The organism is Corynebacterium sp. 21KM1197 (genome assembly GCF_033783015.1).
GTDB lineage: Bacteria > Actinomycetota > Actinomycetes > Mycobacteriales > Mycobacteriaceae > Corynebacterium.
On record NZ_CP123907.1, the window covers coordinates 1,874,311 to 2,104,996 of the forward strand.

The 230,686-nt window shown below is 65.2% G+C and carries 205 protein-coding genes, 8 tRNA genes, 3 rRNA genes, 1 other RNA gene and 5 pseudogenes (2 of these 222 running past the window's edge); 91 read left to right on the forward strand and 131 right to left on the reverse strand.

Annotated features, from left to right (window positions below):
- The 3 genes from serB to nrdF form a co-directional block, all read right to left on the reverse strand.
- On the reverse strand, positions 1–509 hold the start of the coding sequence (gene serB / locus OLW90_RS09135) for a phosphoserine phosphatase SerB (RefSeq protein WP_319649787.1). 760 nt of this gene lie to the left of the window's left edge; 509 of the gene's 1,269 nt are visible here — the first part of the coding sequence; it begins with the start codon at positions 507–509; the stop codon falls past the left edge of the window.
- 70 nt (positions 510–579) lie between these two features.
- Positions 580–2,277 (reverse strand): cytochrome c oxidase subunit I, encoded by a 1,698-nt coding sequence (gene ctaD / locus OLW90_RS09140; RefSeq protein ID WP_319649789.1) that lies wholly within the window; start codon positions 2,275–2,277, stop codon positions 580–582.
- Between the two features lie 393 nt (positions 2,278–2,670).
- Entirely contained in the window at positions 2,671–3,669 is a 999-nt protein-coding gene (nrdF, locus tag OLW90_RS09145; protein ID WP_319649790.1) for a class 1b ribonucleoside-diphosphate reductase subunit beta, read from the reverse strand.
- Positions 3,670–3,952: 283 nt separating this feature from the next.
- Here nrdF and OLW90_RS09150 point away from each other — a divergent pair, with 283 nt between their 5' ends.
- The gene (locus OLW90_RS09150; protein ID WP_319649791.1) at positions 3,953–4,447 is read left to right on the forward strand and encodes a ferritin; all 495 of its coding nucleotides are present in this window, start codon (positions 3,953–3,955) and stop codon (positions 4,445–4,447) included.
- A gap of 175 nt (positions 4,448–4,622) precedes the next feature.
- On the opposite strand, the gene nrdE is transcribed toward OLW90_RS09150, so the two are convergent.
- From nrdE to OLW90_RS09175, 5 genes are all read right to left on the reverse strand, one after another.
- On the reverse strand, positions 4,623–6,779 hold the full coding sequence (nrdE, locus tag OLW90_RS09155; RefSeq protein ID WP_319649792.1) for a class 1b ribonucleoside-diphosphate reductase subunit alpha: 2,157 nt from the start codon (positions 6,777–6,779) through the stop codon (positions 4,623–4,625).
- 45 nt (positions 6,780–6,824) lie between these two features.
- Positions 6,825–7,268, reverse strand: a complete 444-nt coding sequence (nrdI, locus tag OLW90_RS09160) for a class Ib ribonucleoside-diphosphate reductase assembly flavoprotein NrdI (RefSeq protein WP_319649793.1) — start codon at positions 7,266–7,268, stop codon at positions 6,825–6,827.
- 83 nt (positions 7,269–7,351) lie between these two features.
- Positions 7,352–7,585 carry a glutaredoxin-like protein NrdH gene (gene nrdH / locus OLW90_RS09165; RefSeq protein ID WP_319649794.1) on the reverse strand — a complete coding sequence of 78 codons (234 nt, stop codon included), beginning with the start codon at positions 7,583–7,585 and terminating at the stop codon, positions 7,352–7,354.
- Positions 7,586–7,997: 412 nt separating this feature from the next.
- Positions 7,998–8,120 (reverse strand): type B 50S ribosomal protein L36, encoded by a 123-nt coding sequence (gene ykgO, locus OLW90_RS09170; protein WP_005288826.1) that lies wholly within the window; start codon positions 8,118–8,120, stop codon positions 7,998–8,000.
- A 96-nt stretch (positions 8,121–8,216) separates the two neighbouring features.
- Positions 8,217–9,587, reverse strand: a complete 1,371-nt coding sequence (locus tag OLW90_RS09175; RefSeq protein WP_319649797.1) for a sugar porter family MFS transporter — start codon at positions 9,585–9,587, stop codon at positions 8,217–8,219.
- Positions 9,588–9,621: 34 nt separating this feature from the next.
- On the opposite strand from OLW90_RS09175, the gene nadE reads away from it, so the two are divergent.
- Positions 9,622–10,446 carry an ammonia-dependent NAD(+) synthetase gene (gene nadE, locus OLW90_RS09180; RefSeq protein ID WP_319649798.1) on the forward strand — a complete coding sequence of 275 codons (825 nt, stop codon included), beginning with the start codon at positions 9,622–9,624 and terminating at the stop codon, positions 10,444–10,446.
- 25 nt (positions 10,447–10,471) lie between these two features.
- Here nadE and OLW90_RS09185 read toward each other — a convergent pair whose 3' ends face one another.
- The 4 genes from OLW90_RS09185 to OLW90_RS09200 form a co-directional block, all read right to left on the reverse strand.
- Entirely contained in the window at positions 10,472–11,257 is a 786-nt protein-coding gene (locus OLW90_RS09185) for a fructosamine kinase family protein (RefSeq protein ID WP_319649799.1), read from the reverse strand.
- Positions 11,257–11,685: a pyridoxamine 5'-phosphate oxidase family protein gene (locus OLW90_RS09190; protein WP_319649800.1), complete on the reverse strand. Its 429-nt coding sequence runs from the start codon at positions 11,683–11,685 to the stop codon at positions 11,257–11,259. The genes OLW90_RS09185 and OLW90_RS09190 overlap by 1 nt, the downstream gene beginning before the upstream one ends.
- Positions 11,686–11,788: 103 nt before the next feature.
- Positions 11,789–11,861, reverse strand: a tRNA-Ala gene (locus OLW90_RS09195).
- Positions 11,862–11,971: 110 nt separating this feature from the next.
- The gene (locus tag OLW90_RS09200; protein WP_319649802.1) at positions 11,972–12,715 is read right to left on the reverse strand and encodes a DsbA family protein; all 744 of its coding nucleotides are present in this window, start codon (positions 12,713–12,715) and stop codon (positions 11,972–11,974) included.
- A 136-nt stretch (positions 12,716–12,851) separates the two neighbouring features.
- Between OLW90_RS09200 and OLW90_RS09205 the strand changes: the two genes are divergently transcribed.
- Positions 12,852–13,196, forward strand: a complete 345-nt coding sequence (locus tag OLW90_RS09205) for a fluoride efflux transporter family protein (RefSeq protein ID WP_319649803.1) — start codon at positions 12,852–12,854, stop codon at positions 13,194–13,196.
- Entirely contained in the window at positions 13,193–13,522 is a 330-nt protein-coding gene (locus OLW90_RS09210) for a CrcB family protein (RefSeq protein WP_319649804.1), read from the forward strand. The genes OLW90_RS09205 and OLW90_RS09210 overlap by 4 nt, the downstream gene beginning before the upstream one ends.
- A gap of 17 nt (positions 13,523–13,539) precedes the next feature.
- Here the strand turns inward: OLW90_RS09210 and OLW90_RS09215 are convergent, their stop codons facing one another.
- The 7 genes from OLW90_RS09215 to ramA all read right to left on the reverse strand — a co-directional run bounded on the left by OLW90_RS09215 (position 13,540) and on the right by ramA (position 25,645).
- Complete coding sequence (locus tag OLW90_RS09215; protein ID WP_319649805.1) at positions 13,540–16,092, reverse strand: ABC transporter permease; 2,553 nt, start codon at positions 16,090–16,092, stop codon at positions 13,540–13,542.
- Positions 16,093–16,095: 3 nt separating this feature from the next.
- Positions 16,096–16,872, reverse strand: coding sequence for an ABC transporter ATP-binding protein (locus tag OLW90_RS09220; RefSeq protein ID WP_319651870.1), 777 nt, complete (start codon positions 16,870–16,872; stop codon positions 16,096–16,098).
- A 1,126-nt stretch (positions 16,873–17,998) separates the two neighbouring features.
- A 5S ribosomal RNA gene (rrf, locus tag OLW90_RS09225) occupies positions 17,999–18,117 on the reverse strand.
- 94 nt (positions 18,118–18,211) lie between these two features.
- A 23S ribosomal RNA gene (locus tag OLW90_RS09230) occupies positions 18,212–21,284 on the reverse strand.
- Between the two features lie 249 nt (positions 21,285–21,533).
- Positions 21,534–23,057 (reverse strand): 16S ribosomal RNA (locus OLW90_RS09235).
- Together the 16S, 23S and 5S rRNA genes form the textbook arrangement of a ribosomal RNA operon.
- Positions 23,058–23,475: 418 nt before the next feature.
- Positions 23,476–24,732, reverse strand: coding sequence for a UDP-N-acetylglucosamine 1-carboxyvinyltransferase (gene murA, locus OLW90_RS09240; RefSeq protein WP_319649806.1), 1,257 nt, complete (start codon positions 24,730–24,732; stop codon positions 23,476–23,478).
- Between the two features lie 70 nt (positions 24,733–24,802).
- The gene (ramA, locus tag OLW90_RS09245) at positions 24,803–25,645 is read right to left on the reverse strand and encodes an acetate metabolism transcriptional regulator RamA (RefSeq protein ID WP_319649807.1); all 843 of its coding nucleotides are present in this window, start codon (positions 25,643–25,645) and stop codon (positions 24,803–24,805) included.
- A gap of 330 nt (positions 25,646–25,975) precedes the next feature.
- Between ramA and cysK the strand changes: the two genes are divergently transcribed.
- A complete protein-coding gene (cysK, locus tag OLW90_RS09250; RefSeq protein ID WP_319649808.1) occupies positions 25,976–26,911 on the forward strand; it encodes a cysteine synthase A in 936 nt (311 codons plus the stop codon).
- Positions 26,912–27,000: 89 nt separating this feature from the next.
- Positions 27,001–27,570 carry a serine O-acetyltransferase EpsC gene (gene epsC, locus OLW90_RS09255; RefSeq protein ID WP_319649809.1) on the forward strand — a complete coding sequence of 190 codons (570 nt, stop codon included), beginning with the start codon at positions 27,001–27,003 and terminating at the stop codon, positions 27,568–27,570.
- Between the two features lie 6 nt (positions 27,571–27,576).
- On the opposite strand, the gene OLW90_RS09260 is transcribed toward epsC, so the two are convergent.
- The 5 genes from OLW90_RS09260 to OLW90_RS09280 all read right to left on the reverse strand — a co-directional run bounded on the left by OLW90_RS09260 (position 27,577) and on the right by OLW90_RS09280 (position 28,429).
- Positions 27,577–27,858, reverse strand: coding sequence for a GNAT family N-acetyltransferase (locus OLW90_RS09260; protein ID WP_413464468.1), 282 nt, complete (start codon positions 27,856–27,858; stop codon positions 27,577–27,579).
- A gap of 66 nt (positions 27,859–27,924) precedes the next feature.
- Positions 27,925–27,997, reverse strand: a tRNA-Phe gene (locus OLW90_RS09265).
- A 24-nt stretch (positions 27,998–28,021) separates the two neighbouring features.
- Positions 28,022–28,098: transfer RNA gene (locus OLW90_RS09270), tRNA-Asp, on the reverse strand.
- Positions 28,099–28,250: 152 nt separating this feature from the next.
- Positions 28,251–28,327, reverse strand: a tRNA-Asp gene (locus OLW90_RS09275).
- A gap of 29 nt (positions 28,328–28,356) precedes the next feature.
- Positions 28,357–28,429 (reverse strand) — tRNA-Glu (locus tag OLW90_RS09280).
- A gap of 75 nt (positions 28,430–28,504) precedes the next feature.
- On the opposite strand from OLW90_RS09280, the gene OLW90_RS09285 reads away from it, so the two are divergent.
- Positions 28,505–28,792, forward strand: coding sequence for a metal-sensitive transcriptional regulator (locus tag OLW90_RS09285; protein WP_319649810.1), 288 nt, complete (start codon positions 28,505–28,507; stop codon positions 28,790–28,792).
- Here the strand turns inward: OLW90_RS09285 and OLW90_RS09290 are convergent.
- Entirely contained in the window at positions 28,789–30,024 is a 1,236-nt protein-coding gene (locus OLW90_RS09290) for a threonine/serine ThrE exporter family protein (protein WP_319651872.1), read from the reverse strand. The genes OLW90_RS09285 and OLW90_RS09290 overlap by 4 nt on opposite strands.
- A gap of 82 nt (positions 30,025–30,106) precedes the next feature.
- Between OLW90_RS09290 and OLW90_RS09295 the strand changes: the two genes are divergently transcribed.
- Positions 30,107–30,562 carry a gamma-glutamylcyclotransferase gene (locus OLW90_RS09295; protein WP_319649811.1) on the forward strand — a complete coding sequence of 152 codons (456 nt, stop codon included), beginning with the start codon at positions 30,107–30,109 and terminating at the stop codon, positions 30,560–30,562.
- Complete coding sequence (locus OLW90_RS09300; RefSeq protein WP_319649813.1) at positions 30,529–31,005, forward strand: hypothetical protein; 477 nt, start codon at positions 30,529–30,531, stop codon at positions 31,003–31,005. The genes OLW90_RS09295 and OLW90_RS09300 overlap by 34 nt, the downstream gene beginning before the upstream one ends.
- Before the next feature lie 42 nt (positions 31,006–31,047).
- Here OLW90_RS09300 and OLW90_RS09305 read toward each other — a convergent pair.
- Together OLW90_RS09305 and OLW90_RS09310 are read right to left on the reverse strand one after the other, a co-directional pair.
- A tRNA-Lys gene (locus tag OLW90_RS09305) sits at positions 31,048–31,120 on the reverse strand.
- Between the two features lie 105 nt (positions 31,121–31,225).
- Complete coding sequence (locus OLW90_RS09310) at positions 31,226–32,731, reverse strand: acetyl-CoA hydrolase/transferase family protein (protein WP_319649814.1); 1,506 nt, start codon at positions 32,729–32,731, stop codon at positions 31,226–31,228.
- Positions 32,732–32,918: 187 nt separating this feature from the next.
- Between OLW90_RS09310 and dusB the strand changes: the two genes are divergently transcribed.
- Together dusB and phoU are read left to right on the forward strand one after the other, a co-directional pair.
- Complete coding sequence (gene dusB, locus OLW90_RS09315; protein ID WP_319649815.1) at positions 32,919–34,064, forward strand: tRNA dihydrouridine synthase DusB; 1,146 nt, start codon at positions 32,919–32,921, stop codon at positions 34,062–34,064.
- Between the two features lie 22 nt (positions 34,065–34,086).
- Positions 34,087–34,761 (forward strand): phosphate signaling complex protein PhoU, encoded by a 675-nt coding sequence (gene phoU / locus OLW90_RS09320; RefSeq protein WP_319649816.1) that lies wholly within the window; start codon positions 34,087–34,089, stop codon positions 34,759–34,761.
- Here phoU and OLW90_RS09325 read toward each other — a convergent pair.
- The 6 genes from OLW90_RS09325 to mshD form a co-directional block, all read right to left on the reverse strand.
- Positions 34,743–35,171, reverse strand: a complete 429-nt coding sequence (locus OLW90_RS09325; RefSeq protein WP_319649817.1) for a hypothetical protein — start codon at positions 35,169–35,171, stop codon at positions 34,743–34,745. The two genes, phoU and OLW90_RS09325, sit on opposite strands and share 19 nt — an antisense overlap.
- A gap of 100 nt (positions 35,172–35,271) precedes the next feature.
- Positions 35,272–36,045 (reverse strand): phosphate ABC transporter ATP-binding protein PstB, encoded by a 774-nt coding sequence (gene pstB / locus OLW90_RS09330; RefSeq protein WP_319649818.1) that lies wholly within the window; start codon positions 36,043–36,045, stop codon positions 35,272–35,274.
- An 18-nt stretch (positions 36,046–36,063) separates the two neighbouring features.
- On the reverse strand, positions 36,064–36,969 hold the full coding sequence (gene pstA, locus OLW90_RS09335) for a phosphate ABC transporter permease PstA (protein ID WP_319649820.1): 906 nt from the start codon (positions 36,967–36,969) through the stop codon (positions 36,064–36,066).
- 12 nt (positions 36,970–36,981) lie between these two features.
- Positions 36,982–37,998, reverse strand: coding sequence for a phosphate ABC transporter permease subunit PstC (pstC, locus tag OLW90_RS09340; RefSeq protein ID WP_319649821.1), 1,017 nt, complete (start codon positions 37,996–37,998; stop codon positions 36,982–36,984).
- A gap of 28 nt (positions 37,999–38,026) precedes the next feature.
- The gene (pstS, locus tag OLW90_RS09345) at positions 38,027–39,127 is read right to left on the reverse strand and encodes a phosphate ABC transporter substrate-binding protein PstS (RefSeq protein WP_319649822.1); all 1,101 of its coding nucleotides are present in this window, start codon (positions 39,125–39,127) and stop codon (positions 38,027–38,029) included.
- Between the two features lie 156 nt (positions 39,128–39,283).
- Positions 39,284–40,165 (reverse strand): mycothiol synthase, encoded by an 882-nt coding sequence (gene mshD, locus OLW90_RS09350; protein WP_319649823.1) that lies wholly within the window; start codon positions 40,163–40,165, stop codon positions 39,284–39,286.
- A gap of 32 nt (positions 40,166–40,197) precedes the next feature.
- Here mshD and OLW90_RS09355 point away from each other — a divergent pair, with 32 nt between their 5' ends.
- Positions 40,198–41,004 (forward strand): DUF2993 domain-containing protein, encoded by an 807-nt coding sequence (locus OLW90_RS09355; protein WP_319649824.1) that lies wholly within the window; start codon positions 40,198–40,200, stop codon positions 41,002–41,004.
- A 286-nt stretch (positions 41,005–41,290) separates the two neighbouring features.
- Here OLW90_RS09355 and OLW90_RS09360 read toward each other — a convergent pair whose 3' ends face one another.
- Complete coding sequence (locus tag OLW90_RS09360; RefSeq protein WP_319649825.1) at positions 41,291–42,376, reverse strand: diacylglycerol kinase family lipid kinase; 1,086 nt, start codon at positions 42,374–42,376, stop codon at positions 41,291–41,293.
- On the opposite strand from OLW90_RS09360, the gene OLW90_RS09365 reads away from it, so the two are divergent.
- Entirely contained in the window at positions 42,375–43,094 is a 720-nt protein-coding gene (locus OLW90_RS09365; RefSeq protein ID WP_319649826.1) for an FABP family protein, read from the forward strand. The two genes, OLW90_RS09360 and OLW90_RS09365, sit on opposite strands and share 2 nt — an antisense overlap.
- Here OLW90_RS09365 and OLW90_RS09370 read toward each other — a convergent pair.
- A pseudogene (locus tag OLW90_RS09370) lies at positions 43,091–43,988 on the reverse strand (aminodeoxychorismate lyase). The gene OLW90_RS09365 and the pseudogene OLW90_RS09370 sit on opposite strands and share 4 nt — an antisense overlap.
- A gap of 40 nt (positions 43,989–44,028) precedes the next feature.
- Here OLW90_RS09370 and OLW90_RS09375 point away from each other — a divergent pair.
- Together OLW90_RS09375 and OLW90_RS09380 are read left to right on the forward strand one after the other, a co-directional pair.
- Positions 44,029–45,108 (forward strand): folate-binding protein YgfZ, encoded by a 1,080-nt coding sequence (locus OLW90_RS09375; RefSeq protein ID WP_319649827.1) that lies wholly within the window; start codon positions 44,029–44,031, stop codon positions 45,106–45,108.
- A 163-nt stretch (positions 45,109–45,271) separates the two neighbouring features.
- Positions 45,272–45,478: a DUF3073 domain-containing protein gene (locus OLW90_RS09380; RefSeq protein WP_319651873.1), complete on the forward strand. Its 207-nt coding sequence runs from the start codon at positions 45,272–45,274 to the stop codon at positions 45,476–45,478.
- Positions 45,479–45,591: 113 nt separating this feature from the next.
- Here the strand turns inward: OLW90_RS09380 and purM are convergent, their stop codons facing one another.
- From purM to OLW90_RS09395, 3 genes are read right to left on the reverse strand one after another with little or no spacing between them, the layout of a single operon-like run.
- Complete coding sequence (gene purM, locus OLW90_RS09385; RefSeq protein WP_319649828.1) at positions 45,592–46,662, reverse strand: phosphoribosylformylglycinamidine cyclo-ligase; 1,071 nt, start codon at positions 46,660–46,662, stop codon at positions 45,592–45,594.
- Between the two features lie 36 nt (positions 46,663–46,698).
- A complete protein-coding gene (gene purF, locus OLW90_RS09390) occupies positions 46,699–48,225 on the reverse strand; it encodes an amidophosphoribosyltransferase (RefSeq protein ID WP_413464511.1) in 1,527 nt (508 codons plus the stop codon).
- A 5-nt stretch (positions 48,226–48,230) separates the two neighbouring features.
- The gene (locus OLW90_RS09395; RefSeq protein WP_319649830.1) at positions 48,231–48,626 is read right to left on the reverse strand and encodes a sterol carrier family protein; all 396 of its coding nucleotides are present in this window, start codon (positions 48,624–48,626) and stop codon (positions 48,231–48,233) included.
- Between the two features lie 135 nt (positions 48,627–48,761).
- On the opposite strand from OLW90_RS09395, the gene OLW90_RS09400 reads away from it, so the two are divergent.
- A complete protein-coding gene (locus OLW90_RS09400) occupies positions 48,762–49,757 on the forward strand; it encodes an acyl-CoA thioesterase (RefSeq protein WP_319649831.1) in 996 nt (331 codons plus the stop codon).
- 27 nt (positions 49,758–49,784) lie between these two features.
- Here the strand turns inward: OLW90_RS09400 and trhA are convergent, their stop codons facing one another.
- Positions 49,785–50,489 (reverse strand): PAQR family membrane homeostasis protein TrhA, encoded by a 705-nt coding sequence (gene trhA / locus OLW90_RS09405; RefSeq protein ID WP_319649832.1) that lies wholly within the window; start codon positions 50,487–50,489, stop codon positions 49,785–49,787.
- Between the two features lie 626 nt (positions 50,490–51,115).
- Entirely contained in the window at positions 51,116–51,787 is a 672-nt protein-coding gene (locus OLW90_RS09410; protein WP_319649833.1) for a LysE family translocator, read from the reverse strand.
- 70 nt (positions 51,788–51,857) lie between these two features.
- Between OLW90_RS09410 and OLW90_RS09415 the strand changes: the two genes are divergently transcribed.
- On the forward strand, positions 51,858–52,310 hold the full coding sequence (locus OLW90_RS09415; RefSeq protein ID WP_319649834.1) for an Lrp/AsnC family transcriptional regulator: 453 nt from the start codon (positions 51,858–51,860) through the stop codon (positions 52,308–52,310).
- Here OLW90_RS09415 and OLW90_RS09420 read toward each other — a convergent pair.
- Genes OLW90_RS09420 through OLW90_RS09435 form a run of 4 tightly spaced genes read right to left on the reverse strand, consistent with a single transcriptional unit; the run spans position 52,299 to position 63,461 of the window.
- On the reverse strand, positions 52,299–53,969 hold the full coding sequence (locus tag OLW90_RS09420) for a siderophore-interacting protein (protein WP_319649835.1): 1,671 nt from the start codon (positions 53,967–53,969) through the stop codon (positions 52,299–52,301). The genes OLW90_RS09415 and OLW90_RS09420 overlap by 12 nt on opposite strands.
- A 2-nt stretch (positions 53,970–53,971) precedes the next feature.
- Complete coding sequence (locus tag OLW90_RS09425) at positions 53,972–55,213, reverse strand: SidA/IucD/PvdA family monooxygenase (protein ID WP_319649836.1); 1,242 nt, start codon at positions 55,211–55,213, stop codon at positions 53,972–53,974.
- A 58-nt stretch (positions 55,214–55,271) separates the two neighbouring features.
- Positions 55,272–61,871 (reverse strand): condensation domain-containing protein, encoded by a 6,600-nt coding sequence (locus OLW90_RS09430; RefSeq protein ID WP_319649837.1) that lies wholly within the window; start codon positions 61,869–61,871, stop codon positions 55,272–55,274.
- A gap of 30 nt (positions 61,872–61,901) precedes the next feature.
- Complete coding sequence (locus OLW90_RS09435; RefSeq protein WP_319649838.1) at positions 61,902–63,461, reverse strand: amino acid adenylation domain-containing protein; 1,560 nt, start codon at positions 63,459–63,461, stop codon at positions 61,902–61,904.
- 81 nt (positions 63,462–63,542) lie between these two features.
- Here OLW90_RS09435 and OLW90_RS09440 point away from each other — a divergent pair, with 81 nt between their 5' ends.
- Positions 63,543–64,154 (forward strand): GNAT family N-acetyltransferase, encoded by a 612-nt coding sequence (locus OLW90_RS09440; protein ID WP_319649839.1) that lies wholly within the window; start codon positions 63,543–63,545, stop codon positions 64,152–64,154.
- A 74-nt stretch (positions 64,155–64,228) separates the two neighbouring features.
- On the opposite strand, the gene fepB is transcribed toward OLW90_RS09440, so the two are convergent.
- The 11 genes from fepB to OLW90_RS09495 form a co-directional block, all read right to left on the reverse strand.
- Complete coding sequence (fepB, locus tag OLW90_RS09445) at positions 64,229–65,272, reverse strand: Fe2+-enterobactin ABC transporter substrate-binding protein (RefSeq protein WP_319649840.1); 1,044 nt, start codon at positions 65,270–65,272, stop codon at positions 64,229–64,231.
- A gap of 253 nt (positions 65,273–65,525) precedes the next feature.
- A complete protein-coding gene (locus OLW90_RS09450) occupies positions 65,526–66,305 on the reverse strand; it encodes an ABC transporter ATP-binding protein (RefSeq protein WP_319649841.1) in 780 nt (259 codons plus the stop codon).
- Positions 66,305–67,393: an iron ABC transporter permease gene (locus OLW90_RS09455; RefSeq protein ID WP_319649842.1), complete on the reverse strand. Its 1,089-nt coding sequence runs from the start codon at positions 67,391–67,393 to the stop codon at positions 66,305–66,307. The genes OLW90_RS09450 and OLW90_RS09455 overlap by 1 nt, the downstream gene beginning before the upstream one ends.
- A complete protein-coding gene (locus OLW90_RS09460; RefSeq protein ID WP_319649843.1) occupies positions 67,390–68,424 on the reverse strand; it encodes an iron ABC transporter permease in 1,035 nt (344 codons plus the stop codon). The genes OLW90_RS09455 and OLW90_RS09460 overlap by 4 nt, the downstream gene beginning before the upstream one ends.
- 87 nt (positions 68,425–68,511) lie before the next feature.
- A complete protein-coding gene (gene purL, locus OLW90_RS09465) occupies positions 68,512–70,800 on the reverse strand; it encodes a phosphoribosylformylglycinamidine synthase subunit PurL (RefSeq protein ID WP_319649844.1) in 2,289 nt (762 codons plus the stop codon).
- Between the two features lie 11 nt (positions 70,801–70,811).
- Positions 70,812–71,483, reverse strand: coding sequence for a phosphoribosylformylglycinamidine synthase subunit PurQ (gene purQ, locus OLW90_RS09470; protein ID WP_319649845.1), 672 nt, complete (start codon positions 71,481–71,483; stop codon positions 70,812–70,814).
- Positions 71,480–71,725, reverse strand: a complete 246-nt coding sequence (gene purS, locus OLW90_RS09475; RefSeq protein ID WP_319649846.1) for a phosphoribosylformylglycinamidine synthase subunit PurS — start codon at positions 71,723–71,725, stop codon at positions 71,480–71,482. The genes purQ and purS overlap by 4 nt, the downstream gene beginning before the upstream one ends.
- Positions 71,726–71,794: 69 nt before the next feature.
- Complete coding sequence (locus OLW90_RS09480) at positions 71,795–72,505, reverse strand: DUF2334 domain-containing protein (protein ID WP_319649847.1); 711 nt, start codon at positions 72,503–72,505, stop codon at positions 71,795–71,797.
- An 82-nt stretch (positions 72,506–72,587) separates the two neighbouring features.
- Positions 72,588–74,060 carry a cation:dicarboxylate symporter family transporter gene (locus tag OLW90_RS09485; protein WP_319649848.1) on the reverse strand — a complete coding sequence of 491 codons (1,473 nt, stop codon included), beginning with the start codon at positions 74,058–74,060 and terminating at the stop codon, positions 72,588–72,590.
- Between the two features lie 140 nt (positions 74,061–74,200).
- Positions 74,201–76,330, reverse strand: a complete 2,130-nt coding sequence (locus OLW90_RS09490) for a S9 family peptidase (RefSeq protein ID WP_319649849.1) — start codon at positions 76,328–76,330, stop codon at positions 74,201–74,203.
- Between the two features lie 211 nt (positions 76,331–76,541).
- Positions 76,542–77,081, reverse strand: coding sequence for a TetR/AcrR family transcriptional regulator (locus tag OLW90_RS09495; RefSeq protein WP_319649850.1), 540 nt, complete (start codon positions 77,079–77,081; stop codon positions 76,542–76,544).
- A gap of 215 nt (positions 77,082–77,296) precedes the next feature.
- Here OLW90_RS09495 and OLW90_RS09500 point away from each other — a divergent pair, with 215 nt between their 5' ends.
- The gene (locus OLW90_RS09500) at positions 77,297–78,313 is read left to right on the forward strand and encodes an MsnO8 family LLM class oxidoreductase (protein WP_319649851.1); all 1,017 of its coding nucleotides are present in this window, start codon (positions 77,297–77,299) and stop codon (positions 78,311–78,313) included.
- A complete protein-coding gene (locus tag OLW90_RS09505) occupies positions 78,314–78,826 on the forward strand; it encodes a flavin reductase family protein (protein ID WP_319649852.1) in 513 nt (170 codons plus the stop codon).
- Here OLW90_RS09505 and OLW90_RS09510 read toward each other — a convergent pair.
- From OLW90_RS09510 to purD, 6 genes are all read right to left on the reverse strand, one after another.
- The gene (locus OLW90_RS09510; protein ID WP_319649853.1) at positions 78,823–79,443 is read right to left on the reverse strand and encodes an aminotransferase class IV; all 621 of its coding nucleotides are present in this window, start codon (positions 79,441–79,443) and stop codon (positions 78,823–78,825) included. The two genes, OLW90_RS09505 and OLW90_RS09510, sit on opposite strands and share 4 nt — an antisense overlap.
- Positions 79,440–81,215 carry an aminodeoxychorismate synthase component I gene (gene pabB, locus OLW90_RS09515; RefSeq protein WP_319649854.1) on the reverse strand — a complete coding sequence of 592 codons (1,776 nt, stop codon included), beginning with the start codon at positions 81,213–81,215 and terminating at the stop codon, positions 79,440–79,442. Before pabB ends, OLW90_RS09510 begins: the two co-directional genes overlap by 4 nt.
- A gap of 27 nt (positions 81,216–81,242) precedes the next feature.
- Positions 81,243–81,674 (reverse strand): MarR family winged helix-turn-helix transcriptional regulator, encoded by a 432-nt coding sequence (locus OLW90_RS09520; protein ID WP_319649855.1) that lies wholly within the window; start codon positions 81,672–81,674, stop codon positions 81,243–81,245.
- A 108-nt stretch (positions 81,675–81,782) separates the two neighbouring features.
- Positions 81,783–82,676 (reverse strand): phosphoribosylaminoimidazolesuccinocarboxamide synthase, encoded by an 894-nt coding sequence (locus OLW90_RS09525; RefSeq protein ID WP_319649856.1) that lies wholly within the window; start codon positions 82,674–82,676, stop codon positions 81,783–81,785.
- A gap of 129 nt (positions 82,677–82,805) precedes the next feature.
- Positions 82,806–84,245 carry an adenylosuccinate lyase gene (gene purB, locus OLW90_RS09530; protein ID WP_319649857.1) on the reverse strand — a complete coding sequence of 480 codons (1,440 nt, stop codon included), beginning with the start codon at positions 84,243–84,245 and terminating at the stop codon, positions 82,806–82,808.
- An 85-nt stretch (positions 84,246–84,330) separates the two neighbouring features.
- Entirely contained in the window at positions 84,331–85,617 is a 1,287-nt protein-coding gene (gene purD, locus OLW90_RS09535) for a phosphoribosylamine--glycine ligase (protein ID WP_319649858.1), read from the reverse strand.
- 36 nt (positions 85,618–85,653) lie between these two features.
- On the opposite strand from purD, the gene OLW90_RS09540 reads away from it, so the two are divergent.
- Both OLW90_RS09540 and OLW90_RS09545 read left to right on the forward strand, forming a co-directional pair.
- Positions 85,654–86,064: an HIT family protein gene (locus OLW90_RS09540; RefSeq protein WP_319649859.1), complete on the forward strand. Its 411-nt coding sequence runs from the start codon at positions 85,654–85,656 to the stop codon at positions 86,062–86,064.
- A 3-nt stretch (positions 86,065–86,067) separates the two neighbouring features.
- Positions 86,068–86,721 (forward strand): alpha/beta fold hydrolase, encoded by a 654-nt coding sequence (locus OLW90_RS09545; protein WP_319649860.1) that lies wholly within the window; start codon positions 86,068–86,070, stop codon positions 86,719–86,721.
- On the opposite strand, the gene OLW90_RS09550 is transcribed toward OLW90_RS09545, so the two are convergent.
- From OLW90_RS09550 to OLW90_RS09575, 6 genes and pseudogenes are all read right to left on the reverse strand, one after another.
- Complete coding sequence (locus tag OLW90_RS09550; RefSeq protein WP_413464541.1) at positions 86,703–88,082, reverse strand: sensor histidine kinase; 1,380 nt, start codon at positions 88,080–88,082, stop codon at positions 86,703–86,705. The genes OLW90_RS09545 and OLW90_RS09550 overlap by 19 nt on opposite strands.
- 101 nt (positions 88,083–88,183) lie before the next feature.
- The gene (locus OLW90_RS09555) at positions 88,184–88,903 is read right to left on the reverse strand and encodes a response regulator transcription factor (protein WP_319649862.1); all 720 of its coding nucleotides are present in this window, start codon (positions 88,901–88,903) and stop codon (positions 88,184–88,186) included.
- A 138-nt stretch (positions 88,904–89,041) separates the two neighbouring features.
- Positions 89,042–90,373, reverse strand: coding sequence for an aspartate aminotransferase family protein (locus OLW90_RS09560; RefSeq protein ID WP_319649863.1), 1,332 nt, complete (start codon positions 90,371–90,373; stop codon positions 89,042–89,044).
- A gap of 93 nt (positions 90,374–90,466) precedes the next feature.
- Entirely contained in the window at positions 90,467–91,246 is a 780-nt protein-coding gene (locus OLW90_RS09565) for a MerR family transcriptional regulator (protein ID WP_319649864.1), read from the reverse strand.
- Between the two features lie 525 nt (positions 91,247–91,771).
- Positions 91,772–92,023 (reverse strand): annotated as a pseudogene (locus tag OLW90_RS09570) (HigA family addiction module antitoxin); the annotation flags it as partial.
- Between the two features lie 91 nt (positions 92,024–92,114).
- A complete protein-coding gene (locus tag OLW90_RS09575; RefSeq protein ID WP_319649865.1) occupies positions 92,115–93,851 on the reverse strand; it encodes a pyruvate dehydrogenase in 1,737 nt (578 codons plus the stop codon).
- Between the two features lie 182 nt (positions 93,852–94,033).
- On the opposite strand from OLW90_RS09575, the gene OLW90_RS09580 reads away from it, so the two are divergent.
- Positions 94,034–95,470 (forward strand): MFS transporter, encoded by a 1,437-nt coding sequence (locus OLW90_RS09580; RefSeq protein WP_319649867.1) that lies wholly within the window; start codon positions 94,034–94,036, stop codon positions 95,468–95,470.
- Between the two features lie 61 nt (positions 95,471–95,531).
- Here OLW90_RS09580 and OLW90_RS09585 read toward each other — a convergent pair.
- Positions 95,532–96,855, reverse strand: a pseudogene (locus tag OLW90_RS09585) (C1 family peptidase).
- Positions 96,856–96,880: 25 nt separating this feature from the next.
- Positions 96,881–98,182: a C1 family peptidase gene (locus tag OLW90_RS09590; RefSeq protein WP_319649868.1), complete on the reverse strand. Its 1,302-nt coding sequence runs from the start codon at positions 98,180–98,182 to the stop codon at positions 96,881–96,883.
- 65 nt (positions 98,183–98,247) lie between these two features.
- Here OLW90_RS09590 and OLW90_RS09595 point away from each other — a divergent pair, with 65 nt between their 5' ends.
- Positions 98,248–99,474, forward strand: coding sequence for an MFS transporter (locus OLW90_RS09595; protein WP_319649869.1), 1,227 nt, complete (start codon positions 98,248–98,250; stop codon positions 99,472–99,474).
- Here OLW90_RS09595 and OLW90_RS09600 read toward each other — a convergent pair.
- The 6 genes from OLW90_RS09600 to OLW90_RS09625 form a co-directional block, all read right to left on the reverse strand.
- Complete coding sequence (locus OLW90_RS09600) at positions 99,445–100,623, reverse strand: type II toxin-antitoxin system HipA family toxin (RefSeq protein ID WP_319649870.1); 1,179 nt, start codon at positions 100,621–100,623, stop codon at positions 99,445–99,447. The two genes, OLW90_RS09595 and OLW90_RS09600, sit on opposite strands and share 30 nt — an antisense overlap.
- Complete coding sequence (locus OLW90_RS09605) at positions 100,620–100,832, reverse strand: helix-turn-helix domain-containing protein (RefSeq protein WP_319649871.1); 213 nt, start codon at positions 100,830–100,832, stop codon at positions 100,620–100,622. Before OLW90_RS09605 ends, OLW90_RS09600 begins: the two co-directional genes overlap by 4 nt.
- A 114-nt stretch (positions 100,833–100,946) precedes the next feature.
- On the reverse strand, positions 100,947–101,747 hold the full coding sequence (locus OLW90_RS09610; protein WP_319649872.1) for a heme ABC transporter ATP-binding protein: 801 nt from the start codon (positions 101,745–101,747) through the stop codon (positions 100,947–100,949).
- On the reverse strand, positions 101,744–102,784 hold the full coding sequence (locus OLW90_RS09615; protein ID WP_319651874.1) for an iron ABC transporter permease: 1,041 nt from the start codon (positions 102,782–102,784) through the stop codon (positions 101,744–101,746). Before OLW90_RS09615 ends, OLW90_RS09610 begins: the two co-directional genes overlap by 4 nt.
- 80 nt (positions 102,785–102,864) lie before the next feature.
- Entirely contained in the window at positions 102,865–103,977 is a 1,113-nt protein-coding gene (locus OLW90_RS09620) for a heme/hemin ABC transporter substrate-binding protein (RefSeq protein ID WP_319649873.1), read from the reverse strand.
- A complete protein-coding gene (locus tag OLW90_RS09625) occupies positions 103,967–106,456 on the reverse strand; it encodes an HtaA domain-containing protein (RefSeq protein ID WP_319649874.1) in 2,490 nt (829 codons plus the stop codon). Before OLW90_RS09625 ends, OLW90_RS09620 begins: the two co-directional genes overlap by 11 nt.
- 259 nt (positions 106,457–106,715) lie before the next feature.
- On the opposite strand from OLW90_RS09625, the gene OLW90_RS09630 reads away from it, so the two are divergent.
- From OLW90_RS09630 to OLW90_RS09645, 4 genes are all read left to right on the forward strand, one after another.
- Positions 106,716–108,080 carry a glycosyltransferase family 87 protein gene (locus OLW90_RS09630; protein WP_319649875.1) on the forward strand — a complete coding sequence of 455 codons (1,365 nt, stop codon included), beginning with the start codon at positions 106,716–106,718 and terminating at the stop codon, positions 108,078–108,080.
- On the forward strand, positions 108,077–109,528 hold the full coding sequence (locus OLW90_RS09635) for a glycosyltransferase family 87 protein (RefSeq protein WP_319649876.1): 1,452 nt from the start codon (positions 108,077–108,079) through the stop codon (positions 109,526–109,528). Before OLW90_RS09630 ends, OLW90_RS09635 begins: the two co-directional genes overlap by 4 nt.
- Positions 109,529–109,695: 167 nt before the next feature.
- Positions 109,696–110,076 (forward strand): DUF1304 domain-containing protein, encoded by a 381-nt coding sequence (locus OLW90_RS09640; RefSeq protein WP_319651875.1) that lies wholly within the window; start codon positions 109,696–109,698, stop codon positions 110,074–110,076.
- A 392-nt stretch (positions 110,077–110,468) separates the two neighbouring features.
- On the forward strand, positions 110,469–110,732 hold the full coding sequence (locus OLW90_RS09645; protein WP_319649878.1) for a hypothetical protein: 264 nt from the start codon (positions 110,469–110,471) through the stop codon (positions 110,730–110,732).
- 33 nt (positions 110,733–110,765) lie between these two features.
- Here the strand turns inward: OLW90_RS09645 and OLW90_RS09650 are convergent, their stop codons facing one another.
- Positions 110,766–111,422, reverse strand: coding sequence for a hypothetical protein (locus tag OLW90_RS09650; protein WP_319649879.1), 657 nt, complete (start codon positions 111,420–111,422; stop codon positions 110,766–110,768).
- A 173-nt stretch (positions 111,423–111,595) separates the two neighbouring features.
- On the opposite strand from OLW90_RS09650, the gene kdpF reads away from it, so the two are divergent.
- Genes kdpF through OLW90_RS09680 form a run of 6 tightly spaced genes read left to right on the forward strand, consistent with a single transcriptional unit; the run spans position 111,596 to position 119,200 of the window.
- A complete protein-coding gene (gene kdpF / locus OLW90_RS09655; protein ID WP_319649880.1) occupies positions 111,596–111,688 on the forward strand; it encodes a K(+)-transporting ATPase subunit F in 93 nt (30 codons plus the stop codon).
- Positions 111,685–113,334, forward strand: coding sequence for a potassium-transporting ATPase subunit KdpA (gene kdpA, locus OLW90_RS09660; protein WP_319649881.1), 1,650 nt, complete (start codon positions 111,685–111,687; stop codon positions 113,332–113,334). Before kdpF ends, kdpA begins: the two co-directional genes overlap by 4 nt.
- Positions 113,331–115,361 (forward strand): potassium-transporting ATPase subunit KdpB, encoded by a 2,031-nt coding sequence (gene kdpB, locus OLW90_RS09665; protein ID WP_319649882.1) that lies wholly within the window; start codon positions 113,331–113,333, stop codon positions 115,359–115,361. The genes kdpA and kdpB overlap by 4 nt, the downstream gene beginning before the upstream one ends.
- Positions 115,358–115,948: a potassium-transporting ATPase subunit C gene (locus OLW90_RS09670; RefSeq protein ID WP_319649883.1), complete on the forward strand. Its 591-nt coding sequence runs from the start codon at positions 115,358–115,360 to the stop codon at positions 115,946–115,948. The genes kdpB and OLW90_RS09670 overlap by 4 nt, the downstream gene beginning before the upstream one ends.
- Positions 115,949–115,955: 7 nt before the next feature.
- A complete protein-coding gene (locus OLW90_RS09675) occupies positions 115,956–118,517 on the forward strand; it encodes an ATP-binding protein (RefSeq protein WP_319649884.1) in 2,562 nt (853 codons plus the stop codon).
- Positions 118,517–119,200, forward strand: a complete 684-nt coding sequence (locus tag OLW90_RS09680; RefSeq protein WP_319649885.1) for a response regulator — start codon at positions 118,517–118,519, stop codon at positions 119,198–119,200. Before OLW90_RS09675 ends, OLW90_RS09680 begins: the two co-directional genes overlap by 1 nt.
- Positions 119,201–119,202: 2 nt before the next feature.
- Here the strand turns inward: OLW90_RS09680 and OLW90_RS11660 are convergent, their stop codons facing one another.
- On the reverse strand, positions 119,203–119,475 hold the full coding sequence (locus OLW90_RS11660) for a type II toxin-antitoxin system RelE family toxin (protein ID WP_413464469.1): 273 nt from the start codon (positions 119,473–119,475) through the stop codon (positions 119,203–119,205).
- A 70-nt stretch (positions 119,476–119,545) separates the two neighbouring features.
- Here OLW90_RS11660 and OLW90_RS09685 point away from each other — a divergent pair, with 70 nt between their 5' ends.
- Positions 119,546–119,842 (forward strand): type II toxin-antitoxin system Phd/YefM family antitoxin, encoded by a 297-nt coding sequence (locus tag OLW90_RS09685; RefSeq protein ID WP_319649886.1) that lies wholly within the window; start codon positions 119,546–119,548, stop codon positions 119,840–119,842.
- A gap of 58 nt (positions 119,843–119,900) precedes the next feature.
- Here the strand turns inward: OLW90_RS09685 and OLW90_RS09690 are convergent.
- Positions 119,901–119,973: transfer RNA gene (locus tag OLW90_RS09690), tRNA-Thr, on the reverse strand.
- Positions 119,974–120,220: 247 nt separating this feature from the next.
- Between OLW90_RS09690 and thrE the strand changes: the two genes are divergently transcribed.
- From thrE to OLW90_RS09710, 4 genes are read left to right on the forward strand one after another with little or no spacing between them, the layout of a single operon-like run.
- Positions 120,221–121,726: a threonine/serine exporter ThrE gene (gene thrE / locus OLW90_RS09695; RefSeq protein WP_319649887.1), complete on the forward strand. Its 1,506-nt coding sequence runs from the start codon at positions 120,221–120,223 to the stop codon at positions 121,724–121,726.
- 46 nt (positions 121,727–121,772) lie between these two features.
- Positions 121,773–122,153: a hypothetical protein gene (locus OLW90_RS09700; RefSeq protein WP_319649888.1), complete on the forward strand. Its 381-nt coding sequence runs from the start codon at positions 121,773–121,775 to the stop codon at positions 122,151–122,153.
- Positions 122,154–122,203: 50 nt separating this feature from the next.
- The gene (locus OLW90_RS09705; RefSeq protein ID WP_319649889.1) at positions 122,204–123,691 is read left to right on the forward strand and encodes a trehalose-6-phosphate synthase; all 1,488 of its coding nucleotides are present in this window, start codon (positions 122,204–122,206) and stop codon (positions 123,689–123,691) included.
- On the forward strand, positions 123,688–124,185 hold the full coding sequence (locus OLW90_RS09710) for a hypothetical protein (RefSeq protein WP_319649890.1): 498 nt from the start codon (positions 123,688–123,690) through the stop codon (positions 124,183–124,185). The genes OLW90_RS09705 and OLW90_RS09710 overlap by 4 nt, the downstream gene beginning before the upstream one ends.
- Before the next feature lie 18 nt (positions 124,186–124,203).
- On the opposite strand, the gene OLW90_RS09715 is transcribed toward OLW90_RS09710, so the two are convergent.
- A complete protein-coding gene (locus OLW90_RS09715) occupies positions 124,204–125,454 on the reverse strand; it encodes a HipA domain-containing protein (RefSeq protein WP_319649891.1) in 1,251 nt (416 codons plus the stop codon).
- Complete coding sequence (locus tag OLW90_RS09720) at positions 125,451–125,789, reverse strand: helix-turn-helix transcriptional regulator (protein WP_319649892.1); 339 nt, start codon at positions 125,787–125,789, stop codon at positions 125,451–125,453. Before OLW90_RS09720 ends, OLW90_RS09715 begins: the two co-directional genes overlap by 4 nt.
- Positions 125,790–125,881: 92 nt before the next feature.
- Between OLW90_RS09720 and otsB the strand changes: the two genes are divergently transcribed.
- Positions 125,882–126,889, forward strand: a complete 1,008-nt coding sequence (gene otsB, locus OLW90_RS09725) for a trehalose-phosphatase (RefSeq protein WP_319649893.1) — start codon at positions 125,882–125,884, stop codon at positions 126,887–126,889.
- On the opposite strand, the gene OLW90_RS09730 is transcribed toward otsB, so the two are convergent.
- Positions 126,871–127,971, reverse strand: a complete 1,101-nt coding sequence (locus OLW90_RS09730; RefSeq protein WP_319649894.1) for a LacI family DNA-binding transcriptional regulator — start codon at positions 127,969–127,971, stop codon at positions 126,871–126,873. The genes otsB and OLW90_RS09730 overlap by 19 nt on opposite strands.
- A gap of 233 nt (positions 127,972–128,204) precedes the next feature.
- On the opposite strand from OLW90_RS09730, the gene OLW90_RS09735 reads away from it, so the two are divergent.
- Positions 128,205–129,032: a peptidoglycan recognition family protein gene (locus OLW90_RS09735; RefSeq protein ID WP_319649895.1), complete on the forward strand. Its 828-nt coding sequence runs from the start codon at positions 128,205–128,207 to the stop codon at positions 129,030–129,032.
- Between the two features lie 104 nt (positions 129,033–129,136).
- Here the strand turns inward: OLW90_RS09735 and OLW90_RS09740 are convergent, their stop codons facing one another.
- From OLW90_RS09740 to OLW90_RS09750, 3 genes are all read right to left on the reverse strand, one after another.
- Positions 129,137–129,913, reverse strand: a complete 777-nt coding sequence (locus OLW90_RS09740) for an excalibur calcium-binding domain-containing protein (RefSeq protein ID WP_319649896.1) — start codon at positions 129,911–129,913, stop codon at positions 129,137–129,139.
- A 100-nt stretch (positions 129,914–130,013) separates the two neighbouring features.
- Positions 130,014–131,357 (reverse strand): IS256 family transposase, encoded by a 1,344-nt coding sequence (locus OLW90_RS09745; protein ID WP_319649700.1) that lies wholly within the window; start codon positions 131,355–131,357, stop codon positions 130,014–130,016.
- A 209-nt stretch (positions 131,358–131,566) separates the two neighbouring features.
- Positions 131,567–131,953: an SdpI family protein gene (locus OLW90_RS09750; protein ID WP_319649897.1), complete on the reverse strand. Its 387-nt coding sequence runs from the start codon at positions 131,951–131,953 to the stop codon at positions 131,567–131,569.
- 525 nt (positions 131,954–132,478) lie between these two features.
- Between OLW90_RS09750 and OLW90_RS09755 the strand changes: the two genes are divergently transcribed.
- From OLW90_RS09755 to OLW90_RS09790, 8 genes are all read left to right on the forward strand, one after another.
- Positions 132,479–133,681: an MFS transporter gene (locus tag OLW90_RS09755; RefSeq protein WP_319649898.1), complete on the forward strand. Its 1,203-nt coding sequence runs from the start codon at positions 132,479–132,481 to the stop codon at positions 133,679–133,681.
- A 32-nt stretch (positions 133,682–133,713) separates the two neighbouring features.
- Positions 133,714–134,628 carry a metal ABC transporter solute-binding protein, Zn/Mn family gene (locus OLW90_RS09760; RefSeq protein WP_319649899.1) on the forward strand — a complete coding sequence of 305 codons (915 nt, stop codon included), beginning with the start codon at positions 133,714–133,716 and terminating at the stop codon, positions 134,626–134,628.
- A gap of 9 nt (positions 134,629–134,637) precedes the next feature.
- Positions 134,638–136,206: an aspartate:alanine exchanger family transporter gene (locus OLW90_RS09765; protein WP_319649900.1), complete on the forward strand. Its 1,569-nt coding sequence runs from the start codon at positions 134,638–134,640 to the stop codon at positions 136,204–136,206.
- Entirely contained in the window at positions 136,199–136,906 is a 708-nt protein-coding gene (locus tag OLW90_RS09770) for a metal ABC transporter ATP-binding protein (protein WP_319649901.1), read from the forward strand. The genes OLW90_RS09765 and OLW90_RS09770 overlap by 8 nt, the downstream gene beginning before the upstream one ends.
- On the forward strand, positions 136,907–137,755 hold the full coding sequence (locus OLW90_RS09775) for a metal ABC transporter permease (RefSeq protein WP_319649902.1): 849 nt from the start codon (positions 136,907–136,909) through the stop codon (positions 137,753–137,755). It abuts the gene before it with no gap.
- 11 nt (positions 137,756–137,766) lie between these two features.
- The gene (locus OLW90_RS09780) at positions 137,767–138,573 is read left to right on the forward strand and encodes a hypothetical protein (RefSeq protein ID WP_319649903.1); all 807 of its coding nucleotides are present in this window, start codon (positions 137,767–137,769) and stop codon (positions 138,571–138,573) included.
- Positions 138,574–138,663: 90 nt separating this feature from the next.
- Complete coding sequence (locus OLW90_RS09785; RefSeq protein ID WP_319649904.1) at positions 138,664–139,413, forward strand: YfbU family protein; 750 nt, start codon at positions 138,664–138,666, stop codon at positions 139,411–139,413.
- A gap of 94 nt (positions 139,414–139,507) precedes the next feature.
- Positions 139,508–140,227, forward strand: coding sequence for an Abi family protein (locus tag OLW90_RS09790; protein WP_319649905.1), 720 nt, complete (start codon positions 139,508–139,510; stop codon positions 140,225–140,227).
- A 6-nt stretch (positions 140,228–140,233) separates the two neighbouring features.
- Here OLW90_RS09790 and rlmB read toward each other — a convergent pair whose 3' ends face one another.
- The 8 genes and pseudogenes from rlmB to OLW90_RS09830 all read right to left on the reverse strand — a co-directional run bounded on the left by rlmB (position 140,234) and on the right by OLW90_RS09830 (position 147,855).
- The gene (rlmB, locus tag OLW90_RS09795) at positions 140,234–141,193 is read right to left on the reverse strand and encodes a 23S rRNA (guanosine(2251)-2'-O)-methyltransferase RlmB (RefSeq protein WP_319649906.1); all 960 of its coding nucleotides are present in this window, start codon (positions 141,191–141,193) and stop codon (positions 140,234–140,236) included.
- A gap of 28 nt (positions 141,194–141,221) precedes the next feature.
- The gene (cysS, locus tag OLW90_RS09800; protein ID WP_319649907.1) at positions 141,222–142,610 is read right to left on the reverse strand and encodes a cysteine--tRNA ligase; all 1,389 of its coding nucleotides are present in this window, start codon (positions 142,608–142,610) and stop codon (positions 141,222–141,224) included.
- Positions 142,611–142,635: 25 nt separating this feature from the next.
- Entirely contained in the window at positions 142,636–143,412 is a 777-nt protein-coding gene (gene nagB / locus OLW90_RS09805; protein WP_319649908.1) for a glucosamine-6-phosphate deaminase, read from the reverse strand.
- Positions 143,413–143,460: 48 nt separating this feature from the next.
- Positions 143,461–144,657, reverse strand: coding sequence for an N-acetylglucosamine-6-phosphate deacetylase (locus OLW90_RS09810; RefSeq protein ID WP_319649909.1), 1,197 nt, complete (start codon positions 144,655–144,657; stop codon positions 143,461–143,463).
- A 57-nt stretch (positions 144,658–144,714) separates the two neighbouring features.
- Complete coding sequence (locus OLW90_RS09815; RefSeq protein ID WP_319649910.1) at positions 144,715–145,473, reverse strand: FadR/GntR family transcriptional regulator; 759 nt, start codon at positions 145,471–145,473, stop codon at positions 144,715–144,717.
- Between the two features lie 450 nt (positions 145,474–145,923).
- Entirely contained in the window at positions 145,924–146,439 is a 516-nt protein-coding gene (gene ispF, locus OLW90_RS09820) for a 2-C-methyl-D-erythritol 2,4-cyclodiphosphate synthase (protein WP_319651876.1), read from the reverse strand.
- Between the two features lie 71 nt (positions 146,440–146,510).
- Positions 146,511–147,278, reverse strand: a pseudogene (gene ispD, locus OLW90_RS09825) (2-C-methyl-D-erythritol 4-phosphate cytidylyltransferase); the annotation flags it as partial.
- Positions 147,262–147,855: a CarD family transcriptional regulator gene (locus OLW90_RS09830; RefSeq protein WP_319649912.1), complete on the reverse strand. Its 594-nt coding sequence runs from the start codon at positions 147,853–147,855 to the stop codon at positions 147,262–147,264. The pseudogene ispD and the gene OLW90_RS09830, both read right to left, overlap by 17 nt.
- Positions 147,856–148,098: 243 nt before the next feature.
- On the opposite strand from OLW90_RS09830, the gene OLW90_RS09835 reads away from it, so the two are divergent.
- Together OLW90_RS09835 and radA are read left to right on the forward strand one after the other, a co-directional pair.
- Positions 148,099–148,695, forward strand: coding sequence for a hypothetical protein (locus OLW90_RS09835; RefSeq protein WP_319649913.1), 597 nt, complete (start codon positions 148,099–148,101; stop codon positions 148,693–148,695).
- Between the two features lie 82 nt (positions 148,696–148,777).
- Complete coding sequence (gene radA, locus OLW90_RS09840; RefSeq protein ID WP_319649914.1) at positions 148,778–150,238, forward strand: DNA repair protein RadA; 1,461 nt, start codon at positions 148,778–148,780, stop codon at positions 150,236–150,238.
- 3 nt (positions 150,239–150,241) lie between these two features.
- On the opposite strand, the gene OLW90_RS09845 is transcribed toward radA, so the two are convergent.
- Genes OLW90_RS09845 through OLW90_RS09855 form a run of 3 tightly spaced genes read right to left on the reverse strand, consistent with a single transcriptional unit; the run spans position 150,242 to position 152,381 of the window.
- Complete coding sequence (locus tag OLW90_RS09845) at positions 150,242–150,967, reverse strand: hypothetical protein (RefSeq protein ID WP_319649915.1); 726 nt, start codon at positions 150,965–150,967, stop codon at positions 150,242–150,244.
- A gap of 51 nt (positions 150,968–151,018) precedes the next feature.
- On the reverse strand, positions 151,019–151,756 hold the full coding sequence (locus OLW90_RS09850; RefSeq protein ID WP_319649916.1) for a YoaK family protein: 738 nt from the start codon (positions 151,754–151,756) through the stop codon (positions 151,019–151,021).
- 4 nt (positions 151,757–151,760) lie between these two features.
- The gene (locus tag OLW90_RS09855; RefSeq protein WP_319649917.1) at positions 151,761–152,381 is read right to left on the reverse strand and encodes a carbonic anhydrase; all 621 of its coding nucleotides are present in this window, start codon (positions 152,379–152,381) and stop codon (positions 151,761–151,763) included.
- Between the two features lie 40 nt (positions 152,382–152,421).
- Between OLW90_RS09855 and OLW90_RS09860 the strand changes: the two genes are divergently transcribed.
- Both OLW90_RS09860 and OLW90_RS09865 read left to right on the forward strand, forming a co-directional pair.
- Positions 152,422–153,291 (forward strand): A/G-specific adenine glycosylase, encoded by an 870-nt coding sequence (locus OLW90_RS09860; protein ID WP_319649918.1) that lies wholly within the window; start codon positions 152,422–152,424, stop codon positions 153,289–153,291.
- Positions 153,292–153,417: 126 nt separating this feature from the next.
- Positions 153,418–154,806 carry an ATP-binding protein gene (locus OLW90_RS09865; RefSeq protein WP_319649919.1) on the forward strand — a complete coding sequence of 463 codons (1,389 nt, stop codon included), beginning with the start codon at positions 153,418–153,420 and terminating at the stop codon, positions 154,804–154,806.
- A gap of 107 nt (positions 154,807–154,913) precedes the next feature.
- Here the strand turns inward: OLW90_RS09865 and OLW90_RS09870 are convergent, their stop codons facing one another.
- The 5 genes from OLW90_RS09870 to OLW90_RS09890 all read right to left on the reverse strand — a co-directional run bounded on the left by OLW90_RS09870 (position 154,914) and on the right by OLW90_RS09890 (position 162,010).
- A complete protein-coding gene (locus OLW90_RS09870) occupies positions 154,914–155,087 on the reverse strand; it encodes a DUF4236 domain-containing protein (protein WP_082422292.1) in 174 nt (57 codons plus the stop codon).
- 243 nt (positions 155,088–155,330) lie between these two features.
- Positions 155,331–156,962, reverse strand: coding sequence for an ABC-ATPase domain-containing protein (locus OLW90_RS09875; RefSeq protein ID WP_319649920.1), 1,632 nt, complete (start codon positions 156,960–156,962; stop codon positions 155,331–155,333).
- A 33-nt stretch (positions 156,963–156,995) separates the two neighbouring features.
- Positions 156,996–159,611: an ATP-dependent Clp protease ATP-binding subunit gene (locus tag OLW90_RS09880; RefSeq protein ID WP_319649921.1), complete on the reverse strand. Its 2,616-nt coding sequence runs from the start codon at positions 159,609–159,611 to the stop codon at positions 156,996–156,998.
- Between the two features lie 305 nt (positions 159,612–159,916).
- Positions 159,917–161,398 (reverse strand): MDR family MFS transporter, encoded by a 1,482-nt coding sequence (locus OLW90_RS09885; protein WP_319649922.1) that lies wholly within the window; start codon positions 161,396–161,398, stop codon positions 159,917–159,919.
- A 36-nt stretch (positions 161,399–161,434) separates the two neighbouring features.
- On the reverse strand, positions 161,435–162,010 hold the full coding sequence (locus OLW90_RS09890; protein WP_319649923.1) for a TetR/AcrR family transcriptional regulator: 576 nt from the start codon (positions 162,008–162,010) through the stop codon (positions 161,435–161,437).
- A 99-nt stretch (positions 162,011–162,109) separates the two neighbouring features.
- Between OLW90_RS09890 and OLW90_RS09895 the strand changes: the two genes are divergently transcribed.
- A complete protein-coding gene (locus tag OLW90_RS09895; protein ID WP_319649924.1) occupies positions 162,110–163,186 on the forward strand; it encodes an ABC transporter permease in 1,077 nt (358 codons plus the stop codon).
- Between the two features lie 72 nt (positions 163,187–163,258).
- Here OLW90_RS09895 and lysS read toward each other — a convergent pair whose 3' ends face one another.
- From lysS to dacB, 13 genes are all read right to left on the reverse strand, one after another.
- Positions 163,259–164,884 carry a lysine--tRNA ligase gene (lysS, locus tag OLW90_RS09900; RefSeq protein WP_319649925.1) on the reverse strand — a complete coding sequence of 542 codons (1,626 nt, stop codon included), beginning with the start codon at positions 164,882–164,884 and terminating at the stop codon, positions 163,259–163,261.
- Positions 164,844–165,767 (reverse strand): pantoate--beta-alanine ligase, encoded by a 924-nt coding sequence (locus OLW90_RS09905; RefSeq protein WP_319649926.1) that lies wholly within the window; start codon positions 165,765–165,767, stop codon positions 164,844–164,846. Before OLW90_RS09905 ends, lysS begins: the two co-directional genes overlap by 41 nt.
- The gene (locus OLW90_RS09910; protein ID WP_319649927.1) at positions 165,764–166,480 is read right to left on the reverse strand and encodes a hypothetical protein; all 717 of its coding nucleotides are present in this window, start codon (positions 166,478–166,480) and stop codon (positions 165,764–165,766) included. The genes OLW90_RS09905 and OLW90_RS09910 overlap by 4 nt, the downstream gene beginning before the upstream one ends.
- A gap of 11 nt (positions 166,481–166,491) precedes the next feature.
- Positions 166,492–167,586 carry a DUF6779 domain-containing protein gene (locus OLW90_RS09915; protein WP_319649928.1) on the reverse strand — a complete coding sequence of 365 codons (1,095 nt, stop codon included), beginning with the start codon at positions 167,584–167,586 and terminating at the stop codon, positions 166,492–166,494.
- A 10-nt stretch (positions 167,587–167,596) separates the two neighbouring features.
- Entirely contained in the window at positions 167,597–168,064 is a 468-nt protein-coding gene (locus OLW90_RS09920; protein ID WP_319649929.1) for a DUF3180 domain-containing protein, read from the reverse strand.
- Positions 168,061–168,636, reverse strand: coding sequence for a 2-amino-4-hydroxy-6-hydroxymethyldihydropteridine diphosphokinase (gene folK, locus OLW90_RS09925; protein ID WP_319649930.1), 576 nt, complete (start codon positions 168,634–168,636; stop codon positions 168,061–168,063). Before folK ends, OLW90_RS09920 begins: the two co-directional genes overlap by 4 nt.
- Positions 168,629–169,072, reverse strand: a complete 444-nt coding sequence (gene folB, locus OLW90_RS09930; protein ID WP_319649931.1) for a dihydroneopterin aldolase — start codon at positions 169,070–169,072, stop codon at positions 168,629–168,631. The genes folK and folB overlap by 8 nt, the downstream gene beginning before the upstream one ends.
- 32 nt (positions 169,073–169,104) lie before the next feature.
- Complete coding sequence (folP, locus tag OLW90_RS09935) at positions 169,105–170,064, reverse strand: dihydropteroate synthase (protein ID WP_319649932.1); 960 nt, start codon at positions 170,062–170,064, stop codon at positions 169,105–169,107.
- A 9-nt stretch (positions 170,065–170,073) separates the two neighbouring features.
- Positions 170,074–170,661 (reverse strand): GTP cyclohydrolase I FolE, encoded by a 588-nt coding sequence (gene folE, locus OLW90_RS09940; RefSeq protein ID WP_413464470.1) that lies wholly within the window; start codon positions 170,659–170,661, stop codon positions 170,074–170,076.
- Positions 170,642–172,969 (reverse strand): ATP-dependent zinc metalloprotease FtsH, encoded by a 2,328-nt coding sequence (gene ftsH, locus OLW90_RS09945; RefSeq protein WP_319649934.1) that lies wholly within the window; start codon positions 172,967–172,969, stop codon positions 170,642–170,644. Before ftsH ends, folE begins: the two co-directional genes overlap by 20 nt.
- A gap of 185 nt (positions 172,970–173,154) precedes the next feature.
- A complete protein-coding gene (hpt, locus tag OLW90_RS09950; protein ID WP_319649935.1) occupies positions 173,155–173,745 on the reverse strand; it encodes a hypoxanthine phosphoribosyltransferase in 591 nt (196 codons plus the stop codon).
- The gene (tilS, locus tag OLW90_RS09955) at positions 173,735–174,730 is read right to left on the reverse strand and encodes a tRNA lysidine(34) synthetase TilS (RefSeq protein ID WP_319649936.1); all 996 of its coding nucleotides are present in this window, start codon (positions 174,728–174,730) and stop codon (positions 173,735–173,737) included. The genes hpt and tilS overlap by 11 nt, the downstream gene beginning before the upstream one ends.
- Before the next feature lie 4 nt (positions 174,731–174,734).
- Entirely contained in the window at positions 174,735–176,018 is a 1,284-nt protein-coding gene (gene dacB / locus OLW90_RS09960) for a D-alanyl-D-alanine carboxypeptidase/D-alanyl-D-alanine-endopeptidase (RefSeq protein WP_319649937.1), read from the reverse strand.
- 93 nt (positions 176,019–176,111) lie between these two features.
- On the opposite strand from dacB, the gene OLW90_RS09965 reads away from it, so the two are divergent.
- The 4 genes from OLW90_RS09965 to OLW90_RS09980 are packed head-to-tail and all read left to right on the forward strand — an operon-like array spanning position 176,112 to position 178,623.
- The gene (locus OLW90_RS09965) at positions 176,112–176,588 is read left to right on the forward strand and encodes an inorganic diphosphatase (protein WP_319649938.1); all 477 of its coding nucleotides are present in this window, start codon (positions 176,112–176,114) and stop codon (positions 176,586–176,588) included.
- On the forward strand, positions 176,588–176,884 hold the full coding sequence (locus tag OLW90_RS09970; RefSeq protein ID WP_319649939.1) for a rhodanese-like domain-containing protein: 297 nt from the start codon (positions 176,588–176,590) through the stop codon (positions 176,882–176,884). The genes OLW90_RS09965 and OLW90_RS09970 overlap by 1 nt, the downstream gene beginning before the upstream one ends.
- Positions 176,885–176,927: 43 nt before the next feature.
- Complete coding sequence (locus OLW90_RS09975; RefSeq protein WP_319649940.1) at positions 176,928–177,383, forward strand: MarR family winged helix-turn-helix transcriptional regulator; 456 nt, start codon at positions 176,928–176,930, stop codon at positions 177,381–177,383.
- Positions 177,384–177,420: 37 nt separating this feature from the next.
- On the forward strand, positions 177,421–178,623 hold the full coding sequence (locus tag OLW90_RS09980; RefSeq protein WP_319649941.1) for a hypothetical protein: 1,203 nt from the start codon (positions 177,421–177,423) through the stop codon (positions 178,621–178,623).
- 141 nt (positions 178,624–178,764) lie between these two features.
- Here OLW90_RS09980 and OLW90_RS09985 read toward each other — a convergent pair whose 3' ends face one another.
- The 3 genes from OLW90_RS09985 to groL form a co-directional block, all read right to left on the reverse strand.
- Positions 178,765–179,202 carry a CAP domain-containing protein gene (locus OLW90_RS09985; RefSeq protein ID WP_319649942.1) on the reverse strand — a complete coding sequence of 146 codons (438 nt, stop codon included), beginning with the start codon at positions 179,200–179,202 and terminating at the stop codon, positions 178,765–178,767.
- Positions 179,203–179,667: 465 nt separating this feature from the next.
- The gene (gene ppk2 / locus OLW90_RS09990) at positions 179,668–180,567 is read right to left on the reverse strand and encodes a polyphosphate kinase 2 (protein WP_319649943.1); all 900 of its coding nucleotides are present in this window, start codon (positions 180,565–180,567) and stop codon (positions 179,668–179,670) included.
- A gap of 196 nt (positions 180,568–180,763) precedes the next feature.
- The gene (gene groL / locus OLW90_RS09995; protein ID WP_018117939.1) at positions 180,764–182,407 is read right to left on the reverse strand and encodes a chaperonin GroEL; all 1,644 of its coding nucleotides are present in this window, start codon (positions 182,405–182,407) and stop codon (positions 180,764–180,766) included.
- A gap of 166 nt (positions 182,408–182,573) precedes the next feature.
- Between groL and OLW90_RS10000 the strand changes: the two genes are divergently transcribed.
- The 13 genes from OLW90_RS10000 (at position 182,574) to OLW90_RS10060 (ending at position 195,740) form a co-directional block, all read left to right on the forward strand.
- Positions 182,574–183,929: a dipeptidase gene (locus OLW90_RS10000; RefSeq protein WP_319649944.1), complete on the forward strand. Its 1,356-nt coding sequence runs from the start codon at positions 182,574–182,576 to the stop codon at positions 183,927–183,929.
- 202 nt (positions 183,930–184,131) lie between these two features.
- Positions 184,132–184,620, forward strand: coding sequence for an acetyl-CoA acetyltransferase (locus tag OLW90_RS10005; RefSeq protein ID WP_319649945.1), 489 nt, complete (start codon positions 184,132–184,134; stop codon positions 184,618–184,620).
- A gap of 41 nt (positions 184,621–184,661) precedes the next feature.
- Positions 184,662–185,474: an ABC transporter ATP-binding protein gene (locus OLW90_RS10010; protein ID WP_319649946.1), complete on the forward strand. Its 813-nt coding sequence runs from the start codon at positions 184,662–184,664 to the stop codon at positions 185,472–185,474.
- Complete coding sequence (locus OLW90_RS10015) at positions 185,471–186,106, forward strand: ABC transporter permease (protein ID WP_319649947.1); 636 nt, start codon at positions 185,471–185,473, stop codon at positions 186,104–186,106. The genes OLW90_RS10010 and OLW90_RS10015 overlap by 4 nt, the downstream gene beginning before the upstream one ends.
- The gene (locus tag OLW90_RS10020) at positions 186,103–186,777 is read left to right on the forward strand and encodes an ABC transporter permease (RefSeq protein ID WP_319649948.1); all 675 of its coding nucleotides are present in this window, start codon (positions 186,103–186,105) and stop codon (positions 186,775–186,777) included. The genes OLW90_RS10015 and OLW90_RS10020 overlap by 4 nt, the downstream gene beginning before the upstream one ends.
- Entirely contained in the window at positions 186,777–187,703 is a 927-nt protein-coding gene (locus OLW90_RS10025) for an ABC transporter substrate-binding protein (protein WP_319651877.1), read from the forward strand. Before OLW90_RS10020 ends, OLW90_RS10025 begins: the two co-directional genes overlap by 1 nt.
- 245 nt (positions 187,704–187,948) lie before the next feature.
- Positions 187,949–190,888 carry a Na+/H+ antiporter subunit A gene (locus OLW90_RS10030; RefSeq protein WP_319649949.1) on the forward strand — a complete coding sequence of 980 codons (2,940 nt, stop codon included), beginning with the start codon at positions 187,949–187,951 and terminating at the stop codon, positions 190,886–190,888.
- A gap of 2 nt (positions 190,889–190,890) precedes the next feature.
- A complete protein-coding gene (locus OLW90_RS10035; RefSeq protein WP_319649950.1) occupies positions 190,891–191,382 on the forward strand; it encodes a Na(+)/H(+) antiporter subunit C in 492 nt (163 codons plus the stop codon).
- The gene (locus OLW90_RS10040; protein ID WP_319649951.1) at positions 191,375–193,174 is read left to right on the forward strand and encodes a Na+/H+ antiporter subunit D; all 1,800 of its coding nucleotides are present in this window, start codon (positions 191,375–191,377) and stop codon (positions 193,172–193,174) included. The genes OLW90_RS10035 and OLW90_RS10040 overlap by 8 nt, the downstream gene beginning before the upstream one ends.
- Positions 193,175–193,684: a Na+/H+ antiporter subunit E gene (locus OLW90_RS10045; RefSeq protein ID WP_319649952.1), complete on the forward strand. Its 510-nt coding sequence runs from the start codon at positions 193,175–193,177 to the stop codon at positions 193,682–193,684.
- Positions 193,685–193,689: 5 nt separating this feature from the next.
- A complete protein-coding gene (locus OLW90_RS10050; protein ID WP_319649953.1) occupies positions 193,690–193,965 on the forward strand; it encodes a monovalent cation/H+ antiporter complex subunit F in 276 nt (91 codons plus the stop codon).
- A gap of 4 nt (positions 193,966–193,969) precedes the next feature.
- On the forward strand, positions 193,970–194,353 hold the full coding sequence (gene mnhG / locus OLW90_RS10055; protein ID WP_319649954.1) for a monovalent cation/H(+) antiporter subunit G: 384 nt from the start codon (positions 193,970–193,972) through the stop codon (positions 194,351–194,353).
- Between the two features lie 151 nt (positions 194,354–194,504).
- A complete protein-coding gene (locus OLW90_RS10060) occupies positions 194,505–195,740 on the forward strand; it encodes an ATP-binding protein (RefSeq protein WP_319649955.1) in 1,236 nt (411 codons plus the stop codon).
- Here the strand turns inward: OLW90_RS10060 and OLW90_RS10065 are convergent.
- Genes OLW90_RS10065 through OLW90_RS10075 form a run of 3 tightly spaced genes read right to left on the reverse strand, consistent with a single transcriptional unit; the run spans position 195,726 to position 198,029 of the window.
- Complete coding sequence (locus tag OLW90_RS10065) at positions 195,726–196,859, reverse strand: glutamate--cysteine ligase (RefSeq protein WP_319649956.1); 1,134 nt, start codon at positions 196,857–196,859, stop codon at positions 195,726–195,728. The genes OLW90_RS10060 and OLW90_RS10065 overlap by 15 nt on opposite strands.
- Positions 196,860–196,910: 51 nt before the next feature.
- A complete protein-coding gene (locus OLW90_RS10070) occupies positions 196,911–197,774 on the reverse strand; it encodes a LytR C-terminal domain-containing protein (protein ID WP_319649957.1) in 864 nt (287 codons plus the stop codon).
- A gap of 33 nt (positions 197,775–197,807) precedes the next feature.
- Entirely contained in the window at positions 197,808–198,029 is a 222-nt protein-coding gene (locus OLW90_RS10075) for a DUF3263 domain-containing protein (protein ID WP_319649958.1), read from the reverse strand.
- Between the two features lie 16 nt (positions 198,030–198,045).
- On the opposite strand from OLW90_RS10075, the pseudogene OLW90_RS10080 reads away from it, so the two are divergent.
- The 6 genes and pseudogenes from OLW90_RS10080 to OLW90_RS10105 all read left to right on the forward strand — a co-directional run.
- Positions 198,046–198,621, forward strand: a pseudogene (locus OLW90_RS10080) (peptide deformylase); the annotation flags it as partial.
- 104 nt (positions 198,622–198,725) lie between these two features.
- Positions 198,726–199,736: a GNAT family N-acetyltransferase gene (locus OLW90_RS10085; RefSeq protein ID WP_319649959.1), complete on the forward strand. Its 1,011-nt coding sequence runs from the start codon at positions 198,726–198,728 to the stop codon at positions 199,734–199,736.
- A gap of 2 nt (positions 199,737–199,738) precedes the next feature.
- On the forward strand, positions 199,739–200,575 hold the full coding sequence (locus tag OLW90_RS10090) for an exodeoxyribonuclease III (RefSeq protein WP_319649960.1): 837 nt from the start codon (positions 199,739–199,741) through the stop codon (positions 200,573–200,575).
- A gap of 17 nt (positions 200,576–200,592) precedes the next feature.
- Entirely contained in the window at positions 200,593–202,089 is a 1,497-nt protein-coding gene (gene cls / locus OLW90_RS10095) for a cardiolipin synthase (protein ID WP_319649961.1), read from the forward strand.
- A 468-nt stretch (positions 202,090–202,557) separates the two neighbouring features.
- Positions 202,558–202,995 carry a CAP domain-containing protein gene (locus OLW90_RS10100; RefSeq protein ID WP_319649962.1) on the forward strand — a complete coding sequence of 146 codons (438 nt, stop codon included), beginning with the start codon at positions 202,558–202,560 and terminating at the stop codon, positions 202,993–202,995.
- Between the two features lie 157 nt (positions 202,996–203,152).
- On the forward strand, positions 203,153–204,373 hold the full coding sequence (locus OLW90_RS10105; RefSeq protein WP_319649963.1) for a Na/Pi symporter: 1,221 nt from the start codon (positions 203,153–203,155) through the stop codon (positions 204,371–204,373).
- Between the two features lie 10 nt (positions 204,374–204,383).
- On the opposite strand, the gene OLW90_RS10110 is transcribed toward OLW90_RS10105, so the two are convergent.
- The 4 genes from OLW90_RS10110 to OLW90_RS10125 form a co-directional block, all read right to left on the reverse strand.
- Entirely contained in the window at positions 204,384–205,241 is an 858-nt protein-coding gene (locus tag OLW90_RS10110) for an EamA family transporter (RefSeq protein WP_319649964.1), read from the reverse strand.
- A 197-nt stretch (positions 205,242–205,438) separates the two neighbouring features.
- Positions 205,439–206,206, reverse strand: coding sequence for a multidrug ABC transporter permease (locus OLW90_RS10115; RefSeq protein ID WP_319649965.1), 768 nt, complete (start codon positions 206,204–206,206; stop codon positions 205,439–205,441).
- 2 nt (positions 206,207–206,208) lie between these two features.
- Positions 206,209–207,144, reverse strand: a complete 936-nt coding sequence (locus OLW90_RS10120; protein WP_319649966.1) for an ABC transporter ATP-binding protein — start codon at positions 207,142–207,144, stop codon at positions 206,209–206,211.
- Positions 207,145–207,429: 285 nt separating this feature from the next.
- Entirely contained in the window at positions 207,430–207,960 is a 531-nt protein-coding gene (locus tag OLW90_RS10125) for an NUDIX hydrolase (protein WP_319649967.1), read from the reverse strand.
- A gap of 54 nt (positions 207,961–208,014) precedes the next feature.
- Between OLW90_RS10125 and OLW90_RS10130 the strand changes: the two genes are divergently transcribed.
- The 4 genes from OLW90_RS10130 (at position 208,015) to OLW90_RS10145 (ending at position 214,441) form a co-directional block, all read left to right on the forward strand.
- Positions 208,015–209,532 (forward strand): hypothetical protein, encoded by a 1,518-nt coding sequence (locus OLW90_RS10130; protein WP_319649968.1) that lies wholly within the window; start codon positions 208,015–208,017, stop codon positions 209,530–209,532.
- Positions 209,529–210,689: a glutamate ABC transporter substrate-binding protein gene (locus OLW90_RS10135; RefSeq protein WP_319649969.1), complete on the forward strand. Its 1,161-nt coding sequence runs from the start codon at positions 209,529–209,531 to the stop codon at positions 210,687–210,689. The genes OLW90_RS10130 and OLW90_RS10135 overlap by 4 nt, the downstream gene beginning before the upstream one ends.
- On the forward strand, positions 210,676–213,126 hold the full coding sequence (locus tag OLW90_RS10140) for a serine/threonine protein kinase (protein WP_319649970.1): 2,451 nt from the start codon (positions 210,676–210,678) through the stop codon (positions 213,124–213,126). The genes OLW90_RS10135 and OLW90_RS10140 overlap by 14 nt, the downstream gene beginning before the upstream one ends.
- A 121-nt stretch (positions 213,127–213,247) precedes the next feature.
- Positions 213,248–214,441 carry an ATP-binding protein gene (locus OLW90_RS10145; protein WP_319649971.1) on the forward strand — a complete coding sequence of 398 codons (1,194 nt, stop codon included), beginning with the start codon at positions 213,248–213,250 and terminating at the stop codon, positions 214,439–214,441.
- On the opposite strand, the gene OLW90_RS10150 is transcribed toward OLW90_RS10145, so the two are convergent.
- From OLW90_RS10150 to pta, 4 genes are all read right to left on the reverse strand, one after another.
- Positions 214,442–214,975 carry a hypothetical protein gene (locus OLW90_RS10150; protein WP_319649972.1) on the reverse strand — a complete coding sequence of 178 codons (534 nt, stop codon included), beginning with the start codon at positions 214,973–214,975 and terminating at the stop codon, positions 214,442–214,444.
- A gap of 58 nt (positions 214,976–215,033) precedes the next feature.
- Positions 215,034–216,392: a 6-pyruvoyl tetrahydrobiopterin synthase gene (locus OLW90_RS10155; protein ID WP_319649973.1), complete on the reverse strand. Its 1,359-nt coding sequence runs from the start codon at positions 216,390–216,392 to the stop codon at positions 215,034–215,036.
- Positions 216,393–216,508: 116 nt separating this feature from the next.
- Positions 216,509–217,702 carry an acetate kinase gene (locus tag OLW90_RS10160; RefSeq protein ID WP_319649974.1) on the reverse strand — a complete coding sequence of 398 codons (1,194 nt, stop codon included), beginning with the start codon at positions 217,700–217,702 and terminating at the stop codon, positions 216,509–216,511.
- The gene (pta, locus tag OLW90_RS10165) at positions 217,702–219,066 is read right to left on the reverse strand and encodes a phosphate acetyltransferase (protein WP_319649975.1); all 1,365 of its coding nucleotides are present in this window, start codon (positions 219,064–219,066) and stop codon (positions 217,702–217,704) included. The genes OLW90_RS10160 and pta overlap by 1 nt, the downstream gene beginning before the upstream one ends.
- Positions 219,067–219,298: 232 nt before the next feature.
- Between pta and OLW90_RS10170 the strand changes: the two genes are divergently transcribed.
- A complete protein-coding gene (locus tag OLW90_RS10170; protein WP_319649976.1) occupies positions 219,299–220,666 on the forward strand; it encodes an FAD-dependent oxidoreductase in 1,368 nt (455 codons plus the stop codon).
- 12 nt (positions 220,667–220,678) lie between these two features.
- Here the strand turns inward: OLW90_RS10170 and OLW90_RS10175 are convergent, their stop codons facing one another.
- Together OLW90_RS10175 and bioB are read right to left on the reverse strand one after the other, a co-directional pair.
- Positions 220,679–220,951, reverse strand: a complete 273-nt coding sequence (locus OLW90_RS10175; protein ID WP_319649977.1) for a hypothetical protein — start codon at positions 220,949–220,951, stop codon at positions 220,679–220,681.
- A gap of 21 nt (positions 220,952–220,972) precedes the next feature.
- Positions 220,973–221,965, reverse strand: a complete 993-nt coding sequence (gene bioB, locus OLW90_RS10180) for a biotin synthase BioB (protein ID WP_319649978.1) — start codon at positions 221,963–221,965, stop codon at positions 220,973–220,975.
- Between the two features lie 116 nt (positions 221,966–222,081).
- Here bioB and OLW90_RS10185 point away from each other — a divergent pair, with 116 nt between their 5' ends.
- Positions 222,082–223,143 carry a peptidoglycan recognition family protein gene (locus OLW90_RS10185; protein ID WP_319649979.1) on the forward strand — a complete coding sequence of 354 codons (1,062 nt, stop codon included), beginning with the start codon at positions 222,082–222,084 and terminating at the stop codon, positions 223,141–223,143.
- Between the two features lie 124 nt (positions 223,144–223,267).
- Positions 223,268–224,176 carry an SPFH domain-containing protein gene (locus tag OLW90_RS10190; protein ID WP_319649980.1) on the forward strand — a complete coding sequence of 303 codons (909 nt, stop codon included), beginning with the start codon at positions 223,268–223,270 and terminating at the stop codon, positions 224,174–224,176.
- 188 nt (positions 224,177–224,364) lie between these two features.
- Here the strand turns inward: OLW90_RS10190 and OLW90_RS10195 are convergent.
- Positions 224,365–224,453: transfer RNA gene (locus OLW90_RS10195), tRNA-Ser, on the reverse strand.
- 144 nt (positions 224,454–224,597) lie between these two features.
- Here OLW90_RS10195 and ffs point away from each other — a divergent pair.
- The 7 genes from ffs (at position 224,598) to OLW90_RS10230 (ending at position 230,481) form a co-directional block, all read left to right on the forward strand.
- Positions 224,598–224,692: signal recognition particle sRNA small type (gene ffs, locus OLW90_RS10200), an RNA gene on the forward strand.
- A gap of 139 nt (positions 224,693–224,831) precedes the next feature.
- Positions 224,832–226,100, forward strand: coding sequence for an aminotransferase class I/II-fold pyridoxal phosphate-dependent enzyme (locus OLW90_RS10205; protein WP_319649981.1), 1,269 nt, complete (start codon positions 224,832–224,834; stop codon positions 226,098–226,100).
- Positions 226,101–226,142: 42 nt separating this feature from the next.
- Complete coding sequence (locus OLW90_RS10210) at positions 226,143–226,754, forward strand: hypothetical protein (protein ID WP_319649982.1); 612 nt, start codon at positions 226,143–226,145, stop codon at positions 226,752–226,754.
- 21 nt (positions 226,755–226,775) lie between these two features.
- Positions 226,776–228,986, forward strand: coding sequence for a DNA polymerase III subunit gamma and tau (locus tag OLW90_RS10215; protein ID WP_319649983.1), 2,211 nt, complete (start codon positions 226,776–226,778; stop codon positions 228,984–228,986).
- 61 nt (positions 228,987–229,047) lie between these two features.
- The gene (locus OLW90_RS10220; protein ID WP_319649984.1) at positions 229,048–229,374 is read left to right on the forward strand and encodes a YbaB/EbfC family nucleoid-associated protein; all 327 of its coding nucleotides are present in this window, start codon (positions 229,048–229,050) and stop codon (positions 229,372–229,374) included.
- A gap of 10 nt (positions 229,375–229,384) precedes the next feature.
- Positions 229,385–230,044 carry a recombination mediator RecR gene (locus OLW90_RS10225; protein WP_319649985.1) on the forward strand — a complete coding sequence of 220 codons (660 nt, stop codon included), beginning with the start codon at positions 229,385–229,387 and terminating at the stop codon, positions 230,042–230,044.
- A complete protein-coding gene (locus OLW90_RS10230; RefSeq protein ID WP_319649986.1) occupies positions 230,041–230,481 on the forward strand; it encodes a hypothetical protein in 441 nt (146 codons plus the stop codon). The genes OLW90_RS10225 and OLW90_RS10230 overlap by 4 nt, the downstream gene beginning before the upstream one ends.
- Before the next feature lie 135 nt (positions 230,482–230,616).
- On the opposite strand, the gene OLW90_RS10235 is transcribed toward OLW90_RS10230, so the two are convergent.
- Positions 230,617–230,686, reverse strand: partial view of a hypothetical protein gene (locus tag OLW90_RS10235; protein ID WP_319649987.1) — the final stretch only. Its footprint extends 944 nt past the window's final position; only the last 70 of its 1,014 coding nucleotides appear in the window; its start codon lies off the right edge, out of view — the gene reads right to left on this strand; it ends in the stop codon at positions 230,617–230,619.

The window sequence follows — 230,686 nt, forward strand, 5'->3', positions numbered from 1 at the left end:
GCCAGGGCCTTGCGCAATCCCGCCACGCCCTCCGGGGAGGAATCCGCCACGGTAATGGAGAGTTCCAAGCCGGTGACCGGGTAGTCCGAGATCCCCCGGATACGGTCGATATTCGCGCCGTGATCCGCCAGGACCCGGCCCACCGCGGAGACGTCCGCCGCGCACACCTGATGGCCCAGCATCACCACCGCATGCGTGGAACGGGGACGTGCAGCGATCTGTTCCGCGTTGCGCTCCACCAGCACTCGCTGTTCGAGGGGGTTAAGCGCGGCATTCAGTTCCTCCGGTAGGCCTTCTGCCACCGAATCCGGGAGATTCACAAAGGCCGCCAGGGAGAGCCTGCCCCGGAAATCGGACTGCTCCACATCAAGCAATTGAACCTCGCGGGAGGCCAGCACTTGAAAGAACACGGCGGAAACGCCGGGGCGGTTCGGGCCGGTGACGGTGATCACCGCGGGAGACTGGGGAATATGAGTGTTTTTATTGTCCACCGTTTTATTCTCGCACATGACAAAGTCCCTCCGGGGATAAAAACCGGAGGGACTTTGGTTTATGTGTAGTCAGTAGGTTCCCGGTGGCCTAGTGGCCGCCACCCGTGTGTGCCTCGCGGCGCATACGCTCCACCATGTGCGGGTAGTGCAGCTCGAAGGCGGGGCGCTCCGAGCGGATACGCGGCAGGGAGACGAAGTTGTGACGCGGGGGCGGGCAGGAGGTGACCCACTCCAGGGAGTTGCTGTAGCCCCACGGATCGTCCACGGTGACAACCTCGCCGTAGCGCCAGGACTTAAACACGTTCCACACGAACGGCAGCACGGAACAACCGAGTAGGAAGGAGAAGATCGTAGAGATCTGGTTGAGGGTGGTGAATCCATCGGTATCCAAGTAGTCGGCGTAGCGACGCGGCATACCCATGTTGCCCAGCCAGTGCTGCACCAGGAAGGTGCCGTGGAAGCCCACGAAGGTCAGCCAGAAGTGGATCTTGCCCAGGCGCTCGTCCAGCATGCGGCCCGTCATCTTGGGGAACCAGAAGTAAATGCCGGAGAAGGAGGCAAACACCACGGTGCCAAAGAGGGTGTAGTGGAAGTGCGCGATGAGGAAGTAGGACTCTGCCAGCTGGAAGTCCAGCGGCGGGGAGGCCAGCATGATGCCGGTGAGGCCACCGAAGAGGAACGTGGAGATGAAGCCCACGGCCCACACCATCGGGGTCTCCCAGGTGATGTGGCCCTTCCACATGGTGCCCGTCCAGTTAAAGAACTTCACGCCGGTGGGCACGGAGATCAGGAAGGTCATGAAGGAGAAGAAGGGCAGCAGCACCGCGCCGGTAACGAACATGTGGTGAGCCCACACGGCCATGGACAGCGCACCGATGGAGAGGGTGGCAAAGACCAGGCCCACGTAGCCGAACATCGGCTTGCGGGAGAACACCGGAATGACCTCGGAGACGATGCCGAAGAAGGGCAGCGCCAGCACGTACACCTCGGGGTGACCGAAGAACCAGAAGAGGTGCTGCCACAGGATCGAGCCGCCGTTAGCGGGGTCGTAGATGTGGCCGCCCAGCTTGCGGTCATAGAGAATACCCAGGGCCGCCGCCAGGAGGAGCGGGAAGATCAGCAGGGCGATCACGGAGGCCACAAAGATGTTCCAGGAGAAGATGGGCATGCGGAACATCGTCATGCCCGGTGCACGCAGACAGAGAATGGTGGTCACCATGTTGATGGCGGAGGCCACGGTGCCCACGCCGGTGGCGCCCACGCCCACAATCCAGAAGTCCGCGCCCACGCCGGGAGTGTGGATGGCGTCGGACAGCGGGGAGTACATGGTCCAGCCGAAGTCCGCCGCGCCGCCGGGGGTGATAAAGCCCGCGAGCATGGCCACCACACCCACCTGGGTGATCCAGAAACCAAAGGCGTTCAGGCGGGGGAAGGCGACGTCGGGGGCACCGATCTGCAAGGGCAGCACGTAGTTGGCAAAGCCCCACACGATCGGGGTACCAAAGGCCAGCAGCATGATGGTGCCGTGCATGGTGAAGAGCTGGTTGAACTGCTCATTGGACAGGTACTGCAAGCCCGGCGTGAACAACTCCGCGCGGATCAGCAGCGCCATCAGGCCACCGGCGAAGAACCACACCAGCGACATGATGATGTACATGATGCCCAGTTCTTTGTGATCCGTGGTGGTGAGCATCTTCCACATCTTGGTACCCATGCGGGCATTACCCGTTGGCGCGGGACGGACGGGCTCGACGTAGTCATCGAGCCGCGGTGCCACAGCAGTCATTCGATCCTCCTGACTATGAGACAACCCTCGGGAACACAGGGTTATCCAAGTTTTCTACCGCTTCATAATAAAACACGCATGAGCACATTTTCCAGCCGTCCCACCAGTCACAAAGGGCCGCGCAGCAGGGATTTTCACCAAGCACCCTGCCAGTTTTCTTAGCGTTTTTCAGCGTTACCCCAGCCCTTGTAGGTGCCCGGCCACGCCCCAGGGCCACACTCCCCTGCCGGATCAGTGACCTTTTCCACATTTTAAGGTGCGCCGCCACCCCGGCAGCGCACCCCGACCCCGGAAAAACTACCCCCAGTGTGAATCAACCTTTAGATTGAGCGCGCCCCTGGCGCACTCCCCCGTATACTCCTCCGCGCACCCCGGAGGGGACGTCGATAAGCGCTAGAAGTCCCAGTCATCGTCGGTGGTATTTTCCGCCTTGCCGATCACGTAGGAGGAACCGGAGCCGGAGAAGAAGTCATGGTTCTCATCGGCGTTCGGGGACAGCGCGGAGAGAATCGCCGGGGAGACCCGCGTCTCATCGGCCGGGAAGAGCCCCTCATAGCCCAGGTTATTCAGCGCCTTGTTGGCGTTGTAGCGCAGGAAGCGCTTGACGTCCTCGGTCCAGCCCAGGCCGTCGTAGAGATCCTCGGTGTACTGGCTCTCGTTGTCATAGAGGTCATAGAGCAGGTCAAAGGTGTATTCCTTGAGTTCGTCGCGCCGCTGCTGCTCCGAGGCACGCACCCCCTGCTGGTACTTATAGCCGATGTAATAGCCGTGCACGGCCTCATCGCGGATGATGAGGCGGATTATGTCCGCCGTGTTGGTGAGCTTGGCGTGCGAGGACCAATACATAGGCAGGTAAAAGCCAGAGTAGAAGAGGAAGGACTCCAGCAGCGTGGAGGCCACCTTGCGCTTGAGCGGATCGCCCCCCTCGTAATAGGAGAGCACGATCTTGGCCTTGCGCTGAAGATTCTCATTCTCCTCGGACCACCGGAAGGCATCGTTGATCTCCGGGGTGGAGGCCAGCGTCATGAAGATATTGGAGTAGCTCTTGGCGTGCACGGACTCCATAAACGCGATGTTGGTGAGCACCGCCTCCTCGTGGAGGGAGGTGGCGTCGGGAAGCAGAGAGACCGCGCCCACGGTGCCCTGAATGGTATCCAACAGGGTGAGGCCGGTGAACACGCGCATGGTGGTCTGGCGCTCCAGCTCGTTGAGGGTGCTCCAACTCTTGATGTCGTTGGACACGGGCACCTTTTCCGGCAGCCAGAAGTTGCCGGTGAGGCGATCCCAGACCTCCAGATCCTTCTCATCGGGAATCTCGTTCCAGTTGATTGCCTGCACAGGCTTGGGGTGGCTGACCAGGTATTCCTCGTAGGATTCCGGCTGCGGAGCCATGCGGTGACCTCCAAAAGTTTTCGGTATTTTTCTGCGCTCCTGAGCGCACTTCCTCCACCCTACCGCTACCCCGCAGCCTCGCCACGGCAACCCGGTATCCTTTCCATCACTTCCCCGCCAATTCCCGCTTGCGGCCTCACAAAGGCTTCACAGTGGCCCCATACCGGCCCCCACAACGGCCCCACGACGCCCCCACGACCAGGGGAGACACCTTCGCCTAACCTCACATTTATTCGCCTTACCTCAGATGACAGCCCTCATTAATCGGTCTATTCTCTGAATCATGGCTATCAACGACAAACTGGCAAAGGCATTCAACGAGCAGGTCACGATGGAGATCGAGGCCTCCCTGATCTACCTCCAGCTCTCCTACGTCCTCGACGATCTGGGGCTGAGCGGTATGCGCGACTGGATGAAGAAGCAGCACGACGAGGAACTGGAGCACGCCGAGCGCTTCGCCCAGCACCTGCTGGATCGCGGCTACGTCCCCCAGATCCAGGACATCCCCACCCCGAAGATCTCCGTGTCCAACGCCAAGGAGGCCTTCGAGGCTTCCCTGGAGCACGAGCGCAAGGTTTCCGCCTCCATCCGCAACCTGGCCGCTCTCCAGGCCGAGGTGCAGGATTGGGATTCCCGCCCGATGATCGACTGGTTCCTGGACGAGCAGATCGAGGAGGAGTCCACCGTCTCCGAGATCCTGGATCGCCTGGAGCTGGCCGGTACCGATGGCTCCGGCATTCTGCGTATCGACGCCGAGCTAGCCTCCCGCGGCGAGTAATCCCCCAAGGCTTTCACCGAGGCCCCACGGCGGTGCCGCACGCGCGGCGCTGCCCAATACTCAGAGCAGTACCTCAACGCAGTACATAAAATAGCGCGCGAACAAGAGCGCGCCCACCCTTTCTCAGTGAAAGGAAGCGGGGCGCGCTCTTTTCCTTATATATATAAGGAATGATCTACAGCATGCAGCTCACGCAGCCCTCCACCTCGGTGCCCTCCAGGGCCACCTGACGCAGGCGGATGTAGTAAAGCGTCTTGATGCCCTTGCGCCAGGCGTAGATCTGCGCCCGGTTGATGTCACGGGTGGTCACCGTGTCCTTGAAAAAGAGCGTGAGGGAAAGCCCCTGGTCCACGTACCGAGTGGCCACCGCGTAGGTGTCAATGATCTTTTCAAACCCAATGTCGTAGGCGTCCTCGAAGTATTCGAGGTTTTCATTGTCCATGTGCGGTGCCGGGTAGTATACGCGCCCGATCTTGCCCTCCTTGCGGATCTCAATCTTGGAGGCGATCGGGTGGATCGAGGAGGTGGAGTTGTTGATGTAGGAGATGGAGCCGGTGGGCGGCACCGCCTGGAGGTAGCGGTTATAGATGCCGTCCTTCATCACCGCAGCCTTGAGATCCGCCCATTCCTGTTCGGTGGGAATGTGCGCGGAGGAGGCCTCAAAGAGCGCCTTGACCTTGGGGATCTGGGGCAGGAACTCCGCCGGGTTGAAGCGATCAAAGTAGGAACCATCGGCGTACTCGGAATCCGCAAAGCCCTCGAAGGTCTCGCCGCGCTCGCGGGCGATCTTGTTGGAGGCGCGCAGCGCGGCGTACAGGATGGCCGCAAAGTAGGCGTTGGTGAAGTCCAGGCCTTCCTCGGAGCCATAGCGAATGTGCTCGCGCCCCAGATAGCCGTGCAGGTTCATCTGCCCCAGGCCGATGGCGTGGGCGGCGTCGTTGCCCTTGCGGATGGAGGGAACCGAATCAATGGCCGTCTGGTTGGACACTGCAGTCAGGCCGCGAATCGCGGTTTCCACGGTGAGGCCAAAGTCCGGGGAATCCATCGTCATGGCGATGTTGAGGGAACCGAGGTTGCAGGAAATATCGTCGCCCACGGTCTCATAGCTCAGGTCGGCGTTGAAGGTGGAGGGGGTGTTCACCTGCAAGATCTCCGAGCACAGATTGGACATGTTTACCCGGCCCGCGATGGGATTGGCCGCGTTAGCGGTGTCCTCGAACATGATGTACGGGTAGCCGGACTCAAACTGAATCTCCGCCAGGGTCTGGAAGAACTGCCGGGCGTTGATCTTGGACTTGCGGATACGCGGGTCCTCCACCATCTCGTCGTAGAGTTCCGTGACGGAGACGTCCGCGAAGGGCTTGCCGTACACCCGCTCCACGTCATAGGGGGAGAACAGGTACATGTCATCGTTTCGTTTGGCCAGCTCGAAGGTGATGTCCGGGATCACCACGCCGAGAGAGAGCGTCTTAATGCGGATTTTCTCGTCGGCATTCTCGCGCTTGGTGTCCAGGAAGCTGAGAATGTCCGGGTGGTGCGCGTTGAGGTACACCGCGCCGGCGCCCTGGCGCGCGCCGAGCTGGTTGGCGTAGGAGAAGGAATCCTCCAGGAGCTTCATCACCGGGATCACGCCGGAGGACTGATTCTCGATGTGCTTGATGGGCGCGCCGGCCTCGCGCAGGTTGCTCAGCAGCAGCGCCACGCCGCCGCCGCGCTTGGAGAGTTGCAGCGCGGAATTGATGGAGCGTCCGATGGACTCCATGTTGTCCTCGATACGCAGCAGGAAGCAGGACACCGGCTCGCCACGCTGGGCCTTGCCCTCGTTGAGGAAGGTGGGGGTGGCGGGCTGGAAGCGCCCGGACATGATCTCATCCACCAGGTGCTCGGCCAGGGCCTCGTCGCCGTCGGCCAGAGCCAGGGCCACCATGGACACGCGATCCTCAAAGCGCTCTAGGTAGCGGCGGCCGTCAAAGGTCTTGAGGGTGTAGGAGGTGTAGTACTTGTACGCCCCCAGGAAGGTGCTAAAGCGGAACTTGAATCCGTAGGCCCGCTTGAACAGGTCCTTAATGAACTCAAAGTCGTAGCGCGCCAGCACCTCGGGATCGTAGTACTTGTTTTCCACCAGGTAATCCAGCTTTTCGCGCAGATCGTGGAAGTACACGGTGTTCTGGTTGACGTGCTGGAGGAAAAACTGCTTGGCCGCGTCGCGGTCCTTATCAAACTGAATCCGACCGTCCTCGTCGTAGAGGTTCAGCAGCGCGTTGAGCGCGTGGTAGTCGGTCTGCTCCGCCGGAGCCACCGGCTCCGCCACGGTCTTTCCCTTATCGGTCACTCTCTTTGCGCCTTTCGCAGATATGGAATTGAACTTGCAAGTCTGTTATCGGGAGGCCACGGCCGGGGCATGCAGGCCCAGCGCCTCCGCGTTGCTGAGCAGCCCCTCGCGGAGGATCTGCACATCCTCCTCGGTCCCCAGCAACTCAAAACGATACACATAGGGCACGTGGCACTTGGCGGCAATCACGTCGCCCGCCTTGCCATAATCGGCCCCAAAGTTGGTGTTTCCGCTGGATACCACCGCTCGAATGAGTGAGCGATTGCGCTCATCATTGAGGAATCGAATCACCTGGGTGGGCACGGGACGGGAGTTTTGGTGGCTTATCGACGCCCCTCCCCCGTACGTGGGACACACCAGCACGTAGGGTTCCTCCACCCGCAGCGGAGCTTCCGTGCGGCGCAGGGGAATCCGCGCCGTGGGAAAGCCGAGCTTGTGCACGAAGCGATGGGTGTTTTCCGTGGCCGAGGAGAAGTACACGACGAGCACTGCCCCACTTCCTTTCGCTTGTTCATACACGTGTGGCCACCGTTTTCCTCGGTGGCCACGGGGTTAGTTCATGCCGGTTGGGTTTACGCCACCCGCGCGCTCAGCTCGCGGATGCGCTCCGGGCGGAAGCCGGACCAGTGTTCACCGCCCACCTCCACCACGGGGGCCTGGAGGTAGCCCAGGGCGAGGACGTAATCGCGGGCCTCATCGTCCAAGGAGATGTCCACGAGCGTGTAATCCAGGCCTGCCCGATCCAGCGCCTTCTTGGTGGCGTTGCACTGCATGCAGGCGGGCTTGGTGTACACGGTGATAGCCATAATGTCCTCAACTTTGCGTTCTTTGGGCCTCAAGATCCCCGGCGCGCACGCCGGAAAAGCCCTTATCCTGCTTGTTTGTTCAAACCTTCACGCCGTTCCCGGCGACATGAAACGACACTATACTTTGTGGTCAATCGGCGCAACCGCCACAATATATAGTAGTTACACCGTCGATATTCCCAGTTGGCCCCCGCCCGGAACCCCACATATTGAAGCAAGCCGGGGCGCCTAACTACATCGCTGAGATTCCCACCTGCACTTTCGCCGCGCCGCCACGCGAAGCTATGGCAAACCTCTCTCAACCCTTGCAATGTGAGGCAATCGGGGCGTCGATAAGGGGCTAAGGGGGAGATGGACACACAGAAAAACCGCTCACCCCGTCGGAGGTGAGCGGTATCCCAGGAGGCGTCACTTAGCCCTGGCGAGCCTTGAAACGCGGATCCTTCTTATTAATCACGTAGACCTTACCGTGGCGACGCACAACCTGGGCGCCCGGCTTGTTCTTCAGCGACCGAAGCGACTTGCGGACCTTCATCGGGCGCTCCTTCCTGTATGCGCTACATTTCCTGTGGCCGCCACCTCATTCCGGGCATGATTCCCGGCAAGCACGGCCATGACACGGAGGAAAATACTACCGCACCCCCGCCGCGCCACCAAAACGCCGCTGGAAGCCCTCCCCCACCTCATCCAGGCTCAGGCCCGCCGTCTCCGGCACGCAGCGGCGCACAAACCACAGCGCCACCAGCCCCAGGGCCGCGAAGATCAGGAAGGCCCCCTGCCCGCTCACGGCCTCCACCAGGGGGAGGAAGAACTGCGCCACGGCCCAGTTAGCCAACCACAGCGCCAGGCCAGCCGCCCCCATGCCCACGCCGCGCACCGGCAACGGAACCAGCTCGGAGATCAAAAGCCAGGTGGTCAAAGATACCGCCGCCTGCTGCGAGACCATGAAGAACGCCATCATCGCCAGGGAGATCCAGGCCGCCGCCGCGTACTCGCTGGCAAAGGAATAGGCCACCGCCAACCCCACCAGCGCGCACACGTTACCCATCAGCCCCAGGCAAAGCAGGCGCTTGCGCCCCACGCGATCTACGATCCGCAGCCCCACGTAGCAGGAGATCACGCTCACCACCCCGATCACCAGGGAGGTATGCACGGAGCTTTCCACCGGAATACCCACGCTATTCATCATGGTGGGCGCAAAGTACACCACGGCGTTCACTCCCGTGATCTGCTGAATCACGCCCACCACCACGGCCACGCCCACGGCGGCGACCAGCCACCTCTCGCCGCGCAGGCGCCCCCACTGCGCCCGCGCGCCGCGCCGTTCTGACTTAAGCCCGCGACCCTCAGGTTCCGCCACCCCCAGTTCCGCCAGCGTCACCCCGGCGCGCTCGGCGGTGCGGCGGGCGGCGTCGATACGCCCCCTAGCCGCGTACCAGGCCGGGGTATCGGGGAGGAAAAACATGCCCAGGGCCAGCACTACCCCCGGCACAGCGGCCAGGCCCAGCATGAGCCGCCAGTTTCCGCCGGAGGCCAGCGCGGAATTGACCACGTAGGCGGCCAGTTGCCCCACCACGATCATCAGGGTGTTCAGCGAGACCATGCGCCCGCGCAGGCGAGCCGGGGACATCTCGGAGATGTACATGGGCACCACGATGCTCACCATGCCCACCGCCAGGCCCAGCACCAGGCGCGCCAGCGTCATGCTCGTCACCCCCGTGGCCGCCGCGCAACCGACGGAGGCGCCGACGAAGATCACCCCGCCCAGGATCAGCGTGCGACGCCGCCCCAGCGCCGCCGCCACCGAGCCGGAGCCCACCGCGCCCAGGGCCGCACCGGCCAGCAGCGCGGAGGTCACCAGGCCCTCCTGGTAGGCCGTGAGCCCAAACTCCGGGGATAAAAAGAGCAGCGCCCCGGCCATCACGCCGGTGTCATAGCCAAAGAGGAGCCCGCCGAAGGCCGCCACGAGCGCTACAGTGAGCACATAAGTTTGTTCACGCACCCGCCCATCCTGTCACCCAAGGGAGGCAAAACCCATGTCCCCGCTGCCCCATTCCCGTCAAGAAGAGATCGTATCCGCCCTGCACACGGCCTCCTTAATCGATCCAGAAAAAGAGATCGAGCGCCGCATAAATTTCCTGGTGGATTATCTCCACACCACCGGCGCGCGCGGCTTCGTGCTGGGCATCTCCGGAGGGCAGGATTCCACCCTGGCGGGCAGGCTGGCGCAACTCGCCGTGGAGCGCGCCCGCCCCGCACGCTTCTGGGCGCTGCGGCTGCCCTACGGCGTGCAGGCCGATGAGGCCGACGCCCAGGTGGCCCTGGACTTCATCGCTCCTGATCATCGCGCCACCATCAACATCAAGGAGGCTACCGACGCCACCGCACGCGCCGCCGCCAGCGCCCTGGGGGTAACGCACCTGGACGACTTCCACGTGGGCAATATCAAGGCCCGGCAGCGCATGGTGGCCCAGTATGCCCTGGCCGGGCAGGAAAAACTGCTGGTGATCGGCACAGATCACGCCGCGGAAAACCTCACCGGATTCTTTACCAAGCACGGCGACGGCGCCGCCGATCTCCTGCCCCTGGCCGGGCTGAGCAAGAACCAGGGTGCGCGCCTGCTCGAAGCCCTCGGCGCCCCCTCCTCAACCTGGACGAAGGTACCCACCGCCGATCTGGAGGACGAGCGCCCGGCCCTCCCCGACGAGGAGGCCCTTGGGGTCACCTATGCGCATATCGACGCCTACCTGGAGGGCCGCCGCGTGCCCCAGGCCGCCGCCGAGCGCATCGAACACCTCTGGCAGGTAAGCGAGCACAAGCGGCACCTGCCCGCCACCCCGCAGGATTCCTGGTGGTGGTGACGGAGGGTTCTACCGGGGCGTTGATTTAGCCTGCCAGGGCCACCAGAGATACCGTGGCCCGCGCCGCCCGCACCAGATCCGTGGCGTACCCCGGCCCGTGGGTGAGCGCGTGCACCGCCAGCGGGTGCAATTGGTGCAGCGGTATGCTCTCGCGCCAGTCCTCCGGCAGCGCGGCCTCCGCCGCATAGCCCGCGTAGATCTCCTCCAGGTGCGGGGCACCAAAAAGCGCCAGCATGGCCAAGTCCGTTACCGGGTGGCCGCCGTCCGCGGCGGGGTCGATCAGCACCGGCCCGGCGGAACCAAAGAGCAGATTGCCCGCCCAGAGATCGCCGTGAATCCGCGCGGGCGGCATATCCCAGCCGCGCGCCCGCATCACCTCCGGTAGCACCTCTAGTGCGCGACGCACCTCCGCCCAACCCTCATCATCTAGGTTGCCCACCCGGTACGCGCGGCGGGCAAAGGGCAGAACCCGCTGCTCGGCGTAAAACCGCGCCCAGTCCTGAGTGGGGCGGCATTCCTGCTCCTGGGTACCGATGTAATACGGCCCCGCCCACCCCGGCGGCGGGCTGCCATAGGCGGGGGCACCGGCGGCGTGAATCCGGGCTAGTTCCCGGCCCGCCACCCGCGCGGCCCGGGTGGTGGGGCGCGCCTGCTCCACGCGCACGGTGGCGATCACTCCCTCGTCTGCCTCCACCACCTCGGCCACGCACCCGCTGGCCTCCGCCAGCCAACGCAGTCCCGCCGCCTCGGCCTGGGCAGCACCGGCTTGGCGGGGATACTTGCGCACAACCTCGCGTGACGTCTCCGCCATCAGTACCGCTCTGGTTCCTCCCCCAGGGCAAAGGCCCGGCCGCTGATCTCCCCCACCGTCACGCGCACGTAGTTGTACTTCAGCGTGGGCACCCAGGGGTGCAGCGGCAGGGAATCGGCGTATTCCATCTCCTCGGCGGTGCCCAGCACGCTGGCACTGCCGCGCACCACCACGGACCACGCCTGCCCCTCGGCCACCTCATCGGCCTCAAAGAGCACCTCGGGGTTAAGGCTCAGACTAAAGAACTTGGTGCCCTCGGCGGTGCGGAAGTAGATCTCCCCGTGCCCGTCCACCACGTAGTTCACCGGGAAGATGTCCATCTCCTCGCTGCGGCGCACCACCAGGCGGCCCAGGGTGAGGCTGCGGAGTTTTTCTAGGCATTCCTCGGCGGAAAGAGTACGCACACCGGAATCATCATGGCTCGTCATGATTCCTATTCTATTTCCCTCGGCGGCGGGGTGGGATTACCGTTTGCGGGAAAAATAAAAAGTTCCTCACCGTTACTTTCGGTGAGGAACTTTCCTTACTCTGTGGAGCTAACGGGATTCGAACCCGTGACCCCCACACTGCCAGTGTGGTGCGCTACCAGCTGCGCCATAGCCCCGTATCGCGGTACTCCCCGCAGCGGGTGAGTGCTTCATGCGAACGAGAATTAATGTACCCCGACCACCAGAAAAGCACCAAACCCGCTGGTAGGAAGCCGCAAAAGCCGCCTTACTGGCGCTTGTACTGGCTCACCCAATCCACGCCGGGATCGAGCTGCTTTTCCTCGCCATTGACGAACACGCGCGGCGAGGAGATACCCGCCTCAGTCTTTTCCAACTCTGCGGCGTTCGCGGAACCCACCTCGTCGGTCTGTGCGGCGTACTTGCCCTCGCGGATGGCGGCGGCGGTCTCCTCGGAAGCCCCCAACTCCTTGGCCACCTCGGCATACTTCTCGTTATCCCACTTGGAGCTGAAGATGTCCGCCTGGCTCTCAAAGATGTAATTGCGCAGGTTCCAGTACAGCCCCTGATCCTCGGAGGACACCGCAGCCAGCACGGCGGCCAGGCCGCGGTGGGAGTTACCGTCCTTCTCCTCGTCGCTCATCTCCTTATCCCGGTTGGTGTTGTCCATGAACACCAGCGGGTGAATCTTCACCACCAGGTCGCCGTTATCCACGGCCTCGCGCATGCTCGCGCGATCCGATTCCGCCAGGGTGGCGCAGTGGGGGCAGGAGAAGTCCTCGTACACGTCGGCCACCGGGGTGGATTCATCCGTCCCCTCCCCCTTCAGGGTGATGGTGTTCCCCTCCCATTCGCTGCTGAAGGCCACGGTATCAATCATGGCCTCGCGCTTGGCGTTCTGGCCGTTTATCACGATGTAACCCACGATCACCGCCGCGATCACGACGATACCCACGACGGCCCACAGGAAGCCGTTTCCCTTCTGATTGGGAGATTTCACGGAGCTGCTCACAGTAATCCCTATCTTGTTTCTGCGGATCAACGTGCCCAAGTCGGGCGCACCGACTCAGTGTATCGAACCCACCGCCCCACACCAGAGGCATCGCGCACGATTCACAGCACAATGGCAGCGGCGTAACATTGCGCGCATGCTTCGCGACGCCACCCTCGTCGGCAGCGGTGCCGCGCTCGGCGTCGCAGCGCGCCTGCTCGCCACCGTGCTGATGAACGATCTCCCCTCCCAGTGGGTGCTCCTGCTCATCAACGTGGCGGGCTGCTTCCTCATGGGGCTTTTGAATCCCGGTCTTTTCCTGGGCAAGGGGGTACTGGGAGGATTCACCAGCTTCTCCGCCTTTGCCCTGATCATGGTGCAGGCCCCCGCTCCCACCGCCGCCGCGTACCTGGCGGCCACGGTACTGGGGTGCGTGGGGGCCTGGTTGCTCGGCCACGCCCTTTCTCCCGGCACCGCCGCAGATACGGAGAAAACCTCGTGATCTCCTTATTTCTTGCCGTGAGCGTGGGCGGATTCTTTGGCGGTGCCGGACGCTACCTACTCGGCCGCTACCCCGGCGGCTGGCGCGGCACCTGGTGTGCCAACGTGCTGGCCTGCATCATTCTCGCGCTGAGCCTGCATCACGGGGGCCTCATGGCCGCCGCCTGGGGTACCGGTGTGGCCGGGGCGCTCTCCACCTGGTCCACGCTGGCCGCCGAGGTGGGCCGGGCCCTGGTGGGCGGGGATTCCCCGCGGCGTCGGCAAGCAGCCCTCTACCTCGGGGCCACGCTGTGCGCCGGGTGCGGTGTCATCGCGCTGCTTGCCTAAAGCCGCACCCGGCCCCCTCATTCCGCGATGGCGTCGAGCGGCGGGGTCTTGGCCGCGTAGCGGGCGGGCCAGAGCGCGGCGAACACGCCCACCACGGCGGAACCTATCACCATGAGCAGCAGTTGCAGCCACGGCACCTGCGCCCCACCCAGGCCCTGCTCCTGCAAGATCGCCAGGAAGGCCCAGCCCAGGCCCAGGCCGATGAGCATACCGGCCACCGCGCCAAAGACGGCCACCTGCACCGCCTCCAGCACGATCATGATGCGCACCTGCCTGCGGTGCACGCCCACCGCGCGCAGCATGCCGATCTCCTGGCGGCGCTCGATCACGTTGAGGGTAAGCGTGTTCACGATGCCCAGCACCGCGATGATCACCGCCAGCGCCAGCAGCGCGTAGAGGATATTGAGCACCTGATTGACGGCCTTTTGAATCTCCCCGGCCAGATCCTCGGCGTCGAGCACCTGCACCACCAGGTAATCCTTCATGGATTCCTCAAGGTTCTCGCGCAGGTCCTCGTGGGAGACAAAGCCATCGCTCACCGCGTCCAGGCTTTGCAGCATCATCTCCCCGGAGGGAACGGCCTGCTCCGCGGTGGTCTTGGAGATCACCACGGAGCCAAAGCTATTGTCCTCCGGGTAAATGCCCAGCAGCGGGGCCTCCACCATGTTCTCATTGGTGGACGCGGTAATGGGCACCAGGTCACCCACGGACCAGCCCATCGCGGCCGCCTGCTTTTCCGAGGCCACGAAGCCCTCGCCGCTGAGATCCAGGTGCCCCTCGATGGCGGTGTTGCCGGTGATCTCATTGAGTTTTCCGGAGAGCACCAGGGTGTAATCCGCAAAGGGCACGCCCGATGCGCCGCCCACCTTCAGCGGCGAAAGGTACGTCTCCACCAAGCTGCCCACGCCGTCGGTATTCTTGGCGGCCTCCACGGCCTCACGCGGCACCGGGAAATTACCCGTGGGCGGGCCCATGAGGCGGAAGTCCGCCTGCATGTTTTCTTCAAAGGAATCCGAGACGGCGGACTTCGCCGTGGCCCCGAACATGCCGATGGAGGTCACCAGGGCCACGCCCAAAGTCAGGGCAAAGGCGGTGGTGGCGCTGCGGCGCGGATTGCGCGCGGAGTTCGTGGCAGCCAGGCGGCCCACCATGCCAAAGGGCTTGCCCACCCAGCGGCCGAGTACCGGGATCGTGGGCAAGGCCAGTGCCGGGCCCACCAGGAAGTAGCCCACCACCACGCTCAGCGCGCCGATCCCCACCAGCAGCACGCGCATGCCCGTGCTCGCCTCGGAGAACGCCCCCACGGCCGTCAGCAACAAGCCAACGCTGCCCAGCACCGCTCCCACGAGGGTGCGCACGCGCAGGGAGGAGGAGGCCGTGGACTCCGTGGTGCGCATGGCCTCCACCGGGTGCACGTTGCCGGCGCGCTGCGCGGGCAACCAGGCGGAGATCACCGTCACCGCCACGCCCACCAGCAGCGGAACCAGGATCGCGCTCAGGCTCAGCCCCAGGCCGGAATCCGGCAGGACTCTGCTGCTGGAAGCGAGCATGGCCTTAATGCCCACCACCAGGAGCATTCCCACAAAGAGTCCGATGAAGGAGCCCACCGCGCCGATCAGCGCGGCCTCCAGCACCACCGAGCGGGTGATCTGCTTGCGGGAGGCGCCCAGGGCGCGCAGCAAGGCAAACTCCTTGGTGCGCTGCGCCACGATCATGGAGAAGGTATTGGCGATGAGGAAGGTGCCCACCAGCAGCGCCATGAGGCCAAAGGCCACCAGGAAGTAATTGACAAAGCTCAGGCTGGACTTGATGGTGCTGCTTTCCTGCTGCGCCAGTTCCGCGCCGGTCTCCGCGGACACGTCCTTACCAAACACGGAGGTGATGTGGGACATCAGCTCGTCCGCGCTCACTCCCTCGGCCGCCTTGACCAACAACGCATTGGCCATGCCACCCTCGGTGAACTTTTCCAGATAGGCGGACTCCTCCATGCGCAGCAGCGCCCTGCTGGCGCTATCCAGGGACTTCTCGTAGATGCCCACCACCGTGATCTCGTGGCGGCCCTTGGGGTCCACCACCGTCAGCGCGGTGCCCACCTCAATATCTAGTTCCTTGGCGGCCTTCTTATTCAGGATCGCCTCACCCGGCCCGCTGGGCTCGCTGCCCTCCACGATCTCCTCCGGGGCGCGCACCGTGTCCTCCGGGCCGTACCAGGGGCTCAGCGAGGCATTGCCCCGGAACTTCAGGGACTCCCCCTCCGCGTTGCCCAGCACCACCGGATCGCGGTCGCGCACATTGACCCCGGCGACCTTGGGGTCCTCGGCAATCACCTTGCGCGTGACGGAGGTGATACCGCGCTGCCCACCGCCCCCGGTGACCATCACGTCCACGCCGTCGTATTCCGTGGCCACCATGTCGTCATAGCTCTGGGAGAGCGTGTTGGTGAACATCAAGGCACCGGCGATGAAGGCGGTACCCAGCACCACGGACAGCACGGTGAGCGCAATGCGGAGTTTGTGCGCCGCCACGGTGCGCACGCCCACCTTCCACATCGTGTTATTTTTCAGTGCCATTAATTACCCACGCTCGATTCCGGCCATCGTGGAAAGAACATCGTCCATCGTCGGCTCGCTCAACTCATTGACGACCTTCCCGTCCGCCAGGAAGATCACCCGATCCGCGTACGACGCCGCCCGCGCATCGTGCGTGACGATCACCACCGTCTGGTTATCCTTGTCCACCGAGGTGCGCAGGATATTCAACACCTCCGTGGAGGAATTGGAGTCCAAATTACCCGTGGGCTCATCGCCAAAGATGATCTCCGGGCGGGAAACCAGGGCGCGCGCGCACGCGACGCGCTGCTGCTGGCCGCCCGATAGCTCCGAGGGGCGGTGCCCCAGGCGCTCGGTGAGTCCCAGGCGTTGCGTGATCTCCTCGAACCACGCCTGATCCACCTCCCCACCGGCAATATCAATGGGCAGGGTGATATTTTCCGCCGCCGTCAGCGTGGGCACCAGGTTAAAGGATTGGAAGATGAAGCCCAGGCGATCACGGCGCAGATCCGTCATCTCCTTATCCTCCAGATCCGAAAGGTTCGTGTCCCCGATGAAGGCCTGCCCCCCCGTGGCGGAATCCAGGCCCGCCATGCAGTGCATGAGGGTGGACTTGCCGGAGCCCGAGGGCCCCATGATCGCCGTGAACTCGCCACGACGGAACCCCACACTCACCTGATCCAGGGCCATCACGGTCGTAGCGCCTTCGCCATACTGCTTGGTCAGTTCCACCGCGCGCGCCACATAACCGCCACCGCGCCCGAACTGCTTCTTCTTCGGCGCAGCGGCCGGACGTTGCAGCCACGAGGCTACCGACGGCGTGGCCGGGGGCGTCCGCTTCTTCGAGCCCTTGGCCTCCTTGGCGGGGGCCTTCTTCGGTTCTTGCTTTGCTTCTTTCTTCGGCTCCGCCTTGGTGGGCTGGGGCTGTGGCTTTTCGGGCTGCTTCTCCGCCTTTTTCTCCGGTCGCTGTGGAGCCGTGGGGGCAGGTTTGGCTGCTTGGGGCTTCTGGTTCTGGGGCTTTGAAGGTGTTTGGGGTGTCTGCGCCGCAGCCGCTGGCTTTTGGGCTTGCTTGGACGACGGCTTGGCTGTCTTGGCAGTATTGGCCTCATTGACCGCAGGGGCTGGCTTAGCGGCAGGCTTCTCCGCTGTGGGCGGAGTAGACACAGTAGACGCAGCGGACTGCGGCTTCGGTGGTTTGGCCGCGGGGGACGGCGAGGACTTAAACTTCGGCGCCGGAGGCTGACTCTTCTGGACCTTTTGCTTAGTCTTAGGAGTATTCTGCGGCTTCTTAGCCGACGAATCCTCGGCGGCATTGCGGACCTTCGGCCACGCAGACGTAGAATCCGAATCCTTCCCGTCCTTTTTCACCGATGTGACGGGTTGCTTCGCTTTCTCCTCCGCCCGCTGCACCTGGGGCCAACTACCCGAGTTCAGACTAGGATTATTCCCGGACTTAAACTTTGGTCCCGCCGGGGGTTCGGGTTTCTTCTTTGGCTTATCGACGCCCCCCTTCCGCTCCTGCTTGCCCTCCTGCGTTGTACCCGTCGTTGCTCCTGCCGGGCGCACCTGGGGCCACACATTCTTCTTATCTTCCTTCTTCGAGGAGGGCGGCATGGGCTCCGCCTTGGCACCCGTGGGACGCGGCCACGCCGAGCTGCTATTGGTCTTTCCCCCTTTGGGGCGCGAGGGCTCTTGCGGCTTCTTATTAGACACTTCCGTGACCTCTCTTCGCTGCGGTCTTTCTGCCCCAATAATGTACCTTGTGGTGTGTTTTGGTTGTAGTCCCGCACCCACCCCACAAACACACAACAGACCCCCAGAACACAAGGGAAATCCCCCACCCCCACCACAACAACAAAGAAGAGGGTGGTGTAAAGAAACCATCTCCTGGTTTCCTTACACCACCCTCCTACTTATGAATTTTTAGTGTTGGCGGCAACCTACTCTCCCACACCCCAACGAATGCAGTACCATCAGCATGAAATGGGCTTAGCTACCGGGTTCGAAAAGGGACCGGGCGTTTCCCCACCACCATCAACCACCAACACAACCAACCACCCCACAGGGGCGTGTCATGCCAGACACTGCACAGCAGACGCAAACACCACACAAACTGTGTGCTCGTTACACAACGCATGTTTTTTGTTAAAACTTCGGCCAATTAGTACCAGTCACCACACCACTCACATGGCTTACAGACCTAGCCTATCAACCCCATCATCTACAGGGAACCTCACACGAAACCTCATCTCAAAACAGGCTTCCCGCTTAGATGCTTTCAGCGGTTATCCCTCCCGTACGTAGCCAACCAGCCCTACCCTTGGCAGAATAACTGGCACACCAGAGGTACGTCCAACCCGGTCCTCTCGTACTAGGGTCAGCCTTCTTCAAGTTTCCACGCGCGCGGCGGATAGAGACCGAACTGTCTCACGACGTTCTAAACCCAGCTCGCGTGCCGCTTTAATGGGCGAACAGCCCAACCCTTGGGACCTACTCCAGCCCCAGGATGCGACGAGCCGACATCGAGGTGCCAAACCATCCCGTCGATATGGACTCTTGGGGAAGATCAGCCTGTTATCCCCGGGGTACCTTTTATCCGTTGAGCGACACCACAACCACAAGTAGGTGCCGGATCACTAGTCCCGACTTTCGTCCCTGCTCGAGCCGTCACTCTCACAGTCAAGCTCCCTTATACACTTACACTCAACACCTGATTACCAACCAAGCTGAGGGAACCTTTGGGCGCCTCCGTTACCATTTAGGAGGCAACCGCCCCAGTTAAACTACCCACCAGGCACTGTCCCCAACCCAGATCATGGGCCAAGGTTAAGATGCTCAATCCGACCAGAGTGGTATTTCACCAACGACTCCACACCCACTAGCGTGAATGCCTCACAGTCTCCCACCTATCCTACACAAACCGAACCAAACAACAATACCAAGCTATAGTGAAGGTCCCGGGGTCTTTTCGTCCTGCCGCGCGTAACGAGCATCTTTACTCGTACTGCAATTTCACCGGGCCTGTGGTTGAGACAGCAGGGAAGTCGTTACGCCATTCGTGCAGGTCGGAACTTACCCGACAAGGAATTTCGCTACCTTAGGATGGTTATAGTTACCACCGCCGTTTACTGGGGCTTAAATTCTCCGCTTCGAACACAAAAGCTCTAACAGGTCCTCTTAACCTTCCAGCACCGGGCAGGCGTCAGTCCGTATACATCAACTTCACGTCTTCGCACGGACCTGTGTTTTTAATAAACAGTCGCTTCCCTCTATCCTCTGCGCCCCCACACACCACACCACCGCAAAGATGATGCAACACGTAGGGGTCCCCTTCTCCCGAAGTTACGGGGACAATTTGCCGAATTCCTTAACCACAGTTCACCCGAACGCCTTAGTATACTCTACCAAACCACCAGTGTCGGTTTAGGGTACGGGCCGCACATGCACTCGCTAGAGGCTTTTCTCGACAGTACAGGATCACCAACATCACCCAAAAAAGGGCTACGCATCACGCCTCACACAAACAGATACGGATTTACCAATACCCTGTGCCACACGCTTACACCACAATCCAATAAGTGGCCCAGCTACCTCCCTGCGTCACCCCATCACTTGGCTACTACCAGCTCAGGCCCCACGCACCAACAACACCACAACCTCAAAGAGATTAACAGCATGCCGGTGGGCGGTTAGTATCACCGATTCACCACTTTTCGCACACACACGGGTACCGGAATATCAACCGGTTATCCATCGACTACGCCTGTCGGCCTCGCCTTAGGCCCCGACTCACCCTGGGAAGACGAACTTGACCCAGGAACCCTTAGTTATACGGCGGACAAGATTCTCACTTGCCAAACGTTACTCATGCCTGCATTCTCACTCGCACACACTCCACACAGGGTCACCCCCATGCTTCCACACATGCACGACGCTCCCCTACCCAAACAAAAATGTTTGCCGCGGCTTCGGCGGTGTACTTAAGCCCCACTACATTGTCGGCGCAGAACCACTCGACCAGTGAGCTATTACGCACTCTTTCAAGGATGGCTGCTTCTAAGCCAACCTCCTGGCTGTCTTCGCGATCCCACATCCTTTTCCACTTAGCACACCCTTAGGGGCCTTAGCCGACGATCTGGGCTGTTTCCCTCTCGACCAATGGAGCTTATCCCCCACAGTCTCACTGCCACACAACACTTAAACCAGCATTCGGAGTTTGGCTGACATTGCTAAGATGATAGTCCCGCTCAACCAACCAGTAGCTCTACCTCCAGCAAGCTTATGTGACGCTGCACCTAAATGCATTTCGGGGAGAACCAGCTATCACGGAGTTTGATTAGCCTTTCACCCCTACCCACAGCTCATCCCCGCAGTTTTCAACCTACGTGGGTTCGCGCCTCCACAACCTCTTACAGCTGCTTCACACTGGCCATGGGTAGATCACCCCGCTTCGGGTCCAGAACATGCCACTAACAACACCCCATTAGGATTCGCTTTCGCTACGACTACCCCACACGGGTTAACCTCGCGACATGCCGCTGACTCGCAGGCTCATTCTTCAAAAGGCACGCCATCACCCCACAAAAAGGCTCTGACGGATTGTAGACACACGGTTTCAGGCACTATTTCACTCCCCTCCCGGGGTACTTTTCACCATTCCCTCACGGTACTATCCGCTATCGGTCACACTGAGTATTCAGGCTTACCGGGTGGTCCCGGCAGATTCACAGCAGATTCCACGAGCCCGCTGCTACTCGGGAACACACACCACACAACACCACCAACCTTCACGTACGGGACTCTCACCCACTCCGGCAGGCCATTCCAAACCACTTCCGCTAATCAATGATGTTCTGCGTCGCACTAGGCAGATACGACACGCATGCATCCCACAACCCCTAACACGCAACCCCTGCCAGGTATCACACGCACCAGGTTTAGCCAAAAATCCACGTTCGCTCGCCACTACTAGCGGAATCACAATTGTTTTCTTCTCCTACGGGTACTGAGATGTTTCACTTCCCCGCGTAAACCCCCACACCACCTATACATTCAGCAGTGGGTAACCAGCAATGACACTGGCCAGGTTTCCCCATTCGGACACCCTCGGATCAACGCTCGATTGACAACTCCCCGAGGCCTATCGCGGCCTTCCACGTCCTTCATCGGCTCAGCATGCCAAGGCATCCACCATGCGCCCTTACAAGCAACAAAAACACAACACACAGAAAAATAAAGATGCTCACGTCCACTATACAGTTCTCACACAACACACCCCCACCACCACAACAGCAAACACACAGGCCTACCATCCGGCTAGTGGGGCACAAGACACAACAAACATGCTGCGCCAGACACCCAACAACGCACCAACACACAACCAAACAACCATGTCCACCACACCCACCCACAACAAAAAAAGGCGTGCCTCCACCCAGATTCCAAAAACAAAAACTCCATAGAAAGGAGGTGATCCAGCCGCACCTTCCGGTACGGCTACCTTGTTACGACTTCGTCCCAATCGCCAATCCCACCTTCAACCACTCCCTCCCATAAGGGTTAGGCCATGGTTTTCGGGTGTTACCAACTTTCATGACGTGACGGGCGGTGTGTACAAGGCCCGGGAACGTATTCACCGCAGCGTTGCTGATCTGCGATTACTAGCGACTCCGACTTCATGGGGTCGAGTTGCAGACCCCAATCCGAACTAAGGCCGACTTTACAAGGATTAGCTCCACCTCACGGTATCGCAACCTACTGTACCGACCATTGTAGCATGTGTGAAGCCCTGGACATAAGGGGCATGATGATTTGACGTCATCCCCACCTTCCTCCGAGTTAACCCCGGCAGTCTCTCATGAGTCCCCACCACCACGTGCTGGCAACATAAGACAAGGGTTGCGCTCGTTGCGGGACTTAACCCAACATCTCACGACACGAGCTGACGACAACCATGCACCACCTGTACACCAGCCACAAAGGGAAAACGCATCTCTGCGCCGGTCCGGTGTATGTCAAGCCCAGGTAAGGTTCTTCGCGTTGCATCGAATTAATCCACATGCTCCGCCGCTTGTGCGGGCCCCCGTCAATTCCTTTGAGTTTTAGCCTTGCGGCCGTACTCCCCAGGCGGGGCGCTTAATGCGTTAGCTACGGCACAAACCCCGTGGAAGAGGCTCACACCTAGCGCCCACCGTTTACAGCATGGACTACCAGGGTATCTAATCCTGTTCGCTACCCATGCTTTCGCTCCTCAGCGTCAGTAACTGCCCAGTAACCTGCCTTCGCCATCGGTGTTCCTCCTGATATCTGCGCATTCCACCGCTACACCAGGAATTCCAGTTACCCCTACAGCACTCAAGTTATGCCCGTATCGCCTGCACGCCCGGAGTTAAGCCCCGGAATTTCACAGACGACGCGACAAACCACCTACGAGCTCTTTACGCCCAGTAAATCCGGACAACGCTCGCACCCTACGTATTACCGCGGCTGCTGGCACGTAGTTAGCCGGTGCTTCTTCTCCACCTACCGTCACCCCAAAGGGCTTCGTCGGTAGCGAAAGGAGTTTACAACCCGAAGGCCTTCATCCCCCACGCGGCGTCGCTGCATCAGGCTTGCGCCCATTGTGCAATATTCCCCACTGCTGCCTCCCGTAGGAGTCTGGGCCGTATCTCAGTCCCAATGTGGCCGTACACCCTCTCAGGCCGGCTACCCGTCGACGCCTTGGTAGGCCATTACCCCACCAACAAGCTGATAGGCCGCGAGCTCATCCCCAACCGAAAAAACTTTCCACCCCTCACACTAAAGAGGGGTCCTATCCGGTATTAGACCCAGTTTCCCAAGCTTATCCCGAAGTTGAGGGCAGATCACCCACGTGTTACTCACCCGTTCGCCACTCGAGTACCCCCGAAGGGGCCTTTCCGTTCGACTTGCATGTGTTAAGCACGCCGCCAGCGTTCGTCCTGAGCCAGGATCAAACTCTCCACAAAAAAGGCTCGTGAAAAGCCCAAACCTAGCAAAACAAATAAACTGACAAAAGATTCAAAAACTATTCATCAGCCAACCACCACACCACACAAGGACGTGGTAGCAATATCATCACATGATTATATTCCCATGGCCTGCCGACCATGACTGGCACACACCCCACACCCAACACATGGGTGCGAAAAATAGGGGGGTGTTCCTTGATGAACACAACACTATCTACCGAAACAAAACCACACAGTCCTGTCTCAGTAATTGTGCATTGGTACGCTATCGAGTTCTCACACAACACACGCCACAAACCCATATAACCTACGGGGTAGATTCTCTAGTGAATGCTTCCCCGGGGGTGTCGCGGCGACTCCGATAAATCTACACACCCACCCCACAACACACAAACAACCAGGTCAGAGGGTGTTTTTAAGCGGTTACTCGCTCCACCCTTGCGCCAAGGGAGCAGAGGTTCTCCACGAAGCGCGGGTAGCCGCGGTCGATGTGGTGGACGTCGTGCACCACCGTCTCCCCATCGGAGACAAGTGCGGCCAGCACCAAACCAGCACCGGCGCGAATATCGGAGGACCACACCTCCGTGGAGGAAAGGCGCTCCATGCCGCGCACCACCACGTGATGCCCGTCCACGGTGGCGTCCGCGCCCAGGCGCAGCATTTCATCGACAAAGCGGAACCGGGATTCAAAGACATTCTCCGTGATCACGGAGGTACCCTGCGCCACGGCGGAGATACCGATGGCCATCGGTTGCAGGTCAGTGGGGAACCCGGGGAAGGGCAGGGTTTGATAATCCACGGCAGAGGGGCGGCGCGGCATGCGCACACGGAAGCCCGTCTCATAGGTTTCGATCTCCGCACCGGCCATCTTGAGTTTTTCCAGGGGCAGGTGCAGGTGACGCGGAGCGATCCCGCCCACGGTGATGTCTCCCTGGGTCATGGCGGCGGCATAGGCCCAGGTTCCGGCCACGATGCGATCCCCGATCACCTCGTGATCCGTGGGGTACAGGCGCTCCACGCCGTCGATGGTGATAGTGGAGGTGCCCGCCCCCTGAATCTGCGCTCCCATCGAGGTGAGCATGTCGCAGAGATCAATGATCTCCGGCTCGCGCGCGGCGTTGTCCAGCACGGTGCGACCCTGCGCCAGCACGGCGGCGGTGAGGATGTTCTCGGTGGCCCCCACGGAGGGGAAGTCGAGGGTGATGGGGGCGCCCACGAGGGCGTCGGCCTCCGCCACCACGGCACCGTGTTGGATCCTGGTGCGCGCGCCCAGGCGTTCCAGACCGGATTGGTGCATGTCGAGAGGCCGGGAGCCGATCGCGTCGCCGCCGGGCAGGGCCACCACGGCGCGGCCGCAGCGGGCGGTCAGCGGCCCGAGCACGCAGACGGAGGCGCGGAACTGCCGCACGGCGTCGAAGTCGGCGTCGCTCGCGGGCAGGGAGGGAGTGGTGATGCGCACCAGGGGGCCGTCGATAGTGACGTAGCACCCCAGCCCCTCCAGCACTTTCTGCATGAGCGGAACGTCCAGGATCTCCGGGCAATTGCGCAGCGTGGTGGTCCCCTCCGCCAGCAAGGCCGCAGCCATGAGTTTGAGCACGCTGTTCTTCGCGCCGCTTACCTTCACGGCCCCTTCGAGGCGGGCGCCGCCTGTCACCACAAAACGATCTTTCACGCCTTCTGACCCTAGCGGGAAGCACAGCGCCCGGCTACCGCGCCGCTTATCGACGCCCCCGCGAGGCAGGTCAGGGCAGCGCCCCGATGCGCCGCGCCGCATTGACCGCCTCGTAGCGGGTGTGCGCGCCAAGTTTGCGCATGACGGAGCGCAGGTAGCTCTTAACGGTCTCCGGGCCGATCCCCATCTCCTCGGCCGCCTCCACGTTGGTGTGCCCCAGCGCCACGCAGGAGAGCACGTCTAGTTCCCTGGCGGAAAGTTTGGTGGACTGCTTGACCGGGGCGGGGCTAATCATCTCATCGCACACCAGCTCCAGTTCCCGGCGCACGTCATCCTCCGCGATGCGATTCGCCAGCATGCGCAGGCGCGAGTGCGTGGAGCGCAACTGCTCCCACTCGGCGGCATTTCCCCCACGCCCCATCTTCATCGAACCCGCCTTGGCAAAGGCGGCGGTGCGCATGGCCTCATTGACGGCAAAGTCTTGCTCCAGGGTGCGGGCCGTCATGGTGACCTCCTCGATCACCTTGTCCCCCAGGCGCACCGGGCTGTGCACGCCCACGTACAGCACGCCGCGGATCTCGCGGTGAACGATCACCGGCACCGCCACCAGGGAATACAGGCCCTCGTCCTGGATGGCCTTATCGTTCTCGTGCGAGATCAGGCTGGCCCGGGTGTAATCGCTCACCCCCACGGGACGCCGAGTGGTGACCACGCGGCCACCCACCCCCACGCCGGGTTCGATCACGAGGTTGTGCAGGGCCGGGGTGCGCAAGCCCACCCAGTGCGTGATCTGAAGCCTGCGCCCGGTAGTCATGCTGGCAAAAAGGGTCACCGGAATGCCGGTGGCGGTTTTCAGCGAGGTCAAAGCAGCGCGGATGGCGTCCTCGTCATCCCGAATCCGCTGAGCATCCATGGCAAGTTCCTCCTAGAACGCCCCGTGCGAGGGCCCGTCAAGCCGCCGCGCGGAGAGTTGGGCAATGGACATCATCTGTCAATTCTAACCCCCTAATGGGGGCAAAGGGAACTGCCCGAGCCACCGTGGAACCCGCGCGAGGCCGCCAAAGTATTGCCCCCGATCGCGGGGAGAAGCGCCCTCTCGGCCGCACATGCAGCATAAGGAACATGTCCGTTCACTCTTAGCGAACAGGTCTGTCTATAGGAATGGTGTACAGTGGGTCTCGCTGGTGGGCCACCCGGCTCGCCTGCGAAAATACCCCGATTTATATCCATAAAGGAGCACATCATGGCCCGCATCTATGAGAACATCACCGAGACCATCGGCCACACCCCCCTGGTGCGCCTGCATAGCCTGACCAAGGACCTAGACGCCGAGATTCTGGTGAAGGTGGAATCCTTCAACCCCGCCAATAGCGTGAAGGATCGCATTGGCAAGGCGATTATCGACGCCGCCGAGGCCGCCGGTGAACTCAAGCCCGGCGGCACCATCGTGGAGGCCACCTCCGGCAATACAGGTATCGCGCTGGCCCTGGTGGGCGCGGCCAAGGGCTACAACGTGGTGCTGACCATGCCGGAGACCATGTCCGCCGAGCGCCGCGTGATGCTGCGCGCCTACGGCGCGGAGATCGTGCTCACCCCCGGCTCCGCCGGTATGCAGGGAGCCGTGGACAAGGCCAATGAGATCGTGGCCGAGCGCGAGGGCGCGATCCTGGCCCGCCAGTTTGCCAACCCCGCCAACCCCGCCGTTCACCGCGCCACCACCGCCGAGGAGATCTGGGCGGACACCGAGGGCAAGGTGGACATCTTCGTGGCCGGCTTTGGCACCGGCGGCACCGTGACCGGCGTGGGCCAGGTGCTCAAGGAGCGCAACCCCGAGGCCCAGGTGTACGCCGTGGAACCCGCCGCCTCCCCCCTGCTCACCGAGGGCAAGGCGGGCTCCCACAAGATCCAGGGTATCGGCGCGAACTTCATCCCCGAGGTCCTGGACCGCAAGGTGCTTGACGATGTGCTCACCGTGAACAACGAGGAGGCCATCGAGTGGTCCCGCAAGCTCGGCGTGGAGGAGGGAATCCTGGGCGGTATTTCCACCGGAGCGAACATCAAGGCGGCCGTGGAACTGGCCTCCCGCCCGGAGAACAAGGGCAAGACCATCGTTACCGTCGTGGCGGACTTCGGTGAGCGCTACGTGTCCACCGTGCTGTACGAGGACATCCGCGGTTAAAAACACCCCGGAATACACCCCGCTGCCCGTATCGTTGTGCTGGGCAACGGGGTGTATTCCTATCCCCCTCCAGAAAGGACGTACAAGGCATGAGTGGGCTGCTGGCAATGCTGCGCGAGGACCTGGCCAATGCACGAGAACACGACCCCGCCGCGCGCGGCGACCTGGAAAACGCGGTGGTGTACTCCGGGCTGCACGCCATCTGGGCGCACCGCGTGGCCCATCGCCTATGGCTGCGGGGCAGAAAGGGACCCGCGCGGATCCTCGCGCAGTTAGCCCGCTTCCTCACCGGCGTGGAGATCCACCCCGGGGCCACCATCGGGCGCAGGTTCTTTATCGATCACGGCATGGGCATCGTGATCGGAGAGACCGCCGAGATCGGCGACGGCGTGATGCTCTACCACGGCGTGACCCTGGGTGGGCAGGTGCTCACCCAGACCAAGCGGCACCCCACCATCGAGGACAACGTGACCATCGGCGCCGGGGCCAAGGTGCTGGGGCCCATCACCATCGGCGAGGGCAGCGCCGTGGGGGCCAACGCCGTGGTGACCAAGGACGTCCCCGCCCACCACATCGCAGTGGGAATCCCCGCCACCTACCGCCCCCGGGGTAACCACGAGCGCACCAAACTCGTGGACCCGGACTTCTACGTGATTTAAGGCTCTTTAGGCCTCCAGCTCGGCGTACTCGGGGTTGCGGCTGATGAAGTGCTGCACCGCCGAGCAGGTGGCCACGATCTTCTTGCCCTCCGCGCGGACATCATCGAGGGCACCGCGTACCAGTACCTTGGACAGGCCCTTGCCCTGGAAGGCCTCGTGTACCACGGTGTGATTGAAGTTCAGCACGCCCTCCCCCTGCGGGACGTACTCGGCGAAACCGGCTTCCTCCCCCTCCACGGAGAGGACGTAGCGGTGATTCTGGGCTTCATGGGTGATTGCGTTACTCATTTCCCCGAGTGTAGTCCAAAAACAAAAGAAGCGGCTCCGTTTTATCCAACGGAACCGCTATTTTTGTGGCCAGAGCCAGGATCGAACTGGCGACCCCACACTTTTCAGGCGTGTGCTCTACCGACTGAGCTATCTGGCCAAAGAAACCACAGCAGTGACCTCTTGGCGACCCTGACGGGACTTGAACCCGCGACCTCCGCCGTGACAGGGCGGCGCGCTAACCAACTGCGCCACAGGGCCTTAACCTTTGCGCTCCGGGAGTGCCCGTTGCACGAGAAGATACTCTACACAGACCATCGAAGAACGATCAAATCAGCAGGTCACGGCGGTTTTTAGGGGATTTAAAGCCGGATAGAAAAAATCCCCGGAAGTTTCCTTCCGGGGATTTCTCCTGGCGACCCTGACGGGACTTGAACCCGCGACCTCCGCCGTGACAGGGCGGCGCGCTAACCAACTGCGCCACAGGGCCATATGCAATATGTACGAGGCGGAACCTCGTACCCCCAACGGGATTCGAACCCGTGCCGCCGCCGTGAAAGGGCGGTGTCCTAGGCCGCTAGACGATGGGGGCGTGCCGTTTTCACGGCTTCCTGAAATATACGCGAGCGGCCCGGCACCACCAAATTCGCAGTTAGAATGGCCCCTCATGAGCACCCAGCACGGCTATAGCGAGGACAAGGCCGCCTACCTCACCCGCCTCAAACGCATCGAGGGCCAAGTGCGCGGGCTCCAGCGCATGATCGAGGAGGACACCTACTGCATCGACGTGGTCACTCAGATCAGCGCCGCCACCGCCGCCCTGCACAACCTCTCCGTGGCCCTCATGTCCGATCACCTCCATCACTGCGTGGCCTCAGCCATCGAGGAGGGTGCAGGCGGCGGCGAGAAGATCGACGAGGCCATGAAGGCCATTCAGCGCATGGTGAAGTCCTAGCGATACCGGGAGAAATCAATCGGGCGACCCAACGCCCAATCCCGATCCGTGAGCAACCGCGCCAGCACTAGCCCCGCACCGATGGAGAGCACCGTCATCGCCGCCGTGGCGGTATGGGAAACCACCGCGTCCATATCCCCCACCGCCATGCCGTGCAGGGCGCGATACATCGCGGGCCCCGGAATCATCACCACCACCGCCGGAACCGTGGTGGTTACCCGAGGAATCCTCGCCAGCCGCACCACCGCAAACCCCAGCAGCCCCACCGCCAGCGCACCCAGACAGGTGGCGATGAAGGGGGTGAGGGAGGCGTCGATAAGCACCCAGCGCAGCGCGTTGCCCACCGTGCCTATCGACGCCGCCACCAGCGCCATCCTGCGCGAGGAATTAAAAAGCAGGGCAAAGCCCGCGATCCCCACCGCGCTCGCCGGAATCACCACCGGGTAACCGGGGTGTGGTGCCGCCCAGCCCTGGGGGCTCAGCCCCACCGCCCAACTCATCGCCGTCACCGCGAAGGCCGCCGAGGCCATGATGGTCATCGCATAGGTCAGGCGCGCTACCCCGGCGGCAATATCGCAGCGCGCCAGATCAATCAGGGCGGAAAAGAGCGGAAAACCCGGTACCAGGAATAGCACCGAGGCCACGAACCCGGCCTCCGCCGCGCCCGCTAACGGAGCCACGGCCGCATAGACCGCGCAGGCCACCGCTCCCCCGGCGGCCACCCCCGCGATCATCTGCACGCCCCGATGCCCCAGCCAACCACGCACCGCCTGCCCCGCCGCAGCCGCCAGCGCCACCACGGCCACCTCCACCGGGCCAAAGCCGTTGAGCGCCGCGCACCCCGCACAGGCGCAGGCCGCCGCCAGGGCCAGCAGCCACGGCCCCCATCGCTTGCGCACCCCGGCCTCGATCGCGTCTAACTCCGCGTTCAACTCCCGTGCGCTCATGGGCGGGCGCACGCGGTGCGCCAGGCTTTCCAGGGCCTCGATCCGGGAGGCGTCCACCTCCACGTGCGGCTGGTGCGCCACCACCGTGCGAAACTCCGATTCCTCATGAAAGGTGCAGGTGATGGTGGTGATGGTCACCACCGCGTCCAGGCCCGCAAAGCCCACGGCGCGCGCGGCGCGCTTCATGCCCCGGATCACGCGGTAGCCGCTCGCGCCCGCACCCATGAGCAACATGCCCAGGCGCAGCACCGCGTCCGCGCGCACCCCCATCTCGTGCTGATTCATGCCCTGCGATACCCCGGACACCGGCGGCTTCCTTTCCTGACGTTCCGCCACCCCAGTGTAGGCGCGCTGCTACCATTTCCCCATGCCTGAGCAGCGCCTTTTTGTCTACGGAACCCTGGGGCCCGGTCGCCCCAACGAACACCTCCTTAGCCCCTACGGCGGTACCTGGGCTCGCGGGCACGTGCGCGGGAGGCTCCGCGAGGAGGGCTGGGGAGCCGCGATGGGATACCCCGGCCTGATTCTCGATTCCCCCGGGAACACCCCCGAAAGCGCGGCGCAAACGGTATCCGGGTGGGTGCTCACCTCCGCCGAGCTCGACCGCGCCTGGGCGGAACTCGATGCCTTCGAGGGGCCGGAATATCGGCGCGTGGAGGCGGAGGTCACCCTCGATGGCGGGGACACGGTACGGACCTGGGTGTACGCGCTGCGGTGCCCCACGCCGCTGCGAGAAGCCACTCATGCCTCTACCCTTGGACCTAAAAGAAAGTCACCCCAGGAGGCACCATGCTCACCACAAAGGCGCTCATCCCCCTTGTGACCGCCCTCTCCCTCCTGCTGCACATCGCCAGTGACTACTCTTCTAGCAACAAACCCACCACCATCGCCAACGCGGTGCAGGAAAGAGATTCCTTTACCCTCAACGAGATCATGGACTCCCCGGTGAAGGAGGCCCACGTGTTCTGCGAATATGCCGACGCGGACGCCGCCGAGGAACTGGGCTTTGACCGACGCGATATTTATAGCATCGACAACAACCACATGGCCTGGGAAACGCACACGGCCATCGGCGTGATCTTCGAGGACGCGGATAAGGAACCCGTGCTGGAATACTTCAGCCCCACGAGAATCAATGCGTGCTCGGCGCACAGGATAAGTTACCTGGAATTGGATCCCGATCAGACCATCAGCGTGGGCGTGGAGACCAAGGAGTTCGTCCGGTATGGCGAGAAGCAGGTCAAGGTGCTCTCCTACCGGGAATGAGAAAAGCAGGTGCGGGCTTTATGCCTGCTACCTGCTTGTTTGTGGGCCCTCCGGGGCTCGAACCCGGGACCTGCGGATTAAAAGTCCGTAGCTCTACCAACTGAGCTAAAGGCCCAGTGCCTCACTCGGCACGCGCTCTAGTGTAACCCACGCCGCGCGCGTTTCCCGAATGAGGGTGCCGTGGGCGGCACCGCTCGCGGCGCGCCCACGAAGCGGGCACCTAGCTCAGCCGCATGGTGCCGTTCTTCTCCAGGTTGAGGTGGAAGGAGAACGCGGTGCCGAGGTCATGCGGGGTGTGCAGGTGCTTGCCCTTGAGGGCACGCTCGTAGTACTCCTCCAGCTTCGGGCGGTAGTCCGGGTGCGCGATGGAAATGAGCTTCTTCGCGCGGTCGCGCGGGGCGAGGCCACGCAGGTCGGCGTAGCCGTACTCGGTGATGACCACCATGACGTCGTGCTCGGTGTGGTCGATGTGGGAGGCAAAGGGCACGATCGCGGAGATCGCGCCGTCCTTGGCTACCGAGGGGGAGATGAAGGAGGAGACGAAGGCGTTGCGGGTGAAATCGCCGGAGCCACCGATGCCGTTCATCACGCGGGAACCGGAGACGTTGGTGGAGTTGATGTTGCCGTACATGTCCGCCTCGATCATGCCGTTGGTGGCGATGAGCCCCACGCGGCGGATCACCTCGGGGTGGTTGGAGATCTGCTGGGGACGCAGGATGATGGACTCGCGGTAGCGGGCGGCCTCATTGTTCATCTTCTCCGCGTACTCCGGGGAGAGGGAGAAGGAGGTGGCGGAGGCCACGGTCATCTTCCCGGCGTCGATGAGATCCACCATGCCGTCCTGAATGACCTCGGTGTAGGCCTGGATGTTCTCGAACTTGGAGTCCAGCAGCCCGGCCATCACGGCGTTGGGCACGTTGCCCACGCCGGATTGCATCACGTACTGGTCATAGGCCAGGCGGCCTGCGGCCACCTCACCCTCCAGGAAGTCCAGGAAGTTGCCCGCGATCTGCTTGGAAATCTCATCGGCGGGCTTGAAGGGGGCGTTGCGGTCCGGGGCGTCCGTCTCCACCACGGCCACCACCTTGTTCACGTCGATGTCAATGGTGGTGGTGCCAATGCGATCCCCGGCGGAGGTGATCGGAATCGGGGTGCGGTTGGGCAGGGCGGGAATGCGGTAAATATCGTGCATGCCCTCCAGGTCGCGGGACTGCCAGGAGTTCACCTCGATGATGATCTTCTCCGCGGCGTCCAGGAACTCCACGTTGTTACCCACGGCCGAGGAGGGCACGATCGCGCCGTCCTCCGTGATCCGCACGGCCTCCACGATGGCGGCATTCATGGTGCCAAAGAAACCCTGCTCCACGAACATGCCCAGGTGAGAGAGGTGAATGTCCGCGTACTTCATCTGCGCGGAGTTGATCTTGCCGCGCATGGTGGGGTCGGACTGATAGGGGGTACGGAAGTTGATCGCGTCGGCCTCGGCCAGCACGCCGTCGGCGTCGGAAGCCGTGGAGGCACCCGTAAAGACGTCGATGGCGTACTCCTCGCCGCGCGCGTGGGCCTCCTTGGCCCGCTCGGCAATGGCGGTGGGCAGCACCTTGGGGTACCCCGCCCCGGTGAAGCCGGACATGCCCACCTTATCGCCGTGGTTGATGAACTCCGCTGCCTCCTGCGCGCTCATGACCTTGCCGCGCAACTGGGCGTTCGCAATCCTCTCGGACACCGTGCAATCCTCCTTGACATGCTGATCGTCGCCACCCCAGGAACGTGATCCCCGCCCCGGGACGGCAAAGAGTTACCAGGCCCACAGTAGTCGATATATCCGCGCCGCGCCGCTTCCTGCCCACGGTACCGGGACGTCGATAAGCAATAGTTTGAGCACCGCTGCTCCCCAGGCCACAATGTTCCTCGTGACTTTGCAGATCGGACCCCTCCGCCTCGACTCCCCGGTGGTGCTGGCGCCCATGGCGGGCGTGACCAACATGGCCTTTCGCACCCTGTGCCGGGAGATCGAGCAGGAGCGCACGGGTACCTCCGCCGCCCTGTACGTGTGCGAGATGATTACGGCGCGCGCCCTGATCGAGCGCAACCCCAAGACCATGCACATGACGGCCTTTGCCCCCGAGGAAAACCCGCGCAGCCTCCAGCTTTATACCACCGATCCGCAGCACACCTACGAGGCCGCGAGGATGATCGTGGAGGAAAACCTCGCGGATCACATCGACATGAACTTTGGCTGCCCCGTGCCCAAGGTCACCCGGCGTGGCGGCGGCTCCGCGCTGCCGTACAAGCGCCGCCTTTACGGCAACATCGTGGCCGCCGCCGTGCGCGCCACCGAGGGCACGAACGTTCCGGTGACCGTGAAGTTCCGCATCGGCATTGACGACGCCCACCATACCCACCTCGACGCCGGGCGGATCGCCGCCGAGGAGGGTGCGGCCGCCGTGACGCTGCACGCCCGCACCGCCGCCCAGCGCTACTCCGGGCAGGCCGACTGGGACGAGATCACCCGCCTGGTGGAACACATGCGCGGCTCCGGGGTGGCGGTGCTGGGCAACGGCGATATTTTTGCCGCCGAGGACGCCCGCCGCATGATGGAGCGCACCGGCTGCGACGGCGTGGAGGTGGGCCGGGGTTGCCTGGGCCGCCCCTGGCTCTTTGCGGAACTCTCCGCCGCCCTGCGCGGGGCTCCCCTGCCCGCCGAGCCCACCCTGGGCGAGGTCACCCGGATCATCACCCGCCACGCGGAACTCCTGGCCGCCCACGACGGCGAGGAACGCGCCTGCCGTGACATGCGCAAGCACATGGGCTGGTACCTGCGCGGCTTCCCCGTGGGCGGGGAACTGCGCGGCAGGCTGGCCAAGGTGAGCAGCCTTGCCGAACTGCGCGCGGAACTAGCCCCCTGGGCAGACTCCCCCGAAGTGGCCAAGGATTCCGACGGCGCGCGGGGCCGCCAAGGCTCTTCCTCCAAGGTGGCGCTTCCCGACGGCTGGCTGGACGATCCCGAAGATGAAACCGTGCCCGTGGGCGCGGACATCGACAACAGCGGAGGTTAGGTTTTCCTCCTATACTATGCCCATGCGTACCGCCTATAGAGAGCACCTTGATACCTTTTCCCACGACCTCGTGGCGATGTGCGACCTCGTAGACGCGGTGATGACCAAGGCCTCCGACGCCCTGCTGCACTCCTCCCTGCAACCCGCCGAGGAGGCGCTATCGCTGGAGGAGCAGGTCACCGAGATCGCCTCGCGGTGCGAATCCCGCGCCGTGGAACTACTGGCCCTCGAAGGTCCCGTGGCCCGCGATCTGCGGCAGGTGGTTTCCTCCATCTATATCGTGGAGGACTTTCGCCGCATGGCTGCCCTGGCCATGCACATCGCCAGCACCGCGCGGCGCAGGCACCCCCAGGCCGTGATACCCCAGGATCGGGAGGGCGACTTTGCGGAATTCGCCCGACTGGCCGCCGATATGGCCGCCAAGACCCGCGCCCTACTCCTTGACCCCGAGGCCCCCGCCGCCGTGGCGCTGAGCAAGGACGATGATTCCGTGGACGCCCTGCACCAGGACGTCATGGCCGGACTCACCCAGGGCCAGTGGAGCGGCACCGTGACCCAGGCGGTGGACGCCACGCTCATCGGCCGCTACTACGAGCGCTACGCGGATCACTGCGTGAGCGTGGCCGACCGCGTGATCTACCTCAGCACGGGCATGACCCGCAGCGAATACCTGGCTGCTCAGTCCTCGCGGATGTAGGCGGTGTCCCCGTCCTTGCCGATGATTGCCCGGGCGGGATATATTTTTCCTTCCACATCGTCGCAAAGGTTGAGATCACTGCGTTCTATGGTGTAGATACTAAAATTATCACCTTTCCGCATAATCAGCTTCGTAGGCCCGCCATCATACTGCGTAGTGGTATAACTAACGTCCCAGCCGTACCGACGCCGTATAGATTCCTCATCCGTATAAGGACAAGCAAAAACAAACTCCTCGGCATCAAAGTGATCCGACACCCGTGCCTGCCCCCGAGAATACAATTCCTCACGGAAAGATTCCAAGGGACGATTATGATACTTATGTTTCACCACAATTGCGGCCAGCAGCGCCGCGCAGAGAAAGCAGAAAACCAGGAAAACAATCAGGGAAACTTTTAAGAAACGCCGCATGGTAGCTCATTCTGCCTGATCTTAACGACATAAGCCAGGGCACCGCCGACAGCGCTGTGATCGCCCCTGCCTGCGGTGCCCTGACCTTATGCGGGTTTGCTTAGCCGAAGCGGCCCGCGATGTAATCCTCGGTTTCCTTCTGCTCCGGGTTCTCAAAGATCTTGCGGGTGGGCCCGGCCTCCACCAGGCGACCCGGCTTGCCGGTGGCCTCCAGGGAGAAAAAGGCCGTTTGATCGGACACGCGCGCCGCCTGCTGCATGTTGTGCGTGACGATCACGATGGTGAACTTCTCCTTCAACTCGTGAATGAGGTCCTCCACCGCCAGAGTGGAGATGGGGTCGAGCGCGGAACAGGGCTCGTCCATGAGCAGCACCTCCGGCTCCACCGCGATGGCGCGCGCGATACACAGGCGCTGCTGCTGACCACCGGAGAGTCCGCCACCCGGCTTGTCCAGGCGATCCTTGACCTCCTCCCAGAGGTTCGCGCCGCGTAAGGACTTCTCCGCCACCTCCTTGAGCTTCTTCTTGTTCTTCTCCCCCGCCAGCTTTAATCCGGCCACCACGTTGTCCTCGATGGACATGGTGGGGAAGGGATTGGCCTTTTGGAATACCATGCCGATGGTGTTACGCACGGCCACCGGGTCCACCTTGGCCCCGTAAATGTCCTCGCCGTCCAGGAGGATCTTGCCCTTCACGGAGGCGTTCGGGGTGACCTCGTGCATGCGGTTGATGGTGCGCAGCACCGTGGACTTACCGCAGCCGGACGGGCCGATGAAAGCCGTGACGGACTGGGCGGGCACGGAAAGATTGACGTTTTGCACGGCGTGGAAATCGCCGTAATAGATATTGACGTCCCTCAGCTCAAGCTTTGACATCTCAAGACTCCTCTTTATTTAGCGTTTAACCGAGAACTTGGCGGAAATGAACCGCGCCGCGATATTGAGCACCGCGATGATGAGCACCAGCGTGAACGCCGCGCCCCAGAGTTTGTCCACCACCGCGTCCGCGGTACCGGCCTTGTACATATCCACCATCATCAGCGGCAGGGAGGACTGCGGCCCGGCAAAGGGATCCCAGTTAATCACCTGCGTGGAGCCCACCAGGATCAGCACCGGGGCGGACTCGCCCATCACGCGCGCAATGGCCAGCATGATTCCGGTGATGATGCCCGAAAGCGAGGTGGGCAGCACAATCCGCACGATGGTTTTCCACTTGGGTACGCCCAGCGCATAGGAGGCCTCGCGCAGATCCTGGGGAACGATGCGCAGCATCTCCTCCGTATTGCGCACGATCACCGGCACCATGAGCAGCACCAGTGCCAGGGACACCGCCATGCCGGAGCGCTCGAAGCCAAAGAGCACGATCCACATGGAGTACACGAACAGCGCCGCCACGATGGAGGGCACACCGGTGAGGATGTCCACCATGAACGTGGTGATCCGGCCCAGGCGATTGCCGTTGGCGTACTCCACCAGGTACACGGCGGTGAACACACCGATGGGAATGGAGATGAGGGAACAAATTACCGTTTGCACCAGCGTGCCGATGATCGCGTGCAGCGCACCGCCACCGGGCTGGCTGTACATGATCTTGAACTGCGAGGAGGTCCACCAGTCCGCGCTGAGCACCGGGCCCAGGCCCCGGGAGACGAGCACAAAGAGCACCCACACCAGGGGAATCATCGCCAGGCCCATCGTGGCGTACACCAGCACCGTGGCCACGGTATTGGTGCTCTTGCGGGCGGCGGAAATATCGGTGAAGGCGGAACTCTTAATTTCCGTGATATTCGCGTTAGTCATAATCCTTGCCTCCTACTTCTTGCTCACCAGGGCGCGAGCAATAGAGTTCACCACGAAGGTCAAGAGGAAGAGCACCAGACCGGCGGCGATGTATGCACCGGCGGAGATGTTGTTATTGAACTCCGGGGCGGCGTTGGCGATCGCGGTGGCAAAGGTGGTGCCGCCGTCGAAAAGCGAGAACCTAAAGCCCGAGGACGGCGAGATGACCATGTACAGCGCCATCGTCTCACCCAGGGCGCGGCCCAGCCCCAGCATGGCGCCGGAGACGTAACCGGAGAAGCCGAAGGGCAGCACCGTCATGCGCACCACCTCCCAGCGGGTGGCTCCGAGCGCCAGGGCGGCCTCGATCTGCCCCTTGGGGGTTTGCACAAAGACCTCGCGGGTGGTGGCGGCGATGATCGGCAGGATCATCACGGCCAGCACGATACCGCCGGTAAAGAGGTTGCGGCCGGTGACAAAGGAGGGCGAGTTCTCATACAGGGAGAACAGGAAGAAGCCGCCCGCCCAGCTCTCCAGCCAGGTATAGAGGCCGGACAACCAGGGGCCGAGCACCTGCCAGCCCCACAGGCCGTACACGATGGAGGGCACCGCGGCCAGCATGTCCACCAGGTAACCCAGCGGCTTGACCGCGCCCTTGGGGGCGTAGTTGGACAGGAAGATGGCGATGCCCAGGGCCACCGGCATGGCGATGACCAGCGCCACCACCGAGACCAGCACCGTGACCGCCAGCAGGTTGGGGATACCGAACTGCATGGTGGAGGTGGCCTGGGTCTGCCACTCCCCGGAATAGGTGAGGAAGCCCCACAGGCCGCCCTCGTTGCGGGAGAGCGAGGGCACCGCGCGCCAGATGAGAAACAGGCCGATGGCCGCGATGAGCACCGTGATCAGCGTGGCAGACGTGGTGGAAAGGGTTTCAAAGACCCGATCCCCGGCGCGCTTGACCTTGGACGCACCCTGCGCAGCCTGAGCGTCAGCGGCTTCCTGCGCCGCGCGCTTGGCGCTGGGAGCCTCAGAAAGATGAGTTGGCATGAAACGACGATCCTTGGATTGGGCGGGCTTACTTGATGGCCTCGACGGCCTTGGTCAAGCGATCGAGGTGGGTGCCGGTGACCGGGATGTAGCCCAGGGATTCCAGCTGCTCATTCTGGGAGTTCAGGGCCACCGTGAGGAAGTCCTTGACGCGATCGGCGGCACCCTCGGTGGCACCGGAGTTGGTGTAATCCGAGCAGACGATCTCATAGGTGGTGAGCACCAGCGGGTACGCGCCCTGCTCCTGCATGGCAAAGAGGGCCTTGGAATCCACCACCATGTTGTTGCCCTCGCCGGTGAAGCTGAGGTTATCCAGGGCCACGCCCACGGAGTCCGAGTTGAGGGTGACGGGGCCGGAGCCGAAGTCAATGTTGGCGGCCTTGGCGTTCTGCTTCTCATCGACGAAGCCGGACTCCACGTAGGTGATCGCGCCGTTGATGGAATCCACCTCGGAGGCCACGCCGCTGGAACCGTTCGCGCCGGAGCCCACGCCGGAGGGGAAGGTCTGGCCGGTGGTCTCCCACTGATCCGGGACGGAGGCGTTGAGGAACTTCTGGAAGTTATCCGTGGTGCCGGACTCATCGGAGCGGTAGACCACCTGGATCTTCTGATCCGGCAGGTCCACGCCCTCGTTATCGGCGGCGATGGCGTCATCGTTCCAGTTGGTGATCTCACCCTTGAAGATCTTGGCCACCGTGGGCACGGAGAGGTTCAGCTCATCGACGCCCTCCAGGTGGTAGGCCACGGCCACCGGGCCGATCACCAGGGGCAGGTGCCAGGCCTCGGCACCGCAGCGATCGGCGGCCTTGCCCACCTGCTCATCGGACAGCGGGGAATCAGACCCCGCGAAGTCCACGGTACCGCCCACAAAGTTCTGGCGACCGGAGCCGGAACCGGAGGCGTTATAGGCCAGGCTCGCGCCGCTGACCTGGGAGCCATACTCCACGCCAAAGTAATCCATCGCCTTCTGCTGGGAGGAGGCACCCTCCGCCACGAGCTGGCCGGTGGCGTTGGATAGACCCTCGACGGAACCGCCATCGGCGGAGCCGGTCTCCTCCGAGCAGGCCACGAGCGCGGCGGAGGACGCGGCGGTGAGGCTCACGACGGCGGCAAGACGCTTGAAGTTCATGGTTACGGGAAACCCTTTCAGCTCTGTGATCAAGAGGTACGGCAGCAAAGGGTACGAGAGTTCCCTTTGTGCTCTCCGAGAGAAAAGGTAGAGCCCGATTGCGTCTAAAAAACTAATAACACGTGAACAACAAGTTAATTTCACACCACCATTTGGCTAACTACCCTGGGTGTACACCACATGTTCCTCCTCCACCTCAAAGCCCAAACGGTGGTAGGCCTTAAGCGCGGCATCGTTATCCGCCTCCACGTACAGGATCACCCGGCGGCCCCCCCTTTCCGCAAGATGGAAAAGGCCCGCACGCAGCAGGGAATCGCCCAGACGGCGACCTCGATAGGCCGCCGCCAGGCCCACCACGTAAACCTCGCCCAACCCCTCTTCCTCCTCGTGCCATTTTGTCCAGTGGAAGCCCGCCAGTTCCTCCCCGTGGGTGAGAAGAACCACACCGCGCGGATCGAACCAGGTGGCCTCCATCGCGCGCTCCAGGCGCGCCATGTCCCAACCGCCCTGCTCCGGGTGCCAGTCAAAGGCCTCATTATTGGCCCGCAACCACCGCTCCAACACCCGCTGGCGGCCCCACTGCGTGCTCAACTCGGCCAGATCGCTCAGCGCGTACCCCTCTGCGATCTCGGGCGCGTGCGCCGCCTCGGCCAGGGCCTGCCCCTTGATCCCCAGTACCTGCAAACGGCGAGTGGGCCGCATACCCCGAGCCCGCGCCAACCCCTGTGCCCCCGGGAGGTCGCCGTGCGCCCACACGGGTGCGGGAGGGAGGGCGTCGAGAAGCCGGGTGGCAAGCCCCTGCCTGCGGTGCGCGGGATCGACCACCAATTCCGCCTCCTCCCCCAGGGCGATGAGGCCCACCACGTCCTGGCCGGAGGTGGCGATGGCGTGGCGGTGATGCAGGCGGGGATCGTCCAGGCCCAGCACGAACTGCTCCGAGAGCGGGGCGATGCCATCGGCGCGAGCGGCGCGATCGAGCAGCGCGCGGGCGGCCGCAGCCTGGGGGGTACCGGGAAGATCAAGGAGGCGGATATTCATGCCCGCCCAGGGTACTCACTAGACTGGCCAGGGTGGTTGCCCGGAAGAAGATCCTTGCCCTGACCGCCACCTGCCTGGGCGCGGTGGCGGCGCTGGCGTGGGCGGCGGACTCCACCGTGGCCATTCGCGCGGAACGCGCCATCTCCACCGCCGTGGCGGACAACTCCAACCTAGAGGTACACCCCCGCGTCTACCTGGGCGGGGTGCCCTACGCCCAGGCGCTGCTCACCGGGGAAATCCCGCGGCTCTCCGTGGAGGCCCTGGACGTGGACACCCCCGGCCTGGGGCTGGTCAATGCCCGCACGGAACTCACCGCCATCGAGGCGGACCCGCAACAGGTGCTCAGCGGCAACCTCACCGGGGCCACTGCCGAGGTATTCAGCAGGCAACTGGGGCTGGACGGGGTGGCCGTGGGCGAGCAACTCGGCATGACCGACCTGGACATCGCCAATCCCTACGACATCTCCCCCGGCGGCGGCCCCGCCGTGGAGGTGCAACTCACCGGCACCCCGCCCGGCTTCGACGAGGCCGTGACGGTGATCGCCAGCCTGCGCCTCAACGGCCCCACCTTCCGCATGACGCCCATTGAGCTTCACGACGTCCCCCCGGCGCGCGCCCAGGAGGTCACGCAGGCCTTCACCTGGGAATTAGATACCCGTTCCCTGCCGCTGGCCGGGCAGGCCGAGGGGGTACATGTATCCGGCGGGTCCATCTACTTCACCGCGCAGCGGCGCAATATCACCGTGGCGTTTTCCGATCTCTCGCCCCTGGAGGCGGCCGAACATTCGGCGTATGACGATACGGATTATGGGCGGGATAATCCGGTGAGTGGAAGGTAAACCCGGCGGGGTTGAGTTTTTTGGGGGTGCTGCGTTCGGCGTGCGCACAAACCCCGCCGGTGTGTGACTGGTGTGAACCACTGGGGTACAAAAGCGCGTGGGCGGGATTTTTCCTCGCCACTGTGTGACTGGTGTGATTCTCCCACGTCACCAAGCGCTAATGGGCGCGCAGCAATGCATCCCGTCTGCCGGTGTGGGAGCCACGGGAATCACTCCCGTCACACACTGGCGAGGAAAAATCACCGCACGCCCCCTGAACCCACGAGAATCCCGAAAAACAAGAAACTTACCGCACCCGCACAAAATCGCGCAGCGCGTGCCCCACCGAGCGCCGCACGGACAGCGGCTCGCCCTGCGGGGCAAAGACCTCCAGGGCACCGGGCACGCACCCCAGGGTGACGGAGGTGTAATCGCCCTCATATTCCCCGTCCACCTGGAAGTGCTCGGGCTCGGGGCACACCAGGGTCACGGAGGTGGCGTCATCGAATTGCACGGTGCGGCGCTTGATCCAGCGCTCGATCCACCGGCGGTGCCCCACCCCGATGAGGTGCAACATGCTGGCCACCCCGCCCAGGCCCCGGATATTGGTGAGCCCAAAGAGGCCGAGCCCCTGGTCAAAGGAGTTGCGGGGATTGGTGACCACCGGCAGGGGGCCAAGGAACGTCCAGGGATTGGTGTTGGAGGCGAAAAGCAGCGGCATGGTGTGCCGGTGCAGCACCTCGCCCTCACTGGAGGTGGCGCGCACCTCAATGCTGGGCGGGTTGGCCTGGGTGCGCAACCAGGCCTCCGTGGATACCACCAGGTAGCGCAGGGGCGTGGCGGCAAAGCCCCGGCTGCGCACCTGTTCCACGCGCTCGATCACGGTGGCGTCAATGCCAAAGCCCGCATTGACGGCAAACCACCCCTCGTCCCAGGTTCCCAGGCAGATGGTGCGGCGCTGATCCTCACGCAGCACCTCGGCCAGTTGCTCGGCCAGCAGATCGGAGAAGGGCTGATAGCCCAGGGCGCGGGCAAACACGTTGGCGGAGCCGGTGGGCACCACCGCGAGCGCGGGAACCTCGCCGGGATCGGGGGCGGATTCCACGGGGCCGAGCAGGCCGTTGATGATCTCATTGACGGTGCCATCGCCACCCACGGCGATCACCACGTCATAGTCCTGGCGGGTCAGGCCCCGGCACATTTCCGCCGCGTGGCCCGCGTAATGGGTAAACACACTGCGCAGGTGCAGCCCCTCGACCTCGCTCAGGGCGGCCACCACGCGCCGCAGCATGAGCGGGGATTGGGTGGTGGCATTGGGGTTAGAGATCAGCAGCGCACGCACCCGCCCCAGTGTAGCCGTCCGGCACCGGGCACCCAGTACCCTGGTGGGCATGACTGAGCACAACCACGTTCCCGATACCCCCGGCGACGCCGCCGCCTCCGGCACCAACGGCACGAGCGCCAACAGCACCAACAACGCCGAGGGCACCCAGCCCGCCACGCGCAGCGGCAGCGACGCGGTGAACCTCGCCGCCGAGCAGTCCAAGAACACCGCCGGGCGCAATATCCCCGCCCTGGACGATCTGCCCATCGAGGCTGATACCGCTAACCTGCGCCTGGGGCCGAATCTGCACGATGGCCTGCTGGCCCTCCTGCCCCTGGTGGGCGTGTGGCGCGGCGAGGGTCAGGCCGATACCCCCGAGGGCGGTCAGTACGCCTTTGGCCAGCAAATCACCTTTGCCCACGACGGCGAGAACTACCTCACCTACGAGTCCCGCATCTGGAAGATTGATGAGGAGGGCAAGCCCAGCGGCCTGGATCAGCGCGAGTCCGGCTTTGTGCGCATTGACCTCAAGGACAACATCGAGTTCATCTGCACCCACTCCACGGGCGCGGTGGAGATCCTCTACGGCAAGCCGGTCAATGAGCGCGCCTGGGAGTTAGAGTCCGCCTCCACGATGGTCACGGAGACCGGCCCCGCCACCCTGGGACCGGGCAAACGGCTCTACGGCCTCATGCCCAATAACCACCTGGGTTGGGTGGACGAGCGCGTGGTGAACGGGGAACTCCACCCGCGCATGTCCGCGGAACTCACCCGCGTGGTGGGCTAGTTTCCCGTCACCGCGCGCTCGATCAACTCCCGGATCTCCGCCTCATTGGCGGGGGCCGGGAGTTTTTCACCATTGAGGCGGGTGACCCGGGCCGCCAGGCGCACGGAACTGACCAGCCACACGGATTCCGCCGCCAGGAGATCGGCCACCGTGAGGTCCTTGGCCTTGCAACGCCAGCCGGCGGCCTGGGCGGCGTCGAAAAGCGCGGCCTGGGTGGTGCCGCGCAGCACCATGCCCCCGGGGGTGGGGGTGCGCAGCTTGCGGTTCTTTTTTTGCCACCACCACGGTGGAGGTGGCGCCCTCAAGCACGCGGGCCTGCTTCCCGGTGCCCTCGGTGTAGATCACGTCCTCGCAGCCCTGGGTGCGGGCGTGGCGCAGGGCGGACATCGCGGCGGCGTAGTTGAGGGTTTTCGCGCCCGTGGAGAGCCATTCCCGGGCCTGCTCGTCCACGGTGAGGCCGCGCGGGAGGGTAAGCGCGCGCACGCCCTCCTCGCGCTGCCTGCGCTGCTCGGCGGGCACCTCCGCGATGGTGAGCCAGGCCGAGGGATAGCCGGTGGAGGCCCGGCCGTGGCTGTACGTCCACACGCACTTGCCCTCCGCGTCCTCGCCGCGCTCGGCCACCCAGGCAGCCAGGGCCTCGCGGGTGGCCCCGCGCCAATAGTCCAGGTCGGGGGCCGGAAGCCCCAGGGCGCGGGCCGAGGCGGCAAAGCGCTGCGCGTGGCGCTCCTCGTTGCACGCGCGCCCATCGCGCACCAGGAAGGTTTCAAAGATGCCGTCGCCCCGGGTCACCGCCGCGTCGTCCCAGAATAGAAAGGGCAGGGAGGCGTTGTGCCTGCGCAGGGAGCCGCCAAAGGGCTCCAGAATGAAGATGATGGGCGCGGTGGTTCCAGCCATACCTTGAATTATGCCCGCTGACGGTGGTTACCATCTACCTGTGTCTGATACCACCTCCTATGCCTCCCCCCTGCTGAGCCTGCCCGGCGCCCTGCCCGCCCACGAGTCCGATCCCCTCGCCCTGGGCGTGGACAGCCGGGGGGTGGCCTGGCACTACGGCGATCCCCTGGCCGAGCAGCGCCAAACGGCGGAATCCGGGGTGTTCATCGACCGCTCGCACCGCACCATCCTCCGGGTCACCGGGGAGGACGCCGCGGGCTTCCTGCACAACCTGCTCAGCCAGGGTCTCGCCGAGGCCCCCGTGGGCTTCCACGCCGACGCCCTCAACCTCGACGCCCAGGGGCGCGTGCTCCACCACGCCGGGATCATGCGCGCCGAGTCCGGCTTCTACCTTGATCTACCGCGCGCCCAGGCCGAAGGCCTGCTGAGCTTCCTCACCCAGATGATCTTTTGGTCCAAGGTGGAGATCGCCGAGAGCTCGCTGGGCCTCATCACCGTTCTGGGAGCCAGCCCCGCGCTTATCGACGCCACCCCGCGCCTTGCGTGGGCACGCAGCGAGGGCGACAGGATCGACCTCGCCGTGGAACGCGCCGATCTCCCCGAGGTGGCCGAGGCGCTGCGGGCACAGGGCCTGCAACCGGCGGGTTTGATGGCCTGGACGGCGCACCGCGTCCACGCCCTCGAACCGGAATTGAGCGCCGATCTGGACGCCAAGACAATTCCGCACGAGGTACCCACGTGGATCGGGCGCGGGGAGCACCTGGGCGCGGTTCACCTAGAAAAGGGCTGCTACCGGGGCCAGGAAACGGTGGCCCGGGTGGAAAACATCGGACGCTCCCCGCGCCTATTGGTCCGCCTGCACCTGGACGGCTCCGTACCGGTGCTCCCCGCACCGGGAACGGAGATCACCGCCCAGGAACGCCGCGTGGGCAGGCTGGGCACGGTGGTGCACGATCACGAGTTTGGGCCCATCGCTCTGGGGCTGATCAAGCGCTCCGCCTTGGAGAGTCCCGGGCTGGTGGCGGGCGACGCCGCGCTGGCCGTGGACACGGATTCCCTGCCAACTTTTGAGGGAGACAAAGCGGGCCGCGCCGCGATGGATCGGCTGCGCGGCCGGTAGGGGTTTATGGCCCCTATCCTGCTGAAAACCGGCAATACCGGAGGCGGTGCAGAAATTTTTGAGCGGAACCGCTATTGTGTCTTACAGGAATATAGACATACGTAAAGCAGATGGGGCATCCGAATACCCTGGATCGCCCGGAAACTCCAAGGGGGTCATCGCCATGGGTCGCGGTCGCGCGAAGGCAAAGCAGACCAAAGTTGCACGCCGGTTGAAATACAGCACGCCAGATATGGATCTGGAGTCCCTACAGCGTGAACTAGCCGGCAAGGCTCCTCACAGTACCTACGAGGACTCACAGGACGAGACGGACTATGAGGACCCGTACGCGGAGTACGCCTACTGGGATGAAGAGGAGAAGGACCGCTAAGGTTCTCTTCTCCCCCTCACCACCACGAGGAAGGGGCGGCACCCTCTCCACCGGAGAGAGGCCGCCCCTTCTTTGTTGCGCCGTTAGTTGCCGTTATTGCATTGTCAGGCGGCTCAGTAGCCGGGGTGCGAGCCCGTCATCACCACGCGCTGATCGTCGCCCTCGGCGGCGTCGCGCACCGTGCCGATCTCGAAGCTAGGAATGTGGCGCGCGGCGAGCATGGCCAGGGCGCGATCCCGATCCTTCTCCGAGACCACGGCCACCATGCCCACGCCCATGTTGAAGGTCTTTTCCATCTCCTCCTGAGATACCTTGCCCAGCGAGGAGATGGTGCGGAAGATCTGCCCCGGCGTCCAGGTGCCGCGCGAGATGGTGGCCACCAGGTGATCCGGGATCACGCGGGCCAGGTTCCCGGCCAGGCCGCCGCCGGTGACGTGGCAGAACGTGTGAATATCGCACTCGGCGGCCAGGGCCAGGCACTCGCGGGTATAAATCCTGGTGGGTTCCAGCAACTCCTCCCCCAGGGTGCGGCCCAGTTCCTCCATGTGTCCATCCAGCGGCAGGCCCGCCTTTTCCAGCAGCACGTGGCGGGCCAGGGAGTAACCATTGGAGTGCAGGCCCGAGGAGGCCATGCCAATGATCACGTCACCGGCGCGCACCCGATCCGGCCCCAGCAGCTCATCGGCCTCCACCACGCCCACGGCGGTGGCGGAGACGTCATACTCCCCCGGTTCCATCAGGCCGGGGTGCTCGGCCGTCTCGCCGCCCAGCAGCGCGCAGCCAGCCTGCACGCAGCCCTCCGCGATGCCGGAGACGATCTGCGCCACGTGCTCGGGCACCACCTTGCCGATGGCGATGTAATCCTGGAGGAAGAGCGGCTCCGCGCCGCACACCACGAGGTCATCCACGCACATCGCCACCAGGTCGATGCCGATGGTGTCATGCTTGCCCATCGCCTGCGCCACGGCGAGCTTGGTGCCCACGCCGTCCGATCCGGCGGCCAGCAGCGGCTCCCGGTACTTGCCCAGGGCGAAGAGCCCGGCAAAGCCACCCAGGCCGCCGCGCACCTCGGGGCGGGTGGCCTTCTTGGCCAGGGGGGCGAATAGTTCTACGGCGCGGTCGCCGGCCTCGATGTCCACCCCGGCGGCGGCGTAGGAGGCACCGGACGTTTCGTTCTGGCTCATCGTCTCATCTTTCATGGTCGTAGTTTCTATCGGGATCTAACTCTGAGCAAGGGGTGCCTGGAGGCGGGCCACCAGGTCCGCGTTGGGATTGCCCTGGGGCAGTCCCAGCGGGTATTCCCCGGAGAAGCAGGCCGTGCACAACTCGGACATCGGCTGCTCGGTGGCCTCCACCATCTGCTCGATGGAGACGAAGCCCAGGGAATCCGCGCCAATCGCGGTGCAGATGGACTGGGCCACGTCCTCATCGTTTTGACTATCGCCGGAATTGGCAATGAGTTCCCCGGGGCTGGCAAAGTCGATGCCGTAGAAGCAAGGCCACTTCACCGGCGGGGAGGCGATGCGCACGTGTACCTCGGCGGCCCCGGCCTCCCGGAGCATGCGGATCAGCGCGCGCTGGGTATTGCCGCGCACGATGGAATCATCCACCACGATCAGGCGCTTGCCCTCGATCACCTCGCGCAGCGGATTGAGTTTCAGGCGGATACCCAACTGGCGCAGGGTCTGCGAGGGTTGGATGAAGGTGCGGCCCACGTAGGAGTTCTTCACCAAACCCTGCCCAAAGGGAATCCCGGACTCCCGGGCGTATCCCACCGCCGCCGGGGTGCCGGACTCCGGCACCGGCATGACCAGATCGCCCTCGGCCGGGAACTCCCGGGCCAGGCGGCGCCCGATCTCGATGCGCACGGCGTTCACGGAGCGATCACGGATCACGGTATCCGGGCGGGCCAGGTACACGTACTCGAACACGCAGCCCTTGTGGCGGGGCTGAGCAAAGCGCTCGGTGTGGATACCCGTGGCGTCGATAGCCACCATCTCGCCGGGCTCGATCTCCCGGACAAAGGAGGCACCCACGATGTCCAGGGCGCAGGTCTCGCTGGCCACCACCCAGCCGCGTTCCAGGCGGCCCAGGGCCAGGGGGCGCACGCCATAGGGATCGCGGGCGGCGTAGAGGGTCTGCCCATCGGTGAAGGTGAGGCAGAACGCGCCGTGAACGCGCGGAAGCAACTCGCGGGCGGCGTCGAGCACCGTGGTGCCGTCCTGGACGGCGTCGGCAAGCAGGGCGGTGAGCACGTTCGTGTCGGAGGCGCTGGCGGCGTCGAGCACGCCGCGCTCGGTGGCCTCATCGCGCAACTCCATGAAGTTCACCAGGTTGCCATTGTGCCCCAGGGCGATGTCCGTGCCGTTGGCGGAGGTTCGGAACATCGGCTGGACGTTATTCCAATCCGTGCCGCCCGCCGTGGAATAGCGGGTGTGACCGATGGCCACGTCCCCCTCGAAGGAATCCAGCAGCATCTCATCGAAGATCTGGGACACCAGGCCCATATCCTTGTACACGATGATGCGATCCCCATCGCCCACCGCGATACCGGCGGCCTCCTGGCCGCGATGTTGCAGGGCAAAGAGCCCAAAGTACGTGAGCTTGGCTACTTCCTCCCCCGGCGCCCACACCCCGAATACACCGCATTCCTCTCGCGGTGCGGTCTCCCCGCGATCATCAAGGTTCACGGGAGGCGAGACAGGGACGGGAGGACAATGCGTGTTCCTAAGTGCCACGGGCAACATCATAGCTACCGCGAGCCACCCAGCCTAAACAACGGCAACCAACCGGCCACCTCGCCCGCCCTGGCTCCCGACGCCTCCACCGCGCCCTCCGCGCAGGCCTGCGGGTACTCCACCTCCCCCAGCGCCAGGCGCAGCCACGTCAGCGCGTTCATCTCCACCACGTTTGGCGGGGTGCCGCGCGTGTGCCGGGGCCCCTCGATGCACTGCACCGCCACGAACGGCGGCACCCGCACCTCCACCGAGTGCCCTGGCGCGCTCTGCTCCAGCAGGCGCGCGGACTGCCGCACCGCCGCCGCTACCTCCGCACGCGGGGGCTTATCGACGCCCTCGGGATCGCGCACCCACCGCTGCACTGCCTCCACCGCGCGGCGCGCGGCAAGGGGATCAACCTTCTTAGCCACCCCGGCAGTATATCTACTTGCTCTAGCCGCTTATCCCTGGCTTATCCCCGGGTTATCAGCGGCCGCCACACACGGTATGGTGGTGGGGTCTATACGGAGATAAACCCCAGTACACCCACGGAGAACACTGCTTTTATGACCACCCCTGCTACCAAATCCCCCTCCGTCACCCTCCGCTTCATGGCGGCCCCCACGGACGTCCTCTTTGCCGATTCCCACGGCATTTCCGGCGGGCGCGTCCTGGAATGGATCGATAAGGCCGCCTACGCCTGCGCCACCCAGTGGAGCGGCACTTATTGCGTGACCGCCTACGTAGGCCACATTCACTTCACCCGCCCCATTCCCTCCGGGCACCTCGTGGAGGTGCGCTCCCGCATCGCCATGACCGGGCGCACCTCCATGCACATCATCAACGAGGTCTTTTCCGCCGACCCCCGCGAGGGCGTATTCACCCGTGCCTGTGACTGCCTGGTGATCTTCGTGGCCAAGAGCCCCGGCACCGGCAAGTCCACCCCCGTGCCCACCTTCGTGCCCACCTCCGACGAGGAGTACCGCGTTCAGGAGGCCGCCCGCTCTCGCATCGCCCTGCGCAGCGCCATCGAGGCCGAGATGGAAAAGCAGACCTACGACGGCCCCTCCGACGCCCCCCGCCTGATTACCCGCTTCCTGGCCAAGCCCACCGACGTGAACTGGGGCGGCAAGGTCCACGGCGGCACCGCCATGGAATGGATCGATGAGGCCGGAACCGCCTGCACGATGGAATGGTCCGGGGAACACACCGTGGCCGTCTACGCCGGAGGCATCCGCTTCTACCAGCCCATCTCCATCGGTGACCTCATCGAGGTGGACGCGCGCATGTTGCGTACCGACGAACGCAGCATGCAGATGTCCATTCACGTGCGCGCCGGCGACGCCCACCGAGGCCGCGGCGAACTGGAAACCGCGATCCACGCCACCGTCTCCTACATCGCCAAGGACGTGGACGGACACGCGCTGCCCAGCCGTCAGTTCACCCCCGTGACCGAGGAGGATCAGCGACTGGCCGAGCACGCCACCATCCTGCGCAACCTGCGCGCCGAGTACTCCCCCAAGCCGCTCATTACGCCGCCGCGCGCGCAGCACGTGGACTAAATTGTCTTTCGGGTGTGCGAGAACGGCCTAGCCCACCACCACGATCCACACCGCCACCAGGTGTAACACCGCCGCAATCACCGTGGCGGTGTGGAAATGCTCGTGGAAACCATAATGCCGCGCCGAACGCCCCGGCCACTGCACCGCATACATCACCGCGCCCAGGGAATACACCAGGCCACCGGCAAAGAGGAGCCACACCACCGCCGGGCTCGTTTGTGCCCACAACTGCGGTATCAGGGGCACGATCATCCACCCCAGAGCCAGGTACACCAACAAATCCACCCAACGCGGATGCTCAATCCACACCAGGCTCAGCGCCACCCCTAAGAGGGCACCGGCCCACACCACGCCCAACATCCAGGCTGCCTGCACCGGGGAGAGCGCGATGAGGCTCAACGGGGTGTACGTGGCCGCGATAAACACCGCGATCATCGCGTGATCCGCCCTACGCCACCAAACCACCGTCTTTTCCCTGCGCCACGGGCCCCGGTGATAGGCTGCCGACACGCCAAAGAGCGCAAAGAGGCCCACCGCGTACACACTCACCCCCAGGGCCTGCCACCAGGGCAGCGTCATCCACGCATAGGTGGACAAGACCGTGCCCGCGATGACGCTTAAGATCGCCCCGATGAAGTGGGCTACGCCGCGCCCCGTGGGGCGTTCACCGCGATCCCACACGTAACGAGTTTGGGCTATCAGACCTTCCGGTACCGCCGTGTGCTCCACCATGAGGTCATGGTACAGAGCATTTTCCACGCCGGTGTGTGACGCATGTGGTTCCCAGTGGGCTCGCAGCGGCGGGGAGGGTGACTTTTCTTGCGCTGTGGGGACGTCGATAGTCCCACCAGTCACATAGTGGTGGAGAAAGTAGCAGACCGGCGCCCCAGGGGTAGGGCATGGCGGGTAGGTGTATTCGGAGAATAGAATGAACGATGTTCGGGGGAATCACAGTTTCCTCGAACGCTCGATCCCTTCGGTGGCGCTTGTCCCCGCCACGGGTGGGGACGGTGCTCGTGAAGGGCACGTCCTCTCTGAAAGAAGGGAGGTGGGAATCATGGCCCTGTCGAAGAAAAGGAGCCGCCGCGAGAGTAGCAGCTCTCTACGACGACTCCTTGGGCGGGTCGCTTCCAGCGTCATCGCGGGCTACATCCGCGATGGGATTAGCTGGTTGATCGACCTCTTGTAGTCCCACCCGAGATCCCTACTTTTCCTGAAACGAGAGGTAGGGATTCTCGCGTTTTTACCTCCGGGCGCGGAGGATACCGCCATTCTAGATCAGCCCCGCCCTCACAGCAATGGTTCACTGAGATCAATACCGCCCCCACCCTACCCAAAAATATCTGCAACAACACACATCACAGTCCAATCACCACCTCCCCGACCATCACCGCCGCCAGCACCAGCATGGCCACCCCGCCCAAGGCTTGCATCACCACGGCGGCGCGCTCGTTGGCCCGCAGCACCCGGCGCGCAGCCAGGCTCAGGCCGGTGTACATCGCCACCACGCTCACGGTAAAAGCCATGCCCAAGGTGAACATCTGCGTGCTCACGGACCACGCGGCCTGGGTATTCACAAACTGCGGGAGCATGGCCACAAAGAACATAATCGCCTTGGGGTTGAGCAGGCTCACGCCCATGCCCTCCCACACCGGTGAGGAGGCCTTATCGCCCCGCACCTGCCCCTGGGCCCCAGCCGTCACCCGCGCGGCGGGGCGCAGCCCCCATAGCATCGTGGCCCCAAGGTAGGTCAGGAGCACCGCACCGCCCACGCTGATGATGGTGAACACCGCCGGGTGTTGGGTGACTATCACGCCTACCCCGGCGGCCACCACGGCGCTCATCACCACGTATCCGGCTCCGATTCCCGCCACGGCCTGATTCACCGCCGCGCGGGAATCCGAGCCGATCACGTGGCGCAGGATAAGCCCCCAGTCCGGGCCGGGAATGCAGGTCATCAGCACGGAGATACCCCAGAAACTCAGCAGCAGCGCAATATCCATGCGCATGAGGGTGCTAAAGCGCAGCATAAAAACCAAAGGCGCGCAGATTCCACCGCTACCTAGCGAGAACAACCACAAAAGTGCATAATCCTTGCACATGGACGAGATTTCCCGCACGATTCTTGCCACGCTTCAGGATAATGCGCGCACCACCGCCGCGGGCCTGGCCGCGCTCACCGGGGCGGCCGCCTCCACGTGCCTGCGCAGGCTGCGGGCCTTGGAGGCGTCGGGGGCGATTCGCGGCTACCACGCCGATATTGATCCCGCCGCCGTGGGCTTTTCCCTCCAGGTAATCGCCTTTGTCACCCTGGAGCGGGAGGATCGCGCCACCATTGAGGCATTTGAAAAGGAGGTGGTGACCATCGAGCAGGTCATCAGCGCGGAGCGACTCTTTGGCGATCCCGATTATCTGCTGCGCGTGGCCGCCCGCGACCTGGAGGATTATCAGCGCCTGCGCGATAACCACCTGGGTGGCCTGCCGGGGCTAAGCAAAATCACCTCCACGATGGTCATGCGGACCCTCGTGGAGCACCGGCCGCTACCGCTCTAGCCACAGCAGGGTGGAGGACCACCCCACCCGCGCGGTCCTCGCCACGCGCCACCCGGCGGCCCGCGCCGCACTATCGACGTCGCCAGCCGTGGGCACGCGGGTGCCGTCCAGGCATAGGCGCACGATGTCCTCGGCAAAGTCGTGCTCGCTGTCCTCGCCCTCGGGGGTGAGGCGGGTCAGCAGGGCCACCCGGCCGCCACAGGCCCCCAGGGCAACTAAGCACTCGGATACCTCCGTGGCGGTAGCCTGGCCGAAGGGATCGACCAGGATCACCACCCCCGCCTGCACCTCGGGGAGGTCAGCCCACGCCACCGCCCGGGCCGGGGTGCCGCGCCGGGTGAACTCCTCCGCGTACACGCGGGCACCCGGCCCGCACACCGCCACGGGGTCGCCGGAAGAAACGGCCTCCACCAGGGCGGGGGCCACCCATTGCGCGGATTCCTCGGCCTCCTCCTCCCACTCGGCGGCGTCGTAAGTCACCGGGCGGGGCGCACCGGAGGCCAGCACCTCCTCGATACCGGCCACTGCCATCGTGCGGTGGGCCGCCACGCCCGCGAGGTGTTCGAAGAGGTGGGATTCCTCATCGGCCAGGTCGTGCGAGAGCGCGGTGAGGCGGTAGCCGGTGCCCTCCCGGGCCACCAGTTCCAGGGATTCGAGGTAGCGCAGGAGGCGCGCTAGGGCGTCCGGGGCCAGGCCCGTGGCCCGGGCGAGCACGGGTACCTCGGCGGGGCTGCGATCCGCGATCGCCGCGAACACCCCGGCGCGCATGGCGGCACGGGTGGCAAAGCCGGGCACCGGATCCAGGAGCGCCGCCAGGTGGCTAAACAGCGCGTAACCGGCGGCCTTATCCTCCTCCTTCTTCTCGGCGGGGCGGTCGCGCCAGTAGCCTGTGACCTCCAGGTTCTCCGGGGCCACGCCGCGCTCCTTGAGGTCGCGGCGGATCTGGCGGAGGCTGCCCGCCTCCCCGGCTACCCAGGCATAGGGCGTGCCCGACAAGAAATCGGCCTGGGCCACGGCCTCGACCATGCTGCCGCCCTCGGCGCGCACCACCCAGCGCAGGTCCACCTCCGCCGAGGTGCTCAAGTCCTGAATGTGCTCGCGCCGGGCCACCTCCACGATGGCCAGGCAGCGGTGCCCGGCGGGCAATTCCTCCAGGCAGCGGCTCATCGCAGGCAGGGCGGTCTCATCGCCCACCAGCAGCAGCCAATCGGTGTGGGTGGGCAGGCGCAGGCAGTTCTTGGGGCCCGCCACCCACAGGCGATCGCCCACCTGCGCGGCGCGCGCCCATTCGTCGGCAAGCCCCGCCTCGTGGTGGGCAAAGTCCACGGTCAGCCGCCCCACCTCCGGTTCCCAGCGGCGCACGGTATAGGTGCGGAAGAGATCCTTGACCTCCGCCGACCACTGGTTGATGCCGCGCTCGTCCGGCTCGGGGCGGGGACGCGCGCCGGTGGCGGGATCGGGGAAGATCAACCGCACGTCATCATCGAAGCCGTCGCTGACCAGGTGGGGCACCTCGAAGCCCGCGTAGGAGTGCGCGGCCAGTTGCTCCCCTCCGAACACCACGCGCCGCATGCCGGAGTTGATCTGCTGAATCTCCAACACCTCCAACTCGCGCACGGAGATGGGGTAAATATCGCGGTCCCTGCTATTCTTGCCCATTTTTATAGTCCTTTCACGCCGGCCATGATTCTATCGGAGAGTTCGCCCAGGCAACTGAGGTTGGCAAAGCCCGGCCCCTGCCGATACCCCGCCAGGGTGGGCAGGAAGAGTCGGCCGTCCATGCCCTCGAAGCGCAGGGTGGCGTCGATACGCTCCTCGAGATCCTGGGCGCGCACCGCCTGCCAATCCGCGGCCCCCGCCTCCCGCGCCAGGCGCTCGCGCGTGGCGGCTTCCAGGTAGGAGCCGAACCACAGCGGGGAATTGCCGCGCGCGTCCACCACCAGGTCGGCGCACACGCTGCCCTCGTAGGTGGTATCCCCGGCCTGGGTGCGCCGGTAGGTGACCCGCAGCGCGCCCTCCTCCCGCGCCACCGCGCTCACCGTGCCGCGATGGTGCTCCACGCGCCCGTCCAGCCCCACGCGCTGCTGAATCCGCACGGAATACACGCTGCGGTCGGTGCGGCCCAGCAGGTCGCGCCGGGCGGCCTCGTCCAACTGCTGCCAGCGGTACGGATCGGTGTACAGGCGATTTTCAAACTGCCCCTCGCCGCGCGTGAAGATCGCCGCGCTGGGCGAGATCACGGTGATCTCCCCCACCCGGGTATCAATGAGCTGATCCACCACGCTGGCCGAGGACTCCCCGGAGCCGATCACCACCACCGAGGCCCCCTCGGCGGGACGGTGTTCCCAGAAATCCGCCAGGGAGCACACCCCCGGCACCTGCGCTATGCGACGCCCACTCGACCCCGGCCCGGTGACCATGAGGCTCCGCGCGCCGAGGTGGCCTGCGGTGGTATCGACCTCCCAGGCCTCTCCCAGCCGCGCGCTGGTGACCTCGGCGGCCACCACCTCAATCCCCAGGCGATCCACCACCCATTGCAGGTAATCCGCCCACTGCTCGTGCAGCGGGGCGGGCCGACCCCGGTCTATCCAGGCACCGAACTCCCCGCGATCAATCAGGAAGGCCGCCCACCCGTGCCGGGCCAGCAACTCGTCCACCTCGGCGGAACGCTCCCCCGCCACGCGGGTGCGGTACGGGAATCCCACATCCTTTTCCGGCGGGGTGCCCAGGCCGTGCCGGCCATCCGTCCACCCGCCGCGCGCCCGCCAGTGGCCGCCCACCCCCAGCGGGTCCACCAGCGTCACCGAGGGGGCGGGCAACCCTAGTTCGCTCAGCACGGCGGCCTTGGCCGCCACGGCCACACCCTTGGGGCCCGCGCCCACCACGAGTAGATCCACGGTCATTCATGCTCCTTCTGGTTGCTTTTCTGTTGAATTGAGATGGCTTCTTTCCCTCCCGGCACTAGCGCTCCGCCCGCTCGGGTTCCTGGGAACGCGCGCGCTCCGCCTGTTCCAGCGCCGCCGCGAGGAAGGGGGCCACCACGGCCCAGCCCTCGGCGCGCACCAGGCCAAAGTGATCGGCGTCCACGTCCAGGCGCTCCACCCGAGCACCCGCGCGCGCCCAGGCGGCCTCCGGGTTCCAGTCCTGCGGGCCGGTAGGGACTCCTCGCGCGGGGGCGTCGGGGGCGTCGGCGGCGTCGCCCGGCGCGGCGGTACCCTCGCGCAGCCCCACCACCAGGTGCACCGACCCCTGCCACGGCAGCGGCTTGGCCTGCGCCATGAGCCTGCCGCTGGCCACCAGGTTCCTTTCCACCAGCTCGCGCAGCACCCCGGCGTTATCCGGCAGATCGAGCAGGCCGTCCACCAGGGGCGTGGGATCGGCGTCCTTGCTCAACCCCTGCGGGGTGACCCCCACCGGGTAGGAATCGAGGATCCCCAAAAACGCCACCTGCTCCGGGCCGCCCAGGGCATGCGCCACCGCGTGCGCCAGCACCCCGCCAAAGGACCAGCCCGCCAGGTAATAAGGTCCGTGCGGCTGCTCGGCGCGGATCAGCGCCACAATATCGGCCACCGCCCGATCCAGGGTGGGCTGCTCGATCTCCCCGGCCCAGATCACCGCTCGCACCCGCAGCGGAATCCGCGCCGCCAGATCCGCCCAGGGGGTATGCAGGCCATCTCCCGGCGGCATGCACCACAGGGTGCGGGCACCGATGGTGCGCACCACCAGGGGGCTTGACGACGCCACAGCACTCTCTGCGCTCGCGGTGGCGGAGGGCCCGCCCGCCCCGAGCCGCGCGGCAATTCCGCGCGGGCTCCCCCCGGCGAGAATATCCCCGATGGTGATATTCAGACCCGCGCGCTGGAGCCTGCCCAGCAGGCGCACCGCCAACAGGGAGTGCCCGCCCGCCTCGCTGAAAACCGTCTCCGGGGTGACCTCGCAGTCCAGCACCTCGGCCATGTGCTCCGCGATGAGGCTCGCGCTCGGCGCGCCGGAGGCCTGGGACGCGGTGTGCTCTATGACTGCGGGCGCTACCGATTCCGGTGCTTCCGTCTTTTCCGCAGGGGCTTCCGGCGGACGCTGGTCGCGCGGCAGCGGCTCACCGAGGAAGAAGCCCAGCACCTGCCCCAGGCGGCGGGCCGCCCACTCGGCGCGGGCCGTATCCACCAAGCCGGGGCGGTACGCCAGCACCACGTCAAAGTCCCGGCCCGGCTGGGCCAGCACGGTGATCGGATAGTGCGTCTGCCCCAGCGATTGCGTGCCCGTCACCACCAGATCGCCCTGGGGATTCGGGGCCGGGGCGTTCTCATAGACCACGATGGTGTCAAAGAGGCCGCTCGCCCCCATGTCCGCCAGGGAGGCCGCCGTGTGCCCCGCCATCTCCGTGCGGGTGGCGTGGTGGGCGCGCAGATCGGCCAGGGGATCGCCGCTGAGGCGGATTCGGGCGGGCACCGTGGCGGCAAAAAGGCCGATCATCTGCGCGGTCTCCGGCAACTCCGGGGGCCGTCCGGAAACCGTCACGCCGCACAGCACCTCGTCTTCCTGTCCCGTGAGTTCCGCGAGCACATAGGCCCAGGCCACCTGCAATAACTCCGCCGGGGTGGCACCCGCGCCGCGCGCCGTCGCCACCAGGGCCGCCTCCTGCTGCGGGCTTAAGCTCACGGGCAGGGCCCGCTCCCCCTGCCCCGATTCCTCGGCACCGCGCGCCACGAGGGTGGGGTGTTCCACGCCCTCAAGATGAGCGCGCCACACCCTCCTATCTTCCTCCCGGCGCTGGGCCAGCCAATCGAGGAATACCTCCGGCCGGGGCGCGGCGGGCAGTTCCTCCCCGTGGTAGAGGGCCAGAAATTCCCGCAGCATGATTCCGGTAGACCAGCCATCGGTGAGCAGGTGATGGCCGGTCAGGATCAGCCGCAGGCGGTGCTCCTCCTGCCAGATCGCCGTGGCGCGCACCAGGGGCGGGTGGGAGACGGAAACCTGCCGGGTGGACTCTCGGTGCAGCAGGTGCTCCGCGAGATTCCGCGCCGCCTCGGTAGCCCCGGTGTCCTCACCGCGCAGGTCTATCACCCGGAACGTCTCCGGGGTATCCCTCGGTATGAACTGCACCGGGTTCTCCCCGGTGGTGGCGTCAAAGCCCGCGCACAGGGCCGGGTGACGCCGGAGCAGTTCGCGCCAGGCGCGCGCCAGGCGGGGGACGTCGATAGCCGTACCGCCGCGCAGTTCCACGCCCATCGCCAGGGCATAGGGGTCCTCGGCTGCACTCAGGGTGTGGAAGAGCAGGCCCTCCTGCTGGGGGCTGATCAGAAGGACTTTCTCGATGGGGCCATAGCGGCGCTCCAGGGCACGGCGGGGAGCGTCTCCGATCCCCGCGCGGCGCGCCAGGAGCAGGTGCCCCAGGCGGCGCAGGATCTCCGCGTGTACCCGATCCACGTCAAAGCGCGCGGGATCGGCCGTGTACTCGATGCGGGATTCCGCCAGGAATACATTGACCGTCAGCGCCTCGGTGAGGCGGCGCTGCGGGTGATCGACCACCTGAAACTCCCCGGTGCCGGGGATCACGTTGAGCACCACCTGGGGCGGACGCACACCGATGCCGTGCAGGGCACCGGCGGCGTCGCCATGAGCCAACCACCCATAGCCCTCCCCCGCGCCGGGAACCCGCCCGCGCGCACGACGGGCGGCGGCCAAGGCGTCGGCCGCGTCCGCGAGGGGATCCTCGCTGTGGGATACCGCCACGGAAAGCGGGTGCTCGATGGTAAACCAGCCCACGGTGGTGGAATCGCTCTCCCGCCCGTGGCCCTCCACTCCGAGGTACCCGCCCACGCTCAGGGCCAGCGCGGCGAGCATGGTGGCCTCCGGTTCCTCGGTCAGTGCCCGGGCTGGGGCCTTGGGAATATCCAGACTGCGGCAGGTGGCCTCGGCGCGAGCGGGCAAATCCTCCCCCGCGCTCACCTCGCCCGCGCGCTGTATCCGCAACCACTGCGGGATCTCCGCGCCGTGATCGCGCCGGGCGGCGCGCAGGCAGTGGGCACGCCAGGCGTCGGTAGTGGCCGCCAGTTTCCCGCCGCGCAGGATACGGCGCACCTCCGCGCGCAGGGTGGCCCAACTGAGCGCATCGACGCCGCTGTGGTGCACCACCAGCCCCACCCCGCCGCCGTGCAGGGCCACCGCATGCACCATGCGCCCGGCCTCGGGGTCGAGCAGGGCGGGGCGGGCGGCCACCTCCGCCAGGTTCGCCACCGGGGCCGTTCCTATATATTCCGTGATCTCCCCCAGGGGCACGCGCGGCACAAGGTATTCCCCGGCGCGGCTATCGAGGATCGCGCGCAGCGCGCCGTGGGCGCGCAGCAACTGGCTCACCACCTCGCCCAGAACCTCCGGGGTGACCTGCGGGCCGGGAATCTCCGCGTACTGGGCAAAGCCCGCCCACGCCTCGGGGGTGGGCGCGGCGGCGCGCTGGCGGGCGGCCACCGGGCTTTCCGGCAGCGCGCCGATGGGCAGGAAGAACTCGCGCTGCTCTCCCCCGCCCTGTTCCTCCCGAGTCATGCCGGAGGCAACGGCCCCCAGCGGGGTTCCGGCCAGCAGGTCCTTGGGCAGGATCACCCAGCCCTGGCGGCGCAACTGGGTGGCCACCGTGAGCGCGCTGATGGAATCGCCGCCCTGGCTAATGAAGTCCGCGTCCGCGCTCATGGCGGTGCCCGTCTGCTCCGCGCAGGCCTCCAGGAGGGCCTGTGCGGCGGGGTTTTCCGGTGCGGGCTGGGTGCGTACCTCCTCTTCGGGTTCCCGCTCCGCGCGCTCCCGCAACGCCTTGCGATCCGCCTTGCCGGACACGGTGGTGGGCAACTCCGCCAACACCTCCACCCGGCCCGGCACCATCGCGGCGGGCAGGTGCCCGGCCACGGCCTCGCGCACCGCGCGGGGGTTTATCTGTGCTCCCGATTCCGGCACCACCCAGCCGATCAATCCGGCCCGGCCGTGCGGGGTGACCGTCGCGGCGGCCACGCCCTCGGTGGCCAGCAGGGCGGCCTCCACCTCCCCCAGTTCCACGCGGCGACCATTGATCTCCACCTGGTCGTCCACGCGCCCCAGGTACTCATACCCGCGCCCCGGTATCCACCGCACCAGGTCGCCGGTGTCATACAAACGTTCCGGGCCCCGGCGCGGGTCCACCGTGGCGGTGATAAAGGCGGCCTCGGTGGCCTGGGAATCGAGGTATCCCCGCGCCACCTGGGGGCCCGCCAGATACAGCCGACCCCGCTCAAAATCGGCCGCCACCTGGCGATTCTCCGTCAGCGCGTAGGCACGCATTCCGGCCACGGGCACCCCGATCACCGGCGCGCCGGGGGTTACCTCCGCCATGAGGGCGTCAATGCACGCCTCCGTGGGCCCATAGGCGTTCACCACCCGCAGGCCGCTTGCCGCCAGCCTGTCCCACAGGGCGGCGGGCAAGGCCTCCCCGCCCAGAACCAGCGCCTCAAGATCGGGAAGATCACCCAGGCCCGCCGCCATGAGCGCCGCCGCGAGCGAGGGGGTGGTGTCAAAGACCGTCACCCGGTCGCGCCGCAGCGCGCCCAGCGCGGCCTCGGCGTCCGTGGCGATCTCCTCCGGGTACAGGCGCACGCAATGCCCGGCCAGCAGCCAGAGCAGTTGATCCAGGGCGGCGTCGAAGGCAAAGCTCGCGGTGTGCCCCACCACCGCGCGCGGGCGTCGGTAGAGCCCGCGCAGGTGGCCGCCCAGCAGCGCCTCCAGGTTGCCCCTGGTGATCTGCACCCCCTTGGGAGCGCCCGTGCTGCCGGAGGTAAAGATCACGTAGGCGAGGTCGCTCGCTTGGGGTTCCGGGGCCGATTCCTGCGGCCGCTCCGGGAGCGGATCGCGCCCGGCCACCCAGGTGGCCCCGAGCGCGCTGAGGATCTGCTCGCGGCGCGCCTGTGGGGCCCCGGCCTCCAGGTAGGTAAAGGGCACCCCGGCATACAGCGCCGCCAGCACCGTGACCACCAGATCGGCGTTACGGGGCAGATCGATGGCGATGGGTCCACCCTGGGGCAGACGGCGCGCGGTCTCCCGCACCCGCCGATGCAGTTCCATCCCGCTGAGGGGGCCATCCTCGGTGATAAGGCTCGCCTCGGCGGTGTCCGCCAGCGCGTCGATGAGTTCGCGCAGGTTCGCTCCCCGTTCCGGGGCGGGGTGGCCCGCGCGGGCGTCGATACGCTCCGTGAGCGCGGAGCGCCCGCCCAGCAGGTCCGCCACGCTCCCGGCCTCCCCGCGCCCAAAGCGCACCAGGAGATCGCGCAACTCCCGCAGCCTGCGCCGCGCCACCTCCTCCGGCACGCGCACCGGATCCGTTTCCAGGCCCAGGTCGATCCCGCCATCGCCGGCGGGCATCACCACCAGGCCAAAGTCCTCCGGCGGGCCGCCCGCCACGTTGCGCAGCACGCCGGGGGTGCCTGCGAAGTCAAAGCGCACGTGGAAGATCTTGGCGTTCACCCCCATGCCGTGCAGCAGCGCGCCCGCGCCGGGAACCCCCAGGTCGCGGGGGAGGTTCTCACCCCGATAGCGCTGGTGCTCGCGGAGGGAACCCAGGCGCTCGTCGGTGGCGGCGAGCAGATCGGCCACGCTCGCCTCCGCGAGCACCGGCACCAGCAGGGGCAGCACATTGACCGCCATGTGCGGGGTGGCGCGCTGCGCGGAGGAGGCCCGCGCCATCATCGGCATAGCCAGGCACATATCCCCCTGGGGACGACCCTGGGTGTGCCACAACTGCGCGGCATAGAGCGCCACCAGGGCGGTGACCCAGGTGCTGCCCAACTCGCGGGCAACGCCCTCGCAGCGCTCCTGATCGGCGGCGGCAAGGCGCACGGTGGTGGTCACCGTGGTGCCGGAGGTTTGCGCGCTGCCCGTGGCGGCGTTAAGACGCTCCCGCTCGGTGAGATCCGGCAACGGGTCGAGCAGATCGCGGAAGAACTCCCGATCCTCCTCGGCCTGCGGGGAATCGGCATAGGCGGCGTCCTCCGCCACGATCTGCGCCAACGCCGCGCCCCGGTAGCGCTTGGGTTTCTTCCCCGTGATCGCCGCCGTGTAATACTCCGCGATCCTGCGGGTGAGCAGGGTGGCCGAATAACCATCGACGATGAGGTGGTGATAGAGCTGAATCACCCAGGTGCGCTCCTGCCCCAACCGCAACACCTCGTAGTGGCACAGCGGCACCTCCGCCAGGCCGCGCGTGCGCTCCGCGAGGGTGGTCTTGGCGGCGTCGATACGCGCCTGCGCCAGGCGCTCCGGGTGGGGGTGTTCGCGCAGATCCCGCACCACCGGGGCCACGATTTCCCCGCTCACGTACTGGCCGGGCTCCCCCTCCTCGGGCACCAGCACGCGGATACGCAGCGTATCCACCTCGCGCTGGGTGGCCTCGATGGCCGCGCACAGGGCCTCGGGATTGATGCTTCCCGTTAGCTCTAGTACCTCGCCCACCACGTACAGCGGCGAGTGCGGGTCCATCATCTGGGCATCAAAGATTCCCCGCTGCGCGCCGGTGAGCGGCAGCAGGGCGGTATCGGGCGTGCTCATCAAGGAAGCAGGCACCTTTCTATGAGTCGATTAACGCTGGGTGGGCAGGGCGGAGCGATCGAGTTTGCCGTTCGCGCTCAGGGGCAGGGAGTCCAAGGGAACGAGGTGGGTGGGCACGGCATAGGCGGGAAGTTCGCGTTCCAGGTGCGCGCGCACCTCGGGCGCTACGTGCGACGCCCCGGTGACGTACCCCCACAACTCCTCGCCCACCAGGCGCGCAGCGGCACCGCTGACCCCCGGTGCCGCACGCAGGGCAGCCTCCACCTCGCCCAACTCCACGCGGTTGCCGCGCACCTTGACCTGATCGCCCAGCCGCCCCCGGAACTCGTACATGCCCAGGGCCTCATCAAAGCGCACCAGGTCGCCCGTGCGATACCGGCGCTGCCCATCGGGGCCGGTGAAAAAGGCCGCCGACGTCGCCTCGGGGCGATTCAGATAGCCGCCGCCCACCTGGGGGCCACCGATGACGAGTTCCCCGATCTCCCCCGGCGCCACCGGCTCCCGGCCTTCCGGCTGGCAGACCTCCACGATCACCTCCGGCTCCGCGTGCCCCAAGAGGGCCTGGCCGCCACACAGGGGAATATCCGGCGTGTACTCCACCCACATCACGTCCATCGCCGCCTCCGAGGGGCCGTACAACCCGTGCAGCCGCGCCGGGGTGACCTCGCGCAGCCGCGCCACCAGGTCGGCGGGCACGGCCTCCCCGCCGAGCAGCAGGTGCCGCAGCGAATCCATCTCCCCCGCCCTCACCCCGGCCTCCAGCATGGCGCGCACCATGCTCGGCACGATGGAGAGCACCGTGACCCGGTGGCGGCGGATCATCTCCAGCAGCGCGCGGGAATCGCCCGGCCACCAATCCGCGGCCGGGATCACCACCGCCCCGCCCGTGACCAGAGGACTGAGCATTTCCGCCACGCCCACGTCAAAGGCCATCGGGGCCTTGTTGAGCACCACGTGCTCGGCCCCGCCAAAGACCTCCCCCATCCAGCGCAGATGCAGGGCCACCCCGGCGTGCAGGTTGATCGCGCCCTTGGGCTTGCCGGTGGTGCCGGAGGTGTAGATGATGTACACCGGGTCCGCGCCGGTGAGCGGGCGCGCGGGGGCTATCGCGGTGCTTCCTGTGCGTGCCCCTGCTGCTGCCTCCGCTTGGGCTTCTGTGTGAATATCCTCCCGGATCTCCGGGTCCCCTATGTCCAGGGTGGGGGCAGTGCCTTGGGGAAGCACGTCGCCGCAGGACTCGTGCAGCACCACCGCCGGAGCACAATCACCGAGCAACTCCGCGATCCGCGCGGACGGATAGGCGCGATCCACCGGCACGTACACCCCACCGGCACGCAGCACCGCCACGGCGGCGATCACCTGCCAGGCCGAGCGCCCGGCCACCACCGCCACGCGCTCACCCGGCGCGACTCCCGCAGCGATGAGCCTGCGGGCCAGCGCCCCGCTCAGCGCCCCCACCTGGGAGTACGTGAGCGTTTCCCCGTTATCCACGATCACCGCCGGGGCCTCGGGCGTGCGCGCGAGGGTATGCTCTAAGAGTTCCGCGACCGTGCTCCGCGCGGAGGCGGTGGGATGGGGGGAGGAATCCATACAAGTGCCTTTTACAGATATACGTATGACGGATAAGTTTACTAAGGATAGATTTACCAAATATAGGAGGAAAGAGCACCCATGACCCCGCACCCCGCACCCGAAAGTATCCTGCACCGCCTGCGTACCGACGTCCCCCCGGAGCACATCGCCGCAGCACCACCCCGGTTGCCCCAGTTCACCGGCCGCTACCAGATCCGCGCCGCCACGCCCGCCGACGCCCCCCTCATCGCCGAGTGGATGAACCGCCCCCACCTGGCCGAGACCTGGGAACAGGCCTGGAGCGAGGAGCGCTGGCGCGCCGACCTCACCGCGCGCCTCTCCGGCACCTATTCCCTGCCGGTGATCCTCTCCGTCACCGACCACGACCCCACCGACGTGGGCTACCTGGAGGTCTACTACCCCGCCCGCGATGACATTAGTTACTGCCACGACTGCGCCCCCACCGACCTCGGCCTGCACTTTGCCGTGGGGTTAGAGGAACTCACCGGGCGCGGCTTCTTCCGCCCCTTCTTCGACGAACTCCCCACCGCCCTGCTGCGGGCCAACCCCGGGGCCGCGCGCGTGATCGCGGAACCCGATCACCGTAATGCCCGCGTGCACTCCATGCTGCGCAAGTCCGGGTGGAACGACCTGGGCGAGTTCCAGCACCGGCCCGACCGCCGCGTGCGGATCTTCGAGGTGCGGGCATAGGGCAGCATAGGGCTCAGAGCATAAGAAAGTGGCCCCGGGATAACCCGGGGCCATTCTCAATCAATCACCGCTGATTAAGAGAAGTTCTCTTGCAGGTACTCCACCAGGTCCTGCGCGGCGATGGCGTCGATGCGGAAGAACTCGCCGTCCAGGCCGAACACGCGATCCTCGGACACGGCGGTGGTCTCCGCCAACTGCTCGTTGGTGCGCACCTGCTCATCGGCCGGGGTGCCCGGGTCGATGTTGAGCACGAACACGCTCTTGCCGTCCAGGGCCAGCGGCACGTTCTCCGCGCTCACGGCCTTGACGTCCGAGCGGGCCGAGCCCTGGGCGGAGTCGCCCACCAGGTCATCGCTCGGCACGGCCAGCTCGATGCCCAGATCGGTGAAGATCTGGCCCTGCGCGGACTCCTCGGTAAAGAAGTTCACCGCACCCTCCGGGGCCAGGGCGATCACATTGACCGGGCCCTCCACCTTGACCTTGTCCTTGGCCTTCTTCACCGAGTCCTCGTACTTGGAGATGACCTCATCGGCCTTCTTCTCCAGGCCCGTGGCCTTGGCCACCTCGCGGGTGGTCTCCTCCCAGGACTGGCCGGAGTAATCAATCACCTGCACCGGAACCACGTCCTTGAGCTGGTCATAGATCTCCGCGCCGGTATCGGCACCCACGTTGGACATCACCACGAGGTCCGGGTTCTGCGCCAGGATCGCCTCCGCGCTGGCGGAGCCGATGGTGAACAGAGACTCCACGTTCTTTTCCTGCGCCAGCTTGTCCCAGGAGAGGCCGAAGCCGGTCTCATCCGCGAACATCGGGGCCTTGGGGTTGCCGCCGCCGGAGCCGACCACGGGGGCGTCGATAGCCAAAAGTGCGCCGGTGAGGCTCACGGAGGCGGAGACGATGCGCTGCGGCTGCTCCTCGATGGTGATCTCGGTGGGGTGCTTGTCCTTATCCTGCGTCTCGATGGTGCGCGGGAAGGAGGAATCGGAAGCGCTGCTCTCCGAATCCTTCGCAGCGGAGTTATCCGAGTCCTCGCTGGAGTTCGAGCAGGCCACGAGGCTTACCGACAGCGCGAGGGCAGCGGCGGCCGCCGCAACGCGACGGGTCACAGAAAAAGTCATGGGTTCTCCTCAAAGAAGTATGAAGATGGAACATGCGGTAAAAACAGCCGGACGCCAGGAGGTCTCAACCTTATGGGCCATGCCGCCTTCCAGCATAAGGTTACTCTACCCAAAGCTGAAATAAACCATATTAGGTGCGCAGAAAACGGCCCATGATGTGATCTTTATAACTATTTAGGGTGGGCAGCGCCCGGTACCCTTCCCCTGCCTCGCGCCCGTCGTCCGTCGCTCGTCTCCCGTCGCCTGCCCGCCCCTAGCGCGGCACCACCAACGGCCCGCCGCTCACCGGGTCCGCCACCACCACGGCGTCCAGGCCAAAGACCTCCGCCAGGTTCTCCTCCGTAAGCACCTCCCCCGGGGTGCCCGCCGCCGCCAGCGTTCCCGACCGGGAGAGCAGCACCAGGCGATCCGAATACCGAGCGGCCAGGTTCAGATCGTGCAGCACCATCACCACCGTGCGCCCGCCCTCCTCGCGCAGGGCCCGCACCAGACGCAGCACCTCCACGGAGGTGGAGAGATCGAGGTAGGTGGTGGGCTCGTCCAGGAGCGTGGTGGGCGTATCCTGCGCGATGGTCATGGCGATCCACACTCGCTGGCGCTGGCCACCGGAGAGCGCGGAGATCGGGCGATCCGTGAGATCCGCCAGGCCCGTGGTCTCAATCGCCTGGGTCACCACCGCGTCATCCTGGCGCGACCACTGCGCCATCCAGGACTGATAGGGGTGCCGCCCGCGCGCGATCAGTTGCCCCACCGTGAGCCCCGGCGGGGCCACCGGGGTCTGCGGCAGCAGGGATAACTCGCGGGCGCGCTCCTTACGCGGCCACTGCGCGATCTCCCGGCCCTGGAACTCCAAGGAGCCGCCGTGGCTGAGCAGCCCGCACATGGACTTCAGCAGCGTGGACTTGCCACAGCCATTGGGGCCGACCAGGCAGGTGACCTCCCCCTCCGCAATGTCCAAATCCAGATTCTTAATCACCTGGCGCTCCGCGTAGCCGGTGCTCAAACCCCGCGCGGAAAATAACGGCTGGCTCATCAGATGGTTTCCTCTCGACGAGTGCGGAAGATCATGTACAGCAGGAACGGCGCGCCGATGAAGGCGGTGACCACGCCCACCGGCAACTCCCAGGGCAGGACCACCCTGGCCAACAGGTCAGCACCCAGCAGCAACACGCCGCCGAGCAGGGCCGAGAAGATCAGCGGCGGGGTGGGCGTGCGCGCCAGGGCACGCGCCAGATGCGGGGAGACAAAGGCGATGAAGCCCACCGGCCCCGCCGCCGAGACGCCCACCGCCGCCAGCACCACGGCGGTGAGCAACTGCACCAACTGCGCCACCTGCACCCGGTGCCCCAGCACGTGCGCGGTGGTCTCCCCCAGCACCAGGGCGGAAAGCTGGAACATCAACCAACCACCCAGCGCCACCGCCACCAAGAGCACCGTCAGGGGTGCCCAAGCGTGGTTCCAATCGCGCCCATTGAGCGAGCCCGTGAGCCACATGCGCGCCGAGGCCGCGCGATCCAACTCCGCGTAGGCCAACAGCCACGTCACGCAGGAGGACAGGAAAATCGAGGCTCCCACGCCGATGAGCACCACCTGCAACATGGAACTGCGCGCCGGCCCCGCGAGCAGCCAGATCAGCAGCGCGGCAAGCAGGCCGCCGACGATCGCCGCCCCCGGCAGGCCCACCGTGCCCAGCACCGTGGTGGCCCCGGACTCGATCACGCCGCCCTGGCCCGCCCCGGCAAAGACGATCACCACCACCGCGGCGAGCGACGCCCCCTGGGTAATGCCCAAAATATCCGGGCTGGCCAAGGGATTGCGCGCCACGGACTGCGTGAGCGCACCCGAGTACGCCAAGGCCGCGCCCACCACGCAGGCCACCACGGCGCGGCCCAGGCGCATATCAAAGACCACCGTCTGCTGGATCTTGGTGCCGCCCCCGGTAAACACCGCCAGCACCTCGCCCAGCGTCATGCGGTATTCGCCCTGGGTGACCGCCCAGCACACCCCCGCCGCCATGAGCAGCACCGCCACCACCATGCACACCAGCAGGCGCGGATTGATCCGCCAGGAGACGCGCCCCAGACGAAAGACCCTGCCGTGGTTTATAGCGCTCCCACTCATAGCGCACCCCCAATGCGACCCCGACGCACCAGCCACACAAACACCGGCACACCAAAGAGAGCCAGCACGATGCCCATCGGCAACTCACCGGGAGCCACCAACATGCGACCCAAAATATCCGCTCCCAGGGCCAACACTCCACCCACCAGGGCGGAAAGCGGAATCACCAGGCGGTAATCCGGGCCGGTGAAACTGCGCACCATGTGCGGGGCGGCCAACCCAATGAAGGCCACCGGCCCGGCGGCCGCCACCGCCGCCGCCGTGAGCCCCGCGATCACCAGCACGCCGCCGATCTGGGCGCGGCGCACCGAGACTCCCAGCCCGTGCGCGCTCTCCTCGCCCAGGCTGAGCAGGTTGAGCACCGGGCCTAAGGCTATGGCCGCAATGAGCGCCACCAGGGCCAGCGGGGCCACGATGGACACCGCCGAGAAATCGCGCCCTGCCACCGAACCCGTGGCCCAGTTGCGCAGCACGTCCAGCACGCGATCGTTGGTAATCACCAGGGCATTGACCACCGCCATGAGCAGCGCGGAAAGCGCCGTGCCCGCCAGCACAAAGGCCAGCGGGCTGCCCGCCGTGGGCCCGGAGGAGGCCAGCAGGAAGAGCACGGCGGTAACCAGCACCGCACCCAGCATGGAAGGCCACACGTACCCGGTGGCGTTATCCAACCACCCCAGGCTCACGCCCACGGCCACGGCCGCCGCCGCCCCCGCGCCCACGCCCAGAATCCCCGGATCGGCCAGGGGGTTACGGGTAAAGCCCTGCAAGAGGGCACCGGCCGCACCCAAGGCCAGGCCCGCGATCAGGGATAAGACGGTGCGCGGAATGCGCTGGATACCCAGCACCAATTCGACGTCGCTTGCCCCCGATTGCCCGCTCATGGCGTAGCGCAAGCCCCCCGGAATGGCCTCCCATACCTCGGACAAGCCCAGGGCGCGCGCTCCCGTGAGCAGGCTCAGCAGAATCAGTGCGGCAATGAGCAGTGGCACCGAGACCCCCACGGCCACGGCGCGTATGCGAGGAGAACCCACGGCGGCTCCTAGATAGCACAGGAACAAAAGGACTCAGGCGAGTATAACCTAAGCCCCACCGCGCCGTGGGTGTGGCGGAGAGCCCCCCTACTCCACCACCGAGTTCGCCCCCACGGCGTGCCCGAAGAGTTCCGGCAGGGTAGCCTCCCAGGCCTCGCGCAGTTCGTCGAGGGAGACCTCCAGGGCCTCACCAATGCGCAGCGTGCGGCCCTCGACGGTGCCGCCAATGCGCAGGCAGGGCACCTCGGCCTCGGCGGCGCGACGCTCCAGGGCATCCGCGCGATCGCCCGTGGTGGCCACCACGGCGCGGGAGGCGGACTCGGAGAACAGCGCCGCGTGCAGATCCGCGTGCACCCCGGAGAGGTCGAGGTCCAAGCCGCGCCCGGAGCGCAGCGCCATCTCCACCAGGGCCTGCGCCAGGCCACCCTCGGAGACGTCGTGCGCGGCGGTGAGCAGGGTGTTGCCCACAAAGAAGTCCGCCAGGCGCTCCTCGTTGGCCAGGTCCACGCGCGGGGGCATGCCCTTGAGTTCGCCGGTGGTTACCTGCTGGTAGATGGAGCCGCCGAACTCCGCCTCGGTGGTGCCCAGCACGTACAGAACCTCGTCCTCGGGCACGGTGCCGAGGTCGTGGCCGATGGCGTTGTGTACGTCCTCGATCACGCCGAGCACTCCCACCACGGGGGTGGGCAGGATCGGGGTCTCGCCGGTCTGGTTGTAGAAGGAGACGTTGCCGCCGGAGACCGGGATACCCAGTTCCTTGGAACCATCGGCCAGGCCGTGCACGGCCTCGCGGAACTGCCACATCACGTCCGGGTTCTCCGGGGAGCCGAAGTTGAGGCAGTTGGTCACCGCCACCGGACGGGCACCCGTGACGGCCACATTGCGGTACGCCTCGGCCAGGGCCAGGCGCGCGCCGGTGTTGGGATCGAGGTAGGTGTAGCGCCCGGAGGCGTCGGCGGAAACGGCCACGCCGCGCCCGGTTTCTTCGTCGATACGCAGCACTCCGGCGTCGGAGTTCTGCGCCTTGACGGTGTTGCCGCGCACGTAGCGGTCGTACTGCTCGGTGATGTAGGCGCGGGAGCACAGCGCCGGGGAGGCCACCATCTGGCGCAGGGTGGCGGCCAGGTCAGTGGGGGCAGGCACGGCCGCCTCCGCCTGCACCTCGTCCTGCCACTCGGGTCGGGCAAAGGGGCGCTCATACACGGGGGCCTCGTCCGCGATGGTGGCCGCCGGGGCGTCCACCACGATCTCCCCGCCGTGGCTGATCACCAGGTGATCGCCCTCGGTGACCTCACCGATCTCCGCGCAGGTGACGTCCCAGTGCGCGCAGATCTCGCGGAAGCGCTCCACGTTCTCCGGGGCCACCACGGCGCACATGCGCTCCTGGGACTCGGAGGCCAGGATCTCCGCGGCGGTCATGTTCTTGGCGCGCAGCGGCACGGCGTCCAGGTTCACCTTCATGCCGCCGTCGCCGGAGGCCGCCAGCTCGGAGGTGGCGCAGGCCAGGCCCGCGCCGCCCAGGTCCTGAATACCCACCACCACGCCGGCGCGGTAGAGGTCCAGGCAGCACTCGATGAGCACCTTTTCCGCAAAGGGGTCGCCCACCTGCACGGCGGGGAGTTTGCGCTCCGCGCCGTCCTCGAAGGTATCGGAGGCCAGCACGGACACGCCGCCGATGCCGTCCAGGCCCGTGCGGGAGCCAAAGAGCATGACCTTGTTGCCCTTACCGGAGGCAAAGGCCAGCTTCAGGTCCTCCACCTTGAGGGTGCCCACGCACAGGGCATTGACCAGGGGGTTACCGGCGTAAGTTGCGTCAAAAACGGTCTCGCCGCCGATGTTGGGCAGGCCGAGGGAGTTGCCGTAGTGCGAGATTCCCGCCACCACGCCGGGCAGCACGCGCTGGGTATCCGGGGCGTCGGCGGGACCAAAGCGCAACTGATCCATCACGGCGATGGGGCGCGCGCCCATGGCCATGATGTCGCGCACAATGCCGCCCACGCCGGTGGCCGCGCCCTGGTGCGGCTCCACGTAGGAGGGGTGGTTGTGGGATTCCACGCGGAAGGTCACGGCGTTGCCGTCGCCCACGTCCACTACGCCGGCGTTCTCGCCGATACCGGCGAGGATCTTGGAGTTCATCTCCTCCGTGGTGGTCTCACCAAAGTAGCGCAGGTGCACCTTGGAGGACTTATACGAGCAGTGCTCGGACCACATCACGGAGTACATGGTCAGTTCCGCGTCCGTGGGGCGGCGGCCCAGGATCTCCTTGATGCGGGCGTATTCATCGTCCTTGAGCCCCAGTTCGGCGTAGGGCTGCGCGGTATCCGGCTCGGCCGTGGCCTTGGCCACGGTGTCGTTGAGAACGTTCAGAGCGGTCATGGCTTCTCCCTTCACGCGGCAATCGAGCCGACGGCGGACAGGAACAACTCCAACCCGTCCGTGGACGGGCCGGTGAGCGGGTCAATGGCGTGCTCGGGGTGCGGCATGAACCCCACGATCCGCCCGGTGGGATCGGTGATCCCGGCGATGGCGTTGATGGAGCCGTTGTAATTGTCCGTGTAGCGGAACACCACGCGGCCCTCGCCCTCCAGCTCCTCGATGGTGCGGGAATCCGCCTGGAAGCGGCCCTCGCCGTGCTTGGCCGGAATGAGGATCTTCTGTTCCTTTTCCAGGGTGCTCGTCCACGCGGTGCTGGTGTTTTCCACCGTGAGGTAAGTATCCGTGCAGTGGAAGTGCAGGCCCTGGTTGCGGGTGAGCGCCCCGGGCAGCAGGCGGGCCTCGTTGAGGATCTGGAAGCCGTTGCAAATGCCCAGCACCGGCATACCGCCGCGGGCGGCCTCGATCACCGCGCGCATGACCGGGGCCAGCGCGGAGATCGCGCCGCTGCGCAGGTAATCGCCGTAGGAGAAACCGCCGGGCACCACCACGGCGTCCACGCCGCGCAGGTCCTCGTCCGCGTGCCACAGGCTGACCACCTCCGCGCCGGCGTAGCGCGCGGCGCGGGCGGCATCGACGTCGTCAAGCGTCCCGGGGAAGGTAATAACCCCGATTCGTGCCGTCACTTGATCTCCTCCACGTCCACGATCTCGAAGTCCTCGATCACGGTGTTGGCCAGCAGCACCTCGGCCATCCGCTGAATCTCCTCGCGGGTCACGGTGCCGTCCGTCTCGATCTCGAAGCGCTTGCCCTGGCGCACGTCGCTCACACCGGACACACCCAGGCGTCCCAGCGCGCGCACCACGGCCTGCCCCTGGGGGTCAAGGATTTCCGCCTTGGGCATCACATGAACTACTACACGGGCCACGGTTCATTCCCCTATATCTCGCACGTTCTTCAATTACGCCCACAGAGTACCTGTGCGCGGCGGGCTTTCCTACTTCCCGCCCACCTTTCCGTAGGTCACCGGCACCGCGCCCTGTTCCAGCGCCGCGCCCACCGCGCCGAGGAAGTCCCGCGCCACCTTGGGCTCGCACAGGTTGCGCGCCGAGGCGGAAAGCCGCACCACCTTGCCGCGCTCGGCTCCCCGCCGCGCCGCCGCCATGATGTTGCGCCGCCACCAGCCCGGCGCGCCGAATCCCTCGCCCACCGAGAGGTTGCGCGAGCCCACGAAGTCCCAGCGTTCCCCCTCGCTTATCGACGCCCCCTTCCGCCCCACGTACACCCCCTTGGTGGAGGCCACAGTGTGAAAGCCGAACTCCGGCAGCACCGCGAGGGTGCCGGAGGAGAGCCGCCAGCGCGGCGGGGCGAAGATGGGGGTGCTCAGGCCCAGGTTGTCCATCTGCCGGGTGGCCCCGCGCAGCCGCAGCCGCGCCTCGTGTTCCTCCAATTGGGCGAACTCCGCGCGGCGGCCCTGCGCGGATTGATCGAAGCCGTTGAGAATCCATTCCGTGCCACCGGCAATGCGCTCGCGTATCCATTCCAGGGTGGCGGGATCGCGGGAGAGCCGCCAGGTGCCATCGATATGCGGGGCGATGAGGAGGGAGACGGGCACCCCCTGCCCGTCAAGTTCCGCCGCCACGGTCTGCGCGGCATGCCTGGTTTCCTTGAAGATGCTGGAGATAGACACCAGGAGTTGCGCGCTCATGCCCGCGATTATCGCACAGCACCGTGGCGGGCGCGCGGCGGCGCGGGAGAGCGTGAGAAGGCGCGAGAAAGCGCGGGAAGGGTTAGCCCCGCTCCTTGTAATCGTCCAGGTTGATCTGCGGGGTGGGCTGCACGCGATCCTGGGCGGGGTTGGTCACCGAGGGATCGCGACGGAAATCGCCGTGATCGTCATCGTCCTCGGAGGGCACGTAGGGGATCTCCCCCACCAGCACGCGCTGGGCGCGATCCTTATCCAGGGTGCCCGTCCAGGTGCCCACCAGCAAGGTGGCCACGGAGTTACCGGCAAAGTTGGTCAGGGCGCGGGCCTCGGACATGAACTTATCAATGCCCAGGATCAGGTCCACGCCGCCCAGCAGAGCGGGCTTGTAGGATTGCAGGCCCGCCGCCAGGGTGGCAATGCCCGCGCCGGACACACCGGCCGCGCCCTTGGCCGCGATGATCATGAAGAGCAGCAGACCCACCTGCTCGCTGATGTTCATGGGCATATCCATCGCGTCCGAGATGAAGATGGCCGCCATCGTGAGGTAGATGGCCGTGCCGTCCAGGTTGAAGGAATAACCCGTGGGCACCACGATGCCCACCGTGGACTTATCCACGCCCACGTGCTCCATCTTGCGCATGAGGTTGGGCAGGGCGGACTCCGAGGAGGAGGTGGCAAAGATGAGCAGGAACTCCCGGCCCAGGTACTTGACCAGCTTGATAATAGAAATGCCGGTGAAGATCTTGAGCACCAGGCCCAGCACCACGAACACAAAGAGGAAGCAGGTGATGTAGAAGGCCAAGATCAGGTAGCCCAACTGCACCACGGCGCTAAAGCCCGTGCCGCCCACCACGGCGGCGATCGCGCCGAAGGCCGCGATGGGGGCCAGCCACAGGATCCAGCTCAAAATGCGGAACACCAGCGTTTGCAGGCTGGCCACAAAGCTCAGGATCGGCTCGCCCTTGCGCCCCAGGGACTGCACCGCGAAGCCCACCAGCAGGGCGATGAAGAGCACCTGCAAGATGGACACGGTGTGGCCCGGGGAGTTATAGGAACCCGTGAACGCGGAGAAGAAGGAATCCGGGATAATGCCCTGGATAAAGTGCATGGCCCCGCCGCCCTCGTTGTTCGTGTCGATGGCCTTTTGTACCGTGTCGCTCACCTCGTGCTCCTGCACGTGGAGGCCATCGCCCGGCTCCAGGATATTGCCCACCACCAGGCCGATGAAGAGGGCAAAGGTGGACATGGTGAGGAAGTACGCCAGGGCCATGCCACCGGCGCGGCCCACCGAGGCCGCCGCGCGCACCGAGCCGATTCCCAGCACGATGGTGCAGAAGATCACCGGGGGCACGATCATCTTGATGAGGTCCACGAACATGGTGCCCAGCACCTTGAACTTCACCGCCACCTCGGGGGCCACCATGCCCAGGATGATGCCCGCCACGATGGCGATGATCACGGCAATGTAGAGCCAGTGGGTGCGGTCCTTGCGGGGTTTCTTGGACTCGGCGATCTTCGGCGCGGCGTCATAGGCGCCGGCGGAGCTAGGAGACATCACTTTCTCGATTCAGCTTCCGGGGGTAGAACACGTTATCCGCATTATCGCCCCGGCCCCGCCCATGCCCCAATTCACTCGCCGCCAATGGGGGTAGCGGGAGTCACCCCCACCTCCCCATGACGGTTCCGTCTCCTTGGCTATGCCTCCCGCCCCGTGGCCTTATTCACCGCCCAGGCGTACTCAAAGGCCGTCTGCTTCCAGCGGGCGTACCGGCCGGAAACCCCGCCGTGTCCGGCGGACATCTCCGTCTTGAGTAGGAACTCCCCGCTGGCGGCGGTGGCGCGCAGGCGGGCGATCCACTTGGCCGGTTCCACGTACAGCACGCGGGTATCGTTGAGCGAGGTCACGGCCAGAATGTCCGGGTAGGCCTTGTGCTCCACGTTCTCATAGGGCGCATAGGAGGCCATGTAGTCATATACCTCCACGTCGTGCAGGGGATCGCCCCACTCCTCCCACTCGCCCATGGTGAGCGGGAGTTCCGGCATGAGCATGGAGGTCAGCGGGTCCACAAAGGGCACGATGGCCTGGATTCCGGCAAAGCGATCCCCGGCCATATTCGCCACCGCACCCATGAGCATTCCGCCCGCCGAGCCACCCTCGGCCACCATCGTCTCCGGGGTGGTCAGCCCGCGCGCGAGGAGGTCATCGGCCACCGCGATGTAATCGCTAAAGGTGTTCTTCTTCTCCAGCATCTTGCCGTGGTCGTACCAGCCACGGCCCATTTCCCCGCCGCCGCGCACGTGTGCCACGGCAAAGATCATGCCGCGATCCAGCAGGGAAAGCCGAGCCACGGAGAAGGCCGGGTCCGTGGAGGCCTCGTAGGAGCCGTAGGCGTAGAGCAGGGTGGGATTGGGGGCGGAGGTATCCAGGTCCGCGCGGTGGATCACGGAGACGGGGATACGGGTGCCGTCGGTGGCCTCGGACCACAGGCGATACGCGGTGTACTCGGCGGCGTCGTAGCCGCCCAGCACCGCCTGTTGCTTGCGCACCACGCGCTCCCCGGTGGCCACCGTGAGGTCGATGACCTGCGCGGGGGTGATAAAGGAACCGTAGCTCAGACGGATCACCGGGGCGTCCCACTCCGGGTTGCCCAGCACGCCCACGGTGTAGAGTTCCTCCTCAAAGCCCAGTTCCACAAAGTCCGTGTAGCCCGCATCATCGAGCACCATGACGGCGGCGCGGCCGATCGCGTCGCGTCGATAAGCAACAACGATCTGCCCGGCGTAGGTGTCCACGCCCTCCACGCGCACCTCCTCCCGGTGCGGAAGCAGCTCGCGCAGATCGGTGAGCGCGGGCAGCGCGTCCCCGGTACCCGCCGCGCACTCGCCCACTGCAAAGTTCGGGCCGGTGGCGTTGTGGGTGACCACCCAGCGATCCTCGCCCGCCACCACGGCGTGATCCACGGAGTATTCCACCCCGTTCTGCCGGGGCCACAGCACCTCGAACTCCCCCTCGGGGTTCTCCATGTCCAGCACCCACGTCTCCGAGGTGATCTTGGAGGCCGCCTCGATCATCAGATACCGCTCCGAGCGCGTGCCACCCACCCCGGTGCTAAAGCGCCCGTCGGGCTCGTGGAACACCCGCACGTCCGCCTCCTGCGGAGTGCCCACCTTGTGCCGCCACACGGAGTCCGGCCGCCAGGCCTCGTCCACGCGCTGATAAAAGATGTACTCCTCCCCCGCCCAGGTGGCCCCGTAGAAGATTCCCTCCAGGCGATCCGCCAGGAGTTCGCCCGTGCTCAGATCCTTGATGTAAAGGTCAAAGCGCTCATCGCCCGCCGTGTCCACGGAGTAAGCCAGATAGCGCCCCGAGGTGGTCACGCTCGACGCCCCCAGGGAGAAGAACTCATGCCCCTCGGCCAGCGCATTGAGGTCCAGCAGCACCTCCTCGCCCGGCACCGCGCCCTCCTCCGGGATCTCCGGGGGAGTCCAGGGATCGTGCGCGGCGTCCACCGGCAGGCGGCAGGACAGGCCGTAGTCCTTGCCTTCGATGGTGCGGCCGTAGTACCAGTACTGCCCCGCGCGGGTGGGCACGGACATATCCGTCTCCTGCACGCGGGACTTGATCTCCCCATAAATGGCCTCCGTGAGGCCCTGAAGGTGCGCGGCGCGGGCCTCCGTATAGGCGTTCTCCGCCTCCAGGTAGGCCAGCGTTTCCGGGGATTCCTTATCCCGCAGCCATTCGTAATCGTCCACGAACTCCCGGCCGTGGTGGCTGCGGGTGACGGGGTGGACGGGGGCTATGGGGGCTTGTGTGTTCTCAGGCATGGAGTCGATGGTAGCGCCTCGGCGGGGCGCTTATCGACGCCTTGTTGGCCGCGCATGGCCAAAGGCCTCCCCTTATCCCCCCGCAAGCGTTTATAGTAAAAACATCATCGGCCCAGCGCCCGCTCTTTGGAGAACGAACTTCGAGGAACGGCAACTGCCGCAAGATTTGCGACAGTTGCCCCAGCATCACCCCCTCGGCCCCGGTCGGCCACTACTTTTTAATGAAAGCGATCATCCGCTCGATCAGTTCCTCGCGGCGCTCCTCGGAGAGGGAGACAACGCCAAGGGACTCCAGCATCCACAGGCCATCGGCGGCGAACCTCATCAGCTGCATGTCCACGCCCGCCTCATCAAATTCCCGGCCATCCAGCTTGGTCAGCCCGGAGTCGTGCCACAGCACCTTGAGTTCCTCCACCCGCAGAGCGTCCACAAAAAGCGAGAGTTCCTCCCGTCTCGGCTTTTCCCCGATGGTCGATCGCACATAAGAGATCAACCGTTCCTCCCTTGAGGAATCCGCCAGCCCCTTTCCCAGATTCTCCTCCAACCTGGCATTTCGGGCGGCAAGCACGTCCTCCAGCACCCCGCGAACCAGATCCTCCTTGGTGGGAAAGTGGTAGAGAATCCCGCCTTTGGTCATTCCCGTCTCCCTAGAGAGGGAGTCATAGGTCAAGCCGCCAAACCCGCGTTCCGCAATCAACTCGCGGCTTTTCTCAATAATTCGCGCCCGCCCCGCGCCTGTCTTTCCCGGCATACATCCTCCTTCATCGCGATGCACTCCATCGGGTTGTCACTGTAGCAGACGTATAGTACAGTAGCGGTCATGTTGTTCCCGCTCCCCGGCCGCGTCTGGCCGATCGCCGCGTCAAGTTCCCTGGACGCTCATTAGGGATTTTCGTCATTCGCCTGCCCAACACCGGGCAGCACGCACCCATCGCTCACCAATGACGAAAAAAGGAACACACAAGCATGAAACTGAGCATTCTCGATTACGTCTCCATCGACGCCTCCGCAAACCCCGAAACCGCCATCGCGGAGATGGATCAACTGGCACGCCGGGCCGATGAACTCGGCTACGAGCACTACTGGGTATCCGAGCACCACGGATACGATTCCAGCGCCTCCACCGCACCGGAAATGCTGATGGCACGCCTGGCCTCCATTACCAATCGCATTCAGGTTGGTTCCGGCGGCGTCATGCTCCCCAACTATTCCTCCTACAAGGTCGCGGAATCCTTCCTCACCATGGCCTCCTATGCACCCGGGCGCATCAACCTCGGCGTCGGGCGCTCCACTGGGGCGGACCGCCAGGTCACCCTCGCCTTGAACGATGAAAAGCACTCGCACCTGCCCTTTGAACATAAGGTCGCGGATCTCCTGGGCTTTCTCGGTGCCGATCACCCGCAGGGGAGCCGCTACGCCGGTATGCGGGCATTCCCTCGCCCCCAGCACCTGCCCACCCCGTGGATACTGGGCGCGAGCGGAAGCACGGCCACCCTGGCGGCGGAGCACGGCATCGGCTTCACCTTCGCTCACTTCATCAATGCCTCCGGCAAGGGAACGCAAGCCGCGCAGAACTATCGCCAGAACTTCCAGCCCTCGGTATTCCTCGATCGCCCCAAGGTGATCGTGGCGGTGTTTGCCGCAGTGGCGGAGACCAGGGAGCACGCCGAACTCCTCGAAAAGGCTTTCCACCTGTGGCTGATTGATACCGAAACCCGAGATCCCAATGCCGGATTGCGTTCCCTGGATGACGTGGCCAACCACGAGCTGACCCCCGCAGAGATCGCCGCCATAGAAAAGAACAAGGGAAGGATCCTCACCGGAACCGGGGAGGAGGTGTACGAAGAAATCGAGGAACTCGCCACCGCCTACGGGGCCGATTCCGTGATGATCAACCCCTACGTTCCCGGTGTGGACAATAGGATCCGAGCGATCGAACTCCTCGCGGAGGCCCGCGATCGGCGCGAGAAGAGTGAGGCATAAATGCAGCGCAGCCCCCTATCGGACGACGGCGTCAAGGGGCTTTTCTCCGACGTCCCCTCCGGGGTGGCCCTGCTCGCGGCGCGGGTTGAGGGGAAGACCACGGCGATGGTGGTTTCCACCCTGACGGTGGGAGTATCCCTCGATCCGCCGATGGTCACGGCCGCGATCGCGCATACCTCTACCTCGTGGCCCGTTCTTGAACAGGCGTCGGCCATCGGTATATCGGTGCTCAGCACGGAGAACGCGGAGTCCATTCCGCTTCTGCGATCCCGGGACGAGGAGTTACTGAGCCAAGAACTCCACGGATTCTCCCCGGAATCCTCCGCGCTGGTGCTCCCCGACGCCTCCGTGACCATGTGCGCCAACCTCGTGGAGGAATACCCCGCGGGCGATCACCGCATTGCCCTATTCCACGTCCTGGACTACGCCCGCCCCGGCGAGCACCCGCCCCTCGTCTATCACCGTTCCCGCTTCCATCAGGTAGGAGCGGAGATTCCCCGCGAGGGGCGCTAATCGCCCGCCGCGCTCAGCCAGTCCACCACCTCGGTGGCTCCGTGCAGGCTGCTTAACGCCCAGCACCGCAGGCCGGGATCCTGGGCCTCGGCCAAAGTCACCGCCTCCGTGCGCACCGGCCCCGGCCAGTTCCTCACCCATAGTCGCTCCGTCACGCTCGGCAGGCGTGGCCCCGGCGGGCGGATCAGGGTCTTTCCACGGGCAAAGAGCAGCGTGGCGGTGGCCGCCTCCACCACCGCGCCGTCGCGGTGCAGCACGGCGTCGTCCGCGCCCCGCGCCCTTGCTCGTGAACGCAGGTCCAGCAGGCCAGCCATGTCCGGCCCCTTGTGCTCGGGGTGTGCGCGCTCGTCGGCGTGCTCGGGTATCCAGAGCACCGTGGTGGCGCGGCGGGGCGGTGCCGGGCGCATGCTCAACCCCCACTGGCCATTCACCGCCTCCACCTTGGGGAACCATTCGCCCCGCGCCCGGGCGCAGGCTTCCCGCACCTCGCGCAGAAAGGACTCCGGCGGCGCGGTACCCAGCAGCGCCTGGCAGGAGGCCGCGAATCGTTCCAGATGTAAGTTCAGGCCCGCCACCTGCCCATCGCGCACCAGCCAGGAGTCCATCACCACCGTCACGGGAACTCCACCTCCGCGATCGCCCGCAACGGCCGCGCCTTGGTGATGATCTCCTGGTATTCCGCCTCCGGGTTCGAGGCCGCCAGGATCGCCCCGCCCACCCCGTAACTGAGTTCCCCGTCCTCCTCCACCAGGGTGCGAATGGTCATGGAGAGATCCACCGTGCCGTCCAAGCCGATGTACCCGATCGCCCCGGAGTACACCCCGCGCTCGCGCCCCTCCAGATCGGCCAGGATCTCCATCGTGCGTTTCTTCGGCGCGCCCGTCATGGAACCGCCGGGGAAGGCCGCGCGGATCAACTCCCAGGGGGAGGCCGCAAGTTCCGCGCGCACGGTGCTCACCAGTTGGTGCGCGGTGGCATAGGTTTCCACCTCAAAGAGCGGCTCGGCCCGCACCGTGCCGGGCCGAGCCACGCGGGTGAGGTCGTGGCGCACCAGGTCCACCACCATGAGGTTTTCCGCGCGATCCTTGGGGTTGTGTGCCAGATCCTCGCGCAGCGCCGCGTCCTCGGCCCCGGTCGCTCCGCGCGGGCGGGTGCCCTTGATCGGCCGCGATTCCACCACCCCGCCGCGCACGCGCACAAAGGTCTCCGGGGAGGTGCTCATGATCTGTACCCCGCCCCAGCGCAAGTAGGCCCCGTAGAGCGTGGGGTTGGCCTCTCTCAGCGCGAGGTAATCTGCCAGGCCCAGCCCCGGCGAGGTACCGCGTAACTGCGTGGTCAAACACGCCTCGTAGGTCTCCCCCGCCGCGATGGCGCGCTGCAAGCGCGCGATCTTGTCCAGGTACTCCTCGCGCGTGTCCGCGCAGCGCAGGGTGGGGCGCGGGGCGGGAGGGGGGACGTCGATAGGCGAGGCGGCCAGGGCGCGTTCGGCGTGATCGAGCCATGCCGCATCCAGAGCCAGGAGGTGCACGCCCGTGGGCCCCACCACCACGGCGGAATCCGCAAATCGGAAGTGTTCCCCCCGGGGATAGGTGAGGTAGCCCACCCAGCCGAGCATGGGCGCAAAGGGCAGCGGCGGAACGCGCACCTCGGCCCCCGCCGCGCCCTGTGGGGCGTGCTCGCGCGGGGCGGTCAGAAAGCTATAGCCCCGCCCGGTGGAATCATCCAGCCACAGCGCGTACTCCTCCCGCGCATACAGGCGGCGGTACACCCCCACGGCGTCAAGATCGCACCCTTCGAGGTGGCGGTGGTGCACCCGTAGTGCTTGCCGACGCCGCCGCACCATCGCCACGAAGTTATGGAGCACCCGCTCGGCCCCCGGGGCACCGATGGATTCCGGGTGAAACTGCACGCCCCACCAGGGCTTTTCCCGGTGGCGCAGCCCCATCACCAGGCCCTCCTCCGTGCGGGCGGTGACCTCCAATTCCCCCGGCACCTCGATGACCGCCAGGGAGTGATAGCGCACGGCCGCAAAGGGGGAGGCCAGCCCCCGGAATAGTTCGGAATCGTCGTGGTGCACCTCACTGATGATCCCGTGCGCCGGGTTCACCTGGGCCACCACTCCCCCGCACTCCTGGGCCATGAGTTGGTGCCCCAGGCACACCCCCAGCACCGGAAGCCCGCTGTGCAGGGCCGTCACGCTGCTGCCCACGTCTCCGGGTATCCCCGGGTGGCCGGGCCCCGGAGAAATCACCACCGCCTCGATCCCCGCCAAGTCCACGGACTCGGTGTTTTCCTGCACCCGCACCCGCGCGCCCGCCGCGCGCAGGGCCTCAACGATATTCAGCGTGAAGGAATCCTGATTATCAATCACCAGCACCGAGACGGACATGCGCACTGATGCTAGTCCACCGGGGGATTACTCATCGAGGAGGGAGCGGAAAAATCGCTCCAGAACGGGCAGGGCGCGGGCCACGTCCTCGCGCTCCTGCTGGGAAAGCCGCGCCATCGCCGGGGAGAGCCGCTTGTTGCGCGCGGTGACCGTGAGGTGCAGGGCATCGAGCCCGGAATCCGTCACCGCCACCAGCACGCCCCTGGCATCCAGGGGGTCGGGGCGGCGCTCCACATAACCGGCGTTTTCCAGCCGGGTGACCTGCTGGCTGGCGCTCGCGGTGCTGATCCCGCTCAGGGTGGCGATGGTGGTCACCGGCAGCGGCCCCTGCTTGAGCGCCATGAGCGTGCCCACCTGGGTGGTGGGCAACTCCCCCTCCCGATCCAAAAGCCGCAACGCATACACTCCCAGGCGGAGGCTTTCGCGGAGTTGAGCGGCGAGGGCATCGGGGGTAGTCATGGCAGGGCAGTATATTGCTCCTGGACCATTTATCCAAGACCAATCGGCATTAATATTCTTTAACGATCAAGATCGTGTTCTTTCCCACTTTTTATGCCCCTCGCGGGGCTACACGCACACCCCCACCCAGTGACAAAACTTCTCCCCGGAGATCTTCTCATAGGCCTCCACGTAGCGCTCCCGGGTGGCTTCCACCACGGAACCCGGCAGCGCGGGGGGCTGTTCGCCGGAGTTCTTGTCCCAGCCGGACTTCGGCCCCGTGAGCCAGTTGCGCACGTACTGCTTATCAAAGCTCGGCTGCACCTTGCCCGGCGCATAGCCCGCCGCAGGCCAGTACCGGGAGGAATCGGGGGTAAGCACCTCATCGGCCAGCACCAGGGCCCCGGAGGCGTCCGTGCCAAACTCCAACTTGGTATCGGCCAGGATCAAACCGCGCTCCTCCGCAATCGCCGCCGCCTGGGAATACACCGCCAGGGTGGTATCGCGCAGTTGCTCGGCGCGCTCCTGGCCTAGGCTGTCCACCACGTATTCAAAGGACACGTTCTCATCGTGCTCCCCCTGCTCCGCCTTGGTGGCCGGGGTGAAGATGGGCTCCGGCAGGCGGGAGGCCTCCGTGAGACCCTCCGGCAACTCAATGCCGCACACGGTGCCGTTCTTCTTGTACTCCGCCAACCCGGAGCCGGTGAGGTAACCACGCGCCACGCACTCAAAGGGCTGCATGGAAAGTTTCTTGCACACCATCGCCCGACCCAGCACCTTTTCCGGGATCCGGGGATCATCGGCGGGCCCGGCCAGGTGATTGGGCACGTCCAAGGCTCCGAAGAAGTAGAAGCTCATGGCCGTGAGGATCCTGCCCTTATCGGGGATCTCCGTATCCAAGATGTGATCGTAGGCGGAGATCCGATCCGAGGCGACGATGAGCAGGTGCTCCTCATCAATCTCGTAGATCTCCCGTACCTTGCCCGCCGAGACGTGGCGGTATTCCGACAGTTCAGGACGCATGAAAGGGAGTGTAACCCCGCGCCCGGCGCAGCGGTAATTAGGCGAATCTTAGCGCCCGGGGAGCACCACAGGGGCCGCCGGGCGGCCGCTCAACGCGGCCATCCGGGACCACCACAGCCGCCCCACCCCTTAAAGGATCTCCCCCGCCGTGTACCGCGCGGCCTCCGGGTGCCGGGCCACCAGATCCTCCACCCGCGCCAACACGCGCGAGACCTGGGACTCCGCCGCGCCGATGAAGGCGTGGCGGTCGGCCAGGGCCGCCTCCAGGTCCGCCGCGCTCAGCGGCAGGCGATCATCGGAGGCCAGGCGCTCCACCAGGTCCTGCTCCGCGCCGTTTTCCCGCATATTCAGGGCCACCGCCACCGCGTTTTCCTTGATCACCTCGTGGGCCTCCTCGCGGCCCACCCCGGCGCGCACCGCCGCCATGAGGATACGGGTGGTGGCCAGGAAGGGCAGGTAGCGCTCCAGTTCCCGGTCGATCATGGCGGGGAAGGCACCAAACTCGTCCAGCACGGTGAGGAATGTCTCGCCCATGCCGTCGAAGGCAAAGAAGGCGTCGGGAAGCGCCACGCGGCGCACCACGGAGCAGAACACATCGCCCTCGTTCCACTGCTGCCCCGCGAGGTCGGCGGTCATGGTGAGGTAACCGCGCAGGATTACTTGCAGGCCACCCACGCGCTCGCAGGAGCGGGCGTTCATCTTGTGCGGCATGGCGGAGGACCCCACCTGCCCCTCCTTGAACCCCTCCGTGACCGTCTCATTGCCCGCCATGAGGCGAATGGTGGTGGCCAGGGAGGAGGGGCCCGCGCCCAAGTGCACCAGGGAGGAAAGCGCGTCAAAGTCCAGAGAACGGGGATAAACCTGGCCCACGGAGTCAAAGGTGCGGTCAAAGCCCAGGTGGGCGGCGATGCGCTGCTCCAACTCCGCGAGCCTATCCTCCTGGCCGCCGAGGAGATCCAGCATGTCCTGGCTGGTGCCCATCGGGCCCTTGATCCCGCGCAGCGGGTAGCGGGAAAGAAGTTCCTCCGTGCGCTCCACGGCCACCAGCATCTCATCGGCCGCGGAGGCAAAGCGCTTGCCCAGGGTGGTGGCCTGGGCGGCCACGTTGTGCGAGCGCCCGGCCATCACAAGGGCCTGGTACTGGGCAGCGCGCTCGGCCACGCGGCGCAGGATCGCCACCGCCTTGTCCCGCGCCAGGCTCAGCGAGCGATGGATTTGCAGTTGTTCCACGTTCTCGGTGAGGTCGCGGCTGGTCATGCCCTTGTGAATGTGCTCCCACCCGGCCAGGGCGTTGAACTCCTCGATGCGGGCCTTCACATCGTGGCGGGTGACCTTTTCCCGCCGCGCGATGGACTCCAAGTCCACCTGGTCGATCACGGCCTCGTAGGCGTCGATAGCCTCGGCGGGAATGTCCACGCCGAGGTCGCGCTGGGCGCGCATGACGGCGATCCACAGTTGCCGTTCCAGGATGATCTTGTGCTCGGGCGACCACAGCAGGGTCATTTCCGGGGAGGCATAGCGGGACGCCAGGACGTTTGCAATCTTTACTTTCTCAGCCACGCGCACCATTCTACGGTGCGGGCGGGGCGCACCACCGCCCCGCTTATCGACGCCCTGTGCGCGCCGCGTTCGCCGCGTTCGCCGTGTGCGCCCGCTACGGCGCGGCGATCCGTCCCTCCTCCGCCGCCAGGCCGATGTCCTTGCGGTAGAAGGAACCCTCCATCTCGATCTGTTCGATGATCCCGTAGGCGCGCTGGCGGGCCTCGGCCAGGTCGGCCCCCTTGCCCACCACGGAGAGCACGCGGCCCCCGGCGGAAACGTAGGACTCCGCCGGGTCCTCGGCTCCCGCAGCCGTGCCCGCGTGCAGGGTATAGGCGCGCTCCTCGTCCTCCGGGATCCCCACCAGGGCATCACCCTTGCGCGGGGACTCCGGGTAACCGCCCGCCGCCAGCACCACGGTCACCGCCGAGCCCTCCTCCCATTCCAGGGGCGGCTGCTGGGCCAGGGTGCCGCGCGCCACCGCGTCCAGCAGCCCCGCCAACGGGGTGCGCAGCAAGGAGAGCACCGCCTGCGTCTCGGGGTCACCGAAGCGGGCGTTGAACTCCACCACGACGGGGCCGTCTGCGCCCCAGGCCAGGCCCGCGTAGAGCAGGCCGGAGTACGGGGTGCCGCGCGCCACCATCTCGCGGGCCACCGGCTCGCAGACCTCGCGCACGATGCGCTCCACGCCGTTTTCCGGCAGCCAGGGCAGGGGCGTATAGGCCCCCATGCCGCCGGTATTGGGGCCCTCATCGTTATCAAAGGCTCGCTTGTGATCCTGGGCGGGCAGCAGGGGCACCACGGTTTCACCGTCCACCAGGCAAAATAGCGAAACCTCCGGCCCCTCCAGGAAGGATTCCAGCAGCACCGGGTTGCCTGCGGCCAGCACGGAATCCACGTGGGCGCGGGCGGCCTCCCGCTCCGGGGTGACCACCACGCCCTTGCCTCCGGCCAGGCCATCGTCCTTGACCACCCAGGTGGGGCCAAAGCGATCCAGGGCGGCCTCGATCTCCTCGGCGCTGGCATCGGGGGCGATCTGCTCGGCGGTGGCGGTGCGAACGCCCGCGGCCGCCATGACCTCCTTGGCAAAGGCCTTGGAGCCCTCTAGTTGCGCGGCGGCCTGAGAGGGGCCAAACACGGCAAAACCGGCGGCGCGCAGGGCGTCACTCACGCCCGCAACCAGGGGCACCTCGGGGCCGATCACCACGAGGTCGGCGGCGATCTCCCTGGCCAGGGCCACGGTGGACTCAGCGTCCGTCACGCTCAGCGGGTGCGCGGTGGCCAGGGCCGTCATGCCCGCGTTACCGGGGGCCACGTGCAGGGTGGGGTGGGCGGGGTCCTGGGAAAGTCCCCGCAGCAGGGCGTGTTCGCGCGCACCGGCGCCAATGACCAGAATATTCATGGCCCCGAGTCTAACGGCCCACTACGCTGAGAACCTATGAGTAGCGTATTTAGCAAGATCATCGCGGGGGAGCTTCCCGCGCGCTTTGTGTATCGGGACGATGCCGTGGTGGCGTTCCTGAGCATTGAGCCGGTGGCCTACGGGCACACCCTGGTGGTGCCGGTGGCGGAGGTGGATCGCTGGACCGATCTGCCCGCCGAGACCTGGGCGCGCGTGGCCGAGGTATCCCAGAAGGTGGGCAGGGCCATCGTGGAGGCCTTTGGCTGCTCGCGGGCGGGCACCCTCATCGCGGGCTTCGAGGTGCCGCACACCCACGTCCACGTGTTCCCCGCCGAGGATATGGGCGGCTTCGATCTCTCCGCCGCCATGCCGATGGATTCCACCGACCCCGCCCAGATGGACGCCGCCGCGCAGAAAATCCGCGCCGCGCTCGGCACCGCCGAGTAACCCATGCGGCTCCTTGACCTGGTGCCCCCGCACGGGGTGGCCCCCTATCTTCCGGGGCTAGGCACCTCGGCCGCCACGGGGCAACGCCCGGTACTCGTGCTGCACGGGGCGGCCGGTTCCCCCGGCAACTTCGAGGAACTGCTGCGGCTGCTCGCCCACCGCGCCGACCGCACCGTGGCCGCCCCCGCCTACGGTCAGCGCGGCACCGCGCGCCTGGAGCACAGCCTCGCGGAGGTCGAGGCGTGCGCCCGCCGCCTGGTCGCAGCCTCCCCCGAGGGGCTTATCGACGTCGTGGGCCATTCCCTCGGTGGTCTCCTCGGACTACTGCTGGCGCAGCGCCTCCCCGTGGCCCGGCTCATCGGCTTAGGCGCTTGCTTCCGGGGCTGCCCGCCGCGCTTTCCTCGGCTGATGGGCAGGCTCGTGGGGCCGGTGTACCCGCAGATCATGCGCCCCTTGGATATTCCCCCGCCCACCGGCACGCAGATCGTTTCCATTGTCTCTCCCCTGGACACCATCGTGCCCCCGGAATACGCCGACCTCTCCGCCTACTCCGGCGCACGGGTGGAGATGGTCACCGCCCCCGGGGTTTTGCACTATCAGTTCCCCGAGGCCACCGCGCGGGAGGTGTTCGCCCGCCTCTACGCGGAGTCGCGGTGAGGATCCTCTGGCTCCGGCTTGCGCTCTAGGGTGATGGTAAAGGTGGAACCCACCCCCACCTCGGATTCCACCTCGATGGTGCCACCGTGCTTTTCCACCAAGGACTTGGTGATCGCCAGCCCCAACCCGGAGCCGCCGGAGGCCCGGGAGCGGGAAGTATCCGCCCGGTAGAAGCGCTCAAAGATGTGCGCGGCGTTATCCGGGGACATGCCAACGCCATCATCAATCACCTGGATCCGCACCTGGGAATCCTGCGCGCCGTCAAAGGTAAGGCGAATGGTGGCGGTGGCCCGCTCCCCGCCGTGACGCAGAGCGTTAGTGAGCAGGTTGAGCAACACCTGGTGCAGACGGCTGGCGTCACCCACCACCAGGGGCACGGCGGAGGTTTTGTTATCCACCATCACCGTGCGGCCGGGGAAGGCCGCGCGCGCGGTTCCTGCCACGGAGAGGCATAGTTCCAGCAGGTCCACCGTCTCACTATTGAGGCGCTGGCCCTCCGCCCTGGTGAGTGCGAGCAGATCCTCCACCAGCAGGCTCATGCGCTTGGATTCCGCGTCCACCTTTCCCAGTACCAGATCAATGTCCGTGGTGGCTCCCGAGCGATACAGTTCCGTGTACCCGCGCAGGGAGGTCAGGGGGGTGCGCAACTCGTGGGAGGCGTCTCCCACGAAGCGCCGCATTTGCTCCTCCTTGTCCCGGGACTCCTCGATGGAGCGTTGCAGCCTGCCCAGCATGACGTTGAGCGCGTAGGCCAACTGCCCCACCTCGGTGTTCATGGGCCACTGCGGCAGGCGGCGATCCAGGTTGCCCTCGGCAATATCGCCTGCGGTGCGCTCCACCTCGCGCAGGGGCTTGAGGGAGCGATACACCAGGTAGTGCGCCACCATGGCGATCACCACCAACACCGTCAGCGAGATGATGGTCTGCACCGCGCGCAACCGCCCGATGAGGGTTTCCTCCCTGGCCAGGCTCTTGGCCACCACGACCACCACGCCGTCCTGGCTCTTGGCGGTGGCGCGCCAGCGCTGGTTGGAGGAGGATTCCGCGGAAGCCGGTAAGGTTTGCGGCCCGGCGTCCACGTTGAGGCTGGAAATATCCGGGGTGGATTGCAGCCAGCTATTTTCCCCGGCCGGGGTGCCATCGGGATAGATCACCTGCACATAAAAGTCCAGGGGCACCCGGCGAATCACCGCGCCCTCCGAGGGCGCGGCATTGGCGGCCGCCCCTGCGGAGCTGGTGAACCCGTTGAGCACGGATTCCAGTTCCTCATCGACCTTATCCAGGGAATAGCCCCGCATGACGGCGGAGACCGCCGTGGAACTACCTAAGAGGCCCACCCCGGCCACCGCCACCACGAGCATAACCAGCCACACCCGCAGCGGAATGGAACGCAGCGGACTGTACGGCCTGCGTTGGGGTGTGCTCGTGCCCCATTGCTCCGGGTGGGATTGCTTAAGCAACCTCACTGGCGCGGCTTACGCAGCACGTAGCCCACGCCGCGCACGGTGTGGATCAGCGGACGACGCCCCGTATCCACCTTGCGGCGCAGGTAGGAGATGTAGGACTCCACCACGTTGCCGTCGCCGCCGAAGTCGTAGTGCCACACGTTATCCAGGATCTTGGCCTTGCTCAGCACCACCTCGGCGTTAATCATCAGGAAGCGCAGCAGGTTGAACTCCGTGGGAGAGAGATCCACGATCTCCCCGGCCTTGGTGACCTCGTGGGTGTCGTCGTTGAGGGTGAGATCCGCGTAGGTGATGGTGGCGTCGCGCGCCTCGTCCTTGAGGCTGTGGCCTCGGCGCAGGATCACCCGCAGGCGGGTAATCACCTCCTCCAGGGAGAAGGGCTTGGTCACGTAATCGTCCGCACCAATGGTCAGGCCGTGAATGCGGTTTTCCACCGCGTCCTTGGCCGTGAGGTAGAGCACCGGGCCGTCCAGGCCGTCCTCGCGCAGGTGCGGGAGGAGCTCAAAGCCGTCCATGCCGGGCATCATCACGTCCAGGATGAAGGCGTCCGGGCGGAACTCGCGGGCCAGTTCCAGGGCCGCGTGGCCGTCGTTCGCGGACTTCACCTCAAAACCCTGGAACTTCAGCCCCACGGTGAGCAGTTCCACGATATTGGGCTCATCGTCCACCACCAGCACCCTGATGTTATTTGCCTTGTCATTCATAGCGTCTGCCATTATCGCGCTTACCTCTCCCATTCCGGCCCGCCCGCTCGGGGTAGCGGGGCGGGCTCATTGCACTATGGGAGAGTATTGCTCGGTGGCCTGCCCCCCGCCTGCCCGGTAACTGAAAGAACTCTGAGAGTTACGGGGCGGTCATAGGGCAGCGTCCGCCCGGGCCACGGCGGCCTCGATCACCTCTAGCCCCTGAATCAGATCCTCCTCCGGGATATTCAGCGGCGGGGCGATGTGCGTGCGGTTAGCACTCACCATCGGCCATACGCCGTGCTCCTTGCAGTAGGCCGCGAACTCGCCCAGATCCGTCAGTGGCTCCTTAGTGGCGCGATCGCGCACAAACTCGATGGCCCAGAAAAAGCCCTGACCGCGCACCTCCCCCACGCTGGGGTGTTTCTCCGCGATCTCGCGCAGGCGCGGGCCGATCACCTCCGCCCCCAGACGGGCCACGCGCTCAAAGATGCCCTCGCGCTCGTACACGTCCAGAGCCGCCACCCCCGGCGCGCAGGCCAGCGGGTGCCCCGAGTAGGTGAGTCCGCCCGGGTAGGGGCGCTCGGAGAAGGTCTCCACGATCGCGGGGTGAATGAGAACCCCGCCCAGCGGCACGTACCCGGAATTCACCCCCTTGGCAAAGGTCACCAAGTCCGGGGCCAGATCCGCCCCGCCGTGCTCGTAGGCAAAGAGTTTGCCGGTGCGGCCAAAGCCCACCATCACCTCGTCCGCGATGTAGAGAATCCCATACTTATCGCACAGTTCCCGCACCCCGCGCAGGTATCCCTCCGGCGGCGCGATCACCCCGGAGGAACCCACCATGGATTCCAGCATGATCGCCGCGATCTGCCCCGGCCCCTCGAAGATAATCGTCTGCTCCAGGTGCTCCAGGGCGCGTGCGCACTCCTGCTCCGGGGAGTCCGAGTGGAACGCCGAGCGGTACAGGAAGGGGCCCCAGAAGTGGTAAATATCGCCGTCGGTGGTGGGGTTGCCTAAGCGACGCCCCTCCCCCGTCGCCATGATCGCGGAGCCGGTGGCCCCGTGGTAACTGCGGTAGGCGGCAAGGATCTTGTCCTTCCCGGTGTGCAGGCGCGCCATGCGAATGGCATGCTCCACCGCGTCCGCGCCGCCATTGGTGAAAAAGACGTGGCTGAACTCGCCCTGCGCGGATTCCACGATCCGCCGCGCCAACTCCCCGCGCACGTCATTGGCAAAGGCCGGGTTGAGGTTGGTCACCCGACCCGCCTGCTCACGGATGGCCGCCACCAGATCGGGATGATTGTGCCCAAGATTGGCGCTGACAAGCTGGCTACCAAAGTCCAGGTAGCCCTTGCCCTCGTAGTCATAAATGCGCGGCCCCTCGGCGGCGGCCACGGGCATGGGGTTGATCTTCCCCTGCGCGGACCAGGAGTGAAAGACGTGCGCGCGGTCATCGGCACGCACCTGGGCTTCTGCGGAGGGATTGGGGTTGGAAGTGGTCACGGGAAACCTCTTTTCTTTGGAAAACTCACGGTTCCCTCGCCACCTTATCCCAGCAACGTCGCGTCGCGCGGCACAATCCCCCAAAAGGGGTGACTAGCGCCACTGAACATCGTCCAGATTCACGCCCTCCTTGGTCGCTCGGGCCTCCACCAGTTCGCGCAGGTACCCGCGGCGCTCCCCATAACTCTCCGCAAAACGCTCATCGGCCACATACATGCGGGCCAGGATCACTTGCTTGCTCGGGGAGGCCTCGTACCAGCGCGAAATCTCGGCCCGATGCCCCAGCGCCAGCGCGTCCCCCTCTGGGGAGCCGGGTGCGACGCCGCGCCCGGCGGCGTCGGCAAGCGCCTCACGGAACGCCGCCGCCTCGGCCGCGACGTCCTCCCAATCTTCGCCGGACATCTCCCCCATTCGCTCGCGGGACTGCTCCCACTCGGGGGTATCGCCCCAACGCTCCTGAGCCTCGGCCCGGTATTTGGACCACTGCTCACGCCATTTCTTCGCCTTTTCTTCCACGCTCATCGTGGCTTCTCCTTCCAGAATCTCATCGACCACGCGGATCATTCCGCGCAGGCGAGCGATCTTTCCCACCAGGACTTTCCGCTGCCGTTTAAGATGCGCGCGGCGCGTGCCGGGGGTATCAATCAACTCCCCGATCTGCGCCAGCGGCACCCCGGCCTCCCGATACACCAGGATCTGCAAGCCGCGCTCGACGTCCCCCTCGGTGTACAGGCGGTAATCTCCCAGGGTGCGCCACTGTGGTGCCAGCAAGCCCACGGCCTCCCAATGCCGCAGTGTGCGCGGGGTAACGCCGAGGAGGTCGGCCGCCTGGCCGATGGTGTATTCGGGGTGCTCGCCGGTGGTATCGCTCACGGGAATGATCCTGGTGTTTGACGTCGCGTAAAGGTCAAGGGCGCAGGTCTTGGGTGAACGCCATGAGGGCCGATACCTGCAATACCGAGCTCGCCTCCATCTTCCCGACTCCTCCCATCAGGCCACAGCCTCGCGCTAAGATACCTTTTGCCAGGAAACCTCCTGGCTCCTCCTGGTGGTGCGATAAGTCTCCACCACCTGGCGGAGGCACGCACCCCACCAGGGAAGCACCTTCGACTGTCAGGGAGGAGGTGAGACGAATGGCCCGCCATCGACGCGAAAGCGAAGATAAAAGGAACCGCCGCCGGAGTAGCAGCTCCGTACAACGGTTCCTTAGGAAGGCTGAGTATCAACGTGATCGCACGGTTAATCGCTGAAACGATCATGAGGCTGCTCAGCTAGTCTCACGAAAGTCCCCGCTTACCCTTTACCGTGAGCGGGGGCTTTCGCCTTTAACGACAGTCTGGGTGGGCTGTCATCACAGAGCATACCCCATCCGGTAGCCGCTGGACCCCACCACAGTTCTTAGAGCGCTCGGTAGGGACGAATAGCACCAGTATCCACCCGCGCCCGCGCTTCCGCGAGATCGTAATTTAACTGCAAATTAAGCCAAAACTGCGCCTCCATGCCAAAGTATGCCTCAAGCCGCAAAACCATATCAGCGGTCAGGCGATAGTCACCCTTTAGGAGGTCGGAAACCATCGTTTCGGATACCCGGAGATCCTCCGCCAAGCGCTGAGCACTAATACCTAGAGGAATAAGCATTTCCTCCTCAAGCCACTCCCCTGGCTACGGGTGACTATTAGTAATAAGCCCTCACTCCGTTATCCTCTTCAGCCCACACCACAGCACCGGGCCACCGGCCGCCTTAGGGCCTCGGAATATTCCGCAGGTTCGAGCGCGCCATCGTAATCATGGAGCCCACGCCACCACCGAACACGGTGCGGGTGGCGGCCTTGGAGAAGCCCATGAGCATCTCCCAGGTGATGTTCGGCGGAATGGACAGAGCGTTGGGGTCGGTCACCATGTCCACCAACACGGGGCCGTCGTAGGCCAATGCCTCCTGGATTCCGGCGCGGAGTTGCTTGGGGTCCTCAATCCGAATGGACTGAATGCCCACGCCCTGCGCGATCTTGGCGTAATCCACCTGATCGTGATCGGTCTCATATTCCGGCATGCCCTGCACGAGCATTTCCAGTTTCACCATGCCCAGGGAGGAATTATTAAACACAAAGATCTTGATGGGCAGATCATGTTGCTTCACGGTAATGAGTTCGCCCATGAGCATGCTGAGGCCGCCATCGCCGCTGAAGGTCACCACCTGGCGGTTGCGGTCGGCGGATTGTGCGCCGATGGCCTGCGGCAGGGCATTAGCCATGGTGCCGTGACGGTAGGAGCCCATGTCCACGCGCTGCCCGTTGGGGGTGAGGTAGCGCGCGGCCCACACGTTGCTCATGCCGGTGTCCACGGTGAAGATGGCGTCCTGGGCGGCGAGTTCGTCGATGAGCGAGGCCGCGTATTCCGGGTGGATGGGCGTGTGGTTTTCCACGTTGTGCGTGTACGCCGCAACCACGTCCTCTAGGGCCTTGGCATGCTTTTTCAGCATCTTATCCAGGAAGGAGCGGTTCTTCTTTTCCGCCACGTGGGGCAGGATATTCTCGATCACCGCACCGGCGTCGCCCACCACCGGGTATTTGATGGTGGTGCGCCGCCCGATGTGGGAGCCGTCAATGTCGATCTGCGCCACGTTCTTGGCGGGCAGGAAGTCGTTATAGGGGAAGTCGGTGCCGATGAGAATGAGCAGATCGGCCTCGTGCGAGGCCTCATGGCAGGCGCCGTACCCCAGCAGGCCGGACATGCCCACATCAAAGGGATTGTCGTATTGAATGTAGTGCTTGCCGCCAAAGGCGTGCCCGATGGGGGCCTTGATCTTCTCCGCCAGGGCCAGCACCTGTTCACGCGCGTCCTTGATGCCCGCGCCCACAAAAAGAGTCACCGATGACGCCTCATTAATTGCCCGCACCAGGGCGGCGGCCTCGCGCTGATCGGGGTAGGCCACGGGGCGGCCGGTGGCGATCACCGAATCAATAATGCGGGTATCCTCCACGTCCTCGGCAGCGAGGTCGCCGGGGATCACCAGCACGGATACGCCCTTGCCGCTCATGGTGGATTGGATGGCGTGGTGGGTAATCACCGCGCCCTGGTCCGCGGAGTTCACCATCTCGCAGTACCCGGAGCATTCCTGGAAGATCTGCTGCGGGTGAGTCTCCTGGAAGAAGTGGGAGCCGATCTGCCGGGAGGGAATGTGGCTGGCCAGCGCCAGCACCTTGGCCCCGTTGCGGTGGGAATCATAAAGGCCCTGGATCAGGTGGGTATTGCCCGGCCCGCAGGAGCCGGCGCAGACCGCCAGGTCGCCGGTGATAAGGGATTCCGCCCCGGCGGCAAAGGCCGCGGCTTCCTCGTTGCGCACGTGTACCCATTCGATGGAGGAATCGCGCACCGCGTCCACGATGGGGTTGAGGGAATCCCCCACCACGCCGTAAATGCGCTGCACGCCCTGCTTTTCCAGGGCGTGCACCAGAACCTCCGCATAATTCTTTGCCATTCTTGCCTCCTCGCTCCCGGAAGCCTCACGAGCCAGCATCCGACGCCGCGACGTCGATAAGCACAGCCGCGCACCACCCGTGAGATCGCTTCCGTTTTAGTTTGCTTGTGTGGATATGTCCCCCAGTATGCCCCGGAGTTCCCGCGCGTGCCAGGGCCTCACATTAGGTACAGTATTGCTCCATGCAGTACCCCTCCCCCACCGCTACCACGCCCCGGCAGCGCTGGACTTTCCTCGCGGTCATTAGCGCCGGGCTCTTCCTTATCAGCATGGATAACTCCGTGCTTTTTACCGCTCTGCCGCAACTGGAAGCGCAGTTGCACACCACCGAGCTGCAAGCGCTGTGGGTGATTAACGCCTACCCCCTCGTGCTTAGCGGCCTGTTGCTGGGCACCGGCACCCTGGGGGATCGGATCGGGCACCGCCGCATGTTCCTCACCGGCATGGCGATCTTCCTCATCGGTTCCCTCGCCGCCGCGTTTTCCCCCACCGCCTGGGCGCTCATCGCCGCCCGCGCCGTGCTGGGCCTGGGCGCGGCCACCATGATGCCCGCCACCCTGGCGCTCATTCGCGTGACGTTCCTCGACGAGCGCGAACTAAGCACCGCCATCGGCATCTGGGGGTCCATCGCCGTGGTGGGCGCGGCCGCCGGGCCGGTGATCGGTGGGCTGCTGCTGGAGCACTTCTGGTGGGGCTCGGTGTTCCTCATCAACATTCCGGTGGGCATTATCGCGTTCATCGCCACCGTACTCCTAGCACCGCCGAATATGCCCAACCCCGCCGCGCACTGGGACGCCCTCTCCTCCCTGCTCGCGCTGCTCGCCGTCTCCGGGTTGGTGATGGCTATTAAGGAGGCCGCGCACACCCCGCGCCAGTGGTGGCTGCTCGGCGCGGCGTGCGCGGTGTCGCTCGTGGCCGGGGCGCTCTTCGCGCGGCGCCAGCGGCACCTTGCCGAACCCCTGCTGACCATGGATATTTTCCGCAGCCGCATGTTCACCGGTGGCGTGCTCGCGGCGGCGGGTGCCATGTTCTGCCTCGCCGGAATATCGCTGATGACCACCCAGCGCTTCCAAAACATCGCCGGATACAGCCCGCTTCAGGCAGGGCTGGTGGTGGCGCTTGCGGCCATTTCCGCCCTGCCCTTCTCCATTCTCGGCGGGGCGAACCTGCACCGCCTGGGCTTCCGCACGCTCATTAGCGGCGGGTTTAGCCTCATCGCGGCGGCGGTGCTCCTCACGGCCTGGGCATTCTCCGCCGGTTCCATGCCGATCTTCCTGGTGGGCACGGCGCTCATGGGCGCGGGCGCGGGATCGGTGATGTCCGTATCCTCCGTAGCCATCATCGGCTCGGCACCCCGCGAGCGCGCGGGCATGGCCTCCAGCGTGGAGGAGGTCTCCTACGAGTTCGGCAGCCTACTCTCCGTGGCGATCCTGGGCAGCATCTTTCCCCTGTTCCTCGCCGCGTTCACCGGCACCGGCGCGGAGCACGCGCAGGCCTATGACCACGCCTACCTCATGATTCTCTGCCTCATCGCGGCGGTGGGCGCGCTTAGCGCGGCCGTCACCGCCTGGTGCTTCCGGGGCAACCCGCGCAGCACCCGGTACGGTTCCGCGCACTAAGCGTTGCCGCTTATCGACGCCTCCGGGTATAGGGCTCACGGGGCGTCGATAAGCGATCTTTTTAGCGGCGCGCCAGGGCACCCATCGGGTCCCAGGCGGGCAGCGCAATCGGCTCTAGGTCGCGCGCCGCCAATACCTCCTCGGGCAGGAAACGCGGGGGGAACGGCGATCTCGAACACGTAGGGATCGAACCAGGAATCGTCCATCGTCCAAAAACCCTTGTCCGCGTTCTCCTCGCCCCAGGAGTTTTCCACCCGCCACCGGCGCGGGTTGCCCTGCTCGTCTAGGTCCACGCCGGTGAGCACCATCGCGTGCTCCATGAGGAATTCCCCGGTCCGCAGGCGCTCCGCCTTGGTCAGCCCCATGTTCACGCCGTACACGGCCTCGTAGTCGTAGAGGTCGGCAGCCCAAAAGCCGGTTTCCTTATCCCCCTGGCGAGTGGTCTCGCAGCCAAACCACACGGGCAGCCCCTCCGCCACGGCCTGCGCGGCGGCCTTCTTGAGCACCCCCATCGGGGCGTTCAGGTACGTCACCGCTCCCGAGCCCACCACGTTGCCCAGGTGCTCCACGGTATAGCGCGCGTGATAATCGTGGCGGGGATCATTGACCACGCACACGTACTCCCCCAGGTCCTCCGGCAGGTAACGCTGGGCGAAATCGCGCGGGGTCACCTCCCCCTCGCGGTGGAACTGCCCCTCCTTATCCCGGTACTGCCAAACGAACTTCTCCGGCGGAGTCCCCAGGTGAATGGTGAGGATCGTGTACACATCGGCCAGCACCTCCTCGCGGATCTGCACGGCCGCAGAATCGGCATCGACACCCTGGGCATCGCTCGGCACCTCGCGCAGGCGCAGGGCTCCCCGGCGCAGCACGGAGAGCAGATCTCGGTTCAGCTTCGCGGTATGCGAGCTGGAATGAGTCTCCGGCATGGCGTACTTGGGCACCACGCCGTACTTTTCCACCACGGAGACAAACATGTTCCACTGCCCGCCGTCCTCCAGAGGAGTGGCGAGCAGGTGGGAGACGGTGCGATCGTCCAGGGGACGCTCGCGCAGATCGAACATCGCGGAGAGGAAGTAATTGGCCTTTTCCAACTTGTCATAAAAGTGGATATACGGCTGAGAGAACTCAAAGTCCTTGATCTTGTGCCGCGCCATCACCGCGCCGCGCAGGGAATTAAGCCCGGCAAAAATCCAGCACCTCCCCGAGCGCTTTTGATCCGCCACCGCCCAATCGTCCACCTTGTGCGATACCGAGGTGTCCAGGGCGGTGACCGCCCGCCTATTGAGCGCAATGCGATCAATATCCGTGCCCGCCACCATATTCCCAACCAGGCGCGCGGCGGTATCGGCGGCAATATCGCGGTTCCACTGTGCATAATCCATGATGTTTCCCCTTATATATTCCCGCTTAGGCCATTGCGTCCCACACCGGCAGCACCACCGGCTCCGCGTTCAGCGCCGCGCGCAGGTGCTCCGGCACGAACTGCGGGCGCACCGCCACGGCAAAAACGTTCTCATCGAACCACGCCTGGGACATCACCCCGTACCCCTTATCCGCCGCCTCGTTCTTGGCGCTCTGGTGCTTCTCACCCCAGGAGTTCTCCACCCGCCACCGCGCCGGAGAATCGTCATAGCCGCTGAGCACCATCGCGTGCGTAAGCACGGACTCCCAAGTCTCCATGCGCTGCGCCTTGGTCATGGCGGTATCCACGCCGTAGAGTGCGTCGCGCTCCAGCAGGTTCGCGTCCCACACCCCCATGTCCCGGTGGAACTGGCGGTTCACGTCGCAGGCAAACCACACCGGCTCCTCCGCCCGCACACTATCGACGGCCGCCCGGGTGACGTCGGAAAGCTCCGCGTTGAGGTACGTGAACAGCGAGGTGCCCGGCACGCTCGTCTGGGTATCAATGGCGTAACGCACCCCCGTCTCGCGCTGCGGGCGAGGATCGTGGCCCAGCACCACGTACTCTCCCAGGTCGGCGGGTAGGTAACGCTGGGCGAACTCGCGCGGGGTCACCTCCCCCTCGCGGTGGAACTGCCCCTCCTTATCCCGGTATTGCCAGGCGAACTTCTCCGGGGGCACGCCCAGGTGAATGACGAGGATCCGGTGTACATCGCGCAGAACCTCCTCCTTGGTGGTACTCCCCTCCCGCAGGCGCAGGGCACCCCGACGCAGCACCGTGTTCACCGCCCGACGCAGGTGCGCGGTGTGGGAACTGGAATGAGTCTCCGGCATGGCATACTTGGGCACCGCGCCGTAGCGCTCCACCAGGTGCACCACGTAATTCCACTCCCCGCCGTCCCCCACCGGGGCTTGGAGCAGGGCGTGGGCGCGGCGATCATCGAGGTCGTCCCTGTGCTCCGCGATGGCGTCCAGGAAAACCTCCGCCTTGCCCAGGAGGTCATAGAACTGTAGGTAGGCCTCCGAGAACTCAAAGTCCTGCACGCCCAAATCCCGGGCGATCCGGTGGCGGAACACGTTGAGGGCCGCAAACATCCAGCAGCGGCCGGATTGCTTTTGATCCGTGACCTTGAGGGAATCGAGCTTGGTTTCCGGGGCCGCGTTCAGCGCCGCCACCGCGCGGCGATCCAGGGCCACCTCATCGACGTCGGTGGTGGTCACGGCATTGGTGGCCATGCGCACCTGCGGGGTATCGGCGGTTTCGCGCAAGCGTGCGAGATCCTGCGGGGTCAAGGTGAAATCAGCCATGCGCCTGAAGATAGCAGAACCTGTGGGTGGTTGAGGTCACAGGAAAGAGGGTTAGCATGGGTGCCATGAATTTATGGCTGGGGGAGGTTGCCGCCGCGATGCGCGTCTTAAAACGCATATGGCCGTTCCTGCTCGCCCAGGTTTTCACCTCAGCCGGGGTAGGGCTCAACCTCACCGTGGCCGCGCTGGCCGCCGCCGCGGTGACCGGGAACGATAGCCTCGGCGGACTCGCCCAAACCAGCACCATCATCGGCGCCACCCTCATCACGGCTCTCAGTACCGCACTCACCCGCGCACGAAGGCGCCTGGTGGCCCTGCGCTGTTCCCTTGGCCTCGCCGTGATCGGCTCGCTCCTATGCGGCCTCGCGGTCAGTGCCTCCGACGCGCTGCAATGGACGCTCTTTGTGGGCCTATTCCTCCTCGGCGGCGGTACCGTGAGCGCTCTTCTCTCCCGCTTCGCCGCCGCCGATAAGGTCACCGATCCTGCCCACGCCTCCACCGCCATCAGCGCCGTGCTCTTTGGTTCCGCTATTGGTTCTGCCGTGGGCCCGCAGGCATACGGCTGGATTATGCGCCTCACCGATTCCCCCATGCCACTGGTTTTCCTGTGCTCGGCCGCTATCTTTGCACTGGGACTTATACCGCTTCTCCGGGAGAAAACCTCCGCACCGGCAGACTCCCCTTACCGTGGCGGGGCTGGAAAAGCACCGCTGCGCTGGCGGCCCGCCTATACCTCAATCTTTCTCATTGGCGTATTCAGTCATGCCACAATGGTGAGCCTCATGGCTATGGCTCCCCTTCATACGGATAAGGAGTTTGGCCCCAGCGGTACCAGCCTGATCATGACGGCGCACCTACTGGGAATGTACGCTCTGGGCCCAGTGGTGAGCGTGGCCATTCGGAAACTCGGCTTTCCCGTGGTTCTGTGCGCCGGGGCCACCGTGTTTGGGGCTTCCTATCTCGCCTTGATTTTCGCCCCGGGAAGCCTCCCCGTCTTTGTTGCCGGGCTCTTTGGCGTGGGTTTTGGCTGGTCCATCGGCATGATCTCCGCTTCCACCCTGGCCGCCACCATCGCAGACTCCCACCACAGAATCACGCTCCAAGGCAGGCTGGATATGAGCATCAATATCGCGGCGGGGCTCAGTTCCATCGTCTCCGGGATAGCAGTAGCCCAGTGGGGATACTCGGCGCTTGCCGCCTCGAACGCCCTCCTGTTATTGGGCGTGCTGGGCACCGCCGCCGTGCTGTGGCGGAAACGTCATTTAAGCAAACCGTATTTTGCGCCGTTCTAGTTCCCGCAGCGCACCGTGCAGAGGTGATCCGCTCAGCGGCAAACTCGAAAGATCAATCTTTGATGCCACGCGGAGAACCTGCTCATTCGCACTGGCGGCCGCAGCGGGAGAAAGCCCGATGGAGTCCGCAAATTCCACCCAGTGCTGCCTTTTAAGGTTTCTACTTTTACCCGCCAGTGGAAGCGCTAACGTCATGTCACGGTACAGCGCAGTGCAGGGAATGTCATACATCGGAGCCACGCTCCATTTACCGCTCTTGCTCTCCACAATGGAAAGATTCTTGGCATGTAAATCACCATTCCCGGTGAGCCAGGCAAAAAGAAACTGCATATAAAGGTTTCTCGTGGCCACCACGGGTGAGTTTGTTTTAGCCGCTAGGGCACGCACTACTCGTTCACTTTCCACCGAGTATTTCGCTGCCGGAAGCAGGTCCAACACCTGCGCGGCGTCCTCTAACCCGTTCCTCACCACGGCACCGCCAGGAGCAACCAAACGATCAAACCGACGCACCAGCAGTCCCGGCCGACCGTTCTTATCGCGTATCACCTGGTGATGAGCCACAGGAATCCCCAGGTGACGCGCATGACTAAGATGTAAGGCCTCATTGAACACGAGGTGAGGGTGCTCCGGTGGATCAAGTTTCAGGATGGAGTACGCACCCTGCCGACCCACCGGAGTATTGACCATCGAGGCGGAGGCCTTTTCCTGCACACCTGGCAAACCATATTGATCCACCATCTCCGCGACGTCCCGGAAATCTATTTCTCCAGGTAACCCTGAAATAAGTGGTTCTGGAGTACCCGGCCCCTCCCCAGCTGGCACAATCTGAACATCGCCGGGAGTATCCTCCCCGATGGCAAGGAGCAGAGTGAGTTCATCGTCCAGCGAGGTTTTTGCAACACGCCGCAACACGCTGAGGCGATGCCCCTCGGGCAACAGCCCCGAAAAGAACGCAGGCACACCACCTCCCGGCCCGAACACGGGTTCCGTGCTCATAGGCAACGTAGAGGCCACCGGCGGACCCTCGTATTCCGAGAGGTAGAAAAAGGAGATTTCGCCGTTATCTCCGCGTTCCAAGGTCGCGGCGCGTCGCCCTTTCTTATACACGTCCGCCGCCCGCACGAATCTCAGTTGCGCAATATCCCTCATTCCACGATCTCCACCCGCATACCCAGCACCCCGGCCACGGTAAGCACGGCGTGCAGCCCGGCGGTGCCGGTTCCCTTTTCAATGTCGCGCACGGTGCGGTCGGACAGTCCCGATAGTTCCGCCAATTGCTGTTGAGTGAGCATGTATTCCTTGCGTACGGCGCGGATAGCGGCCCCGATTTTTCGGGCTTCCTCGCGTGCGTCGATCATGGTGCTTCCATCATAATTTTCGGAAAGATCCTTCCGAAAGGGACCTTCTCACCGCTCACACTACCCCACCAAAGCCCATTTCGGAAGAATCTTTCCGCCACACTGAAACCACACTCACTCCCCCGCGGGCATCGGCGGGAACTCCACCCCCGCCGTCGCGGCGGGCCTAATCCACAGCCCCGCCCCCGGAACCCTATCCACCGCCACCGGCCACTGATACACCTCGCTGAGACGTTCGGCGGTGCATACCTCCTCGGGCGTGCCCACGGCGGCCAGATGGCCGTCGTGAAGCAAAGCCAGGCGGTCGCAGAATCGGGAGGCCGCGCCCAGGTCGTGCAGCACCACGATCACCGCCACCCCCGCAGCGGCCAGGTGCCGCGCCAGGTGCAGGGTGTGCTCCTGGTAGCCCACGTCCATCGCGGCGGTGGGTTCGTCGAGGAGCACGCAGCGCGCCTGCTGCGCGATCACGCGGGCCAGGGCCACCCGCGCCCGCTCCCCGCCGGAGAGCGTGGTGATGTCTCTTTCCTGTAATTCGTGCAGGTTGAGCACCCCGAGCGCGTACTCGATGATCTCCCGATCCCGCTGCGGTTCCCGGGGCCAAGGGGTGCGGCCCAGGGCCACCACGTCGCGCACGAGGTGAGCAAAGGAAACGGCAGTGTCCTGCGTCATGACCGCCCGCAGGCGCGCGGCCTCGCGCGGGCGGTACTCGCCGTAGGGTCTGCCCGCCAGCAGCACCTCCCCGACGGCCGTGGCGTGATCGCCCGCCAGGGCGGCCAGCAGCGTGGACTTCCCCGCCCCGTTGGGGCCGATGAGGCCCAGTACCTCGCCGGGGTGGACTTCCAGGGAGACGTCGCTTAGTAATTCCTTGCCGCGTATCCGCACGCTGATGCCGCGCGCCGCTAGAACCGGGGTCATGCGTGGCCCCCTCGGCGCAGGCTGCGGCGCAGCAACAGGAAGAACGTGGGCCCGCCTACCAGGGCGGTGAATACCCCGATGGGCAGATCGGCAAAGGGAATGAGGGTGCGCGCCGCCAAATCGGAGAGCGTGACCAGCACGCCGCCGCCCAGGCAGGAAAGGCCCATGAGCCAGCCGTGGGAGGGGCCCACCGCCTGGCGCAGAATGTGCGGCACGATGAGTCCCACGAAGCCAATCACCCCGGCAAAGGCCACGGCAGAGGCCGCAAGCGCGGTGGAGAGCCCCACGATGAGCACACGGGTGAGCCCTACGTTGAGGCCCACGTGCTCGGCGGCGCGCTCCCCCAGGCTCAGCACGTCCAGGCGACCCGCGATCAGGCAGGCCACCACCACGCACGCCACGATGGGGGCGGCCACGGTGCCCACGTGCGACCACAGCGCGCCGTTGAGGGAACCCATCTGCCAGAAGATGATCTGCTCGCGCGCAGAGGTGGGGGCCAGGAAGATCAGAATGGAGATCGCCGCCCCGGCCACCGCGTTCACCGCGATGCCCGTGAGGATCAGGGTGACCACCCGCACCTCCCCGTCAAAGGAGGCCAGGCGGTACACCGCCACGGCGGTGAGCAGGCCGGTGATAAAGGCCAGGAGCGGAATGGTGGCCAGCCCGGCAAAACTCAGGCCAAAGACGATCCCGGCGGCCGCCCCCACCCCGGCCCCGGAGGTCACCCCGATCACGGAGGGCTCGGCCAGGGGATTGCCAAAAAGCCCCTGGAGCAGGGTTCCCGCCACCGCCAGGGCGGCCCCCACCAGCAGGCCCAGCACGATGCGCGGCAGGCGAATCTGCCAGATCACGCTGGTGGATAGTTCCTGCCCTCCGGGCCCCGCCAGCAGGGCCTGGCCCACCTCCGCGAGCGGGAGGCTAAATTGCCCCAGCGCGAGGTTGGCCACCAGGGACACCACCAGGGCGGCCGTCAGCACGGCCAGGGTGATGAGGCGGGCGCGGGCACGCCGCGCCAGGGCCGAGCCTCCCCGGCCCATACTTTGCGACGCCTCCCCTCCCCCGGATTGCTTCCGAGGCACCGCAAGCGCGCGCGGCGACTCGCCGGTGTCCCCCGAACTCACTGATTCGCCCCCGCGTCCTCACCCAGGTACACGGCCTGAGCCGCGCGCACCAGGGAGAGCCCGGCCTGCGGCCCCATCGAGATGGCCTCGGAGTCAGGAAGCGAGACAATGCGACGGTTCTTCCCCGCCTCCGTCTGCGCCACGCCGGGGCGCGCCAGCAACCCCTCCACGCCGCCCACGGATTCCAGTCCCTTTTCCATCACCACGATCACCTCGGGGTTGAGTTCCGCCAGGGACTCCGCGTTGGCGGGCTTGACGTCCACGATCCCGGCCTCGCTGGCCACGTCGCGCCCGCCCAGGGCCTCGATCATGCCGTCGGCACCGCTGCCCTGGCCCAGGATGAAAAACACCCCGCCGTTGCCGCGCATGTAGAGGTAGGCCATGCGCAGGCGATCATCGCCATAAGGGGCGAGGTCGCTGACCTCCGTGCTGGCCTGCTCCATCTGGGCGCGGGTGCGCTCGGCGAGGGCCTTGCCCTCCTCGCGCACGCCCAAGGCTCCGGCCACCAGGGTGATGTCATCCTCCAGGGAATCGCGGTTACGCCGTGGATCAAGCACGGCCACGGGCACCCCGGCATCGCGGATCTGCTGGATCACCTCGGGCGGGCCCACGGACTCGTCCACGAGCACCACGCTGGGGCGCAATTGCAGTATGGCCTCCGCGTTGAGGCTGTGGCCGCTCTCGGTGACCACGGGAAGATCGGCCAGGGCCGGTTCCTCGGAGGAAACCGTGCGCCCCACGATGTTCTCGCCCAGGCCCAATCCGCTCACGGTGCGCGAGAGCGTGCCATACATGTCCAGGGCGAGGATTCGGGAGACGTCGGTGACCTCCACGGGGGTTCCGGTGGCGTCGCTAAAGCTCACCGGAAGTTGCGGCTGGGCGGCCTCGGTGACCGGCTCGATGTCTCCCACCGGCTGCGCGGAGGAGGGCCCCTGGAGGGTGTGCGGGTCCGGGGCGTCGCCGCGCGCGGGAAGTTGTTCCACGGCGTTGGTGGCCCCGTCCGTAGCGTTCTGGGTGTTCTCCGCCGAGGTGCCGCAGGCGCTGAGTCCCAGGCCGCTGAGGGACGCTACCAGTCCCAGGGTGATGAGCGTGGTTGCCTTATGCTTCATAATCGCCTTCCGTTTTCTTTGCCGCCCTGCGGCCCGTCAAGAGGTACACGCCCAGGCCCGCCAGGCCGAGCACCATCACCGCCAGAGAGGGCGGGGTCATGGGGTTTTCCGCCAGCGCCACCGCCGCGCTGCGCGGCGCTGCCTGCTTGCTGTCCAGCAGGCTCGTGCGCGAGCCGGAACGCGCGGCATCCATCTCCAGGGGCACCGCCGCCTCCGTGGTCTCCGTGCTTTGTTCCTGATTCTTTTCCAGCGCCGCGATGTCCTCCTTGGAGAGGGGCTTGGCTCCCGTCCCGGCGCTCTTCGCGGCCTCCGCGCCGGTCACGGCCCCGCAACTCGCGCTGCCGGAGAGCGCGGCCTTGAAACTCACCGGGGCCATCTCCGTGCCCGCCGGGTAGAAATCACCCAGGGCCGTGGCCCCGGCCTGCGTGAGGGAGGCCGCGGCGGTGCCGTCCAGCACATCCGCGTTCACGCTGGTATTTACCGCCAGCTCAGCCACCGCAATGCGGCCGTAGTTCACGGCGTTGCCCTCGGTATCGTTCGAGGTCACCTCCGCGATCAGGGTTCCGGCCCCACCCGCAAACTGAATCTCGGGATTGGCGATGGTGGTGTTGAGCACCCCATCGTGCCCATAGAACGTCACCGATCCGCCGTGGCTGATGGTGCCGCGCGCCGCCGAGGTATCCACCGCCCCCTGGCTTCCGCTAAACACAAAGGCACCGCCGGATTCCGTGGCTCCGCTTAGCCGCCACCCGCCGTGCGCAATCGGCCCGCGCACATAGGTGCGGAAGGAATCCTTCACGCCCCAGCCCAGGCGCGCGTCCGAGACCGCCCGCGTCGCCCCCTCATCGCAGGTTCCGCCGTTGCTTATCGACGCCCCCTGGCCGTTATTTCCCGTATTACCCGGGGCAGCCGGTGCGCTCGCGCCCCGCGCCGGTGCCGCGACGTCGAGCGCGGGTCGCCCCTGGCCGGAGGGTGCGGAGGGTGCGGCCTGCTGGCCACCCGGCGCGGTACCGGCATCCTGCGCCCCGGAAGAGGCGGGCGTGCTGGCCGCGTATTCGCTCAGCCCCTCGCCGGAGCCGCACTCGGCCGCGCCGCTCACCGCCAGGGTCACGTCCAGGGGATCGGCCTGGTTATTGCCCTCGCCGTAGTTGCCGCCAAAGGCCCGGTTCCCCTCGGCGGTGATGTATCCCCCGCCGCTCAGGCGCACCTCGCCGGAGGCCAGGGCCTCCTGAGTGATGGAGCTATCCAGGGTGAACTCCGCGATCACCGCCTGAGTTCCGGTTTCCTGGCCGGTGACCTTGGCCCCGGCGGTGGGGCGGTTCACGGTATTGGACGTGAAATCCGCGATGAACTGCGCCTGGTTGCCGCGCACCTTCACGCTCATCGCGCTCAGTTCAATCTTGAGCAGCCCCAGGTGTCCGTGCAGGCTCAGGCTGCCCGCCAGGGGAATATCCGCGCCCTCCGGGGTCACGGTGGCCTGGCCCTGCGGGGAGCTAAAGGCAAATTGCCCGTCCGCGCCGCCCTGGGAGCCCCGGTATTCCACCCCGTTGAGGTCCCAGCCGCCCAGGGCGATGGGCCCGGTGAGGTAGTTGCGGAAGGACTGCTTGATCCCCCAGCCCGCGGACGCCGAGGTGACCTCGGCGCACTCGGTAGAGGTCGGCGGAGTCACCCCGGTGGCGGGGCGCTGCGGCTCGGGAGCCGAGGGTTCCGCGGGGGCTGCGGGGGCTGTGGGCTGCGCCGCTGGCTGCCCCGGTGCCTGCGCCAGCGCCACCGAGGTATCCACCCCCGCGCACTCGCCTTCGCCCGGCGCGGTGCTCAACCGCAGGGTGGCGGTATCCCCCTCGTTATTGCCCTCCCCGTAATTGCCACCCAGGGCCTGGTTGGCCTCCTCCGTGAGCCGGGTGGCGGCGGTGAGCGTGGCGGTGCCGTCGGAAGCAAGGGCCTGGGAGAGCGGCTGATCCAGGCTGAGCGTGGCCAGCGGCACGCGCTCCCCGCTGCCGCCGCCGAAGCCCAGCACGCTGGAGAGCAGCGCCGGGGAATCGCTGCCCATGCGGCCCACGATCTGCCCCTGGGTGCCGCGAATCTGCACCTCCAGGTCGCTCATGGTGATGTTGAGTGCGCCGAAGTGCCCATGCAGGCGCACCGCCCCGCTCAGGGGAATATCGGCATCATCACCGCTGAGCGTGGCGCGCTCGGTATCGGCGTTAAACCGGAAGGCACCGTCGCCGCCCTTCTCCTCCCCGTGGAACTCCGCCCCGTCGAGTTCCCAGCCGCCCATCGCTATGGGCCCGGCGAGGTAGTTGCGGAAGGACTGCTTGATCCCCCAATCCAGGCTACCGGCCGTCAGGCCTCGACATTCCTGGGCCTGCGCCACCGGCACTATCGACGCCACCGGCCCCAACACCGGAGCGGATACGAGGCTCAGACCGGCAACGGCCACCGAGGCCGCCAGTGCTTTCCAGGGCGGGGCGGAGCGCATATCTTCAGGTTCCTCTCAACAATCCGTGGCCTCACCTTTTAAGGGAAACCTTAGTAAGGGAACACTACCCCGCCCATACGCACCGCGTAAAGCATACTTTTTACTGCCCCCGCCGCACCTATCACCCCCAAAACTACCTCCGCCGCCTGGAGGCCATACCCCACCGGCTAACATCGGAGAGGTCCGTGGCGATAACACTCACAAGGGCTCCGCGAGCCCGTGAGAACTAGTCGCCTCCCATAGTGTGAAAAGTATCTGTATGCCGCGTCGCTCGCTCCACCGCACCCGGGTTTTTAGCCCCGCCACCTTGGTCTTTGCCCTGCTCTTTGGTGTGGCTAACGCCGCGATATGGTTCCACCGTCAATCCACCGATGATTGGGCCTCCCTGTGGATCGCGGGCGAGATGGTGGTGCGCGGGGATACCCACCTGCTCTACGACATCTGGGAAAAAGACTTTTCCCGCTGGACCGAGCGGGTGTGGTTGGCCTACGTGGAGGACAACCCCAACTACAACTTCCCCCACCCCTTCGTGCATATCCCGCTGGTGGCCTGGTTTACCTCCCTGCTCACCCAGATCATGAGTTACGGCACCTCGGAGGTGCTCCTCACCTTTGCCCAGGGATTCTGCCTGGTCACCCTCGTGGCCTCGGCGTACACGCTGTGGTTCAAAAGGCCCATGCGGTTGCCTCACCTCGCGGCGGCCACCGCCGTGTTGTGGCTCACCGCCGCCTTTCAGCTTTCCTCCAGTATCGGCCAGACCACCCCGCTCATCCTGGCGGCCATCGCCTATGGCCTGGCCATGGCGGCGCACCGTCCCCTGCTCTCGGGCTTCGTGCTGGGAATCGCGGCCGCTATCAAGCTCACCCCGCTGAGCCTGCTCGTTCCCCTCATCATATTCCGGGGGACCCGGCGCGCGGCACTGGTCACGGCGGCCACGGCGGCGTCGATAGTGCTGCTCTCGCTACTGCTCGCGGGCCCGGACGTATTCCAGGAGTGGATGAGCACCCTGTCCTGGCTCAATAGCAGCGGGATTGTGGACACGGTGAATCAGAGTTTTACCTCCGTGCTGCTGGAGCCCACCACGGAAACCACCATGCAGATGGGCAAGCGCACGGAAGAACTCCACGTGCCCATCGTGGCGGATATTCCGCTGTGGATCACCGCCATCTCGCGCGGCGCCACCATCGTGGGGCTGATCGGCGTGTGCTGGGCGGCGCTGCGCAACCGCGAGCGCGCCTTTGAGATCCTCTCCGTGGGTGGCTTCACCCTGGCCACCCTCACCGCGGGGATCATGTGGACGCACTACCTCATCATCGTGGCCCTGCCCATCATGGGCACCCTGGCGCTGACCCCCCGCCACCGCATCAAGGTGGTCTACCCCGCCCTGGCGCTCTTTACCGCCCTGCTCCTGCCGCCCTTTGCCCAAGAATCTCCGTTCTACGTGCCGTGGCTGGGGTTGGTTTCCCTCTCCCTGCACCTGATCCTCTTCCTCGTGGTGGTGGGCGCGCCGCGCACCCGGCGAAATGCTCCGCGCGCGGCCCGGCGCAGACGGAAAACTCCGCCCGCCGCCGCCATTCCCACGCCCGATTCCCAGCAGATAGATAAGGATCGCCTCGTAGCATGAGTTCTCCTGCGGCCTCTCCTCGCGCGCTCAGCCCCGCGATTCTCATCACGGCGGCCCTCCTGGGGATCGCCAATGCCCTGTTGTGGATCGCCCAGGCAGACAGCAGCAACCTCGGCACCATCTGGAAGGCCGGGGAGTTTGTCCGCGCCGGTGATACGTTCCGCCTCTACAACTTCTCCTCCTACCCCGATCAGCCCTTCCTCTACCTGCCGCTGCTTGCGGCGCTCACCGCGCCCCTCACCGCCGTGTTCTCCTTTGAGGTCGCGCAGTTCCTCCTGGTCCTGGCCCAGGGGTTCTGCCTGGTGCTGCTGGTGGCCAGCGCTTACGCCCTGTGGTTCAAGCGCACCATGCCGCTGGCCTGGTTGGTTCCCACCTCGATCCTGGCGTGGTTCAGCGCGGCCTTTCAGATGGGCAGCGCCACCGGCCACATCAGCGTTGTAGCCCTCGCGGCCGTCACCTGGGCACTCACCGCCACGCGCAGGCACGCGGTGCTCAGCGGACTGGTGCTCGGGGTGGCGGGTTCCCTCACTCTGACGCCGCTGGTGCTCGTCATTCCGCTGCTCCTGTGGTCGAGCACCCGTCTCGCCGGGGCCTGGGCCATCGTGGGGGCCGGGGCTGCGGTGGTGCTCTCCGCGCTGTCCACCGGGCTATTTAGCGTGCGCGAGTGGGTGGGTGCCCTGCGCGAGGTACTCGGCGGGGCCGTGATCAACAAGGAAAACCAAGCCTTTAGCGCCATCGTGATGGGCCACCGGGAACCCCTGCCTCGCGGCGTGGACACCCAGGTGCTTACCGAGGTCCCCGCCTGGCTTCACCTCGTCCCCCTGCTCGCGGCGCTGCTCATCGCCGCCGCCACCTGCTGGGTGGCGTGGCTCAACGCCCGATACGCCCAGGAGATTCTGCTCATCGGCTGGCTGTGCGCCGCCTACCTCGCCTGCCCCCTACTGTGGACGCACTCCCTGCTCTTCTTGGTGCTCCCCATCGCGGGAATCCTGGCGATGGTGCGCCCGCGCCGTTACCAGGACGCCCTGTGGACCCCGCTGGCCATCATCGCGCTGCTGCTCTTTTGGCCGCTCGCCTCCAGCACCAGCTTCGAGGATGATGGCATGGGAGTTCCCTGGGGTGGGCTCCTGGCCGCGCTGCTCATCACCGTGCTTTTCCTGCTCGCCGCAGCCGCCCCCACCAGGGAACCTGGCCGAGCACTCGGTGAATCCGCTCCCCTCTCCGATACCGCCGAAGCCACGGCGGAGGAGGCAGCGGATAGCCTCGTTGATGACGCCCCCAATATCCGGGAGTGGTACCAGCAGGGATCCCAGCGACTCCGGGAGGCCTGGCACCGGCGCACGGAACGCCACAGTCACAGGGAACCGCGCGCGGAATCCCGCAAGGAGAAGGACGAGGAGAAGGATTCCGCACGGGAGTCCCGGGACGCCGACTACGACCTGGATTAGCCTCTCCGGACGCATCGGGAATATCCGGGAATACACCGTTCGGCGGCGCTGTTAAGGTATAGAGGAATATCGTATTGTTCCCGCGCGTGGGGTTCTATCCGGCGTCTCTAAGCCGGAGGCTCATCCCCACCGCGGGCCTCTTTGTGGAAGGACTCCCCCGCCCCATCATGCTCATCGCTGGTTTTATCTTTGCCCTCCTGGCCGCCCTCGTGCACGTATTCATCTTCTACCTTGAGTCCTTCGCCTGGGAGGGCGATCGCGCCCGCGCGCTCTTTGGCACCACCCCGGAATCCGCGCGACTGACCAAGTTCAACGCCTATAACCAGGGATTTTATAACTTCTTCCTGGCGGTGCTGGTATTCGCCGGACTGGTGACGCTGCTGTGGAGCCGCACCGTGGGCATCACCCTGGCCCTGGCGGGCGTGACCCCCATGCTGGCGGCGGCCATCGTGCTGTTCGTCTCCTCCGTGCCGCACCGCCAGGCCGCCATCAAGCAGGGCTCCTTCCCGCTGCTGGCCATGATCTTCCTGGTTCTCGCCGCCGTATAACTCCGTATAACTCCACATAACGCCGTATCACTCACGATCCCCGCGCGGACTGCGCTAAAATGGGCCGGAGTTTCCAACACAAAAGGAGAACACATGTTGAGCGTGAGCTTGAGCCTTATCGACGTCGCGGGGGACATCATTTCCTATTCCCTCGCCGGGATCGGCAGCCTGCTGCCCGGTTTCCCGCCGGCACCGCCGCTGTCCTAAGCGGCGCCTCGCGGGCCTCCCCGCACAGAACCTCCCGGACTCACGCAACGCTGGAGCTCGGGAGGTTCTTCTTTTCCTCAAGGAATCACACACCCTTGTGCCCTCACCGCCTCTTCATTACGGTTGGTGGCCACGATCAAGGTTTATCGCGCAACCCCATCTCACAACCCATAAGGATGATGTCCGTGCGAAAGTTTCTCCAGAAGATCCGTCCCCTGCTCTGGCTCATTGGAGCCATCTGCGCGATCTTCACCATATGGTTCGCGCTCAAAGGAAACTACGCCATGGCCACAAACTTTGGCATCATCTCCACCATCGTGGTCGGCGTCCCGGAGATACTCTCCGAGGACATCAAGCCGAGCAATAAGCCCTTTCCCTCCGCTGAGGCCATAAGCCGCCACCAAAAGAAAATCCCACAAAGACCCTCGCGGAATCCGTCAATGAGCTAAGGGAGGAGTAATCCCCCAGCGGGGCTCAAACCCCTAGAATCCAGGGTTCCGGGCGGGCACCGAGAAGCCCTCGCCGCCCACCGCTATCTGCCGGGGCATCTCCCCGCGCGCCTCCCACTCGTCGAGCAGCTCGTCTAGCGCCATGAGCATGAGCAGGTATTCGGAGTGCTCGGTGCCGGAGTATCGCTCGGCGCAGGCTATCCAATCCGCCACGCTCCCCACCAGGGGAACCGAGCAGGTTCCCGCCACCCAGATCTCCTGCTGCGCCTCGATGAGCGCGCCGTCCTCCTTCCCCGGCGCGATCCCGCATTCCCGCAGGAACCAGGATTCATTCACATAGGCGCAGAACTCGCGTTTGATCTTGGCGGCCTGCTGGCTCGGCGCGATGTATTGCGCGGCATGAAAGCCGCCCCGCCTCACCACTATCCCGGGGTGGTGATATTCGCGGAACTCGATGATCGCCACGGCCTCGTCCATGTGCACCGCCATGAGGGAAAACGGGTGAGAATCATCGCGGGCGCAACTGCGCCAGTATTCCTCCCATTCCGCATCGGTACCCGCCACGGGGATCAGGCCGTGTCTCTCCTCTCGCACGGCCAGCCCCTCGGGGGTCTGCTCCATGCCGATCCGGGAGTTCCACTTGTTATTCAGAAAATCCCGGAACCCGGCCTTAATCTCCGCCGCTTTCATGCCCTCCACGGTGCCCACGGGAGCGATGGGCCGTCAAGATTCCGTTAAGAACCTCCCTCCCCCACCGCGCGCGGGCTTAGGTTGTTGCGCATGGTTAGTGATCTGTTCTTCCTCGCCCTCACCGGCGCGATCTTCTTCTGCCTGCTCCTGGCGGTGAAGGGGGTGGATTCCCTATGACGTGGGATAGCCTGGTGGGCCTGATTCTGGGGGTAACCGCCCTGGTGTACCTCGTGGTGGCCCTGCTGCGCCCGGAGGATTTCTCATGATCGCCGCGCTCTCCGGCGGCCTCACGGCCGCCCCGATTGTCCTGGTGCTGGCGGCCCTCTCCGCTGCGTACCTGCCGCTGGGTGGGTACATGGCGCGGGTTTTTAGCAGCCCGCACCACACCCGCCCGGAGCGGGCCCTGTATCGCCTGATGGGAATAGACCCGGATTCCCCGCAGCGCTGGCCGCGTTACGCGCTCAACGTCCTGGTGTTTTCCGCCCTGAGCCTGGTGGTGCTCTACCTCCTGCAACGCCTCCAATCCGCGCTGCCCCTGGCGCAGGGCATGGGGCCGGTAGCCCCGGATCAGGCGTGGAACACGGCTGCTTCCTTCATCACCAATACCAACTGGCAGTCCTATTCCGGGGAGTCCACCATGAGCCCACTCACGCAGATGATGGGCCTGGCGGTGCAGAACTTCCTCTCCGCGGCGGTGGGAATAAGCGTGGCCGTGGCCCTAATCCGGGGGCTCGCCTGCCGCGATGAGCAGGGGCACATCGGGCACTTTTGGGTGGACCTCACCCGCTGCGTGCTACGGATTCTCCTGCCCCTGGCCGCAGTGGCGGCGGTGATGCTGCTCTCCCAGGGGGTGATTCAGAATCTCCACGCGGCCGCCACGGTGACCACGTTCACCGGGGGCGAGCAGGTGATCCCGGGTGGGCCGGTGGCCTCCCAGGAGGCGATCAAGGAACTGGGTACCAATGGCGGCGGGTACTTTGGGGCAAATTCCGCACACCCGATGGAAAATCCCACGGCGCTGTCCAACATGGTGGAGATCTTCCTTATTCTGCTCATTCCGGTGTGCCTCACCCGCACCTTTGGGGTGATGGTGGGGGATCGTCGGCAGGGCTGGGCGCTGCTGGGGGCGATGAGCGTGCTGTTTAGTGCCTCCCTGGCGGCCGTGGTGGCGTCGGAAAGCATGAGCCTGGAGGGGCGGGAACTGCGCTTTGGCACCGTGCCCTCGGCATTCTTTGCGGTGGCCACCACCATGACGTCCACGGGCGCAGTGGATTCCTTCCATTCCAGTTACAGCCCGCTGGGCGGCGGGGTACTGCTGCTGAACATGCTGCTGGGGGAGATTTCCCCCGGCGGGGTGGGCTCCGGCCTGTACGGCATGGTGATCGTGGCCCTGCTCACGGTGTTTTTGGCCGGGCTCATGGTGGGCCGCACCCCGGAGTACCTGGGCAAGCGCATCGGCGTGCAGCAGATCATCAAGATCTGCCTGTATCTACTGGTCATGCCCGCCGTGGTGCTCGGCGGGGTGGCGCTCTCCGTGGTGCTACCCGGAACCCGCGCGAGCCTGTCCACCACCACGGATTCCCCGCACGCCTTCACAGAGTTGGTGTATGCCTTTGCCAGCGCGGCGAATAATAACGGCTCCGCCTTTGCGGGGTTCAACGCCGATACCCCGTGGTTCAACATCGCCCTGGGCTGCGCCATGCTGGCGGGCAGGTTTGTGCCCATCATCATGGTGCTGGCCCTGGCGGGATCGCTCGCCACGCAGGCCCCACGCCCGGCCACGGCGGGCACCATGCCCACGCACCGCCCGCTCTTCGTTGGGCTGGTGGTGGGGGTGGCGCTCATCATCGGCGCGCTCACGTTCTTACCCGTCCTTGTTCTCGGCCCGTTCGCGGAGGCCTTTTCCCTATGAACACCACGTCCTTTCTTTCCGCCCTGCCCTTAGCCGCGCGCAAACTCGATCCGCGCAGCCTCGTGCGCGTGCCCGTGCTCTTCCTCGTGGAGGTGGGCGCGGCGTTTACCCTGTTCATCGGGGTGATTCACCCCAGTTTCTTCACGTTCTTCCTCTCCGCGTGGCTGTGGGCCACCGTATTCTTCGGTGTGCTGGCCGAGGCCGTGGCAGAGGGGCGAGGCAAGGCCCAGGCGGCGTCGTTGCGCTCCTCGCAGGAGCACCTCACCGCCCGGCGCGTCCCCGCCGAGGCGCTTATCGACGCCCCCCTTTCCACAGGCAGCACAGTAGGCACAGTGGGCACAGTGGGCACAGTGGGCGCGGAGAGCCTGCGCCGGGGCGATCACGTGCTGGTGCTGGCTGGGGAGGTGATCCCCGCCGATGGTGACGTGGTGGCCGGTGCCGCCAGCGTGGACGAGTCCGCGATCACGGGGGAATCGGCCCCGGTGATTAGGGAATCCGGCGGGGATCGCTGCGCGGTCACCGGCGGCACCACGGTGCTCTCCGATCGGATCATCGTGCGCATCAGCAGCGAGCCGGGCCAGGGGTTTATGGATCGCATGATTGGCCTGGTGGAGGGCTCGCAGCGGCACAAGACCCCCAACGAGTTAGCGCTGGGCACGCTGCTGACGGTGCTCACCATCATTTTTACCCTGGTGGTGCTCACCCTGGCCCCGGTGGCGGCCTTTAACGGAGCCGCCCAATCCCCGGTGGTGCTGGTAGCGCTCATGGTCTGCCTCATTCCCACCACCATCGGTGCGCTGCTCTCCGCCATCGGGATCGCGGGCATGGATCGGCTGGTGGAGCGCAACGTCCTGGCCATGTCCGGGCGGGCGGTGGAGGCCGCTGGAGATGTGTCCACCTTGCTGCTGGATAAGACCGGCACGATCACGGTGGGAGATCGCCGCGCCGTGGCTCTGGTGCCGGTGGGCGGCACCCCGGAGGGGCGATCGGTGGTGGAACTGGCGGATTCCCTCTCCTGCCCGATTGATCCCCGGGATTATCCCGACCTCGCGTTCATTCCCTTTAGCGCGCAGACTCGCATGAGCGGGGCGCAGCTCAATCCCCGCGAGCGCATAGTCAAGGGTGCCGCCAGCGAGGTCTGCCAGGCGGTTCAGCGCCTCGGCGGCACGGTTCCCGGGCACGTGACCAAGATCGTGGAGGAGATCAGCGGCTCCGGCGGCACCGCCCTGGTGGTGGCGCGGCTTGCCTGCGATCCCACCACCGGCGAGGCCACCGATGCCGCGCTGCTGGGGGTGATTCACCTCAAGGACGTGGTCAAACCCGGTATGCCGGAGCGCTTTGCGCAACTGCGCCGGATGGGTATCCGCACGGTGATGATCACCGGCGATAACGCCCTGACCGCCCGCGCCATCGCCGCCGAGGCCGGGGTGGACGACGTGCTGGCGGAGGCCACCCCGGAGGATAAGTTGGCGCTGATCCGCAAGGAACAGGCCGCCGGGCACCTGGTGGCCATGACCGGGGACGGCACCAACGATGCCCCCGCCCTGGCGCAGGCGGACGTGGGCGTGGCCATGAACACCGGCACCACGGCGGCCAAGGAGGCCGGGAACATGATCGACCTGGATAGCGATCCCACCAAGCTCATCGACATCGTGCACATCGGCAAACAGTTGCTCATCACTCGTGGCGCGCTGACCACCTTTTCCATCGCCAATGACGTGGCCAAGTACTTTGCCATCATTCCGGCCATGTTCACCGCCGCCTTTCCCGGCCTGGAGGCACTGAACATCATGCGCCTGCACAGCCCGCAGACGGCCATCGTCTCCGCCGTGATCTTTAATGCCCTGGTGATCGTGGGCCTCATTCCCCTGGCCCTGCGCGGGGTGGCGTATCGCCCCCGCAGCGCGGCGGCCCTGCTGCGGCGCAACCTCACCATCTTTGGGTTAGGCGGCGTGCTGGTGCCGTTCCTGGGAATCAAGGCCATTGATCTTCTCCTCACCGCTTTAACCGGAGGTCTGCTCTCATGACGTCCCTTACTCCCTCCCGCGCGCTGCACACCGCCCGCACCAGCGGCGTGGCCCTGGCGCTATTCACCCTGATCCTGGGGGTGGCCTATCCCCTGTGCCTGGCCGGGTTCGGGGCCGTGGCGCTGCCGCACCAGGCGGCGGGTTCCCCGCTCTATGACCCCGCCGGGAACCCGCGTGGTTCCGCGCTGCTCGCGCAGCCTCCCCGGCCAGGAGACGATTCCTGGTTTTATCCCCGCCCCAGCGCGGGCGCGGGGCAGGCCTCCAATGCCTCGCCCGCCGACCCCGCCTATCGGCAGCAGGTGGAGGAGCGCCGCCGGGAGGTGGCCGCGCGGGAATCCCTGGCCCCCGAGGCGGTGCCGCCCGAGGCCCTGGCCGCCAGCGGCTCCGGGCTCGACCCCCACGTCTCGCGGGAATATGCTGAGGCCCAGGTGCCCCGGGTTTCCCGGCACACGGGTATCCCCGAGGCACGGCTGGGGGACCTCATTGCCCACAATATTGCCCGCAACCACCAGCGCGGTGGCCTGGTGAACGTGACCACGCTCAACGCCGCCGTGGCGCAAGAAGCCCAGGATATTGGTACTCGCTGAAGGAGGCGTGGTGAACGCGGCAGAGCGCTCTCCCCGGGGAAAGCTCAAGATTTATTTGGGATTTGCCCCCGGCGTGGGCAAGACCTGCGCCATGCTTCACGAGGCCCACGAGCTGGCCGCCCAGGGCCACCGCGTGCTGGTGGGCGTGGTGGAGGATCACGGTCGCCCGCGCACCGCCGCACTGGTGGAGGGCCTGGAGGTGCTGCCGCGCGCCGCGCGGGGGACGTCGATAAGCAACCAGTACGGGGAACTGGACGTGGAGGCGGTGCTGCGGGAGCGCCCCGAGGCCGTCCTGATAGACGAGCTGGCGCACACCGTGGTGGGCGGCGCGGATGCCCCGGAGGCCAAGCGCTGGCAGGACGTGCACCGGCTGCTCGACGCCGGGATCAACGTGCTGAGCACGCTGAATATTCAGCACGTGGAATCCCTCAACGACGTGGTCTTTGCCATCACCGGGGTGCGCCAGCGCGAGACGCTGCCCGACCGGGTGCTGCGCGAGGCCGATCAGATCGAGCTGGTGGATCTCTCCCCCGATACCCTCCGCGTGCGCCTGGCCCAAGGATTGATCTACCGGGAGGAGGCCGCCCAGCGCGCCCTGAATAATTACTTCCGTCTGGGGAACCTCACCGCGCTGCGGGAACTGGCCCTGCTGTGGCTGGCGGACAAGGTGGAGGAGGGCATGGCCCAGTACTGCGCGGAGCAGGGCATACAGGCCTCCTGGCCCACCCGCGAGCGCGTGGTGGTGGGGGTATCCGGCGCGCCAGGCTCCGAGGCGCTGGTGCGGCGCGGGGCGCGCATCGCCGGACGGGTGGCCGACCGAGAACTGGTGGTGGTGCACGTGACCGTGGCGGACGCCCCCACCCCCTGCGACCCTACGGACCTGCGCCGCTTGCAGCGCCTCACCGAGGATCTGGGCGGGGCCTGGCGGGTAATCTCCGGCGATGACGTGGCCGATACCCTCCTGGGCTTCGCCCATACCCAGGGGGCCTCGCAGTTGGTCATCGGCTTAGGGCCCCGCCGCCTTCGCCCATGGTGGCTCTCCTCGCGGGGCGTGCAACTCAGCCGCCAGATCATCAACCAGGCCGGGCAGGTGGACGTGCACATCGTGGCCTCCCCGGAGGGGCACCAGGAGAGTTACCGAGGGGGTGCCGCGGGGGCGTCGGCAAGCGCCACCGGCTACCTGGGGGCGAGGCGGCGCGCGCTGGGCTGGGCGCTAGCGGTGGGCGCTCCCCCGCTGGTCACGCTCGCGCTGCTGCGGCTTAATCCCGGGCCGGACTACCTGGGCGCGGTGCTGCTGGGATACCTCACCATCGTGGTGTTCGCCGCGCTAGCCGGGGGCCTGCGCCCGGCGCTGCTGGCGGTGGTTTCCGGTTCCCTGCTGGTCAATTGGTTCCTCACCACCCCGGAGCGCACGCTCACCATCACGGAGCCGGAATCGCTCATCAGCATCGTGTTCTTCCTCATCGTGGCGGTGTGCGTGGCCTGGATCGTGGACGTGGCGGCGCGCCGCACACACCAGGCGCAGCAGCGCCAAAACCAGGCGATCATCCTGGGTGATCTGGCGCGCGGTGCCCTCCACGAGGGCGATGACCTCCCCTCCCTGCTGCGGCACATTCAACAGACGTTCTCCCTGGATAGGGTGGATATTCAGCGCCGCTCCCCCGGTAGCCACCAGTGGGTGACCCTGGAATCCACCGCCGAACGGGGCCTGGGCGATACCTGGGATCCCGGCCGCGACGGGCACGTGGAACTCGGCCCCTTCGTGCGCCTCATGCTCGCGGGACGAGACATCACCCCGGAACAAACCGCCATGATCGAGGCCCACGGCGCGCGCATTACCGCCCTGATGGATAGGCAGGAGATCGACGCCGCCCGCACCGCCGCCGCGGCCCTGGCTACCAGCAACCGCGTGGGCTCCGCCCTGCTCGCCGCCGTCTCCCATGACCTGCGCACGCCCCTAGCCAGCATTAAGGCCGCCGTCTCCGGGCTCCTGCTTGGCGACGTCCCCCTCCCCGCCCAGGCGCGCACCGCGCTGATCGAAAGCATCGAGGAATCCGCCGACCGGCTAGAAACCGTGGTGGGCAACCTCCTGGATATGAGCCGCCTTAACTCCGGGAGCATCACCGTGCACCGTCGCCCGCTCAAGCCCGCCGAGGTGATCGCGGCGGTGCTCCAGGAGCAGCCCGAGTACCGCGCGGAGGTCAGCGTGGAGATACCCCGCGACCTCCCCGTGGTGCTCGGAGATCACGGGCTGCTGCAACGCTGCCTGGCCAACCTCCTGCGCAACGCCTTTACCCACGGGGCCACACCCGTGCTGGTGCAGGCCCGCGCGCGGGGCGATTCCGTGGAGATTCAGGTGATCGATCACGGCCCCGGTATCCCTGCCGAGCAGCGCGAATCCCTGTTCACGCCCTTCCTCAACCGCAACGATACCGGCGCGGGCCTTGGGCTCGGCCTGGCCGTGGTACAGGGCTTCATCGAGGCCATGCACGGCGCGATCCGCGTGGCCGATACCCCCGGCGGCGGCACCACCATGACGCTGAGCCTGCCCCAGGAGGAGGTGCGCTGATGGGTTCTCGCATTTTAGTGGTGGAGGACGATGCCGCCCTGGCCCGCGTGGTGCTCATCCACCTGCGCGCCCGCGACTATGACGTCGCCGTGGCCACCACCGCCGCCGAGGCCCTGCGTGCGGCCCGCGAATGGCAACCCCACGCCCTGCTGCTCGACCTGGGGCTTCCCGACGCCAGCGGGCTCACCGTCCTGCGCTCCCTGCGCGCATGGAGCGAGGTACCCGTGCTCATCATCTCCGCCCGCCACGATCACGAGGGCAAGATCAACGCCCTGGACGAGGGCGCGGACGACTACGTGACCAAGCCCTTCTCCATGGGCGAACTCCTCGCCCGGTTGCGCGCCGCCCTGCGGCGCTGCCCCGCCCCCGAGGCCGTTCCGGTGGTGAGTACCGACGATGGGCGGCTGAGCATCGCCCTCGCCCGGGCCCAGGTGCTGCGCGAGGGCCAACCGGTGCACCTCACCCCGCACGAATGGGGCGTGGTGGCCTACCTCGCCGGACACGCCGGGCAACTGGTGCGCAAGGCCGACCTGCTCAAAGCAGTGTGGGGCGAGAACTACGAGCGGGAGACGAATTATCTGCGGGTGTACCTCTCCCAGGTGCGCCAGAAACTCGAAGCCGACCCCGCCCACCCCCGGCACTTCCTTACCGAGGCGGGAATGGGGTATCGGTTTGTGGGGTGACATTAAACGTCATAGACGGCCCCTCGCGGGGCCACCCGCGTGATCCTCACCGTGACCACGTTGTCATGTATGGAGTAGAGCACCCGCCACGTGCGCACCCTCATCCGATACTCTTCCCTCCCGGTTAGTTTTTTCACCCCATCTGGCCTGGGATTAATACCCAAAGACTCAATCGCTCCCAGGATTTGGCTGTACAACTTGGGGTCACTTCTATGCAGCCTCTTGAGATCCTTGTGCACCTGGCGGGCAAGGACCACCTTGTAACGCCGCATCATTCAACAACACTCCAAATAGTACAAACCGTACAAAGTGACGTAAGAGTACAAAGTGGTTACCCTTAACCCCATGAGCACTGCCATAACCCCCACCGAACACATGAGCCTCCCCCTCGCAGAACTTCGCGCCAGCATCGGGGAGATCGTCAATCGCGTCCGCCTCACCGGCCAACGCGTAGAAATCACCCGAAATGGCACCCCTGCCGCCATCATAGTCCCGCTTGAGGACATCAAGACCCTAGAGCGGCTAGAAGAACAAGCAGATCTCATTGCCCTAGAACACGCCCGCCTCACCAACAACGACGAGGGGAACATCACCCTGGAAGAACATCTGGCCGAGGTGGAAGCGGGTAGGCAAGACGATTAATTTTTGGACACTTGAGGGTTATGCACCCTCACTCCTTGCCCATTCCCCCTGGTCAGAGAGCTGGAGACGAGACTTGAACTCGCAACCTACGGTTTACAAGACCGTTGCGCTACCAATTGCGCCACTCCAGCACCGATACGCCGCTGCGAACCTACGCAAAAGTACGCGCAGCCGTATCGCCTGCACATGCTACAGGATCGCTCCACCGCCCACCCCACCACACCCCTCATTCCCGCCACTGCCTGCCCGTATGCAGCCGCCACGGCACCCCGCTAAAGTTTCTTCCACTACCGGCGGGCACCACGCCTGCCCCACAGTCCCGGAGAACCCGGAAACACCGCCCTGAATAACACCCCCTACCCCAGAAAGGCCGCGAGAGTGCCCACCATCCGCGAACGGTTCAGCGCCTGGCGCAATCAGTCTCCCCACGCGGCCACCATTGATACCGCCAAGGCCGCTCCCCCGCCGTCCCCCCTGGCCCCGGTTGATCTGACGGACTATAACCAGGTGGCCGGGGTCATGGATTTGGCGGCCCGGATCGGGGACATTCTGCTGTCCTCCGGGACGTCGAATAGCGATACCAAGGCGCAGATGCACGCGGTGACCTCGGCCTATGGCCTGTGGTGGTGTCATGTGGACATCACCATGAATAACATCACGGTCTCCACGCAGATCGGCACCACGCGGAAGTCCCCGGTGACGGTGTTCCGCGTGGTGCGCACTCTCACCACCGATTTTTCACGGCTTTCTGCGGTAGACCGTCTGATCCGCTCGATCCAGGCGGGGGCCACTCCACCGGAGATCGCGGAGCGGATTCTCGATGATATTGAGGCCCAGCCCACCGCCTATGGCCCCATGACCTCCATTTTCGGCTGGGGTCTCATGGGCGGCGCGGTGTCGGTGCTGCTGGGCGGTACGGCCCTGGTGGCGGCCATTTCCTTTGTCGCCTCCATTTCCATCATGGCGATGAGCCTTTTCCTCTCCAAACACCATCTCCCGGTGTTTTTCCAAAACGTCATTGGTGGAATTATCGCCACCATTCCGGCGGCTCTTTCCTATGCTGCAGCGGCGGAGTACGGGGTGGAGTTGCGCCCGAGCCAGATCGTGGCCTCGGGAATCATCGTGATGCTGGCCGGTCTGACGCTGGTGCAATCCCTCCAGGATGGCATTACGGGCGCGCCGGTGACGGCCAGCGCGCACTTTTTTGAAACTCTCCTTTATACCGGCGCCATTGTGGCGGGCGTGGCCATTGGCCTGCAATTATCCTCCTATGTGGGCATTGCCCTACCGCCAATGGAATCGGTGGCGGCACCCAATCCCGCGCCCGCCAGCGTGCGGGTATTGGCGGGAACCGTGGCCTCGGTGGGCTTTGCCATCGCGTGTTATGCGGAATGGTCGGCGGTAATACTTTCCGGTATTACCGCCATGACGGGCTCCATTTTCTATTACTTCATTTTCTCTCCGCTGGGCATGTCCACGGTGATGGCCGGCTCGATGGCCGCCGTGGTGATCGGCTTTGCCGGTGGCCTTTTGGCGCGTCGTTTCCAGGTGCCCCCGCTGATTATCGCCATTGCCGGTATTACCCCGTTGCTGCCCGGTCTGGCGGTGTATCGCGGCATGTATGCGGCGCTCAATGAGCAGATGTTGGTGGGCTTTACCAATATCGCCACGGCCCTGGCCATCTCCTGCGGCCTGGCCGCCGGCGTGGTCCTCGGCGAATGGATCGCGCGGCGGGTGCGTCGCCCGCAGCGCTTCAACCCGTATCGGGGTTTCCGCGTCGCCGGGCGCGCCACCTTGCAGTCCGGGCAAACCCGCGAGCAGGCGCGGCGGCGAGGCTATCGACGCCGCCAGGGTGGCGTCGATAAGCAAGAACCCGACGCATAGCGTACAATCGTGTGCCTGAGTATTGCCCTACGCACCAGGAGGATTCGTGCCGCCCAAGGTTACTGATACCCGTCCGAGCGCCGAGACCCTGCACCGGGTCGAGAAGGAGACGGCCGCCGCCGCGCGCCGTATCGTGGCGAGTTACGCCGAGAACATGCTCGATGGGGTGACCCTGATGTCCATGCTCGGCGTGGAGCCTGCGGGCCTGGTGTACCGCAAGTTTGAAGAGGAATACAAGGAGCCGGAGCCCAAGAAGGCCACCAAGCGCACCCGGAAGTCCACCAAAAAGACCACGGCTAAGAAGTCCACCGCAAAAAAGACCACCAAGAAAACCACCAAAAAGACGACTAAAAAGACCACGAAGAAAACTACGGCTAAGAAAACCGCTAAAAAGGCCACCGCAAAAAAGACCACTAAGAAGGCCTAAGTTTTCCGTCTAGCGCGCGGTGTTAAGGGGAGGCGACTAGCCTGAACAGCATGGGTGAAAGCAACAATAACTTCGTGGTGGTGGCCAACCGGCTACCGGTGGATATGCAACGCGCCGAGGACGGCTCCCCCCGCTGGGTACCCAGCCCCGGCGGCCTGGTTTCCGCGCTCTCCCCCGTCCTGGAAAGCCACGAGGGCTGCTGGGTGGGTTGGCCTGGGGTTATTGAGGAATCCCCCGAGCCTTTCCACACCGAATCGGGCGTGCTGCTCTACCCCGTGACACTCTCCGCAGAGGATTACCGCGATTTCTACGAGGGCTTCTCCAACGCCACCCTGTGGCCGCTGTACCACGATCTCATCGTGACCCCGGAGTTCCACCGCGAGTGGTGGGCCGCCTACCGGGAGGTAAACCTCAAGTTCGCCCAGGCCGTGGCGCACGTGGCCGCCGAGGGGGCCACCGTGTGGGTGCAGGATTACCAACTGCAATTAGTGCCCGGGATTCTGCGCCAAATGCGCCCCGACCTCACCATCGGATTCTTCCTCCACATTCCGTTCCCCAGCCCCGACCTTTTCCGCCAGCTCCCCTGGCGCGAGGAGGTCATGCGCGGGCTGCTCGGCGCGGACATCATCGGCTTCCACCTGGAGGACAACGCGCGCAACTTCCTCACCCTCGCCGCGCAGGTCTCCGGCTCCGCGGGCACCCACACCGGGCTGCCCGATACCCTGCGCACCAGCGGCGAGGTATCCACCCGCGCGATCACCGCGCACGTCACGGCTCCCGACGGCCGCCCCGTCGGCGTAGGGGCCTTCCCCATCTCCATCGACGTCGCCTCCGTCCCCCGCCCCGAGCCCGAGGAGGTCGCCGCGCTGCGCCGCGACCTGGGCGACCCCGATCTCATCCTGCTCGGCGTGGATCGCCTGGACTACACCAAGGGAATCTTGCAGCGCCTCCGCGCCTACGAGGAACTGCTCGCCGGGGGCGCACTGCCACCCAAGACCGTGTTCCTCCAGATCGCCACGCCCTCCCGCGAGCGCATCGAGCACTATCGCCGCACCCGCTCCCGCGTGGAGGAGGCCGTGGGCCGGATCAACGGCCAATACGGCACGCCGGGGCACCCGGTGGTGGAATACCTGCACCGCTCCGTGCCCAAGTCCACCCTGGCCACGTATTACGCGGCGGCGGACATCATGCTGGTCACCCCGTTCAAGGACGGCATGAACCTGGTGGCCAAGGAGTACGCGGCGGCGCACCCGGACGGCAGCGGAGCCCTGGTGCTCAGCGAGTTCGCCGGGGCCGCCGAGGAGTTCCCCGAGGCCTACCTATGCAACCCCTTTGACCTGGAGGCCATCAAGCGCAGCATTCACCAGGCCGCCACGGACCTACGCACCGCGCCCGACGACGCCCGCGCCCGCATGACCGCCATGCACCGGCAGGTGCAGGAGCACGACGTGAACCTCTGGGCGCAGTCCTTCCTGGATAGCCTGGCTAAGGCTCATACGGCCTCCGCTGATTCTGCCCTCCCCTCGGAGGCACGATGACGCTCCGGTCTGGTACCCGCACTGCGGTTCTCAGCGGTATCACTGGCCTTGCCCTCGCCAGCGCGCTCACCGCCTGCTCCACCGATCACGATGAGATCGTGGGCCCCACCTGGCAGGTCACCGGCCTCTACCTCGATCCGCAGGACAGCGGGGATCTCCCCGCCAGCGCGGCGGGGCTCGCCGCGTTCTCCTTTGGTGAGACCACCGTCACCGGCTCCACGGGGTGTTCCCGGATTCGCGGAATCGTGCACTTTAGCAAAGAGGGCTCCATCTCCGCCGCGCGGGAGGCCGATACCCTGGCCTTTGAGCAGATCGACGTCGAGGAGGTCACCGAGGATTGCCAGGGCGGAGTCGCCCACGTGGACTCCACCCTGCGCAGCCTCCTCACCGGGGAATACGAGCTTTCCCAGCCCTCCGAGGCGGAACTGGTGCTCACGCAGCGCTCCACGGCCGTGGACGCCCCAGCCATTCGGCTCACCACGGACGCGGGGTAGCTCATAGTGCGTCTGCGCCTATCCAGGTAGGCGCTCCTCTACCGTCCGCACGGTATCCATGATCTTATTCTTCATCTCCGTTGAAGCACCGTGTCGAGCCAAGGAATCCGCCACCGCATCGGGTGTACGGCTCCATACCTCCGCCACTATCGCCAATACCCTTTCTGCATCCTGGCCGGACTTCTCCGCGTAATACCGCCAATCCCGCTCCTGAACCTGCTGCCCGTGATATTGCTTGCCCACGCTCAACGCCAGTTCCTGGCTATACGCTGGATAAGCAGCAACGGATAAAAGATCATATGCCGGTGCCAGCCGGTTCCCCAGGGGAGTGATGAGAATGGAGTGATTCTTCGCGTGAGCATCGGCATTGCCAATGGCGACGTTAAAAGCCAGCAGTCGATTGAACTGATCCACGTCCCCTTCAGGATCAACCACATGCTCCCGCAGAAACGGAATAATGTTCCGCAATGCAGGCCCTTTTTCCTTTTGATACTTTGCTTGCGCTCGGTACCCTAAAGCCTGAGCAAAGTCCTCTTGGTGGATTCTCACGATACGGCCGCGCTGGTCACGCACCCTGTCATATCTTCTGGTCACAAATACTCGTTGCCCACCAATATTCTCCACCGCCGAGGCGCTAGTTCTAATCCCCACCGCAGCCGCCGCATTCATCATCGCGGCCTCATTGATGTCAATGTCGGTAAGATTTTCAGGCGCAGGCTTTAGGATATGCGTGGAGGGCATATCTCCATACGGCATTCGCCAACCATCGACGTCCCGATACAGACCCAACTTCGGCTGTTGCCCGGCAAGAGAGATCCTCGGCGCGTATGCCGTATTAGGCATAGCACCCCGGTGTGCGCGCAGATCCGCCAAGAAGGCTCCCACTTCCTCATCGGTGAGCGCGATACTACTGCGGAATCCGTGCGGTCTCTTCCCCGCCGGCACAAACCTCGCCGCACCCGCCACATCCTCCCCCACCACCGCCAAAACGGAGGTGGGATCGGTAATATCCATTCCCCGATAGCGCTTCTGCCAGTCCTCCAGAGTCACGGTGTTCTCCGGAAGCAACGCCTCCAAGTATCGCCTAGTTTTCTTAGCATTATGCGGACGCTCTTGCAGCGGCATGGATAGGGACAAAGAAAAAGAGCCCTTGCTTGCCAACCACCGACGGGTATAAGTAAGTTCCGGCACCATCGCGGCTCCATCGGAACGATGCCTAATCATTCCCGCGTGTACACCAGCAAGATAGAGGTCAAGGTCAACGCTCATATATCATCCGTCCACAAATGCGCCTGAGAAAGATCCGGCGGAGAAAACTCCTCAGAGAAAATACTTTTTAGCGGCCCAATCGCCCTCGCAATGGCAAAGAACTTTTCCTCCGCTACCCCCGGGTGCCCGTTTTCCAGGCGGGATAGGGTGCGCTGGCTCATGCCGGTTTTCTCCGCCAGGGCCACCTGTGTGAGGCCATGTTCCTTTCGAGCCTGGGCCACCTCCCGCCCTAAACGCTGGCGCACGTACACCGGCAGGTATGGCTCGATCACGCCCTGCAACGCTCGCACGCCTGCCGCCTTTCCTCGGGTGTAGAGGGTAATAATGTTCTCCAAGAACCCACATCGTACACCATATTTACGCAGGTCACCGGCCCGAGCCTCCTGTTCGAACGGCCTCGCCACGCCCATTCGGTACCGTGGTTTTCATGTCTTTGAGCAGCACCGTCTCCCCCGTCGCCCAGGCACCGCGCCTCCTGGTGGTCAGCGATTTCGATGGCACCCTCGCCGGTATCAGCGAGGACCCCATGAACGTCCCCGTGGAGGCCACCTCCATCGCGGCGCTCTCCGCCCTCGCCGGTATGCCGGATACTCGGGTATTCATTCTCAGCGGCCGCAACCTTGCCCAATTGGACGTGGTGTGCCCCACCAAGCCCCCGATTCTGCGGGTGGGTTCGCACGGCGCCGAGCCCGAGGGCCACGAGGCCACGCTCACCCCCAAGCAGCGCGCGGCTCTCGACGCCCTCGCTGCCGAGCTAGAATCCCTGTGCGAGGGGGTGGAGGGAGCGTTCGTGGAGTATAAGCCCTACCAGCGGGTATTCCATTACATTCGGGTGCGCGACGAGGCCCTTATGCGGCGCTTGCTCGACGAGGTGGCCGCCCTCGATCCCCGCGGCACGCACGTGACCTGGGGCAAGCGCGTGGTGGAGTTTTCCGTCTCCACCGCCACCAAGGGCACCTGGCTCAGCGAGGACATCGCCCGCTGGCAGCCACAGGCCACGGTATTCCTGGGCGATGACACCACCGACGAGCACGGCTTTGAAGTTCTCGGGGAGAATGACCTTTCCGTCAAGGTCGGCCCAGGAGACACGGTGGCCAACACCCGCGTGAGCACCATCGCGGAGGTGGGCGAACTCCTACACGCCCTGGCGCACACCCGCGCCGAGCGTATCGACGTCGCCACGCTCACCCCCGAGCAGCGCTACCACCTCGCCGCTGCGGAAATGGCGGCGGTGCTCGCCCAGGTGGGCCCGGAGCACGAGGAGCCGGCCCGAGCCGCCCTCGCGCCGCTGCTAGGAGATACCAACGCCCCCACCGCCGATTGGGCCGCATGGAGCACAGACCCGGCTCACGCGGACGCAACCCCGGAGATCATGGAGCGCGCGCACTCCCTCGCCGCCAAGGTCGGGGCACGCACCTACTTCCCCGCGCTATAACCGCGCGGCGCGGCCACGGTGCGTCCCGGGAAAAACTCCGTGGGCAGGATTGTGCGGTGCACTGTCTGCGGTTCCGGCTCCTGATCCAACTCCAGCAACGCGGTTCCCGCCGCCACCCCTTTCATGCGGTTGGGCTGGATCACCGTGGTCAGCCCCTCCCGCAGCGCGGAAGCCACGCCGTCAAAGCCGGTCACGGAAAGGTCCTCCGGTATCCGCCAGCCCCGTTCCTGGGCATAGGCCAGCACCCCACCGGCCATCGAGTCCGTGGTGCACAGCACGGCGGTGAGTTCCGGGTGTGTGCTCAGCAGTTGCTCAGCGGCGGAGCGGGCACGGGGGGCGTCGTTAATATGCCTGGTGACCACCGGGACGGTAGCCGGATCTATCCCCGCCTCCGCGAACACATCCAGCGCCCCGCACACGCGGTCGCGCTGAATGTGCAGGCTAGCCTGAGGCAGATCATCATGACGGATAAAGCCATCCACGGGATCTCGGTGCAGGCGAATCGCCAGGATGCCTATGCGACGGTGCCCCGCCTCCACCAGCGCACGCGCGGCGGGAGCGATGGCCTGCCGGTCATTAATCCCCACGAAGGGCACGCCCTCGATGGTGGTGGGTTGGCCGCAGATCACGGTGGGCAGCCGACGATCCAACACCGCGCGCAGATCGGGATCGTCCTCCGCCACCGAATACACCACGAAGCCGTCCACCGCCGCCCCCGCCACAAGGCCGGTGCGGCGCTGCCCCTGCGCGCCCACCGGAATGAGGGTGAGCGAGGTTTCATAGTCCGCGCAGGCCTCCGCCACCCCTGCGAGGAAATCCACGGAGGGCTGATCATCAAAGGCGTAGGTGAGATCCTCAGTGAGCACCACGCCGATGGCTCCGGCGCGGCCGCTGCGCAGGCTGCGCGCGGTGGGGTCTGGGCCCGCGTAGCCGCGCGCCTGGGCCACGGCCAGAATCTTGGCTCGCAACTTGGGCGATAGTTGCTCCGGGCGGTTATAGGCGTTGGATACCGTGGTGCGGGATACACCCAACTCTGCGGCGAGGGAGGCCAAGGTGGCCTTGGGGGCGTTCCGGCGGGACATAGAGGCAGGATAGCACTGGTGGGGTGGGATACCGCCTGCCGACGAAGTCTCCTTGCAACCGGCAGCTTTAAGGACCGCCTGTACCTCTAAACATGATATGCCGAGATAACGGCAATCTTTACCTACTTAAAAATGGCCCTGACCAGCTAAAATGATCTGGAACGATAATGATTTGTCGCAGACTGCGGCGCTATCTTGAAGATCCTGTTTACTTAAGATTGAAAGGAGGAAAGATGAAAAATTGGAAAACACTAGAGCCCGACAAGACCAAGCTGATGAATAAGCATTTCACTAGTGGTCGTGGAGGGCAGCGTATCTTATATATTGTGAAGCATCACAATGCAGCCGATCCATTAACAACGGAAGAATGCTGGAATACCTGGCAAAAGCGAGAGGCAAGTGCGCATTACCAGGTGGAGATTGATGGCACCATCGGAAGACTCGTCAAGGATGAGGATACCGCCTGGCACGCCAATAATCTTAAGGTGAACCGAGAAAGCATTGGCATCGAACATGCCAATAGCGCAGGAGCGGGGCAAGATTATCCCATCTCAGATAAGACCATCGAGGAGGGTGCCCACCTGGCCGCAGCGCTATGCGTTTATCACAAGCTAGGACGCCCCGAATTTGGCAAGAATATCCGTGACCACCGTGAAATCACCGGAACATCTTGCCCGCACCATCTAGCCAGAGGTGCGCGTCATCATGATCATTGGATGAATCGCGCTCAGTACTGGTATGACCAAATGACCAATTCTAGTTCCCAGGGAGGAAATAAAATGACCGTACTATCTGGCGTTTCCGCCGCCGCACTTAATGACACCAAGCACGCAGCCTGGAAGGCCCGCGATAATTCTGCCGATAACCGTACCCAGCTGCGCGGTCCCAATGATCAGGGCTGGAATGTTGATGACCTCGTAGGCTACGCCCGCAAGCGCGACGGAGCCCTGAAGAAGGGTACCCTCGTAGAGCTTCTGGCTGTGTCTATTCATGAGCAGCGTGCATTGGCCACCGAGGTCAAGGCCTTGCATGGAGAAGTTGCCGCAATTAAGAAGCGTTAAGCCAACTTAGTTCATAAAATCCTCGATAGCCTTTAATGCCAAATCCCCGCGATTTATCATTAAAGGCTATCTACATTTCTCAGATTAACATTCTACCCTTTTAATTACGGGTTGTAATCAATATTGGGATCTTCTTTAAAACGCTGGATATGCTCTGCACTGTATGCAGTGGGCGTTTTTGTTGGAGTTGGCCATGCCTCAGGCTCGGGCCAGTTCTCAGGCTCACAGGCAATCCCGTTACCATCACGATCAAGGGCCTCACGATAACCAGGCTCACCCCTGTGAAGGGGAAGAGCATCATCGTCTTTTGCCTGCCCGCAGTTGGAGTAATAAAGCTGCCCAACCGGGATCCTCTGCGCGTCCCCAGGGTTAGGGTCATAGACACTAGGGCCAGGGGTGACCTGCTCTGTGCTGTCCCCGGATTGACCCTGTTGCTCGCCAGTATCGCTACCAACCGGGGTTGTCGCCTCACCATCGTGAGCACCGGCCCCTTGGGTACCTGCCCCTTGGGCCCCAGTCCCCTGGGTAGCGGCATTGCCCTGAGCCTGGGCAGATACCTGCGTGGCATTACCTGTAGCACCATTACCCTGCTGTGCGGTGCGCGTGGGAGTCGCCCCCGCAGCAGCAGGAGAAGCAGCAGTAGCGGTAGCGGTACTGCGCGGCTCTTGGGCCTGCGCCTCATTATTGGAACCAGTGGCCTGACTAGTCGGCGCGCTAGCCGAGGTTGCGGAGGTCGTGGAAGTAGCAGACGTGGTTGTCGTAGTGGTGGTTTCACTACTAGTGGGGGCTTGTCTTTCTTCGCCGTTGCTGCCACAGGCGGTAACCAGTAGAGCGCTGCCGCAGATGGCTGTGAGGGCGTGAAGCTTGGGTGCGGTAGGCACGGTTTCTCCCTTCTGTTTGGAACTCTGTACCTATCAGATAGGAATGTGGGCGATAGCCGTTACAGAGCGTGTCAAGTTGTTTGTGTGTGGGGCGGTTTTCTTAGAGGTATTGGTCGAAGCGGTCGGGGTAGGCCACGGCCATCTGGTTGATGGCTTGCTTCCAGCCTGAGACTTTCGCTCCTTCCACAAGCCTCCCGGCGGTAGCCGCGGCCTTTTTACCTTCCTTGGCCCTGCGAGCAGCGCGTTTGTCTTCAATATTGCAGATCATCAACCACAAGGTCTTCAACGCGGATTCGTCGTTCGTAAACTGCACGCGGTTGCGGGTGGCTTTGCGCAACTCGTTGTTAAACGACTCGATGGAATTGGTGGTGTAGATGACTTTGCGCGCTGCCGGAGGGAACTGCAAAAACGGCACGAACCTCTCCCATGCGTCCTGCCACACCTTGACTGACCTGGGATATTTCTGGCCAAGACCCGAAGAAGCAAACTCCTCGAGTGCAATGGCAGCACTGGAGCCATCAGGGGCGGTATAGACCTTCTTCAAGGCCGCTGAAACCGCCTTACGGTCCCCGTAGGCAACCCACCTGTTAGCAGCACGAATCAAGTGCACAACACAGGTTTGTACCATCGATCCCGGCCAGGATGCCTCCACAGCCTCAGGCAGGCCTTTGAGCCCGTCACAGCAGACAATGAAGACATCTTTGACCCCGCGATTAGCCAGATTCGAGCACACATGGGCCCAAAACGACGCGCCTTCTTCCCTCGCGATCCATAGCCCCAAGATGTGTTTGATGCCGTCGAGATCCACCCCAATGGCCATATACGCGGACTTGTTGACCACGCGCCCGCCCTCACGGACTTTAATGCGCAGCGCATCAAGGAAAATGACGGGGTAGAACTCATCTAACTGGCGGTTCTGCCACACCATGACCTCATCAAGGACAGCGTCAGTCACCGCAGAAATCGTCTCGTGGGAGATATCAACACGCATGGCAGTAGCCATATGGTGTTGGATATCGCGCACTGTCATGCCCCCGGCATACAAGCTCACAATCATGTCGTCAACATCGGTCAAACGCCGCGAGCCTTTCGGGACCATGGTCGGAACAAACGTCCCGGCCCGGTCCCTGGGAACCTCGACAGTTACCGGACCGTAGTGAGAATCCACGGTCTTTGGATACGCCCCGTTGCGGTGGTTGTCTGTGCCTAGTGCTGCTTTAGCGTCTCTATCCCCTGGCCGGTAGCCCAGGTGGGCATCCATCTCGGCGTTTAAACCCCTGGTAATCGAGGCTTGCAACATCCCACGCACCAAATCGTTGGCGTCGGTGGTTGAGGTGCCTAAATCATCAATGAGCTTCGCGATCTCAGGGTTTGCAAGCAGCTTTTTCTCAATCGCGTCAATCTTGGCCTTATCAGCCGGATCTCGTCGTGTCACAGTAGTCATTCTGGCTTGTCTCCTTATGCGGGATGGAATCCCACACACAAACCATCAGACACTCTCCCGTTACACTCCTCTGCAAATCCGATCACCATCACCGCCACGGAGCCCGTTACATATGAGGGCGGTAATCTTAAGCTCTACCCACAAGATCACGTCGTGACACAGCCTCCCGATACACCCCAAACAGAGCACGCCTCCAAAAAACAGCGCCCTCACTCAAGAACGGCATGAGCCTTTCTGGCCGCAACCAGGGTCATAACAAGCAGAAGTACTGCTACCACAATACTTACCCACGCAATAAAAGAATCATCAGCCACCAAACAGATAACACCACCCACAAACAATGGAACGCTACTCATTTTTAGAGAGTTCGCGGCAGCCCTATGCCCCTCAACCCACGCCTCATCGCTCTCCAGCAAAGGTAACGTTCTAATCCCCACCCAGTCATTTTTCGGCAGGGTTCCCCGGCCTGCCTTTATGGCAACAAAAAGCAAAACACCCCCCGCAAGGAACCAAGTCACAGCCATAACGATAGAGAAGACAGTCATCCACATCCCCTTTTGGCAATTTTTATTCATAAGAACATTCCAAAACTCCACCGAGAAGATTCCACCACCATTATAAGTGAAGCGGAAGCAGCCCGACCAATTTCAAGCACCCCAGCCCCCACAAAACCACATCGCCGCTTCCACATCCGGAAAAGGAAGGCGGAAGTAACCGGAAACTTAGGAACGTTCCAGCAAGGCACAGGAACGAGATAGCACTGAGCCCCACACCATACCCCGCAAGCCAAGACAAACAAATATATAGGCTACGGTTTTAAAATATATAGCACATTCACATGGGCGTCATCCCACCCCCGTAGTAATACTTTTTATCCATATTCCCCATACCACCAGACCGATCCCCAATATCCCCTTACGATAAGATCAGCCAACCAGCGAGAGCACCACGCTTGCATCCGCACCTACCCCAGCCCCTGCAAGTGTGGAAGGATACACCGAGAAAATAATCGCAGGACACGCAGCGGTGATCGAAAGTAAAGTCGCAATCCCTTCAGAGAGCAAAGAACCCTTACAGGGCTGTCCGCCATACCAGCCGAGCACTAGGTTAAAACTCCCTCAATGATCCCCCACCGCCACGCCCCGCGAGCGCTTGCCTTAGCGTATTTCCTGAGCGCACTATGCAGTTCGCTCACCTCTATCGCAATATCAGTGCACTTTGCCATCGCGGGGGCGGGGCCCGCAATGGTCACCGCCACTTTGCTGGCAGGCGCGATCGCGCAGATCGTATTTTCCCCGCTTTTAGCACCCCTCTTTGACCGTTACCCGGCCCGGCGATTAGCCGCCCTCGCCTCTATGGCGGATATAATAGTACTCCTAGCGCTGATGATATGGCAGCTGCCTTGGATACTTATTCTTGGAACTTTTGCCAGTTCCACCACGGCAGGGCTCATCATTCCCGCACTATTTACCATCGCAGAGAAACTTGACGGCAAGGGCATGGCCGCAGCTTTCTCCCGCATGGATACCGCTCGCCTTGTCGGAGATTTTTCCGACCTTACGCTGGGTGGTTTCTTAATACAGGTAACCTCGCTACGCAGCGCTTTTCTCCTAGAAATCTGCGCTAGCCTCATTCTCATCGTCACGGTATTATCATTAACTCCAGCCACTCCGGCACCTCCCCCGGAAGCGCAAGAAGGACCGCAGGAAGGATTTTTGCGGAGAGCGTGGCACGCGCCCAAACTTTTACTGCGTGATTCACAGGTGCGATCAGCATTGCAATCACTATGGGGCGCTATCGTCTTTACCTCTATCTATAACGTCGCCCTGGTGTACTTTGCCATTGACGTTCTCCACGTGGGCGGCCTGGGATACGCAGTACTTACCCAGGCCTTCATCGCGGGCCGGATTATCGGAGCAAAGGCTTCGGCAAGGCTGCCGGAAGGGGGCTCACGCATGATCCTCCCCCTCGCCGGGATCGTCATGGGCGGCGCTATCGTATTGGCCACACTCTCGGGAAACCTTGTCGGGGCGGCCCTCGGTTTCCTCATAGCGGGTATCAGCAACGCAATACAGGTGGCGGCGCTGCGGTTACTGGTAGTGCGAGCCGTACCCGCTCCCGTGCAGCCCAAAGCGCTCTCTGCGATGTCGGCAGCCAATACTTCCGCCATGCTGGTGGGTTACGTCATTAGTGCCCCCGCCGTCAATCATCTTGGCCCCGCCTACGCGCTCATACTCTCCGGTACGGGCACAATGCTGCTCTCTCTTCTCCTCGGCATAGCCGGAAACTCCGCAGGTCGGCCTCCCAACAAGTTCCCATATTGACAATTATTCGCAATAAGGGTTAGGTGGACACCATGATTCGTCCCCGCACCGCCCTCCTGAGCACCCTCGCCGTCGCCACGCTCACCACCCTGAGCGCCTGCTCCGGCGACCTCTCTACCACCAACGCAGAGAACGACACCAGCACCATCGTCGCCTCCACCTCCGTGTGGGGTGACCTGGCCAGCGGCGTCACCGAGGGCACCGGCGTGGAGGTCACCTCGATCATCACCGGGAACGTCACCGACCCCCACCACTTCAGCCCCAGCGCCGCCGATATGGCCCGCGCCCACGGCGCATCCTTTGTGGTGGCCGGGGGTGGGGGCTACGATGCGTGGCTCTACGAGGGGTTAGACGATAGCCAGGTGATACACGCCCTGCCGCTCACCGCCCACACCCACGATCACGGAGCCAACGAGCAGAGCGGACACAGCGAGCACAGCGAAAACAGCGGGCACAGCACCAACGAAACCCCCATCACCAACGAGCACATCTGGTTCGACCTCGATTCCCTCTCCGAGGTGGCCCAAAAGATCGCCGATCGCGTACCCGGCGCGGACGCCACCGCCACCACAGAGGAACTCGCGCGCCTCAAGGAGCGGCTGGCAGCCCTCCCCCAGGCTCGGGTAGCTCAGACGGAACCCATCGCGGATTACCTCATCGAGGATTCTCCCCTGGAGGAGGTCACACCCCGGGGATACCGGCATGCCACCCTGGCAGAGAGCGAGCCCGCCGCCGCCGATCTCGCGGAGTTCCTGGAACTTATCAATTCCGGCGAAATTGATGCTTTAGTTTATAACCCGCAAACCGCCACGGACATGACCAAACGCATCCGCCAGGCGGCCAAGGATAAGGGAATCGCCATCGTGGAGGTCTACGAAACACCAGCGGAAGGGCAAGATACCATCAACTTCCTTACCCAAGCGATTAATAATTTTGAATTGATTTAGTATTAAACGGTGCTAAGTTTTCTCGACGGACACGTACTTCTGACCATCTTCATCGTCATCACGGCGGGCACCATCTTCGGGGCGATCCCCTTTGGCCCGCTGCGCTTCGGGGCGGCGGGCGCGCTCTTTGTGGGCCTGGCCATCGGCCCCTTCGTCAATGTCCCGGCGGAATCCCTGGCGCTCTTCCAGGAGCTGGGCCTGGGTCTGTTTGTGTACATGCTCGGCCTGGAGGCCGGGGAAACGTTCTTCCGGGACGTCAAGGAACAACTCGGCATGATGGTGGCGGCCCTCATCGCGGTCACCCTGGCCGCCGTCACCGCCGTGCTCGGCTCCGGGCTTTTGGGCATTACCCGCGAGGTGGCCCTGGGCGTGTTCTCGGGCGCGCTCACCTCCACGCCCTCGCTCTCCCTGGCGCAGGAGCAAACCGGCTCGGATAGCCCCGCCGTGGGTTATTCCCTGGGGTATCCCACCGGCGTGATCCTGGCTATCCTCCTGGTGGCCTTCACCATCGGACGCAATTGGAAGGCCTCGCGGGATCAGGAGAACCCCGATGAGAAGATCCTGCGCTTGGTGCGCATCTCCGTGACCAAGGAGCCGCAGTGGGAGAACCTGGAGGAACAGTGGGCCGAGCAGTTCCGCCTATGCACCATTCGCCGGGGCGGCCGCACCCGCGTGGCCACGGACCCCGCCACCATCGAGCGCAGCGATACCGTGGTCATGCTCACCACCAAGGCCGCGCTGCCGCACCTGATCCGCACCCTGGGACGTCGCCTCGGCCCGGTATCCACCCAGCAGGGCGGCAATCTCACGGTGCAGAATTACCGGGTGTCCAATAAGGACATCGCGGGCAATGCCATCGCCAATCTCCCGTTGTATGACAAGCACCGGGCACAGGTGGTGCGGATCCGCCGTGGCGATGACACCATCCTGCCCACCGATGAGACCACCCTGGAGGCCGGGGACATCGTGGAGATGGTCATGCCCACCTCCCGCGCGGAGGATGTGCGCAATTACCTGGGCGATTCCATTCAGGATTTCTCCGAGCTGGACTGGATCGCGGCCGCTGGCGGCCTGGTGGTGGGCTTCCTCATGGCGCTCATCGAGGTGCCGTTGCCCGGCGGTTCCTCCTTTGCCCTGGGGGCCGCCGCCGGTCCCCTGCTGGCGGGCATCCTGCTCGGCTCGCTGGGGCGTACCGGGCGCACCGCCTGGCAGTTGCCCCGCACGGCCAATTACACGCTGCGCCAGTTTGGCCTCATGCTCTTTCTCGCGGCGGTGGGCACGGCCTCCGGGCCCGCGTTCGCGGAAACGGCGTTCAGCATGGACGGTTTGCGCTCCATCGCCCTGGCGGCCGCCGTGTGTCTGGTGGGTGCGGGTAGTTTCTTAATCATGTGCTGGGCCATGGGGCAGTCCTCTACCCGCTCCAATGGTGGCATGTCCGGCCTGCTCGGCCAGCCCGCGGTGTTGCAGTACGCGCTGCAAAACGCCTCGGACTCTAGGATTATGTCCGGCTATACCGCCGCCTTTGCCATTGCCCTCGTGTACAAGATCATAATTATTCCGGTGATGCTCGTTGTCTAGTCCCCTCGTTTTCTCCCGCGCCGCGCTCGCTCCCCTGTGGTCAGGCCTGGATTTCCAGGTGCGCCCCGGCGAGTTCCTCACGGTGCTCGGCCCCAACGGCGTCGGTAAGTCCACGCTGCTGGGCGCGATCATGGGCACGCGCCCGCTCAGCGCGGGGGAGATTCGGGCCACCGAGAAGATCGGTTTCATCCCGCAACAGCGCATGTTCCCCGCCGATCTTCCGCTGCGCGCCCGCGATCTGGTCTCCCTGGCGCTGCGCCACGGGGTGCTGCGCGGGCGCTCGCCGCGCCGAGGGGACGTCGATAAGGCACTCGCCGCCGTGGGTGCCACCGGAATCGCGGAGCACCGCGTGGGGTTGCTCTCCGGGGGGCAGCAGCAACTGGTGCGCCAGGCCCAGGCGCTGGCCACGGACCCGGCGTTGGTGCTTGCCGACGAACCCCTGCTCAGCCTTGACCCCGCCGCCCAGGCGGCCACGGTGGCGCGGCTCGATGCTTATCGACGCTCCCGCGACGCCGCCATCGTCTTTGTCACCCACAGCATTAACCCCGTGCTGGCGGTGACCGACCGGGTGCTCTACCTCGGGCCGCACGGGCACCTGGTGGGCACCGTGGACGAGGTCATGCGCTCCGAAACCCTCAGCGCGCTCTACGGCTCCCCGGTGGACGTGGTGCGCGTGAACGACCGACTGGTGGTGCTCTAAATGTTCGTGGCGGATACCCTCTACCTGTTGAACGTGGACTTCGTGCAACAGGCCCTCATCGCGGCGGCGCTGCTGGGGCTGCTCTCCGGGGTGATCGCCCCGCTGATCGTGGTGCGGCAGATGTCCTTTTCCGTGCACGCCACCAGCGAACTTGCGCTCATGGGGGCCTCGGCGGCGCTGCTCGCGGGCCTCAACATCGGGCTGGGCGCGGTGGTGGGGTCCATCGCGGCAGCCATCGTGCTGGCGGTGCTGGGGCTGCGCGGCCAACAGGACAGCGCCATCGGCGTGGTGATGAGCTTTGGCCTGGGGCTTTCCGTGCTCTTCATTCACCTCTACCCCGGCAATTCCTCCACCGCGCTCACCCTGCTCACCGGGCAGATCGTGGGGGTTTCCTCCGCCTCCCTGTGGTGGCTGGCCGCCGTGACCGCCCTGGTGGTGGGCGCGGTGATCCTGTGGTGGCGTCCTCTGCTCTTTGCCAGCGCCGATCCCCTCATGGCCGCCGCCTCCGGGGTGCCGGTGCGGCTCATTGCCGTGGGCTTCGCCGTGCTGGTGGGCCTGGCCGCCGCGCAATCGGTACAGATCGTGGGCGCGCTGCTGGTCATGGCGCTGCTGATTACCCCCGGCGCGGCCGCCGTCCAGGTCACCGCCTCCCCCCTGCGCGCGGTGCTGCTTTCCGTGATCTTCGCGGAGATCGCCGCCGTGGGCGGGCTGGTGCTCTCCCTGGCCCCGGGGCTGCCGGTTTCCGTGTTCGTGACCAGCCTGAGCTTTATCATCTACCTGCTGTGCCGGGGTGTGGGCTGGTGGCGCGGGCGCACGGTGCGCCGCGATGAGGTGCGCGCCCGGGGATAGAATCAGCGGTCATGGAAACCCGCACCCTTGATTTCCAGGGCCACACCCGCCGCTACCACGTGGTGCTGCCGCCGCGCCCCACCGAGCACCCCGATCTCCTGCTCTACCTGCACGGCTCCCGCCAATCCGGCCGTGTCTCCCCACGCTTTACCGGCCACACCTTTGACGAGGCGGCCCGGCGCACCAATACCCTCCTGGTGTACCCGGACGGCGTGGGGCACCACTTCAACGACGCCCGCCGCGAACTCGACGAGCAGTGCCGCCACGAGGCTATCGACGACGTCTCCTTCCTCCGCGCGCTCATCTCCGGGTTTTCCCCCGCGCGGACCTTTGTCTGCGGATACTCCAACGGCGGGCACATGACCATGCGCCTTCTCCTGGAGGCACCCGGCGTGCTCGACGCCGCCGCGATCTTTGCCGCCACGCCCCCGGCGGAGGATAACCTGCTGGTTTCCACCACCTCCTACCACCCCACGCCGGTGCTCTTTATGCACGGCACCAAAGATCCCATCACGCCCTATGCGGGCGGGCGCGTGGAGTTGGAGGGGGCCGCACGCGGGGAAATGATGTCCGCCCCCGGCGGGGCCGCCTGGTGGGCCGGGCTCAACGGGCACACCGGCCAGCCGGAGGTGTCCCGGCCCAGCCCCAGCGTGGAGGTGAGCACCTGGGCGGGCGACCACCCGACGGTGCAATTATGGACGCTGCACGGGGTGGGTCACGTGGTGCCCTCCAACAAGGAATTTGCCGAGTCCCTGGGGCCCAGTACCGACGAGGTGATCGGGGCCGAGGTGGCGGCGGGGTTCTTTGGGTTGGGTTAACAATTACCTGGTGAAGGCGGCACTTGACACCATGATCGTATTCTCGTAGTCTTTAAACGAATTCAGAGAATACAGAAGGAAAGGATTAGAATGAACCCCATAACCATCAGACTGAACAAGGAGCTGAAGGACCTTATCGCCCAGCAGGCACAACTTGCTGGCACCACGCAAAGCGACTACATACGCCAAATCCTTGAAGCGCATGTAGACCAGACCCACGCCAACCAAGCGTCGCCAGCCCCCTCTCCAGACAAAACCCTCACGCTTACAGAAAGAACTTACCTAGCACTCGGCCACCAAGCACTACTTGCAGCACAAGGAGATCTTCCCAAGGAAAAATACAATGCCGAAAAGGTACTCCTTCACCTTGAAGCCCTAGAACATGGGTACGCAGGAGAGTATGGAAACATACTAGCCCCGACCGAATTCGGACTAAGCATCAGCGAATGCAACTTTGTAAAAGATATACTTGACATGTTTAGAGTTATTAAATACAGTGTCGGAAACCTAGGGAATGAAGGATGGAAAAAGATCAACATCACCAACGCTGAACACTACGGATCATTCCAAGGTTTCGACCATCAGATAGACCTAGAAAGTAGAATGTCTAGCTATGTCGATTTTCTCAATAAGGATCACCGGTGGGAAGAGCAGAAAATCGTCATGGAGAAAAATCATGGCAATTCATATAGGGAAATGATACCCACATACCGCTCAATGCTTGCCGCCTTTAAGCCAATATGGAGAAAACTTTCAAGTCAAGGAAAACGACTACACCTCACAGCCGAGGAGATTCAATCAATAATTGAAGCTTCTATCAATCGCACATACTCCAGCTAAAATTAAAACAACGCCCCTCAGGGGCTAGCCTGAGGGGCGTGGGGTATGGTGCGCCAACCTACATTGACGCTCTCCACAAATGAAAGTACCACACATGTCCCTAGAAAGCAAAAAAGCACTGGAAGCCATGCTCGGCGCCCCCAGACTCGACAGATACCTCCTAGAAACACAGAACAACCTGAGCGAAGCCGTAGAGCTATACCACTGGAACGTTCGGCTCGCCGGAGCTCTCCACTCTCAGCTCTCATACTTTGAAGTACTAACCCGCAACGCAATGGACAAGGCCCTCCGCGAATGGAACTCTATTGAGTGCGGACACAACGACTGGACAGTTGAACACAAAACAGCCCCACTCCTATACTCCATGATTCGCCGCCCCATCGACCAAGCCCGGCGAAGGGCCGAAAAAATAGCCCAAAGTAAGTCAAGCTATTTAGGGAACCAGAACGTCTACATAACCCACGATGATATTATAGCCCAGTTAACACTCGGCAATTGGTCCAACTTGCTCGGAGAAGCATTGCCAATCCACAAGCCGAACTCTAAAATCCTATGGGAAGCCTGCCTGCACACAGCATTCCCCCATATAGAAAATTCTGACCAATCGCGAGAAAACTTAGGCAAAAAGTTTGAAAGGCTAACGCGACTAAGAAATCGCGTCGCCCACCAAGAGAATCTCTTAAAGACAAACGTACGACACAGAATCAACGACTCACTCAGTGTTTTACGTTCCATAAACCCAGAATACCCTCGCTGGGTTATGTCTAATAATCAGATTAGACAGATAGCCCGCGAGGATCCTAGAAAAAGATAAAAGAGTCTATTCTAGAGCTCTCGCCACCCGCCGCTGCCGCGCGAACTCGGAGAGTACCGCGCCCGCCGCCACGGAGGCGTTGAGGGATTCCACCCAGGATTCCATCGGAATGGACATCAGCACGTCGCAGTTCTCCCGCACCAGACGGGAGAGCCCCTTGCCCTCGGAACCGATCACGATCACCACGGGGTCCGTGCCGCCGTCGTAAGTATCCAGGGTGTGCTGCCCACCGGCCTCCAACCCCACGATCTGATACCCAGAGCGCTTGAACTCCTCGATGGTGCGGTTCAGGTTGGTGGCGCGCGCCACCGGCAGGCGCGCGGCGGTGCCCGCCGAGGTGCGCCAGGTTACCGCCGTGACGGAGGCCGAGCGCCGCTCGGGAATAATCACGCCGTGCCCGCCAAAGGCCGCCGTGGAGCGGATCACCGCGCCCAGGTTTCGGGGATCGGTGATGTTATCCAGGATCACCACCATGCCGGGTTCGCCGCTGTCCGCGATGCCCCCGATGAGGTCGTGCACATCGGCGTAATCGTAGGGCGGGATTTGCAGCCCGATGCCTTGGTGGAGGGTGTTGCCGGTGAGTTTATCCAGTTCCTGGCGCTGCACCTCCACCACGGAGATTCCCCGGGCGTTGGCAATGGACACCGCCTCGGAGAGCCGATCATCGTGCCCGGTACCCACGGCCACCATCAACTGGGTGGCCGGAACCTTAGCGCGCAGACACTCCACCACGGGGTTGCGGCCCACCACCAGTTCCACGGTGTCCTTGTTCTTGGTGTGCCGCCCGGAATTGCGGCGCTCGCGCTCTAGTTTCCGCTGGTGGGCGGCGTGGTACACGCGATCTTCCGCCTTGGGCGTGGGCCCCTTGCCGCGCAGGCCACGGCGGCGCTGCCCGCCGGAGCCCTTGGTGGCTCCCTTTTTGTTGCTCTTGCGCAGGGCACCGCGCCGCTTATTGTTTCCGGGCATGTATTCCTCCGTGTCCTTTTCTTTTCTCTCAGCGTTCCTTGAGCGCCCACTGCGCGCCCTCGGGGGTGTCGGTGACCTCGATGCCTGCGGCGGCCAGACGATCGCGCACCTCGTCGGCCACGGTCCAGTTCTTCTCCACGCGGGCCTGGGCGCGCCGCTGTAATTCCGCTTGCACCAGAATATCCAAGGCCGCGTGCGCCGTCTCGCCGGTGTCGGTGTTCTCGGCCCAGTCGTAAGGATCCACGCCCAGCACGCTCGTCATGGCGCGCACCTGGGAACCGATCTCGCGGGCGCGATCCTCCTCCCCGGCCGCCAGGGCGGAGTTCCCGGCGCGCACGGCGGTGTGGATCTCCGCCAGGGCGCGGGGCACGGAGAGGTCCTCGTTCATGGCGGCGTCGAAGGCTTCCGGCCGGGTGCCCAGGGGCACCTCGCCCAGGCGGTGCAGGAAGTCCTCGATGCGACGGTACCCGGCGGCAGCCTCGTGCAGGGCGGCCTCCGAGTATTCCAGCACGCTGCGGTAATGGGCGCTGCCCAGGTAATAGCGCAGTTCCACGGGGCGCACCAGGGTGAGGATGTGCGGCACGGAGAGCACGTTGCCCAGGGACTTGGACATCTTCTCTCCCGACATGGTCACCCAGTGATTATGCAACCAGTAGCGGGCAAAGCCGTCCCCGGCGGCGTGAGACTGCGCGGCCTCGTTCTCGTGGTGCGGGAATTGCAGGTCAAGCCCGCCGCAGTGAATATCGAACTCCCCGCCCAGGTAGTAGGTGGCCATCGCGGAGCATTCCAGGTGCCAGCCGGGGCGACCCTCGCCCCACGGCGTGGGCCAGGCGGGCTCGCCAGGCTTGGCGGCCTTCCACAGGGCGAAGTCCCGGGGGCTGCGTTTGCCATAGCAATCCGTCTCGCCCTGCTCCATCTCCTCTACGCGGTTGCCGGAGAGAGCGCCGTAATCGGAGCCCTCGGCGGCAGCCCAGGCGGCCACGTCGAAGTACACGGAGCCCTCGGCGGGGTAGGCAAAGCCGGCGTCGATAAGCCGCTGCATGTACCCCACCATCTGGGTGACGTGCCCGGTGGCGCGCGGCTCCACCGAGGGGGGCAACACGCCGAGGGTGTTATACGCCCAGGTGAACTCGCGCTCGTAGGTGCTCACCCATTCCCACCAGGGGCGGCCGTGCTCGGCGGCCTTGGTGAGGATCTTGTCATCAATATCGGTGACGTTGCGGACAAAGGCTACGTCATAGCCCTGGGCGCTCAGCCAGCGGCGCAGAATGTCAAAGGCCACGCCGGAGCGCACGTGCCCGATGTGCGGCTGGGCCTGGGGAGTGGCCCCACACAGGTACACGCTGGCCTTGCCTTCGCGCAGGGGGGTGAACTCCCGCAGGCTGCGGGTACCGGTGTCATAGAGGCTTAAAGTCACGCCTCTTAGTGTAACTCCCCGCAGGTTAATAGCGTTGCCAGGTGGGCTTGTGCTCCTCCACGTAGCGGTAGTAGGGGGCGTCGGCAAGCAGCGCGGCGGCCTCCGCGTCCACCAGCACCGTGGCGTGGCGGTGCCATTGCAGTATCGACGCCGGGCAGGACGCCGCGAGCGGGCCCTCCACCAAGCGCTGCACGGCCTCGGCCTTGCGCGATCCGGTGGCCAGCAGCAGGAGGTGCCGGGCGCGCTGGATCGTGCCCAACCCCTGGGTAATCACCTGGTGCGGCACCTGCTCGGGGGCGTCGAAGAAGCGGGAGTTATCCGCCACCGTCTGCGGGTGCAGGGTCTTGATCCTGGTCAGCGAGTTAAGCGAACTTCCCGGCTCGTTGAAGCCGATGTGCCCGTTGGTGCCCACGCCCAGCAGTTGCAGGTCCACGCCCCCGGCGGCCTCGATGTCCCGCTCATAATCGGCCGTGGCCCGGATCAGATCCTCCGCCATGCCGGCCGGGGAATGAACGTGTTCATCGGGGACGTCCACCTGCGCGGTGAACTCCCGGCGAATGGTGGCGTGATAACTCTGCGGGTGGTCATAGGGCAGGCCGATGTACTCATCGAGCAGGAACATCTGGGTCTGGGCAAAGCTCAGGCCCTCCTCCCGGTGGCGGCGGATCAACTCGCGGTACGTGGCCAGCGGTGTCGAGCCGGTGGAAAGCCCCAGGGTAGAACCCTCGCGCACGTATCCGGCGATGATAGTGGCGGCCTGCTCGGCCACCTCCTGCGGGGTATTCCTAATGAGGATTTCCATGTTCCCGCTCCTTCCCTCGGTTCCTCCTACTGCCCCTCATTCTTACCGCTATTTCCGCCGCGCCGCTTGCCCGCTTTCCTCCGCCCCGCTTTCCTCCGCGCCATCGCGGCAGCGCTCACCGCCTCGCCACACCTCCGCCACTTCCCCCTGTGCGTCCAGAGCCACGAACGTCGCGGGCATGCCGCCGCGCAGATCCCCGGCGCTCTCCGTCATACCCAGCACCCGGGCCGCGTGCGCTGAGGTCAGGCGCACCGCCGCTACCGCCCCGTGGCGGCGCTGGTAGTTCCAGAACTGCCGCGCCAGGGTGCTCGTGCCCCCGGCGATCACCCCCGGCTCCCCGCCCTCGGTGCGCAGGCGCGCCACCGCCTCGCGCACCTCCACCCGCAGCGGCCCCAACTGGTATTCGCCATCCGGCATACCGGCGGCCTCCATCGCGTCGGTCACCGCCAGGGCGTGCTCGGGTGCGGCGGCGGTGACCATATCCACGGTCGCATCACTCAGGTGCACCCCATCGGCGATCAATTCCACCCACGCCTCCCCGCGCGCGGCCGCCTCGATCAGCGCCGCCACCGGCCCCGGTGCCCGGTGGTGCAGCGGCGGCATACCGTTAAACAGGTGCGTGGCCGTGACCGTCACCCCACGATCCCGCGCATACGCCAGTATTCCCCGCACCTCCTCCGCGCTGGCGTCCGTGTGCCCGAGCGAGGCGATAATCCCGTACTCCGCGCACACCTCCACCAGCTCTCGCGCCCGCGCGGTCTCCGGGGCGAAGGTGATCTGCCGGACCGTGCTTTTCGACGCCGCGACGAGCCGCCGCAGCATGTCCGGGTCCCCCGGCTGAATACGACTAGGGGCCTGCGCCCCGCACCGCGCGGCATTGATAAAGGGCCCCTCCAGGTGAATCCCCTGCAATTCCCCCTGCTCCACCAACTCCCGCAGCACGCCCACCTGGCGGCTCAGTTCCCGCTCCGTGCCGGAAACCAGGCTCGCCAGCATGGTGGTGGTGCCCTGGGCACGGTGAAAACGCACCGCGCGCAGACATTCCTCCGCGCTGCCGGTGGGGAAGGCACCCCGAAAACCCCCGTGATTGTGCAGATCCACCAGGCCGGGAATCACCGTCATCGCTTCCTGGGGCGCCGGGCCGGGGAGTTCCTCGATCCCCGCGATGCGCCCGCCCTCCCAGGTGAGGCGCGCGTGGGGGTATTCCCGCTGGGCCGTCACAATGCGACCCCTTAACTCATTCATGATCGCACTCTAGCCCACCGGGCGGTTTATCCCCGTTCCCCTGCCTATTCGGCCTGCTTACTCGGCCTTGTCCGCGCCCTCGGCGGACTCCCCCTTGGTAAAGCCGCGCTCCTTTGCCTGCTGGAGGATCATAGTGCGCAGCGGCGCATAGTGCTGGCGCACCGCCTCCTCATAGGCCAGGACGTCCCCCTCGTGCAGAGCGTCCAGAATCTGAAGGTGAGCGTTCACCGTGTGCTGCACGTTCTCGCTGCTATCCAGGCCCAATTCCGGGGCCACCACCGCGTGCACTCGGCGGAACACCTCGGTGAGTTCCTGGATCAGGGGGTTGGACACCTTGGCCATGAGTTGATTGTGGAACTCCTGGTCACGGGCCGTAAAGGGTTCATCGCCCTCGCGCTGCTGGGTCATGGTCTCCGCCAGGGCGCGGAGCTTGGCCTCAGTCTCCTCGTCCAGGGCATCAATAAGCTGACGGCCCAGGGAAATATCCAGGGCCTCGCGGGCGTCCACCAGGGATAACAACCCATCGAAACTGCGTTCCGCCTCCAACACCGTGCGGAAGATTAGGCCATTGACCAGCGGCTCCAGGGACATCTGGGAAACGTACGTGCCGTAGCCGTGGCGCACCTCCACGATGTCCAGGGTAGCCAGGATTCGCATGGCCTCGCGGATGGAAGAGCGAGAGTATCCAAGCTGGTCGCACAGCGTTGCCTCGGAGGGCAATACATCACCAGGGGCTAACTGGTTGGAACGGATGTATTCCTTAATGCCTTCCATCGCCGTCAGGGCGGCAGAAGGAGTCCTGGCGTGCAGGGTCATGGGCATATGCTTAACACTCTTTCGCTTACTCGCGGCGCCGGGCCCAAGGGGTGGTGGACAGCAGCGACCGCCTAATCAGATGTCTGACGCTATACGTTAAGCATAACGGAAGAAGTAAATTAGCACCACCTTTGCTAAGAAACGCCCCCCCCCCTGATTCCGGGGCCGCGACCCCAAGGTGGAGGGCCAGACAGGAAAGCCTCCCGCAACCATACCACTCGGAATCATCGCAGGTCAGAATGGGTGACATGAGAGGCTTTCCCCCCTCACGGCGGCGCGGAGCACACGCGACCCAGAGCGGTAGCCCCTCCACCGAACCGAATATTAAGGCCACCCACCCGGCCCCCGCCGCCGCCACGCGTCCTCAAAAACACGCCCGAACGCCCCGATTGTTACGCCACCTAGGCAACGCGAAATCTCCGTTTTGCCGGATTGTGCAACAATATATTTTCACTTCCTGCGCCTAAGAAACCCACAAAATCCCTCGCGGTTTTTAGGCTTTTCCCACACCACCGCCGTGGCCACAGCGGCGCGACCCTCACCACGCCCGGTAAACCCCATGTGATCGGTGGTGGTGGCGGAGACGGACACCGGGGCCCCCACCGCCTCGGAGAGCACCCGCTGCGCCTCCTCCCGGCGCGGCCCCATCTTGGGGGTCTGCCCCACCATCTGCACCGCGGCGTTGCCCACCGCGTACCCGGCGCGCTCTATCTCCGCCACGGCCTCGCGCAGTATCCGCACGCCCGAGGCCCCCTCATACTCCGGGCGCCCCACCCCCACCAGGGTTCCGATGTCACCCAGACCCGCCGCCGAAAGCAAGGCGTCCACGAGGGCGTGGCTCACCACGTCGCCATCGGAGTGCCCCTCGCAGCCGTCCGCGTCCGGGAATAGCAGCCCGGCGATGTAACAGGGCTTGCCGCGCTCGATCTGATGAGCGTCCGTACCAATACCCACGCGGGGGATGATCACGAGGTTCCTCCTGGTTGGTTCTCCGTGGGTGCTTGCCTCTCCGCAGGCGCCGCACCCTGGGTGTTGCTCCCCGGCACGTCAAAGACCGTGGGTTCCGCCTCGTCCACGATGGTGCGGGCCAGCATCATGTCCAAAGGAGTGGTCACTTTGAAGGCCATCGGATCACCGGGCACGCAGGTGACCGGGTACCCCCGCCATTCCAGCAGCGAGGCATCGTCGGTGGCCTCAAAGCCGGGATTCTCCTCCGCAAAGTAGGCCAGGTTGGCCGCCCGCAGCGTCGCTAAGTCAAAGCCCTGGGGGGTCTGCACGGCGCGCAGCAGCGCCCGCGCGGGGGTTCCCACCACCGCCGAGCCCGAGGGGGAATCAATCCGCTTGATCGTATCGGCCACCGGGAGCACCGGGATCACGCCCACGTTCCCGGCCAGCACCGAACGGGCCACCCTGGCCACCAGGCCGGGCGGGGTGAGCGCTCGGGCGGAATCATGAATGAGCACCACGCCCTCGGCGGCGTCGATAGCTTGGAGACCCTGCCACACGGAATCGGCGCGCTCCCCGCCGCCGTGCACCAGGCGCACGGGCACCTCACCATTGCGCAGGAGGCCCCGGCGCTCCAGCAGATCGGCGGCGTAGGATTCCATGTCCGGGCTGATCAGCACGATGATCTCATCGACCACCCCGGAGGTAATCATCGCCGTGATGGAACGCTCCACTAAGGAGCGCTGGCGCAGGGTCACAAAGGCCTTGGGGATCGAGGCCCCCAGGCGCGTGCCCTTACCGGCAGCCGCAATCAGGGCGGTGACCCTGCGGCTGCGGTGGGAATTAGTCCTCGTCCTCATCATCGAAGTTGAGGTCATCGAGGTTTACGTCGAGGTCATCGTCCTTGACCTCCGCGTCCGTGGTGGAGATACCGGCGGCCTCCTTGTGGCGCTTGATCGCCTCGTCCACCTCGTTGAGGAAGGCATCGGCCTTTTCCTTATCCTCCGTGTCCGCCAGGGCGATCTCCCCCACCAGGATCTGGCGCGCCTTGGCCAGCATGCGCTTCTCGCCAGCGGAAAGGCCGCGATCCTGATCGCGCCGCCACAGGTCGCGCACCACCTCGGCCACCTTGTTCACATCGCCCGAGGCCAGGCGCTCCTGGTTGGCCTTGTACCGGCGGGACCAGTTGCCGGCCTCCTCCACGTCCGTCTCGCGCAACATGCCAAAGACCATGCGCAGGCCCTCATCGCCCACCACATCGCGCACGCCCACCAGCTCGGCGTTCTTGATGGGCACGCGCACCACGAGGTCGGATTGGTTGATCTTGAGGACGAGGTACTCTAGCGTCTCTCCGCCGATCTCGCGCTGCTCGATATTCTCGATAACGGCGGCACCGTGGTGCGGGTAAACAACGACGTCCCCGACCTTGAAATCCATTCCCCACTCCTTGAGGTCACTGAGGTAAACACGCGAGCACAGTTGCGCCCCAGCACCAAGCGATCCCCATGCGAGGATTCCCGGCGAGGGCATAGCAGGTACACCATGCTACCACGCTCGCCGCGCGGCCACCGGCTCATTCCTCCGCACAATGGATACCCCCTGCCTACCTCACTCAACTAGGACAGGCCTGTGAGAACGGCTAGGGTGGAATATATTAACTGTGTTTTTCCGCAAGATCGCATGGAGGACAATCCCGTGAAGCCCCTGAAGTCCGCCGCCCGGCGCGGCGGTGTCGTCTCCGCTGCCGCCCTTTCCGCGCTCCTGCTGGCTTCCTGCTCCGCAGGCCAGGTAACGCAGACCTCGGATCAGGTTGCCGCCGTCGATGGTGCCAGCACCGACAGCGAGGACGAGGCCGTGGCTCTGCGCGATGTCACCGTGATCGTGGCCGATTCCGGTGAGGCCGCCCTCAAGTTCACCGCCATCAACCAGGACACCAACCAGGCACCCCACCGCCTGCAAAGCGTGAGCGTGAACGGCAAGCCGGTGCGCGTGGAGCAAACCCCGGAAATCAAGCCCGGGTGCAGCCTGGTGGCGGACTCCGCCGCCGGTATCGCCGATCTCAACAAGGACGCCAACGCCGGGTGCATCGACTACACCTCCACCTCCCTGGACAACGATAACTTCGCCCCCGGTGGCAACGCCGAGGTGCAGTTCGTGTTCGATAACGGCACCGTCCCCGTCACCGCCACCATCTCCGCTCCGAACCTGGACTCCGGCACCGTGACCCGTGACTTTGACCGCTACGGCGAGCACGGCAAGCCGCACGAGGAGCACTAAGGGGCGTATCGACGCCCCTCATGTTCGAATGATGGGTGGCACCGAGGGGCGTCGCCACGGGGTTGTTCTAGTGTTCTAGAGCATGGCGAAAAAACCACGCAGCCTCCACACCTGCACGGAGTGTGGCTATTCCTCCCCCAAGTGGCTGGGCCGCTGCCCCGAGTGCGGGGCCTGGGGCTCCATGCAGGAATCCGCCCCACCGCTGAGCGCCGCCGGGGCGGCACGGGGGCGTGGGGGAACGCTCGGCGGAGGCGTCGGCAAGCAGGGTGCCGCCACCGGCCTCACGCCCACCTCCCCCGCCGCCCCCATGACCACCATCAGCGCGAATACCACGCGCACCATTCCCACCGGGATCGGGGAACTTGATCGCGTGCTGGGCAGCGGGATCGTCCCCGGCTCCGTGGTGCTCATGGCCGGGGAGCCGGGCGTGGGCAAGTCCACCCTGCTCTTAGAAGTGGCCGCCCGCTGGGCCGCACAGCCCACGGACGGGGCCGAGCAGAAAACCCGCACCGCCCTCTACGTCACCGCCGAGGAATCCGTGGGGCAGGTGCGGCTGCGCGCCGAGCGCACCGGGGCGGTGCGCGATACCCTCTACCTGGCGGCGGAGCCCAACCTGGACGTGGTGTTCGGGCACGTTCACCAGGTCAAGCCCTCCCTGCTCATCGTGGACTCCGTGCAAACCATGCAGGCAGATGGGGTGGAGGGCGTGGCCGGGGGCGTGGCGCAATCCCGGGCGGTAACCGCCGCCCTGACCACCCTGGCCAAGACCACCGGAATCCCCATCTTGCTGGTGGGGCACGTGACCAAGGACGGCAACGTAGCCGGGCCGCGCGTGCTGGAGCACCTGGTGGACGTGGTGCTCAACTTCGAGGGGGATCGCCATTCCAGCCTGCGCATGCTGCGCGGCATCAAGAACCGCTTTGGGGCCACGGACGAGGTGGGCTGCTTTGAGCAGACCGCCGAGGGGATCCGCGAGGTACCCGATCCCTCTGGGTTGTTCCTCTCCCACCGGGATCACACCCCGGACGGTTCTGCGGTGACGGTGGCGATGGACGGCGTGCGCCCCATTCTGGCGGAGGTGCAATCTCTGGCCGTGGACTCCCCGGCCAAGAACCCCCGCCGCGTGGTCACCGGCCTGGACTCCGCGCGGGTACCGATGGTGCTGGCGGTGCTCACCGCCCGCGCCCAGATCAGCACCCACACCAAGGACGTGTACGTGGCCACGGTGGGAGGCATGAGGATCGGGGAGCCCGCCACGGACCTCGCGGTGGCGATGGCCACCGTGTCCACCATCGCGGAAAAGCCCCTGCCCGCCCGCACCGTGTTCATCGGGGAGGTGGGCCTGGCCGGGGAGTTGCGCCGCGTGCCCTCCCTGGAACGGCGCTTGCAAGAGGCCGCCCGGCTGGGATACGCCCGCGCGGTGGTGCCCGCCGGGGAGAAGATCGCGGTGCCCGGAATACGGATCAGCCCCGCGTCCACGCTGGCGGAGGCCATCGCGGCGGCGGGGCTGAACTCGGGCCGGAAAACCGAGCCGGAGGGATAAGAATCAGGCGAGGTTAAACGGCTGCGCCGGGGAGGCGTGTTTGCCGATCACCGCGTGTAGGTAATAGGAACCCGGCTCCACGGGGGTGCGGGCCTCGCACTGCTGGGGCGCGGACGAGGTGCGCGACCACACCGCCTCAAAGTGGCGCTCCTCCTTCTTGGGGAAGGAGCGCTTACCGGACCCCTCGGAGGGGTTGCAGTCCACGTCCGACCACACGCGGGAATTATCCGCCATGGAGTACACCTCAAAGCGCAGGGTCTCCCTGTCCAGGTCGATCTCACAATCCGCGGCGGTGGGGTTCTGCACCGTCATATAAAAGGTGGGCTTATCGCCCTGGCGGTAGTTGGCCTGCGAGGTGGAGGCCGTGATCTGAAGATCGTTGAGTTCGCAGGTGCGCTTGCCCGCGGCCGCCACGGTGGTGGGGGCGGCGCTGGGATCCTCGCTCTCATGTCCCTCCTCGGAGGGCTTCTCGGATTCCTCGGCCTCGCTCGCCTCGGCGGAATCCGTGGACTCCGGCGCGGAGGTTTCCGTTTCCGCGGCGGACTCCACTGCCGACGCCGCCGGGGCGGCGGTGCTGGTGGACGTGGACTGCTCCTCTTCGCTGCCGCCGCCGAATGCCACGGCGGCCCAGATCAGGGCGAATACCACCACGAGGACGATCACGGCGGCGGCCACGCGGCGTCGCACGTAGATCTCTTGGGGAAGGCGACCAGGTTGTTGCGTGCTCACGCCTTCCCACTCTATGCGTTATAGCCCCTCCGCGAGGGCAAACCACGCCGCTTAATGCTCGTCCTTGCGCAGGAAGGAATGATGATCCACCCGCCAGGTCACCGCCGTCATGCCCATCGCCCCGAGACTGAGCAGGAAAAGCGCGTTTTCCACCCCCTGGTGATAGAACGCCGTGCCACCCACCGCCGCGCCGCACACAAAGCCCAGGTACGTGGCCAGTTGCGGGAACCACATCCACCTTTGCTTCCCGGCCAGGTGCAGGGCTATGCCCTGGCCGATCTTCACCAACGTGCCCGTGACGTAGGAAAGGGGCATGACCACCTGGCCGCGCCTGCTGATCGAGGTGTTCAAAGCACCCAGGCCAAAGACCAGGAACAAGATGGGGATAAAGGTGAGGCCGTCCTCCTGGGTACCCAGCCAGAGATCGGAAAGAAAAGCCAGAATGATGGCGATGGTAGTGACCACCATCGCGCCGTGGCGGGCGTGCGACCACAGATAAATGCGCGCCAGGGTGGCGGTGAGCGCCCCGATGACAAAGACCACCACGGCACTCAGCGCGGCCAGGCCCGCCTCCGTGCTGCCCCGGATGGGTTCTAGCACCATGCGCTCGGTGTTTCCGGTCATAAAGGTGACGTACCACCCGGCGGAATAGATCCAGGCCGCCGCTCCCGTGGCCCCGGCCAGGCTGGCAAGCATGACGCCCAGGAAGAACTCCCGGAGGTTGTAGTACGGGGCCATGTAGTCATGGGTGCCGTTGAGGATTTCCCGCCACGCCTCTCCCCGATTCATGGCATCAACTCACCCCGTGCGTGGCCACGGTCTCCACGCGGCCGTCGGCAAGCATATACCGCAGGCCCACCACCCCGATCTCCCCCTGCGCTATCTGCTCGCGCAGGTGCGGGAGGCGATGCATGATCTGCCCTATGGTCTCCGTGACGTGAATCCGCTCGTAATCGCTCTTATCGTTGCGACCCTCCCGGCGCGCGGCCAGGATTGAGGGGGTCACTCGCTCCACCAGGATGCGTTGCCAGCCCTCCGGGATCGCTCCGTTATCCAGCGCGTTGGTGGCCGCCGCTACCGCGCCGCAACTCTCGTGGCCCATCACCACGATCAGCGGCACGTCCAGGCCGTCCACCGCGTACTCCAGGGAGGCCAGCACGGCGGGGTCGGTGATCTCGCCGGCGGTGCGGATCACAAAGAGGTCGCCAAAGCCGACGTCGAAAATCAGCTCCACGGGCACGCGCGAATCGGAGCACGCCAGCACCACCGCCGCCGGGTTCTGCCCCATGCGCAGGATCGCGCGACGATTATCGTCGCGGTTGGGATTCTTTTCCTGCGCCTCACAAAAACGCCTGTTACCTGCCTGAAGAGCCTCCCAAACGGTCTGCGGCGAGGCATGGGAATACAAAGTCATAATGTGAAACATATTACCCAAACCCGCCCCTTATACTGCGATGGTGACCACCCTCCAACACGACGTCATCGCCTGGTACCGCGCCCACGCCCGCGACCTCCCCTGGCGTGCGCCCGGCACCACGGCCTGGGAGGTGCTGCTCTCCGAGGTCATGAGCCAACAAACCCCCGTGGCGCGCGTGGCCCCCATCTGGGAACAGTGGCGGCGGCGCTGGCCCACCCCCGCAGACTTCGCCGACGCGGGCCGCGACGAGGTACTGCGCGCCTGGGGCCGCCTGGGCTATCCCCGCCGCGCACTGCGGCTCCACGAGTGCGCCGCCGAGATCGTCCGGCGCTTCGGCGGCGTGGTGCCCGACGAGGTGGAGGATCTGCTCAGCCTCCCCGGCATCGGGGAATACACCGCGCGCGCCGTGGCCTGCTTCCACTACGGCCGCAACGTGCCCGTGGTGGACACCAACGTGCGCCGCGTGTACCGCCGCGCCATTGAGGGCCGCTACCTCGCCGGAACCGCCTCAAAAAGGGAGCTTGCCCAGGTAGGCGCGCTGCTGCCGGAGCACGACGGCCCCACCTTCTCCGTGGGGCTCATGGAACTCGGCGCACTCGTGTGCACCGCTTCCTCCCCCTCCTGCGCTATCTGTCCGCTGCAAGCGCGTTGCGCCTGGGTGACCGCCGGGTGCCCGCAACCCAGCGCGGAGGAAAAGAAGCGCCGCCGGGTGCAAAAATACGAGGGCACCGACCGCCACGCACGCGGCACCATCATGGCCCTGCTGCGCGGCGCGGAATCCGTCACCCAGGAGCAGATCGACGTCGCCTGGCCCGACGCCGCCCAGCGCTCCCGCGCGCTGTTTGGTTTGCTTGACGACGGCCTCGCGGAGCAACGTGCCGACGGCACGTTCCGGCTGCCGCGTTGAGAAGTACTGGAAAGGGCTACTAGAAAACTACTGGAAAGCCGGGTTTCCAGTAGAAAGGGTAGCTCACCTGCGAGTTTCCCAGCTACTTGAAACTACTGGAAAAATTTTCCAGTAGAATTTGAAGGCATGGAAGACATATCTCTTGACCAGGTCACGACCCGCGCAGAGGACCAGTGGTTTGATCGGAAGTCTTTCGAGATCAAGCCAAAGGACCTCGCAAAAGCGCTCGTCGGCCTTGCCAACACCGAGGGAGGGATCATCGCCTGGGGGATCCGCGACTGCAAACTCCAGGGGATCCCTACCCCAGATCAAGACAACGCCATGCGCCAAGCCACCCTGGATTTCACCGATCCCACCGTGGAAGTGCGTTCCACCCGCCTCAGCGGAACCACCCCAGACGGCAAACCTGCGCAAGTGGTTCTACTCAAGGTGTCACCCAGCCCCCGGGTGCACTACCTCACCAACAGCGAATGTTGGCTGCGCGTGGGCGATGAGACCAAGCAACTCAAAAAAATTGAAGATATCCAAGAACTGGCCTACTCCAAGGGCGAGCGCACCCATGACTCCACCCCAGTAGCGAATACAAGCGTAAACGACATTGATCCTACCCTGTTACAGAAATACGCCAGCACCATTGGATCAAGCAGCGCCGACAATGCGCTGCAAGCGCGACACCTGCTCACCCGAGAAGACAGCGCAACCGTCGGGGCCATCCTCATGCTCGGCAAGGACCCCCAAGAGTTTTTCCCGCACGCCACGATACGGGTGCTGAAGTGGGCGGAAAAGGATCGCCACTACGGACGTAATCAACTGCTTGAGGCGGATCGTCATTTCACCGGCACCATCCCCTCCCAGATCGAGGAGGCAAGGAAGTACATCCTCTCCCTGCTCCCCCACACCTCCCGACTGGGGCGAGAGGGGGCATTCATCCGGGAACCCGTGGTACCCACTGACGCATGGCTGGAGGGGCTGGTCAACGCCGCCATCCATCGCTCGTACAGCCTCACCGGAGACCATATCCGTTTTGAGATCTACCCCGACCGCATAGAGATCACCAACCCCGGACGCTTTCCCGGCCTTGCAGACCCACGCGACCCGGAAAGCATTAGCCGCTTTGCCCGCAACCCCACCATCGCGCGCATGGCCTCCGAACTTCGCATCGGACAGGAACTTGGTGAGGGGATTCGCCGCATTTTCTCAGAAATGCGTGACGTAGGCTTCACTGACCCTGCTTACAGCCAGACCAACGGCACGGTCACCCTCCGGCTAGGCACTGCCCGAAGGGTAAGCGAACAGGACCTTGCTTCCCTCCCCACCGGAGCAGCAGCCATACTGACTGTCTTGCAACGAGCAGACACGCCACTCGGCACGGGCGACATCGCCACGATGGTTAACATGAGCAGGCCCTCCACCCGCAATGCCCTCACCGCCTTGCGAGACGCCGGATACATTACGTGGCAGGGGCAATCACCCCGCGATCCTCGCGCCACGTGGGCCATCAAGGACGCCCTCTAGGGCTACTAGAAAACTACTGGAAAGCCGGGTTTCCAGTAGAAAGGGCAGTTCACCTGCGAGTTTCCCAGCTACTTGAAACTACTGGAAAAATTTTCCAGTAGTTTTTTCTACTTCTTCCACCGCCCCCGGAAGTTCAGGCCACCGGGGAGATTCACCCAGAAGCCACCACGGCTATTCACCGTGATCGGCCCAATCTTGGTGGAGGCCGAGGCCCCCGAGCCGGAGACGTTGATCCAACTGTTCTTGCCCGTCTTTTTCCGCTTGCGGTACTGCAAACCCATCGCTGTTAGTTCCTCTCCTCTTAGCTGAGTACTCCGGCCAATCCTACCGAGATTCGGTGCCACCACCCCGCCGGTGCGGGAACGCAGTGGTGCTCAGGACTCACACAGTGGTGGGAAAAGGTACTTGCAGTGCGCTGTGTGACCGGAGTGAATCCCACCAGTCACACAGTGGCGGTAAAAGATACCCGCAGTGCGCTGTGTGACTCACTGGTTTCACACCAGCAACACAGCGGCGAGGAAAAATCACTCCACCTCCAACCCCCTATACCTATTCACCGCCGCCATGATCTCGTGAACGCGAGGCCGGGCATAGAGACCCGGATGCCCCCGGTGCGGGGAGAGGGCGGAAAGGCCCTGGGCGTCGATAAGCGCCGCGATCTGCTCTACGGCCCCCCGCAGCGATTCCCCCGAACCCAGGCGACGTTCCAGCAGGTCAATCGCGTGGGCGATGCCGGTGGTCTGGGATTGATCCACCAGTTGCTCGGCGGGCCCGAGGTCGATGGTGCTCTTTCCATACCTAATAAGAGTGCGGCCCTTGGCGGCGGCCGGTTTGCGCTTGCCGGGGGCGCGCAACTCCACGGGCACGCGCGGGGCACCCGGACGGAACCCCGCCGAGGTCGATGGTGGCTTACCGCCGAGGTCGTGGGCCTGGGAGGTGACGTCGGAGACTCGGTAGGCGTCGAGCGCGATCACGTGATCGGCCACGGAGAAGAACGCCCCGGAGCCACCGGCAACCAACACAGTGGAAACCCCGGCGTCGCGGTAGAGGGCGCGCACGGTGTCCACGAAGGGGGTGATCGGCTCGCGGTCGGCGCTGATCAGGGCGCGCATGCGCTCGTCGCGGATCATGAAGTTGGTGGCGGAGGTGTCCTCGTCGATGAGCAGGGTGTCCGCGCCTGCCTCGATGGCCTCCACCAGATTGGCCGCCTGGGAGGTGGAGCCGGAGGCGTTGGTGGTGGAAAAGGAGGTGGTGTCCTCCCCGGAGGGCAGGTTATTAATAAAAGCGGAGATGTCCGCGCCGCTGACCGCGCGGCCGTCCTCGGCACGCACGGAGACCGCCGCCGGACGGGCAATCACCCATTCCCGGCCATCGCCCTCGATATGGGGATACACGCCGCGCTCGATGGCGCGCAGCAGCGTGGACTTGCCGTGGTAGCCGCCGCCCACGATCACGGTCACGCCCTCGGGAACACCCATGCCGGTGAGCGTGCGGCCGCTGGGCAGCGTCACCTCGCGGCGCAGGCTCTCGGGGGAGGCAAAGGGCACGGCGTCCACCAGGGGCTCATCGCTATCCCCGGAGCGACGCGGCAGCACGGCCCCCTCCCCCACAAAAGCCACCAGGCCCAGCTCCGGGAGCTGGCCGCGCAGCCATTCCTGATCCCGGTGCAGGCTCACGTGGCGATCAAGGGCCTGGGTATCCACGCCCAGCGTTTTCCCCGCCACGCCAGGCAGGGCCTCGGTGAGGATCGTGGCGGCCAGGCGGCCCTTGATCCTGCGTCCGGCGGCGGGCAGCGCCACGGTAAAGCGCACCAGGGCATAATCCTCATGCACCTCGGCGGTGGTGCGCTCTAAGATCTGCTGGCCAATGCGGCCGATCTGAATATCCCGGCTCCCCCGCGCCGCCCGATCAAACACGCGGGTGAGGTAATCGGCGGCGGCCACGCGCTCCCCGCGTTCCCGGTACTGGCTCAGGTTGAGCGGCAGCCGCAGGTGGGCTAACGACGGCGGCGCATACGGATCGACCTGGGCGCGATCGAGGGTGAAATTCACCCCCCGGCCCAGGTCATACGTGGTTCCCGTCAGATCGCGGTAAGCCCTATAGGGCTTACCGTCGAGGCGGGTGAGGTCACAGCGTAGATCGTTGAGGTTCTTCATCGCCTCCCTGTTTACCAGGGAGGCTCCGGTGAATTACTCGGAATCCTCCGTGACCTCGCGCACCTCCTCCTCGATCTCCTCGAAGGCGTCCTCCGGCAGCGGCTTGGGGCGCGGGGTGAAGGTGAACTTGGCGTCCTGGGTCTCCTTGGAATCGCCGTCCCAGCCCTCCACGTCCACGGTGACGATCTCCCCAGCACCCAACTCGCCAAAGAGGATCTTCTCGCTCATCGTGTCCTCGATCTCGCGCTGAATGGTGCGACGCAGCGGGCGGGCACCCAGCACGGGATCGAAGCCGCGCTTGGCCAGCAGGCTCTTGGCCTTCTCGGTGAGTTCGATGCCCATGTCCTTGGCCTGGAGCATCTTCTCCACGCGCCCGATGAGCAGTTCCACCATCTGCACGATCTGATCCTGGGAGAGCTGGTGGAACACCACGGTGTCATCGATGCGGTTGAGGAACTCTGGCTTAAAGTGCTTCTTCAACTCATCGTGCACCTTGTTCTTCATGCGCTGGTACTGCGCGGCCTCGTCGTTCTCCGAGGAGCCGGTGAAGCCCATGCCCACGGCCTTGGAGATGTCCTGGGTGCCCAGGTTCGAGGTGAAGATCAGCACGGTGTTCTTGAAGTCCACCACGCGGCCCTGGCCGTCGGTAAGCCGACCCTCCTCCAGCACCTGAAGCAGGGTGTTGTAGATCTCCTTGTGGGCCTTCTCGATCTCGTCGAAGAGCACCACGGAGAACGGCTTGCGGCGCACCTTCTCGGTGAGCTGGCCGCCCTCCTCGTAACCCACGTATCCGGGGGGAGCGCCAAAGAGCCGGGAGGCGGTGAAGCGATCGTGGAACTCGCCCATGTCGATCTGAATGAGAGCGTCCTCCTCGCCAAAGAGGAACTCCGCGAGCGCCTTGGACAGTTCCGTCTTACCCACACCGGAGGGGCCGGCGAAGATGAAGGAACCGGAGGGGCGCTTGGGGTCCTTCAGGCCCGCGCGGGTGCGGCGGATGGCACGCGCCACGGACTTCACGGCGTCGTCCTGGCCGATGATCCGCTTGTGCAGTTCCGCCTCCATGTTGAGCAGGCGCGTGGACTCCTCCTCAGTGAGCTTGAACACCGGAATGCCGGTCCAGTTGCCCAGCACCTCCGCGATCTGCTCCTCACCCACCTCGGCGATGTCCTCTAGGTCGCCGTCACGCCACTGCTTTTCCTTCTCGGCGCGCTCCTCGCCCAACTTGCGCTCCTTATCGCGCAGGCCGGCGGCCTTTTCAAAGTCCTGGGCGTCAATCGCGGCTTCTTTTTCCTTGCGCACGGCGGCGATCCGCTCGTCCACCTCGCGCAGGCCCTCCGGCGCGGTCATGCGCTTGATGCGCATGCGGGCACCGGCCTCGTCGATGAGGTCCACGGCCTTATCGGGCAAGTACCGATCGTTGATGTAGCGATCGGAAAGCCGCACGGCGGCCTCCAGGGCGGAGTCCGTGATGGACACGCGGTGGTGTGCCTCGTAACGATCCCGCAGGCCCTTGAGGATCTCCACCGAGAGTTCCACCGAGGGCTCGGGCACCTGCACCGGCTGGAAGCGGCGCTCCAGGGCGGCGTCCTTCTCGATGTGCTTGCGGTACTCATCCAGGGTGGTGGCGCCGATGGTCTGGAGTTCGCCGCGCGCCAACTTGGGCTTGAGCAGCGAGGCGGCGTCGATAGCCCCCTCGGCGGCACCCGCGCCCACCAGGGTGTGAATCTCATCGATGAACAAGATGATGTCCCCGCGCTGGTTGATCTCCTTGAGCACCTTCTTCAGGCGCTCCTCGAAGTCACCGCGATAGCGCGATCCGGCCACCAGGGAACCCAGATCCAGGGAATAGAGCTGCTTATCCTTGAGCGTCTCCGGCACCTTGCCATTGACGATGTCCAGGGCCAGGCCCTCCACCACGGCGGTCTTGCCCACGCCGGGCTCACCGATAAGCACCGGGTTGTTCTTGGTGCGGCGGCTGAGCACCTGCATGACGCGCTCGATTTCCTTCTCGCGCCCCACCACCGGGTCCAACTTGCCGTCCTTGGCTGCCTGGGTAAGGTTGCGACCAAACTGATCTAAGACCAGGGAGTTCGAGCGATCTCCCGAGGAACCACCACGGCCACCGCCGCCACCGGGGCCCGAGGCCGCACCCGCACCCACGGGGCCGCCCTTGGTGGACTGATTACCCTCCGGGTTGGTGCCCTGGCCGCCCTCATAACCGGAGAGCAGCTGAATCACCTGCTGACGCACGCGCGGCAGATCCGCACCGAGCTTGACCAGCACCTGGGCGGCCACGCCCTCGCCCTCTCGGATCAGGCCCAGCAGCAGAAACTCCGTGCCGATGTACTTGTGGCCCATTTGTAGGCCCTCGCGGAGGGAAAGTTCCAGCACCTTCTTGGCGCGGGGGGTAAAGGGGATGTGGCCGGTGTGCGGCTGGGAACCGTGACCGATAATTTCCTCGACCTCGCGGCGGACGTCGTCAAGCGAAATGCCCATGGATTCCAGGGCCTTGGCCGCCACGCCCTCGCCCTCGTGAATGAGGCCGAGCAGGATGTGCTCGGTGCCGATGTAATTGTGGTTAAGCATTCGCGCTTCTTCCTGCGCCAGCACGATGACGCGGCGCGCGCGATCCGTAAACCTCTCGAACATTTTTAGTAATCCCTCACTTCATCGCTCTTTATTGTTTCACCTACTCTAACGCCCGGGTGGGACGAAAAAATGCGCTCGCGTACCCACGCACCGCCCCAACCCCCTAAAAATTAGCCTTTGCGCAGGTCACCGCGCTGTACGCCGGTAGCGAACAGCCCTCAAAACCCCGGTAAAAATCCACTATCGCCACCCCTGCGGCCCACCACGAGAACCCGCGCACCGCCGCGGGAAAAACCGATGAAAAAGGGCCGTGCCACGGTGGCACGGCGCCTCCCCCTCTCCCCCAGTAGATCCCGCACAAGCCCCTAGTGCGCGGCGGGTGCCCCCTGCCCCGAGGTGGGCACGCGGCGCACAAAGAAGGCCAGCACCAGGGCCAGCACCGCAAAGACGGTGGCCAGCAGGAAGGCCCAGTGGGTGCCGTGCGCGGTGGCCGCCTCCATCGTCTCCCCGTTGGCCACGGCCGTCTTGGTACCCCGGCCCAGCATCATGATCAGCAGCGCGGTGCCCATCGCGCCCGCCAACTGCTGCAAGGTGTTCAGCGAGGCGGAGCCGTGTCCGTAGAGGTTCGCGGGCAGCGCCCCCAGGGCGGTGGTCATCAGCGGGGTGATGGAAAGACCCAGGGACACCGAGAAGCAGATGTGCATGATGACCACCTCGGGCAGGGTGCTGTGCTCATCCAGGGTAGACATGGCCGCCAGGGAGCCCACCAGCAGCGTCACGCCGGGCAGAAGCAGCGGGCGCGGGCCCACCCGATCAAAAATGCGGCCCACGAACGGGGAGAGCAGGCCGTTGAGCAGGCCGCCCGGCAGCAGGATCAGGCCGGTGGTGCGCTCCGTGAAGTCCAAGGAGGTTTGCAGGTACAGCGGCAAAACGGTGACCGCGCCCAGCAGTGCACCGAAGATCATCAGCAGCACGGATACCGGGAGGGAGAAATCCCGCAGCGCAAAAACGCGCAGATCCAACAGCGCCCGGCCGGAGGGAATCAGGGCGCGCTGGCGCAGCACGAAGGCAACCAGGGCCGCGATACCCACCGCAACCAGCAGAATCACCCGGCCGCGCATGGTGCTCTGGGGATCGAAGAGTTCGCCCAGGGAACTCAGGGCGTAGATCAGCGCGCCAAAGGCCACCGCGGAGAGCAGCACGGAGACAACGTCCAGGGGCGTCTTGGCCGTCTCCCCGATGTTGCGCAGGAAGAACAGGCCGCACACCAGCACCACCGCTACCAGCGGCACCATCACCCAGAAGAGCCAGTGCCAGGTGTACGCCTCCAAGATGAGGCCGGACACCGTGGGGCCGAGCGCCGGGGCCACCGCCATGACGATGGAGATGGTGCCCATCACCGTGCCTCGGCGCTGCGGGGGTACCACGGTCATGGCCACCGTCATCAACAGCGGCATGATCAGGGCCGTGCCCACCGCCTGCAACACGCGCCCGGCGAGCAAAACGCCAAACACCGGGGCCATCGCGGCCACCACGGTGCCGGTGAGGAAGGAGAGCAGGGCGGTGAGGAAGATGATACGGGTGCTCCACCGTTGCAGCAGGTAGCCAGTGGTGGGGATCACGATGGCCATGGTGAGCATGAAGCCGGTGGTGAGCCACTGCGCCACCTCGGCCTCGATGCCAAAGTCCGCCATGATGGCGGGCAGGGCCACCGAGAGGATCGTTTCATTGAGGAACATCATCATGGCGGCAAAGACCAGCACCACCAGGACGACGATCACGGAACCAGGGATCTTCACGTCCTCAGAAGAAGAATCTAGAGGCGCGGAAGGCTCTTTGTTCGACATAGAGAGGCCTTTCCACTTTTGGGTAAAATAGATCCGCTACCTTAGCACCCTGCGCAAGCCCTCCTCCAAATGAAACATGGGTTCCCCCAACAAGGCGCTCTGCACGAGCGCCCCCTGGGCCATCGCCAGGATCGGCCCCACCGCGCCCCGCGCACGCCTTTCCGGCCCTTCCGCCCCCTCCTGCGTGTACCAGGCCACCAGATATTCCTCCACGGCCTCACGCCCCTCGGAGAGAACCTGGAACGCCACCTCCTGCATTCCCTCGTTATTCACCGCCTCCCCCCACATCTGCACGATCATCGCTGAGCCCGGTTCCCCCTTCTTTAGCACGTGAAAAAACTCCACCAGGGCCTCCTCCGGGGGTGGCACCGCACCCGTGGCGGATTGCCCAAGCACTCTTAGCCTCCGCCCCAGAACATCCCGGGCGGCGGCCTGAAAAAGCTCATTCTTGCTGGGAAAATACCCATAGATGGCCCCGGCGGACAGGCCGGAGGCCCTAATAATCTCCGCCATCGAGGCGTTGGCAAAGCCCCTTTCCCCCAGCACCGTCACGGCGGCGTCAATGATCCGTTGGCGCTGCCGTTGGCGGCGTTCCTCGCTGATTTTCGGCATGAACACAACATAGAAAATGAACGTTCGGTTTGACAAGCGACCAGAACCGGAGCACCATCACAAAAAGAACGAACATTCTTTTTAAGAAAGGCTTGCGGCATGTCCACTCACCCCGCCACATCAACCTCCCCGGCCAGCCCCCAAGAACCCGCTCAGACCCCACAGCCGGAAAAGACCCCCTGGTCCAAGGCCCTGCTCATCGGCCTCGCCGCCACCGCCGTAGTCACCCTGGCCCTCCTGGCCTTCAGCTGGCCCTCCTACACCGCCACGCCCAAGAATCTCCCGGTCAGCGTGGTGGCCAGCGAGTCCGCCTACACCGCCATGACCCAAACCCTGGCGCAGCAGGATTCCCCCTTTGACCTCAGCCGCGCGGAATCCCGGGAGGAGGCCACCCGGAAGATTGAGCAGCGCGAATCCTATGGCGCGTTCATCCTCCCCAGCGCCCCCGGCGAGCAGATGGAGGTGCTCACCTCCCCCGCCGCCAATAACTCCATAGCCACCATGCTCGGCACGGCGGGCACCACCATGCACAAGCAGCAAGTCGCCGCCGCCCTGGAAAGCGGCCAGGCCGCCGACCCACAGGCCAGCGCCGCCCTCACCCAACAGGCCCTCAAGGGCCCCACCATCACCCCCGTCTCTCCCCTGAGCGAGGACGATCCCCAGGGCAGCGGGCTCGCCGTGGCGGCCTTCCCCCTGATACTCGGCGGCATCATCGGCGGCGTGCTCATCTCCCTCACCGTCCGCGGTGCCGCGCAGCGCTTCACCGCCATCCTCGCTTACTCCACCATCGCGGCCAGCGCGCTCCTCTTCGTCCTGCACACTTGGTTTGGCTTCCTCCCCACCGCCAGCCTGCCCCTGTGGGGCGCCCTGGCCCTCGGCCTTGGTGCCACGGCCAGCCTGGTCACGGGTCTGCACAGCCTGCTGGGCACCCCCGGAATCGGCCTCGGTGCGATCATCACCGTGTTCATCGCCAACCCCATCTCCGGGGCCACCCTGCCGCTGGAGTTCCTGCCCTGGCACTTTGAGGCCCTCGGCCGCGTCTTTGTCCCCGGCGCCACCCAGGAACTGCTGCGCAACCTCAGCTACTTCCCGGAGGCCAGCAACACTCAGCCCTGGCTGGTGCTCAGCGCATGGGCGGTGTTCGGACTGCTCTGCCTCGCAGCCAAGCGCCGCTAATACTATCGACGCCCTCCCTCCCACAGGTTATGCAGACAACGTGCGGGAGGGAGGGCGTCGATAAGCGGGTGCTTATGCCTCCGGCTTGACCATCGGGAAGAGAACCGTCTCCCGGATTCCCAGGCCGGTGAGCGCCATGAGCAGGCGATCAATGCCCATGCCCGTGCCCGAGGTGGGCGGCATGCCCTGCTCCATCGCGGCGAGGAAGTCCTCATCGAGCACCATCGCCTCATCATCGCCGCCCGCCGCCAGGCGCGCCTGATCCTCAAAGCGCTCGCGCTGGATCACCGGGTCCACCAGCTCGGAATAGCCCGTGGCCAGCTCAAAGCCGCGCACGTACAGGTCCCACTTCTCCGTCACGCGCGGCTGGGAACGGTGATCGCGGGTGAGCGGGGAAGTCTCCACGGGGAAGTTCTTGACGAACACCGGCCCATCGAGCTGATCGCCGCACAGGTGCTCCCAGATCTCCTCCACGAACTTGCCGTGGCCCCAGCCGCCCTTCTCCGGCCAATCCAGGCCGATCGCGTCCGCCAACGCGCGCAATTCCTCCACCGTGGAATCCACGGTCACCTCCGGCTGGCCGGGGTGCTTGCGCGCCAGGGCCTCGTTGAGGGAGGGGTACATCTCCATCTCGCGCCACTGCCCGCCGAGGTCGTACTCGGAACCATCGGCCAGAGTCACGGTGGTGGAGCCAAAGACCTCCATCGCCACGGCCTGAATCAACTCGCGGGTCAGGCGCGCGCCGTCCTCATACGTGCCATAGGCCTGATACGTCTCCAACATACCAAACTCCGGGCTGTGGGAGGAATCCACGCCCTCGTTGCGGAAGTTGCGGTTTACCTCAAACACGCGCTCCATGCCGCCCACCACGCAGCGCTTCAAGTACAACTCCGGTGCAATACGCAGGTAAAGATCAATATCCAGGGCGTTGGAGTGCGTGATGAAGGGGCGCGCGGCGGCACCGCCGTGGAGGGTCTGCAACATGGGCGTCTCCACCTCCAGGAAGTCCTGCCCCTCCAGGAAGCGGCGCAGCGCCCGCATGACCTTCACGCGGGTCAGCGCGTTGGTGCGCGCCTGCTCGCGCATAATCAGATCCGTGTAGCGCTGGCGCACGCGGGTATCCTCCGCCATCTCCGCGAAGGACACAGGCAGGGGGCGCAGCGCCTTGGAAACCATCGCCCAGCCGCTGGCCATCACGGAGAGTTCGCCGCGCTTAGAGGCCACCACCTTGCCGCGCACGGAAACAAAATCACCGAGGTCCGCGTCCGACTTCCAGGAATCCAGGGACTCCTGGCCCACCTCCGCCAGGGAGAGCATGGCCTGAATGGTGGTGCCATCGCCCTCCTGCAAGGTGGCAAAGCACAACTTGCCGGTATTGCGCATGAACATCACGCGCCCCACCACGGCCACGATCTCCCCCGATTCCTCGCCGGGGTTCAGCACGGTGACCTCGGGGCCCTGGGCCGGGGCTTCCGACGCCTCCTGGGCCTCCTTGTTCACCCAATACTTTGCGCGAAGATCGCGGATAGAGGTGGTGCGATCCACCTCCACCGGGTACGGCTCCACTCCCTGTTCCAGCAGGCGGGCGCGCTTTTCGCGGCGAATCCGCAACTGCTCGGGGAGTTCCGCCTGATCCTTGGTGTTCTTGGCTGCTTCCTTAGCGTTCGTCACGCTTGTCAAGGGTAGCCGATAGCACATCGGTACCGTTCCCCTGGCGTGCGTGACGCCCCGAGGGCTCCTCGTTCCGCTCCGCTTCCTCCGCCTCCTGGGCGTGGGCCTCGATATTGCGGAACCCGATTCCCACCGGCACGCCCACGTTGTCGATCAACCGCACCCGGCCAAACTTGGCCGCCACCAGCAGGCGCGCGTCGCCCTTCTCCGGGGGCTCCCCCATGCCCATCGAGCGCAGTTCCAGGTACTCCGGGGTGACCTTGGCGGCCTCCAACACGCCGCGCGCGGCATCCAGCACCGCCTGAGCCCCACCCTCGGCGGCATGCGCGCCCGCCGTGAGCGCGGCGGACAGCGCCAGCGCCTTAGTGCGATCCTTCTCCGGCACGCGCGCGTTGCGCAGGGACACCGCCAGACCATTGGGCATGCGCACCGTGGGCACCCCGTGCACCCGCACCCCGGTGTGGAAATCCGTCATGGCGGTCTGCACGCACACCGCCAACTCGTAGTCCTTCTCCCCCACCATCACGTCCGTGGCCTGGGTGATCTGCGTGAGAATCACGATGCGGGTGAGTTCAATGGCCAGATCGTCCACGAACTCCAGCCCCCAGTCCCGCGGATACACCACGGTGCGCACCCCCTGCGGGTGCAGATCCTCCACCGAGTACCGATAGATCACATCGGTATCCAGCACCGCCAGCCGGGAGCGATCCACCTCGCCGGAGACCGCCACGATCACCACCGAACCCGGCACCCGGCGCGCGGCGCGCACCAGAGAGATGTGCCCCGCGTGAATGGCCGAACCCAAGGGAACCAGCACCACCGGCTTACCCGTCTTGCGGAATGCCCGCGCGATCGTGGCTACCCGATCCACAGAATGAACCTCGGTGGCCTCGCCCCTTCGGAACGTCATGGTTTTTCCTCCTGCATTGCCCACAACTCCACTTCTTCTCTTCCGTCTCGCTCCGCCGCTCGGCGCGCGAGTTGAGCAAAAATCCGCGCCCGCCCGGGATCGACAATGCCCGTGAGTTGGCGGACGAGGTCGGGGGCTTCGGCAAGCGCCGGAATAGTGCGGGTATCGCGCTGCTCAAGATCAATCTCTGAGGATACGATAGTCCCCTCCACGGCGGCGCGCATGGTGCGGTTCGCCTCCTCGGCTACGTCGCGGGCAAAGCGGGACCAACTCAGCCCCGTGGCCAGGGCCGCCCGACGCTCCCCAGACACCAGCACCGCCACACCACCCAGTTCCTTAACCAGCAGTTCCAGCACCGTCTTGCCCAGTTCATCGGTGTACTCCACCGCCCACCGCCCCGGCCACAGGGGAACCAGGCTACCCACCACCGCCCCCACTTCCTTGACCGGAGTCAAGGGCTCTAGGCTCTCCCCCGGCACTACATGCAGCACGATGTGATGGGGGCGGGTGTGCGGTGCTATCTGAGCCACCGCCTCCGGTAACTCCCGCGCGCTCACCCCCAGCAGAATAGCCTGCACCGCCTCGATCTCCCCGCCCGTGGTGGCGGCGTCGAGCGGGATCATCGCATGCCCCGCGTTTTCTAATCCGGTGGCGATCTCCCCCGCCACCTGCTCGGCGTAGTGGCCCGCCCCGCACCATACCCCCACCCTCATGCGAGGGGGCTTCACTTCTCACCCCGCCGCATATTCGCCATCAGTTCCGCCACGGAAAGCCCCCCGGAGCGCTCATCCGCGCGACGACGCCCCCGGCTGCGCAGCGCTTCCCGATCCTCCGAGGCTTCCTGATCTGCCGAGGCCGCCGGGGCGGGGGCGGGTTCCTCCGCCACGGCGTTGATTTCGGCGGTGTCCTCCGCGCTCGGGCGCACGGGCTGCGCCGCCGGGGCCTCGCTTTCCCGGCTCCCAGAGCTCTCCGGCTCGGCCTCGTGGCGGCCTTGTCGCGCGGGCTCGCCGTACTCCTCCGACGCACCTCTTGCCGCACTCGCTGCTGCCGCGCTCGCCCCTGCTGTACTCGCCTCTGTCATACTCGCCGCGCCCGCGCGGTGGCTACCGCGATACGAGTCCTCGCCCGTCTCTAACAGGTGCGCCAACTCCGGGGAGATGGAGCGAGCGGCCTCCGCGTGCCCCTCAAGGTGCCCGAGCCTGCCCGCCACCGCGTCCAGGGAGGGCGCCCCGGAGACGTGGCCGGTCTTTTCCGGCACACTCACCGCGCTCTCCTCCAACTCCTGAAGCCGCCACGCCTGAGCGCGCAGGGCCGCGGGCTCGTATTCAAAGACGTGCCCCTGCAAGTCCTCCAACTGGCTGCGCACCTCGTCGATCCCGGCGCGAATCTCGCTGAGCAGGGCGATGTCCTCCTCGCTCAGGCCGCCGCGCGCGGCGGTGTTCTCCCCGGCCCCTCGCTGGCTCTGCGCCGCCTCCGCGCGGGCCTGGGCCTCACGCAACTCGGAGCGATGGAGGCGCTGCTCGTAGGCCAACTGCTCGGCGGAGCGCTGCACCTGGCGGCGATACCGGCTGACCAGGAAGAACCCGATGATGGAGGCCCACAGCGCCGCCAGCAGGGCCAACTTCAGGGCGGCATTGGAATCGGTCAATTGCATGACCACGCTGGCCGCCAGGGCCAGGATCACCAGCACCACCAGGAGCACCTGGCCGCCATCGGTCCCCGTACCCTCGGCCTTACCGTGGTGGCGGCGCGTATTAGCCCCGTGGGCGGCGCGGCGCGAGGTGGGCTCCGGGTTCCGGTCCGACTGCGGCGTACTCATGCCGTCTAACTTACCTAACCCCCTCCGAGCCAGGGGGAGGGGACACCTCACAACTGCGCTCCAGGAACACTCCGGCCGCCGCCAGCGCCACCCCGCCCAGGGCCGAGGCCACCACGCCGGGGACGTCCTGCCCGGCCGCCGCGAGTTCCCCGGCCCTGGGCAGCACGTAGATCCCCATGCCCGTATAGGCCCCGCCGATGAGCGCCCCCGTCCACGCAGACGCCTTGCCCACCACCAGGAACTGCGCCGCCATCACCGGATTGAGTTGGCTGCGATCCATGCCAATGCGCCCCTCCTTGCGCCGGGAGCGCACCTTGAACGCCAGGTACAGGCACACCACCGCCATCACCCACAGGGTGAGGGAGACAGTAACGGGAATATGAATCAGGGCGCCATAAAACCGCCAGGTGGCGATGGCCGCCAGGGCGGCTACAAAACCACCCACGCCGATCAGGAGTTTCACGGACGTCTTTTTCATGGGCGCGCCTCCTCTGCCTCATTCTCCCCCGCAGCGCTATCCAGCGGACCCAGGGGGACGATCTGTTCCGCCTCCCCCTCCGGCAGGGCACCGAGCCAGTGCGCCACCGGCTCCCCGTTCAGCCGCGCGGCGGGATCGGCCTCCGCCCAGGGCACCAACACAAAGGCCCGCTGGTGCGCCCAGGGGTGCGGCAAGGTGAGCACCGGATCCGCGGAAAGAACCTCCCGGCCTCCCCGATGTGCCTGCACCACATCGACGTCGAGGGTGCGCGGCCCCCACGTGCGCACGCGCACCCGCTGCGCCTCCTCCTCTAACTTCTGGCAGCGCCGCAGCAGCGCCAGCGGCTCCTCGGGCACCTCCACGATCACCACGGCGTTGAGGAACTCCGCCTGGTCCTCCACGCCCCACGGCGGGGTGGAGTACACCCGGGAGATGGCCACGATCTGCCCGGTGAACTCGCGGGTCACCGTGCGCAGCAGGGCCCAGCGATCCTCCATGTTGGAGCCGATGGAGAGCACCGCGCGCGTGGTATCCGGCGCTGCGGTTAGTGCGCGATCCACTGCGTTATCCATCGCTTTCCGCCCTTTCTGCGGAGGCGCGCTCCTCGGCAGGCCGCCGCGTGCCAGGCCCACCGGACGCGCTCGATTTACGGGAGCGCCGCGCCACCACCGCCACGTCGCCAAAGGTCAGCGGAATGGGAGCCTGGGGCTTGTGCACGGTGACCTCCACGGCGTGCAGGAGCGGGAACTGCGCCATCGCGGAATCCGCGATCTCCGCCGCCACCGTCTCAATGAGGTCGCGCGGGGGGCCGGTGAGCACCCGGTGCGCCAGTTCCGCCAACTCCGCGTAGTTCAGGGTAAGGGTGAGATCATCGCTGGCGGCGGCCGGGCGTAGATCTGCCCAGCAGGTGATGTCCACCAGAAAGTCCTGGCCCTCGCGTTTTTCCTCCGGGAATACCCCGTGATAACCGTATCCGGCCAGGCCGGTGAGCACGATCCTATCCGCCATGTTGTTTCTCCCCTTTGCTCCTTTAAGTCATCTCATCGGGCGTGCTCATTGTCCCCACGGCGTTCCCCGGCGGTGCTTTCCCCGGGCGCCTCCACGGGAATCTCCCCGGGCGATTCCACGACCGTGCTCCGGGGGTTGCCCCCAGGCGCAGAAACCGCAGCCCGCCAGCGCGCGGCCACGTCCACCGCGTCGCGGGACACCCCCACCTCGTGCACCCGCACGCCCCAGGCCCCGAGTTGTGCGGAGAGCGCCGTCACCGCCGCCGTGGCGGGGTCCGCGTCCACGGGGGTGGCGCTTAAGCCGCGATCCGCGCGAATCTCCGTGAGAAAGCGCTTGCGCGAGGCCCCCACCAGCAGGGGGAACTCCCCGGCGATGAACTCCGGCAGCGCGCCGAGCAGCGCCCAGTTATCCTCCGCGGACTTGGCAAAGCCCAGGCCCGGATCGAGCACGATGTTCCCCGCGTCCACCCCGGCTACGAGTGCCCTATCCACCAGGCGGCGCAGGGTGGCGCGCACGTCGGCCACCACGCCGCCCTCGTGCTCGGCGCGGCCCGCAGCGTCGCCAAAGCGCACCGCCTTCCAGTGCATGAGGCACACGGGAATGTCTGCCTCCGCCATCACGCGCGGCATGTTCTCATCGGCCAGGCCCCCGGAGACGTCGTTAATCATGCAGGTCCCGGCCTCGGCGGCGGCCTCGGCGGTGCTCGCCCGCATGGTGTCCACGGAGGTGGTTATTCCCTCCGCCGCCAGCGCCTTAATCACCGGGGTCACTCTGCGGCGCTCCGTCTCCGCGTCCACGCGGGTGGCACCGGGGCGGGTGGACTCCCCACCCACGTCGATCATGTCCGCCCCCGCCGCCACCAGCCGGTGCGCGTGCGCCACGGCGGCGTCCAGGTCGAGGTAGCGGCCGCCATCGGAAAAGGAATCCTCCGTGACGTTGAGAATCCCCATGACCAAGCATCGTCCCGGCACCGTGAGATCGGCTACGCGCATGGTGTGGCCCTATCCCTTGATCAGGCTCAATACCTCGGCGCGGGAGGCCGCCGAGGCCTGGAATCCACCGCGCACCGCCGAGGTGGTGGTGGTGGCCCCCGGCTTACGGATACCGCGCATGGCCATGCACAGGTGCTCGCACTCGATGACCACGATCACCGATTGCGCGCCGAGTTTGTCCACCAGCGCGTCCGCCACCTGGGAGGTCAGCCGCTCCTGCACCTGGGGACGGCGCGCGTACAGGTCCACCAACCGGGCAAGTTTGGAAAGGCCGGTGACCATGCCCTGCTTATTGGGGATGTACCCGATGTGCGCCTTGCCCAGGAAGGGCAGCAGGTGGTGCTCGCAGGTGGAGTACACCGGAATATCGCGCACCAGCACCAATTCCTGGTGGTCCTCGTGGAACACCTTGTTCAACACCTCGGAGGGATCGGTGTGCAGGCCGCCAAAGGTCTCCCGGTAGGCGCGCGCCACCCGGGCCGGGGTATCGCGCAAGCCCTCGCGGTCCGGGTCCTCCCCCACCGCCAGGAGCAGCTCGCGCACGGCGGCCTCGGCGCGCGCCTGGTCAAAAGCGTTCTCAGCGCTCACCCTCGTCATCCTTTCCCTGTGCCTCCGGCTTCTCCGCGTGGTCGGGGCGCTCTCGCTCCGGGAGGCGGAACCCAATCATCTCCTCCGGCGGGACTACTCGCGCCCCTTCCGTACCCTCCGCGCCGTTGCGCTCCGCCTGCGGGGAACCGGACTCGCCCACCGGGCGGGCGGTACCCTGCGGCTCTGGTTTCCCCGGCTTCTCGACGGACTTCGGTGGCCACCCCGGAACTTCCCAGTTGGCCGGGGGCGGGGTTCCGGCGTACCTCGGTACTGCCTGGGAGTCCGCAGTACCGCCCTGCTTCTTCTCCTTTTCCTCCCGCTCCGCCAGGCGCTTGGCGCGCGCGGCGCGGGTGGCCTCCAGCAGGCTAAACGGCTTGGGCGGCTCCTCGCCGCGCTCAATCGCCAGCTCGGTGGGCGTCTTGACCGGGGCACGATCCTCCTGACGGGGGAAGCGCGCGGCCTCCTCCGGGAATACCTCGCCCGCGGATACCGGCTCGATCCCGTCGAACAGGGCCTCAAGATCGGGGCGGCGCAGGGTCTCCTTTTCCAGCAACTTCTCCGCCAGGCGATCCAGGTAATCCCGGTGCCGGGAGAGGATCTCATAGGACTTCTGGTGCGCCTTATCAATCAGGTAATGCACCTGCTCATCAATGGTGGCGGCCACCGTGGGCGAGTAATCCAGAGTGCCACCGCCGCCGCGCCCGGAGAAGGGATCGCCCTGCTCCGCGCCGTACTTCACGGTGCCCAGCGCGGGGGACATGCCATACTCCGTGACCATCGCGCGGGCGATCTTGGTGGCCTGCTCAATATCGGCGGAGGCACCCGTGGTGGGCTCGCCAAACACCAGTTCCTCGGCGGAGCGGCCACCCATCGCAAACACCAGGCGGGCAAAGAGTTCGTCCCGGTTGTACATGCCCTTATCGTCCTCGGCGGCGGTCATGGCGTGGCCGCCGGTGCGGCCGCGCGCCAGGATCGTCACCTTGTACACCCGCTCAATATCCTTGAGCGCCCAGGCGGAGAGGGTGTGCCCGCCCTCGTGATAGGCGGTGACCTTCTTTTCCTTCTCGGAGATCACCGTGGTGGAGCGGCGTGGTCCGCCGATCACGCGGTCGGTGGCCTCCTCCAGGGCGTCGGCGGTAATCACGTTGCCGCCGATGCGGGCGGTCAGCAGCGCGGCCTCATTGAGCACGTTGGCCAGATCTGCACCGGACATGCCCGCCGTGCGCTTGGCCAGGGCGTTGAGGTCGGCGTCGGGGGCAAAGGGCTTACCCTTGGCGTGAACCTTGAGGATCTGCTCGCGCCCGGCGAGGTCGGGGTTGGTCACGGGGATCTGGCGGTCAAAGCGGCCCGGGCGCAGCAGGGCCTGATCCAGCACGTCGGGACGGTTGGTGGCGGCCATGAGGATCACGCCCTCGCGGTCACCAAAGCCGTCCATCTCCACCAGCAACTGGTTCAGCGTCTGCTCGCGCTCGTCATGGCCGCCGCCCATGCCGCTGCCGCGATGGCGGCCCACGGCGTCGATCTCATCGATAAAGACGATGCAGGGGGAACTCTCGCGGGCCTGCTTGAACAGGTCGCGCACGCGCGAGGCACCCACACCCACGAACATCTCCACGAAGTCCGAGCCGGAGATGGAATAGAACGGCACCCCGGCCTCACCGGCCACGGCGCGGGCCAGCAGCGTCTTACCCGTTCCGGGCGGGCCGTAAAGCAGCACGCCGCGCGGAATCTTGGCCCCCAGCTCGTAATAGCGGGTGGGGTCCTCCAGGAAGTCCTTGATCTCCTGCAATTCCTCCACGGCGTCATCCGCGCCAGCCACGTCCGCAAAGGTGTTGGTGGGCATGTCCTTGGTCAGTTGCTTGGCCTTGGAGGCTCCGATGCCGAACATGCCGCCGGACTGCATACGGGTGAGGAAGAACATGAGCAGGCCAAAGAGCAGCAGCATGGGCAGCAGGAAGCTGACCATGGACATCAGGAAGCTCTCCTGGGTGACCCTGGTATCAAACTCTTCGGCGCCGGAGGCATTGACCGCATCGAAAATATCCGCGGTGGCGCGGGCCGGGTACTGCGTCAGGATCTCGGTGACGCCCTCGCGGGAGTCCACCTCGATCCCTTCCTTGAGGGTGAGGCGGAGGCGCTGCTCGCGGTCGTCGATCTGCGCGCCGCTCACGTTCTTATCGCTCAGTTGCTTCATCGCCACGGAGGTATCCACCCGCTGATAACCACGGGTATCGTCCGTGAGCAGGGAAAAGACAAAGAAGGTCACCAGAATGACGGCGGCGATCACGCCGAATCTAAGAATGCGCTTGTTTTTCATGTGTGCACGCCGAGGGTCATTGCTGTGTGGTTCCTCGGCCCAAACCCTTTCTCATTGTCCTGCTCCGGTACCACCGCCCGCACGCGGCCAGCGGTAACGAGTGACGCAGGTTCTTTCATGCGGAACAACGCCGCGAGCGGCCTTTTCGTTCCCCGTGCCGGGGGCCTCCCCCGCCTGGGCCCCTCTTACTTCTCGTGCGCGTACACCTCGGGGTTCAAAATCCCCACGTAGGGCAGATCGCGGTAGCGCTCCGCGTAATCCAGGCCGTAGCCGATGAGGAACTTATTGGGCAGGTCAAAGCCCACGTCCAGCAGGTCCACCTGGGCGGTTTGCACCTCCGGCTTGCGCAGCAGGGTCACCACCTCTAGGGACTTGGGGTTGCGGTGCTTAAGGTTGCGCATGAGCCAGGAGAGCGTGAGGCCGGAATCAATGATGTCCTCCACGATGAGCACGTTGCGCCCGCTAATATCGCGGTCCAGGTCCTTGAGAATCCGCACCACCCCGGAGGAGGTGGTGGAGTTGCCGTAGGAGGACACCGCCATGAACTCCATCTGCGCCGGAATGCTCAGGCGGCGGGCAAAGTCCGTCATGAAGAACACCGCACCCTTGAGCACGCCCACCAGCAGCAGGTCCTCCTCCTCGTCGCGGTAGCGCTCAGAGACCATATCCGCCATTTCCTGGATACGGGCTTGCAGTTCCTCCTCCGTGACCACCACCGAGGCCACATCGGCGGCATACGGCCCCTCGGGAACGTTGAAATCCTCTTTATCGTGCATGGCGCACCCCTTTCTCCCTTGTCACCGTAAGTTTGCCATCTGCCCGTGTCACAGCCAACCCCGCCCCCACGGCCACCGGGCCCTGCCCGCGCCAGTTCATCACCAGGGCGTCGAGGGCACGCATGGAGGCCCCGGTGACCTTTCCCCCGGCGTCGTGCACCATGCGGGCCAGCACGCGGGAGCGCACGGCGCGCGGCAGCGCGGCCAACTCCGCCGCGGAGCGCGTCTCCGCCCGGCGCGCCCACTCCTCCAGCGCCGCCGCGTCCTCCGCCGCGCGGTCCGCCGCCTGCGCCAGCGCCGGGCTGAGGTCGCCCACCCCAAGCGCGTCCGCCAGACCGGGAATCACCCTGCGGCGAAGCGCCACCCGGCGAAAGGCGGTGTCCCGATTCTGCGGGTCATGCCACGGTTCCAGCCCCAATTCCGCGCAGGCCCCCTGGGTATCGGCGCGGCGCACGCCCAGCAGCGGGCGGTGTAGGCCGCCGGAGACGGGCAACATTCCGGCGGGGTTACCGCGCAGCGCGCCCAGAAGATACGTCTCCGCCTGATCCTCGCGGGTATGCCCCACCAGGATCGGTCGCCCCCGGGACGCGCGTTCCAGGGCGGCGTAGCGCGCCGCGCGCGCGGCGGCCTCCATGCCGCCGGGCCCGGTCACCGCCACCCGCCACACGCTCGCGCTCGCGCCCATCGCCACGGCTATCGACGCCGCCTTCGCCGCCACCAGGCCGGAGCCCGGCTGTAAACCGTGGTCGATCACCACGGCGTGCACCCGCAGCCCCTCTACCAGGGCGGCGGCGAGCAGAGCGGTGGAATCAGGCCCGCCGGAAAGCCCCACGATCACCTCGGCGGCACCGGGATCACGCTCGGGGGAACTGAGGTGGTCTGAGATATGTCGGCGCAGGGCCAGGCGCACGGGAAGGAAATGCGGGGGGTCGCGGGGAATGAGCACCGCGCCGAGCCGGTGGTCCCTGCGCCGCGCGGCGCTCACGCCCCTATCCCTCGCGCAGCGCGGAGGCCAGGGTGTCCATCGCCTTCCGCGCCGCCAGCACGTCGGAGCCATTGGAGATCATGGCAAAGGTGTACACGCGCCCGTTCGTGGCGGTGACCACCCCGGCGAGCGCGGAGGTCTCGTCCAAGGTGCCGGTCTTTGCCCGCACCCAGCCGCGCCCGGGCAGATCGCCGTAGCGTTCCGCCAGCGTTCCGGTGCCTCCGGCCACGGGCAGCGAGGCCACGATGGGGCGCAGCAGCGGCTCGGTGGCGGCCTCGTAGAGGATATTGTCCAGCAGCGCGGGCGTGATCCGGTTGTGCACGGAGAGCCCGGAATTATCAAAGATCTCCACGCCGGAGGTGTTCAGCCCGTGCTCGGTCAGGGCCGCGAGCGTGGCCTGGGTGGCCCCGGCGGCGTCGGCGGTGTAGCCACGGTGCAGGGCCACCTCTCGGCCGATGGCCTCCGCCATGACGTTATCGGAATCCTCCATCATCGCGGAGATGCGCTCCACCAGGGTGGGCGAGGAGGTCTCCGCCACCACCTCGGCCTGCGCCGGGGCAGAGGCCTCCCCCACGGTGCTCACGCCCAGGCGCTGAGCCAGGCCCTGGGCCACGTCGCGGGCGGGCGTGTGGCTGCGGGGAACGTCCCCCGTGGTCGCGCCGAGCCGCGCGCCATAGAGCATGGCGGGTTCCAGCGGGGCCACGAAACCCGCGTCGATGTCCTGGGGGTCCCAGCCCTCCAGGATCGTCTCGCCGGACCAGGCGGAGGTATCGATGAATACGCCGCTGACCTCGGGCATCGCCGCACTGATCTGCTCCGCGAGGTCGTCGAGGCGGGCGTCGTCAAGCCACACGTCCCCGGCGGCCTTCATCACCACCGTGTTCGGCAGCTCCCCGCGCACCACGGGGGTGATAATGCGGTCATCGTGGCCGAGGTCCGCGATGGCCGCGGCGGCGGTGAGCACCTTCGTGGAGGAGGCGGGGCGCAGCGCCTCGGTGGCGTTTTGTTCGAGCACGGTCTCGCCGGTGACGGCGTCGGTGATCTGCACGCCGAAGTCCGCCAGCGCCTCGTTCTGCGCCAGGGGGGCCAGACGCTCGCCCAGCGCGGCGTTGTCCACCGGGGCCGTGGCCCGGGCGGGTTCCAGCAGCGGGGAGGGCTCGGTAATCGTGAGGGCCGGGGCGTGCTCCAGGGAGGAATACTTTTCCTGGTACGCCACGCCGGTGCCCGCCACCCCGGCCACGATCACGCCCACCGCTGCGGCCGCGGCTATCCATGCCTTTTTACTCATCGTGCATCACCATCGGTTATCACCCTAGCCACCCCGCTAGGATAGGGGGAGTTCAACGCACGATGACAACGGAAGCAAAAAGGAGCAACCGCGATGAGCGTGGAAGTGACCGTAGAAATCCCCAAGGGTTCGCGCAACAAGTACGAGGTGGATCACGAGACGGGCAAGGTGTACCTGGATCGCTACCTGTTCACCCCGATGGCCTACCCGGCGGACTACGGCTTCATCGAGGGCACCCTGGGCGAGGACGGCGATCCCTTGGACGCGCTGGTGCTCCTGCCGGAATCCGTGCTTCCCGGCGCGATCGTCAAGGCCCGCCCCATCGGCGTGTTCAAGATGACCGACGAGGCCGGCGGCGATGACAAGCTGCTCTGCGTGCTTGACGACGTCCGCTACGAGCACGTCCAGGACATCGACGACATCTCCGACTTCACCCGCGCCGAGATCGAGCACTTCTTTGTGCACTACAAGGATCTGGAGCCGGGCAAGGAGGTCCACGGCTCCGGGTGGGCAGGCAAGGACGAGGCCGATAAGATCCTGGCCGAGGCCATCGAGCGGGGGAAGCACTAATGCGCAGCGTCAATGTCACCGAGGTTCCCGCCGACGCCCAGCTTATCGACGTCCGCGAGCCCGATGAGTACGCCGCAGGCCACGCCCAGGGCGCGGTGAATATCCCCATGTCCGAGTTCGTGGGCCGCATTGGGGAGATTGATACCGAGCGCGACGTGTATCTGATCTGCAAACTCGGCGGCCGTTCCCGCGAGTGCGCCGAATACCTGGAGCAGGCGCGCGGCGAGGAGCACGTGATCAACGTGGAGGGCGGCACCGAGGCCTGGCAGGAGAACAACCTGCCGATGGTGGACTAATCCCATCATTTGCGGCCGCAGCGGCCTGCGTATGATGGAGGGTATGTCCTCCAAAACGGATCACTCCGCGATTCCCACGGCGCTGCTGCAATCGCCCTCCTTTCAGCTAGAGCGACTGCGGCGGCGCACGCGCGATGAGGTGGAAAGCCGCCTGGGGGAGGCTCAGGCCACCCTGCGCGAATACTGGGTGCTTACCTGCCTCGATTCCGGCGACGCCGCCAGCCAGTCCTACCTCTCCACCATGCTGATGATTGATGCATCGGACATGGTGCGGCTGGTGGACTCCCTGGAAAATCGCGGCTGGGCCGCCCGGGAGCGCGATCCCAAGGACCGCCGCCGCCAGATCGTGGCCATCACCAAGAAGGGCCGCAAGGCGCGCGCCTCCATGGCGGACCTAGTGGCACAGGGCGAGGACGCCGCCCTGGATGAATCCACCTCCAAGCAACTCAAGCACCTGCGCAAACTGGCCAAATCCATCATCGCGGTGGAGGAGGACTAAGCGGCGGCGCACCGGGGTGATCCGTTAAGATCGCCCCGTGTTCTCCTCCCCTTATCTGCGCGCGGCCCTGGCCTGGTGGGGTAGCCGCGCCTTGTTGTTGCTCTATGCGGTTCACCAACCCGTCCCGCGCGGGGACGTGGCCTATTACTTCCGGGGCCTTGAGGCCGAGGCCCGTGGCGAGCGAGCCATGAGTGAGTACCCCGATGCCTCCATCGCGCCCCTGCGGCTGCTCTATCACCTGGTGGGCGGGGAACAACAATCCTTCGTCATCGCCCTCCTGCTGCTCATGCTGAGCCTGGACGGGCTCTTTTGCTATGCCCTGGCGCGCCGCCGCGCCTGGTGGGCCCTGGGCTTCTGGCTTCTTTTTGCCCTTGCGTTGGCCCCGCTTTTCACCCGCCGCCTCGATCTCCTTCCGGGATTGACGGTAGCGGCCGCCGCCCTCTTCCTAGCCCGATCGCCGCGCTGCGCCTCCGCGCTCCTCGCGCTGGCCACGGCGCTCAAACTCTGGCCGGTGGCCCTGGCCTCCGGGTTGGTGGGGCACTGGCGCTCTGCGGGCACCTGGGTCCGGCTGGCCTGGTTCGGCGGCGCGCTGGTGCTCCTCACGGCGGCCAGCACGCTGACCCAGGGCTGGTGGCGAGTGCTTTCCCCCCTCACCTATCAAGACGAGCGCGGCCTGCAATCCGAGGCCATCACGGCCACGCCCTTCCTGTGGCTGCGCCTCACCGACTCCGAGCGGTGGAGCATCGACTACGCCCCCTCGCAGAGCTACGAGGTCTTTGGCCCCGGCATTTCCTGGGGGCTACACGCCGCCACGGCCCTCACGGCGGCCGCTGCGCTCATCATCATCGGTATCACCGCCTGGCGCTTCCTGCGGCAGGCCGAGTACCGCCCAGAGGCCACCAGGGCGCTATGGCTACTCACCGTCATGCTGATCCTTATGACCGCCAAGGTGTTTTCCCCGCAGTACCTGCTATGGGTGGCTCCCCTGCTCGCGGTGATCCTGGCGCTCGATTCCGATTCCGGCGCTATCCCCCGGCCCCTGCGCTGGTGCGCCGCCACCCTCCTGGGGGCGGCCGTGCTCACCTGCCTGGTCTACCCCGTGTTCTTTGATCAGTTCCTAGCCACTCCCGCGCACGGCGGCGTGGTGTTCATCGCCACCCTGCGCAATATCCTCATCGTGGCGGCCACGGCGTGTGCGGCCGCGTGGTGCCTGCGGATTCTGCGCCGGGAGCGGCGCTAGGCAGTCCCGCCGCGCGGGGTATGTACGCCACTACTTGCTTCACGGCACCACGCCCCTCCCGCATGGCCCCCAAAGCGCGCCCCGAACGCAAGAAAGGCTCCCCGGCCAATCGGGGAGCCTTATCTTTAACTTCTCAGTTTCTTACTGGAAGCGCTGCACGGCGTAGGTGCCGTCCTTCTCGCTGTAGGTCCAGCCCACGCCGATGAGGGAGGCGCCGGAATCAAGGATGTTCGCGCGGTGGCCGGGGGACTTCACCCAGTTCTGCACCAGGGCGTCAGCGCTGGCCTTGCGGCTGTTCCACGCGATGTTCTCGGAGAAATCGCCCTCGGCGTGCTCGAACTCGCCGGTCTCGCGCATGTGCTCAGCCCACTCGTGGGACTCGCGGGTGAGTTCCTCATCGCACTCTACGGTGGGCAGGCCCTTAGCCTGGCGCTCCTTGTTCGTGAGCTTCACGATCTCGATGACGTGCTCATCGGAGCAATCGTGCGCGTAAGCGGTCTGTGCGGAAAAGGCGATAATCGCGGAAGCTGCGATGCTTCCGGCCACTGCCGCTTTCCTACCAACGTTCTTTCGAGCCATGTTGTACGCCTTCCTAACGTCCCCTCAAATTAGTTCGGCGCTCAGATTATCAGCCCCAGCCCCAGAGTCCACCTAAACCTTTAATTGTCTAGATGATACCTAATTTCTCACATAGATTAACCCTATCACCAGCCCCTCGGCATAGCCCCAGGCGCTCCCCACACCGAAAAACCACCCCAGAACCCACCCCGCAGGCCACAAAACGGGCCCAAAAGACTAGGGTTTGCTTACGAAAAGGTATCCGAAGGTATATTTATGTGATTTGTGGCACATGTAGGAACCCTACCCAAATCTTAGACCTTTAAAAAACGGGTTTTTCCTGTTTAAATCTCTCACCAGGAACGATGCCCCTACGACATCGGATGTTCTCCCTCTACCTAAAAAGTAGCACGGGGTTCCAGGAAAAATATCCCTGGAACCCCGTGCCTTTACCTCAGGTGCACCGCAGCCGCACCCGAGGAAACACTAATCACCGATCTGATCGCGTCCCCTCATCACGATCGTGGGATCGGGCTGCCCCACCAGCTCATAGTCCTTGTCCGTGTAATCGAACTTGCTCAGCACGTACCGCATCGCGTTGATCCGGGCGCGCTTCTTATCATTGGACTTAATGGTGATCCACGGGGACTCATCCGTATCCGTGTAGCGGAACTGCTCCTCCTTGGCCCTGGTGTAATCATCCCACTTATCCAAAGAGGCCAGATCCATCGGGGAGAGCTTCCACTGCCGCACCGGGTCCACCTGACGGATGGCAAAGCGGGTGCGCTGCTCCTTCTTGCTCACCGAGAACCAGAACTTGGTCAGGGAGATACCAGAGCCCAGAAGCATGTTTTCTAGCATGGGCACCTCGCGCAGAAACTCGGCGTGCTGGGACTCCGTGCAGAACCCCATCACGCGCTCCACGCCGGAGCGGTTGTACCAGGAGCGGTCAAAGAACACGATCTCTCCCGCCGCCGGAAAGTGCTGGATATACCGCTGGAAGTACCAGGAGGTGGACTCCCGAGGGCTCGGCTTCTCCAAGGCCACGGTGCGCGCGCCACGGGGATTGAGGTGCTCATTAAAGCGCTTGATGGTGCCGCCCTTACCGGCGGCGTCGCGCCCCTCAAAGAGAATGAGGTGGCGCTGCCCCGTCTCCTTGGTCCAGTTCTGCCACTTCAGCAGCTCGATCTGGAGGGAGCGCTTGATGTGGTCATAATCCTCGCGCGTCATGCGCTCGTCATAGGGGTAATTCTCGCGCCACGTCTCCACGGGGGTGCCATCGGGGCGGATCAGAGCCGGATCATCCTCATCGGAATCATCCACCACGTAGCCTTCGGTCTTTGCCAGGTCGATGACGGGCAGGTCATCCTCAGTACGCTCAGCCATAATTTCATTTTACCCGTACCAGACCATTGTGTTCAGGTGAATATTCACCCCCGATAACCCCACGTCGCTCCGCACCCCCACGCCTCCCGGCACCGCCCAACCGCCCCACGGCAAGGCAAAGGGACCGGTGCGCGCGAAACCCAACGCGCACCGGCCCCTCAACAAGAGAACTGCGGCAGTCCTTATATATAGGGACTTAGAAGCCGCCCATACCCGCCATCTCATCGGCACCCGGCGCCGCGGCGGAAGCCGGCTGCGGCTTATCCGCCACCACAGCCTCGGTGGTGAGGAAGAGCGCGGCGATGGAAGCCGCATTCTGGAGGGCGGAGCGAGTAACCTTCACCGGATCGTTGATACCGGCGGCCATGAGGTCGATGTACTCACCGGTGGCGGCGTTAAGGCCCTCGCCCGCAGGCAGGCCAGCCACCTTATCGGCCACCACGCCCGGCTCCAGGCCAGCGTTGAAGGCGATCTGCTTCAGCGGGGCGGAGAGCGCCTCGCGGACGATCTTCACGCCGGTGGCCTCGTCACCGGAGAGGTCGAGGTCACCGTCCAGGACATGAGCGGCCTGAAGCAGAGCCACGCCGCCACCGGCCACGATGCCCTCGTCCACGGCGGCCTTGGCGTTGCGCACGGCGTCCTCGATGCGGTGCTTGCGCTCCTTGAGTTCCACCTCGGTGGCGGCACCCACCTTGAGCACCGCCACGCCACCGGCCAGCTTGGCCAGGCGCTCCTGGAGCTTCTCGCGGTCGTAGTCGGAATCGGAGTTCTCGATCTCGGCGCGGATCTGCTTGACGCGCCCCTCGATCTGTTCGGAGGAGCCAGCGCCCTGGACGATGGTGGTCTCATCCTTGGTCACCACGACCTTGCGGGCGGTGCCCAGCAGCGGCAGGTCGGCGGTCTCCAGGGAGAGGCCCACCTCCTCGGAGATGACCTGGCCGCCGGTGAGGATGGCGATGTCCTGCAACTGGGCCTTGCGGCGATCGCCAAAGCCCGGTGCCTTCACGGCCACGGACTTGAAGGTGCCGCGGATCTTGTTCACCACGAGGGTAGACAGGGCCTCGCCCTCCACATCCTCGGCCACGATCAGCAGCGGCTTACCGGACTGCATGACCTTTTCCAGCAGCGGGAGCAGGTCCTTGATGTTGGAGATCTTGGAGGAAACCAGCAGGATATACGGGTCCTCCAGCACGGCCTCCTGGCGCTCCATGTCCGTGGCAAAGTAACCGGAGATGTAGCCCTTATCAAAGCGCATACCCTCGGTGACCTCCAGGTCCACGCCGAAGGTGTTGGACTCCTCCACGGTGATCACGGAATCCTTGTTCACCTGACCATTGCCCACGGCGTACATGGCCTTGGCGATCTGCTTGCCAATCTCCGGGTCGGCGGCGGAGATACCGGCGGTAGCGGCGATCTGCTCCTCCGTCTCCACTTCCTTGGCACCGGCGAGCAGCTTCTCGGTGACCGCGCCCACGGCCTTTTCAATGCCGCGCTTAATGCCCATCGGGTTGGAACCCGCAGCAACGTTGCGCAGGCCCTCCTTCACCAGCGCCTGCGCCAGCACGGTGGCGGTGGTGGTGCCGTCGCCCGCTACGTCGTCGGTCTTTTTGGCTACTTCCTTGACCAGCTCAGCGCCGATCTTCTCGTAAGGATCCTCCAGCTCGATCTCCCGAGCGATAGAGACGCCGTCGTTAGTGATCGTCGGCGCGCCCCAGGACTTCTCCAGCACCACGTTGCGGCCCTTGGGGCCAAGGGTGACCTTCACGGCGTCGGCAAGCGTGTTCAGGCCCTTTTCCAGCCCACGGCGAGCCTCTTCATCGAAAGCGATGATCTTGGACATGTGACGTACTCCTTATAAAAGCGTTAGTCAGCGCACCGCAGGGCGCCCGCGACGGCATCTTCACCCGGGGATACGCTCTTCATTTTCTGGCACTCGCTGCCGCAAAGTGCTAGATCCCGTTTTAGCAGTCTGCCCCCGCGAGTGCAAGGACGTTAGGCTGGAACCCATGATTGATACGCAGGCAGTCCGCACGGCGGTCCTGGGCGACCGCGACACCATCTTTACCCAGCTCAGCGAGATCGTTTCCTATCATTCCGTGCACGGGGATCCCGCGCTGGCCGATCAGGCGGCCGGGGCCGCGCGGTGGGTACACGAGGCCCTCACCCAGGCTGGTCTGGAGGTAGAGGCCATCACCACCGCCGATGGCTCCACCGCGCTCATCGGCACCCGCAAGGCCGGCGAGGGGCAGCCCACGGTGCTGCTGTATTGCCATCACGACGTCGTCCCCGCCGGTGATCCTGCCGCCTGGACGAACGATCCCTGCACCCTCACCGAGCGCGAGGGCCGCTGGTACGGGCGCGGCGCGGCGGACTGCAAGGGCAACCTGGTTATGCACCTGGCCGCCCTGCGCGCGGTGACCGCCGCCGGAGGCACCAAAGTGGGCATCACCGTGGTGGTGGAGGGCTCCGAGGAAAAGGGTGGCGAGGGGCTGGATACCCTCATCGAGGAACGCCCCGAACTCTTTGCCGCCGACGCCATCATGATCGCCGATACCGGCAACGCCGCCGTGGGCACCCCCACCCTCACCACCTCCCTGCGCGGCGGGGCGCAACTCACCGTCACCATGCGCACCCTGGAGGCCCCCGTGCACTCCGGCCTCTTCGGCGGTGCCGCGCCCGACGCCGCCTTTGCCCTGGTGCGCGCGCTCGACTCGCTGCGCGACATGGAGGGCCGCACCGTGATCGAGGGCGTGGATACCTCCGCACGCTGGGAGGGTGAACCCTACACCCCCGAGGACTTCCGCAAGGACGCCGGCGTGCTCGACGGCGTGCGCCTGACCGGCAGCAGTAACGACGCCCCCGCCGACTTCCTCTGGGCGCGGCCCGCCGTGAGCATCACGGGGCTGACCTCCACGCCGGTCTCCGAGGCCGTCAATGCCGTGGCCCCGGTGGCCCAGGCCAAGATCAACCTGCGCGTGCCCGCCGGAATGTCCGCTGCCAAGACCGCCGAGGCCGTGGCCGAGCACCTGCACAAGCACACGCCCTGGGGAGCGAAGATCGAGGTGGAGATTGATGACGCCAATGACGGCTTTGCCACCGATGTGAACGCCCCCGCGCTGAGCCTATTGCGCGATTGCCTGGCCGAGGCCTACGGCACCGAGCACTCCGCCACCCTAGGCTCCGGCGGCTCCATCCCCCTGACCACCAAGTTGCAGGAGGCCCACCCGAACGCGGAGATCGCCCTGTTCGGAGTGGAGGAGCCGCAGTGCCTGATCCACTCCGCCGATGAATCCGTGGACCCCACGGAGATTGAGCACGTGGCCATCGCGGAGGCGCTTTTCCTGCTGCGCTACGGAAAGTAACTTTGACGTCCATCACCCCGTGATGTAAGCTGCCCCACATGCTTCGCATCGTCGTTTCTCTTCAGCGAGTAGCCAAGGCTACGTACCCCAGTGCGGGATAGGGACTGACCCCCGCACTTGGGGGAGTAGTCGTTAAACCACCCGCACCTTGAAGAGAGTCGGTCCACCCCACTCAATCCCACACAGGATAGGACCGATCACGATGCACACCCTCACCCCCACCTCCCAGCCCACCCTCCTCAACGATCCTTTCCAGCAGCGCTACCGCCTGCACCCGCTGCCGCGCGGCCTGCGTGAGGAGGCCACGGACATGAGCTGGAACCTCTTTCGAGCCACCTACAGCCCCGAGGCGGAACTGACCATCACCGGGCTGGACGAGGAACCACTCACCTACCACGAGTTCCGCTACACCCTCCAGGCCACCCGGAGATCCAAGACTCAGCCCGCCCGGCACTCCCGCCACCAGATCCTCGCCTCCGGCCCCGCCAGCGCCTGCACCGCCTTCCTGGCCAGCCAGGGCCGCCCGGTGGAGATCCTGCGCTTCCACCAGCGCTCCCTCTTTGAGGCCACCGCCACCTTTATCCTGGGACATCACGGCAGCCGCACCGCCTGGGCGATGGGCCTGGGAGCCACGCCGGAGCAATCGCTCGCCCAGGGCCTCAGTTGTGCCGCAGCGAGGCTGCATGAATAGAACTGGTATTCTAGTGCCCCAACGCGGCAGAAGGAGGCACCATGATCACGTTCGAGAGGGTAAGCAAGCGCTACCCCGATGGCTCCCTCGCGGTGGAGGACTTTTCCCTGCACGTACCCTCCGGGCATATCGTCTCCCTCGTGGGCTCCTCCGGTTCCGGCAAAACCACCCTGCTGCGCATGGTCAATCGCATGACCGAGCCCAGCAGCGGGCGCGTGCTCATTGCTGGTTCCGATGTTCTATCCCGGCCCGCCGTGCAGTTACGCAGGGAAATCGGGTACGTACTGCAATCCGGCGGGCTGCTGCCGCACAAAACGGTGGCGGATAACATCGCCGTCGTGCCGCGCCTCCTTGGCTCGCCCCGCAACCAGGCCCGGCACCGCGCCGCAGAACTCATGGAGCACATGGGTCTTGATCCCTCCCTGGCCCGGCGCTATCCACACCAACTTTCGGGAGGCCAGCAGCAGCGGGTGGGGGTGGCCCGCGCGCTCGCCGCCGATCCCGCCATCGTGCTCATGGACGAACCCTTTGGCGCCCTCGACCCCATCGTTCGGCGGGATCTTCAAGACCACCTGCTGCGCCTGCACAAGGACTTGCAAAAGACCATTCTCCTGGTCACGCACGACATGGACGAGGCCCTGCGGCTCAGCAACACCGTGGTGATCCTGGACAAACCCGGCAAGGTGATCCAGCAAGGCAGCCCAGCGGAGATCCTGACCCAGCCCCGTTCCGATTTTGTGCGCAGGTTCTTAGGCACCGCCACCGGCACCACCCGCCTCACCGTGCGCACCATCAACGGCTCCCGCGTGGCCACCAATCCCCAGGGCATTCCCGTGGGGGTCATAGCGGAATGACGTGGTTAAGCAATAACTGGATTGATGTCCTTGGCCTTGCCGCCACCCACCTGGCGCTCTGCCTCCCCGCGCTTTTCCTCTCCTTATTTATTGCGCTGCCGCTCGGACGCCTAGCGTTTACCAGACCACGCCTGGGCCGTCCCCTGCTCAATACCGCCGCCCTGCTCTACACCATCCCGGCGCTTCCGCTGCTCATCATCATTCCGCTGATCGTCGGCCTTCCCCTCCGCTCGCCGCTGACCATGATTCTGGCGCTCACGGTGTATGGGGTGGCCCTGCTCGTGCGCTCGGTCGCGGACGGCTTTAGCTCCGTCGATCAACGGGTGCGCGAGGGGGCCATCGCCACCGGCTTTTCCCGCCGTTCCCTTCTCTGGCAGGTAGACCTCCCCCTGTCCGCCCCGGTGATCCTCGCCGGGCTGCGCGTGGTGGCCTCCTCCACGATGGGCCTAGTGACCATCGGGGCGCTCGTGGGAATCCCCAGCCTGGGCACCCTCATCACCGACGGCTTCCAGCGCAACATCACCGCGGAGGTACTCACCGGCGTGTTCGTCACGGTGTTCTTGGCATTGCTTATCGACGTCACCCTGCAATTCCTTGGCCGCCTCCTCACCCCTTGGAAGGCGCCCACATGAGTTACGTGCATGAGGCTCTCTCCTGGCTCGGCAGCGGAGCGTCCTGGGCTGGCCCCGGTGGCATCGCCGCCCGCCTCCTGGAGCACCTCTGGCTCACGCTCCTCGTGGTGGGGGCGGCCGGGCTTCTCGCCATTCCGCTGGGCCTCGTTATCGGCCACTGCCGCCGGGGAGCCGGAACCATCGGGGCCCTCACCGGGGCAGCCCGCGCGGTACCCACCCTGGGGGTGCTCACCCTCTTTGGCCTGTGGCTGGGGATTGGGGTGCAGGCCCCGTTCCTGGCCCTGGTGATCCTGGCTATCCCCTCCCTCCTCGCCGGAGCCTATTCCGGAGTGTTCTCCCTCGATCCCACCATCGCCTCCGCTTCCCGGGCCATTGGCATGTCCCCCGTCCAGGTGCTCACCCGGGTGGAGGTTCCCCTAGCCCTGCCCGTGCTCATCGGCGGTGTGCGCGCCGCCACCCTCCAGGTGGTTTCCACCGCCACGCTGGCGGCCTATACCGCAGATTATGGCCTGGGGAGATTCCTCTTTACCGGGCTGAAGTCCAGGGATTACTCCCTCATGCTGGCCTCCTCCCTGCTGGTGATCGCCCTGGCACTCGCACTCGATCTTCTCCTGGGAGCGCTGCAACGCCACGCCCAGCGCCACATTCCCACCTCGGAGGTTCACCCGTGATGCATCCTGTTTCCCGCCGCCGCTTCATCGTGCTTCTCCTCGGCACCGCCGTGGGCCTGGCCGGGTGCACGCGCCACGATCCCCTCGCTGCTCCCGGCGCGGGAGCAGGCTCCTCCACGATCGTCGTGGGCTCCCAGGACTATTACTCCAATGAGATACTCGCGGAAATATACGCCCAGGGGTTGGAGCGGGCGGGCTTTACGGTGGATCGCCAGTTTCGCATTGGTCAGCGCGAGGTTTATCTCCCGGAGATAGAGGCGGGCGGCATCAGCCTTATCCCGGAATACACCGGAAACTTGTTGCAGTACTGGGAACCGCAAGCCACCTCCGGGGACTCCGCCGAGATCTACGCGCAGTTGCTGCGCCACGCGCCGTCGGAAGTGAGCGTCCTGGAGCAATCCTCCGCCACGGATCAGGATTCTTACACGGTGACCAGCGAATTTTCCCAGAAGTGGGGCGTCACCGGCGTGGCGGACCTCGCTCGCGTGTCCGGCCCGCTGCGCTACGGCGCTCCCTCCGAGGCGGAATCGCGCCCCTACGGTCCGCGCGGCCTGGCGGATGCCTACGGGGTGGAGGTGGACTTTACCCCCATTGAGGATTCGGGTGGGCCGCTCACACTCAAGGCACTCAGGGACAACGACGTCCAGGTGGCTAATATCTACAGCGCGGACCCCGCTGTCGAAGCCAATGGTCTAGTAACCTTGGAGGACCCTCGAGGCCTCCTGCTGCCCTCCCACGTGGTTCCCCTCGCCCACACCAACCTCGCCCCCGCCGCACGGCGCGTCATCAATGCCATCAGCGCGACCCTCACCACCCAGGATCTCATCGACCTAAACGCCCGGAGCGTACAGGAGCAGCAGCGCACGGAGCGGATCGCGCGCGAGTGGTGGGAGTCGCACCCCGAGATCCCCCTGGGCGTCGATTAGCCGCTATGTAGCGCAGTCCACTCGCTACCGCTGACGTGTATTCATAGGTACACTCTTCATTGTTGGCTGCACCCATAAACGCCACTGGAAACTGGATCGTGGTTACCTCACCGCACTCGCGCGTCAGTATTCGAGGGGATTGACGTGGACTGGATTCTGCGCTCACGCAGGCAGTGCCGTTAAGGCGTGGGGAAGGCTGCCCGCTTGTCCTGCCCGCTCTATTCACAAAGGAGAGCGACCACCACGTGTTGATCCTACTGGGTATCCTCACCGCCGCTGCGGTGCTCGCCCCCGTGCTCATCAGAACCCTGGGCCGCCCCGCCTTCTGCGTGCTCGCGCTCGCTCCCCTGGCGGGCTTTGCGTGGGTGCTGCAACAATTCCTCTCCGGCCCCCTGGGGCGGGGGGAGGAGATTGTCTCCCACACCGGCTGGCTCTCCACCCTGAACATGAACATCGTGTTCCGGCTGGACGGCCTGGCCGGGATATTTAGCCTCATCATTCTGGGTGTGGGCGCCCTTGTTCTGCTGTACTGCTGGGGCTACTTTGATTCCAATCCGCGCCGCCTGGCCATCTTCGGTGCACAGATGGTGGCCTTTTCCATGGCCATGTTCGGGCTGGTCACCTCGGATAGCTTCCTGCTGATGTACATCTTCTGGGAGATCACCTCGGTGCTTTCCTTCCTGCTGGTGGGCTATTACGGGGAGCGCGCCTCCTCCCGGCGCGCCGCGGGCCAGGCCCTCATGGTGACCACCCTGGGCGGGCTGACCATGCTGGTGGGCTTCATCGTCCTGGGCCAGTCCAGCGGGATATGGTACTTCTCCGACCTCGGCACCATTCCCGATCTCTCGGCGGTGCCGCACACCACCATCGCCATCATCCTGATCCTGGCGGGTGCGCTGTCCAAGTCCGCCATCGCTCCCACGCACTTCTGGCTGCCCGGCGCGATGGCCGCCCCCACTCCGGTCTCCGCGTATCTGCATTCCGCCGCGATGGTCAAGGCGGGCATTTACCTCGTGGCGCGCCTGGCCCCGGATATGCACGTGGTACAGACCTGGCACCTGGTGATTATCCCGGTGGGCATTTTCACCATGCTGATGTCCGGGTGGATGGCGCTGCGGCAAAAGGATCTGAAGCTGATCCTGGCCTACGGCACGGTCTCCCAGCTGGGTTTCCTCATGGCGGTGATCTCCGTGGGATCGCGCGAGGCCATGATGGCCGGGCTGGCACTGACCTGCGCGCACTCCCTGTTCAAGGCCACGCTCTTCATGGTGGTGGGCGCGATCGACCACACCACCGGCACCCGCAATACGCAGGAACTCTCCGGCCTGTGGCGCAAGCAGCCGTATATTTTCGCCATAGCGGCCTTGGCGGCGGCGTCGATGGCCGGTATTCCGCCTCTCTTTGGCTTCGTGGCCAAGGAGGCCGCCCTGGAGGCGATCCTGCACGAGGGCCTGCTGGTGGGCATGCCCGGGCGGCTCATGCTGGTGGGCATGGTGCTGGGCTCGATCCTCACCATGACGTACAGTTGCTTCTTCCTCTACGGTGCCTTTGCCACCAAGCCGCAGAGCCACCCCACCGGGGGCGGGATCTCGGAGCCGGTGGCCACCATGCACTCCATTGGCCCCAAGTTGTACCTGGCTCCCACCCTCCTGATGATCCTGACCATCGCGCTGGGCGTGTACCCGCCGCTGATCGGTGACTTCATTGATTCCTACCTCGACGCAGCCTTCCCCGCCGAGCCGGGAGAAAAGGTGGCGCACCTGGCCCTATGGCATGGTTTGACTCTCCCGCTGCTGCTTTCCGCGGTGATCGTGGCCTCCGGCGCCCTGCTGTTCTGGCAGCGCCACCTGCTGCGCTATCTCCAATCGGAGGAGCCCGCCCTGGGCAGCGCCGATGGTGCTTATGATGCGGTGCTGATGTTCTTCCGCCGCGTCTCCCTGCGGCTGACGGCATCCACCCAGCGCGGTTCCCTCATGGTGAACCTGGGCATCATCTTTGCGGTACTCACCCTGCTTCCCCTCGCCGCCCTCATCGCGGGCGATCGCAATGACATCCGCATGGAGCTGTGGGGCAGCCCCTGGCAGGCGGTGCTGGCGGTGATCATCGTGGCCATGGCCATCGGGGCCACCCTCACGCACAACAGGCTCTCCGGGGTCATCATGGTGGGCGTGACGGGTTATAGCCTGGCCATGATCTTTGCCCTGCACGGCGCGCCCGACCTCGCGCTCACGCAGGTACTGGTGGAGACCATCGTGATGGTGGTGTTCATGCTGGTGCTGCGCAAGATGCCCACGAACACGGAGTGGCGAGGCACGCCCAAGGGCAACCGCAACCGCGCGTGGTTGTCCATCGCGGTGGGTCTTTCCGTGACCATCGTCGCTCTCTTTGCGCTGAATGCGCGGCAGGCGGCGTCGATAGCCGAGTACATTCCCGACCTCGCCTATGAGATCGGGCATGGTGCCAACGCCGTGAACGTGCTGCTGGTGGATCTGCGCGCCTGGGATACCCTGGGCGAGATCTCCGTGCTGGTCATCGCGGCCACCGGCGTGGCCTCCCTGATCTACGGCACCCGTTCCTTCGCCCGTGCCTCGCGCCGCCCGACCCTCAGCGCGGTGGGGCGGCGCTGGCTGTCTGCCGAGATTGACTCGGAAAAGGCCCAGAACCGCTCCCTCATGGTGGACGTGATCACGCGCATTTCCTTCCCCTCCATGATCGTGCTGTCCATGTACTTCTTCTTTGCCGGGCACAACGCCCCCGGCGGCGGCTTTGCCGGCGGACTCGTGGCCGCCCTGGCGCTCAGCCTGCGCTACCTCGCCGGCGGCCGCGCGGAGCTGGAGGAGGCCCTGCCTATCGACGCCGGGCGTCTCCTCGGCTCCGGTCTGCTACTCTCCGCGCTCGCGGCGATCTGGCCGATGTTCCTGGGCCGCCCGCCGCTGACCACGGAAATCTGGGACTTCACCCTGCCGCTGGTGGGTGAGATGCACCTGCCCTCCGCGCTGCTTTTCGACGCCGGGGTGTACCTCATCGTGATCGGCCTCATCATGCACATTTTGACCTCGCTGGGCGGGCAGATCGACCAAGACGAGGCCGCCCGCCGCCAGCGCGCCCGCGATCGCGCGCGCTCGATGGCGCGGGAAGCGCAGCGGCGTCGCCAAGCTACTGCTGCCGGAAAGGAGAATCGCTGAGAATGGTTGCTAATCTCGTCCTGCTCATCGCCGCAGGAACGCTCATCTCCGCCGGGGTGTACCTGGTGCTGGATCGCGCCATGACCAAGATGATGCTCGGCCTCATGCTCATTGGTAATGGGGCAAACCTGCTGATCCTCCAGGCCGGGGGTGCGGCGGGCTCCCCGCCCATCATCGGCCGGGAATCGGAACTTTACGGGGAGGACATCGCGGACCCCCTGGCCCAGGCCATGATCCTCACCGCCATCGTGATCTCCATGGCGATGGTGGCGTTCATTCTCACCCTCGCCTACCGCCAGTATCGCTACCGCGCCGCGGACGTGATCGAGGACGATAGCGAGGACGCCGCCATCCTGGCCCGTCCCACCGTGGCCTCGGCTGCCCCCGATCACGATGCCTCCGACGATCCCTCCACGGGCCGCATGACCTCCGAGGGAGATAGCTTTGGCCCGCGTTCCTTCGAGTCTCCGGTGAAGGGGGAGGACAATGACTGATCTTGCTTCCCACCTCGCCCCATACATGCCGTACCTGATCCCGGTGCCCATTCTGGCCCCGGCGGTAGCGGCCGCGCTGACCCTGGTGCTCGCCCGCTTCATGCAGATGCAGCGCCTGGTGGCGTTTTTCTCCCTGCTGGGCACCATCACCGTCTCCGCGCTCATGCTGGTGGTGATCGACCAGGAGGGCAGCCAAACCCTGCAAATCGGCGGCTGGGATTCCCCCGTGGGGATCACGCTGGTGGCCGATCGCCTATCCACCCTCATGCTGAGCGTGTCCGGCCTCGTGCTCTTTGCCGTGATGTGGTACGCCATCGCCCAGGGCGTGCGCGATGGCGGTGAGGACGAACCCGTGGCCGTCTTTGTACCCACGTACCTCCTGCTCTCCATGGGCGTGAACATCTCCTTCCTCGCCGGGGACCTCTTTAACCTCTACGTGGGCTTTGAGGTGTTCCTGGTGGCCTCATACGTGTTGCTTACTTTGGGCGGCTCGGCCCCCCGCGTGCGCGCCGGCGTGGGCTACGTGATGGTCTCCATGGTCTCCTCCATGATCTTCCTCTTCGGCCTCGCCATGGTGTACGCCGCCGTGGGCACGCTGAACATGGCGCAGATCGGTATGCGCATGGAGGACGTCCCCTCCGGTACCCGCGCGGCGATCTTTGCGGTGCTGCTGGTGGCCTTTGGCATTAAGGCCGCCGTGTTCCCCCTCGACGCCTGGCTACCGGACTCCTACCCCACCGCCCCCTCGCTGGTCACCGCCGTGTTCGCGGGCCTGCTCACCAAGGTGGGCGTGTACTCCATCATCCGTGCCCAAACGGTGATCTTCACCGACGGCTCGCTCAATACCCTGCTCCTCGTAGTGGCCCTGGCCACCATGTTCGTGGGTATCCTCGGCGCGATGGCGCAGAGCGATATTAAGCGCCTGCTCTCCTTCACCCTGGTCAGCCACATCGGCTACATGATCTTTGGCCTAGCCCTGGGCACCGCCCACGGGCTTTCCGGGGCGATCTTCTACGCCGTGCACCACATTCTGGTGCAAACGGCCCTCTTCCTGGTGGTGGGGCTCATCGAGCGCCAGGCGGGTACCTCCTCGCTGCGCCGCCTGGGTTCCCTGCTCTACGCCACCCCCCTGATCGCCATCTTGTACTTCATTCCGGCGATCAACCTCGGCGGTATCCCGCCGTTCTCCGGGTTCATCGGCAAGATCATGCTCATGCAGGCGGGCGCGGAGCGCGGCGACGCCATGGCCTGGCTGCTCATCGGCGGCGCCGTAATCACCTCCCTGCTCACCCTGTACGTCATGGTGATCGTGTGGTCCAAGGGCTTCTGGCGCGACCGCAAGGACGCCCCCGAGGGGCACCTGGCCATCGCTCGCCCCGCCCCGCTGGCGGACGTCACCGACGAGGTGGAAATGACCGAGCGCGACGACGTAGGCCGTATCCCCGTGGGCATGGTGGGCTCCACCACCCTGCTGGTGGTGGCCTCCCTGGCGCTCACCGTCTTTGCCGGGCCGCTGGTGGGAGTGGCGCAGCGCGCCGCGGAATCCGCCTCCGACGTCAGCATTTACCGCTCGGCGGTGCTCGGCCCCAACGCCGATGATCCCACCCGCACCCTCGACCCCTCCGTGCGTTTGGACGAGGGACGCGATAGCTACGAGAGCCGCACGGCCTCCTCCACCGAGATGACCACGGCACCGGCGCTTACTACCGACGCCCCCGCTGCGGCGAGCACGGACAGCACCGCTGCGGCTTTGGCAAGCGCCACCGACCCCACACCCGAGGAGGAGCGCTAAATGTACCAAGGCGTAAGAAATAGAATGCGTCCCCTCACCCTGTTCTGGATCACGCTCCTATGGTGCGGCCTGATGGGCGAGGTCACCTGGGCCAACGTGATCGCGGGCCTCCTGGTGGGGCTGGGCGTCATCCTTATCCTGCCGCTGCCCCGGCTGCCCATCGCGCATCTCCCCGTGGAGTGGAAGGCTCTCTTTGTATTCCTGGGGTACTGGCTCAAGGAACTCTTCACCTCCAGCTTCGAGGTGGCCGCCCTCGCGCTGCGTCCCCGGGCGCTGCCCAAAACCGCCATCGTCCAGGCTCCCATGCGCGTGAATAGCGAGCTGATTCTCACCCTGGCCACCGGCCTGTATAACCTCCAACCGGGCGGCTGCATCACCGACATTGATATTGCCAACCGCATGTGGACGGTACACCTGGTAAACGCCTCCACACCGGAGGATATTGAACGGGAATTGGCGGTAATCCGCGCCCTGGAACGCAGCATGATCGACATTTTTGAAGGGAGATAAGGCACATGGATTCCACCATTTACCAGGCCGTTCTCACCGTGGCGGCAGTGCTATTTTGCGCCTCATTCCTGCTCACCAGTTGGCGTATCCTCGCCGGGCCCAATTCCCTCGACCGCGTAGTGGGGCTCGATGGCCTCGTGGCGATGGCTCAGTGTGCCCTCGCGGTGTACATCTGCTGGACGCTGGATACCACCGTCTCCAACGCCATGCTCGTGATCGCCCTGCTGGGCTTCATCTCGTCCGTATCCGTGGCCCGCTTCCGCAAGAGGGATGGTTCCTAGCCTCATGAACATTCAACTTGTCACCGACGTCATCTCCCTCATCTTCATTGTGGTGGGAGCGATCCTCTCCTTCGCCGGCTCCGTGGGATTGGTGCGCTTTGGCGATACGATGTCCCGGATTCACGCCGTGACCAAGCCCCAAACCGCGGGCCTCATCCTCACGATCCTCGGCGCGATCATTCGCGTGGCGGGCAGCGAGCACCTCAGCCCCGGCGAGCGCGGCGACATGGGAATTCTGCTACTGCTCATCGGATTCTCCTTCCTCACCTCCCCGGTGACCGCCCAGCGCATTGGCCGCGTGGCGCGCCGCGAGGGGCTGTACGCGGAGAAGGATCAGATGTCGCGTAACGACGCCCCCGCCGACCGCGCGCTGGGCAAGAAGCGCTAGGTTCGCTCTGCGTTAAATCCAGCCAACGCCCCCAGTGATCGCGTCAGTAACGTTCACTGAGGGCGTCAGTCTATAGAGTGAGAGGCTCAGTGAGTTTAGTGACGACATCACTCTATAGAGTGAGGGGTTCAGTGAACTACACTGATGGATTATGAACGGTCTTTCGGACCAACTCACCATCGACGCCAACCCCGTTCCCGGCACCAACACCGAAGATCTTGACCCAGACCTCCTCGACGAGGTGAAAAGGCATCTCCGCACCACCGGCAGTCGGGCGCTCAATGGCAGCGAGAATCAGTGGCTCCGATACATCAAAATCACCGATACCACCGGAGAATTGACCATGGCCGGTTTACTCTGCCTGGGCATCTACCCCCAGGAGGCCTTTCCGAATCACCTCATCGATGTAGCTGTTCACCCAGGGAATACAAAAAGCACCACCGCGCACACACGCTTCCTCGACCGCAAAGTGTGCGATGGTCACATTCCGGCCATGCTGCACGATTGCCTCCAAACCATAAAAAAGAATCTGCGTGTGCGACGCGTGGTTTCCGGTTCTCAAGGCCAGGACGTCCTAGAAATTCCCGAAGATGTACTCCGCGAGGCCCTTGCCAATGCCGTCATGCACCGCGATTATTCCGAGCAGGCCCTAGCACAGAGGATTCACGTGGACATCTATCCTGACCGCGTGGAAATCATCAGCCCCGGCGGTTTTCCTGGGGCCAAAAGCCCCAAAGATCTTCTGGACGGTATTCATGCGACCCGGAACCGCATCCTTGCTCGGCTTTTGGCGACAATCCCCACGCCTGCGGATAACGGTGGGGTGCTCGCGGAAAGTAATGGTTCCGGTATTCCCCGTATGTTTGCCGCCATGAGAGAAGCCGGGCTTCCTGTCCCCGAATATGACGTAGACATCGCCCAAGTCAAGGTAACCCTGCGCCGATTCGGTCTCATGGAGCCCAGCGTGAACGAATGGTTGAGTGGAGCCCTCGGGGAGGACTACCACCCCACAGAGGGCATTGCCCTCGTGCTCGCTCGGGAACTCGGAGTGGTCAGTATCGCGGACATGCGCACCCAAACAGGGCAGGATAGCGACGATCTCCGGGAAGCCCTCCACCGCCTCCGCGATCGCGGGTTACTTGCGGAGATGCGCCCCGATCACTTCCGTATCCCCACGCCGGAGGACCGTCTCAGCGAGGCCAAACGGGAGATTCTTAAGTCCCTCTCCCCCACCACCCCCATGTCCAGCAGGAATATCGCTAAGGCCACGGGCCGCAGTCTCGCCTCACTGCGCCCGATCCTAAGCCGGTTAGTGGATTCCGGCCTGATCCAGGCCACCGCCCCACCCACCAGCCGCAATCGCGCCTATCTCCTACCGGAGGGATAGCCCCGCTTCTAATTCATCACAGGCGGCCTTGACTGCGGGCACCCAGGAGTCCGCCTCCTGGTAGAGAGCGCGCTGCCGGGCGTACCCGGCACCCCGGTCAAGGATCCCCTCCACCAGGGCCAGTTCCTCGGCGCAGCCCAGTTCCTCCGCCAGCGGCATGAGTTCGGTCACCAGGGCGCGGAGTTCATCGCGCACCCACGCCTCATCGGTCTGGCGGGAGGTAATCACCAGGGCGTCGAGCCCGTAGCGCGCGGCGCGCCACTTGTTTTCGGCCACGTGCCAGGGCTGCAAGGTGGGAAGTTCCTCCCCGCGCTCGTACATGCGGTCATAGTGCACCACGAGGCAGTGCGTGAGGGCCACCACGGCGGAGAGTTCGCGGAGATTGGAGGTGGCGTCGGAAATGCGTACCTCGATGGTGCCCCACTTGGGCGCGGGGCGGACGTCGAAGTGCATGGAGCCGGTGTGATTGATCACGCCGGAGATGCCCTGATCGTGCATGTATCCCTCCCATTCCCGCCAGGAGCCGAATTGGTAGGGCATACCTGCGGTGGGAAGTTGCTGGTAGAGCATGGTGCGGTTGGAGGCGTACCCGGTGTCCACGCCGTCCCAGCCGGGGGAGGAGGCGGTGAGCGCCAAAAGGTGCGGGTACTTGGTCATGATCGCATTGATGATCGGCCACACGCGGTCCTCGTGGCTGATGCCCACGTGCACGTGGATACCCCAGATGAGCATTTGGGAACCCCAGTACTGCGTGCGCTCGATGATCTCGTTATAGGAACCCTTGACGGACACGGGGTTTTCCCGGAAGTCGGAGAAGGGGTGGGAGCCGGAGGACCACACCCGCAGTCCCAATTGGGCGGCGGCGTCGCGCACGGCGTGAAGATCGTGGGCGAGTTCCGCCACGGCCTGCGGAACGGTATCACACACTCCGGTGACTAGTTCCACGGTGTTTTGCAGGAACTCGCGCTCTAGGTGCACCTCGGGGTGCTCGCGTTCCACGATCTCTATAACCTCGGCGGCCTTGTGCGCGAGGTCGTAGGTGGCGGGGTCGATGAGGGCCACCTCCCATTCCACGCCCAGCGTGGGGCGCGGAGAGCGCTCGAACTTGATCTCAGGCATAGCGTTCGCTCGCCTCCATTTCGGGGTTGGGGAGGTGGATCTATAGGAATCCTACCGGGTGGGCGCCGCCACAGCCCCAGCGAGCACCACCGTGAGGTCACCCTGGCTCGCCGTGGTGGCGGGGAGGTTGGGATCGTAGGGGCGAGCCACGCCACCGAGTTGTTCGGCTAGACGACGCGCCCGGTCCTCGCTGCCGGGATGGAAGAACACGGTGGTTTCATTCACCTTGTACTGCTCCTCGGGGAGGTTGCCCACCTCACCGATCTGATTGCCCTGGCCCTCCAGCTGGCGGGAGGTATTGGCCGCCAGGTCCTGCACGGTGGAGTTATTGAGCACGTTCACGCGCCCGTTCTGCTCCTGAGCGTTCTGGCCCTGGTTCGCCTGCCCCTGGGCGTTGTGGTTATCGTTCTGTCCCTCGCTGGGGTTCTCCGCCGGGGCGCTCGGCGCGGGGCTGGCGGCCTGAGCGGGATCTTGTGCGGGGGCGGAGGGGTTCGTCTGGCTATCCCCCACCACGCCGTTGGCGTCCGCCGGGGCGGGAGCCTGGGTGGCCGGAATCTGCTGGGGAGCGCCGGTCACCGCGGGCTGCTGACCTGCCTGGCCCGGCTGCCCGGGGGGAACCTGACCAGCGGGCTGCTGCGCGGGGGCGGTGGCAGCCGTAGAAGTCTCGGCGGCGGAATCGCCGTCCTTATCCTCGCCGCCCACGAGCGCCCAGATACCCCAGATGGCCAGCAAAATCGCCACGGCCACGAGCACCATGGCGAGCCCGCGCAGGGGAATGCCGCTGCCCTCGCCGCGTTCCTCGGGCGCGTCCTCGGGGTAAGCAGCGCCAGCGGCACCGGCCGCTGCGGGATCGGCCGGGTAATCCTCGTCGTAGGCGTCCTCGTAGGGCTCGTAGTTCTCTCGATCTTTATTCACATCAGACACACTAGCCACTTTACATATCAAAAATTACAATTTCCCGTGGCGTTCCCGGAGTAGCGCCAGCCGCCGCACCAGCGCGGGGTGCGCGGCCATGGCCTCCGGGGCGTCGATAAGCAGATTGAGGCGCTGGTAATAGCGCACCGGGCTGATCCCCAGCTCCGCGCGGATCGCCTCCTCGCGCGCGCCCAGGGCACGCGGCGCGCGCTGCGCAAAGTCCAGCAGGCGGGCGTCGAAGTCACTCAGAGCCATGCCTACACTGTATTTCATGACTGTGCGCCCCATTGTGATCTACGGCGACCCGGTGCTGCATAACCCCACGCAGCCCGTTCCCGCCCCCTACCACGACCAGGAAGCCCTCATCGAGGACATGTTCGAGACGATGGAGGTGGCTCATGGCGTGGGCCTGGCCGCCAATCAGATCGGCCTGCCGCTGCGACTCTTCGTATATAACTGCCCCGATGACGAGGGGCACTGGCACCGCGGCTACGTGATTAACCCGGAGCTGGAAACCTCCGAGATTCCCACCACCATGCCCGCCGACGACGGCAGCGATGACGAGGGCTGCCTCTCCGTGCCCGGCGAGGGCTTCCCCACCGGGCGCGCCCACTGGGCCAAGGTCACCGGCGTGGACCTGGACGGCAACCCCGTGGAGGTGGAAGGCACCGGCTTTTTCGCCCGCTGCCTGCAACACGAGGTGGGCCACCTGGACGGGTACGTGTACACCGATACCCTCATCGGCCGATACAAGCGCCAGGCCAAGAAGGCCATCAAGGCCCACGAATGGAACCAGGCCGGCAATACCTGGATGCCGGGCGTGGACCCGGACCCCTTTGGGCACGATGACGTCCCCGCCTCCGACTCCGCGGCTTCCGATGCCCCTGCTGCCAACGCCGCAGGCACCGCCGTTCCCAGCACCACCCCCACCGCCGAGTAGCCCCGCACACCATGAGCACCTGGTTCCGCAGCCAGCCCATCGCGGTGGGAGACCGCGTGGTGGTGCGCCGCGCGCTGCCGGATACCCCCGGCCACCTCAGCGACGTGGTGGGGCACGTCCTCGCCCTCGATCCGCTCACCGTGCGCCCGCAAAAGGTGGGTGGCCTGCCCTCCCAGGCTCCCAGCGTGACGATCCCCGCCGAGCAGGTGCAGGTGGTGCGCAAACTCTCCCCGCGCCGCGTGCTCAACTCCGATATTCGCGCCATCGAGCAGGCCACCGCCGCCGCCTTTCCCGGTCTGGAGCATAGGTGGAGCGGCAACGGCCAATGGCTGCTGCGCGCGGGCGATGGCATCACGGAGCGCTCCAATTCCGCCACTCCCCTGGGCTCCTCCGCCGGGCTGAGCGCGGTACCCCTGGCGGAGATCAAGGAGTTCTATGCCGCCCACGGCCTGCCGGTGGTGATCCACCTTCCCGAGCGCCTTGCCCGCCCGGCGGAGGCCCTGTGCTCCGGCCCGGACTGGGAGCGCGGCCCGGAGATCCTGGTGATGACCAGGCAGATTGATGCCGCACCGGAACCCACGCAGCCCGTGCCGGGGCTAAGGTTCCGCGTGGACCCGCAGCCCGATGCGGACTGGCTGGCCATGTACCACTTCCGGGGCACGCCGCTGCCGGAGCGCGCGCTGCGGCTGCTGAGCACCGAAATCGAGGGCACCCTGGGCTTTGGCCGCCTGCTCACCACACAGGGCGATACCGTGGCCGTAACCCGGGGCACCATCACCTCCTCCCAGGACGGCCGAACCTGGCTGGGCTACTCCGCCGTGGAGGTGGCCCCCGCTTATCGACGCCGCGGTTTAGCCACCTGGCTGGGCGCGGAGATGTTGGCCTGGGGCCACGCCCACGGCGCGCAGGCCGCCTACCTCCAGGTACTCGAATCCAACGCGGCCGGGGTAGGCCTCTACACCGCGCAGGGATTTATAGAGCATCATCGACATCGCTACGCGCACCACCGGCTATCCTCGTAGCCATGCGCATAGCCACCTGGAACGTCAATTCGGCACGCACCCGCGCGGATCGCATGGTGGAGTTTTTACTCCGCCACGAGGTAGACGTGCTCGCGGTGCAGGAGACCAAGTGCTCCGACGATAAGTTCCCTTACTCCCACTTTGAGGAGATCGGCTACCAGGTGGCGCACGTGGGATACCACCAGTGGAACGGGGTGGCCCTGCTCTCCCGGGTGGGGTTGGAGGACGTATCCACCCACTTCCCCGATCAGCCCGGCTTTGCCAAGGATCCCACAGCAGAGCAGGCCCGCGAGGCCCGCGCGGTGGGGGCCACCTGCGGCGGGGTGCGGGTGTGGAGCCTGTACGTGCCCAATGGCCGGGAAATTGCGGATCGCCACTACGACTACAAATTGCGCTGGCTGTGGACGCTGCGCGATCAGGTCGCCGCGCACCTGCGCGAGGATCCCCAAGCCAGGCTGCTGCTCATGGGGGACTTCAACATCGCCCCCCGCGATGAGGACGTGTGGGATATGAGCGTGTTCGAGGGCCGCACCCACATCACCGAGCCCGAACGCGCCGCCTTCCAAGCCCTAGAGGAGGCCGGGCTGAATGAGGTCACCCGGCAGTTCACCGAGGACACCCGCTATACCTATTGGGATTACACCGCCGGGCGCTTTGGCAAGAACGAGGGCATGAGGATCGATTTTCAGCTGGCCAGCCCCGCGCTGGCGCGGGCCACCACGGCCGGGTTTGTGGACATGGAGGAGCGCTCCGGTAAGGGGGCCTCCGATCACGCCCCCGTGGTGGTGGACTATGACCTCGATGGTTCGGCCACCCCCGATTTTGATAGCGTGCGATAGAAAGCCAGCGATACACCGTGTTCTCCTTAAACCTCAATCTGGATACCTGGCAGCTCATTGGCCTCCTGGTGGATTACACCATCAAGATCATCGCCATTGGTTACGTCCCGGAGGGCCGCCGCCCCAGTTCCTCCACCGCCTGGCTGCTGGCCATTCTTCTTCTTCCCGTGGTGGGCCTGCCGCTGTTCCTCCTCATGGGCAGCCCCTACATCAATCGGCGCCGCCACCGCATTCAGCAGGAGGCCAACGCCATGATCGAGGACATTCAGGAGGACGCCCCTGATTACCCTCCCAGCGTCACGCTCTCCTCCGAGGTGGCCTCCCTGGTGCGGCTCAACCGCTCGCTGACCAATTTCCCCGCCCTGCCCGCCGTCAATGTGGGGCTGCACGCGGATTATGACGATATTCTGCGCCGCATGGCCGAGGCCGTGGATACCGCCCAGGATCACGTACACGTGGAGATTTACATCATGGCCTGGGATGACACCACCGATGTATTCTTCCGCGCCCTGGAACGCGCGGCGGCACGCGGCGTGCAGGTGCGCCTGCTCTTTGACCAGATCGGCAGCTACAAGTACCCGGGTTATCGCAAACTCGGCCGCCGCCTGGATTCCATCGGGGTGGAGTGGCAGCTCATGCTTCCGCTCCAGCCCTGGTACGGCCGCTTCCGACGCCCCGATCTGCGCAACCACCGCAAGATCCTGGTGGTGGACGGCAGGATCGGCTTCATGGGCTCCATGAACGCCATCGCACGCTCCTACCTCATGCCCAAGAACATCAAGAAGGGCCGCCAGTGGATCGACGCGATGGTGGAACTAGAGGGGCCCATCGTGGACTCCCTGGAAATGATCTTTGCCGTGGACTGGTATCTGGAATCCGGCGAGGACCTCAAACTGAGCAACACCACACACCCGGCCCCGCTCTCCGCGCTGTCCTCCTCGTCCACCAACGTGGCGCAGGTGCTTCCCTCCGGGCCGGGTTACACCACGGAACCCAACCTGCGCATGTTCACCTCCATCGTGCACCACGCCAAGGAACGGTTGATCCTGTGCAGCCCGTACTTCATTCCCGATGAATCCCTGCTCTCCGCCGTGACCACCGCCTGCTACCGAGGGGTACGGGTGGAACTTCTGGTCTCCGAGGAGGCCGATCAGTTCATGGTGCACCACGCCCAATCCAGCTATTACCAGGCCCTCCTGGAGGCCGGCGTGCGCATTTATCAGTTCCCCGCCCCCTATGTGCTGCACACCAAGTTCCTCCTGGCGGACCCGGACGCCACCGACGGCGATCCCATCGCCGTTCTTGGCTCCTCCAACATGGATATGCGCAGCTTCGGGCTCAACTACGAAGTCTCGCTCATGGTGGTGCGCGGAAACCTCATCGAGCAACTCAACGACCTCACTGCGGCCTACCAATCGGTGTCCACGGAACTGACTCTTGAGCAGTGGAATCAGCGCGGTTTTGCGCGCCGATACGTGGATAACGTCATGCGGCTTACCTCCGCTTTGCAGTGATTCTGCACCTATCACGGGTTGGGCAGACATCCGATCTGCCCGGCAACCAGCCACGATAAACGTCTGACATTAGGTTCAGACGTAGCACTTCAGACGTCCCACCGATAAACACCAGGTCAGAGGACTAAAGTCAAGACCTTAACCGGAAAAAGGTATAGCATTTTCCGACTCCTTAAAGTGTGGGCAGGATCACTAAAATATACCTTCGGCTACACGTCAGAGGGCATACCTCCCCGCTTTTCGGCGGTCGCCAGACGTACGATGTACACAATCTCCGGCATAGAACGTCGTTTTTCCGGGAGGTCACACCTCCGACAGCAAACAACCAGGGCTTTTTTCGATAATTTTTACCTATGGGAGAAATAGTTATAATCTCATACCATAGGAACGAAAGTCGCGCGGGGATTGTGCAGCCCATAGTGTGGTGCTCAACAAAGCAACAAGGCGACAAACCGAAAGGCCCCCACGATGTTCTCCCTGCGCAAGACCGTTAAGACCCTCTCCTCCGCCGCTCTGGCCACCGCCGTTTTGATCGTTCCGGCACAGGCGGCCCAGGCCTTTAACTGCTCCGACGCCCACGTGGTCAGCGTGGTGAACGCCACCAACGATTACCGCACCGCCAACGGCCTGAAGAAGGTGAACTGCGATAACCACCTCACCGCCGAGTCCCAGGAGTGGGCGGAGACCATGCGCGACACCAAGAACTTCGATCACGACCCGAACACCCGCACCGCCGAGAACATCGCCTACTACGGCTATCAGCCCAAGCCTGGGAACGTGGTACAGGATTGGATCGACTCACCCGGGCACCGCGCCAACGTGCTGGACAAGGACGCCGAGATCATCGGCGTGGGCTGGGCCCAGGACGAAAAGAAGCGCACCTATGCGGTGCAGCGCTTCTGGTAAGCCGCTCCCCCTTGTGATTTAGTGCCCCGTCTCCGGCGGGGCACTTTTTCTATGCCCAAGCGATTACACACCGCCCTCGGTGAATGCTAGGTTACTGATAAGAAAACACTGGGGAAACTTCTCGCCGCGCACGCGGCCACACAGCAGGAGGTGCCGCGTGGTATCGCAGACCACACCGATCCTGGGCACCCAGCACTACATGAACCCCAAGGACATCGCCCCACATGAGGACATGATCATGCTTTCCACCGCGGGCAAACTCATCCGCTGCGCCGGGGTCATAGCGGCCATCCTTTCTCTTTTCCTGGGTCTGTACCTAGTGGTAGACGGCATTTACGGCATGAGTTCGGGCTACGCTCAGCGCGTTTTCTCCTCCGCCACCCACCCCCTCATCGGTCTTGTTCTGGGAATCCTCGCCGCCGCCTTGCTGCAATCCTCCTCCGCAGCCACCGCGCTCACCGTGGCCGCGGTGGGCACCGGGGCAATTTCCGTGCCGGTGGCAATTCCGCTCATCATGGGGGCCAATATCGGCACCACCCTCACGGCCCTCGCGGCGTCGTTTAGCTATGGCCACCGCAACGGGGCTCGGTACCGGGCACTGAGCGCGGCGTTTCTCCACGCCTGGTTCAACGTTCTCATGGTGGCGGTGTTCCTCCCCCTGGAACTGCTCTTTCACCCCCTGCAAGCACTCTCCCACGCGGTGACGAACTTTTTCCTGCCCGAGGGACACCACGGGCTCAGCTCCGAACCCACCATCATCGGCCCCTTCACGCCCCTCATCGAGGCCATCGGAACCCAGGGCCTACTCGGCCGCCTCTTTCCCACGGTGAGCGGACTCGCCTGCGCGCTGCTGGGCGCGCTGCTCATTCTCCTCGGGCTACGCACCATGCGCGCGCTCCTGCGCACGCTCTTTGCCGCCACCACGCTCAGCGCCCTGGAACGCACCGTGGGCGGCTCGGGCGTGGCCGGGGTGGCCACCGGCGCCCTGGGCACGGCGGTGATTCAGTCCTCCACCGTCATCATTATTTCCCTCCTGCCCTTTGCCGCCACTCGTTCGCTCAAGCAACGCGAGGCACTCTTTCTCATCCTTGGGGCCAACGTGGGCACCACCGTGGGCGTGCTGCTGGCCTTTGCCGCACTCCCGCACAGCCCCCTGGGGGCCTTTGCCCTGCAAGCGGCCTTCGTCCACGTGATCTTCAACCTCATGGGCACCACCCTCGTGGTGGTCATTCCCGCGCTGCGTCGCGCGCTGCTTCGCACGGCCCGGCTCAGCGCTCATCACGCCAGCAAGAGCGCCCCCGCCGCGCTGGCCGTGCTCCTCGCCGCATACTGCGCGCTTCCCGCACTCATTCTGGGGCTGTGGGCAGCCAATAACTAAGGCCTCCGCACTATTCCTCCGAGAGCCACACCAGCAGGGCCCCGGATAACATCACCACGAACACCCCGCAGAGGGCCACGGCGCTCATCGTCTGCCCCAGCATGAGCCACCCCACCAGGGAACCCATCGCGGGATCAATGGCAAAGAGCGTGCCGATCACCCGCGCCGAGGTGATCCGCCCCGCCAGCGTATCCACCGAATAGGGAATCACCACCCCAATCACCGCGGAGAGCCCCAAAAGCCCCCACCCGGAGGCATTCACCTCCCCCACGTGGGGCATCCCCAGCGGCAGCGTGAGCAGCGCCGCCACCGTCACCGAGAGCGCCAAACCATCGAGCCCGCTGCCCGCCTTGCCCACCCGGCTGGCAAACACCGTGTACAGCCCGAAGAAGAACGCCGCCCCCAGCCCGGCCGCGTAGCCCACCGCGTCAAAGTATCCCCACGGCCCCACCGAGATCAGCGCCACGCCCAGCAGGGAGGCCACCGCGCACAGCCCCTCCCGCAGCCTGCGCGAGGCCATGAGCGCCACCGCGCACGGGCCGAGGAAGTCCAGGGTCACCGCCACGCCCAGGGGCAGGCGCTCGATGGCGCTATAAAGGCAGAGGTTCATCAGCGCCATCGCCACGCCATACACCGCAATCCCCAGCCACTCGGCACGGCCGCGTCCCCGCAACCGGGGCCGCACCAACACGAGGAGTACCAGGGCCGCGATCACCATGCGCAGGGCGCTGGTGCCAAAGGGCCCGTAGGAATCAAAGAGCCCGGCGGAGATCGCGGAGGAGGTCTGAATCCCCGCCGAGCCGATAAAGATCAGCCCCGCCGCGATCAGCACGGAGCGGCGCGTGATTACTTGCTGTGCAGCGGGCATGAGGCGGGGCCTTTCGTACGGCTTGGTGCGTTCGCCGTGCCGCCTCGCACCACCGGGGATAGGCGCTCAACGAATCACAGCCAAGCAATAGAAATGAGGTGCCCATCACATTACTGCGTGATGGGCACCTCGCGCCGGAAAAATAGTCAGGCTCAGCCGCTCCTATGCCGCGTCCATGCCCCGAGTTCCACTCAGTCCTAGGCGTCCCGCCGGGCGAACAAGGCAAAGCCCAGGCCCCAGATGCCCACGGCCCAGAGCGCAAAGTACAGCCCACTGTGCATCACTCCCCAGTCCCCAGCAGGAATCTGCCCCAGGAACGCCTGGAAGTGCTGGAAGGGCAGGTACTCGGCCACCTTGGCACCGATCTTGGGGAGCATGCTCACCGCCCCTTCCAGGACCATCATCCACGCCAGCACCAGCACCACGGCCCCCGCCGTGTTGCGCACCATCAGGGCAATGCCCTGCGTGAGCGTGGTCAGCAGCACCATGCTCAGGGGCGTGGTCCACAGGAAGGTCAGGGCGTGGCCATCTTCAAAGAAGCTCGTGGGAGTCAGCCCCGGAATCAGCGCGCCGCCCACCGCATAGGCCACCAGCACCACCAGCAGGGTGAGCACCGCGATGTGCACCGCGTAGGCCAGCCACTTAGCCACGGCCACCACGATCCGGCTCGGGGTGGCCAGCAGGGTAAGCGCCTGTCCGCCAAAGCGATACTCAGTGCTCACCGTCATGGCCGCCTGAACCACCACCACGGGCAGGCAGGCAACCACGAGTCCCCCGAGGAGAAGATCCGGGGTGACCATCGCCTCATATCCCTCCATTCCCGTGGGATTGGCGGCGGTGGTCGCGCCAAACCCCACCGGAACGATCAATCCCAGGAACAAAAACACCGCGCTCGTCCACCACAGGGAGGCCGTGCTGCGCAGTTTCAGGTATTCCGCGCGATACGTATTCAACAAGGAACTCATGGTTACTTTTCTCCTCCCCCGGTGCGGTACTGCACGGCCCCGCCGGTGATGTCCATAAAGGCGTCCTCCAGGGAGGCCCGCTGCTCCGTCAGTTCGCTCAGCGCAATGCCCTGCTCAAAGGCCACGCGCCCCAGTTCATCGGTGGTCGTGCCCGTCACGGTGAGCACGGGGCGATTCTCCTCGTCCACACCTGGTTGTGCATCCCTCCCCATCGCGCGCAACGCGCTCGCCAAACGCTCCAATTCTTCCGGTACCACCGCGCGCACCCGCGCCGAGGTGGCGGAATGTTGCTTGACAAACTCCGCCGTGGGGGTATCCGCGATCAGCCGCCCCTGGCCGATCACCACCAGGTGATCCGCAGTGAGCGCCATCTCAGAGAGCAGGTGCGAACTCACCAGCACGCTACGCCCCTGGGCCGCAAAGGCCCGCAGGAAGTTGCGCACCCACCGGATTCCCTCCGGGTCGAGGCCATTGACGGGCTCGTCGAGCACCAGCGTGTGCGGGTCGCCCAAAAGCGCCGCCGCCAGGCCCAGGCGCTGCCCCATACCCAGGGAGAAGCCCCCGGCCTTTTTACTAGCGACGTCGCTTAGCCCCACGATTCCCAGCACCTCGTCCACACGGGAGCGGGGAATACCGTTGGTGGTGGCGATCCATTGGAGGTGCCGCGCTGCGGAGCGATTGGGGTGCACCGCCTTGGCGTCCAGCAGCGCCCCCACGTGCCGCAGGGGCTCGCGCAATTCCGCATAGGGGGTGCCGTTGATCGTGGCGCTGCCCGCGCTCGGCTTGTCCAGCCCCAGAATCATGCGCATGGTGGTGGACTTTCCGGCTCCATTGGGGCCCAGAAAGCCCGTGACCATTCCCGAGCGCACGGAGAAGCTGAGGTCGTTCACGGCGAGCGTGCCGCCGTATTTCTTTGTCAGTCCCTTTGCTTCAATCACGCCACAAGCGTGCCACAGGTGTGCCTACCCGCGCGGTGAAAGCCACTCACTGCTTTGTGGATAGATATGACATATGCTGCTTCTCATGGCTCTCAAATCATCCGGGGATAGAGAGGAAACCATGACTTCCCATACTGATAACGACGCACTTTCTGCGTGGGCCGAAACCGACGAAGCGCTAGAAGCGCTCAGCGCCGCCGTCCAACGGCCACAACAGCACAGCGAGTCGGTGGAAATAGCGAAACGCGCTTTCCACTCAGCCGGTATTCCCAGCCCTCGCGTCGATCATTCATCGCTAGGCGAACCCTCCGCCGCAGGCACCACCCCGCCCAACAATCGCCGCAGCCCCGGCCACGCCCGCGCAAAGGCCGGGAGCAGCACCAGATCCGCCACCTCCTCGATGGGCACCCACCGCAGTTCCACGGATTCCTCGTTGGGTTCGTAGGGCACCGCCGCGCCCGTCACCGTCTCCGCCAGCACGGTGGTGTACGTCCACTGTCCCGCGAGTTCGGGGCGTTCGGGGTCGGCGGGAAAGGGGCCTGCGGTGCGATGCTCCGCTAGCACGCGGATCTGGGCGGCGTCGATGGCGGTTTCCTCGCGGGCCTCGCGCAGGGCGGCGTCGGTAGCCGTCTCCTGGGAGTCTCGCGCCCCGCCGGGTAGCGCCCAGGTTCCGCCGTGGTGCGTCCAGGGCGCGCGGTGCTGCATGAGCACGGTGCCTTCCCGGCGCGCCACGAGGAGCAGGCCCGCGGCCCCGAATCTCCCCCACAGTGTGCCGCCGCCGGGGCCTGCCGCCCATCCGTTGCCGTCTCCGCTCATGCTTTCCCAGCCTAGTGCTAGCCATAAGGTGGGTTGGCGCGTTATCCTAAAAAAATGACTGGTGATCAGGGACACTCCCCCAAGGGACACCTGCGCCAGCGGCTGCGCGGCCCCTGGGAGCGGGCGGCCTCACGGAGGCGCAAGGCCCCGCTTTTCGACGCCGCCGAGCTCCCCCACGACACCGAGGACCACTGGCTCGACCGGGTGGATGACCAGGAGGACACCCCCCGCAGTTCCCTCAAAACCCTCTGGGTTTCCGCCTCCTCCGGCCCGCTGTACCGGCTGCGGGTGATCTGGCGGTTTATCTCCACCACGCCGGGCAAGATGGTCACTCTCACCATCATCCTGGCCGTGGCTCTTTTTGCCGCCGGGTATTCCATGAGCGATTACTCTGCGGCCCGGCAGCAGTCCCTCACGGAGATGCTGGACACCACCGAGCCCACCAGTTCCGCCGCCCACCACCTCTATACCTCGCTCTCGCTCGCGGACACGATGGCCACCACCGGCATGGTGCAGTCCGGGGTCATGCCGGAGGAGTCTCTGAGCCTCTATTATCAGGCCCTTGATCGGGCCTCCCATGCCGCCTCCGAGGTGTCGGCGGGGTTTGGTGATGAGGACCCCACGGCGGCGGAACTGATCTCCCGGGTGCAGCGGCAGTTGCCGGTGTACGCCGGGCTGGTGGAAACCTCGCGGGCCAATAATCGCCAGGGTAACCCGGTGAGTGTGTCCTACATGGCGGAGGCCTCGGCGCTCATGCGCGAGGAGATTCTGCGGGATGCCTCCGCGATCTTTGACCGCGCCAGCCACAACGTGTCCACCCAGCAGTACCAGGCCATGCGCCCGCAGTGGGTGCCGCTTTCCGGCCTCTTGGCCGCCGTGATCTTCCTGCTCATCGCCCAATGGTGGCTGTGGCGGATCACGCGGCGGCGGTTGAACAAGGGGTTCCTTGCCGCCACCGCCATGATGTGCCTGGCCATCCTGTGGGTATCCGGCTCCAACTTTGCCACCTGGCAGGCGGGAAACCGCAGCTTCGAGCAGGCGGCCCTGCCCTGGGATTCGCTGACCGCCTCGCGGATTCTGGCCCAGCAGGCCCGCACCTCGGAGACGCTGGCGCTGGTGCGCCGCCAAAGCATCGAGGATACGACCTCCTCCTTCCAGGAGACCACGCAGGCCTTGAGTTCCGCCCTGGACGATGTGGAGCGGGCGCAGTCCCGCGCCCCGGAGCGCTCGCAGGAGTCCCTGACGGCGGCGCGCACGGCGCTCGCCCAGTGGGAGGAGGCCCACGGGGAACTGGTGCGCACGCTGCGCTCCGGGGAGTTTACCGAGGCCCTGCGGCTGACCACGGATACCTCAAGCCACGGCCAGGAGTCCCCCACGGCGGCGGGTGCCTTTGCCGCCCTCGATGATTCTCTGGGCGATCTGATCTCCCAATCGCGCTCCACCATGCGTTCCTTTATCCGCGATGGTCTTTCCGCCACGGCGTTGGTTTCCATGTCCGTGCTGCTGCTCTCGCTGAGTTCCATCGTGGCGGTGGTGCTGGGCATGCGCCCTCGCTTGCAGGAGTACCTATGATTCCGCCGATTCCGAGTCTTTCGCGCACTTCGCGCTCCCCGCAACGGCACCGGCAGCGCCGCCGTTCCCTCGCCCACCGCGCTCACCGCGCCACGGGGGGCGTAGGTCACCGGCGGTTGGCTCTCCTCGCCTCCCTCACCGGCCTGGCGCTGGGGCTTTCCGCCTGTTCCTCCCCCCTGGCCGAACGCGCCATGCGCAATAGCCCCCAGGAGCACGCGGAGGCCACCGAGGCCGCCGCGGCGGCCCTGAACTTCGGCCCGCCCCTGCCCGCCGGTGCCGTGGTGGAACGCCCCGGCGAGCGCGCCGCCACCACCGAGCACCGCTCCGCGCCCGAGGAGGACGCGGAGGGGTCGTTGCGCCCCGATTCCGCCAAGCCCGAGGAGCGAGTGCCCGAGATCATCGAGCGCGGCAGGCTCATCGTGGGGGTGGATCAATCCCTGTATCGCATTAGTTACCGCGATCCCCGCTATGGCGACGTGCGCGGCTTCGAGGTGGATCTGGCCCGCGAAATCGCCCGCGATATTTTTGGCGATCCGCACAAGGTGGAGTTCCGCTTCATGGAGTCCGCCGGGAGCCTGGATTCCCTGAACAAGGGCGCGGTGGACGCGGTAATCCGCACCATGAGCATTACCCCGGAGCGCCAGGAGACGGTGGCCTTTTCCGCCCCGTACCTTTCCACCCACAAGCGCCTGCTGGTGAGCAACAGCACGGACATCACCTCCACCGAGGATCTTGGTGGGCGCACGGTGTGCGTGGCCGATGGTTCCACCGGGCTCGCGGAGGCCCGCGCGCAGGCCCCCGCTTCCTCCATCGTGAAAACCCGCAGTTGGTCCGATTGCCTCGTGGCCCTGCAACAGCACCAAACGGAGGCCATTTTGGCCGATGACGTGCTGCTCTCCGGCATCGCCGCGCAGGATCAGTTCACGCAGATCGTGGGCCCGGCGCTCTCCCAGGAGGACTACGGGGTGGCGATGGCCCTGCCGGAGGAGGGCGGCAACCCCGGCCTGGTGCGCCAGGTGAACTCCACCCTGGAGCGGATTCGCACCGACGGCACCTGGTGGGACATGTATAACCGCTGGTTCGGCCCCTACCTAAATAGTTCCGGCCCGCCACCCCCGCACTATCGCTCGGAGGAGGAGACCCATGCACAAGAATGAGGACACCCCCGAGGCCGCTCCCCACGAGCCCCACGAGGACGCACCCCGGGAGGACATTCCCCGCGATGATGAGGCCCACCTCTACGCGGAGGACGATGCCGAGGGCCCCGCCACGGAGGCCGTTCCCTTTGATCCTTTCGCGGACGAGGAGGACGCCCCGGCCACCGCCGCCGTTCCCTTCGACCCCTTTGCCGACGAGGAGGATACGGACGCCGAGGAGGTGGGCGACATCGCCGCCCTGCTCAGCGACATGGGTTCGCTACGCGACGCCGCCACGGCCCGCATGGATACCTCGGAGCGGGCGCGTCGGGAAGCACTGAGCACGTTCCGACGCCGCCGCGCCGAGCGTCGCACCGACCGCACCGTGGCGGGCGGCATGGTCACCCTGCCGTTTATCAACCTGCTTCCCCCCGAGCAGGCCCTGCAAGATCCCACGGGCAAGAAGGTTTCTCCCCCGCAGCTCTCCCCCGGTGACATCGTGGCGGATCAGTACGAGGTGCTGGGGGTCATCGCGCACGGGGGCATGGGCTGGATCTATCTGGCGGAGGATCGCAACGTCTCCGAGCGCCTGGTGGTGCTCAAGGGCATGCAGGCGGAAAAGGAGGTGCACGACGCCGGCGCCGCCGTGGCGGAGCGCGAGTTCCTGGCGGATATTACCCACCCCGGCATCGTGAAGATCTTTAACTTCATCGACGATCCCCGCGTGCCCGGCGGCTTCATCGTGATGGAATACGTCAGCGGCCCCAGCCTGCGCGATCGCATGCGCACCTATCCCGGCGGGAACCTACCCATCGACGTCGCCATCGCCTATATCCTGGAGATTCTTCCGGCCCTGGAATACCTCCACTCGCGCGGGGTGGTGTACAACGATCTCAAGCCGGAAAACATCATCGCCACCGAGGATCAGGTCAAACTCATCGACCTCGGCGCGGTGTCCGGCATCGGGGCCTACGGCTACATTTACGGCACACGCGGCTACCAGGCACCGGAGGTGCCCACCCAGGGCCCCAGCATCGCCAGCGATATTTACACGGTGGGCCGCACCCTCGCCGCGCTCACCATCACCATGCCCACCACCGACGGCGCGCTCGACCCCGGTATCCCCTCCCCCACCGACGAGCCGCTGCTGCGCCGCTACTTGAGCTTCTACCGGCTGCTCACGCGCGCCACCAACCCCAACCCGGAGGAGCGCTTCACCAGCCTCTCCGCCCTGCGCAGCCAGCTCTACGGCGTGCTGCGCGAGGTCATCGCGCTGCGCGACGGCCGCCAGTTCCCCGCGCAGCACTCCCTCTTCTCCCCTCAGCGCCGCACCTTTGGCACCAAGCACCTGGTGTTCCGCACCGATCAGCTTATCGACGGCATCGACCGCACCGTGCGCATTACCTCCGGCGAGGTCATGCAGGCCCTGCCCGTGCCCCTGGTGGATCGCAACGACGTGGGCGCCGGTATGCTCTCCGGTTTCTCCTACACCGAGCCGGAGGAGGCCCTGGAAACCCTACACCAGGCCATGAATACCCCGGAGTATGAGAAGTCCGCGGAAATCCCCTTCGGAGTGGTGCGCGCCATGCTTGACCTGGGTTTTACCGGCCAGGCGCGCTCCTGGCTGGGTTCCCTGGAATACCGCCTGGGGCATGACTGGCGCTATCAGTGGTACTCCGCCACCACCTACCTGCTCATGGAGGATTACCAGCAGGCCCAGCGGCACTTTTATAACGTACTGCGGATCCTACCCGGCGAGGCCGCCCCCAAACTCGCCCTAGCCGCCGTGGACGAGTTAATCCTCCAGGACCTCGGCTACACCGAGCAGACCCTCCTGCCCGAGGACGCCGCTCACACCATCACCACCTCCGGGCCGAACTTTGAGGAACTGGCCAAGGACTTTTTCACCCGCATCGACCGCGACTGGACGCACCTCACCCACGATCCCCTAGTGCTGCGCTTCCACGCCATCCGCCTCTACAGCCTGGTATGGGTGACCAACCCCGCCACCGTCTCCTCCGCCTTTGGCCTGGCCCGCCAACTCATGGCGGAAAACCAACTGGAACTGGCCATTCAGGCCCTGGACAAGGTGCCGCAGGCCTCCCGCCATCACCGCATGGCGCAACTGACCAATATCCTGCAACTGATCTCCAAGAACCTCACCGAATCCCGAATCCGCCGCGCCGCACGCCGCCTGGAGGAGATCCCCACCAACGAGCCGCGCTTCCTCCAGATCAAGACCGCCATCTTCTCCTCCGGGCTGAAGTTCCTCCGGGACTCCGGCCTGGATCAGGCGGCCTCCCCCAACGCGCTGCTCGATTACCCCTTTACCCAGCGCGGATTGCGCTACGCGCTTGCCGACGCCCTGCGCCGCCAGGCCCGCAACGCCCCCTTCCCCCGGCACCGCTACGACCTGGTGGACATGGCGAACCAGGTGCGGCCGGTGACATGGTTTTAGGGGAGGGCACTCCCAGGCTCGCATGGCAGACGCTTGTTAATTTTAACAACGCTTCAAATCTCTGTTAAGTTTAACAAGCATGAGAGGCGTCATCGACTCACCGTTCAGCCCAGGATCAGACGTGATCCCCCAGATCTGGGTCGGCCGCGATCAGGAGATCAACGATTGGACCCGCATCGTGCGCCCCAGCCGCATCGCCGGTGTGTACGAGCGGAGCCGAACCATTCTCGGGGAGCCAGGCGTGGGGAAATCTTCCCTCGTCAATCTCATATCCAGGGAAGCAAAGGAACAAGGCGACTGGGTTACCGATCAACTCCGTATCCCTCCCGCCACCGACGCTCTGAAGAGGGTGGCCAAGGCCCTGCTCGCAATCGCGGATCAGGCGGGACTTTCCACCAGCACGGAAAAAGGCTTGGCAGCGCTCCTTGATCGCGTGCGTAGCATCGCCGCGCTCGGCGTTTCCGTATCTCTCGCCCAGCCCGAGGGGGAAGAACCCTACGTCGCGCTCACCGACCTCTTGGTGGAGATCGGGCGCGCCGCCATCAAGGCAAAAGTTGTGGTGCTCATCTGTATCGACGAGATCCAGAACATCACCGATGAGGCAATCCTCTCGCAGTTACTTATCTCCTTGGGCGATGCCCTAACCAAGGAAGTAACGGTCATAGCTCCGGGAGATCGTGAAATTACTCGATTCCTTCCCATCGCGGTGTATCTTTCCGGTCTCCCAGATTTTGAGCACATGGCACGCACCCGCCAGAGAGCGACGTTCGCTCGTCGTTTCAAAACCACGTATCTCAGCTCAGTCACCACCACGGAAATGGAACAAGCCCTCGCTCCCCTTGTCAATCAGGGCTGGGAGATAAGTGATGAAGAAGGCGGCATAAAGCATGTGTACATGGATCAGGACGCTCGCGATGCGATCATCGACCTCAGCAAGGGAGAGCCATTCCTTTTCCAACTCGCTGGTAATTCCGCCTGGCGTGCCGGTAATACCGATACCATCACGCGCGAGGACGTGCTAGCGGGGTGGCAAACCGTCCGCGACGAGGCGGAATCGCACGTGGCGAACATTCTTGATCGTCTCCCCGAGCAGGAGCGATTAGTCGTCGAAATAATGGGAGAGTTAGACCCCGCAGAACGGACGTTGAGCGCTATCGCAGACGCAGCCGGAATAAGTCCGGCCACAAAATTAGGAACGGCCGCACGGCGGCTTGAGAAAGTCCGCGGCATTATTACACGGGGTAAGCCTTACGCCTTCCGCAACCGCGCAATAGAGGCGTACCTCACCTCCGAGTGGCCGGAAATCACCCCCTAATCACACCTCCACCAGCACCTCGGGGGATTGCACCTCATGGTAGGGATCGCTCTCCACCACCAGGCTGGCAAATACCTGCACCCGGCCCGTCGTACCGCTACTTCCCAGCCCAGAACCACCAGCGTAAGTCCAGGTCAGCGGCACCTCCGCCGCCTCACCCGGTGCCACGGCCTCCGGGAGCGCGATCGCCCAGCGCCCCTCGCCTGGCTGGGTGGAGGAGGCCAAAGCGTCCGAGGGCTCCCAGGCCGAGGCCCCGCCCACAAGGCCCGCCTCATCGAGGGAGCGCGCCACCAGGTGCAGTTCCGTGCCCTGCTCCACGGCGCTATCGGTGCCGTTGTGCACGCGCAGGAGGGTGAGCACCCCGCCCTCGGAGGTGGGTTCGGCGGCTAAGTCGAGCCGCAGCCCACCTGCTCCTTCCGTGGCCGCAGCCACCGCTGGCCCCATGCCCGCACCGGCTCCCACGCTCGGCACCACCTTGACTGCCCCCACGGCCACGGCGAGGGCACCGATCTTCAAAAAGTTCCGTCTATCCATTCCGTTTCTTCTCCTACTCCACCGATTCCTGCCGTGCCGATTCCCGCACCGGCCATGCCTATTCCGCCGCGATCCGCACCACACCGCCGATGGTGCCCTGCCACCACACCCCGCCGGGGCTGATCGTGCCCACCATCTGCAAAGTATCCACGCCAAAGAGCGTGATGAGCCCGGGAAGTTGCTGCTCGTAGAGGGTGTCGCCGGTGGCGGCGTCGATAGCCACGGCATGAATCCGCACGCCGTTGCCGAGCGCTCCGGGGCGTCGCTCGCAGGTATACACCAGGCCGTCCGGGCAGGAGAGGCGCGGCACGGCGGAGGAGTAGAGGTCATCGCGCTTCCACACGTTCACCAGGCCGGTGTCGGTGACGTCCCAGCGCTCCAGGCCCGGCGCGAAGGGAGCGTTCTTGGGCACGGAGTCCCCGGCGTTTTCCGGGTAGCGCGGGTAGGGATAGCCGTAGGTGGAGGCGCCGATGATGGTGGAGCCCACGCCAATCATGGAGTTCTCGGTGCCGGAGGTGCCCGGTTGGAATACCCCGGCCTCGCCCACCTGCTCGCCGGTATCGGTGCGGTAGACGATGATCTTTTCCTGCTCGTCGGCGTTATCGCTGAGCATGACGTAATCGCTGCCGTTGGGGCCAAAGAACGTGGGCGAGGCTCCCGAGCCCCAGGAAAGCTGGCCGGGTTTGCGGGCGGAGCCCGCGTCATACTCCCTGCGCCACCGCACCTCGGGGGCCTGGCCGGGGGCGGCGTCGAGCAGGTAGATCGCGCGGGAGGTAATCACGCTCACGCCCTCGGGGGCGGCGGAGATGGAATTATCAATGCGCTCGCCCTCGCCCAGGCTCAGCGCATGAACCGTGCGCGTGGCCTCGTCCACCACCGCCACCTGGCCCTGCCCGGAGGCCACCCACACGCGGCCCTGCCAGTCCGGCACCAGGCCCACCACCTGATCGCCCTCGCGGCGGTGGAGGAAGCGCCCCAGGTCAAGGCGTTCATCCACCCACAGGGTGCCGCCGGTGGCGTCGTGCGCGATGCGCAGCAGGGTGTTAGTGCCGTCCACCAGCACCATGCGATCCTCCGCGTCTAGGAAGGCATACACCCCGCCGAGCAGCGCACCCTTGGCGATTTCCAGTTCCCCCAGCACCGCGCCGGAGGCGGGATCGAGCACCACCACCTTGGGGCGCAGGAACGTCAGCCCGGAGCCGATGCGCTGGGTGACCAGCACCTGTACTAGGCCGTCGCTGCCGCACAGCACGGTGGGGCAGGCACCGCCAAGGTCCACGGTGGATACCTGCCAGGGCCGCGCACCGGGGCCGGGCAGCGGGGTGGCGTCGGAGGATTGCGCGTCCGAGTGCATGGTGCCCATGCCGGGGGCCGCCAGGTGCGGGGAGGGTTGCGGGGTGTACGGAATCTCTGCCACGGGGAGGCTCCTGGGTGGGGGATAGTTTGCCCGCCTAGGATAACGCCTTAGCGCCGCCTTTGCTTATCGACGCCCTCCCTCCCGCCACACCGCGCGCCCCTCACCCTTAGCTCACACTAGGCAAAGGCCACCGCGTACCGGGCGATAGCCAGTTCCTCGTTGGTGGGCACCACAAAGACCTTGATCGCGGAATCGTCCGTGGAGATCTCGCGCGCACCCTCCCCGCGCTGGGCGTTGCGCTCCGGGTCCACCTTGATCCCGTAGGTTTCCAGGCCCGCCAGGGCATCGGCCCGCACGGCGGCATCGTTCTCTCCCACCCCGGCGGTGAAGGTAATCGCGTTCACACGCCCGAGCGCGATCATGTAGGAGCCAATGTACCTGCGCAGTTGATGAATATAGATGTTATAGGCCAGCCAGGCGTCCTCGTCCTCGTCCTCGATCATCTGGCGCAGGGCGCGGAAGTCATTGACGCCGGAAAGCCCCTTCACACCGGACTGCTTGTTCAGCAGCCGATCAATCTCATCAATGCTCATTCCCGCCTGCCGGTGCAGGTGGAACACGATGCCGGGATCAATATCACCGGAGCGGGTGCCCATCGCCAGGCCCGCCAGGGGGGTCAGGCCCATCGAGGTATCCACCGCCTGGCCGCCCTTGATCGCGGCGGCCGAGGCCCCGTTGCCCAGGTGCAGGGTGATCTGATTGACGGCCTCGGCGGGCAACCCCAAAAGCGCGGGCACCTGCTGGGAGACGTATTCGTGGCTGGTGCCGTGGAAGCCGTAGCGGCGCACGCCATTATCCAGGGCCACGTCCTTATTAATGGCGTAGAGCGCGGCGGCGGGCGGAAGGGTATGGAAGAAGCCGGTATCAAACACCGCCACGTGGGGAATATCCGGCAGCAGGGCGCGGGCCACCTCGATTCCATCCACGTTGGCGGGGTTGTGCAGCGGGGCCAGGGGAATGAGGTCGCGGATCATCTCCACGATCTCATCGTTGATCAGTTCCGGGGCGGAAAAGAGGATGCCGCCGTGCACCACGCGGTGCCCCACGGCCACCACGTCCACCTGATTCGGGCCACAGCCGTGCTCCTCCATGAGCGCAAACACGCGCTTGAGGCCGGTGGAGTGATCGGGGATCTCCTCCTCCACCTCGTGCGCGGTGCCCTGGTGCTTGAGGATGATCTTCCCGGAGGGCTCCCCGATCTGTTCCACCAGGCCGCTGACAAAGGGGGCCTCGGTAGCGTCATTGGTGGGATCCACCAGCTGGAACTTGATGGAGGAGGAACCGGAGTTCAATACGAGCGCAAAGGACATTACTTTCCTCCCGCCTGGATCGCGGTGATGGCCACCGTGTTCACGATGTCCGCCACGGTGGCACCGCGCGAAAGGTCGTTGATGGGCTTGTTCAGGCCCTGCAAGATCGGGCCCACGGCCAGGGCGTTGGCGGTGCGCTGCGCCGTCTTGTAGGCGATATTGCCGGCCTCAAGGTCGGGGAAGATGAACACGTTGGTCTGGCCCGCCACCGGGGAGTCCGGCATCTTCTTGGCCGCCACGGCGGCGTCCACGGCGGCGTCGAATTGCAGCGGGCCGTCCACCTTGAGGTGTGGCGCGGAGGTACGGGCGTGCTCGGTGGCCGCCACGGCGCGCTCCACGTCCGGGCCGCTGCCGGAGGTGCCGGTGGAATAGGAAAGCACCGCCACGCGGGGGTCGATACCAAACTGGGCGGCCGTCTTGGCGGAGACCACCGCGATCTCGCCCAGTTGCTCGGCGGTGGGGTTGGGGTTCACGGCGCAATCGCCAAAGGCCCACAGCCGCCCGGGCATGACCATGAGGAAGATGGAGGAGACCACGGAGGCCTCGGGGGCCGTCTTGATGATCTGGAACGCCGGCTTGATGGTGTGCGCGGTGGTATGCGCCGCGCCGGAGACCATGCCATCGGCCTGGCCGGTGTGCACCATCATCGTGGCAAAGTAGGAAATGTCGCGCATGGTCTCGCGCGCCTGCTCCACCGTCACACCCTTGGCCTTGCGCAACTGCGCGAACTCCTGGGCAAAGTCCTCCGCGCGCGGGTCCGTCTCATGATCCACGATCTCCGCACCCTGGAGGTCCAGTCCCAGTTCCGCCGCGCGGGAGGCGATCTCCTCCGGCTTGCCCAGCACGGTGAGCCGCACCACCTCACGGGCCAGGAGCGCGTGGGCGGCGCGCAGAATACGGTCATCGTCACCCTCGGGCAGCACGATGTGCGCCTTGTGCTCGGCGGCCTTGCCAAGCAGCCAGGACTCAAAGACCTCGGCGGACATGTAGGGCTCCGCCTCGGCGGTTACCTCGGCCAATTCCGCCAACTCGCCTGCGGTGATGGTCCGCGCCACCACGGCCCCGGCCTCCTCCATCTGGGCCACGGCGAGGTCGATGTGGGTCGCGGGGGCGTCGATAAGCGCCACCACGGGCACGCCCAGCGCAGCGGCCACCTGCGCGTCAAAGAGGTGATTGCCCGTGCCGCGCAGCAGAGCGGGCCCCTGGGCAAGCGGCTCGGTGGCCAGCACCGCCGCCACCGTGGGCTGTTCTTGATCCGCGATGTTCAGGTGGCGCAGGCCCCGTTCGGCCGCCCAGGGTTCCTCGTCCACCCCCTCAAAGGCGCGATTGATGGCGGTGAGCAGGAAAGAACGAGGTTGCGTCATGGAAAACCTTTCTGGCGGAGCGGATTATTTTCACCCGCGCACAAACAGCTATGACGCGCCCGATTTTACCGTCTTACCGCGCCCGACACCGGAAAATCGGGCAACGATTTTTCCGCCTACCCCCGCCCGCGCCGTTTGTTCGAACACCGAGCCTTCCCGCCATCCCGCGTGCTCAGTAGACTGTGTGCCGTTAAAGTTTTCTGCCGCCAAGATAGATAAGGAATCCCCTGCCATGTCCCGTCCGCTTCGCGTTGCCGTCATCGGCGCTGGCCCCGCCGGCATTTATGCCTCCGATCTTCTGGTGAAGTCCGATCAGGACGTTCAGATTGATCTATACGAGCGGATGCCCGCCCCCTTCGGGCTGATTCGCTACGGCGTGGCGCCGGATCACCCGCGCATCAAGGGCATCGTGAAGTCCCTGCACAACGTGTTGGACAAGCCGGAGATCCGCCTGCTGGGCAACATCGAGGTGGGCAAGGACGTCACCGTGGAGGAACTCCGGGAGTTCTACGACGCCATAGTGTTCTCCACCGGGGCTACCGGGGACCGCGATCTTCCCATTCCCGGGGCCGATCTCCCCGAGTCCTACGGCGCGGGGCAGTTCGTGGGCTTTTATGACGGCAACCCGGACTTCACCCGGGACTGGAACCTCACCGCCCCCTCCGTGGCCGTGGTGGGCGTGGGCAACGTGGGCCTGGACATCGCCCGCGTGCTGGCCAAGACCGGCGAGGAACTTCACGTCACCGAGATCCCCGATAACGTATTCGAGGGGCTTTCCGCCAACGCCGCCCAGGAGGTTCACATCTTTGGCCGCCGTGGGCCCGCCCAGGCCAAGTTCACCCCGATGGAACTCAAGGAACTGGATCATTCCCCCACCATCGAGGTCATCGTGGACCCGGAGGATATTGATTACGACGCCGCCTCCGAGGAGGCCCGCCGCGCCTCCAAGTCCACCGACCTGGTGTGCCAGACCTTGGAAAAGTACGCCATGCGTGATCCCAAGGGTGCCCCCCACAAGCTCTACATTCACTTCTTTGAGTCCCCCGTGGAGATCATCGGGGAGGACGGCCACGTGGCCGCCATCAAGACCGAGCGCATGGAGCTCGACGGCAACGGCGGCGTGCGCGGCACCGGCAAGTACAACACCTGGCCCGTGCAGGCCGTCTACCGCGCCGTGGGCTACCGCTCCGACGAGGTGGCGGGCGTGCCTTTCGACGCCGATAAGGCCGTGATCCCCAACGACGGCGGCCACGTGCTCGACGCCCCCGAGGGCTCCGTGGTGCCCGGCCTGTACGCCACCGGCTGGATCAAGCGCGGCCCCGTGGGGTTGATCGGCAACACCAAATCCGACGCCAAGGAGACCATCGAGATGCTCCTGGCCGACCACACCTCGGGTTCCCTCGCCGCCCCCACACCCGAGCGCGCCACCCCCGAGGCCGCCCTGGAGTTCCTGGAGAACAAGGGCATTGCCGTGACCACCTGGGAGGGATGGCACCGCCTGGACGAGGCCGAGCGCGCCCTGGGCGAGGCCGAGGGCCGCGAGCGCAAGAAGATCGTGGAGTGGGAGGAGATGGTGCGCTACGCCGGGCCGCAGGGGTAGATTTTCAGTCCCCTAGCGTTCCAGCCAGGCGGAATCGAGTTCCCCGTGGCGGGAACAGCGCGCCTCCCAGCCCTGGGGGAAAACCTGCACCACCATTCTGCGACCGCAGATCTGGCAATAGCGCGGCGGCTCGTAGCCCGCGCGGGCACCCGGCGAGGGTTTCGCCGGGATTGTTCCCGGGACTGCTCCCGGGGCATGGAGCAGCGCGGTGGGCTTCCCCGTGTGCGGGTCAAACGCCGGCGGCTCCCCCGCCAGCACCGCGGAGGCGAGCGCATCCGTTCTCATCTTGTGCTACCTCGCTCCGCCTTATACCGCCGAGTTCAGGGCCTTGATGGGAAGCTGTATCTTGCCCATCATGTCCAGATCCTCCTCCATCGGGCGGCCCAGGGTGGTGAGGTAATTGCCCACGATCATGGCGTTGATCCCACCCAAAAGCCCCTGCTCAGCGCCGCGCGATCCCAGGGTGAGTTCCCGGCCTCCGGCAAAGCGCAGGGTGGTGTGCGGCATGGCGAGCCTAAAGGCCCCCACGGCACGCAGGGCATCGCGGGAATCCATCACCGGGTAATCCGCAAAGGGGGTGCCGGGGCGGGGATCGAGGAAGTTCATGGGCACCTCGGCGGGCTCCACCTGCGCCAACTGCACGGCAAACTCCGCGCGCTGCGCCAGCGTCTCCCCCATGCCCAGGATTCCCCCGGAGCACACCTCCATTCCGGCCTCCCGCACCAGATCGAGCGTCGCCCGGCGTTCCTCCCAGGTATGCGTGGTCACCACCTGGGGGAAGAAGCTGCGCGCGGTTTCCAGGTTGTGGTTATAGCGATGTATCCCGGCGCGCGCTAATCGACGCACCTGGGGCTTAGTCAGCGTGCCCACGGAGGCGGCCACCTGAATATCCACCTCCGCCCGAATGGCCGCCACCGCGCTTTCCAATTGCTGCATGAGGCGCTCGTCCGGCCCCTTTACCGCCGCCACAATGCAGAACTCCGTGGCCCCGGTCTTGGCGGTGTGCTTGGCGGATTCCACCAGTTTCTCTATGTCCAGCCACACGGCGCGCACGGGGGATTCAAAAAGGCCCGATTGGGAGCAGAAATGACAATCCTCAGGGCAACCGCCCGTTTTAAGCGAGATGATGCCCTCGATCTCCACCTCCTCGCCGCACCAGCGCAGGCGAGTCTCATGGGCCAACTCCAATAGCGCGGGGATCTCCGCGTCCGGGAGCCTCAGGACCTCCTCTATTTCTCCCTGCGTGAGCCCCACGCCGTCGTCGAGGGCCTTGGACCTTGCGGTGCTGAGAATGGACACGGAAAGCGGCTCCTTAAATTAAACAGCGTTCAATTCCTCCTGTGATTTTATCCCTCACACCCCTTTTGTTCCACGCACCACACCCGATTATCCCGCGCCGGAGTACGTTTCTCCCCATGAAAAACACTCTGAGCCGCAGGCAACTAGGCCGCGCGGCGCTGGCCACCGGCACCCTCCTCGCCGCCGCCCATCTCCCCCTTCCCGCGCGGGCCGTCGCCCCCGGCGCGACCGCCCTGAGCCTCCGCTTCCCCGGCACCACGCTCACTCCCGACGCCCCGCCCGCCACCCTGCGCTTCCACTCCCACGAGGGCACGATCTCCCGGCTCGTCTACCCTTCCACCCACTGCCGGGACGGGGAGTTTCCCCTCTGCTCCGAACTCATCACCCTCCCCGAAAACACCACGCAGATCGAGGCCTCTCCCGAGGTCGGCACCCATTTCCATCGCCTCATCCCGAGTAACCTCGCCCTCCCGGACGCACCCGAAGCCACGGTCACCGAGGGGCTCCGCGTGGTCTCCCGCAGGCAGTGGGGAGCGGATGAAACACTAATGACCTGGACACCGGAATACGCCGCTCCCGTGTGCATCACGGTGCACCACACGGAGATCCCCACCGGACGGGAGCCCGAATACCAGCACAATTGGCCCGCCGCCGTGCGCGGGGTCTATCGCTTTCACGCCCTCACCGAGAACGGCGGGCGCGGCTGGGGCGATATTGGCTATCACCTCCTCATCGACCCCGAGGGCACCGTGTACCAGGGGCGCACCACGGGCGCACCCGGCCGAGCCGTGTTTTCCGGCACCCCAGCGCCTGATTCCCCGGCACCCCATTCCCCGGTGGGCGGGGTGGTCACCGCCGGGCACGTATTCAAGGCCAATACCGGCAATATCGGCGTGTGCTTGATCGGCAACTTCACCCGGGATCACCCCACCACGGCGGCCTATCGCTCGCTCATCACGGTGCTGAGCGCGCTGTGCCAAGCATGCTCTTTTCATCCGCTCAATCAAGTGCGCTACGTCAATCCCTCCGCTGGCGTGGACGCCACCCAGCCCATCATCAGCGGGCACAAGGACTGGCAGGAGGTCACCGGGATTCCCAAGGACTGCCCCGGGCGCAACCTCTGGTACCAGCTGCCCGAGATCCGGCAACACATCGCGGATACTCTCCGAACAGCATAAAACACCCCCGTTAGAGGGTAATCTGTGGTATAATTCATGATGGTTGCTCAAAAGGGGTCACCCCCTTGGGGGTAGCGCAACCATCGGCCACACACCGCAGACTTTCGCAGGCAGGAGTGTTTTCATGTTCCTTTTCATCGTGTCCATCGTTCTCATTGCCGCCGGTATCCTCGCGTTCTTTATCAGCCCAAACCAAAAGAAACCGGAAGATTCCGCCAGGCACGGTTCCTCCCCCACGCTCACCAAGCGTTCCATGCGGATCATCGGCGGCTCCACCATCGCCGTGGCCGTGATCATCCTCATTCTCACCTGCGTGACCGTGGTGCAGCCGCGCACCGTGGGCATTAAGACGGCCTTTGGCAAGCCCACCGGCTCCCTGGGCAACGGGCTCCACATCAAAGCCCCGTGGGAATCCGTGACCAAACTCGACGGCGCCAAGCAAAATGACATCTACCGCGACGGCGGCGAAAACACCCTGGGCAGCATCGAAGTACGCCTGGGCAATGACGCCAAGGCCACCGTGGACGCCTCCCTGCAATGGCAGCTCAAGGTGGATCGCGCCGAGGAACTCTTCATGGATTACCGCACCTTTGAGGGAATCCAATCCAACCTAGTGGATCGCAATTTCCGCGCCGCCCTCAACGAGGTCATGAGCGGATACGATCCCCTCTCCCCGGCAAACGTGGACGCCGATCATGACACCCTGGCCGTGCTTTCCCAGCAGACCCTGGAAAGAATGCGCGCCAAGGTGAACGGGCAAATCGAGGTACACTCCGTGACCATTCCCATCATCAACTTCGATGAGGCCACCCAGGCGCGGATCGACGAACTCCAGTCCGAAATCGCCCGCACCCGCATCGCGGAACAGAAGAAGGCCACCAACGAGGCCGAGGCCCGCGCCAACCAGGCCCTGGAGGGATCGCTCACCCCGGAGGTCTTGACTTCCAAGTGCTTGGACATCGTGGCGGAGCACGGGCAGTCCCCGCTGGGCTGCTTCCCCACCGATGTGCAGCCCGTGGTGGGCGCACAGTAAGCGCCTCACCGCCAAGAAATCAGGCACCCCGCGGAACGTAACTGGAATGCTGCTACCGCGGGGTGCCTGGCCTATTCGGGGGCCCCGCAACAAGCGACGCCGCCGTCGATAGTGGGCAAAATCGTGGGCACGCCCCCTACCCCAAAACGCAAAATACCCCCTGACCTGCTAAAAGTCAGGGGGCTTACTGGCGGAGGATGTGGGATTTGAACCCACGAGGGGCGTGAACCCCGCACGCGTTCCAGGCGTGTGACATAGGCCGCTAGTCGAATCCTCCAGCGCACACTCGGCATGACTGCCGCGTACCGGGATTACAGTACACCCACCCCACAGCAGGAACAAATCTCCTGCACATCCCACCCCTCACCCCATCACCTCACCAACCCTTTGGCCCCGTCCCCGCCATGCGCTACAATCGGAACTCGGATCTCGCGCGGCGTGTATCTTGTGAACTCCCCCAGGGCAGGAATGCAGCAAGGGTCAGCGAGCTCTCGCGGGTGCGCGAGGTCCCCTTATTTTCGGGGCGCCCTCTTCTAAAAATCAGCACCGCGAACCCGCCTCGTGCCGGGTAACGCGCCCAGCAAAACCACAGATACACCGGGTAGGATAGGGCTACATTATTGTGCCGTTTGACTCCACCCGGAAGGAACTTCTGTTGTCTCTCCTTGATCTGAGCCCCGAGCAGCGCGCGGAACTCGCCGCCCAGGTGCGCGGACAGTACCAAGAACTCCAGGCCAAGGGCCTTAACCTTGACCTCACCCGAGGCAAGCCTTCCGCTGAGCAATTAGATTTCTCCAACGCACTCCTTTCCCTCCCCGGCGATGATTACCGCGATTCCTCCGGGACCGATGTGCGCAATTACGGCAACCTGCGCGGGCTGATGGATATTCGCCAGATCTGGGCCGATCTGATGGGTATTGATCCGCAGAACCTCATCGCGGGCGATGCTTCCAGCCTGAACATCATGTTTGACCTGATTAGCTTCGCCTACACCTGGGGCACCCCGGATTCGGAGCGCCCGTGGTCGCAGGAGGAAACGGTCAAGTGGATTTGCCCGGTGCCCGGCTATGATCGCCACTTCACCATCACGGAGAAGTTCGGTTTTGAGATGATCTCCGTACCCATGCTGGAGGACGGCCCCGATGTGGACGCTATCCGCGAGCTGGTCAAGGACCCCCAGGTCAAGGGCATGTGGACGGTTCCGGTGTTTGGCAATCCCACCGGCGTGACGTTCTCTGCGGAAAAAACGCGAGCCCTGGCGGAGATGGAGGCTGCGGCCCCGGACTTCCGCATCATCTGGGATAACGCCTACGCGGTACACACCCTCACGGAGGAGTTCCCCGAGGTACACGATGTCCTCGCGCTATCCGAGCAGGCCGGAAACCCGAATCGTTTTTGGTGGATGTCCTCCACCTCCAAGATCACGCACGCGGGCGCGGGCGTGAGTTTCTTTGCCTCCTCCACGGAGAACCTGGATTGGTATGCCTCCCTCGCCGGGGTGCGCGGCATCGGCCCCAATAAGGTCAATCAGTTGGCGCACTCCGCGTTTTTCCGCGACGCGGACGGCGTGCGTGATCTCATGCGCAAGCACGCGGCGTCATTAGCCCCCAAGTTCGATCGTGTGCTGGGGATTCTTCAGGAGCGCTTGGGCACGTATGATGTAGCGCGTTGGACTTCTCCGCAGGGCGGCTACTTCATTTCCCTGGACGTGCTTGATGGCACCGCCGCGCGCGTGGTGGAATTGGCGCGCGAAGCGGGCATTGCGCTCACGGGCGCGGGATCGTCGTTCCCGCTGCACCAGGATCCCAATGACCGCAACATTCGCCTGGCTCCCTCCCTCCCCCCGGTGGAGGAGGTCGCGGAGGCGATGGACGGCGTGGCAACCTGTGTGCTGCTGGCCGCCGTGGAGAAGTTGGGTGAGTAGTAAGCAAGCACAAGACGGCAGAGGAAGGAGCACGACGGGACAGTGAATAGATCTGAGACGGAATACTGGCTCGATGATTTCATGCCCGCCAAGTTGAGTGTTCACCCTGCCGGTGGTGTGCACATTGGTGTCGCGGAGTTCGGCGGCCAGGCCATCGCCTGCACCACGAACTTCGCGCGAGTGGACACCGGTTTGCAGGTGGACGGGGAAAGCACGCCCACGGACGTGCGCAGCGAGCTTTTCACCGTCATTGACGGCTCGGTGGTTCCCGCCGTGCGCGTGCTGGGCAACTCCGTGGATGTGCTGCGCAAGAATGCCTCCGTGCTACCCGCGGAACCGGGCACCATGCTGCCCGATCTGGCTCACCGCTCCGGGATATTGGTGGATCAGTTTGGCTTCGACTCCGGCATTTCCATCCTGCACGGCCTACTCGTGCCCCCCTTCATGTGGGGCGGGCCGGTTCCGCAGTTCACGGAGGAGGCGGGCGACGTCCACGGGGAGGGCGTGACCCCCGGTGCCGGGCGGCTCACCGTCATGCTGCAACTCATCATGCTGACCGACGAGGAGCGCGAGCGCATCATGCGCGAGGGCATGATGCGCTTCCTCAGCGAGGTCCAGGCCGAGCAAATCCCGGTGCATAACTGGCGTCGATAGCACGCAGGTAGGCTGTGGGGCGTGTCGCTTTACCGGAAGTATCGCCCCGCCTCCTTTGCCGAGGTCGTAGGCCAGGAACAGGTCACCAGGCCGCTATCCGCCGCTCTCGATTCCGGGCGGATCAATCACGCCTACCTGTTCTCCGGGCCGCGCGGCTGCGGCAAGACCTCCTCCGCGCGTATTCTGGCGCGCTCCCTCAACTGCGTGCACGGCCCCACCTCCACGCCGTGCGGTGAGTGCGCGTCCTGCCGCTCGCTGGCCCCCGGTGGCCCCGGCAACCTCGACGTCACGGAACTCGACGCCGCCAGCCACAACGGCGTGGAGGACATGCGCGAGTTGCGCGACCGCGCCTACTACGCCCCGGCGGATTCCCGGTACCGGGTGTTCATCATTGATGAGGCCCACATGATCTCCAACGCGGGCTCTAATGCCCTGCTCAAGATCGTGGAGGAGCCCCCGGAGCACCTCATCTTCATCTTTGCCACCACGGAGCCGGAAAAGGTCATCGGCACCATTCGCTCGCGCACGCACCACTACCCCTTCCGCCTGCTCACCCCGCAGGCCATGAAGGGCCTGCTGGCGCGCACGGTAGAGTCCGAGGGCATGTCCGTGGAGGATTCCGTCTACCCCCTCGTGATCCGCGCCGGCGGGGGCAGCCCCCGCGATTCCCTCTCCATTCTGGATCAGTTGCTCGCCGGTGCCGGGCCGCAGGGGCTGACCTACCAGGAGGCCCTGCCGCTGCTCGGGGTCACCGACCTTTCGCTTCTCGACGCCACCGTGGAGGCCCTGGCGGAGGGCGATAAGCCCCGGCTTTTTAACACCATCGACGAGGTGATCGAGACCGGCATCGAGCCCCGCAGGTTCGTCACCGATCTGCTCGACCGCCTGCGTGACCTCATGGTGCTCGAAGCCGTGCCGGAGGCCCTAGAGATGGGTTTGGTGGACGCCCCCACTGACCGCGCCGAGGTGCTGCGCGCCCAGGCCGCCCGCTTCACCGGCCCCCACATCACCCGCCTGGCCGATCAGGTCAATAGCAGAATCACCGACCTGCGCGGGGCCACCTCCCCTCGCCTCCTCCTGGAGATCCTGGCCGCGCACCTCCTGCTACCCGCAGAACAACCCCCCGCGCCCCTGGCCGCCTCCCCGCAGCACGCGGCCAAGGCGGCGGCGCAGGCGGCCACCGCCCCCGTGCCGGAGGGGAATCAGGCAAACAACAAGATCACCGGGGCGGGAGGGCGCGTGTACGAGCGCCCCTCCCAGCGCGCGGCACGGCAGCAGCAACAGCCTCCGCAGGAACCACCCGCACAGCCAAAAACCCAAGAGCCCGAGCCCACTACCGCGCCCGCGCCCGCTTCTGCGCCCAAGCCGCAGGAGCAACCCGCCTCCGCCCTCGATACGATCCGGCGCGAATGGGCACGGCTGCGCGAATCCATCGGCGCCCGCAACCGGGTGGCGCAGATCATGCTCACCGAGGCCTCTGTGCTGGGAATCCGCGAGGATACCCTCGTGCTCGGGCACAACACGGGAGCGCTGGCCGCCCGAATTAACGCGGATAAGAACAACAAGGACATCGCGGACGCCGTGACCAAGGTAGCGGGCCGTCCGCTCAAGGTGCACTGCGTGGTGGGCACCGACCCCTCCGCCCAGGGCTTCGAGGCCGCACCCGTAAAGCAAAAACCGTGGAACCCCACGGACAGGGCAGCCAAGACCGCCAAACCCACCGACGCCAAGGAAACCAGGGAACCCAGTAAGCCCAAGGAACCCACCGCCCCTGAGGAGCCCGCCAGATCGGCCCCCGTGTGGGGCAAGCCCGCCGCCCTCGGGGGCAAGAACGAGGAGCCACAACCCCCCGCGCCCCAGGCGGCTCCCCCCGCTGCGGCCACCCCGCCCAGGATCACGGTGCCCACCGGCGCGCGCAGGCGCCCCGACCCCGTGGACGAGGTACCCCTACCTCCCGAGCCGGATGATGCCTATGCTCCCCCGGAGGATATTCCCCCGCCCCCGGAACCGCAGCGACCGCCCAGCGCCCCGCCTGCTCAGCGCCCACAACCACCCCAGCCACCCCAACTGCCTCAGCAGTCCTCCCCTCCTGCCTCGGAGGAGCCCGAGGAATCGGAGGAGGAGGAAATGCTCCGCGCTGCCGCCAGCGAGCCGGGCAGCCGGGATCGTCGTGACGCTATGACCGTGGTGATGGAACTCCTCTCCGAGGAATTGGGGGCCAAGCCGCTCTAAGCGCGCGATAGGTACACTCGGAACCCGGAAATAATAGCGATGAAGTGAAAGGCATAAGCCCATGTCTCAGCCCGATATGCAGGCCATTCTCCAGCAGGCACAGGAGATGCAACTGCAACTCCAGCAGGCGCAAAAGGAGATCCTGGCCACCGACGTCTCCGGTACCGCCGGTAACGGCCTGGTCACCATCACCATGACCGGCGGCGGCGAAGTCAAGGACGTACAGATCTCCCCCGAGGTGGTAGACCCCGAGGACGTGGATACCCTGCAAGACCTCATCACCGGAGCCTTCGCGGACGCCCACAAGAAGGTGGGCCAACTGGCCGAGCAGAAGATGGGCCCCCTTTCCCAGGGCCTTGGCGGCGGCCTCGGCGGAATGCTCGGGTAACGTAGCAGCGGTGTTTGAAGGACCTCTCCAAGACCTCATCGACGAGTTCTCGCGCCTGCCGGGCGTAGGCCCCAAGAGCGCGCAACGCATTGCGTTTCATCTCCTGCACACCGACCCCCAGGACATCGACCGCCTGCAACGGGCGCTGGGGGAGATCAGCACGGGGGTGACGTTCTGCCGCATTTGCTGCAACATCTCCTCTGCGGAGGTGTGCCGCATTTGCGCGGACTCCGGGCGTAATCGCTCCGTGGTGTGCGTGGTGGAGGAGCCCAAGGACATTCAGGTTATTGAGCGCACCGGGGAATACACCGGGCGGTATCACGTGCTCGGTGGCTCGCTCAACCCGCTGGCCAATATCGGCCCGCGCGAGTTGAACATCACCACCCTGCTGCAACGCATCGGTGGGGCGCTGCCGGATCGCCAATTGGCGGACTCCACCCCGGATAATCCGCTCTATGACACCGCCCCGGAGATCACCGAGGTCATCCTGGCCACCGATCCCAACACCGAGGGCGAGGCCACGGCCTCCTACCTCGTGCGACTACTGCGTGATTTCCCCGGCCTGACCATCTCCAAACTCGCCTCGGGAATGCCTCTGGGTGGCGACCTAGAGTTTGTGGACGAACTCACCCTGTCCCGGGCACTCAGCGGAAGGCTCACCATAGAATGAATCGCCCCGTGTCCCTGCTCCCCTGTGTACTGCTCGCGGCCGGACTGGCCGCCACCGGGTGTTCCACCCAGCGCACGGAGGAGGCCACCAGCCCCAGCGACTCCATGAGCATGGAGGGGATACGCACCCCCGACGATCCCATCCTGGGCGCGATGGCGGAGGACGGCACCTGCGACCCGGAGGTGCTCACCGTGGAGAACGGCACCCTGATCTACCACGGGCAGCCCGGCGATGAGATCGAGGTGAGTATTACTCCCGGGGCAGGAGAGGCCTCCGGGGCCGCCCCCGAGAACACCCCCGTAGACCCCCGAGTGGAAACCTTTGCGATGGGCAGCACCGATACCGAGCACCGCCTTGACCTTGGCGAATGGTCCTCCCTCAACGCCAGCGCCAGCGGTCGGGTGGGGCTGCCGGGGGAATGTACGCTGAGTAAATAAGCGGCTTAAGGTACAAGCCGCACTCCGCTCACCGCACCCTGCCCAGTGAACAGAGGTAAGTGGCAGAGATAAAGGCCGGGGCTCCGCCGCTTCTCCGAAGGGGAGAGAGCGAAGCCCCGGCCTTAACCGTGTTCCTTAGAAGAGGCCGCCCAGGGCCTCGTCCAGGCTGAACTCAAGTTCCTGGCCCAGCAGGTCAAGCGGATCG

Coding starts and splice junctions, on each gene's coding strand:
- ctaD (WP_319649789.1), bottom strand. CDS start 2,277: ATGACTGCTGTGGCACCGCGGCTCGATGACTACGTCGAGCCCGTCCGT.
- nrdF (WP_319649790.1), bottom strand. CDS start 3,669: ATGGCTCCGCAGCCGGAATCCTACGAGGAATACCTGGTCAGCCACCCC.
- OLW90_RS09150 (WP_319649791.1), top strand. CDS start 3,953: ATGGCTATCAACGACAAACTGGCAAAGGCATTCAACGAGCAGGTCACG.
- nrdH (WP_319649794.1), bottom strand. CDS start 7,585: ATGGCTATCACCGTGTACACCAAGCCCGCCTGCATGCAGTGCAACGCC.
- ykgO (WP_005288826.1), bottom strand. CDS start 8,120: ATGAAGGTCCGCAAGTCGCTTCGGTCGCTGAAGAACAAGCCGGGCGCC.
- nadE (WP_319649798.1), top strand. CDS start 9,622: ATGTCCCCGCTGCCCCATTCCCGTCAAGAAGAGATCGTATCCGCCCTG.
- OLW90_RS09185 (WP_319649799.1), bottom strand. CDS start 11,257: ATGGCGGAGACGTCACGCGAGGTTGTGCGCAAGTATCCCCGCCAAGCC.
- OLW90_RS09190 (WP_319649800.1), bottom strand. CDS start 11,685: ATGACGAGCCATGATGATTCCGGTGTGCGTACTCTTTCCGCCGAGGAA.
- OLW90_RS09205 (WP_319649803.1), top strand. CDS start 12,852: ATGCTTCGCGACGCCACCCTCGTCGGCAGCGGTGCCGCGCTCGGCGTC.
- OLW90_RS09215 (WP_319649805.1), bottom strand. CDS start 16,092: ATGGCACTGAAAAATAACACGATGTGGAAGGTGGGCGTGCGCACCGTG.
- ramA (WP_319649807.1), bottom strand. CDS start 25,645: ATGGATGCTCAGCGGATTCGGGATGACGAGGACGCCATCCGCGCTGCT.
- cysK (WP_319649808.1), top strand. CDS start 25,976: ATGGCCCGCATCTATGAGAACATCACCGAGACCATCGGCCACACCCCC.
- epsC (WP_319649809.1), top strand. CDS start 27,001: ATGAGTGGGCTGCTGGCAATGCTGCGCGAGGACCTGGCCAATGCACGA.
- OLW90_RS09260 (WP_413464468.1), bottom strand. CDS start 27,858: ATGAGTAACGCAATCACCCATGAAGCCCAGAATCACCGCTACGTCCTC.
- OLW90_RS09285 (WP_319649810.1), top strand. CDS start 28,505: ATGAGCACCCAGCACGGCTATAGCGAGGACAAGGCCGCCTACCTCACC.
- OLW90_RS09290 (WP_319651872.1), bottom strand. CDS start 30,024: ATGAATCAGCACGAGATGGGGGTGCGCGCGGACGCGGTGCTGCGCCTG.
- OLW90_RS09295 (WP_319649811.1), top strand. CDS start 30,107: ATGCCTGAGCAGCGCCTTTTTGTCTACGGAACCCTGGGGCCCGGTCGC.
- OLW90_RS09300 (WP_319649813.1), top strand. CDS start 30,529: ATGCTCACCACAAAGGCGCTCATCCCCCTTGTGACCGCCCTCTCCCTC.
- phoU (WP_319649816.1), top strand. CDS start 34,087: ATGCGTACCGCCTATAGAGAGCACCTTGATACCTTTTCCCACGACCTC.
- OLW90_RS09325 (WP_319649817.1), bottom strand. CDS start 35,171: ATGCGGCGTTTCTTAAAAGTTTCCCTGATTGTTTTCCTGGTTTTCTGC.
- pstB (WP_319649818.1), bottom strand. CDS start 36,045: ATGTCAAAGCTTGAGCTGAGGGACGTCAATATCTATTACGGCGATTTC.
- pstA (WP_319649820.1), bottom strand. CDS start 36,969: ATGACTAACGCGAATATCACGGAAATTAAGAGTTCCGCCTTCACCGAT.
- pstC (WP_319649821.1), bottom strand. CDS start 37,998: ATGCCAACTCATCTTTCTGAGGCTCCCAGCGCCAAGCGCGCGGCGCAG.
- pstS (WP_319649822.1), bottom strand. CDS start 39,127: ATGAACTTCAAGCGTCTTGCCGCCGTCGTGAGCCTCACCGCCGCGTCC.
- mshD (WP_319649823.1), bottom strand. CDS start 40,165: ATGAATATCCGCCTCCTTGATCTTCCCGGTACCCCCCAGGCTGCGGCC.
- OLW90_RS09365 (WP_319649826.1), top strand. CDS start 42,375: ATGACTGAGCACAACCACGTTCCCGATACCCCCGGCGACGCCGCCGCC.
- OLW90_RS09360 (WP_319649825.1), bottom strand. CDS start 42,376: ATGCCCACCAGGGTACTGGGTGCCCGGTGCCGGACGGCTACACTGGGG.
- OLW90_RS09380 (WP_319651873.1), top strand. CDS start 45,272: ATGGGTCGCGGTCGCGCGAAGGCAAAGCAGACCAAAGTTGCACGCCGG.
- purM (WP_319649828.1), bottom strand. CDS start 46,662: ATGAGCCAGAACGAAACGTCCGGTGCCTCCTACGCCGCCGCCGGGGTG.
- purF (WP_413464511.1), bottom strand. CDS start 48,225: ATGTTGCCCGTGGCACTTAGGAACACGCATTGTCCTCCCGTCCCTGTC.
- OLW90_RS09400 (WP_319649831.1), top strand. CDS start 48,762: ATGACCACCCCTGCTACCAAATCCCCCTCCGTCACCCTCCGCTTCATG.
- trhA (WP_319649832.1), bottom strand. CDS start 50,489: ATGGTGGAGCACACGGCGGTACCGGAAGGTCTGATAGCCCAAACTCGT.
- OLW90_RS09410 (WP_319649833.1), bottom strand. CDS start 51,787: ATGCTGCGCTTTAGCACCCTCATGCGCATGGATATTGCGCTGCTGCTG.
- OLW90_RS09415 (WP_319649834.1), top strand. CDS start 51,858: ATGGACGAGATTTCCCGCACGATTCTTGCCACGCTTCAGGATAATGCG.
- OLW90_RS09420 (WP_319649835.1), bottom strand. CDS start 53,969: ATGGGCAAGAATAGCAGGGACCGCGATATTTACCCCATCTCCGTGCGC.
- OLW90_RS09425 (WP_319649836.1), bottom strand. CDS start 55,213: ATGACCGTGGATCTACTCGTGGTGGGCGCGGGCCCCAAGGGTGTGGCC.
- OLW90_RS09430 (WP_319649837.1), bottom strand. CDS start 61,871: ATGAGCACGCCCGATACCGCCCTGCTGCCGCTCACCGGCGCGCAGCGG.
- OLW90_RS09435 (WP_319649838.1), bottom strand. CDS start 63,461: ATGGATTCCTCCCCCCATCCCACCGCCTCCGCGCGGAGCACGGTCGCG.
- OLW90_RS09440 (WP_319649839.1), top strand. CDS start 63,543: ATGACCCCGCACCCCGCACCCGAAAGTATCCTGCACCGCCTGCGTACC.
- fepB (WP_319649840.1), bottom strand. CDS start 65,272: ATGACTTTTTCTGTGACCCGTCGCGTTGCGGCGGCCGCCGCTGCCCTC.
- OLW90_RS09450 (WP_319649841.1), bottom strand. CDS start 66,305: ATGAGCCAGCCGTTATTTTCCGCGCGGGGTTTGAGCACCGGCTACGCG.
- OLW90_RS09455 (WP_319649842.1), bottom strand. CDS start 67,393: ATGAGTGGGAGCGCTATAAACCACGGCAGGGTCTTTCGTCTGGGGCGC.
- purL (WP_319649844.1), bottom strand. CDS start 70,800: ATGACCGCTCTGAACGTTCTCAACGACACCGTGGCCAAGGCCACGGCC.
- OLW90_RS09480 (WP_319649847.1), bottom strand. CDS start 72,505: ATGAGCGCGCAACTCCTGGTGTCTATCTCCAGCATCTTCAAGGAAACC.
- OLW90_RS09485 (WP_319649848.1), bottom strand. CDS start 74,060: ATGTCTCCTAGCTCCGCCGGCGCCTATGACGCCGCGCCGAAGATCGCC.
- OLW90_RS09490 (WP_319649849.1), bottom strand. CDS start 76,330: ATGCCTGAGAACACACAAGCCCCCATAGCCCCCGTCCACCCCGTCACC.
- OLW90_RS09495 (WP_319649850.1), bottom strand. CDS start 77,081: ATGCCGGGAAAGACAGGCGCGGGGCGGGCGCGAATTATTGAGAAAAGC.
- OLW90_RS09500 (WP_319649851.1), top strand. CDS start 77,297: ATGAAACTGAGCATTCTCGATTACGTCTCCATCGACGCCTCCGCAAAC.
- OLW90_RS09505 (WP_319649852.1), top strand. CDS start 78,314: ATGCAGCGCAGCCCCCTATCGGACGACGGCGTCAAGGGGCTTTTCTCC.
- pabB (WP_319649854.1), bottom strand. CDS start 81,215: ATGTCCGTCTCGGTGCTGGTGATTGATAATCAGGATTCCTTCACGCTG.
- OLW90_RS09520 (WP_319649855.1), bottom strand. CDS start 81,674: ATGACTACCCCCGATGCCCTCGCCGCTCAACTCCGCGAAAGCCTCCGC.
- OLW90_RS09525 (WP_319649856.1), bottom strand. CDS start 82,676: ATGCGTCCTGAACTGTCGGAATACCGCCACGTCTCGGCGGGCAAGGTA.
- purB (WP_319649857.1), bottom strand. CDS start 84,245: ATGGTGCGCGTGGCTGAGAAAGTAAAGATTGCAAACGTCCTGGCGTCC.
- purD (WP_319649858.1), bottom strand. CDS start 85,617: ATGAATATTCTGGTCATTGGCGCCGGTGCGCGCGAACACGCCCTGCTG.
- OLW90_RS09540 (WP_319649859.1), top strand. CDS start 85,654: ATGAGTAGCGTATTTAGCAAGATCATCGCGGGGGAGCTTCCCGCGCGC.
- OLW90_RS09545 (WP_319649860.1), top strand. CDS start 86,068: ATGCGGCTCCTTGACCTGGTGCCCCCGCACGGGGTGGCCCCCTATCTT.
- OLW90_RS09550 (WP_413464541.1), bottom strand. CDS start 88,082: ATGCTCGTGGTGGCGGTGGCCGGGGTGGGCCTCTTAGGTAGTTCCACG.
- OLW90_RS09555 (WP_319649862.1), bottom strand. CDS start 88,903: ATGGCAGACGCTATGAATGACAAGGCAAATAACATCAGGGTGCTGGTG.
- OLW90_RS09575 (WP_319649865.1), bottom strand. CDS start 93,851: ATGGCAAAGAATTATGCGGAGGTTCTGGTGCACGCCCTGGAAAAGCAG.
- OLW90_RS09580 (WP_319649867.1), top strand. CDS start 94,034: ATGCAGTACCCCTCCCCCACCGCTACCACGCCCCGGCAGCGCTGGACT.
- OLW90_RS09590 (WP_319649868.1), bottom strand. CDS start 98,182: ATGGCTGATTTCACCTTGACCCCGCAGGATCTCGCACGCTTGCGCGAA.
- OLW90_RS09595 (WP_319649869.1), top strand. CDS start 98,248: ATGAATTTATGGCTGGGGGAGGTTGCCGCCGCGATGCGCGTCTTAAAA.
- OLW90_RS09600 (WP_319649870.1), bottom strand. CDS start 100,623: ATGAGGGATATTGCGCAACTGAGATTCGTGCGGGCGGCGGACGTGTAT.
- OLW90_RS09605 (WP_319649871.1), bottom strand. CDS start 100,832: ATGATCGACGCACGCGAGGAAGCCCGAAAAATCGGGGCCGCTATCCGC.
- OLW90_RS09610 (WP_319649872.1), bottom strand. CDS start 101,747: ATGACCCCGGTTCTAGCGGCGCGCGGCATCAGCGTGCGGATACGCGGC.
- OLW90_RS09615 (WP_319651874.1), bottom strand. CDS start 102,784: ATGGGCCGGGGAGGCTCGGCCCTGGCGCGGCGTGCCCGCGCCCGCCTC.
- OLW90_RS09620 (WP_319649873.1), bottom strand. CDS start 103,977: ATGAAGCATAAGGCAACCACGCTCATCACCCTGGGACTGGTAGCGTCC.
- OLW90_RS09625 (WP_319649874.1), bottom strand. CDS start 106,456: ATGCGCTCCGCCCCGCCCTGGAAAGCACTGGCGGCCTCGGTGGCCGTT.
- OLW90_RS09630 (WP_319649875.1), top strand. CDS start 106,716: ATGCCGCGTCGCTCGCTCCACCGCACCCGGGTTTTTAGCCCCGCCACC.
- OLW90_RS09635 (WP_319649876.1), top strand. CDS start 108,077: ATGAGTTCTCCTGCGGCCTCTCCTCGCGCGCTCAGCCCCGCGATTCTC.
- OLW90_RS09640 (WP_319651875.1), top strand. CDS start 109,696: ATGCTCATCGCTGGTTTTATCTTTGCCCTCCTGGCCGCCCTCGTGCAC.
- OLW90_RS09650 (WP_319649879.1), bottom strand. CDS start 111,422: ATGAAAGCGGCGGAGATTAAGGCCGGGTTCCGGGATTTTCTGAATAAC.
- kdpF (WP_319649880.1), top strand. CDS start 111,596: ATGACGTGGGATAGCCTGGTGGGCCTGATTCTGGGGGTAACCGCCCTG.
- kdpA (WP_319649881.1), top strand. CDS start 111,685: ATGATCGCCGCGCTCTCCGGCGGCCTCACGGCCGCCCCGATTGTCCTG.
- kdpB (WP_319649882.1), top strand. CDS start 113,331: ATGAACACCACGTCCTTTCTTTCCGCCCTGCCCTTAGCCGCGCGCAAA.
- OLW90_RS09670 (WP_319649883.1), top strand. CDS start 115,358: ATGACGTCCCTTACTCCCTCCCGCGCGCTGCACACCGCCCGCACCAGC.
- OLW90_RS09680 (WP_319649885.1), top strand. CDS start 118,517: ATGGGTTCTCGCATTTTAGTGGTGGAGGACGATGCCGCCCTGGCCCGC.
- OLW90_RS11660 (WP_413464469.1), bottom strand. CDS start 119,475: ATGATGCGGCGTTACAAGGTGGTCCTTGCCCGCCAGGTGCACAAGGAT.
- OLW90_RS09685 (WP_319649886.1), top strand. CDS start 119,546: ATGAGCACTGCCATAACCCCCACCGAACACATGAGCCTCCCCCTCGCA.
- OLW90_RS09705 (WP_319649889.1), top strand. CDS start 122,204: ATGGGTGAAAGCAACAATAACTTCGTGGTGGTGGCCAACCGGCTACCG.
- OLW90_RS09710 (WP_319649890.1), top strand. CDS start 123,688: ATGACGCTCCGGTCTGGTACCCGCACTGCGGTTCTCAGCGGTATCACT.
- OLW90_RS09715 (WP_319649891.1), bottom strand. CDS start 125,454: ATGAGCGTTGACCTTGACCTCTATCTTGCTGGTGTACACGCGGGAATG.
- otsB (WP_319649893.1), top strand. CDS start 125,882: ATGTCTTTGAGCAGCACCGTCTCCCCCGTCGCCCAGGCACCGCGCCTC.
- OLW90_RS09730 (WP_319649894.1), bottom strand. CDS start 127,971: ATGTCCCGCCGGAACGCCCCCAAGGCCACCTTGGCCTCCCTCGCCGCA.
- OLW90_RS09735 (WP_319649895.1), top strand. CDS start 128,205: ATGAAAAATTGGAAAACACTAGAGCCCGACAAGACCAAGCTGATGAAT.
- OLW90_RS09745 (WP_319649700.1), bottom strand. CDS start 131,357: ATGACTACTGTGACACGACGAGATCCGGCTGATAAGGCCAAGATTGAC.
- OLW90_RS09755 (WP_319649898.1), top strand. CDS start 132,479: ATGATCCCCCACCGCCACGCCCCGCGAGCGCTTGCCTTAGCGTATTTC.
- OLW90_RS09760 (WP_319649899.1), top strand. CDS start 133,714: ATGATTCGTCCCCGCACCGCCCTCCTGAGCACCCTCGCCGTCGCCACG.
- OLW90_RS09775 (WP_319649902.1), top strand. CDS start 136,907: ATGTTCGTGGCGGATACCCTCTACCTGTTGAACGTGGACTTCGTGCAA.
- OLW90_RS09780 (WP_319649903.1), top strand. CDS start 137,767: ATGGAAACCCGCACCCTTGATTTCCAGGGCCACACCCGCCGCTACCAC.
- OLW90_RS09785 (WP_319649904.1), top strand. CDS start 138,664: ATGAACCCCATAACCATCAGACTGAACAAGGAGCTGAAGGACCTTATC.
- OLW90_RS09790 (WP_319649905.1), top strand. CDS start 139,508: ATGTCCCTAGAAAGCAAAAAAGCACTGGAAGCCATGCTCGGCGCCCCC.
- rlmB (WP_319649906.1), bottom strand. CDS start 141,193: ATGCCCGGAAACAATAAGCGGCGCGGTGCCCTGCGCAAGAGCAACAAA.
- nagB (WP_319649908.1), bottom strand. CDS start 143,412: ATGGAAATCCTCATTAGGAATACCCCGCAGGAGGTGGCCGAGCAGGCC.
- OLW90_RS09810 (WP_319649909.1), bottom strand. CDS start 144,657: ATGAATGAGTTAAGGGGTCGCATTGTGACGGCCCAGCGGGAATACCCC.
- OLW90_RS09815 (WP_319649910.1), bottom strand. CDS start 145,473: ATGACCCTGCACGCCAGGACTCCTTCTGCCGCCCTGACGGCGATGGAA.
- OLW90_RS09830 (WP_319649912.1), bottom strand. CDS start 147,855: ATGGATTTCAAGGTCGGGGACGTCGTTGTTTACCCGCACCACGGTGCC.
- OLW90_RS09835 (WP_319649913.1), top strand. CDS start 148,099: ATGGAGGACAATCCCGTGAAGCCCCTGAAGTCCGCCGCCCGGCGCGGC.
- radA (WP_319649914.1), top strand. CDS start 148,778: ATGGCGAAAAAACCACGCAGCCTCCACACCTGCACGGAGTGTGGCTAT.
- OLW90_RS09850 (WP_319649916.1), bottom strand. CDS start 151,756: ATGAATCGGGGAGAGGCGTGGCGGGAAATCCTCAACGGCACCCATGAC.
- OLW90_RS09855 (WP_319649917.1), bottom strand. CDS start 152,381: ATGACTTTGTATTCCCATGCCTCGCCGCAGACCGTTTGGGAGGCTCTT.
- OLW90_RS09860 (WP_319649918.1), top strand. CDS start 152,422: ATGGTGACCACCCTCCAACACGACGTCATCGCCTGGTACCGCGCCCAC.
- OLW90_RS09865 (WP_319649919.1), top strand. CDS start 153,418: ATGGAAGACATATCTCTTGACCAGGTCACGACCCGCGCAGAGGACCAG.
- OLW90_RS09870 (WP_082422292.1), bottom strand. CDS start 155,087: ATGGGTTTGCAGTACCGCAAGCGGAAAAAGACGGGCAAGAACAGTTGG.
- OLW90_RS09875 (WP_319649920.1), bottom strand. CDS start 156,962: ATGAAGAACCTCAACGATCTACGCTGTGACCTCACCCGCCTCGACGGT.
- OLW90_RS09880 (WP_319649921.1), bottom strand. CDS start 159,611: ATGTTCGAGAGGTTTACGGATCGCGCGCGCCGCGTCATCGTGCTGGCG.
- OLW90_RS09885 (WP_319649922.1), bottom strand. CDS start 161,398: ATGTCGAACAAAGAGCCTTCCGCGCCTCTAGATTCTTCTTCTGAGGAC.
- OLW90_RS09890 (WP_319649923.1), bottom strand. CDS start 162,010: ATGCCGAAAATCAGCGAGGAACGCCGCCAACGGCAGCGCCAACGGATC.
- OLW90_RS09895 (WP_319649924.1), top strand. CDS start 162,110: ATGTCCACTCACCCCGCCACATCAACCTCCCCGGCCAGCCCCCAAGAA.
- lysS (WP_319649925.1), bottom strand. CDS start 164,884: ATGTGCTATCGGCTACCCTTGACAAGCGTGACGAACGCTAAGGAAGCA.
- OLW90_RS09905 (WP_319649926.1), bottom strand. CDS start 165,767: ATGACGTTCCGAAGGGGCGAGGCCACCGAGGTTCATTCTGTGGATCGG.
- OLW90_RS09910 (WP_319649927.1), bottom strand. CDS start 166,480: ATGAGGGTGGGGGTATGGTGCGGGGCGGGCCACTACGCCGAGCAGGTG.
- OLW90_RS09915 (WP_319649928.1), bottom strand. CDS start 167,586: ATGAGTACGCCGCAGTCGGACCGGAACCCGGAGCCCACCTCGCGCCGC.
- OLW90_RS09920 (WP_319649929.1), bottom strand. CDS start 168,064: ATGAAAAAGACGTCCGTGAAACTCCTGATCGGCGTGGGTGGTTTTGTA.
- folK (WP_319649930.1), bottom strand. CDS start 168,636: ATGGATAACGCAGTGGATCGCGCACTAACCGCAGCGCCGGATACCACG.
- folB (WP_319649931.1), bottom strand. CDS start 169,072: ATGGCGGATAGGATCGTGCTCACCGGCCTGGCCGGATACGGTTATCAC.
- folP (WP_319649932.1), bottom strand. CDS start 170,064: ATGCGCGTAGCCGATCTCACGGTGCCGGGACGATGCTTGGTCATGGGG.
- folE (WP_413464470.1), bottom strand. CDS start 170,661: ATGACGAGGGTGAGCGCTGAGAACGCTTTTGACCAGGCGCGCGCCGAG.
- ftsH (WP_319649934.1), bottom strand. CDS start 172,969: ATGAAAAACAAGCGCATTCTTAGATTCGGCGTGATCGCCGCCGTCATT.
- hpt (WP_319649935.1), bottom strand. CDS start 173,745: ATGCACGATAAAGAGGATTTCAACGTTCCCGAGGGGCCGTATGCCGCC.
- dacB (WP_319649937.1), bottom strand. CDS start 176,018: ATGAGTAAAAAGGCATGGATAGCCGCGGCCGCAGCGGTGGGCGTGATC.
- OLW90_RS09965 (WP_319649938.1), top strand. CDS start 176,112: ATGAGCGTGGAAGTGACCGTAGAAATCCCCAAGGGTTCGCGCAACAAG.
- OLW90_RS09970 (WP_319649939.1), top strand. CDS start 176,588: ATGCGCAGCGTCAATGTCACCGAGGTTCCCGCCGACGCCCAGCTTATC.
- OLW90_RS09975 (WP_319649940.1), top strand. CDS start 176,928: ATGTCCTCCAAAACGGATCACTCCGCGATTCCCACGGCGCTGCTGCAA.
- OLW90_RS09985 (WP_319649942.1), bottom strand. CDS start 179,202: ATGGCTCGAAAGAACGTTGGTAGGAAAGCGGCAGTGGCCGGAAGCATC.
- ppk2 (WP_319649943.1), bottom strand. CDS start 180,567: ATGGCTGAGCGTACTGAGGATGACCTGCCCGTCATCGACCTGGCAAAG.
- groL (WP_018117939.1), bottom strand. CDS start 182,407: ATGTCCAAGATCATCGCTTTCGATGAAGAGGCTCGCCGTGGGCTGGAA.
- OLW90_RS10000 (WP_319649944.1), top strand. CDS start 182,574: ATGATTGATACGCAGGCAGTCCGCACGGCGGTCCTGGGCGACCGCGAC.
- OLW90_RS10005 (WP_319649945.1), top strand. CDS start 184,132: ATGCACACCCTCACCCCCACCTCCCAGCCCACCCTCCTCAACGATCCT.
- OLW90_RS10010 (WP_319649946.1), top strand. CDS start 184,662: ATGATCACGTTCGAGAGGGTAAGCAAGCGCTACCCCGATGGCTCCCTC.
- OLW90_RS10015 (WP_319649947.1), top strand. CDS start 185,471: ATGACGTGGTTAAGCAATAACTGGATTGATGTCCTTGGCCTTGCCGCC.
- OLW90_RS10020 (WP_319649948.1), top strand. CDS start 186,103: ATGAGTTACGTGCATGAGGCTCTCTCCTGGCTCGGCAGCGGAGCGTCC.
- OLW90_RS10025 (WP_319651877.1), top strand. CDS start 186,777: ATGCATCCTGTTTCCCGCCGCCGCTTCATCGTGCTTCTCCTCGGCACC.
- OLW90_RS10035 (WP_319649950.1), top strand. CDS start 190,891: ATGGTTGCTAATCTCGTCCTGCTCATCGCCGCAGGAACGCTCATCTCC.
- OLW90_RS10040 (WP_319649951.1), top strand. CDS start 191,375: ATGACTGATCTTGCTTCCCACCTCGCCCCATACATGCCGTACCTGATC.
- OLW90_RS10045 (WP_319649952.1), top strand. CDS start 193,175: ATGTACCAAGGCGTAAGAAATAGAATGCGTCCCCTCACCCTGTTCTGG.
- OLW90_RS10050 (WP_319649953.1), top strand. CDS start 193,690: ATGGATTCCACCATTTACCAGGCCGTTCTCACCGTGGCGGCAGTGCTA.
- mnhG (WP_319649954.1), top strand. CDS start 193,970: ATGAACATTCAACTTGTCACCGACGTCATCTCCCTCATCTTCATTGTG.
- OLW90_RS10060 (WP_319649955.1), top strand. CDS start 194,505: ATGAACGGTCTTTCGGACCAACTCACCATCGACGCCAACCCCGTTCCC.
- OLW90_RS10065 (WP_319649956.1), bottom strand. CDS start 196,859: ATGCCTGAGATCAAGTTCGAGCGCTCTCCGCGCCCCACGCTGGGCGTG.
- OLW90_RS10075 (WP_319649958.1), bottom strand. CDS start 198,029: ATGGCTCTGAGTGACTTCGACGCCCGCCTGCTGGACTTTGCGCAGCGC.
- OLW90_RS10085 (WP_319649959.1), top strand. CDS start 198,726: ATGAGCACCTGGTTCCGCAGCCAGCCCATCGCGGTGGGAGACCGCGTG.
- OLW90_RS10090 (WP_319649960.1), top strand. CDS start 199,739: ATGCGCATAGCCACCTGGAACGTCAATTCGGCACGCACCCGCGCGGAT.
- OLW90_RS10100 (WP_319649962.1), top strand. CDS start 202,558: ATGTTCTCCCTGCGCAAGACCGTTAAGACCCTCTCCTCCGCCGCTCTG.
- OLW90_RS10110 (WP_319649964.1), bottom strand. CDS start 205,241: ATGCCCGCTGCACAGCAAGTAATCACGCGCCGCTCCGTGCTGATCGCG.
- OLW90_RS10115 (WP_319649965.1), bottom strand. CDS start 206,206: ATGAGTTCCTTGTTGAATACGTATCGCGCGGAATACCTGAAACTGCGC.
- OLW90_RS10125 (WP_319649967.1), bottom strand. CDS start 207,960: ATGAGCGGAGACGGCAACGGATGGGCGGCAGGCCCCGGCGGCGGCACA.
- OLW90_RS10130 (WP_319649968.1), top strand. CDS start 208,015: ATGACTGGTGATCAGGGACACTCCCCCAAGGGACACCTGCGCCAGCGG.
- OLW90_RS10135 (WP_319649969.1), top strand. CDS start 209,529: ATGATTCCGCCGATTCCGAGTCTTTCGCGCACTTCGCGCTCCCCGCAA.
- OLW90_RS10140 (WP_319649970.1), top strand. CDS start 210,676: ATGCACAAGAATGAGGACACCCCCGAGGCCGCTCCCCACGAGCCCCAC.
- OLW90_RS10150 (WP_319649972.1), bottom strand. CDS start 214,975: ATGGATAGACGGAACTTTTTGAAGATCGGTGCCCTCGCCGTGGCCGTG.
- OLW90_RS10160 (WP_319649974.1), bottom strand. CDS start 217,702: ATGTCCTTTGCGCTCGTATTGAACTCCGGTTCCTCCTCCATCAAGTTC.
- pta (WP_319649975.1), bottom strand. CDS start 219,066: ATGACGCAACCTCGTTCTTTCCTGCTCACCGCCATCAATCGCGCCTTT.
- OLW90_RS10170 (WP_319649976.1), top strand. CDS start 219,299: ATGTCCCGTCCGCTTCGCGTTGCCGTCATCGGCGCTGGCCCCGCCGGC.
- OLW90_RS10175 (WP_319649977.1), bottom strand. CDS start 220,951: ATGAGAACGGATGCGCTCGCCTCCGCGGTGCTGGCGGGGGAGCCGCCG.
- OLW90_RS10185 (WP_319649979.1), top strand. CDS start 222,082: ATGAAAAACACTCTGAGCCGCAGGCAACTAGGCCGCGCGGCGCTGGCC.
- OLW90_RS10190 (WP_319649980.1), top strand. CDS start 223,268: ATGTTCCTTTTCATCGTGTCCATCGTTCTCATTGCCGCCGGTATCCTC.
- OLW90_RS10220 (WP_319649984.1), top strand. CDS start 229,048: ATGTCTCAGCCCGATATGCAGGCCATTCTCCAGCAGGCACAGGAGATG.
- OLW90_RS10230 (WP_319649986.1), top strand. CDS start 230,041: ATGAATCGCCCCGTGTCCCTGCTCCCCTGTGTACTGCTCGCGGCCGGA.